Raw genomic sequence first — 203,987 nt, forward strand, 5'->3', positions numbered from 1 at the left:
GTGCGGGCCGTTCCGGGCGGCGGCCGAACCTGGGGGGGGGGCCGAGAATGATCCGTTTTGGTTGTGTCCACGGCCCCCCCCCCCCCCGTGGTGCTCCGCCCCACACCTCTCCCCCGATCGACGGGGTAGAGGAAGGGCGCGAACTTATGCAGACCAGCGCCTTTCCTCTCCCTCCGGAGGGGGGAGAGGTGGCGCGGCGAAGCGGCGACGGAGTGGGGGAAGCCCTCCGCGAAACGCGAAGCGGCCGAAAAACGGCGGCAACTCGGCGAGTGCAAAAACTCAAACAAGAAATAACGTCATGACAAAGAAGCCGGAAAAGCCGGGCTCCGCCAGCATTCGCGTCCTCAAAACACGAATCAAGAAGAAGTCGGGCCTCAAAGAATCGTCGCGCCGCTGGCTGCAGCGCCACATCAATGATCCCTATGTCCAGCGCTCCAAGGCCGACGGCTACCGGTCGCGCGCGGCCTACAAGCTGATCGAGATCGACGACAAGCACCATCTCTTGAAGCCCGGCATGAAGGTCATCGACCTCGGTGCGGCCCCCGGCGGCTGGTGCCAGGTGGCGGCCGCGAGGACCAAGTCGACGGCGGAAAATCCACATGTCATCGGCATCGACTACCTCGAAATGGATGCGGTGCCGGGTGCGCCGGTGCTGCTGATGGATTTCCTCGACCCGGAAGCGCCGCAAAAGCTCGCCGAGGCGTTGGGCGGCGACCCCGATGTCGTGTTGTCGGACATGGCCGCGCCGACGACGGGTCATAAGCGAACCGACCACATCCGCACCATGCATTTGTGCGAGGTGGCCGCCGATTTCGCGCTGTCGGTGCTGAAGCCGGGCGGGCATTTCCTCGCCAAGACCTTCCAGGGTGGCGCCGAGAACGAGCTGCTTTCGATGCTGAAGAAGAACTTCCGCTCGGTGCACCACGTCAAGCCGCCGGCGTCGCGCGATGAGTCGGTGGAACTGTATTTGCTGGCGAAGGATTTTAAGGGCAGAGAGCCACCAGTGGCATCGTCATCCTAGGGCGAAGCAAGGAGCGAAGCGACGCAGCGCAGACCCTAGGATCCATGCCGTGACGTTAACGCGTTGAAACGCTGCAGAATTCTGTGCCGCTGCATCCTTCGATCAAGATCACGGCATGGATCCTAGGGTCTGCGCGACGCTTTGAGTCGCTTCGCCCTAGGATGAACGAAGTGATGAGGGGCGCTCGCCCCTTACTTCCCAGCCGTGCTCACCGGCTCCAGCGTCTTCGGCGTCGTCAGCCGGCCATGTCCCGACACGGCATTGCCGGCATCCGGCGCCAGCCGCATGAATGACACGGACGCTGCCGCCGACACCGCCGCCACGATGAAGAAGGCGATGTGGAAATCGCCGAGCGCCAGCGGTCCGCCATGGATCGAGGTCGAGACTTCCAGGATGCCGCCGGCCAGCGCCACGCCGAGCGCGATCGACAGTTGCTGGAACACCGCCGTGATCGGCGTTGCCTTGCTGGTGTCTTCAGCCGTCACCTCGGCATAGGAGAGCGCGTTGACGCCGGTGAAGAACATCGAGCGGATGAAGCCGCCGACCAGCAATATCGCCAGCATCAGCGCGTAAGGCGTCTCCGGCGTGAACAGGCCGTATATGGCGATCGATGCCGCGGCGATCAGCGAGCCCCAGATCAGCACCCGGCGGAACCCCGCAAGCCGGAAGATCAGCGCGGTAACGAATTTCATGCCAATGGCGCCGATGGCCGAGACGAAGGTGATCATGCCCGACTGGAACGGCGTCAGCCCGAAGCCGATCTGGAACATCAGGGGCAACAGGAACGGCACCGCGCCGATGCCGATGCGAAACAGCGAGCCGCCGAGCACCGAGGAGCGGAACACCTGGTTGCGGAACAGTTCCAGCGCCAGCAGCGGGTTCTTGGCGCGCCGCGCATGCAGCAGATAGAGCACGCCGGAAATCAGCCCGACCGCCACGGTGATGAGGCCGGTCGCCGGCGGCAGATAGGGCAGGCTGACCACCGACAGGCCAAAGACGACGCCGGAGGCCGCCAGCCCGCTCAGCACGAAACCGACGAAATCGAGCGGCGGCGTCTCCATCGAGTCGGTTTGCGGCAGGAAGCGCGTCGCCAGCCAGATGCCGATCAGGCCGATCGGCACGTTGATCAGAAAGATCCAGTGCCAGGTGAAATAAGTGGTGATGAAGCCGCCGATCGGTGGTCCGACGAGCGGTCCGACCAGCGCCGGCACCGTCAGCCACGACATGGCGGCAACCAGCTCGCTCTTCGGCGTCGCGCGCACCAGGACCAGCCGGCCGACCGGCGTCATCATGGCGCCGCCTATGCCTTGCAGGAAGCGCGAGACGACAAAGGCCGGCAGCGAGTTGGAGACGGCGCAGCAGACCGAGCCGACGATGAACACGCCGATCGCGGCGCGAAAAATGGTCTTGGCGCCGAACCGGTCGGCCATCCAGCCGCTGATCGGAATGAAGATGGCCAGCGACACCAGATAGGCGGTCAGCGCCAGCTTGAGCGCGATCGGGCTGGTGTGGATGTCGACGGCGATCGCCGGCAGCGATGTCGCAATGACGGTCGAATCCATGTTTTCCATGAACAAGGCGACCGCCAGAATGAGCGGAATGATGCGGATCAACGAACGCGTCCGAACTGGTCTAAATGTGCCTGCCGGCCAATCCAGGCAATGAAAAGGCGGGCAAGCCGATACAAAGGGCGGTTATCACGCCTCAGGCGCGATGTCGCATTAATTTGCTGTCATTTTTGTGCGACCGTGGGCGGACAAGAGGCATCGCTGCGTTTCGCCACATTGAATGAACTTGCGAAAATTGACCGGGTTCACTATGCTGTAGTGAATATAACTACTATCTGGACAATGTCATGGAAGAAGCCGTTTCCGCAGCCGACGCCAACCGCAAATTCTCGCTCCTCCTGCGCGGTGTCCGCGAAGGACAGAGCTATGTCGTGACCAGCCATGGGCGCCCCGTGGCGCGGATCGTGCCTGCAGGGCAGCCCGACCCTGCGGCGTCTCGTTCGCGCACAGCGCTGCTGTCGCGCCTCGAACGCCAGCCTGTTGTAGAAGCCGGGCGCTGGAGCCGCGACGAGCTTTACGAGGACGAGCGGTGAAGGTCGCGCTCGATACCAACATCCTTGTTTATGCCGAGGGGATCAACGGAGCCGAGAAGCGCGACATCGTTTTCGGCCTGCTGCACGACATTGCGCAAGAGGCAGCCGTCATTCCAGTCCAAGTGCTCGGCGAATTGTTCACCGTTCTCACACGCAAGGCCGGACGATCACGTGCACAAGCGCGCGACGCCCTGTTGAGCTGGCGCGACGCGTTTCCGGTTGTCGGCACGACGCCGGAGGTGATGACGGTCGCGGCTGATCTTGCGACCGATCACCATTTCGGCATCTGGGATGCGACCATCCTGTCTGTTGCCTCGCAAACCGGTTGCCGGCTGCTGCTGTCGGAAGATCTGCAGGACGGCTTCACCTGGGGCGGCGTAACGGTCGTCAATCCTTTCGCGTCACCGCGCCATGTCTTGCTCGATGCCCTGTTGGGCAAGTCCGCCGAATAGGCCACGACCGGCTTTTCAACCACGCCGCGACGTGTTACCAGCCAGCGCCAATCCTGAAAGGGAAGAAACGAGTCGGCGCTGTCCATTTCGGTCCAGCGCTTTTTTGTATTCTCCCGGCGCTTTTCGTATCCGAGGACTGGCCATGGCAAAAATCATCGAAACGTCCACCGGCGCGCTGGCGCTGACCTTTGACGACGTGCTGTTGCAGCCCGGTCATTCCGAGGTCATGCCCGGTGAGACCGACATCCGCACCCGCATCGCCACCGACATCGACCTCAACGTGCCGATCCTGTCGGCCGCCATGGACACCGTCACCGAGGCGAGGCTCGCCATCGCCATGGCGCAGGCCGGCGGCATCGGCGTCATCCACCGCAATTTCTCGCCGGCCGAACAGGCCGAGCAGGTGCGTCAGGTCAAGAAGTTCGAATCGGGCATGGTCATCAATCCGGTCACCATCGGCCCCGACGCCACCCTGGCCGACGCGCTGGCGCTGATGCGCACCTATTCCATCTCGGGCATTCCGGTGGTCGAGAATGGCGGGACCGGCGGCCAGAAGATCGGCCGCCTCGTCGGCATCCTGACCAACCGCGACGTGCGCTTCGCCTCCGATCCGGGGCAGAAAGTCTACGAATTGATGACCCGTGAGAACCTGATCACGGTCAAGGAGAATGTCGACCAGGACGAGGCCAAGCGGCTGCTGCATCAGCACCGCATCGAAAAGCTCGTCGTCGTGGACAAGTCCGGCAATTGCGTCGGCCTGATCACCGTCAAGGACATCGAGAAGTCGCAGCTCAACCCGCACGCCACCAAGGATGCGCAGGGGCGCCTGCGGGCGGCGGCAGCCACCAGCGTCGGCGATGACGGCTTCGAGCGCGCCGAGCGGTTGATCGATGCCGGTGTCGACCTCCTGGTCATCGACACCGCGCATGGCCATTCGCAGCGCGTGCTCGATGCGGTGACGCGGGCCAAGAAGCTTTCCAATTCCGTCCGCATCCTGGCCGGCAACGTCGCCACCGCCGAAGGCACGCAGGCGCTGATCGACGCCGGCGCCGATGCCGTCAAGGTCGGCATCGGCCCGGGCTCGATCTGCACCACGCGCATCGTCGCCGGCGTCGGCGTGCCGCAGCTTTCGGCGATCATGTCGGCGGTCGAGACGGCGCATAGATCAGGCGTGTCGGTCATCGCCGACGGCGGCATCAAATATTCGGGTGACCTGGCCAAGGCGCTTGCCGCGGGCGCCAGTGCGGCCATGATCGGTTCGCTGCTGGCCGGCACCGACGAAAGCCCGGGCGAGGTCTATCTGCATCAGGGCCGCTCCTTCAAGGCCTATCGCGGCATGGGCTCTGTCGGCGCCATGGCGCGCGGCTCGGCCGATCGCTACTTCCAGGCCGAGGTTCGCGACACGCTGAAACTGGTCCCGGAAGGCATTGAAGGGCAGGTGCCCTACAAGGGACCTGTGTCTGGCGTGCTGCACCAGCTTGCGGGCGGGCTAAAAGCCGCTATGGGTTATGTCGGTGGCCGCGACCTTGCCGATTTTCGCGAACGCGCCACCTTTGTGCGCATATCCAACGCCGGACTTCGTGAAAGCCACGCCCATGACGTCACGATTACCCGCGAAAGCCCGAACTATCCTGGCGGAGCCTGACCGGCAGCCAGAGCGGTACATGCTCTGGCGCCACCAGGCGACGATCGTGCTGCGGCTGGCGCGCCATGCCGGCGCGCTGTGCTTTGCCGCCGCGGCGGTTTTCATCATCATGACGCTGCTGGAATTCTTCTATTTCCGCCGGCTGAGCGGTGGCCTGCCGTCGCTCGACGTGCGCCTTGGCGGGTTCACGCCCGACGAGGGCATGGCCTGGCTGACGGCACTCGGCCGGCGCGGCAGCGAGATCATCCTGGTCTGGCACTATTTGACTTTCGACCTTCTCTTCCCGGCGCTGCTGTCGCTGACCATGGTCAGCCTGATCCTGGCAACCGGGCGGCGGCTGAAGAGTTTTCGTGCCATGCCGGTGCAGCTTCAGGCACTGTTCGCGCTGGTCATCGTGCTGCCCTACACGTGCGCCGACTACGCCCAGAACATTGCGGTGGCGCGGCTTCTGTCCGATGCGCTGTCGGCCAACCCGGATTCTCTGTCTTTCGCCTCGTCGCTGATCGTCACCAAATTCGCGCTGCTGGCGATCCCCGTCATCGTCATCGCGTTTTTGATCCTTGCCGCCCAGCGGCGTCCACAGGCATGAACGACAGAGCAGGGGCAACGCCATGAGCCAGACCGCGATTTTCTGGCCGATGCTGGCGCAGGTGTTGCTCGTCTATATCGTCTATGTCGTGATGGGCCGGCGCCGCTACGGCGCGGTCAAATCGGGCGAGGCCAAGGTCGGTCAATACAAGGTGCGCACGACCGAGCCCGGGTCGAGCGTCACGGTTGCCAACAATCTCATCAACCAGTTCGAACTGCCGGTGCTGTTCTATGTGCTGTGCCTGGCGCTGCACGCGACCAATGGCGTCAATTATCTGACCCTGGCGTTGATGTGGATTTTCGTGATTTCCCGCTATGGCCACGCCTGGGTCCACCTCACCAGCAACAATCTGCGGTTTCGCAGCCGCGCCTTCTACGTCGGCGCGATCATTCTCTTGTTGGCATGGATCTGGTTCGCGCTACACCTGCTCGGAGCGGTGTAGGGCAGTCGTTTACCCTCCCCCTCGTGGGGAGGGTCGCTCCGCGCAGCGGAGCGGGGTGGGGGTCTACAAATCGAACACCGCGATCTTGCGCTTGTCGAACTTGATGCCGATTTCGCCGCGCACCAGCTTCAGTGCGGCTTCGCCGAACACGGCGCGTCGCCAGCCCTGCAGGGCCGGCACGTCGGCATCCTCGCCCTCGGCGGCGATGCGGTCGATGTCATCGCTGGACGCAAGCACTTTCGAGGCGACGCCTTCCTTCTCGGCGACGATCCTCAACAGCACTTTCAACAGCTCGGAGGCGGCATTGGAGCCTTCGGGCGGCTGAAAGCTCTTGGGCAGCTTCGGCATCTCTTCGCGGGGCAAAGCGAGCGCCGTGTTGACCGCGCCGAGCAATGCGGTAGCCGTCGACGAACGCTCCCAGCCTTTCGGCGTCGTGCGCAGCTTGCCAAGGGCTGCCGCATCGCGCGGCGCCTGCTGGGCGACCTCGTATATGGCGTCATCCTTGAGCACCCGGCCGCGCGGCACGTCACGCTCGCGCGCCTCGCGTTCGCGCCATGCCGCCACCGTCTGCACGATCGCCAGCTCCTGCGGCTTGCGCAGCCGCATCTTCAGCCGCTTCCAGGCATCCTCGGGGTGCGGATCGTAGGTCTCGCGCGAAGTCAGCACCTCCATTTCCTCGTTCAGCCAATGGGCGCGGTTTTCCCGCTCCAGTTCGGCGCTGAGGTGCTTGTAGACGTCGATCAGATGGGTGACGTCGGCCAGCGCATAATCGAGCTGCTTGTCCGACAGCGGCCGGTGGCGCCAGTCGGTGAAACGCGAGGATTTGTCGAGCCGTGCGCCGGTGATGCGCTGCACCAGCTGATCGTAGGAGACGCTGTCGCCGAAGCCGCAGACCATGGCCGCGACCTGGGTGTCGAACACCGGATGCGGCACCAGATCGCCGAGATGGACGATGATTTCAATGTCCTGGCGCGCGGCATGGAAAACCTTGACCACCGCTTCATTGGCCATCAGCCGGAAGAATGGGGCGAGGTTGATGTCGGGCGCCAGCGGGTCGATCAGCGCGGTGACGCCTGGCGCCGCCATCTGGATCAGGCACAGAATCGGCCAGAATGTCGTTTCGCGGATGAATTCGGTGTCGACGGTGACGAAATCCGACTTTTCAAAAGCGGCGAGAACGGACTCGAGCTCATTTTGGGTGGTGATGACGTGCATCAAATCGCTTTTTAGTAACGGGTAAGGTTCTCTTTCAATTTCAGCCATGGGCGCTTTCGTCAAGCCGCCCTTCGGTCAAGTATCAGCCGATCCGTCGGAATCGCCATTTCTGCGCGCCAGCCGCGCGAAGACGGTTGATGTGCGCAGCAGCGCCGTGAAGCGGCTGCGCTTGCCCGCCGGCACGCTGCCGCGCACCTGCATGCGGTAGAGAATGACGGCGATGAGGGTGGCGTAGACGACTGCGCTGAAGACAAACAGGGCGCCCGGTCCGAAATGTTGCATCACTGCGGACGCCGCGAAGGGGCCACCAATGGCGCCGAAGGAATAGAACAGCATCAAGGCGGCGTTGATCAGCACGAACTCGCCCTTGTCGGCGCGGTCGTTGGAATGCGCCGCCGATAGCGAATAGAGCGGCATGGCGAAGCTGCCGAAGATGAAGACGATGATCAAATTGAGGGTCGGATCGGCGCCGGCGACGAAGACCAGCGCCAGCGCGGCGAACATGGCGCCGCATGTCGTGGCCAAAAGCACCGCGCGCCGATCCCAGCGGTCGGAGAGGTAGCCCAGCGGATACTGGATGAGGGCGCCGCCGAAGATGCCGACGCTGACGAAGGTGACGACATCGGCCACCGACATGCCGATCTGTTCGGCATAGACCGGCGACAGCGTGCGGAAGGCGCTGTTGGTGACGCCGACGCAGATGCAGCCGAAGCAGCCGAGCGGCGAAATCCGCCAGACGCGGGCGAGATCGAGCTTGACGTCTTCGGGCGGCGTCGGGTTGGAGCGGTCGCCGAGCGACACCGGAACCAGCGACAGCGTGATCATCATCGACATGATGGCGAAGATGGCAAAGCCGCCGGGGCCGAAGATCGGGATCAGGAACTGTGCGCCGGTCACCGAGCCGATATCGACCATGCGGTAGATGGCCAGCACGCGCGCACGATCCTTGTTTTCGACGCCGGAGTTCAGCCAGGCTTCCATGACGGTGAACAGACCGGCAAAGCAGAAACCGCCGGCAAAGCGCACCGCGCACCACATCACCGGATCGATGATCAGCACCAGGAGCAGCGTACTGGCCGCGGCGATGGCGGCGAGCGCTGAAAACGTCCGGACATGGCCGACTGCCTTGAGGATGCGGGTGACTGCGAGGCAACCAAGCAGGAAGCCGGCGAAATAGAACGTGCCCATCAGGCCGATGTCGGAGGCCGAAAACCCTTCCTGCGCGCCGCGCAACGCGATCAGCGTGCCCTGCAGCCCGTTGCCGCCAAGCAGGATGCCGGCGGCGATGAGGAGCGGGATCAGCGGGCGGATGGAGGACATACGGAACCGTTGCTTAGGTGGCTCCACAGTTCTGAACCATCGGTGTGGCCAATGCCAGTGGCTTGTCCCGCCGCCAACAGGTGTGTGGCTTCAAGTGCGGCCGTTCAAGCTCCGTCGGCCCTCGCCAAAGCTTCGCTCGCCGGCGCAGGCTTGCCCCGGGCAGCCCTTCGGCCAAGCGAGCCGGCGGTCAGCAGGCTGAGCATGATGAACGGGATGCCGATACCGAAGGCCGAGCGGATGCCCCAATGGTCGGAGACGAAACCGAGCAGCGGCGGGCCGAGCAGGAAGGCGACGAAGGAAATCTGCGACAGCGCCGCGACATTGATCGTCGCGGAGCGGTCCGTCCGCTGGGCTGCCGCCGAGATCGCCAACGGAAAGAGCACGCTGCTGCCGATGCCAAGTAGCGCAAAGCCCAGCATCGATACGAGCGGGGCAGGCGAGAAGAAGACGAGCAGCACGCCCACCGCCATCGTCGCCAGCAGCACCCGCGCCACGACGCTCGGCGAGTGGCGGTCGACAAAGGAGTCGGCAAAGAAGCGCGTGCTCGCTTGCGAGAATGCAAACAGCGCCACTGTGAAGCCGGCGACGAAAGGGCCCGCATCGAACACGGTGCGCATGTAGATTGCCGACCAGTCGATGCTGGCGCCTTCCATCAGCATCGCCGACAGCGTCACCGCGACGAGGACGAGGATAGGCAGCGTCGGCCGCGCCAGCCTTGGCGCCGTCTCGTCATTGCCGGCGAAGCGGCTCGGCGCCGGTTCGTAACCGCCGAGAAACAGCGCGATTCCTGTCGCCACCATCGGTACGACAATCGCCAGGTGCAGTTGCGGCGATATGCCGAGATGCGCAAGCGCGGCGCCGAACAGGCCGGCGCCGAAAAAGCCAATGCTCCAGAACGAATGCGCCCGGTTCATGATCCGGCGCTTGAGCAGGAATTCGGTTCTGTCGGCCTCGACATTGAGAATGATCTCGACGCTGCCGATCATCAGGCCGACCGGAAACAGCATCAGGAATAGCGCAAGCGGCCCAGGCGCATGCACGGCAATGGCAAAGACGACCGACAAAAGCGGCACCAGTCCGAGCAGCGCGCGGCGGAAGCCGACGCCCTCCAGGATCGGCGCCGCCAGCGTCAGCGCGGTCAAGGTGCCAATCGGCGTCCCGATCAGGCTGAGCCCGAGCGTGCCGTCTCCTATGCCCATGGCATGTTTGATGTCGGGCAGCCGCGGGAAGATTTGGCCCATGGCGAACGAATAGATCGCAAAGCCGGCGTAGACCCGGTGTTGCGGAGCGAGGCGGAGGCCAAAGGTCATGACGATGCTTTCGGGGAAGAGAGCCGGAGATTGTCGTTGATATCCCCTTATCTTGCACAAACATGCAAATTGTGCAAGAACGTGCACAAAGAAAACAGGATCATGCAATGCTGACCGATGAGCGGCATCAAATCATTCGCGATCGCCTGGCCGTCGAGGGAAGGGTGCTGGCCGGCGAGCTGGCAGGCCGCTTCGGCGTTTCGGAAGACACGGTTCGCCGCGACCTCAGGGAGTTGGCCAAGGCCGGGCAGTGCCGCCGCGTCTATGGCGGCGCGGTCGCGGCCGCACCCTTCGCGGCCACGCCGGTCGGCCTGCGCGCCGGCCATGCGGTCGAAGAAAAGACGCGGCTGGCCCGCGCGACCGTGGCACTGCTTTCGCGCGGACAGACCCTGTTCATCGACAGCGGCTCGACCAATGCCGCGATCGCCAGGGCCATCCCGCGCGACCTCGATCTGACCGTCGCCACCAACTCGCTCGAAATTGCCTCCGTCCTGTCAAACCACGCTTTGGTCGAGCTGATTGTGCTTGGGGGACGGTTCGACCGCCACCTCGGCGCCTGCGTCGGCGCCGACACGCTTGCCGCTGTCGCGCAACTTGGCGCGGACCTGTTTGTTCTCGGATCCTGCGGTCTCGATGCGTCGCGCGGCGTCACGGCCTTCGATTCGGCTGAGGCCGAGGTAAAGCGGGCGATGGCCAAGAACAGCGCAGGCATCGTCATCGCTGTAACCAACGACAAGCTAGCCACAGCCGCACCCTACCGGGTCGCCAGGCCAGAGGCGATCCGCCACCTCGTGGTCGAAAAGACCGCGCCGGCCGCGATCCTCGCGGATTTCGAACGCCAGGGCGCCGAAATCCATTTGGCTTAAACGGAGCTCGGCGCGCGGGCAGTCCGGGACGCAGCATGGGCGACGAACACTTCGACATCTTCCTTTGAATAACCGAGAAGGGCTCCTTCAAGCCTCGCCAGATCATTCGATGTGAAGATGTCAAAGGCCTCTCCGCTGCGGCACATTCTGGAGATCAACAAGCTCAGTTTGCAGCGCCATTCCTCTGTCGGCAGGCAGTAGCGGCGATCTTCCACGGACGTCTCTGGATCAAAGTGGGTGAACTTCAGGATGCGGCCTTCGTCGACAAACGGTGCAAAGCCCGTGTCGCCAATATCTTCGGCGTCCATACCCGGCTCCGCCCCGAACAGGGCCATCGGCTTGTCGCCCTGAAGCATCAGTGCCAACTCGCGGCCATTATGTGGCCCGACGCCCGACGGGACTGTGCGTTTCGGCATGAAGCATCTCCAGATTGCTTGAGGACGGCACTGTCGCGAGAAACATGCCTGGCGGCAATGCGCCAAGCCTGGCAAAGACTTTATGCTGACGATCGCATAGGGCGGCGACCCAAACCCGGCTTGCCTTGACAAATCGGGCCTCCCATGCGCTTTTCGCGCAAATTTTGGACCGGGCTTTGATGCTCGACCCACAACCCAGCACCCCGGAATTTTGACATGACAATGCATCGTTACCGCAGCCACACCTGTGCCCAGTTGAGAAAGAGCGATGTCGGCTCTTCGGTTCGCCTGTCGGGCTGGGTGCATCGCGTGCGCGACCATGGCGGCCTGCTGTTCATCGATCTGCGCGACCATTACGGCCTGACCCAGATCGTCGCCGATCCGGATTCGCCCGCCTTCAAGGTGGCCGAGACGCTGCGTGGCGAATGGGTGATCCGCGTCGACGGCGAGGTCAAGGCGCGCCTGCCGGACACCACCAACGCCAACCTGCCGACCGGCGAGATCGAGATCTTTGCCCGCGAGATCGAGGTGCTGTCGGCAGCCAAGGAATTGCCGCTGCCGGTGTTCGGCGAGCCCGACTATCCCGAAGACATCCGCCTGAAGTACCGTTTTCTCGACCTGCGCCGCGAGACGCTGCACAGGAACATCGTGGCGCGCACGAAAATCATCGCCGAGATGCGCAAGCGTATGACCGATGTCGGCTTCACCGAATTCTCGACGCCGATCCTGACGGCCTCGTCGCCGGAAGGCGCGCGCGACTTCCTGGTGCCGTCGCGCATCCATCCCGGCACCTTTTACGCGCTGCCGCAGGCGCCGCAGCAGTACAAGCAACTGATCATGGTTTCGGGCTTCGACCGCTATTTCCAGATCGCGCCCTGCTTCCGCGACGAGGACCCGCGCGCCGACCGTCTGCCCGGCGAATTCTACCAGCTCGACCTCGAAATGAGCTTCGTCGAGCAGGACGACGTGCTGTCGACCATGGAACCGGTGATGCGCGGCGTCTTCGAGACCTTCGCCAACGGCAAGCCGGTGACGCAGACATTCCAGCGCATTCCTTACGATGTCGCCATGCGCAAATATGGCTCCGACAAGCCGGACCTGCGCAACCCGATCGAGATGCAGGCCGTCTCCGACCATTTTCGCGATTCCGGCTTCAAGGTCTTCGCCAACATTCTGGCCAACGATCCGAAGGCCGAAGTGTGGGGCATTCCGGCCAAGACCGGCGGCAGCCGCGCCTTCTGCGACCGCATGAACTCGTGGGCGCAGGGCGAGGGCCAGCCGGGACTGGGTTACATCTTCTGGCGCAAGGAAGGCGACAAGCTTGAAGGCGCCGGTCCGCTGGCCAAGAACATCGGCGAGGAGCGCACCGAGGCGATCCGCCAGCAGCTCGGCCTTGCCGATGGCGACGCCGCCTTCTTCGTCGCCGGCGATCCGAAGAAGTTCGTTACCTTCGCCGGTGCCGCGCGTACGCGTGCCGGCGAAGAACTGAACCTTGTCGACCGCGAGCGCTTCGAATTGTGCTGGATCGTCGACTTCCCGTTCTTCGAATGGAGCGAGGAGGAGAAGAAGATCGACTTCGCCCACAACCCGTTCTCGATGCCGCAAGGCGGTATCGACGCGCTCAACGGCGACGACCTGCTCGGCATCAAGGCCTTCCAGTACGACATGGTCTGCAACGGCTTCGAGATCGCCTCTGGCGGTATCCGCAACCATTTGCCGGAAACCATGGTCAAGGCGTTCGAGACGGTTGGCCTCGACCGCGCCACGGTGGAAGAACGCTTTGGTGGCCTCTACCGCGCCTTCCAGTATGGCGCCCCGCCGCATGGCGGCATGGCGGCCGGCGTCGACCGTGTCGTCATGCTGCTGGTCGGCGCCAAGAACCTGCGAGAGATCACCATGTTCCCGATGAACCAGCAGGCCTACGATTTGTTGATGAACGCGCCTTCGGAAGCCTCGCCGCAGCAGTTGCGTGATCTGTCGCTGCGTGTCGCGGCAGTGAAGAAGGACTGACGGCAGCGTTGAAGCCGCCCTTTCTCCCCGTCTCTATACGGGGAGAAATGTCCGACAGGACAATGAGGGGCAGCACGCATGCAGGCGATTGGCGAACGGCCTTAGCAGTTGGCGCCTTCTGACAACCGGTTCAGCATCGAACTACAATTTGCAGGCGTTGGCGCCGCCCCTCATCTGCCTGCCGGCACCTTCTCCCCGTATAGTGACGGGGAGAAGTGAGCGAACTTCGATCAGTCTTCGTTGGCCTTGACGTGGACGCCCAGCGTCTTGGTCAGGTCGGCCGGGTTGGACATGGCGCCGGCCATGATCAGCGCGAACGGCACCGCTGCCGGCGGCTCGGCCGAAATCTCGAGGCTCTTCGGATCGTCGAGGTACTTGCTCACCGCGGCCGTCACTTCGGCGGTCAGTTCGGGATTGTTGAGCTGCGCCATGCCGAACGGCACGATCGCCTTGGCCTGGTTGGCGATGTCCTTGCCCGACATGCCCTGCTGCTTGCCGACATATTCAAGCACCTTGCCGGTCAGCGAATCGTCGTCGAAGCGGATCGAGGCGCTGTTGAAGGAAAGCTGCTGCAAAAGGCCGAGCAGGGCCATGCCTTGCGCCGAATTGTCGGCGCCTTCGGGCTGCGCCGCCATCTTCTTCTGCATCTCCTGCAGCGACTTGACGAAGTCGACCGTGTAGCCGCCGAGGCCGAAGGTCATGCCGAGCGTGCCGGCATTCTCGACCGAGATATCGTATTTCGACAGGTCCATCTTGCCGTCGCTCGGCTGCCAGGTGCCGCCGATCTCGATATTGCCCGTTATGTTCTGGTAGCCGAGGGCCTCGATGGCTTCCTTGGACTTCGCATCGTCGACCAGGGTCAGGTCGGCGTTGAACTTTTCCGTGGTGGCGGAAAACTCCATCGCCTTGCCGTCGGCCGGCGGCGTGATCTGGACAGCAAGCCCATCCACCGAGAAGGCGGTCTTGTCGGCAACCTTGACCGTCAGGTTTTCGAGTTCGGCCGACTTGTAGATCATCATCGAGCCGAGCGGGCCTGTAGCGCCCTCGGCCGGGATGTTGGCGTCGTGGATGACGAAGGGGGTGAGGTTGAGCGTGACGCCGTCCTTGCTGTGCTCGAAGGCCGAAGTCGTGATGGTCGCGACATCGAAGCCGCCATTGGCTTCGGTCACGCCCTCGAGCTTGACGTCGCCGATCGGCAGCGCCTCCTTTTCGGCCGCCGGTTTGACCGACACGCCCTGCAGCACCATGCTGGAATTGTCGCCGGTAACGCCGGTCCAGGTGATATCGACGCCCTGGACGGCAAGTGCGGCCTTCAGTCGGTCGGCAACCGCCGTGTCTTGCGCAAAGGCGGCATTCAGCGGCAGCGTCAGCAAAAAGGTCGAAAAAGCAAGTTTCTTGAGTGTCGAACGTTGGATTGTCATCGCGAGTTCCCTGAGAGAGTCCTGAAAAAGTGTTTTCTCAATTCTACGCCATCACCATTCCGTGACGAACTGGACGGGAAAAAGGCGCTTTCCCGCAGAGTTGTCGAAAATCACGGCGAAAGGCAAATCGGAGCGGGAGCCTTCGCCCGATGCGGTGAATATGTCATGAAGGTCGGGCTCCCCTGCGTACCGTCTCCTGCCTTAGAGAGGGCGTGTAACAGATTGATGTTGGTTGGCAACAGCGCTGCTACCGTTGCTGTTGCACAGGGACGGCAAGGGGGAACATGAAGTCCGTCACATCCATTGTCGGACCTTGAGCCGCCCTCGTAAGCCCAAAGGCTGCAAAGTGCGGAGTTTCCGCAGCCCCGCCTTGCCGCGAATCACCCGCTCGGCTAGTCCAGCCGCATGGGAAAAAGGATTTTGCCGCCTGAAAATGGCGGCGGTGACCACATCGAACCGGTCGATCTGAAGAAGGCGCTGGAAGAGCGCTATCTCGCCTATGCGCTCTCGACCATCATGCACCGGGCGCTGCCTGACGTGCGCGACGGGCTGAAGCCTGTGCATCGCCGCATCATGCATGCCATGCGGCTGCTCAGGCTCAACCCCGACCAGGGCTTTGCCAAATGCGCCCGCATCGTCGGCGACGTGATGGGCAAGTTCCATCCGCATGGCGACCAGTCGATCTACGACGCGCTGGTGCGCCTGGCGCAGGATTTCTCCATGCGCTATCCCCTCGTCGACGGGCAGGGCAATTTCGGCAATATCGACGGCGATAACGCCGCCGCCATGCGCTATACCGAGGCGCGCATGACCGAGGTGGCGAGCGATTTGCTTGCCGGCATCACCGAGGACGCCGTCGATTTCCGGCCAACCTACAATGAGGAGGACGAGGAGCCCGTAGTGCTTCCCGGCGCGTTCCCGAATCTGCTCGCCAACGGTTCCTCCGGCATTGCGGTCGGCATGGCCACCTCCATCCCGCCGCACAATGCCGCCGAGCTTTGCGACGCAGCGCTGCAGTTGATCGAGCAGCCGGACGCGCCGGTGACAAAGCTGATGGAGTTCGTCCAGGGGCCGGATTTCCCGACCGGCGGCATCATCGTCGACAGCCGCGCATCCATCCTGGAGGCCTATGAGACCGGCCGCGGCGGTTTTCGCGTGCGCGCCAAATGGGGCCAGGAGGATCAGGGCAGGGGCACCTGGAGCATCGTCGTCACTGAAATCCCCTACGGCATCCAGAAGGCCAGGCTGATCGAGAAGATCGCCGAGCTTTTGATCGCGCGCAAATTGCCGCTGCTCGAGGATGTCAGGGATGAAAGCGCCGAGGACGTCCGCATTGTGCTCGTACCGAAGAGCCGTTCGGTCGATCCCGGCATTCTGATGGAATCGCTGTTCAAGCTGACCGAGCTCGAAAGCCGATTTCCCCTCAACATGAACGTTTTGTCGCGGGGCAAGGTGCCTAACGTCCTGTCGCTGAAGGGCGTGCTGAAGGAGTGGCTCGACCATCGGCGCGATGTGCTGATCCGCCGCTCGAAGCATCGGCTTGGCGAGATCGAGAAGCGGCTGGAAATCCTTGCCGGCTACCTGATCGCCTACCTCAACATCGACGAGGTCATCAGGATCATCCGCGAGGAGGATGAGCCCAAGCAGGTGATGATGGCCCGTTGGTCGCTCACCGACACCCAGGCCGAAGCCATCCTCAACATGCGGCTGCGGGCCTTGCGCAAGCTGGAAGAGTTCGAGATCCGCAAGGAGTTCGACGGTCTCACCACTGAAAAGAAGCAGATCGAGGCATTGCTCGCATCCGACGCCAAGCAATGGTCGACGATCAAATGGGAAGTCACACAGGTTCGCGACAAGTTCGGCCCCGAGACCGAACTCGGCAAGCGCCGCACCCAATTCGCCGACGCGCCGGAGCATGACCTGACCGACATAGCGCACGCCATGATCGAGCGCGAGCCGGTCACCGTGGTGGTCTCGGAAAAAGGTTGGCTCAGGGCGATGAAAGGCCATCTGGCCGACCACTCCACCTTGACCTTCAAGGAGGGCGACAGCCTCAAGCTCGCCTTCCATGCCCAGACCACCGACAAGATCCTGGTCTTCACCACCGGCGGCAAATTCTACACCATCGGCGCAGACCGGCTGCCGGGCGGCCGCGGCCATGGCGAACCGATCCGCATCATTGTCGACATGGACAACGACCAGGACATCGTCACCGCTTTCGTCCACGACCCGAAGCGCAAGCTGCTGCTCGTCTCCTACGATGCCAACGGCTTCATCGTGCCTGAGGAGGAGGTCGTCGCCAACACCCGCAAGGGCAAGCAGGTGATGAACGTCAAGGCGCCCGACGAGGCCAAGGCCTGCGTCCCGGTTTCCGGCGATCATCTCGCCATCGTCGGCGAGAACCGCAAAATGGTGGTGTTTGCGCTCTCCGAAATTCCGGAGATGGGCCGCGGCAAGGGCGTTCGCCTGCAGAAATACAAGGATGGCGGTCTGCTCGACCTGAAACCTTTCACGCTGGAGAGCGGCCTGTCGTGGCAGGATTCCGCCGACCGCACCTTCGTCAGGTCGCGCGAGGAACTGGCCGAGTGGATCGGCGCGAGAGCGTCGGCCGGACGGATGGTGCCGAAGGGATTCCCGCGGACGGGGAAGTTTGGTTGAAGCTGCTGATCTCCCCCCAAGTGGGCGAGACGGCCGGCAGGCCAGAGGGGGGCGCTGTCCCGCCAGCGCATCAAATGGTCATGGCTCGCCACTCGGTCGCAACTCTTGGGTCTTCAATGTCGGGTGCCAGGCTGGCGATCCTTCGCGCCCCCCTCTGTCCTGCCGGACATCTCCCCCACAAGGGGGGAGATTGGCAGCTTCACCAACCATTTGGACTATCGTCACGATTGCGGCACTATAACAGTGCATAAACGCTGGGTAGGCCGGGAGAGATGGGCGTTTGAAGGAAGCGAAGATCCAGAAGCCGGAGCGTCAGCAGCGCCTGTTCGGCCTGTCGACACCGTTGCGAGCCGCCGTCATTCCGCCGCTGTCGGCGGCGCGCTGGCTGTTGGTGCTGATCGTTGCCGCCGGCGTTTATTTCTTCCACGGCTTCCTGTTTCCCGTGCTGGCGGCGCTCGTCATCGCCTTCGCCAGCTGGCCGCTCTACCGCCGGCTGCTTGCCGGTGTCGGCGGCAACCGCACCGTCGCCGCGACGCTCGCCATCCTGTTCATCCTCGCCTTCCTGGTGGTGCCGATAGCGCTCGCCGGCACCTACGCCATCAACGAGGTCCGCGAATGGGTCGGCTGGGCGATCGAGACCAACAGGCACGGCGCGGTCACACCGCACTGGATCACCTCGCTGCCTGTCGTCGGCGAGTGGCTGAACGAACAGTGGACGGACAATTTCGGCCATCCCGGCGGCATCGGCGAGCTGATCCAGCTGGTCAGCGGCGCCAATATCGGCAGCATCTATCGCGGCGTGCTGGCTGCCGGCGGCAGCGCCTTCGGCCTGTTGTTGACGCTGCTGTTCATGATGATCGCGCTGTTCTTCGCCTATCGCGACGGCGAGCACTTTGCCGGCCAGATCGACCGGCTCGGCGAACGCATCCTGCCGGCACGCTGGGAGCGGATTTCGCGCGTCGTGCCGGCAACGATCTCGTCGACCGTCACCGGCATGACCGTGATCGCCATCGGCGAGGGGCTGGTGCTGGGCATCGCCTACTGGCTGGCCGGCGTGCCGTCGCCGGTGACGCTCGGTGCGCTCACCGGTGTGATGGCGCTGATCCCCGGCGGCGCGCCGCTGTCCTTTACGCTGGTGTCGATCTACCTCGCCGCCAGCGGCTCGCCGATGGCCGGGCTGGCGTTGTTCATCTGGGGCGCGGTGGAACTGTTTATCGTCGACAAGACCTTGCGCCCGAAACTGGTCGGCGGACCGATCAAGCTGCCTTTCCTGCCGACATTTTTCGGCCTGATCGGCGGCGTCAAGACAATGGGCTTTCTCGGCCTGTTCATTGGCCCCGTGCTGATGGCGCTGCTGGTGGCGATCTGGCGCGAATGGCTGCGCGAGGTGGAACTGGCCGAGGATGCCGTTCCCGATGCCGTCGCCGAGATCGAAGGCGGGCCGCCACAGATCGAGATCGTCGCCGAGAAAAAGGCCAGGGCATGATCTTCAGGATCAAAACGCGGCTCACGTGACGTCGGGTCCTGCGCATGTTTTTGCGATTTGTTCGGCCAAGAATCATTGAGGGAACACGGGCGCGCGAAGGTTTTTTTGGCGCTGCCTACGAGTTGCGAGGTCAAACTGATCTCGATCAACACACGTTGGATCGGCTGGAAGACAGTCTTGCCTGGTTTCGACAGAACCTTGCTATCCCGCCACGCTTCAACCTCTCAAGCTCGAAAGGTTTTTACAGGAAACAGACGACCCAAGGATTAAGCTGGTTCAAGCCAACTGCGACGGAGCATTTGGCTAGGGCTTATGACCTCACCGCACTTCTTGCGCAGCATGGGCATCATGTCGAGGTCATGAAGAGTTCCCGTTTGGGATATGTCGTTTACGAGGATGAATACCAGATCGTTGCAGAGCCTTTTTCAGATACGGCAACACGTTGATCGCACCTCTAAACAGGGTAAGCGACAGCAAGCGCTGCCCGGCGCTTGCGCCCCTCATGCAGCTGCCACAACGAATGCGCGACCAGCGTGACGATCAGGATCACGCCACCGATCAGGCTGTTGCGCGACGGCGTCTCGGCAAAGATCATCCATATCCAGACCGGCGCCAGAACCGTTTCCAGGAGATAGAACATCGCCACTTCCGGGCCGGAAATGTATTTCGGCCCGTTGGCCAGGCAGAAGAAGGCGAACGGCATGATGACGGCGCCGTTGAAAATGATCCACCATGGCGCTTCCACCTGGAAACCGGTCCTGGAGACCATGAGCGCCGCCAGCCAGAACGGCAGCAGGACGCCGGTCAGCGCGGTGAATCCCATATCCCTGCCGCTGGCGCGTGAAACGGTGATGGCGCAGGCAATCGCCAAGGCCGAACACAGCGCCATCACATCGCCGAACAGATTTCCCGTGCCGACGGAATCGCCGACGATGATCGCGATGCCGACGATCATCAGCGCCATTGCCGCAAGCGTCAGCGGCTGCGGTCGCTCCTTCAGAAACAGCCACGACAGCAGCGCCGAGAACATGGTGGAGAAGGCCAGGATGAAAACCAGATTGGCGGTCGAGGTGTTGTAGACGGCGGTGATGAAGGCGATTGCGCCGAGCCCGTAGAGTGTGGCGACCACGAGCCCCGACCAGCCGGGTATCAGCTGCGGAGCATTCTTGCTGAACGAGCGCCAGATGGCCCATACGATCAGCCCTGCCACGAAGGTGCAGCCGGTGCGCAGCAAAAGGATCGTCCAGGCTTCGCCATGGGCGAGCCGGATCAGGGGAATGTCGATGGTCAGCGCCAGCCCGCCAAGCGCGGTGAGCAGAAGTCCTTTGGTGTGGGCATTGTGAGAGGACATGCAACGACTTTCGCAATGAGTTGAGCAGATGCCGGTCGGCGCAATCGCCCCGCCAACGGGCGGAAGACCAGCATCGTCTCGGCTGAAATGTTTAGATCAGGATCTGGTAAGAAGAAAAATCAGCGCGTGACCGCTTCGTGGTCGTAGCGTTCCCAGCCCTTCGGGCCGAGATGCTCCTGCGGCATGAAGCGCATTTTATAGTTCATCTTGCGCGAGCCGTTGACCCAGTAGCCGAGATAGACATGGGGCAAGCCCATGGCCCGGGCGCGGGCGATATGGTCGAGGATCATGAAGGTGCCGAGCGAGCGGTCCTCGAACTCGGGATTGAAGTAGGAATAGACCATCGACAGGCCATCGGCCATCTTGTCGGTCAGCGCCACGGCGATCAGCTCGCCCTGGCCCTTGCCGGTGATGAATGTGTCGGGGCCGCGGCGCCGGTATTCGATCACCTTGGTGTCGACATGGGTATCCTCGACCATCATGGCGTAGTCGAGCACCGTCATGTCGGACATGCCGCCGCGGCGATGGCGAGCGTCGAGATAGCCGCGAAACAGCGAATACTGCTCCGTCGACGGCTGCGCGTCGTGCATGGCGCCGATCAGATCGGAATTGCGCTGGATCACCCGCTTCATGTTGCGGCTGGCGGTGAACTCCTGCGCCAGGATGCGCACCGAGACGCAGGCGCGGCAGGTCTCGCAGGCGGGACGGTAAGCGATGTTCTGCGAGCGCCGGAAACCGCCTTGCGTCAACAGGTCGTTCATCTCCGGCGCCTTGTCGCCGACCAGATGCGTGAACACCTTGCGTTCGAACTGGCCCTCGAGATACGGGCACGGCGATGGCGCGGTCAGGAAGAACTGCGGCGACTGGGTCGGATGGTGCGTCATCGAACCTTGGGAACACTCCTGCGAATCGCTCTACCTTTGGCTTGGCTGGCGAAAAATTCAACAGGATTGTGAGGGCGGGGTTGAGCGGACCCCTTCACATTTGCGCACAAATGCCTGTTGGCCCCGGTTGAACGCCGGTTCAACGGTCGCTGCGGCTGACGACCGTGCCAAGCAGCAGGTCGTGCAGTGTGCGCTTGCGATCGGAAAACAGCGTCACCAGGAGGACGAGCGGCGTCAGGATGACCGTGCTCGCCCAGAACAGCACCGAATGGACAACGGCGGTGAGGCCGTCGATACGGCTGCCGTCGAGACGATCGAGTCGAATGCCCATCATCTTCATGCCTGATGTGGCCTGGTTGCGACCGCCCAGCGTGTTCCAGATGTAGAGAATGGCGACCGCCGGCACGAGGATGGAATACAGCGCCCAGCCAAGACCGAATGTCAAAAGGCCAAGCACGGCCACCAGGATCGCGAACGGAATGGTGAGAAGCGCCACGATGCAATAGTCGATGATGAAGGCCAGGATGCGCCGCGTGCGCACACCGTCATAGGCCCTGACGTCGTCGAGCCTGCTGGTGATGATTTCGCCGTCAAGTACGCGCGCGTTCATGTCATGTCCTCGTAACAGGCGCCACGCTAGGGTGCGCCGCCACTGAAATGGTGAAGACCGCGGGCGGAATCAAGATCGGTTCGTCCATCGGTCCTGCTCGGCAGTGTGACGCGGTTGAGCCGATTGAATTTGGTGGACGGATGGCGTTAGCTTGCTGCGGCGCAACAAGACGCCGAGGGGACGGGGTTACATGGATTACGACATGCTGGTCATCGGCAGCGGCCCTTCCGGGCGCCGCGCCGCGGTGCAATCGGCCAAGCTCGGCAAATCGGTGCTGGTGGTCGACAGGGGCCGGCGCCTCGGCGGCGTCTCGGTGCACACCGGCACCATCCCGTCGAAGACGCTGCGCGAGACGGTGCTGAACCTGTCCGGCTGGCGCGAGCGGGGCTTTTACGGCCGCGGCTACCGGGTCAAGCAGGACATCTCCATCGCCGACCTGGTCGAGCGGCTGCACAAGACGCTCGACCACGAGGTCGAGGTGCTGCAGCACCAGTTTATGCGCAACGCCGTCAAAAGCGTGCGCGCCATGGCGAAATTCGTCGGCCCAAACAAGGTCAGCCTGACGGCAGACAATGGCGACTACTCGGAGGTTGGTTTCACCAATGCGCTGATCGCGGTCGGCACCAGGCCGCACCGGCCGCGCGACGTGCCTTTCGACAAGATCCGCGTCTTCGACAGCGATGAGATGCTGGAACTCGACCATCTGCCGCGCACGCTGACGGTGATCGGCGCCGGCGTCATCGGCGTTGAATATGCGACGATCTTTTCGGCGCTCGACGTGCCGGTGACGCTGGTGGAGCCGCGCAACACCATCCTCGATTTCGTCGACCGCGAGATCGTCGACGACTTCATCCACGAGATGCGCGACCGCGGCATGACCATTCGCCTCGGCAGTACGGTCAAGGAAATCGTCTCAAAACCCGACTATGCCGAAGTGACGCTCGCCGATGGCCGCACCATCCGCTCCGAGATCGTGCTTTACGCCGCCGGCCGCAGCGGCAATCTCGGCAGCCTCGGCCTCGACGTGGTCGGCATCGAGGCCGATTCCCGGGGCCGCATCAAGGTCGATCCGCAGACCTTCCAGACCAGTGCGCCCAACATCTATGCCACCGGCGACGTCATCGGTTTCCCCAGCCTTGCCTCGACATCGATGGAGCAGGGCAGGGTGGCCGCCTGCCACGCCTTCGGCGTGCAACTGCCACCGCCGCCGGAAACCTTCCCCTATGGCATCTACGCCGTGCCGGAAATCTCCACCGTTGGTCAGTCGGAGGAGCAGGTGCGCGAGAGCGGCGCTGCTTATGAAGTCGGTCTGGCGCGGTTCCGCGAAACCTCGCGCGGCCACATCATGGGCGTCAACTCCGGCTTTCTGAAGCTGCTGTTCTCGGTCGAAACGCGCCGCCTGCTCGGCGCCCACATCGTCGGCGAAGGCGCCACCGAACTGATCCATATCGGCCAGGCGGTGATCAACCTCGGCGGCACGGTTGATTTCTTCGTCAACAACACCTTCAACTATCCGACGCTGGCCGAAGCCTACAAGATCGCCGGGCTCGATGCCTGGAACCGGATGGGACAGGGCTAGGCGACGAGCATCTGCTCAGCTGTTCCGCCGGGCGCCGATGCGGTCTACCAAGGTCTCCTAGCCTGCCTGGCGTGCGACCAATGCTGGTCCCGCCAGCCATTGCCGGACGATGGCGGCATCCGGGTCGCCGATTTCGTGACCTAAAGGCACGATGCGCGCATCGACCTCGGCGCCATGTTTGTTGAGCAGCCTCACCAGTGGCGGCGCAAACGGCCCGTAGGTCTCGTCGGCGGCACCGGCGACAATCAGGACGCGCGTTCCGGTCAGATCGGTTGCCGGCGCATCGTCAAGCACGGGCATCGCTCTCAGCAGCACTGCTTTTCGGACTAGGCCGGAGTTGAGCAGCATCAGGCTGGAAACCAGATTGGCGCCGTTGGAATAGCCGACGAAAGTCGCCCGGGCGAGGTCGAGCCCGTGGCGCTTTGCGGCCTCGCTTGCGAAGGCGGCAAAGGCCAATGTTTCGGCACGGATGCTCGCCTGTTCGAAACTGGTCGGCGTGATCCGCTCGAACCAGCGGAAGCCGTCTTCTTGGCGGATGCGGCCACGCACCGCGACCAGCGTGGCGTTGGGGGCGATCTGCCTCGCAATCGGCACCATCGTCGTTTCGTCGACACCCGATCCGTGCAGTAAAAACAGGCTCTCGCCGCCGGCATTCTCCGGCTTGAGGAGGCGGTAGGGAAACGCCAGATCCTGATGCAGAAAGGCGTTCTCGTCGCTATATCGATGCACGCTCATATCTCATTGATTTCACGGAGACATTGGTCCTTTGCCAGCTTCAAAACGGAATATTTTCACGCTCCGCGAAATGTGATTGCAACAGGCTCATTTCAGACCGTTTCTGCGCCGATATGCTCCCTGCGGGAGGAATCGAAGCGGTGTGCGCCGATGGTCGCATCCCGGCATGAACAACGCGAGCATCCTTGCTCTCCTTTGAGGCCTTTTGTCGATGACCCTGCCAGTCCCGCCCGATCGCGCCCCGCCTATCGCCGATCGCGCTCCGCGTATCGCCGATCGCGCTCCGCGTATCCCCGATCGCGACACGCGCATTGACGTGTTCCGTGCGCTCGCACTCCTGACCATCTATATCGACCACGTGCCGGGCACCGTCTTCGAAACGCTGACCTACAAGAATTTCGGATTCTCGGACGCGGCGGAAGCCTTCGTGCTGATTTCCGGCATGTCGGTCGCACTCGCATATGGCACCAAGTTCCAGCCGGGCGGCCGGCTGCTGGCGATGTTGAAGATGTGGCGCCGGGCCGGCGTGCTTTACAGCGCCCACATCGTCACCACCATGGTTGTGATGGCGTTGTTCTGCGCCGCGGCGGTGTTCGGCCGGCGGCCGGAACTGCTCAAGCTGATCAACATCGAGCCGCTGATGAAGAACACGCCGGAGGTCATGATCGGCATTGTCACGCTCGGCCACCAGCTTGGCTACAACAACATCCTGCCGGTCTATGCGGCGCTGCTGTTGATGGCGCCGCTCTTCCTGCTCTTCGTCAGCTACCGGCCGCTGCCGGCGCTGGTCTTTTCCGGCGCGCTGTGGCTCGTCGCCGGCCTCTGGCAGATCGCGCCGCCGAACTATCCCGAGCCCGGCTTCTGGTTCCTCAACCCGCTGTCCTGGCAATTCCTGTTCAACATCGGCCTTGCCGGCATGCTGCATGTCAGGCGCGGCGGCACAATTCCCGTCAATCGTTGGCTGGTGGGCGCCGCGGCGACCTATGTCGCGGCAGCGGCGGTCTGGGTGCACAGCCCGCTCTGGGGCGAGATAACGTGGTTTAACCTGCCCGTGGTGATCGGCGGCTTCGACAAGACGTTCCTGTCGCTGCCGCGGCTCCTGCACATATTGGCGGTGAGCTATCTGATCGTCGCCCTGCCGGCTTTCTCGAACCTGTTCCGTCTCAGCCCGGACCATCCGCTTGCCCTGCTCGGCAAGCGCTCCTTGCCGGTGTTCCTCGCCGGCACGCTGATCGCCATGGCGGCGCAGGTGATGAAGCTGATCAATCCGGGCGGCTTTGCCTATGACGTCTTGCTGATTTCGGCCGGCATCGCCATGCAATTCGCGCTCGCCTTCTATCTTGAGTGGCTGTCCGGCATCGGCTTGGGCAAAAAGCCGGTTCGCAAAGAAGCGCCAGCCGTTCACCAGACCTTCGGCATGCCCGCGATGCCAAGGCTAAGCCGATGATCCCACATCAGCCGCCTAGCTAGCAGGCGAGGGGCCGGACGACCCCCGCACCACAAGATCGACCGGCAGCAATTGCCGGTGCTGCGAGCCGTCATTTTCGAGGATCGCCTTGACGGCCAGCCGGCCCATCTCGGCGATCGGCTGGGCGACAGTGGTTAGTGGCGGCTCGGAGTCGGCGCCTTCCGGCACGCCGTCGAAGCCGACGATTGACACATCGCCCGGCACGGCAATGTTACGCTCGCGCAGCCAGTCGAGCGCATGCAGCGCGATCTTGTCCGACATGGCCAGGATTGCCGTCGGCGTCTGCGGCAGCGCGAAAATATGATCGAGGCCGGCCCGAACGCTCGCCTCGTCATTGAGGGTTTCGTAGATTGGCACTTGCGAGACGTCGATGCCGAAGCGGGAGAGCTCGCCGAAATAGCCACGCAGACGGTCGCGTGTGCCCGAGTAGAGGGATGTCGTCTCGACTTGCTCCTGCGTGACGGGACCAAAGCCAGCGTCGGCAGATTCCAGGGCGAGTACGGCAAAGCTGCGATGGCCGAACTCGGCCAGATGGCGCGCCGCCAGACCCGCGCCGGCGACGTTGTCGACGCCGATCGCAGCGACCGCCTCATTTTCCGAATCGAGATCAAGCGCCACGAAAGGCAGTTTGCGTTCGCGCGCCAGTTCGACCAGCCGCGACCCACCCTCGATGCAGAACACGATGAAGCCGTCGACCAGGGCGCTCTGGATGTTCCAGGCGAGCTGCTCGCTGTTGGCGGCCGAGACCAGCGAAATTCCGGCGCCGGTGGCGTCGCAGGCCTGCGAAATGCTGGCCATCATGACGCGGGCAAAGGGATCGTCGAAGAAATAGGACAATGGTTCCGCCGTTGCCACGCCGATGGCGTTGACCTTGCCGGCGCGCAGCAGCCGGCCCTTGGGATCCGGGCCGGCATAGCCCATCGCTTCCGCCGCCGCCTTGACCCGCTCGCGGACCTCTTCGCGCACGATTTCCGGGCGAGCGAACACGTTGGACGCGGTACCGTGCGAGACCCCGGCCGCCTTGGCGATGTCGGCAAGCCGCACTGGTCTCGTCTTGCCGGAGGTCAATGCCGTCATTTTCGTCTCCTGAACCGGAGCCTGTTTAGCACTTTCGTTGGATCGGTTCAAATTTTCCCTTGATCGGACGGCGGAGAGGGTCTATATTTGAATCGATCCAAGGGATTCACCAAGTATAACTTGGATCGATTCAAGAGGAGGGTGCCGTGCATCCCGTGAATTATCTGTTCGAAGACATCTACGGCAATGATTGGGGCATAGTCTCCGACGCCGCCACCCGCAGGCGCCGCGACAAGGTCGGGCCGTGGAGGCGTGACCTGCAATACCTTGTGAAACGCAAGCGCAGCTGATCGGCCCCGGCATTTTCGTGCCAGCTGATTGGATCGATTCAAGTTCTTGAAGAGGAGACGAACATGCATCCCGTGAAGCATCTGTTCGAAGACATTTATCGCAATTACTGGGGTATCTCGCCTGCCACGGAGCAGCCGGAAAGGCGGCGGCCGACCAAGTCTGCCAAGCGCAACCGCGACCTGCTGCCGCAAAACCGGCAGGATTAAGCCTCGTGTGATATCTGATGGGACAGGGTTCTTGGCTCGTCAGGACCGTTGCCGCACGAGCGCCGAGGCCGCGATCATCAGCAGCCAGCCCGCGATGAGCAAGGTGCCGCCGATCGGCGCCGACATCGGGAACAGCCGCGATCCCACGAAATCCCGTGCCAGCAGATCGCCGCAGAACAGAACAAGCCCGACGAGCAGCACCAGGCTGCCGATCCGCAAGATCCGGTTTGCGCCGGCGAGGCCGACGGCCAAAAACACCGGCGCATGCATGAGCAGGAAGGATGCGGCCGTGCCGACGAAGGCGCCGCCGAGATGCGCTGATGCCGCCGACAGCGCCACGCCCGCCGCGCCGGCAATGCCGCCGGCGAAAACGAGGATGCGCGCGCTGTTTGCTGGTGCTGACTCGGCGATGCTCATGTCTCGGGCTCCGTGATTGACGATAGGCGGCGCGACCTGTCTGTCAGGATTTTTCCGATATCGCCAGCATGTCGCGCGTGCGGCGCGCCTGGGCCAGCCAATTATACGCGGCACCGCCCGCCATCAGCACCGACGTGCCGAGAAACACCGCGCGCATGCCGAAATGGCCGCCGACGAAGCCGCCCAGCAGCGGCCCCGCGACCTGGCCGACATATTGCGCCGAGATTGCCAGGCCCAGCACATTGCCGCCGACCCCATCGGGAACATTGTGGCGGATGACGCTGGTGATGCAGGGCAACAGCCCGCCCAGCACCAGACCCATAAGGAACCGCAGCCCGACCAACTGCCAGCTCTCGGTGACGAAGGCCTGCGGTATCAACAGCAGCGCCGAGACGGCCAGCGATGCGACGATGACGTTCCAGTGGCCGATGCGGTCGGCGAGCTTACCCAGCCGTGACGCCGACAGGATGGCGCCCAGCGCCGCCGCCGACATGACGACACCGGAGACCAGCGTCACCCGGCTTGCGTCCGCGACCAGTTGCTGGACGTAGACGGTGATGATCGGCTCGATCGACATGTTGGCGAAGGTGAACAGCATGCCGGTTGCCAGCATCGCCACGACAGGGCGTTTGTCGGGGATCTGCGCCCAACCGCCCTTTGGTTTCTCCTTGGGTTGTGCCTGCATTGGCGGGCGAGGCATCTCCTTGATCAGGAACGTCGTCGCCAGCGCCGCCAGGAAAATGACGCCGCCCGCGATGAGGAAGGTGGCGCGAATACCGATCAATGGCGGCAGCGCGCCGCCAAGCAACGGGCCGACCAGGGAGCCTGCGGTGATGCCGGCCGACAGCACGCCGAGCGCCCAGCCGGAGCGCTTCTTCGGCGTCTGCATGGCGACAAGGATCGTCGAGCCTGAGGAATAACCGCCGGCAAAGCCGATCAGCAGGCGCAAAAGCACCAATTGCCAGACGGTCTGCACCATGCCGGTCAGCGACATGCAGATCGCCATGCCGAAACTGGCGCGCACCAGCATCACCTTGCGGCCGTAGCGGTCGCCGAGCCGCCCCCACAGCGGTGCGACAAGGGCCGCGGCAAGGAAGGTGGCGCCGAAGGCGATGCCGGACCATTGCACGATCGCCGCGTGGCCCAGGGCGCCCAGCTGTTCGACATAGAGCGGCAGGAACGGCAGCAACAGCGTCATCGCCACAAGCGTGCTGAACGATCCGGCAAAGCACACGAGCAGGTTGCGCCGCCAATGAATGTTGTAGGTGGAAGGCGCTTCGGCGGCCTGCGCTGCACTGTCCTGCGGCATGTCCTGTCCTGTCCGCTTGCTGCGGATACCATTTTGGGATACCAACTTGGTACCTCATGGACGCAAAGCCCGGCTGCTGTCAATCAGGCGCTCTCAATGTGATCGGCAAGACCAACGGGCAAGGCCGATCGCCAGCAATGGAAGCAACTATGTCGCAGATGCAGATCGTCGAAAAAGCGCTTCGCGAGATGATCCTTGGCCTCGAGGTCGGTCCTGGCGAGCGGCTGACGGAGCGCTGGATCGAGAGCCGCTTCGGCGCCTCGCGCACGCCGGTCAGGGCAGCCCTGCTGCGGCTGGAGACGGAAGGGCTGATCTGCCGTGACGGGCGCGGCTGGACCGTGTCGCCGATCAACCTTGCCGAACTGGAACAGATCGCGGTGTACCGCGAAGCGGTCGAGGTCGCGGCGGTCAGGCTGACTTCGGCGCTGGCCGACAGGAGCGCAGCCGATGTCATCGAGGCGATGCTGGACTCCTGCGACACTGCCACGCCGCGCGAGGAATGGCACCGCGTCGGCATGGATTTCCATATCGAACTGGCGCGGCTCTCCGGCAACGAGTTCCTGTTTCGGGCCGTGCGCGATGCCATGACGCGGCTGTCGCGGGCGCGCTGGCTGGAGGTGCGCGACGAGGCGGCCCTTGGCCGCGCCTGGAGCGAGCATCACGCCATTCTGGCGGCGGTGCGGGCCGGCGATGCCGATGCGGCGGCGGCGCGACTTTCCGCCCATATCGCCGGCAGCCGCGCTCGCCTGGTGACGTCGTTGCACAATGACCGGCGCGGCCTGCGCGCCAGGGGTTTTGCCGTCGTCGCCGCTTGATACTGGTCACGAAAACGAAAGAACGCCGTCGCGATCCGCTTTCGGCCTCGCTTCGCGGACGCCGATGGCGTAAGAGGCGCCCATGGAAAACAACCGATTTGAAACACCCGTGACCGTTAAGTCGGGCACGGAGGGAAGCACTCAGCTCTTGCGTACGGTGCGCGAGGCTTCCGATTACCTGCTCAACAGCTGGCCCGGCAAGCGCAGCCCCAAGCACCGCGAAGCGCTGCAGGCCTGCCATGACGCGCTGGCCGGCGACAAGCCGGCGATGATCGCAAGACGCGCCTTCATCGCCGCCGCGCGCGAGGTCAACGTCTTCGTCAGCGACAAGGCCCCGGCCTGATCACATCGGCCTGATCAGACCGGCATTTTGCCAGGATCCGGCCCGTTTCGTGGGCCGGTGATCCTGTCTTGCCTATTTTTCTGTTTCGGTGTCGGTTTTCGAACTTGCCTCGTTCTCAGGCTCGGCGCGCTCCTTGGCCGCGACCTTGGCGGCGAGCTTCTCCGCCTTCTTGGCGGCCTTCTGCCGGTCGCGCTCTTTGCGTTCCTGACCGTAATTCGGTGGTCGAGCCATATCGTTTCCTTTCGCTGTGCCTGATCCTGCCTAGAAGCATTGGCCGGCAAACACAACAGCGCCGCGAGGGCAGATGCCAGCGGTTCTGGACTTGCGTGATGGCGAACACAATGGTTTAGAAAAGGCTGCGGGACAGTTGCTGGAGCCGCCGCCGACCGATTTCGAATCAAAACGACCGATGGCCACGCTTCAAAGAAACGCACAGAAGCTGATCTACTATGCGCGCAACGCCATGCGCGACATCGCGCCGCCGGTTCTTTTCCGGCGCCGGCTCGGCCGGCTGCTCGATCAGGCCAGGCTTTCCGACGCATCGGTCCGCCAGCGGCTCAATTACTACAACACGCTGCGGGAGCCTTTTAGCCCCAGCCCCGAGGCCGTGCCGGTCAGCCGGCTGCCGTCGGACCGCAGCATGTACTATTACGATCTGAAGGAGTTCACCCGTTATTTCGACCCAGATCTGCGCATCGACCTGGAATTCGGCGACGTCATCGAAGTGCCGAAGATGCCGTCGATCGTCAAGGACCGGCCGATAGCCGGCGACAACGGCAACGGCGTCCTGTTCAAGCTGAACAAGTTCCGTCATTTCTACATGCCGGCCGACGATGTCGCCTTCGCCGACAAGCATCCGCTCGTCGTTTGGCGCGGCGAACTCAACAATCCGATCCGCACCTTGTTGCTGGATGCAGCCCGCAATCTGCCGTTCTGCGATGTCGGCACGCCGAGGGCGACAGCACCTGCGGAATACCGCAAGCCCTATCTCAGCATCGATCAGCAGCGCCGCTACCGCTACATCATCTCGCTCGAAGGCAATGATGTCGCGACCAATCTGAAATGGATCATGAGCTCGAACTCGCTCTGCCTGATGCCGCCGCCGACTTACGAGACCTGGTTCGCCGAGGGGCAGCTCGAGCCCGATGTCCATTATGTGCCGCTGGCGCCCGACTTCAGCGATCTGGCCGAGCGGGTGCATCATCTCGAGCAGCATCCGGCCGAGGCCCAGCGCATCGTTGCGGCGGCCAACGCCTATTGCCGCAAATTCGCCGACGAGCGGGCCGAGCAGGCGATCTGCCTGCTCGTGCTCTACAAATATTTCGTGCTCAGCGGCCAGATCGAGCCCGATCCGCAGGTCTGGCGGTTTATCGCGGGCTAGCGGCTTCCGGCGCCCTTAAGTCAGATGACGCTGCGGTCCATAACCAGATCGGCCGGGCCGAAGCGGTCCTTCGCCGTAAACTGCTGGTGCCAGTAGGGATAGAGCACCGGCGGCCGGCTGACGGCATCGAGACGCTGGCGTTCATCAAAGGACAGCGTCAGGCTTGCCGCGGCGAGATTGTCTTTCAGCTGGGCCTCGTTGCGTGCGCCAATCACCAGCGAACTGACGGCCGGCCGGCCAAGCAGCCAGGCCAGCGCCACCTGGGCCGCCGAGACGCCGCGAGTGGCGCCGATGTCGACCAGCACGTCGACGATCCGCCACAGCCGGCCCTCGTCGCGGATCGGCGGTTCCGACCAGCCGCCGATCTGGCGCGCCGTCGGACTGTCGCGGCGGTATTTGCCCGACAGCAGGCCGCCGGCGAGCGGGCTCCACACCAGCACGCCAAGGCCCTGGTCGACCGAAATCGGCAAGAGCTCATACTCGGCCTCGCGTGCTTCCAGCGTGTAGTGGATCTGCTGGGTGACGAAACGCGGCTGGTGCTGGCTGTCGCTGATGCCGAGCGCCTTCATGACCTGCCAGCCGGAATAGTTGGAGCAGCCGACATAGCGGATTTTGCCCTGGGCAACCAGCGTGTCGAGCGCGGAGATGGTTTCCTCGAGCGGCGTCGCGCCGTCCCATTCGTGCAGGAAATAGATGTCGATGACATCGGTCCTGAGGCGCTTCAGGCTCTTCTCGCATTCGCGGATCAGATGATGGCGCGACAGGCCTTCGTCATTGGGGCCCTTGCCGATCCGCATGCGCGCCTTGGAGGCGATCAGCACGTCGTTCTTGCGCTTGCCGCCGAGCGCCTCGCCGATGATCTCTTCCGACAGACCGTTGGAATAGACATTGGCGGTGTCGATGAGATTGATGCCGGCATCGATGCAAGTGTCGATGATGCGCGAGGCCTCCGCGAGATCGGAATTGCCGACGGCGGCGAACGGCCCGCTGCCGCCGAAGGTCATGGTTCCCAAGGTCAGCGCCGAAACTTTCAAGCCGGAACGGCCAAGCGTGCGGTATTCCATGTCAGATCCTCGTAGTTTTGGTGGGGAGGCGGTTTTAGCAGGAAAGGGCGGGGAAGCCCGAAGGGGTCCGCCAATTGTAGGACAATTTGAGCGGCTTGTCGCCATCCCAGGGCGATGGATCGGCAATGCTCGCTGGTTTGCAGTGATGACCGGCTGGCCGGCGGCTTGCAATAAAACCGTCATTGGCGGCCTATATCGAGTCGGCTCAGGGTTTCATGCCAGCCGGCAAGCGGAGCAGTGGAAATGACCGAGTTGAAGCAGAATTCTCCGGCCAGGGATTGGCTGGAAGCCGAACTCGCCGACATGCTCGACGAGGACTATGAGCTTGAAATGTCGGAGCCGGCGCTGTCGCTGGAGATCTCCAAGATCTACAAGAACGCGCATCCGCCGTCGATCGACCGCATGCAGTATTTCCGCGACCTGATCGGCTTGCAGTCGGAACTGATCAAGCTGCAGTCCTGGGTCGCCTACCACAAGAAGAAGCTGGTGGTGGTTTTCGAAGGACGCGATTCCGCCGGCAAGGGCGGCGTCATCAAGCGCATCACCCAGCGCCTCAACCCGCGCATCTGCCGCGTCGTGGCGCTGCCGGCGCCGACCGAGCGCGAAAAATCGCAGTGGTATTTCCAGCGCTACGTGCCGCATCTGCCGGCCGGCGGCGAGATCGTGCTGTTCGACCGCTCCTGGTACAACCGCTCCGGCGTCGAGCGGGTGATGGGCTTTGCCGAACCCGATCAGGTCGAAGAGTTCTTCCGCGACGTGCCGGAGTTCGAGCGCATGCTGGTCCGCTCCGGCGTCACGCTGGTCAAATACTGGTTCTCGATCACCGACGAGGAACAGCAGATGCGCTTCATGATGCGCATCCACGACCCGATGAAGCAGTGGAAGCTGTCGCCGATGGACCTGCAGTCGCGCGTGCGCTGGGAGCAGTACACCAAGGCCAAGGAGGAGACGTTTGCCCGCACCAACATCCCAGAGGCACCGTGGTACATCGTCGAAGGCAACGACAAGAAGCGGGCGCGGCTGAACTGCATCGACCATCTCCTCAAACAGCTGCCCTATGAGGACGTGCCGCACGAAGAAATCACGCTGCCCGAGCGGGTGTTCAACCCGGAGTACGAGCGCCAGGTCCTGCCGCGCGAGCTTTACGTGCCGGAGAAGTATTGAGCACTTTTCCTTCTCCCCGTTTCACGGGGAGAAGGTGCCCGAAGGGCGGATGAGGGGCAGCGCCGGCATCGACGAATTCACAGCCGTCGGACGCTGCTAACCTCCAAAAGCAGCGCTGCCCCTCATTGCCTGCCGGGCATTTCTCCCCGTAGAACGGGGAGAAAGAAGCCTGCGCCTATCACTTCGCCACTACACCCGCTTGATCGTCACATGCGTGGCGAGCGCTGTCGCCACCTGCTCGGTGCACTGGTAACCCAGCTTCAGCATATCCAGCCCGGCAAACAGGCTCTCGCCCCTCCCGAGCAACACCGGCGACACCGCCAGATGCAACTCGTCGATGAGCTTCTCTTGCAGATATTGCCGGATGGTGGAAACGCCGCCGCCGACGCGGACATCCTTGCCGCCGGCCGCGGCCTTTGCTTGTTCGAGCGCGGCGTGGATGCCGCCGGCAACGAAGTGGAAAACGGTGCCGCCTTCCATCACAATGGGGTCGCGCTTGTAGTGGGTCAGCACGAAGGTCGGCACGTGATAGGGCGGGTTGTCGCCCCACCAGCCTTTCCAGCTCTCGTCTGGCCATTCGCCACGGATCGGGCCGAACATGTTGCGGCCGAGGATCCAGGCCCCGACATTGTCGAAGCTGCGGACAGTGAACCGGTCGTCCACATCGGTGGTGCCGCCATCCTTGCCGACCATCTCATGGAAGGTGCGGGTGCCGGTCATCCATTTGTGCAGATATTCGCCACCAACGCCGAGCGGATTTTGCAGGTCCTGGTCAGGACCGGCGCCGAAACCGTCGAGCGACAAGGTGAAGGCATTGACGCGAAGTTTGGACATGGAGACTCCCTTTCGGTGACCAGTTGTGATTTGCAATCAGTATTCAAACTGATTGCATTTTGCAACTAGTATTTTTAGAGGCAAGCCGATCTGTGGAATGCGCAGGGACCTCAAGCCGCCACGCGCTTCGGCATCACCGCAAACGGGCTGAGCCCAAGCCAGATCTGCATCTTGCCGGCGACGTCGAGATCGCCGGTCAGGCTGATCTTGTCGCGTTCCTTGTGAACTGTCGTCAGCCCCATCCAGATCGAGGTCATGGTGCACAGATCGGTCGAGACGTAGAGATCGACGTCGAAGCCCGGATCGTACCAGCAAAGATCGACCTCGCCCTGCTTTTCGACGATCAGCCACCACGATCGTTTTGACGCCGGCAGGTCATGGTACAGGAATTGTATCACGGTGCGCCCGTCCGGCAGCGGACTGGGGTTCAGATTGCGCCGCATGTCCCACATCAGCAGCGACGGATCGAGGTTTTTGAGCGACAGCCTGGCCTCGACCCATTTCTGGCCCCAAAACCCCATCGCCTCGACAACCGGGCGCAAATCCCGGCCCGCCTCGGTCAGCCTGTATTCGAACACGCCCTTCTCGGTCGCGATCTCGGTCCGCTCGACGATGCCGCCGGCCTCGAGGTCCTTGAGCCGTTGCGACAGAAGGGTTGGCGACATTTTCGGCACGCCGCGGCGCAAATCGTTGAAGCGGGTCGATCCCGCCACCAGTTCGCGCAGCAGCACCATGGTCCAGCGTGTGCAGAGCAGCTCGGCGGCCATGGAGAGCGGGCAGAATTGCTTGTAACCGGCTTGTGTCATGTGGTGAGCTCCAAAAGATGTTGCCGGACCTTATTCAGAAAACCTGAGTTCAGCCAGTACAGAAGCTGTACTGGCACCCCCGGTACAGTTCTGTGACTGGAGCGGTCCGGCGCCGCCATGCGAGGCAGCGGTCACGTCACCGGGCAGTCCGGTGCCGATCCATGAGGAGTTGGACAATGACCGCTTACGTGATCGCAGACATCAAGGTGAAGGACGACAAATGGGTGCCGGCCTATGCCGCTTCGGTGCATGACCTCGTCCACAAGCATGGCGGCAAGTATCTCGCCCGCAGCGGCAATGTGAAGACGCTGGAGGGCAAGCCGCTCGACACCAGCCTGATCGCCATCATGGCGTTTCCGTCGGCAAAGGCAGCCGAAGCCTTCACCAACGATCCGCAATACGCTCCGTTTGTGGCGGAGCGCCGGAAGGGCAGCGACAGCCGCTTCCAACTGATCGACGATACCGATCTCGCTGGAACGATCCCTTATTTGCCGAAGGCGTGAGGAAAAGCCGGAACCCGGTGTATCAGGGTTCCGGCTAACCCTTCAGCATTTGCGCCACTTCGGGCGCGAAGCAGGTGGACGGGTACTCTCACGCGATTTAGTCTTGAACTCGAAAGTCGGTAAACTGAGCAGGCGCGCACGTGACCATTATTTCACTCATTGCAAAACTGTTTGCCAACCGGAACCGCCCGCAGAATAGGCCAGCTCAAGTCCCAGAGCGGGTTTTCCGCAAAGAGGCGAAATCCAAGAAACATGGAAAATTCTTCCAGATCGGACCGACATATCGCGGCGGGTCCCATTGTCTTCAGCTGGAAAACGCCCAAGCTTTGGTGCCGCCATCCCGCATACTGCTCGGGCCGACGGAGTTTGGGGGATACGGCTTTCCTGAGTACCCGGAGACGCCCAGGCTACGGCCTGAAGCGACAGACTATTGCAGGCCACCAAAAGACTTAGAAGATTTTCATTGTTACTGGCTTGTATCCGAGCGCCTGAAGGACGTTCTGCAGTCAGTCGACCCCGATGGGGTCGTGTTTAACGACTGCGACGTATTCTATTTGAGCGGAAAGCCGATCGAACCAAAGCACTACCTTTGCGACATCGTTCGCAAGATTGATGCCGTGGATCTCGAATCGTCGAAGTTTAGGCTTTTGATCGGCGAGAATGGAGGCGTCCACTACGACCGCGCCGGAGGCGCCTGCTTCTATTTCAAGGAGGAGATTGTTGGCGATGCGCATATCTTCAAACAGAAGAACATGGGCATTGTCATTTGCACCCCCAAATTGAGAGAAGCCTGTGTTGAAGCAGGCATCAAGAATCCCGACTTGTTCCAAGACATGTCGGTTTACGGGAGCGGTCGGCTGGATTTCGAAACAAGAAATGTCAAAGAGAGTTATGTGCTGGAGTGAAATTTATCCCTTCAGCATCTGCGCCACTTCCGGCGCGAAGTAAGTCAGGATGCCGTCGCAGCCGGCGCGCTTGAAGGCGAGCAGCGATTCCAGCATCGCTTTCTCGCCGTCGATCCAGCCATTGGCAGCCGCCGCCTTGATCATCGAATATTCGCCCGAAACCTGGTAGGCGAAGGTCGGCATCTGGAACTCATCCTTCAACCGCCGGATGATGTCGAGATAGGGCAGACCGGGCTTGACCATCAGCATGTCGGCGCCCTCGGCGATGTCCTGCTCGGCCTCGCGCACCGCTTCGTCGGAATTGGCGTGGTCGAGATAGTAGGTCTTCTTGTCACCCTTGAGCAGGCCGGCGGTGCCGACCGCCTCGCGGTAGGGGCCGTAGAAGGCGGAGGCGAATTTCGTCGCATAGGACATGATCGCCACATCCTGAAAACCATTGGCGTCGAGCGCGTCGCGGATGGCGCCGATGCGGCCGTCCATCATGTCGGACGGCGCGATGATGTCGGCGCCGGCCGCCGCCTGGATGACGGCCGCGGCGGTCACCTGTTCCACCGTCTCGTCATTGACGATGATGCCGTCGCGCAAGATGCCGTCATGGCCGTGCGAGGTGAACGGGTCGAGCGCCGCATCGGTGATGATGCCGATCTCCGGCACCGCGTCCTTGATGGCGCGGGTGGCGCGGTTGATGATGTTTTCCGGGTCGAGGATGTGCGATCCCGTCTGGTCGCGCAGGCTGAGTTCAACATTGGGGAAGGTGGCGATCGCCGGAATGCCGAGCTTAGCGGCCCGCTCGGCCTCCTTGACGGCGAGGTCCAGCGACAGGCGGAAGACGCCGGGCATGGCGGCGATCGGCTCGCGCGTGTTCTTGCCGTCGATCACGAAGATCGGCCAGATCAGATCGTTCACCGTAAGCCGGTTTTCCTGCACCAGGCGGCGCGACCAGTCGGCCTTGCGCATGCGCCGCAAGCGGCGGCTGCCGGTGATCTCGTCGACGCTGCGCGCACCGGCGGGCTTTGCCGGTGCGAATTTGTTGCTCGTCGCGGGGGTGAATTTGTTCATCGCAAAAACTCCGGGTCGGGGCGGCTTTTACCACGAGGCCTTGCCGCTGACCAATGCGACACGATTGTGCCAGTCGATAACGCGCTGCTTACGGCTTCGGCGGCCACGCCAGCTCGGGGCCGGTTTTGAAGAACGACACATTGTTGGTGAAGATGCTCTCCGGGGCGAGCCGGATCAGGCGCCCGTCCGGATGGTCGATGTCGGCCACATTGTCGATGAACCAGCGGTTCCAGGTCGCCTCCGGGCCGAGATATTTGTGCAGCAGCCGTTTGAAGCGGTTCGGCGCCATCGCTTCGATGGTGGCGACGCCGCGCAGGCCGAGATGCAGCAGGATGCCGGCCTCACTGTCGAAATGGACGATCTCCACGGCGCAGCGGGTCACGTTCGAGGTGTTTGACAGCACTTGCCCCGGTCGAGCCGAGCAGCCAGATCGCAGCGTCCTCCCAGATGAACCACATCGGCGCGTTGCGCGGCGCGCCGTCAGCGGTCACGGTCGCCAGATTGGCCATCAGCGGGCGGCTGAGAACATCATCCGGGTCGAACTTTTTCGGCATCTCCCAGCCATGGCTCGGCGCTGCGGTTTCAAGCGTCATGCGTTTGTCCCTGCATCAGAAGAAAGGCTGTTTCGCCGGCAATTCTGCGCGCATTTCTGCCCGGGGCAAAGCACGGTCGCGTTGCATTGCGAAAATCCAAACCGCGCCCGCCGGTTGACGCACCCATGCGCCACCTTTAGCACTTCAGTCCCGCAGGCGCGGGGAGGGATTCTCTGACGATGGACTTTGGCGGCGGCGACGAGATCCGCTTCGAACGGTTGGGCAAGGCAGGCGTCGTCACGCTGACGCGGCCGCAGGCGCTCAATGCGCTGACACATCGCATGATCAAGGCGCTGGACAAGGCGCTCGACGCTTTTGAACGCGATACCGGCGTCGATGTCGTCGTCGTCAAGGCCGAGGGCAGAGCGTTTTGCGCCGGCGGCGACATCATGCACGTCTACGAGGCCCGCGCCGGGAAGCCGCCGGTCGAGTTCTTCGCCGACGAATACCGGCTCAACGCCCGCATCAACAGTTACAAAAAGCCCTATGTCGCGCTGATCGACGGGATCGTGATGGGCGGGGGCGTCGGCATCTCTTTCCACGGCTCGCAGCGCGTGCTGACCGAGAACGCCCAGTTCGCCATGCCCGAAGTCGGCATCGGTTTCTTCCCCGACGTGGGCGGCAGCCATCTGCTGCCCGACCTTGGCGGCAGCTACGGCATGTATCTGGCGCTGACCGGCAACCGCATTCGCTATGGCGATGCGCTGTGGTCGGGCCTGGCCACCCACACCATCAAGGCCGCCGACCAGGCTGCCTTTCTCGACCGGCTTTGCGCCAATGGCGATCCGGAATCGGTGCTGCGCGGCTTCTTCGTGCCGGCCCGGCGCGAAACCGCCCAGCCGGTGCTGGAAGCCATCGCCCGGCATTTTTCCCAACCGTCGCTCGCCGAAATCCTCGAGAGCCTGGAGCGGGCGGCAGGCGCCGACGAGTTTGCCGCCAAGACGCTGGCCACCATCCGCACCCGCTCGCCGACCAGCCTCAATGTCGCGTGGCGCCAGATCAGCGCCGGGCTGACGCTGTCGATGGAAGCCTGCATGAAGATGGAGTTCCGCATCCTCAACCGCATGCTGGCCGGGCACGACTTCTATGAAGGCATCCGCGCCGTCCTCGTCGACAAGGGTTCGACGCCGCAGTGGCGGCCGGCAAGCCTGGCCGAGGTCGACGCTGCTTCGGTGGACGCCTATTTCGCGCCGCTCGAACGGGAGCTCGAACTGTGAGCGAGGTCACGTCGCGGCGCATCGTGCTGCAGCCCTCGGGCGTCGAGATCATCTTCGCCTGGTTCCTGCGCGTCATAGCGGGCTATTGCCTGCTGTTCGGCATCCTGTACTGGATCCGGCTGATCGGTTTTTATCCCGGCCCGCTGTGGCGCTTCGACCTGATGCCGGTGCACTGGCAGGTCGTGGCGGTGATGCTGGCCGTGTTCTTCCCCTTCGCCGCCGCCGGCCTGTGGATGCTGGCGTCGTGGGGCCCGGTGATCTGGTTCATCTGTGCTGTCACCGAGACCATCATGTATGCCGGCTTCCCCGATCTCTACGGCCACCGGCCGCTGATCGTCTTCTCGCATGCCGCGGTCGCGCTGCTCTACATCGCCTTCCGCGTCGTCATCTGGATGCGCAAGCGCCCTGCGCGCGCCTGAAACGCCGCCCCGCAGCCATTGGCTAAATCTTTAGGTTAATTATCCTTGCTCGGGTGACCGTTCGTTAAGCGTCTTGCGAAACCTATTACCGGTAAGCTCTTGTTAGCCCTAGCGTTTAAGTCGAATTTTATGAGTATTCGATAGTGTCGCAATCAAGGTGAAAAACAAAAAATCACCAGGGCGACAAACGAGAGGCAAAGACAATGATCAATTCGCGTCCGGCGGCGAAGACCGCCAACGTATCCGACGATCGCCGCGAGGCTATCCGTTCGCTTTACATGGAATCGCTGCAGCTGGTCGAGCGTCTGCATCGCCGTCTGCTTGACGTGATCAAGGACGAGTTCGACCGCAATGGCCGTTCCGACATCAATGCCATCCAGGCGCTGCTTCTGTTCAACATCGGCAACTCCGAGCTGACCGCCGGCGAGCTGCGCTCGCGTGGCTACTATCTCGGCTCGAATGTCTCCTACAATCTGAAGAAGCTGGTCGATCTCGGCTTCATCAACCACCAGCGCTCGCGCATCGACCGCCGTTCGGTCCGCGTTTCGCTGACGCCGAAGGGCAATGAAGTGGCGGAAGTCGTCGCCGGTCTCTATGAGCGCCATGTCGGCTCGATCGAACAGGTCGGCGGCATCAACAGCGAAGAGTTCAAGCAGATGAACCGCGCGCTGCAGCGCCTCGACCGCTTCTGGAACGACACCATCGCCTACCGGATGTAATCAGCGGGCCATTGAATAGCAGCTGCGCCGGAAGAAGCGCGGCCGGAGGCAAGTCTCAGCCAACAGGCCGGTGCCGAAAAGCACCGGCCTTTTCTTTTTCGAGCCGCCTGCGCTTCCAATTCGGCGCAAAGCCACGTTGCCGCCATATTCGCGGTGGAAGCGAGGGGTGTGGGTATGCGGCGGCGAAAGCTGTTCGCGCGCCTGTAAGGTCGCATCGCCGTCCGCTTTTGACGGCCAGGTGACGCAGGTCATGGTTGGCTAATTGTTAACAGTGCCAACTTTAAAGTGCGGGCGATATCGCCCAACATCGAGCACGTAGCCGAACGCTGCAACAGCCAAACGCTACAAGCCAAACACGACAAGAATGTCTGGAACGTCCATGAGAACCAGCCGCCGCTTTTTCCTTTCTGGAGCCTCCGCGCTCGCCGTCGCCATGGTTGCCAATGCCGCCAGCGCGCAGGATGTCATCGACGATATCCTGAAATCTTCGGCCCGCGGCAATTGGGACGACCAGTTCGACGCCCGCGCCTCGGAAGGCGGCAAGGTCGCCTCGACGCTGCCGATCTTCAGCCTGCAGACGGTCGCCTTCACCGAACAGGCGGTGGCGCAGTATCAGAACATCGTCGCCCAGGGCGGCTGGGGCGAGGTGCCGGCGACCAAGAAGCTGCAGCTTGGCGTCGACGATCCGGACGTGGTGCCGCTGCGCAAGCGGCTGATGATTTCGGGCGACCTGGCGCAGAGCGCCGGCATTTCGACGTCGTTCGATTCCTACGTCGACGCCGCGGTCAAGCGCTTCCAGGCGCGCCATGGCCTGCCGGCCGACGGCGCCATGGGCAAATACACTTATGCGGCGATGAACGTTTCGGCGCAGATCCGCCTCGGTCAGCTGCAGACCAACCTGGAGCGCCTGCGCGAAAAGGCCGGCACGCTGGGCAGCCGTTATGTGCTGGTCGATATCCCGGCGGCACAGATCGAGGCGGTCGAGAACGATCGCGTCGTGCTGCGCCACACCGCAATCGTCGGCAAGATCGACCGCCAGACCCCGGTGGTCAATTCCAAGATCAACGAGATCATCGTCAATCCTTACTGGAACGCGCCGGTCTCGATCGTGCGCAAGGACATCATTCCGCTGATGCGGAAGAACCCCGACTATCTCAAGGACAGCCACATCCGGCTGTTTGCGCCTGATGGCAGCGAAGTCGATCCGATGACTGTCGACTGGTCGACGGATGATGCCGCAAAATACCGCTTCCGCCAGGATCCGGGTTCCGGCAACGCCATGGCCTCGGTGAAGATCAACTTCCCCAGCCCCGACGGCGTCTACATGCACGATACGCCGCAGCAAAGCCTGTTCGGCAAGATGATGCGCTTCGATTCCTCGGGCTGCGTGCGTGTCCAGAACGTGCGCGACCTCGTCACATGGGTCCTGCGCGACACACCCGGCTGGGACCGCCAGCATTTCGAGGCGACCATCAAGACCGGCGAGAACACGCCGGTGCAGGTCGTCAACCCGGTTCCGGTCCACTTCCTCTATGTGTCGGCCTGGTCGACGGGTCCGGGCGTCGTGCAGTTCCGCGACGACGTCTACGCGCTCGATGGCGCCAGCGAACTGCAGATCACCTCTTCGCTCTAAGCGGCTGATCTCCTTCAGGAAAGGCCACCGCAAGGTGGCCTTTTCCGTTCGACATCCCAACAGAAGAAGACTGGTGGCCGCCAGCCATGCAGGCCATGAACACTGCCGGACGTTGCGCCGCAGGCCCATCTGGACGGACTAACGGCAATTGCGCATGGTCCTCAAAACAGCCGGAATCGCGCCATGCAGGTCGCAATCTTCATCCTCGCCGTGCTGGTCTTCGTCGCTCTTTCCGGCGCACTGGTGCGGTTGGTTCGGGTGCCGCTGCCGGTGCTGCAGATTGCCATCGGCGCCGCGCTCGCCTGGCCGGTGAAAGGCATCCATGTCGAGATCGACCCCGAACTCTTCCTGCTGGTGTTCATCCCGCCGCTTTTGTTCGGCGATGCCTATGGAGCGCCCAAACGCGAGCTGATCGCGCTGCGCGGACCGATCCTCGATCTGGCCATCGGGCTGGTCTTCTTTACCATTGTCGGCTTCGGTTATGCCTTGCACTGGTTGGTGCCGAGCATCCCGCTGGTCGTCGCCTTCGCGCTCGCTGCCGTGCTGTCCCCGACCGACGCCGTGGCGGTGTCCTCGATCGTCGACAGAAGCCTGGTGCCGGCGCGGCTGATGCATATTCTGGAAGGCGAGGCGCTGCTCAACGACGCCTCGGGCCTGGTCATGTTCCGCTTCGCCGTCGCCGCCGCCGTGACCGGCAGCTTTTCCTTCGCCGATGCATCGCTGTCCTTCGTCTATGCCGTCGCCATCGGCATCCTGGCCGGCATCGCCGCGTTGTTCATCGCCGCCAGGCTGCTGCAGCTTCTGAATCGCATCGGCGGCGTTCCGGCCGAGGCGCAGGTTCTGGTCATGGTCCTGCTGCCCTTCATTGCCTATCTCGTCGCCGAACATCTGCATGCCTCAGGCATTCTGGCGGCGGTCACCGCCGGGCTTTTGACCGGCGGCTCCGGCGTCTTCCGCTTCCTCGGCGTCTCGGCGCGCATGCAAACGATCTCGCTGTGGACGACCTTGTCCTTCGTCTACAATGGCGCGCTGTTCATCGTGCTCGGCATGCAGCTTCCCGAAATCATTCGCCGCGTGCCGCCCGAACTGACCGGCCATTACCCGATCATCCAGCCGGTCGCGACGGTGATAGCGCTGACGCTGTGCCTGATCGCGCTGCGCTTCCTCTGGATCTGGGTCGGCGATATCGCGGCAGGCCTCAAGGCAAAATGGGGAAAGCGCAAAGCCGAGCCGTTCGGGATGCGTGTGCGGCTTGCCGGCTCGGTGGCGGGCGTGCGCGGCGCGATCACGCTGGCCGGCATCCTGTCGCTGCCGGTTGCCATGCCGGACGGCTCGTCTTTTCCGGCGCGCGACCTGGTCATCTTCCTCGCCGCCGGCGTCATCATCTGTTCGCTCGCCATCGCCAGCGTGGCGCTGCCGAAGATAGCGCACGGACTGGTCGAGCCGGGCGAGGATGGCAGCGCCATCGAGGAGCGTCTCGCCCGCATCGGCGCCGCCAAGGCGGCCATCGCCCGCATCGAAAGCATGGCGGGCGCCAGCGACGACGACCAGGGCGAGGTGCCCGGCGCCAGGCTTGCCGCCGCCGAAAACATCGTCGCCGGCTACCGGCGCCGCATCGCCACCTCGGACGAGGCCGACGACGCCCGGGCGGAGGCCCGCGAAGCCGGGCGGCTGGAGCTCGAAATGCGGCTTGCCGGCATCGAGGCCGAGCGCATCGCCGTGCGCGACATGTTAAGCAGCGGCGCGATCAACGACCATACGGCGCGGGCGCTGTTTACCGAGATCACGCTCACCGAAGCCTTGCTGCAGGGGCGGCAGGAGCGAAAATAGCGGTTCAGGGCCGCTCTGGCGCAATCCGGCCAGCAAATTTCGCGCTGCAAACGTGGCGAGGCGAAAACAACTGTGTTAATGGCGCGGCAATGCATGTCGCCCGGAACCGTGCAGCGGTTTCGGGGCAACGATATGCATAGATAAATGCCCCGAACCGAAGGATTTCAGGCCATGGCAACTGCAGCGGCAGCGTCGAACAAATTCGAATCCTTCTTCGAAACCACGCTGGAAGATGCCGATCCGGAGATCTTCGGCTCGATCCGCAACGAGCTTGGCCGCCAGCGTCACGAGATCGAGCTGATCGCCTCGGAAAACATCGTTTCGCGCGCCGTGCTCGAGGCGCAGGGCTCGATCATGACCAACAAATACGCCGAGGGTTATCCGGGCAAGCGCTATTATGGCGGCTGCCAGTTCGTCGACGTCGCCGAGGAACTCGCTATCGAGCGCGCCAAAAAGCTGTTCGGCTGCAACTTCGCCAATGTCCAGCCGAATTCCGGCAGCCAGATGAACCAGGCGGTCTTCCTGGCGCTGCTGCAGCCGGGCGATACCTTCATGGGCCTCGACCTGAACTCCGGCGGCCACCTGACGCACGGCTCGCCCGTCAATATGAGCGGCAAATGGTTCAAGGTCGTTTCCTATGGCGTGCGCAAGGACGACCATCTGCTCGACATGGATGCGATCGAAAAGACCGCGCATGAGACCAAGCCGAAGCTGATCCTGGCCGGCGGCACCGCCTATTCGCGCATCTGGGACTGGAAGCGCTTTCGCGAGATCGCCGATGCGGTCGGCGCCTATCTGATGGTCGACATGGCCCATATCGCCGGCCTGGTTGCCGGCGGCGTGCATCCGTCACCGCTGCCGCACGCCCATGTCGTGACCACGACCACGCACAAATCGTTGCGCGGCCCGCGCGGCGGCATGATCCTGTGCAATGACGAGGACATCGCCAAGAAGATGAACTCGGCGGTTTTCCCCGGCCTGCAGGGCGGCCCGCTGATGCATGTCATCGCCGCCAAGGCGGTCGCCTTCCGCGAGGCGCTGAAGCCGAGCTTCAAGCTCTATGCCGAGAGCGTCGCCGCCAACGCCAAGGCGCTGGCGTCGAGCCTCAAGGAAACCGGCCTCGACATCGTCTCCGGCGGCACCGACAACCATCTGATGCTCGTCGATCTCAGGCCCAAGAACGCCACCGGCAAGCGCGCCGAGGCAGCGCTCGGCCGCGCCAACATCACCTGCAACAAGAACGGCATCCCGTTCGATCCGGAAAAGCCTTTCGTCACCTCTGGCGTGCGTCTGGGCACGCCGGCCGGCACCACGCGCGGCTTCGGCCAGGCCGAGTTCCGCGAGATCGGCAAGCTGATCGCCGAAGTGCTGGACGGGCTGAAGGTCGCCAATTCCGACGAAGGCAATGCGGCTGTGGAAGCAGCCGTGAAGGCCAAGGTCGTGGCGCTGACCGATCGTTTCCCGCTCTATCCCTATCTCGGTTGACCACCAGCGGCGCTTCGTCTTTTATCCCGCGCTCTGCGCCGCTTGCTGTCCGGGCGGCGCGGCCTGTTGGAGATCTGACGATGCGCATGTTCCATCCTGCCGTTCTGGCCTTCATCGGCTCGCTTGCCGCTGTCGCCGTGTCGGGCGCGATCGCCCAGCAGCAGCCGCAGCCGGGCACGGATATCCCCGCCACAAACACCTTTGGCAGGTGGACCACCATCATCGATGCGCTCGACACCGGCCAGGATTCCCACAAGACCTGCGCTGCCTCCACGGCCTTTGTCGATGGCGGCGGCAATGCCGGCACGCTGACGCTTTCGATCTCGACTGGCGACGCCCTGCCGCCCGATGCCTATCCGGCGATCATGTTCACCGTCGCCAACAAGGAGCTGCCGACCGGCAAGAAGATCGCCGCGACCTTTGGCGACCCCGGCGTCAAGGTTTCCGCGACCGTCTATTCCAATGATGCCGGCCGCCCGAGCTGGACCGTCGACAACCAGGCCAAGACCAGTCTCGCTTTGTTGCGGGCCATGCGCCAGGTCATCTCGCTCGACGTGACGTTCGGCAAGCAAGCCGTCGCCAGCATCCCTATGGACGGCTTCACCAAGGCCTACCGCAACCTCGGAACGTCCTGCGGCTTCCCGACCAAGGACGTCGCCCCCTGACATATCGGCGCGGCTGGCAATTTTCCTCCCGCCTCGCTATCTCTGAGGGCGCGAGCGGCCGTTGCCGAACCTTTGCCGTCCCGGCAAAAACCTCTAAGCCTATCGTTCCGCCAGAATCGCCAACCTGAAGGCTCTCCATGCGCTGTCCCTATTGCCAGTCCGAAGATACGCAGGTGAAGGATTCGCGCCCCGCCGAGGATGGCGCGGCGATCCGCCGGCGGCGCGTCTGTCCCGATTGCGGTGGCCGTTTCACCACTTTCGAGCGCGTCCAGTTGCGCGATCTCGTTGTGGTCAAGAAGTCCGGCAGAAAGGTGCCGTTCGACCGCGACAAGCTCTTGCGTTCGGTGGAGATCGCGGTGCGCAAGCGCAATGTCGATCCCGAGCGCATCGACCGCGCCGTCACCGGCATCGTGCGCCAGCTCGAAAGCTCCGGCGAGACGGAAATCGCCTCGGGCGAGGTCGGCCGGCTCGTCATGGAAGCGCTGAAGTCGCTCGACGACGTCGCCTATGTCCGCTTCGCCTCTGTCTATCGCAATTTCCGTGAGGCCAAGGATTTTCACGATGTGCTGGGTGAGCTCAAAGGTGACGAACTCAAAGGCGACGAGCTGAAGAGCGAAGAGGACGCCGGCTGAGCATGGCAAGCCAAACGTCAGGGAAGGCCGATCAGCAGGCCCTCGATCGCCGCTTCATGGCCGCAGCGCTGAGGCTCTCGCGCAGAAATGCCGGCCGCACCTCGACCAACCCTTCGGTCGGCACCATCATCGTTCGCGACGATGGCGCCGGGCCGATGATCGTCGGCACCGGCGTCACCGCCGTCGGCGGCCGGCCGCATGCCGAGACCGAGGCGTTGGCTGAAGCCAGCGAGTTGGCGCGCGGCGCCACGGCCTATGTCACGCTGGAGCCCTGCGCCCACCATGGCCGCACGCCGCCTTGCGCCAACGCGCTGGTCAATGCCGGAGTGGCGCGGGTGGTAGGCGCTGCCAGCGATCCCGATCCGCGCGTCTCCGGCAAAGGCTACGCCATCCTGCGCGCCGCCGGCATCGAAGTGGTCGAAAAGGTGCTGGTCGAGGAAGCCGCCGGGCAGATGGCCGGCTATTTGATTCGATCCCTGAAAAAGCGCCCGGAAGTGACTCTGAAGCTTGCGCTTTCCAGCGACGGCAAGATCGGCAGGTATGGCGCCGGCCAGGTTGCGATCACCGGCGATGTCGCCCGCCGCGAAGTCTATCTGATGCGCGCCGAAGCCGATGGCATACTGGTCGGCATCGGTACGGCGCTGGAGGATGATCCCGCGCTCACCGTGCGGCTGCCGGGGCTGGAGAACCGCTCGCCGGCGCGCATCGTGCTCGACCGCCAGATCAGGCTGCCCGAAGCCTCGAAGCTGGTCTCCGGCATCGACCGGGTGCCGCTCTATATCGCCGCGAGCCTGGAGGCCGACCCGCTGCGGCGGTCGGTGCTGGAGCGTGCCGGTGTGCGCTTCATCGGCACCGAAACCCATGAAGGCGGCATTGCCTTGCCGGAGCTGCTCGAGGATCTCGGCGCGCTCGGCATGGCCAGCGTTCTGGTCGAAGGCGGCGCCAAGGTAGCCAGCGCCTTCCTCGCCGAAGGACTGGTCGACCGCATCGTGCTGTTCCAGGGACCGGAAGCGATCGGCGAGGGCGGCATTGCGTCGCCCATCGACGCCAACCATATCCCGGCAGGCTTCCGCAAGTTGCGCGAGATACGCTTCGGGGAAGACAGCTATGCCGAATGGGTGAGAGATATCTGAAATGTTCACTGGAATTGTCACCGATATCGGCACCGTCGCGGCCGTCAAGCCGCTGAGCGAAGGCGTCGGCCTGCGCATCGACACCGCCTATGACCCCGCGACGATCGCCATCGGTGCCTCGATCTCCTGCGGCGGCGTCTGCCTGACGGTGACGGCGCTGCCAGATGGCGGGTCCAACGCACGCTGGTTCGAGGTCGAAGCCTGGGAAGAGGCCCTCAGGCTGACCACGGCGTCGGGCTGGAAATCAGGCACCAAGGTCAATCTCGAGCGGGCACTGAAGATCGGCGACGAACTCGGCGGGCACATCGTGTCGGGCCATGTCGACGGCATGGCCGAAATCATCGAGCGCAAGGATGAAGGCGATGCCGTTCGCTTCACGCTGGAGGCGCGGCGCGAACTGGCAAAATTCATTGCCCCAAAAGGCTCCGTCGCACTCGACGGCACCTCGCTTACCGTCAACAAGGTCGAGGGCACCCGTTTCGACGTGCTTTTGATCCATCATTCGCTGACCGTGACCACTTGGGGCGAGCGCAAGGTCGGCGACAAGGTCAACCTGGAGATCGACACGATGGCCCGCTACGCCGCGCGCCTAGTCGAGGCGGCGAAAGAGGGGCTTTGATGGCCGCAAGACTCACAATCGAACAGAAAAAGCGGCTTACGCGCGAAGCAATGGCCGATGTAGACGCGGGTCGTTTAGTGGATCACGAAGCTGTTCTCGTCTGGGCTGAAAGCCTCTGCAGCAAGTGCCCGCTACCGACGCCCAGCCCAAAGACGCGCTAGGCTACGCTTCGCCTCCAGCAATCTTCCGCTTGCGATCAAACCGGCTTCGGCCTAAGTCACCGGCTACCCCCGGAGACATTCATGGCAGGCACATCCCAACACGGCAAAGCGTTCATTCGCCCGAAGAAGAAGGCCCACCTTCTGATTATCGAGGCGCGCTTTCATGACGATCTTGCCGACGCGCTACTCGACGGCGCGACGAGCGCGCTCGACGAAGCCGGCGCGACCTATGACGTCGTCACCGTTCCCGGTTCGCTGGAAATTCCAGCAGTGATCACTTTTGCGCTCGACGGCATGGGCGAGGGCGGCAAGGACTATGATGGTTTTGTCGCGCTCGGCACCATCATTCGTGGCGACACTTATCATTTCGACATCGTCGCCAATGAATCGAGCCGCGCGATGATGGATCTCTCGGTGCAGGAAGCGATTGCGATCGGCAACGGCATCCTGACCACCGAGAACGACGCGCAGGCCTGGACGCGCGCCAAGCGCTCGGAGGGCGACAAGGGCGGCTTTGCCGCGCGCGCGGCGCTGACCATGATCGCGCTCAAGGAGAAGCTGGGAGCGCAATCGTGAGCGAACCCGCTTCGCCCGGCCAGCCCGCGATACGCCACGCCAACAAGCGTGGCGCCGCCCGTCTGGCCGCCGTGCAGGCGCTTTACCAGATGGACGTGGCCGGCAGCGGCGTCTTCGAGATCACCGCCGAATACGAGGCGTTCCGGCTCGGCAAGGAAGTCGACGGCGCGCTTTATCGCGAGGCCGACGCGCAGTGGTTCCGCGCAATCCTGGCCGGCGTCGTCGAGAACCAGACGACCATCGATCCGATCATACGCCAGGCGCTGACGGAAGACTGGCCGCTGTCCAGACTCGATTCGACGTTGCGCGCCATCCTGCGCGCCGGCGTCTACGAACTGATGAAGCGCGACGACGTGCCGGTGGCCGTCATCGTTTCGGAATATGTCGACATCGCCAAGGCCTTCTACGAGGAAGACGAGCCGAAGCTGACCAACGCCGTGCTCGACCGTGTGTCGCGCCGGGTGCGGGGCGAGGGGCGCGGCAAGGACGCATTGTGACCGGCACCGTCGCCGGCGCAGCAAGGGAAGCGCGCCGCACGGCGATCATCCTGGCGACATCGCAGGCGATTATCGGTTCGGCCGCGCCGATTGCCATTTCCATGGGCGGGCTGGCCGGGCAATATCTGCTTGGCCCCGATAAGTCGCTGGCAACGGCGCCAATCACCGGCTTCAACATCGGCGTGGCGCTCGGCGCGTTGCCGGCCGCGGCCATCATCCGCTGGCTCGGCCAGCGCGGCGGCTTCATGACCGGCACCATCGTGACCGCGCTTGGCGGCGTCATCTCCACGCTGGCACTGTTCCACGCCAGCTTCTGGCTGTTCGTTTTCGCGCTGCTGGTGATCGGCGTCGGCGGCGCCTTCGTCCAGCAGTTCCGCTTCGCCGCCGCCGATAATGCTCCGCCCGAATTCAAGGCGCGCGCCATTTCCTTCGTGCTGGCCGGCGGCGTCATCACCGCGATCCTCGGGCCGCAGATCGTCATCTTCACCCGCGAATTGCTGGCGCCGGTGATGTTTGCCGGCTCGTTCGTGGCCATTCCGGTTCTGGCGGCGGCCGGCGCCATCATCCTGTCATTCCTGCGCATCCCGGCCAAGGCTCCCGGCCACGCGGAAGTCGCGTCAAGCGACGCCCGGCCGCTGTCCGATATCGTCACCCGGCCGCGTTTTGTCGCGGCGCTGTGTTGCGCCGTCGGCAGCTATGCGCTGATGAGTTTCGTCATGACCGGCGCGCCGCTGGCCATGGTCGGCTGCGGCCTGTCGACAGACGACGCCACGCTCGGCATTTCCTGGCATGTGATGGCGATGTTTGCGCCTAGCTTCTTCACCGGATCGCTGATCCATCGCTTCGGCGCCGAACGCATCGTCGCCACCGGCCTGGTCCTGCTCATCGGCTGCGCCGCGGTGGCATTGTCCGGCCTGCATTTGTGGCAGTTCTGGACGGCGCTGATCCTGCTTGGCCTCGGCTGGAATTTTGCCTTCATCGGCGCCACCTCCATGGTCGCCGACAGCTACCATCCGTCCGAAAAGAGCAAGGTGCAGGGCTTCCACGACTTCGTCCTGTTCGGCTCCGTCGCCTTCGCCTCGCTAATGTCGGGCGCCATCTATAATGCGTGGGGCTGGGAGATGCTGAACTGGCTGGTTTTCCCGGTCGTCGCCCTCTGCTTCGTCGCCCTTGGCGCGCTCAAACTGACCGGATCGCGCAAAGCCCGCGCCTGATCCGGTTCTATCTTTGGCTTGGCACGACGTGTCAGCTTGGCGGCGGCCGAAATCGCGGCGACCGCACAAAATTATTGCGTCTGTACCCATTGTTATGAAACCGTGTGCCCCGACGGGGCGTTGAAGCCATGCTCATATGCGGCCACCGCATTTCGGTCCAAAGCAAGGGGTTTTCACAATGTTTTCAGTCAAGATTCTGGCCGGCGCGGCGTTGGCGCTCGGCATCACGGCCGCCTCCGCCAATGCCCAGGTGGTCGTCTCCTCGAAGATCGACACCGAGGGCGGCGTGCTCGGCAACATCATTCAGCTTGTGCTCAACGCCAACAACATCAAGACCACCGACCGCATCCAGCTCGGCGGCACGCCGGTGGTACGCAAGGCGATCACTGCCGGCGAGATCGACATCTATCCCGAGTACACCGGCAATGCCGCTTTCTTCTTCGAGAAGGCCGACGATCCGGTCTGGAAGGATGCCGCCAAGGCCTATGAGACCGCCAAGAAGCTCGACTATGACGCCAACAAGATCGTCTGGCTGTCGCCGTCACCGGCCAACAACACCTGGGCGATCGCGCTGCGCAAGGAGGTTGCCGAGACCAACAAGCTGGCGACCCTGACCGACTTCGGCAAATACGTCGCCGGCGGCGGCACGGTGGTTTTGGCGGCGTCGGCTGAGTTCGTCAATTCGGCGGCAGCCCTGCCGGCGTTCCAGACCACTTACGGCTTCACGCTGAAGCCCGAGCAGTTGATCACGCTTTCGGGCGGCGACACCGCCGCGACAATAGGTGCTGCCGCCAACCAGACCAACGGCGCCAACGCCGCCATGGTCTACGGCACCGACGGCGGCATCGCGCCGTCCGGCCTGGTCGTGCTCGCCGACGACAAGGGCGTGCAGCCGGTCTACCAGCCGGCGCCGATCATCCGCGAAGCGGTGCTGAAAGAGCATCCGGAGATCGAGACGCTGTTGAAGCCGGTGTTCGCCAAGCTCGACCTCGTCACGCTGCAGGAACTCAACGGCCGCGTCCAGGTCGGCGGCGAGCCGGTCAAGGGTGTCGCCGAGGACTTTTTGAAGAAGAACGAGTTTTTGAAGTAGTCAGCGCATAGCTGATCGTGACGCTGGTGCGAGACACCCCTCTCTGGAAGCTGCTGATCTCCCCCCTTGCGGGGGAGATGTCCGGCAGGACAGAGGGGGGTGCTGTCCCGCCGACCTCACAACCGGTAGCAGGTGCGTGCCTCGACAGGGTTGCTTCTGAACAGGCCGACGCTCGAAAGCTGGCGATCCTTCACACCCCCCTCTGGCCTGCCGGCCATCTCCCCCGCAAAGGGGGAGATCGGATTTCGCGTCGGCTTTCGCCGATCACCAGCGTAGTCTGCGCAACGTGGAAAATCGCTCCTCATGAGGGGCATCCATGACCCTGCGTTTCGACAAGCTCGGCATGGTTATCGCGGCGATCGTTGCCTATGCGGCGTTTCTGGCTCCGTTCGCCACCTTCCGCGCCAATCGTATCGTTCCCGGTCAGGCGCGCTCGATCCTGGAGGCGCTGCCGGCCACAGTCGGGCCGCTACTGCTGGCGATCGTCGTCGTGGCCGCAATTGTTGCCTTGCTGAAAACCCCGCTTGTCCTGCGCCTGGCCGCAAGCGTCGTGGCGCTCGCCGCCCTTGCCATCCTGATCGGTGTCGCCGGCACCTTCCTGACGCCGGCCGGCAACACCTTCGCCCGCATCTCGCCGGCTTCCGGGTTCTGGCTGTTGATCTTTGCCTTCACATTGTTGCTCGCCGACGTGCTGACCAGGCTCAACCTGTCGCCACCGGCCCGCGTCGGCGTGCTCGTCCTCGCGGCGCTGGCCATCGGCTTGTTGCTGATATCGGGGCAGTGGGACAGCCTGTCGATCCTCAAGGAATATGCAAACCGCGCCGATAGTTTCTGGGCCGAAGGCTCCAAGCACATCACGCTGGCGCTGGGGTCGCTGGCGGCGGCGGTGATCGTCGGCCTGCCGCTCGGCATCCTGTGCCACCGCGTCGAACGGTTGCGGGCCGGCGTGCTCAATGTGCTCAACATCGTCCAGACCATACCCTCGATCGCGCTGTTCGGCCTGCTGATCGCGCCGCTGGGCTGGGTCGCCGCGCATGTTCCGGGTGCCGCAGCGCTCGGTATCAGAGGCATCGGCACCGCGCCCGCCTTCGTGGCTTTGTTCCTCTATTCGCTGCTGCCGGTGGTGGCCAACACCGTGGTCGGGCTTGCCGGCGTACCCCGCGCGGCCAATGATGCAGCGCGCGGCATGGGCATGACCGATGGCCAGCGCCTGTTCGGCGTCGAGTTTCCGTTGGCCTTTCCGGTGATCCTCACCGGCATCCGCATCGTGCTGGTGCAGAACATCGGCCTGGCCACCATCGCCGCACTGATCGGCGGCGGCGGCTTTGGCGTCTTCGTCTTCCAGGGCGTCGGCCAGACCGCAATGGACCTGGTGCTGCTCGGCGCCGTGCCGACGGTGGCGCTGGCCTTCGCCGCGGCCATCATCCTCGACGCAGTGATCGAAATGACCGCCACCAGGCGCAGGGTTGAAACGGCATGATCGAGATCGAAGGCATTACCAAGCGCTATGACGCGACGACCGTGGTCGACGACGTGTCCATGGTCGTCGAGCCGCGTACGGTTTGCGTCATTGTCGGTACCTCCGGTTCCGGCAAGACGACGCTGCTGCGAATGATCAACCGGCTGGTCGAGCCGACCGCCGGCGTCATCAAGCTCGACGGCAACGACAACCGCACGCTGCCCGGCTACGAGCTGCGCCGCAGCATCGGCTACGCTATCCAGGGCCACGGCCTGTTCCCGCACCGCACCGTTGCGCAGAACATCGCCACCGTGCCGGTCCTGCTGGGCTGGGACAAGGACCGCATCAAGGCCCGCGTCGATGAGTTGATGACACTCTACCAGCTCGACCCCGAGGCCTATGGCCCGCGCTACCCGCACGAACTGTCCGGCGGGCAACAGCAGCGTGTCGGCGTCGCCCGCGCGCTCGCCGCCGAGCCCAATGTGCTTCTGATGGACGAACCGTTCGGCGCACTCGACCCGATCATCCGCACCAAGGCGCAGGAGGACCTGCTGGCAATCCAGAAGCGCTTCGGCACCACCATCATCCTCGTCACCCACGACATGGAGGAGGCGGTCCACATGGGCGACAAGATCGCCGTCATGGATGCCGGAAAGCTGGTGCAATACGCCAAGCCGGAAGAGATCCTGGCGCGGCCGGCGAACGCCTTCGTCGAAACCCTGGTCGGCGCCAGCGAAAAGCCGTTCCGGCTCTTGTCGCTCGGCCGCGTGCGCGAGGCCGTGGAAAAGGGGTCTGCCGAAGGCGAGGCGATCCCAGGCGACGCCAGCCAGCGCGACGCGCTGGCCGAGCTTCTGTGGTCGGGCCGGCCGGCGCTGCCGGTCAAGGGCGAAGACGGCAAGCCGCTCGGCCGCGTCACCGTCGACGGGCTGGTGAAGCGCGCGGCGAGGCCGGCATGAAAGGGGCCGGTCTAAAAGCCTGGCTGCCTTCGCTGCTCAGGCTTGCCCTGGTGGTGCTTCTCATAGCCTTCGTCACCAATCCCGGCTGGTTCGAGCCGCTGTTGAAGCCGCTGACCGAAAACAATGCGCCGGCGATCTACAATCAGGGCAGCCTGCTGACGCTGACCCTGCTGCATCTCAGGACCGTGCTGATCGCTACCGTCGCCGCTGCCATCGTTGCCGTGGCGCTTGCCATCCTGGTGACCAGGCCGGCGGGCGCCGAATTCCTGCCGCTGTCGCGCAGTCTGGTCAATATCGGCCAGACCTTTCCGCCGGTGGCGGTGCTGGCGCTGGCGGTGCCCGCCGTCGGTTTCGGCGAGAAGCCGACGCTGATTGCGCTGTTCCTCTACGGCCTGCTACCGATCTTCGAGAACGCGCTGACCGGCCTCACAACGCTGCCGGGCAACATCATGGAGGCCGCGCGCGGCGCCGGCATGACGGGCTGGCAAAGACTGGTCAAGGTCGAATTGCCGCTGAGCGCCGCGATCATTCTGGGCGGAATAAGGCTGTCGGTGGTGATCAGCCTGGCCACGGCGACGATCGGCTCGACGGTTGCCGCCAAGACGCTGGGCGAGGTGATCATCGCCGGCCTGCTATCCAACAATCTCGCCTTCGTCCTGCAAGGCGGCCTGATCGTCGCGGCGCTGGCGGTGCTGATCTATGACGGACTGTCCGCCATCGAGCGCTACACCGCGCGCAAGATGGGGCAGGAGACTGGCGACTGACCTTCGCTGGACTGCGGGCAAAGCATTGACTGACGCAGCGTCATTTCAACCGATCTAATAGCAGGGCATCGGCCACGGGAATGTTCTGGCCTAAACTTTTGGCTGAAAGCGGGGCAAAAACCGAACAATATCTTGACGTTCCGAGCCCTGTTTCGCATACACCGCTGCGAAGGACGGATTCCGCCTAGGCTTTATCCGCTCCCCGCACCAACGGCCCAGGGAGGGGTTCTTTTGGGCCATCAATCGAGGAAAATTCGGCAATGACCATCATTTCTGCCGTCATCGCCTGCGGCTTGCTTTCAATCCTTTACGCCATCTGGGCGACACGATCGGTTCTTGCAGCCGATCAGGGCAACGCACGCATGCAGGAAATCTCCGCCGCCATCCGCGAAGGCGCGCAAGCCTATCTGGCGCGCCAGTACACCACCATCGCCATCGTCGGCGTGGTCGTGCTCGTGCTCGCCTGGTGGCTGCTCTCGATCACCGCCGCGGTCGGCTTCCTGATCGGCGCCGTGCTCTCGGGCGCCGCCGGTTTCATTGGCATGCACGTCTCGGTGCGCGCCAATGTGCGCACCGCGCAGGCGGCGTCCAACAGCCTCGCCGCCGGTCTCGACATCGCCTTCAAGTCGGGCGCCATCACCGGTATGCTGGTGGCTGGCCTCGCGCTGCTCGGCGTGTCGATTTACTACTATATCCTGACCGGCCCGATGGGCCTGCAGCCCAATGACCGCATCGTCATCGATGCGCTGGTTTCGCTCGGGTTCGGCGCATCGCTGATCTCGATCTTCGCCCGTCTGGGCGGCGGCATCTTCACCAAGGGCGCCGACGTCGGCGGCGATCTCGTAGGCAAGGTCGAAGCCGGTATTCCCGAGGACGATCCCCGCAACCCGGCCACCATCGCCGACAATGTCGGCGACAATGTCGGTGACTGCGCCGGCATGGCCGCCGACCTCTTCGAGACCTATGCGGTGACCGTCGTTGCCACCATGGTGCTGGCTGCCATCTTCTTCGGCGGCACCGCCGCTCTGGGTGCGGCGATGCTCTATCCGCTCGCCATCTGCGGCGCCTGCATCCTGACCTCGATCGTCGGCACCTTCTTCGTCAAGCTCGGTTCCAACGGCTCGATCATGGGCGCCCTCTACAAAGGCCTGATCGTCACCGGCCTGCTGTCGATCGTCGGTCTCGGCGTCGCTACCTCGGCAACCGTCGGCTGGGGCGAGATCGGCACCGTCGCTGGCATGACAATCATCGGCAAGAACCTGTTCATCTGCGGCCTGATCGGTCTCGTTGTGACCGGTCTCATCGTGGTGATCACCGAATACTATACCGGCACCAACAAGCGCCCGGTGAACTCCATCGCCCAGGCCTCGGTGACCGGTCACGGCACCAACGTCATCCAGGGACTTGCGGTGTCGCTCGAATCGACCGCACTGCCGGCAATCGTCATCGTCGGCGGCATCATTTCGACCTACCAGCTCGCCGGCCTGTTCGGCACGGCGATCGCGGTCACCACCATGCTCGGCCTTGCCGGCATGATCGTCGCCCTCGACGCCTTCGGCCCGGTCACCGACAATGCCGGCGGCATTGCCGAAATGGCCGGCCTGCCCAAGGAAGTGCGCCACTCCACCGACGCGCTCGACGCGGTCGGCAACACCACCAAGGCGGTGACCAAGGGCTATGCCATCGGTTCGGCCGGTCTTGGCGCGCTGGTGCTGTTTGCGGCCTATTCGAACGATTTGAAGTTCTTTGCCGCCAATGGCGACAAATATCCGTACTTCCAGGGCATGGGCGATGTCTCCTTCGACCTCTCCAATCCCTACGTCGTCGCCGGCCTGATCTTCGGCGGTCTGATCCCGTATCTGTTCGGCGGCATCGCCATGACGGCCGTCGGCCGTGCGGCCGGCGCCATCGTCGAGGAAGTGCGCAAGCAGTTCCGCGAGGATCCGGGCATCATGGCCGGCACCTCCAAGCCAAACTATGCCCGCGCCGTCGACCTTCTGACCAAGGCGGCGATCCGCGAAATGATCATCCCCTCGCTGCTGCCGGTGCTGGCGCCGCTCGTCGTCTATTTCGGCGTGCAGCTGATCTCGGGCTCCAAGGCGTCCGCCTTTGCGGCGCTCGGCGCCTCGTTGCTCGGCGTCATCGTCAACGGCCTGTTCGTCGCCATCTCGATGACTTCGGGCGGCGGCGCCTGGGACAATGCCAAGAAGTCGTTCGAGGACGGTTTTGTCGACAAGGACGGCGTCAAGCACCTCAAGGGGTCCGAAGCGCACAAGGCTTCGGTCACCGGCGACACGGTTGGCGATCCCTACAAGGACACCGCCGGCCCGGCGGTCAACCCGGCAATCAAGATCACCAACATCGTGGCGCTTCTGCTGCTGGCCGTGCTCGCGCACGGCTAAGGCAACGCCACTGCTTCAGGAACAAACCCGCGGGAGCGATCCCGCGGGTTTTTGTTTGAGATTTACGCTGGTGGCAGTCAACCCTCATCCGGCTCGGTCCCGGCATCGCCGCGCTTGCTGTAGCGATCCAGCAATTCGCTCACGCCAGGTTCGCGCTCAGGCATCGGCGCCAGGCCACGCAGGCGCCGCAGCTTGGCAAGGAAGGCGCCTCGCTTATACTTGCGGCGGAAGGCGCGGGCGCGGGGATGGATGCCAAGAGCCGCCATCAGCCTGCGCCTGAGATAACTCGATGCCGCCAGGCGAATGGGTTCGCCCGCGCAGCCAAGGATTTTCACGCGCAAGGCGTCTGGCGCCTGCATGGCATCCAGAAGATCCTTCTGTTCCTGCGCATTGTCGCCGAGATAGGAACCCTTGCGTATGCCGGAATGCAACTTGATCACCGTGAGGTGCGGCATCGTCGCGATCACCGCGCCCTTTCGCCATGCCCGAAACAGCCAGTCCTGCGAGCTTTCGCAAAAGCACTGGCTGGCGGGTCGCCAAGGTCCGAGCAGGCTGAACGAAGCGCGGCGAAACATGTGTGCCGAGCCAAATCCTTCCGTCGTGACGGGGTCGTAAAAACCATCCTTGCCGATCCCGAAGATCGAATTGACAGGATTGCCGGCCGCCGACGGCGGCTGGATGACGGCACCGCGCGCCAGCACCACGTCGGCGCCCGAGGCGTCGATCCAGCCGGTCATCGCCGCCAAATGGTCGGGAAACCACAGATCGTCGTGGTTGAGCAAGGCGACGAAGCGGCCACGCGCCCTGGCAAAGCCGATATTGTTGGGACCGGACTGTTCGCCGAAATTGACAGGAAGATCGATGTAGACGATGCGGGCATCGTCAAATTCAGCGACAACGGCCGCCGTATCCGGCCTGCAATCGTCGCCGATGACCAAGGCTTCCCAGCCTTGCAACGTCTGGCGCATGACGCTGGTCAATGCCTGCCGCAGTGCTGCCGGCCGGTTGTGCGTCGCGATCACGATCGAGACCAGCGGTTCGCCGCCGGCCTGATCGCGCTGCGCCGATGCTTCCACGCTACACCAGTCTGTAGGGAATGTGGTCGGTGTCTGGCGGCAAGCGCCAATGGTCGGGCTGATCGTAGGCATAGGCCTTGTCGACGAGGTTGAGCAGCACCGCCGTCTCCGCTCCGAGCGAAACAACACCGTGCCATATTCCGGGTGGAATGATGACGACCGCCGGGCGCAACGGGCCGATAATCTTGTGCCAGACGGCGCCGAAGGTCGGCGAGGCCTTGCGTCCGTCAAACAGCGAAATGCGGACGCTGCCGACGCAGCAGAATAGCCGGTCGGTGGTCACCGCATGGGCATGCCAGCCTGTCACCGCGCCGGGATACAAGGTGCGTTGGAAGACCTGGCCGACCGGTTCGGAATCGAGCTCCCACTCCTTGCGAAAAATCTCGGTCAGATAGCCGGTGGAGGTTGCGACCGGCCTTATCTCCTTGACCCTCACGCCATCGATCGCCACCGGCTCGATGGGCATCCAGTCAGGCGTGACCACCTGGCCGTCAGCCGTTCCGGTCGCCATCCAGCCTGTCGGTTTTGTCCGGGTTTTTTCCGGCACGGATGCTCCTCCCAATTCAGCGTGATGCGCCATTGGCCAGCACGGTCTGATACGAATTTGACCGGTCGCTGGCAAGTACGCGTCAATGTTTGCTGATAGCTTTCGACCTCACGGCACTTGATGTTTCCGACGCAATCGGAGGGCCGCATTGCCCAAAACATCGTTCCATCCTACCCAAGCCCGGACCGTCCGCCTGCTTTAATACCCCGGCCATTGGCCAGGACATTGCAATAGGCGCGGTGTCGGGCTCGCCTCTGCGGCGATTTTGGCCAGGGAAACGACATTCGGGCAGGGAAAAGACATGGACATTTTCTTGATGGCGGCTTCGCTTGCGCTGGCTGGAATTATTGCCGGCATCTACGTCTCGGGCGTAATCCACGATTTTCGCATCGATGATCTTACCGCCGGCCAGTACATGGCCATGCATCAGATGCGCGACCGGACGTTTACCCGGGTGATGCCGTTCGTCAGGCTGACGACGCTGGTGCTGATCGCGGCGATGGCGATGTTTGCGGTCGATGCCGGCCTGCCGCGCATCCTGACCATCGTCGCCGCGGCGCTGGTGGTGATCGACATTGGCTTCACCGTCAGCCGTCAGGTGCCGCTCAACGAACAGGTGCAGAGCTGGACGCCGGTGACCATCCCCGATGATTGGGCGCAGACGCGCGACAGCTGGGCGGCCAACCACAATTTGCGCCTTGTGCTTGGACTGGCCGAATACGCCTGCCTGTTTGCCGCGGTCATCCTGACGCTCAGCCGGTGATTCAGTTTTTGCGGAAGGCCGCGGCATGGGTCGGCACTTCTGCCGGCCGCCGCCGTTGAAAACAGGAGTATTGCCATGCTGCATCACGCTTCATTCAACGCCCGCGATCCGCAGGCCGTCGCCAGCGTCCTTGCCGAAATGCTTGTCGCCACCGCAGTTCGTGCGCCGTCGCCGCCATTTCCTGAGGGCGCATGGTTTGTCTGCCTCGGCGACGATTTCGGCTCGCTGATCGAAATCCTGCCGTGCGGCACGGTTCTGGACCAGCAAGCGCCGCTCGGCATCGGCTTCGACCCGAACATGCGCCTGCGCTCCGGCTCGCATGTGCTGCTCAGCACGCCCAATTCGACCGAAACCATCCAGGGCATTGCCGCCCGCATGGGCTGGCATAGCGAGCTGATCGATGCGCGCCTGTTCAAGGTGCTCAAGGTCTGGGTCGAGGACGAAACCCTCGTCGAATTCCTGACGCCCGAGATCGCACCGCTGTACCGCGCGAGATTCGGCTGGGGCGGCATGGCGACACTCGACGCCAAGCTGCGCGAGCTGGAGAGCCAGATGGCGGCAGCGCTTGCCGCCAAGGCCGCGAACCAGTCGGGCCGCAAGGATGAGCAACCGGCCGGTGCAATGAGTCCGTGAGCACCGGGGGGCGCCTTCTGCTGACCTCCCGAGGAGAGTTCCCAAACGGCCGCCGAGGTCAACCGGCGCCGGCGCTGTCGCCGGCTTCCGCCTTCAGCCAGTTGATGAACGATCTGGCAGGCTCCCAGGCGGAGATGGACGGGTGGACGACGACGTAGTGGTTCCAGTTCGTCGGTATGTCCGTTGTCAGGAGGCGCACGAGCCTGCCGGTGCGCAAATCGCTCTCGACCAGCGACTTCCTTGCGATGGCGACGCCCAGTCCGCTGGCCGCCGCTTCGACCGCCAGCAAGGTGCCGTTCAGATTCATGCCGTCGCCAACCGTATCCAGCGGCAGATTGTTTCTCTCGAACCAGTGGCGCCAATTGGCGCCGCTCTCGTCATTTTCGGCCGTCGTGTCGAGGATGCGAAACAGTCGCAGCACATCGTGCTGGTCTCTGACCGGGCCGTTGGCGGCGAGATAGTCGGGACTGACGACAGGAAAGATCGCATCAGCCATCAGCCATTCGGTCTCGACGGCCGGATAGTGTCCGCCGCCGAAGCGCAATGCGATGTCGACTGTTCGCTGCGAAAGGTCGACGACTGCAAGATCCGCATTGATGTCGATCTCTGTTTCGGGATGCTTTTTGCGAAACCTGTGCAGACGCGGGGCCAGCCAGCGCACGGCATGCGAAGGAATGGCGGTGACCCTCAGCCTCGTGCGCTCGTTGCGCGCGACACTCGCGATCGTGCTCTGGATTTCCAGCAGTGCGCGTCTCACGCCCGCGGACAATCTTTCGCCTTCAAGCGTTAGTTCGACGCGGCGGACATGGCGGGTGAACAGAAGCACGCCGAGATCGGCTTCGAGATCGGCGATGCGGTGGCTGAGCGCGCTTGGCGTAACATTCAGCTCATCGCCGGCGCGCTTGAAGCTGCCCAGCCGGGCAATGACCTCGAAAGCCCGAATGGATTCCAGTTGTGGAAGCCGTCTTGTCATCTGCCGTTACCCTATCTTGCCCCTGGGTTTCTTAGCATGAATGAACTAAGCTCATCCATAGCTTCGTAAATAGTCTTTTGTCCAAGTGCGCAAATCATTGTAGCCATCCACTGCCCCCCGATTGCCGCCGTCGGAATGAGAGGCCGTTCATGGAACGAGCCTCGACTACGAACGACAGTGAAATGAAGACAATCGCTTGGGAGTACCCCATGACTATTCGACCCCCCGAGTTTGCGCATGCGCGCTTTTCGACCTCCATGTGGCCGCGAGCGGAATGGCGAAACGTCTATTGCGACCTGTTGCGCCGGATGGTGACCGACATGGATTTTAACGTCACGGAGGAAAAGCTCTCCGTCGACGCGACCATCCTGCGGCTGCCGGGCGTCGGCATTGCCGATTCGAGGACCACCGCCTTCCGCACCATCCGTTCCCGCGCCATGGCCAAGGGGACCGATGATTACATTTTCTTCATGTGTCTGGAGGGCGCTGCCACCTTCTCGCATCTCGGCCGCGAGGCCAGCATCGAGGCCGGCCAGGCAATCCTTCTGTCCTCCTCTGATCCGCATGTGATCGAGCGGGCGATGTCGCATCATCTCTTCATCACCATCCCCAAGGCAGCGCTCGGGCCCATGGCTGCGAATGCGGATGCCGCCCTGATGACGCCGATGTCATGCGTGGGCGAAAAGTTCTTGCTGCTGACCAGCTATGTCCGTCTGCTGATGCAGGAGCCGAACCTGGCCGCGTCCGAATTGCGCTGGCTTGCCGCCAAGCACATACAGGACCTTGTCGCGGTCGTGGTCGGGGCAACGCAGGACGCCACCGAGGTCGCCGCAGGCCGCGGCATACGCGCCGCGCGGCTGCGCGCCATCAAAGCCGATATCGAAAGCAATCTGGCTTCCGGCGATGTCGGGTCGGACGCCCTGGCCGGGCGCCACCGCGTCAGCGCGCGCTATATCAGAAAGCTGTTCGAGGGTGAGGGTACCTCGCTGTCGCAGTTCGTGCTTGGCCGGCGGCTGGCGCTGGTTTGCAGCAAGCTATCCGACCTGCGCCTGGCACACCGCACCATCGGCGCCATCGCCTTCGACGCCGGCTTCGGCGATCTCTCGACCTTCAACCACGCCTTCCGCCGGCATTTCGGCATGACGCCTTCGGAAGCGCGGCAGAGTGCGGCTGTGCACCGCGCCTCGCTGGAGCCCGGCGGCCGAACAGGCCACGCGCGGCAAAGCGCGACGGGTGTTGCGGCCGCATGACCTCAAAACAAAAGCCCGCAGGATCGCTCCCGCGGGCTTTTGGCCGCCTGAGATGGTGTCGCTTCGGGGGAAGCAAAAATCTAAGGAAGGCGGTCGCTTCTTAGGCGCCGCCGCCAGGAATGGGGGGCGCCAGCTTGCTGGCGCCTTTGATGATCTGGCTGAGGAAGTTCTGGTCCTTGCCGCCGGTCGGCGTGGTGCGCGAGATGAAGTCGAAAATCTTGCCGTCCTTCAGACCGTAATTGGCAATCTGGGTGACGCGCCCGTCCTCGCCAAAATACACCGCGAGCACTTTCTGGTCGACCAGGCGCGGCTTGTCGAAAGCGACATAGCGCTTGCGCGTCTGCGAAATGTAATAGAACGCCTCATTGTCGAAGGTGGCTTTCGTCGATGGCGTGCCGAGCGCCAGAAGCACCTGTTCGCGGCTGGAGCCCACCGGCACCGAATCGACCGCCTGCTGGTCGATAACATAGCCCTGCGTCAGCGTCTCGCTAGGGTTAAGGTCGCCGAACATCTTGGACGAATTGCAGCCCGACAGCGCGGAAGCCACCAGCACCAGCGAAACCGCGGCGGTGGCCCCAGGCAGAAAAGTCGACTTGAATTTCAGCGCGCGCAACAACAACTCCATTAGCTGGCCGCAACTTGCGCTGGGCGGCAAAACCGGTAAACCAGCTTGCTTGCCGATGCAACAAGGCCCATTCAAACAATCGGTCCCCAGGAGACCACCCTCAATGTTCCAGCGCCTTTTTGGCCGCGAACGCAACGCCAACCGCGCTATCACCGAGGCGCTTTACGCACAAATCGTGGCGGCGGCGCGGCAGACCGTGTTTTATTCCCACTGGAATGTGCCGGATACGCCGCTCGGCCGTTTCGAGATGCTGTCGCTGCATATGTTCCTGTTTCAGCACCGGCTGCGCGGCGAAGAGGGCGTCGCGCATGAGGTCGCGCAGGTGCTGATCGACGAGTTCTTTCTCGATGTCGAGCATTCGCTGCGGGAACTGGGCGTTGGCGATGTCGGCGTGCCCAAGCGCATGAAGAGGCTGGCCAAAATGTTCTACGGCCGTACCGCCGCCTATGACGACGCGCTGGAACGCAGCGACCGCGACGCGCTTGCTGCCGCCCTGGCGCGCAATGTCAGACCCGATGCCGGCGCCTGGCCGCAAGCCTTGCCGCTGGCGTCCTATGTAATCGATGCCGCAAGGCAGCTTGAAGCACAGCCGTCCGAATCGATCGTTTCCGGTGCCGTGGCGTTTCCCGTCGCGAAAGCGGAGTGAGGAGGGGAGACCAAGATGAAACATGTGGACACGCCTAGCCCGGTCTCATTCGCGGCCAATGTCGGCCGCCTGCCCCACAAAGGTTTGCAGGTGGTGATCGACGCCGACGCCGCGCAGCGCGCAATGCTTGCGCGCGAGCACGAGCTGCTTTCTGTCGAAAACTACCGTGCTGAGCTTTTGGTGGCGCCGTGGAAGCGCAATGGCGTCAAGGTCAGCGGCCGCGTCGAGGCTGATATCACCCAGGCCTGCATCGTCACCCTTGAGCCGGTCGCGGCCCATATCGACGAAGAGGTCGAGGCGCTGTTCCTGCCGGAGCAATCCAAGCTCGGACGGCAAGGTTTCGAAGGCGGCGGCGAGATCCTGCTCGACGCCGACGGGCCAGACGGCCCGGAAACATTCTCCGGCGACACGATCGACGTCGGCGCGCTCGCCGAACAGTTCTTCGGGCTGGCGATCGATCCTTATCCGCGCAAGGCAGGCGCCTCGCTCGATGCCGCCGGCCCGAACGAGCCCGTCGAGAATGAATTCCAGCAAAAGCTGCGATCCTTGCTTGGAAAATCCTAAAACACGAAGCGATCGGAGAAAAGCCGGTTGTGCGGCAGCCCAAAACCGCTATTTTCGCCGAACCTTCGCGAGCCCCCGAATTTCGCGAGTTTAGTATTTCTTTCGCGGGCCATGTGCCCTGGCCCAAGCTAGTGAGATAAAGACCGCGTGATCAGGATTTCCATCGATGCCATGGGTGGCGATCACGGGCCAAACGTGGTCATCCCGGCACTCATGACGGTCGCCGTCAGGCGTCCCGACATCCGCTTCGTCATATATGGGCGCGAGGAATTGGTGCGCCCCGAACTCGCCAAATTCCCCAAACTGGCCGAGGTCAGCGAGTTCCACCATTGCGAAGTCGCGGTCAGGATGGACGACAAGCCGAGCCAGGCGCTGCGCCACGGCCGCTGGAAGTCGTCGATGTGGAAGGCTGTCGAAGCAGTCAAGAGTGGCAGCGCGCAGGCCTGCATTTCGGCCGGCAATACCGGCGCGCTGATGGCGATGTCGAAATTCTGCCTGCGCACGATGGCGACCATCGACCGTCCGGCGATCGCGGCGATCTGGCCCACGATGCGCGGCGAGAGCGTGGTGCTGGATGTCGGCGCCACCATCGGCGCCGATGCGCACCAGCTGATCGACTTTGCCATTCTCGGCACCGGCATGGCGCGCTCGGTGTTCGGCATCGACCGGCCGAAAGTCGGCCTGCTCAATGTCGGCGTCGAGGAGATCAAGGGACAGGAAGAGGTCAAGGAAGCCGGGCGCATGCTGCGCGAGGCCAACATGGCCTCGATGAATTATCATGGCTTCGTCGAGGGTGACGACATCGGCAAGGGCACGGTCGACGTGGTCGTCACCGAAGGATTTGCCGGCAACATCGCGCTCAAGACGGCAGAAGGCACTGTGCGCCAGATCTCAGGCTATCTGCGCGCCGCGATGAACCGCACGCTGATGGCCAGGATCGGCTATGTCTTCGCCAAGGGCGCTTTTGACCGCCTGCGCGAAAAGCTCGATCCGGGCCGCTCCAATGGCGGCGTTTTCCTGGGTCTGAACGGCATCGTGGTAAAGAGCCATGGCGGCGCCGATTCGGACGGTTTCGCGGCAGCGATCGAGCTTGGCTACGATATGGTGCGCAACAATCTGATCGACCGCATCGAGGCCGATCTCGACCTGTTCCATGCGCGCAACCCGCATGCCCAGGCAAGCAGGAAATCCGACGCCACCGTCGACGAAAAGGAATAGGAAAGAGCTTTGATCAGATCAGTCGTGCGCGGCACCGGTGCTGCGCTGCCCCGCCGCATCATGAAGAATGCCGATTTCGAAGGCATGGTCGAGACCTCGGACGAGTGGATCGCCCAGCGCACCGGCATCCGCCAGCGCCATATCGCCGCCGATGACGAGACGACGGCATCCCTGGGCGAGGCGGCGGCGCGCGCAGCGCTCGACAATGCTGGTCTTGCGCCTGCCGACATCGACCTGATCGTGCTGGCGACCTCGACGCCCAACAACACCTTTCCGGCGACCGCCGTCGAGATCCAGAACCGGCTCGGCATGCATCACGGCTTTGCCTTCGACCTGCAGGCGGTGTGCTCGGGCTTCGTCTATGCGGTGACCACCGCCGACCTCTACATCAGAGGCGGCCTCGCCAAGCGCGTGCTGGTGATCGGCGCGGAGACCTTTTCCCGCATCCTCGACTGGAGCGACCGCTCGACCTGCGTCTTGTTCGGCGACGGCGCCGGCGCGCTGGTGCTGGAAGCGGATGAGGGCACCGGCGGCATTGCCGACCGTGGCGTGCTGGCGATGAGCCTGCGCTCCGACGGCGCCCACAAGGACAAGCTTTTCGTCGATGGCGGTCCCTCGACCACCGGCACGGTCGGCCATCTCAGGATGGAAGGTCGCGAAGTGTTCAAGCACGCCGTCGGCATGATCACCGACGTCATCGAGGCGACGTTTTCGCAGGCCGGCATAACCGCCGACGACCTCGACTGGTTCGTGCCGCATCAGGCCAATAAACGCATTATTGACGCTTCGGCCAAGAAGCTCGGGATTGCTGAGCAAAAGGTGGTGGTCACCGTCGATTTGCACGGTAACACCTCGGCTGCTTCCGTGCCGCTGGCGCTTTCGGTGGCCGTCGCCAACGGTCGCATCAAGAAGGGTGATCTCGTGCTCCTGGAAGCGATGGGCGGCGGCTTCACCTGGGGCGCGGTTCTCGTTCGCTGGTAAGTGCCGAACGGTCCGGTTTCGGTCCTTGACCTTGCCGGATCAATTACTTAGGCTCTGCCTTTACCTGTATCGATTTATGTTTTTTGAACTGATGGGACGGTCGCATGGGGGGAAAGACACTTACGCGCGCCGACCTTGCCGAAGCTGTTTACCGTAAGGTCGGCTTGTCACGCACTGAATCGGCAGAACTCGTCGAAGCGGTGCTGGACGAAATCTGTGAAGCCATCGTACGCGGCGAGACGGTGAAGCTGTCGTCCTTCGCCACCTTCCACGTCCGTTCCAAGAACGAACGCATCGGCCGCAATCCCAAGACCGGCGAGGAAGTGCCGATCCTGCCGCGCCGGGTGATGACCTTCAAGTCGTCGAACGTGCTGAAAAGCCGTATCCTGCGCTCGCACCAGAACAGCAAGGCCAAGGGCGGCAAATAGGTTCTGCCGCAGGCTTCGGTTGAAAACGCCGGGCCGTTTTGACGCCGGGCTTGAATATTGTTTCATAAACCGCTGAAATGATACCCGATTCGGCAGACTGGGCCGGATCGCCGTCCAGCGTGAGGATTTCGCCCATGGACAAGAGCCCCGACGCTTTCCGCACCATCAGCGAGGTCGCGGAGGATCTCGATCTGCCGCAGCACGTGCTGCGCTTCTGGGAAACCCGTTTCAACCAGATCAAGCCGATGAAGCGCGGCGGCGGCCGCCGCTACTACCGGCCACAGGATGTCGAACTGATCAAGGGCATCCGCCACATGCTCTACGACCAGGGTTACACGATCAAGGGCGTGCAGAAACTGCTGCGCGAGAACGGCAACCATTTCCTGGTCGCCATCGGCAATGGCGACATGGCTGCCGTCGAAGCGATCTCGCAGCGCAGGCAGGCCGATCAGGTGCCGCTGACGCCAGCCGCCCAGCCGCGCGGCATGGATGACGAGATGCTGGTCGGTCAGCCCAAGGTAAAACCCAGCCGCCGCTTTTTCGGCCTGGGCAAGACCGAGGAGGAAGGTCCGGTCCAGCCCGGCGCATCGAAACTGTCGCGCGACAACCGTGCCTTGCTGCAGGAGGCGCTGTTTGACCTCCTGGAGTGCAAGCGCCTGCTCGACCAGGTGCGCTAACCTTTCCGCTGCCCTCGGGCAAGCAGACCGGAACCGGTTCTGCGGCCATGCGTTTGGCCTTCTCTCAAAAGAAGGAAAAACAATCATGGTATCGCTTTCGACCCTCTCCGATCTCGATCTCGAAAAGCAGGTCGCGACCCTTTCCAAAGAGCTCGCCGCGTTGCGCAAAGTCGTGGCCAAACGCGGCGGTGCTTACTACGAGGACGGGCGCGATGCCGCTTCGGACTATTATGGGCAGCTTGCCGACCTTGTCAGCGATGCGCTGCCGGCGATCAGGAAGCAGGGCAGGGCGATCGAAAAGACGGCGCGCGATCGTCCGGCAACAGCCGCTGCTGTTGGGTTGGTCGTGGTCGGCCTTCTCGCCAGCCTGTTGCTCAGCCGGCGCTAAAACAATTCACGAAAACAAAAAGAAAATGGCGGCCGTCCCGCGGACGACCGCCATTTCCCTGATCTGCGGCCGATTACTTGGCGAGCTTGATCTTGGCCTGCGGCGAAACCTGCGCGGTCTGGCTGCACTTGCCATAGACAGTGCCATTCTTGTCCGTGGCGTCGGTATAGGTGCCTTTGCACTCGATCGAGAGCACCAGGCAATGACCGGAGCCCTTGCAAACCGCGCCGCCGTCGCCCGTGGGATGCGTGCCGTTGGCGAAAGCCGAGGTCGGAACGGAAGCCGAACCGAAGGCCGAGATGATGAGGGCCGCGGCGAGCGTGATGCGCTTGAAGTTGGTCATTTGAGCATTTCCTTCTCTGGATCGAGGATCGCCACCATGGCGTCCTTCTGTGTTGGGATCGCCTTCTCGGCGTCCATGCCGGTTAGTGCGGCCTCCAAAGCAAAGGTTCATGCGTGGTTCGAATTTTCTTCGCGTTTTTTCGCGACGTCGATTTTTAGCCTTCGCCAACGGACGACGCCTGGCGGGGCCGGGGCGGGCATCGATCATGCATTTCGCGTGAAGGGCGCTGACGTAGCAGCGCGGCATCCCATGCGAAGGTCACACGGTGGCGTGCCCAAATGGCCAGCCAAGACCTAGTCCGCCCCCGGCTCTTGTCAGGTGGCGGCAGCAGTCATTGCCGCCACTTGGCACCGCGCTTTCTGCCACTCCCGGCTGCGACTATAACGCCAGTCCAAAGGTACCGGCGGAGGAGACGGGCGTGGTCGCAAATTACTTCGACGAGTTCATCATGTTCTGCGCTGGGCTGTGGATGACAGGCGTTGGTTTTGGGCTGCTCCAAAGTCCTTTTCAGGCCCAGCAAGGTCAGCAGCCATGGTGGCTGCAGGTCGCGAAGCATTTCAAATGGATGGGACCGCTTTTGATTTTGATCGCAATAGTGCTCGCGTTCGCGGCGCCGTCCTAGCGGGTTCCGGCGGCATTGAGAGACCCGTGGTGTCCTGCAGCTGGCAACCGCTGTGTTGTCGGCCTTGCGCCTGATACGTTCGTTGGGGTGCGCTGTGGTTGCTCGCGTTCTGGCGCATCGGCGCCATCGAATCCTGCCTCAGCTTTTCCACGTGTCGCCTGGCAAAAACCAACGGGAAGGCGGCCTTGGCGAGGACTCCAGGGCCAGCCTTCCCGTTGGGCAAGTCGGCCGTGTCAGGCCTTCTTGGCCTCCACCTTCTTGTGGTGGTGGTGGTGGTGATGATGGTGATGGCGGTGATGCTTGTTGTGATGATGATGATGGTGGTGATGCTTCTTGTGCAGCGGTGCTGCGTCGGCGCTGCTGGCGCCGATGAGCGGCAGAGAGACAGCCAGGGCAAAAGCCAGCCCGAGAGCCGACAGGAGGGACTTCTTCATGACTTCGTTTCCTTTTCTGCGCGGGCTGAATTTGGCCGTCACCGAGCAAGATCGGTGCCGGTGAACCCCGCAGTCATGACTATCGCCTCCGAACTTTTCGACAGTTTTTCCGGACTGTAGAATTTTGTTTCTGGATTGTGTCTGGCGGCTTCGTCGGCAACTTACATCGGCGGAATGACGCCGTTGGTGCCGACAACGACCCGGCCCGCGGTCAGCTTGCCGTCACTGCCGCGCTCGGCGTTGACGAACACCACAGCGCCAGGCTTGAGGTCGGCGGGCGTCGCCGGCGCGAAGGTCACCACCGGCGTCGTCTGCGGGATCGCGATCTGCTTTTTCTGGCCATTGTCGTAGGTCAGCGTCACCGTGCGACCTGCAATCTCGGTGACATCGGCGACCGTGCCGTTGGTCATCCGGCTGTTGGGCTCGAGATCCCACGGGCGGTCGCCTTCGCCGGCGCCCTTCAGCGCGGCCGGGAAGATCACCACCTCAAGCGCGCCGCTGCCGCCATCGGCCTTCGAAACAGAGGCAATGCCGAGGAAATCGCCTTGCTTGATATCCCCGGCATCCGCCTTGGCGACGCCGGAAATCTTCCACCCTTCAGCCAGCGCGATGGCGTCGGTAGCGCCTTCGCGGGTCTTCACCGTCAGCGTCGCTCCGGCAAAGGCGGTCACCGTGCCGCGAATGCGCACGGCCTCGGCGGCTTGCGCCGCGACCATGCTCGCGCCAGCGAGGCCTGAAATCGTGGCGAGCACGATGGCTGATGTCTTGAATGTCATGGATCTGATCCTCTTGGGAAAAGCTGGCCCGATGCGGCTGCCAGCAACATCAGGCTAACGCGCGAGCGGCGCAAAACCGCTGAACACTTCGGCGTGCGGCCCTTCAAAAGAACTTGATTGGGAGATCGGGGCGGAGATCCTATATGTGCCCTGGCGCCTGCGGTTTTGACGCCGGTTCACGATGCTGTGACGGTCGGTTTGGGCCTTGGCAAATCGCCGTCAAGCGGGCATTGTCCCGGCTCTCAGGCAACACCCTATCATTTGATCCAAAACTCTTTAGCCCCATGGAGTTGCCAATGCCCCAAACTGCAAAACACGAACCCTTCTCCAGGCTGGCGGCCGATGTTGCGGCCGATGTAGCGCTTGAGCACCCTGGCCTCAAAGCCATCCGGGAGACAAAGGGATACAGTATTGAAGAGCTTTCCCTGACCTGCGGTCTGTCGACCAGCGAGATTGCCGATATAGAGAGCGGCAAGGACACCGATCCGACTAAACTTCGCCGGATCGCCGCAGCATTGCAATTGCCGGAAACGGCCCTGATCGATGCCCCGGCGCCCACGGCGCCTGTGGAAAACCGGTCCGTTTCATAAACAACGGCCAAGCGTCGTTCAACAAGCCCGCCATGGTTTGCCCTGGCGGGCTTGTTGCATTCGCCCAACGGCGAATGTCACTTCTTGCTCGGATCGTCCGCCGGGTTGACGTAGGTGATCGCGAACGGCCCCTCGCCATGAACCTGGACGATCGTAGCGCTTGTCGTCCAGGCGTAATGGTTCATTCCCTGTGGGGCTACGCCGAAGCCGCCGGCGGTCAGTTCGATGCCCTTGGTCTCGTCGAGCTTGTCGCCCATGCCGATATGAAAATTGCCGGAAATCACCGTCACATATTCCGAGGTGGGATGGTTGTGCGCGGCAATCCTGTAGCCGGCCGGCAGCTTCAACCGCAGCACGTAGATGCCATCCTTCGAGGGGTCCCCGGCGATGATAGCCATGTCCGCGCCGGCGGGCAGCACAGCAGGAGCAGGGCCCCATTTGATGGCGTCCGCGTTTATCGGCATGTCGTCGGCAAGCAGCGGCGCCGTCCCGATAAGCAGCAGCGCCAGAGCCGAGGCGAGCTTGAGCATGATGATCTCTCCGGTTGGTCGTGGGAGCACAGCATCAGCGCCGGCCCTGATCCATTGCGACCTACCAATGCAGCAGCCCGAACACATCTCCCGCACGGGGGATGCGCCTTGCGTTGCCGACATGCGGCGCGACCCGCCCGGCCTGGTACCGCTGCAGCCGTCGAGGGGCGTGGAGGTTGCCGCCGACCGAGCGTGAAGCTATCCAGTGTGAACGCTAACCGTTTTCGAATGGGACAATGCCGAGATGAGCCTTGAATCCGTGCGCGCCTTCCTGGCTGCCCACGCGCCCGATGTCGAAGTGCTCGTCACCGAAGCGAGTTCCGCGACGGTGGCGCTGGCGGCTGAGGCGCATGGCGTGGAGCCGGCGCAGATCGCCAAGACCATCTGCCTGCGCGTCGGCGGTGAGACCATGCTGATCGTGGCCGGCGGCATGTCGAGGCTCGACAACCGCAAATTCAAGGACCGTTTCGGCGGCAAGCCGCGCATGCTTGACGCCGACGAGGTTGTCGCGATTACCAGCCATCCCGTCGGCGGCGTCTGCCCATTCGGCCTGCCGGCGCCGCTGCCGGTCTATTGCGACGTCTCGCTGCGCGCCTTCGATGAAGTCGTGCCCGCCGCCGGCGCCACCAACGCCGCCGTGCGGCTGAGCCCGCAGCGCATGGCAGACATCGTCGGCGCCGAATGGGTCGATGTGTGCCAGTAGCGAATCGTCGGCTGATTTCAGCAGGAGATTTCTGGGAGCAAAACGACTGCGAGCGCAGCTAGTAGAAGATTGAACGACCCATTATACGTGGCGGAATGAACGACGTTTTTGGTTACATCGCCTATGGTGAGAACGAGCTTTACCATCGCGGCGCGCTGCTCAGCGCCCTCAAGCTTTTGCACCATTGCCCGACCGCCAGAATAACTGTCGCAACGGATAGGCCTGAACTCTTTCGCGGTTATCCCATTGAGACAATGCTTATAACGACCGAACAGAAAGAGCAGTGGTCTTTCGGTGGAAGCTATCATTTCGGCATCAAGGCCGGGACGATGCGTGAGCTTTTGCGGCGAGCTGATCGGCTGCTTTTCATGGACACCGACATGTACCCGGTGGGTGACCCGTCGAAGGGCTTCCACTCGATTTCTGCGATCCACTCCATCATGCGCCTGTGCGAAGGGAAGCACCGCATCTATCAACGTGCGCTGCCGGGCAAGAACATCAGCATCGGCGGCCAGGTTTTGACCGGCCAGGAGCCGATGTGGAACAGCGGCATCGTTGGAATTCACCGAGAAAGCCTCAGTGCTATGGTTGACGCTTTCGCCGCTATCAAGGTGGTTCATGAGGTGACCGACACATGGGCGCCGGAGCAGTTTTGCCTCGGGGTGGCCCTTTCTCAAAACGGCCGAACCATCAGCCCGCATCGCCTGCCGATCCGGCACTACAACACCCGAGGCAAAAAGCAGTTCGCTGAGCCGCGCGTACATGCGTTCTTTAATGCTTACGGCTCGGTGCCAGTCGGCCAGCAGGTTGCAAAGGCCGGTAGATATCGTCTGTGGCGGACGCCCTTGGATTTATGGCATCAGAAGCATAGGAAGTCACTGTGACGGGGTGGCTATGCATGAGGAATCCCTTTCGATCCAGGCTGCCCTCAAGCGTGATCCTCGGACGTCACACCTATGGGGTGAGCCGGAGGAAGGTGTTTGGAACGTCTGCCGCCACTCCGTTGACCATAGGGGCGTTTTGTTCGGTGGCCGGCAATGTCAGCTTTGAGTGTTCGGGGGGAAGTCACACGCCCTGGGCTGCAACCACATTCCCGATCCATAGCCGCTTGATGGAATCAGTTGATCCCACTGAGCACGGTGGCGAACCCGTGGGCATCACCATTGCCAATGATGTTTGGATCGGCCGCGATGCGCTGATCATGCCAGGCATTCACATCGCCGATGGCGCCATTGTCGCGGCCGGGGCCGTCGTCACCAGGGATGTGCCGCCATACGCCATCGTCGGCGGGGTCCCGGCCAAGCTCATCCGCTATCGCTTTTCAGATGATGTCATTGGGAAGTTGCTGGCGATCCGGTGGTGGGAATGGAGCGACGAGAAGATCAAGCAGGAGGCTGCTTTTCTTACCGGCCCGATCGAATTTTTCTTGGAGCGACATGCCGGTGCGACACCATAAGAACGCATCTTGCTGGTCGCTGCAGTGGGGCTGAGAAATTGCATGGCCACTTGGGGGAAGCAGCTAGTCGCCTGTGTTGTTTGGTCGGAGTGGCCGGATTCGAACCGACGACCCCTTGACCCCCAGTCAAGTGCGCTACCGGGCTGCGCTACACTCCGGACCGCGCAAAGCCTTATATTTTCGAGAGTTGTGGTGCAAGGGCTAAAACGGCGCATGTGAACGAGCCGAACGAATATCACCTCGCTTGGCGACAGCGTGCGGAATCGCGGCGGCTCTGCGGATAGCTGAGAAAGTGGGACGCACCCAAATATCCAGGCAAACGTTCAATAGTGAGCACCAACATCCAACTTGTCGATGAAACACCAAGGGGATATGGCTCGCGCTCGAGCGACGAGAAGGATTGGACGTGAACTCCTGCTTTTTTCTTGCGGCTGACGGGGGCTATTTTCCGTATGCATGCTTGACAGCGCGCAGAATATTGGACGTCTCGGCGACGACGCCAGGCTTCATTCTTTACGTTGGCGCAGGCGACGATGACATGCGGGTGGCGCGGCGCCTGCTCAAGGGTCAAGTCGAACTGGTCGACGTTTCGTCGTTCATGGAGAAGGTGAGGTCCGGATTTCGCGACAGCGGCATTGCCGCGTTCATTCGACTGTTTGCGGACCAGATACCTGAATTCGAAGCTTATGATCGTATCGCGTACACGGACTGCGACGTGTTGTTCAACCGAGACATTGGCGACCTGACAGGCCAGAAGCTTCAGGCCCCGCTGCTGGCGGCCCATGATGATTATATGTATTTCCTGCCGACCTATCGGCAGAAGCTCTCGATGCAGCCGGGAGCTCCGTACTTCAATTCGGGCGTGCTGCTGTTTGACATGATATCTGTGCGTGCCCAATCGCTTTTGGAGCATACCCGTCAAGTCGCCATCGAGAAAAAGCTGAACGACCAGAATGCGCTAAACATCGCCTTCGAGGGCAAGTGGCAGACGATGCATCCAAACTGGAACTTGATGTCTAACTACACGAAGGAGTATCGATTCTCACAGGCGTACGCCCGGCATTTTTCAGGCAGCAAGCCATGGGGAGGCCAAGTCGGCGTAGAGCTCGACGCCCTGGCGGTCTACCGCGACCTTGCGAAGGATACGCCTTGGCTTCAACGCTTTCGGCAACGCATTCCATTCGAGCGCGGCGTACTGAAGAGGCTGGGGCGCCGGATCGACGCCGCTCGGGGGCTTCTGCTCAACGATAAGAGAAAAAAACGGCGGGCTTACTATGACGGCCGCAAGACACATAAGATGTATGCGGAGCAAGCCGATTCCGGTGCCATGGCTGTAAGCTTCCCAGAAGTACTGGGAGGCTTCGCTTGAGCACTGCAAAGAGCCTACACAAACAGGCCAATGTCAGCGGGCGGGTATCGTAGCATGCAACAGAAATCGTGTTTCTTTTTTGCTGCCGACCAAAGATTCTTCCCCTTTGCCTGTCTGGCGGCGCGCCGCGTTCTGGATGTCTCGGCACCCATCGACGGGTTTATTCTGCACACTGGCATTATTCCGTTCGAAGACCGGTCCATCGGCGAGCGTTTGCTTGAAGGGAAGATTAGCATCATCGATGTAACGAAATTTATGGAGGCGACCAACTTCAACCGTGGGCCACATCCCACGCTTGCGACCTACATCAGGCTGTTCGCCGATCATTTGCCTGAATTCGAGCCGTACGACCGCATCGCCTATTCAGACGCCGATGTACTTTTCAATCGATCGATCGCCGATCTCTGCAAGACACCGCTCAATGCACCGTTGCTGGCCGCTCACGACGAGCAGACCTACTTCGACGCGAAGTACAGGCAACATCTGCCGATGAAGGCCGGTGCGCCGAAATTCAACGCAGGCGTTCTTCTTTTCAACATGCCGCTACTCAGGGCTGAGGGGCTCCTGGAGCGTACGCGACATCTGGCGTCCGAGCATATCTACGGCCTGGATCAAGGCGCGATGAACTTGGCCTTCGAGGGCCGGTGGCAGACGATGCACCCGTTCTGGAATGTGATGACCAACTACACCAGCCAGATCCCTTTCAACCGCTGCTACGCCCGCCACTTCGCCTGGGGCAAGCCCTGGGACCGTCCGCCGATCGGTGTCGAGGTCGACGCCATGGCGATCTATCGCGATCTGGCGAGAGGCACGCCCTGGGCCGGCCGTTTCAGCCGCAACTGGCCGATGAAGAGAGGCCTGTTGAAGAACCTCGGCCGCAAGTTCGATGCTGTCAGCGGGATCTTGTTGAACGACGAGAAGCGCAAGAGACGGGCGAGGTTCGATGCCGAAAAGGTCAGCGCCGTTTTTGCCGACCATGCGGATCGTCTGATGATGGCCGTGCAATACCCCGAACGGGTGGCCGGCATCGCGAGATAAAACGAAATCTGCTGCCGCAATGGGTGCGGGTCACCTGGACTCGGCGGTTTTTCTATTGGTTCGGATTGCCACCGCCCGCAACCCGCGCTGATGCCTGTATTCCAGCGCGATCGCGCCCCAGATCAGGCCGAGCAGCAGGTAGACATGGCGCCAGTGGTCGATGTCGATGAAGGTGCCGAGCCCGATATTGCCGATGAAAGCGACGTAGGCGCAGAGCAGATAGGGCTGCCATGGCCGGTCGCGCAAAAGGATGCGGAAGCCGGCCGCGATCGTCCACAGCGTCAGCGACAGGAACGAGACGAAGCCGAGCCAGCCATAATCCATCAGCGTCTTCAGCCAGATATCGTGCGTGTCTTCGCCGAAAATGGTGCCGAACACCAGCGGGCCGATGCCGAGCGGATGTTCGAGCGCCATCTCGAAGCCGATCGTGTAGCGGGCAAAGCGGCCAAGGCGCGCCGTGTCGTAGCTCTGTTCGAGCTGGGCGCGGCTGGAAAACATCTCGCCGACGCCGGGCAGCTGCAGGATGACGATCATGGCGACCACCAGCAGGGTGACGGCGGCAATGCTCATGATGATGACGCGCAGCCGGAACTTGCCGCTGTTGCTCTGCAGGAACAGGGCGCCGGTGAGCAGGATGGCCGAGACGGCGAACATGCCCCAGGCGCCGCGCGAGAAGGAGAAGAAAATGCCGGCGGTGATGATCAGCAGCGGCACCGCCAGAAGCGGCATGCGCGCGATCGAGCCGGTCAACAGGAGATAGAGCAGATAGATGCCGGGCAGCACCAGGAATGGTCCGAACACGTTCGGATCCTGGAAGGCGCCCTGGGCGCGGTCGTATCTGGTGAAGATTTCAGCGCCCGGGAAAGCGTGGAAATAGCCGGCAATGCCGAGCAGCGAGGTCACCACCGCGGAGACGACATAGGCGATGAAGATCAGCCGGTAGAGGCCGGGCTGCACCGCCGTCACCGACGAGAAGAACACCGCGGTGAACGCGAGAAACAGCGAGACGGCGAGATAGAGCGGTGTGTTGGCGAGAACGGCCATCTGCGTCATGGCAATCATGCCGCCGATGTTCATCGTGATCAGCAGCACGAGCAGCGGCACGGCCGCGCGCGATATGCGCAGGCCAAACAGCACCCACACCCCGATCAGCCCGAGCATGAAAAGATCGTAGGGCGCCGGTTCGTCGATGACGAAGCCCGACAGGAAGACGCCGAAAAACACCGCCCCCGACGATATCAGCGCGATCAGCTTGGCATTGACCGCAGCCTGCGGCAAATCATGGGAAATCGCGCTCAATAGGCGTTTTCCGTATTGAGCAGCCGCAGCGGCGTCATGAGCAGGATGCGCAGATCGAACAGCATCGACCAGTTCTCGATGTAATAGAGGTCATATTCCGTGCGCATGCGGATCTTCTCATTGGTGTCCATCTCGCCGCGCCAGCCATTGATCTGCGCCCAGCCGGTAACGCCGGGCTTGACCTTGTGGCGGGCGAAATAGCCGTCGACCACCTCATTGTAGAGAAGGTTGTGCGACTGCGCGGCAATCGCATGCGGGCGCGGGCCAACCAGTGACAGCGTGCCGAACAGCGAGTTGAAGAACTGCGGCAGCTCGTCGATCGAGCTCTTGCGGATGAAGCGGCCGACGCGGGTGACGCGCGGATCGTTCTTGGTCACCGTCTGCTTGGCGGTCGGGTCCGAGCGGTCGGTGTACATGGAGCGGAATTTGTAGACTTCGACGATCTCGTTGTTGAAGCCGTGCCGCTTCTGCTTGAATAGCACCGGCCCCTTGCTGTCGAGCTTGATGGCGATGGCAGTCGCCAGCATCACCGGTGAGAACAGGATGATGCCGATCAGCGAGAAGACGATGTCGAAGGCGCGCTTGGCGACCGAATCCCAGTCGTTGATCGGCCTGTCGAAGATATCGAGCATCGGCACCGAGCCGATGTAGGAATAGGCGCGCGGGCGAAACTGCAAAGCGTTCGAATGCGCCGAGAGCCGGATGTCGACCGGCAGCACCCACAGCTTCTTCAGCAGCTGCAGCACGCGCGTTTCGGCAGTCAGCGGCAGCGACACGATCAGCATGTCGATGCGCGCGATGCGAGCGAATTCCATCAGCTCCGAAATGGTGCCGAGCTTGGGATAGCCGGCCACGATCGGCGGCGAGCGCTTGTCGCCGCGGTCATCGAAGATGCCGCAGATGCGGATGTCGTTGTCTGGCTGCTTCTCGACCGAGCGGATCAGCATCTCGGCCGCCTTGCCGCCGCCGACGATGACGGCGCGGCGTTCCATGCGGCCGTTGCGCGCCCAGCGCCGGATCAGCTTCGACATCACCAGCCTGAGGCCGAACAGCAGAAGCAGGCCGACGACAAACCAGGTGCCGAACAGCAGACGCGAATAATCCTCCGACATTTTCATGATGAAGGCCGTCAGCGCCATCAGCGCGAAGGTGCCGGCCCAGACCATCAGTACGCGGCCGAGATTGGAGATCGGTCGCATCAAGGCGGAGATCTGGTAGCAATCGCTGACGTCGAGCAGCACCACGGCCACGAATGACGCCGCGGCAATGGTCAGCGGATATTGCCAGGCGAGATAGTTGAAGAAGCCGACAAAGTGGAAGTAGAGCGCGAGCCCCGACAGGAACAGCAAGCCGAATTCGACGATGCGCAATACGCCGCTGACCATGACCGGCGACATCGTATCGCGCCGGTATTGCGAGGCGACCTGGCGGGCAACACTGTTCATGCCGCCGGGCGTGGGGCTCTCGGCAGGACTGTCGAATTTGCGCACCGCATCGGCCGAAAAGCGGCGCGTGGGGTCGGTCTCGTTCATCGGGTTTCCCACAAGCTTCCGCGATGACGATAGCAGAAAGAGAGCTAAAAAAACCTTGAGACAACTTGTGGTTTTGGAGGGTCGTCTATCTGTTGAGCGCGGCGAAATAGGCCTTTTCGATTTCGGCGGCCATCACATCGGCGCCGAATCGCGCCCTGAGGCTGGCCGTATCGGGCATGGCGCGCCGGTAGGCGTCGAGATCGCGCAGCGCTTCACCCATCTTGTCGCCGAGTTGGCGCGGATCGGGACGGATCAGGGCAGGGGATCCCTCCCCGAAGATTTCGGGAATGCCGCCGACGGCCGTGGCGATCATCGGCCTGCCGGCCGCCAGCGTCTCCAGCACGATATAGGGCATGGCTTCCGCGCGGGAGGGGACGACGACCAGATCGGCCAGCGAAAATGCCTCCCTGGCCGGCATCGGCGGCAAGAAGCGGACCTGTTTTCCGAGGCCCAGCCGTTTCACCTGCGCATGGTAGCGCGGCAGGTCGTCGCCATCGCCGACCATGACCGCGGTCAAGCGGCGCTCAAGCTGGGACCCGGCCAGCACCAGCGCGTCGATGAAAATGTCAGGCCCTTTGAGGTCGCGCATCATGCCGATGTAGAGCAGGTCGGCCGCGTCGGGTTGTGCGACCACCGGTTCGAACTCGGCGGCGCGCAGGCCGTTATAGACCAGCGTGTTCGGGATAGGCGGTTCGCCGACCTTCCTGCGATAGGTGCGCCGCTCATAGTCGGAGACGAACAGCAGGCAGTCGGTGAAGCGCGCCATGAAGCGCTCGAGCGCGAAGAACAGCTTCCCGGTCGTCGTCGTTTCATCATAGTGGAGGGAGCCGCCATGCGGCGAATAGAGGCGGGCTACGCGAGACCTAGATACCCGCAACAATGAGCCGAACAGACGGGCATAGGCGCCACCTTTGGCGCCATGTCCGTGCAACACGTCCGGCTGCAGTTCCTTGATGATCCTGTAAGTGCGCCAGGCCGAGGCGAAGTCGCCCGGCCCGACATGGCGCTGCATCGGCGTGCGATGGATGCCGAGCGCCAGGCTGTCCTTCATCTGGTCGAACAGGCGTTCCTCGTATTCGCCGCCGGTGGTCGAATCGCAGACGATGCCGACAACATGTCCGGCGGCGAGCTGGGCCTCCGTCAGGTCGCGCACATGCCGGAAGATCCCGCCGACGGGTGAGCGAAAGCAGTGGACGATCCTGAGCTGGTCCGCCACGTTGATGTCAGAACAGGCGTTCGCGAACGTAGACCGTGTCGCCCGGCAGCAGCGGATCGGAGGTAACCACCCGGCCTGTCATCACCTTGCCGTTGATGTCGCGGGTGATGTCGACGCTTTCCTGGTTGGCGCGCGGCGAGAAACCGCCGGCAATCGCGATGGCCTTCTGCACGGTGAGGCCCGGCACGTAGGAATACTGGCCGGCGGCGCCCACTTCGCCCATGACGAAGATCGGCCGGTAGCGATCGATCTCGACCGACACGTCGGGGTCGCGCAGATAGCCTTGGCGCAGTTTGTCGGCGAGCGCTTTTTCCAGCTGCTGGGCCGTGTGGCCGCGCGCCGGCACCGCGCCGACCAGCGGGAAGGACATGTAGCCGGACTGATCGACACTGTAGGTGTTGGTCAGACCGTCCTGTTCGAACACGGTGACGCGGACACGGTCGCCGGCGCCGAGCCGATAGGGCTGGTCGAGTACCTCGTGGAAGGCCGCCGGCGTCGGCCGGTAGCTGGAGCAGCCGGCGAGGATCGACACGGCCAGCAGAGCGCGAAACAGACCAGCAGCGCTTTTCATGATCGGACACACACCTTCGTCGCTATGGCCGCCAGGACACGGCGGCAAACCTTAAGGATCTGGGTTCGTTATCATCCTGTTAGGGTTAATGGCCGGTAAAGGGACGCGGCCGATTTGGCGGCAATCGACAAAAAGCCGTATAGTTTTGCTGGCTTTGTTTACCGGATGTCAGCAAACCCTAACAGCTGCTTACCGCGATCTTAACGGCTGAGTTACCATAGTTGTTTACGCTACCATCTAGCCTCATGTCCGGAGCAGGAATGCATGTCCGACCAGTCCGCGGCCGCAGATGTCGATGTCGACCTGAGACAGCTCTTCGCCAGCCTGGCGCGGAACTGGCTGCGCATTCTTGTGATCACGCTTCTCGTCACTGGTCTCGCCTTCGCGTTCGCGTGGCTTGCCACGCCGCATTATAAGGCCACGACGCAGCTGAAAATCCAGTTGAGCGAATCGGCCTATACGCGGCCTGCCGGCACCAATGAAGACGACAAACCTGTGCTCGATGCGGAAGGTGTAGCAACCGAGGTTCAGGTCATTTCCTCGTCCGACATTCTCAAGCAGGTGGCTGCCGACCTTAAGCTGGGCGACAAGCCCGAGTTCAACGATGCGCTCGGCATGTCGCCGGTCACCCGGCTCCTGGTCATTGCCGGGCTGAAGAGCGATCCGGAAGAAATTCCGCTCGAAGAGCGCGTGCTGACGAAGATGCGCGACAAGCTCAATGTTTATGGCGTGGAAAAGACCCGCGTCATCGCCGTCGAATTTTCCTCTGAAGATCCCCAGCTTGCCGCCGACATTCCGAACGCCATTGCTAAGGCCTACCTGGCCTACCAGGCGGATGCCAAGACCAAGTCGAACGCCGCCGCGACCGCCTTCCTCGGGCCGGAGATCGAGGAGCTGCAGAAGCAGGTCAGGGATGCAGAGGCCAAGGTCGCGGCCTTCCGCTCCGCTCAGTCGGACCTGTTGATGGCTGGCAACAATTCGGTGCTGGCGACACAGCAATTGTCCGAATTATCGAGCGAGCTGTCGCGTGTGCGCGCCAGCCGCGCCTCGGCTGAGGCAACGGCCGAAAGGGTGCGCCAGGCTTTGCAGAATGGCGGTTCGCTGGACGCTGTACCCGAAGTGCTGTCTTCCGATCTGATCCAGCGGCTGCGTGAGCGTCAGATCGAGCTCAGAACCAACATCGCCGATCTTTCCACCACCTTGCTCGACAACCATCCCCGCCTGCGGGCGATGAGGTCGCAGCTTGCCGATCTCGACGGCCAGATCCGCAACGAAGCGCAAAAAATCATGCGCGGGTTGCTGACGCAGGCGCAGACCGCCCAGGCGCGCGAAAACCAGCTGATATCGGACGTCAACAAGCTGAAAGCGGCGTCGTCGCGGGCCGGCGAGGAGCAGGTCCAGCTGGATGCGCTGCAGCGCGAGGCGAACGTCCGGCGCCAGCAGCTTGAATCCTATATGGCGAGCTTCCGCGAAGTGTCCTCGCGCAAGAATTACCTGCCGGTCGATGCCAGCGTGTTTTCCGAGGCGCGCGTGCCGTCGGAACCCTATTTCCCCAAGCTCGTGCCGATCGTCGGCGCCGCCTTAGTCGGCTCGCTGCTGCTGATGTCGGTCATCACGCTGCTGCAGGAGCTGTTTTCCGGCCGCGCCATGCGTCCGGCCCCAGGGGCGCGCTTCGAGCGTATCGAGCAGGTTGCGATGCCGGCAATGTCGGCGCCGGTCGTCCACCCGGAACCGGCTCCTGAGGTCGTGGAAGTGGACGATCAGCCGACGACCGTGGAGTCTGAACTGGTGCCAGAGCCCGAGCCGGCTCCTTCAGTGCTGGAAGGAGCAGCGGCTGCCGGTTCCGAACCGCAAGCCGAACCTGAACCTGTCCGCTCCAGCCTTGGCGAGATCGATGTCGAGAAGGCGGCGGAGAAGCTGATCGCCAGCGGTGCTGCGCGCGCCATCTTCGTCTCGCCCGAAGGCGATGAGGCCGCGGCCTCGGCAGTGCTGGTAGCGCGCGAAGTCTCCGACGCCGGCCTGCGCGTGTTGCTGCTCGATCTGACCGCATCGGGCGCGGCGTCGCGGCCGATGCTGGACAGCGGACTTTTCCCCGGCATCACCAATCTGCTGGCTTCGGAAGCGCAGTTCAGCGACGTCATCCACGCCGACCTCTATTCGGACTGCCACGTCGTTCCCGTCGGCACCGCCGATCCGGTGCGCGCCATGCGCGCCGCCGACCGGCTGCCGATCATCATGCAGTCGCTGACCACCGCCTATGATCTGGTCATCGTCGAATGCGGACCGGCCGATGCGCAAGGCATCAGCCGACTGGTCGGCGACAGCACCGAGGTCTTCATGTCCATGCTGCAGGCGGACGATGAGGTGGCGCAGGCCGCCGTCGAGCTGATCGAAAGCGGCTATCCCGACCTCACTCTGGTGACGCCGATCGGCCACGAGACGCCGGGTAACCCCGTGCCGGGACGACGTAGCGCCGCCTGAGACATCAGACAATTCGACTTAGGCGGCGCTACTACGGATCGGCTCGTCCATCGCCCGCCGGCTCCCGAAAAACCAAGCCTGTCAGCCGGCGCCGGGATCTACCCCAACTCCAGGGTCGTCACGCCAAATATTCGGCGCGAGTCGACCTTCGGAGGCGGGCCCTTGTACATGCGCGTGGTGGTGAAGGTCGGCCTGAAACCAATCGCTGCAAGCGCCTTGGTGAAATCGAAATTTTCGGCAGGAACGTCGATATGCAGGTCGCCACCTTCGCATGCGGCAGCCAGACTGCCCATGAGCTGCATCGCCGTCTCGGTGTCGTCGGCAAACAGCGGGCCGATCTTGTAACCCGAACGGCAGGGACGAGCCACGGCGTAGCCTATGGTGCCGAGTGAACTGATCGCGGCGAACCCGCAATGCGGCGGCTGCGCCCAGCGGTGCAGGAAGGCTCGTCGAGGCGCGGGGAAACAGCGGGCGTCATAGACGATGATGTCGGGCACGAGTTGCGTGGTTATCATGCGCACCCCTTCGCTTCGGACGGGCGGGGTCGCGATACGGCCGCTGAAGCGGATGGTTTCGTACGCCGAGCTGAATCCCGTGCGGCGATAATTCGCCAGCTGCGCGGCGACCCCGTCGAGGCCGACCGTTCGGCCGGCCAGCCTGGCCATGCCCGCATTCCAGACTGCTTTGCCATGGCCTTTGCCGCGCATGTCTGGTCGGCAGATGTAGAGACCGATGAAACCGAAGTTGCCGCCATAGGCGACAGCCGAGATGGCGGCGGTCATCTCGTTGTCGACAAAAGCGCCGATGAACCCTTCAGGATCGGTTGGCCGGAACGCGGCGGCATCGTCAAGGCCAGGATTCCAGCCTTCAGCCGCCGCCCAGTCGATGAGAACGGTCAGTTCCGGCGGAGACAATGCGCGGACGGTAGGCTTCATAGCGTTCACTCCGCGGCGACCACCCCCGGCGAGAAGGATTTCAGCACGCCGCGATAGGGCTTGGCCAGCGGACTGGCATAGGAGCCGCGCTTCGAGGTCGACAGGCCCAATGCGATCAGCGCCTCGGCCTGTTTGAGGGCGGCGCCGACGCCGTCGATGACGGGCAGGTCGAACTCTTGCTGCAACCGGTGTGCCAGGTCGGCCATGCCGGCGCAGCCGAGCACGATGGCCTCGGCGCGGTCTTCCGCTATGGCGCGGGCGATCTCGGCGCGCAGTTTCTCGACAGCGCCGGAAGCAGCGTCTTCAAGCGAGAGTACGGGAATGTCGGCGGCGCGCACGCGGGCACGCCCGGCCATGCCGTAGCGGTGCACCAGCCCCTCGACAGGGACACGCGAGCGTTCGGTGGTCGTCACCACTGTGAAGCGCTGGGCAATGTAGGAGGCGACACTGAGTGCGGCCTCGCAGATGCCGATGACCGGAATGGAGGCCATGGCGCGTGCCGCATCCAGGCCGGTATCGTCGAAGCAGGCGATGATGGCGGCCTTAGCCCCGGCACGTTCGCCGGCGGCGATCTCCATCAAAAGGCCGGGCACGGCCAATGCCTCGTCATAATAGCCCTCGATCGAGGCAGGACCCATCGAGGAGGTGACCGCGATCACCTCGGTCCCGGCGCCGGCAACGGCGCGCGCCGCCGCCGCGATCGTCTCGGTCATGCTCGCCGTCGTGTTGGGGTTCACCACCAGTATCTGCACGATCAAACCCTGGCCCGCCTGCGGCCAACATAGAGGATGGCGCCCAGTGTGGCCAGGATCACCAGGAAGGAGAACACGGTGGTCACCGTGCCCAGCGCGTAGAGCACCGGCGTCGTGACATTGGTGGTCATGCCGTAGATCTCGAGCGGCAGCGTGTTGAAGGTGCCCGACGTCATCAGCGTGCGGGCGAACTCGTCATAGGACAGCGTGAAGCCGAACAGGCCGACGCCGATCAGGCTCGGCGCGATCATCGGCAGCACGACATGGGCGAAGGTCTGCCAGGAGTTGGCGCCCAGGTCACGCGCGGCTTCCTCATAGGCGGGCGAGAAGCGGTTGAAGACGGCGAACATGATGAGCACGCCGAAGGGCAAGGTCCAGGTCAGGTGCGCGCCGAAGGCCGATGTGTACCAGGCTGGGCGGAAGCCGACCTGCTGGAAGACGACGCCGATGCCGAGCGAAATGATGATCGAGGGTACTACGAGGCTGGCGACCGCCAGGTAGAACAAAGCGGTGGCGCCACGAAATTTTTGCCGGAAAGCGAGCCCTGCCAGCAGCGACACGACGACGGTGACGATCATCACCATAAGGCCGAGCACGAGCGAGCGCTTGAAGCTGCCGCCGAAATCGCCGACCGCCTGGCGCTCGAACAGATTGGCGAACCAGTGCAGCGACACGCCATTGAGCGGGAAGGTGAGGCCGCCGGTCTCGCCTTGGAAAGAAAGGATCAGGATCGCCGACAGCGGGCCGTAGAGGAACAGCACGAACAGAGTGAAGAAGACCGCAAGCACATAGAATTCGAGGGTGCGTTTTTCGTGGCTCACCTCAAAGCTCCTTGCGGATGTCGACGATGCGCAGGATGCCCGCGACCATCAACAGTACCAACACCAGCAACACTACGGCATTGGCGGCGGCTGCGGGATACTGCAGCAGCGACATCTGGTTCTTCATCATCAGTGCGACCGACGCGCTCTGGCCGCCCGACATCACCTGCACAGTGGAGAAATCGGCCATCACCAGCGTGACGACGAAGATGGTGCCGATCGCCATGCCGGGCTTGGCCAGCGGGATGACGACGTTCCACAAGACCTGCCAGCCGGACGCGCCGGCATCGCGCGCGGCCTCGACCAGCGAGCGGTCGATGCGCATCAACGTGTTGAAGATCGGCGTTACCATGAACAGCGTGTAGAGATGCACCATGGCCAGCACCACGGCGAATTCCGAATAGAGCAGCCATTCGATGGGTTTTGGCACCAGCCCCAATTGCACCAGCGTCGAGTTGATCAACCCGTTGCGGCCAAGCACCGGGATCCACGAGATCATGCGGATGATGTTGGAGGTCAGGAACGGCACCGTGCAGACAAGGAACAGCACCATCTGCATGGCGGTGGTGCGGATATGGAAGGCGAGGAAATAGGCGACCCAGAAGCCGATGAACAAGGTCAGAGCCCAGACGATGGCAGCGAATTTGATGGTGTTGAGATAGGTCTTCCAGGTGACCCATGATCCCAGCACGTCGGAATAGTTCGTCGTCAGGAAATCCGGATACATGGCGGCGAAGTCGTAGTCCCAGAAGGAGACGACGACGATCATGATGATTGGCAAGAGCAGGAACGCACCGAGGATGACCGCCAGCGGCGCCGATTGCAAATAGGGCGTGACGGCGCCAAGGGAGACGCGGCGGCGTCTGGCGGGCTTGGCTGCTGCGATGGCGGGGCGTTCGAGCGCGACTGTCATTGGGAAAATCCTCCGCGTGATCGCGATGACTTGCGATCCTTCGCGCCCCCCTCTGTCCTGCCGGACATCTCCCCCACGAGCGGGGAGATCGAACTCTCATAACGGCCTTCGCCAAACTCCAACGTTGCTAACGAAGAGCCGGCCATGACGCTGCCAATCTCCCCCCAAGTGGGGGAGATGTCCGGCAGGACAGAGGGGGGCGCGAAGGATCGCAACATCACAGTGAACGCGTCCGCTCTACGCCGCGATGAATTCGTTCCAGCGCTTCACCATGTAGCGGTCCTCGTCCATGACCGAGTTCCAGCAGGCGACTTTGCCCATACGCTCTTCGAACGAGCCGCCGTCGCGCACGGCGCCGGCCTTTTCCATGACGGTGCCGTCCGGCGCCTTGATCTCGCCCTTGGCCGGCTTGCCTTCGATCCAGTAGCCCCATTCGTCCTCGGACATGAACTTCTTGGCCGAGACCATATTGGCGGAATAGTAGCCCTGGCGGTTGAGATAGCCGCCGACCCAGCCCGACGTATACCAGTTGATGTATTCGTAGGCCGCGTCGAGCTCGGCGCCTTTCAGATGGGCGGCAAGGGCAAGGCCGCCGCCCCATGAGCGATAGCCCTCCTTGAGCGGCTGGAAGCGGCATGCGATGCCTTTGGAGCGCACGGCGGCGACGGCCGGCGACCACATAGACTGGATGACCACCTCGCCCGATGCCATCAGGTTGACGCTCTCGTCGAACGACTTCCAGAAGGCGCGGAACTGGCCGGCCTGCTTTGCCTTGATGAGGAAGTCGATCGTCTTGTCGATCTCTTCCTTGGTCATGTTGCCCTTGTCGGCATATTTGATGCTGCCTGTGGCCTCCATGATCATGGCCGCATCCATGATACCGATGGACGGGATGTTAAGGATCGCGGTCTTGCCCTTGAAGGCCGTGTCCATGATGTCGGCCCAGGTGGTGATGTCGCGGCCGACGAGGTCGGGCCGGATGCCTAGCGTGTCTGCATTGTAGATGGTAGGCACCATGGTGAACCACTTGGTCGGCGCCTTGGCGAAGGTCTTTGAGTCCTGCGCTTCGACATAGCCGACCGTGTGCGGCGCGGTGCCCTGGGCAATGATGCTGTCGGGCGTCAGTTTGCCGGTTTTGAACAACGGCACCAGCTCGTCGTAATATTTCAGCTTGCTGACATCCATCGGCTGCAGCACGCCGCTCGGGAACACCTTCTTGCAGATCCAGTATTCGATGTCGGCGATGTCATAGCTGTCGGGCTGGGTCACGGCGCGCTGGGCGGCCGCGTCCGAATCGGTCGCCGTCATTTCCAGCGTGATGCCGAGGTCGGCCTTGCACTTGTCGGCGATCGCGTTCAGGTTCGACACGCCGGTGCCAAACTGGCGCAGCGTGATGTTGGACTGCGCCCAGATGGTTGGGAAGCCGGTGATGACGCCCGAGCCTGCGGCGAGGCCGACGGCGGCCGCACCTGTCTTGAGCAACGAACGGCGCGAAATTCCGGTCTTTGTTTCTACTGTTTTTGTCATTCCTATTCCCCTGTTTTGTTTTGCTTCGTTGAATTCATGAATGAAGGCGGCCGAGGACGATGGCGTCCTCGGAATCCCAGGCGAGCGGTACGGCGTCGCCAAGGGCGACGGGTTTGGCGAAGAAGTCGGAATCGTCGATGATAACGGTGAAATCGTCGATGCCGCCGCCGGCGACCGACAGCTTCACCGTGGCGCCGCGATATTCGATGTTGGAGACGATGCCGGTGAAGCCGAGGCCGGGAGAGGGTGCTTCGCCGATGCGCACATGGTCGGTGCGGATGGCGATGTCGATCGGCGTGCCCACCTCCTGGCCCGCCTCCCGGCCTTGCCCGCGGGCGGCGAGCGAGGCGCCACCATTGACGTCGAAGACGACCATGCCGTCGCGCGCGCCGGTAACCCGGCCGGAGATGACATTGTGGTCACCCATGAAGCGCGCGACGAAGGCGGTGGCCGGCCTTTCGAACACATCTCGCGGCGGCGCCGCCTGTTCGATGCGGCCGTCATTCATCACCACGATCAGGTCCGCCAAGGCCATGGCCTCTTCCTGGCTGTGGGTGACGTGGACGAAAGTGATGCCAAGCGAGGTCTGCAATTTCTTCAGCTCGGCGCGCATGCGTATCTTCAGGAACGGGTCGAGTGCCGACAGCGGCTCGTCGAGCAGCAGCGCCTCGGGATCGGTGATCAGAGCGCGGGCGAGTGCAACACGCTGCTGCTGGCCGCCGGAAAGCTGCGCCGGCCGGCGCGTCGCATAGGCCTCCATCTGCATCAGCTTGAGCATGTCGAGCGCCTTGGCACGGCGCTGCTCCTTGTCGACGCCCTTCATCTTCAGGCTGAAGGCGACATTGTCGACAAGGTCGAGATGCGGAAACAGCGCATAGGACTGGAACATCATCGCCGTGCCACGCTTTGCCGGCGGCAAGTCGGTGACGACGATGTTGCCGAGGCGGACATCGCCCGACGAAATGCTTTCGTGGCCGGCGATCATGCGCAGCGTCGAGGTCTTGCCGCAGCCGGAGGGGCCAAGCAGGCAGCAATAGGTGCCTGCCGGTATCTTCAGGCTGATGGCCTCGACGGCAGTCGTCGTTCCGTACACTTTCGAAACGGAGACGATGTCGATCTCGGCGGCTTTGGACATTCAGGCTTCCCCGTTTGGTCGCGTCAACCAATGCATTATGCGTGCCAATCGGCGAGATTCGGCCAAGCGTTTGAATCATCAGCAAAATCGGAATTCGTGCCCACTGCCTAGCCGGTGGGCTATCTTGTGCATTGCACAAATTATGGGCGATTGTGCGCGATCCGCGCAAGAATCGTATGCAATCTTTTTTGGCTTCGTGTCCACTTTGCCTCTCGTGCGCAGGCGACGAGTTGCGCTAGAAAGAGGCTGGGAACCATCATCGCCATGAACATTGCCGATCAGATCCATTCCGCCGACAGCGCCAACCAGGATCGCGCCCAGGCGATTCGCGACAATCTGCGGGACGCCATCGTCGACCGTCGGCTGACGCCCGGCACCAAGCTGTCGGAAGGCGAGGTCGGCACGCTGTTCGACGTCTCGCGCACCGTCGCGCGCGCGGCGCTGCAGATGCTGTCCTTCGAGGGGCTGGTGCGTACCGAGCGCAACCGTGGCGCCTTCGTCGCCAACCCTTCGCCCGAGGAAGCGCGCCAGGTGTTCGCATCGCGCCGGCTGATCGAGCCGGGCATAGCCATTGCCGCCTGTGGGCGGGTCACAGCCACCGATATCGCTGCGTTCCGCGCGCAGCTCGATGAGGAAGGCCGCTTCATCGCCGAGCGCGGCCCAACCGCCCGGCGCTCCGAAATCAAGGCGTCGGGCGATTTCCATCTGCTGCTCGCCTCCGTCGCCGGCAATGCCATCCTGCAGCGCTTCATGGAGGAGCTGGTGGCGCGTTCGTCGCTGGTGATCGCCCTTTACGGACGATCCGGCGTGTCGGCCTGCGGACACAGTGAGCACACGGAAATGGTCGGCGCGCTGGAAAGCGGCGATTGCGGGTTGGTGAGCCGGCTGATGCTGCACCATATCGACCACATCGAGGCAGATCTCGACCTGCGGGTCAGGGCCGGCCCGGCGCTCCGCGAAGCGCTGAATTTCTGAACGCTAGTTTTCGTCGTCCGTGGGAGCGGGCGCTGCCTGTCCGGCGGCCTTGCGGCGCAGCATCTTGGTCAGCTTCCAGACCGTCGGGTTGTTCTTGATGAAGGCTTTCGCCCGTGCGCCCTGCCGCAGCGCCGACGCCAGGGCGCGTCCCTTCAGCGTCAGGGGCGCCAGCACCTCGAAATGCTGGGTCTCGATATCGCACCAGAGCCGCTTGTAGGGCTCGTCGCCGACCGAGAAATCATAGACATCGAAGCCTGTTTGGCAGGCTTCCTCGATGATGTCGAAGAAAAGGAAATCGCCGGGGCTGGTGTGGCCGAGATCGTCCTCGGCGATGGCGCCGAATTCGCAGATCAGGCGTTTGCCCGAGCGGCTCGAGCCGGTGATTGCGCGCAGCTTGCCGGCCACTTCGAGCCCATGCAGCACAAAGGCCGGTTTCTCCTCGGCCAGCGCGCCGGCGAAGAGGGCACGGAAGAAAGCCCGCACCTCCGGCTCGCCGAAGACATTGGCGATGCCCATCTTGGCGAAGCGGAACTCCTTCATCTCGAAGAAAGCGTCGAGCAGCCGGTTCACGTCTTCGGGTGTCTGCGCCTCGATGCGGCGATGAACGCCGACCGCCTCGAATTTTCGTGTCTGCGAACGGTGCTTCTTGCGCTTGCGCTTGCCGCCCACACGCGACAGCAGCGCATCGAAACCACCGTCGAGATTGACGGCGAGCGACAGGTTTGGGCTCGGAAAGTTGGAGAACGCCACCAGCGGATTGGCAACACCATCGAGGTCGGGCAGAAGCCTTTCCAAGGCAACGAGATCGATGTCGGGACGCGCCTTGCCGATCGCCGTCACCAGCCTGCGGATCCCCCCAGCATCTGCCTTTGCCAGCCATGCCGGATCGGCGGCGGCGAAATTGCCGTTGGCATGGCGCCCGCCCATGAAGCGGGCGACGCGGAATGGACCAGTTCGCGTGATTTCCAGTGCCAGTGCAAAGACCGGCCTGTCCTCGATTGTCAGCGTGGCAATGACGGCATCGGGATTAGCCTGCGCCGTCCAGGCACGAACCCAGTCCGCGCTTTGCGCCGGCGCAAACAGCGCCGAACGGCAGAATTCGCCGTAAGAGGCGAGCGCGGCAGCATCTGCGATCGACACCGACAGACTGGTCTGGTCGGCAGCCGGCGTGCGCGCAGACGCCTTGCTTGCGGCGAGCCGATTGCCGTCAAATGACGCGGTGGCGTCAACCATACCTCAATCCTTAAGGCGTATTCGTCGCGATCAGGAGTTCGCGTCGGCGCGTTCCGTGCTTGGATCGAGCCTAGGCGCAAAAGGTGAATGAATGATCGACGGTGGTGAGGCAGTTCGGAAACTGGCGCTTAATATCGCCCGCTTTACCGGCCTTGCACCGCTGGCCAAGCCGTTTGTCGGCGGCATTGGCGCCATCCTCATGTTGCATCGGGTCACCGCCACGCCGGAGAAGCCGGACGGCGTTAACCGCCACCTCAACATCGCCCCGCGATTCCTCGACGCTCTCGTCGCCGACATGAAGTCGAGGGGCTATGCCTTCGTCACCCTCGACGAGGCGATCGAGCGCATCAAGGCCGGCGGCAAGGACGGCCAGTTCGCCACCATCACCGCCGACGACGCCTATCGCGACAACATGACCGAAGCGCTGCCAGTGCTCGAAAAGCACGACGCGCCGATCACCATCTATGTCGCGCCGGGTCTGATCGACGGCAGCGCCGATTTATGGTGGGACGTGGTCGAGGATATCGTCAACGCGCGGGAGCGTTTGACGCTGGCGACGCCGAAGGGGCCGGTGACCATAGACTGCTCGACCCACGGCAAGAAACTCCACGCCAATGCGCGTCTGCATGCCTATCTGACGCTCGAGGTGCGCGAGGAGGATCAGCGCGCCGTGCTGCGCGATCTGGCGCACTCGAACGGCATCGACCTCGATGGCTTGCGCCCAAGCACGCTGATGACCTGGGACGACATCCGCGCCGTGGCCGGGCACAGGCTGGTGACGATCGGCGCGCATACGGTCAACCACCGCAATCTGAAGCGGCTCGACGAAGGCGATGCGCGCCATGAGATCGTCGACGTCAGGCGCCAACTGCAGGCGCAGCTCGGCGAAGACCCCCGTCATCTCGCTTACCCCTATGGTTACGCCAGCGCTGTCGGCTGCCGCGAAGTGGGCTTTGCCCGCGACGCCGGCTACGCCTCGGCGGTGACCACTCGCCACGGCGTGCTGCACGCCGAGCACGCCGGCTTCCTGCACGCGCTGCCGCGCATTTCGATCAACGGCCGCTACCAGAGCGTCGCCCATATCCGCACCATGTTGTCGGGCTTAACGACGCCGCTGGCCAATGCCGGCAAAATGGTGGTCACCATCTAACCTGGGGCGGGCTCTTCAGCCTTTCGGCGGCGGCTCCAGGATCAGCCATTTGATGATGCCCATCGCAGGCAGCACCCAGAACAGGCCGCTGAACAGGAAGAACAGGAAGTGCACCAGCGGGCTGGATTGCGACAGCTGCGCGACCGCTATGATCGACGCGACCAGCGCATAGATGATGACCAGCGCCACCAGCAGGAAAGTTCCGATCAGCTTTTTCAGGCGGATGGGCATGAGCGTTCTCGTTGATCGCCTCCGCTTAGGCCCAACCGCGCGCCTGTGCAACCCGGGAGATGCGGCGCGACGGCGTGCCGCGCCGTCCGGTCTTGTCAGCCGGGTTGCGATGGTTCACCAATCCGCCACGTCAACCTGCCGGGACCAACCATGGCCGCCATATCAGCCGCCGCGCCTTACATTGACCGCGATCGCGACTTGAAAAATCGGGCGCTGGTGCGCGGCTGGCTGTATGTCGTGCTTCTGGTGCTGTTTGCGCTGGTGCTGGTCGGCGGCGCCACCAGGCTCACCAATTCCGGCCTGTCGATCACCGAGTGGAAGCCGATCCACGGTGTGATACCGCCGCTCAATGACGCGGAGTGGCAGGAGGAATTCCAGCTTTATCAAAAGATTCCGCAATATGCCGAGCTCAACAAGGGCATGAGCCTGGACGCCTTCAAATCGATCTTCTGGTGGGAATGGGCGCACCGCATCCTGGCGCGCAGTGTCGGCCTGGTCTTCGGCCTGCCGTTGCTGGTCTTGTGGGCGACGCGCCGCATCGAGCGCGGCCTTGGGCCAAAGCTGGTCGGTATTCTGCTGCTTGGTGGCCTGCAAGGCGCCATCGGCTGGTGGATGGTGGCCTCCGGCCTGGTCGACCGCGTCTCCGTCAGCCAGTACCGGCTGGCGACGCATTTGACGCTTGCCGCCCTGATCTTCACTGCCACCATGGTGGTCGCGCGCGGGCTGGCGCCGCATTCGGAGCCTGCCGCCGGCCGGTCGACGCAAAGACTGGCCGGTTTCATCGTGCTGCTGGCGCTGGTCCAGATCTATCTCGGCGGGCTGGTCGCAGGGCTCGACGCCGGCCTGAGCTACAACACCTGGCCGCTGATGGACGGCAAGATCATCCCCGGCGAGCTGCTGCTGCTCGAACCGGCCTGGCGCAATTTCTTCGAGAACCCGAAGACGGTGCAGTTCGTCCACCGGCTCGGCGCCTATACGGTCTTTGCCATCGCGCTCTGGCATATGATAGCGACGCGCCGGCGGCTGCCGGGCACGACACACGCACGCCGCGCAACGCTGCTGTTTCTGCTGGTGCTGGTGCAGGCCTCGATCGGCATCGGCACGCTGCTGATGCAGGTGCCGCTGCACATGGCGCTGACCCATCAGGCCTTCGCGCTGGTCCTGCTGGGATTTGCCGCCGCCCACTGGCGCGGCAACAAGGGCGCCTATCCACTGCCAACGCGGCCGCCCATGAACGCAGGTACATCGTCTACGGTGTCTTGGCCGTCGCAATAATCTATTTCGCGAACGAACTGCCTCGCTACGTCTAAAGCGCGAGGCTGCGCCGGTCAGAAGCTGAGCCGCACCTTTCGGATCACTCCCGCAACCGACAGCTCGCGGTTCTCGTCGACCGCATTCTCGTCCTCATGATGCCATGCGGCCGACAGGCAGCCATAGGCGATGGCATGGTCGAGAATGGCAGCCGGCGTCTGGCCGAGTGTCCTGGCGAAGATCTCAGCCATATGCGCGATGCGCTCGGGATCGAGGCAGAGGTCGTCGCGCCCCAGTGGGTTGTAGAACAGATTGGCGGCGTCGAAGCCGGGATCGCCGAGCACGCCCTTCGGGTCGATCGCCAGCCAGCCGCGCGCACCGTGCAAAATGTTGTCGTGATGCAGGTCGCCATGCAGCGGCTTGACCGCATGCGGGGCATCGAGCAGCCGGTCCGCGATTTCGGCGGCCTCGATATAGAGGCTGTGCTCTCCGGCGTCGCGATCGGCTCCGGCCTTTTTGAACAGGCTGGCAAACCGTGTCCGCAGCGGCTGCAGGTCCGGCGGGTCAGGGTGTCTTGTGGGCGAGAACAGTCTCCCCATCAACTCGGCCGCGATTGCGGTCGCGGGGTTGTCGCCTTCTTTGGCCAGAACGTCGGAAAGCAGGGTGTCGCCGGCATATTCGAGCAGCATGCGGTGGCCGTCCCGGCCAAGCAGCCGCACCGCGCCTTCGCCGCGCCGCCATGCGAGATAGTGCTCGCCGCGCAACTCGTCCTCGACATCGTCGAATGGTTTGAGCGCCTTGACGATGGCCGGCGAGCCGTCCTCACGCCGCACCTTCCAGATGCGGCTCGAAAACGTCTCCGCAATGAGCTCGGGCGCGCTGATCTTCCAGCGCTTTGGAAATGCAGGCGCGTCCATTCAGAGCGTGATGCCGAAAAGTGTTAAGCGGTTTTCGGGCAACATGCTCTCTCCAACTGAATTAAAGGCCGAGCATCAGATCCATGTTCTGAACGGCAGCACCCGAGGCGCCCTTTCCGAGATTGTCATAGACCGCAATCAGCAGCGCCTGCGCCCTGTCGTCATTGGCAAAGACATAGACCTTCATCCGATTGGTGCCGTTATAGACCTCGGGATTGATCTCGGGCAGGCGCTCCACGTGCTCGTAAGGAGCTACCTCGACCACGCCGCCCTTGATGGCGGCAAAATGGTCGGCGATTGCCGCGTGCAGTTCGGCGCCGGCCGGCACATGGTCAAGCCCGCCGAGCTGCAGCGGCACCACCGTGATCATGCCTTGGGCGAAATTGCCGACCGCCGGCTGCATGATCGGATCGTGCGACAGCTTCGCATAGGTGCGCAGCTCCGGCACATGCTTGTGCTGCAGGGTCAGCCCATAGACCTGGAATTCAGAGGCATCCTCGCCCTTGGCGACATAGTCCTCGATCATCGGCCGGCCGCCGCCCGAATAGCCCGAAATGCCATTGACGGTGATCGGGAAATCCGCCGGCAGCAGGCCGGCGGCGACCAGCGGCCGCAGTGTCGCGATCGGTCCTTGCGGCCAGCAGCCGGGATTGGCGACGCGTTTTGCATTGGCGATGATCTTGGCCTGGCCCTTTTCCATCTCGGCAAAGCCATATTCCCAGCCCTCGGCGACGCGATGCGCCGTGGAGGCGTCGATCACCTTGGTGGTGTCGTTGGCAATCAGCGATACGCTTTCCTTGGCAGCCGCATCCGGCAGGCACAGGATGGCGACATCGGCTGCATTGAGGAACTCGGCGCGCGCCGCCGTTTCCTTGCGGCGCTCGGCCGGGATCGAGATGATCTCGAGGTCGCCGCGCTCGGCCAGCAGCGCCCGGATCTGCAGGCCGGTGGTGCCGTGTTCGCCATCGATGAAGATTTTCGGTTTCATGTGCCCGTCAATTCCCTGCTAATTCAGGCCTATATGCCCTGGCCATGGTTTGCCGCGCCATGGTTGCCGCTGTTCAGCTCTTCCGCCCGCGCTTTTCGCTCGGCCACCAGGCCGAGATAGTGCATGGCCACCATCGAGCCGGCGATCGCGGTTATATCGGCGTGATCATAGGCCGGCGCAACCTCGACGACGTCGGCGCCGACAATATCGACCTGGCCGAGCTGGCGCAGCGTCGACAGGATTTTCGCCGAGGACGGTCCGCCGGCAACCGGCGTGCCGGTGCCGGGCGCAAAGGCCGGGTCGAGGCAGTCGATGTCGAAGGTGAGATAGGTCTTCCTGCCGCCGGTGCGGTCGACGATCGCATAGGCGATGTCGGAAGCCCGCATCTCCTCGATCTCGTGACCGTAAAGGATCTTGATGCCGAACGTATCGGGGGCATGCGTGCGGATGCCGATCTGGATCGAGCGGTCGGGGTCGATGATGCCTTCATTGACGGCGCGGCCGACGAACGAACCATGGTCGATGCGCTTGCCATCGTCAGGCCAGGTGTCCTGGTGCGCATCGAACTGCACCAGCGCCAGCGGCCCGTGGATGGCGGCATGTGCCTTGAGCAGCGGCCAGGTGACGAAATGGTCGCCGCCGAGCGACAACAGGAAGGCGCCCGATTTCAGGATTTTCGCCGCCTCGCGCTCGATCGTGCCTGGCGTCTTCTGGTGATTGCCCGAATCGAGCAGGCAATCGCCATAGTCGATGACGGCGAGATGCTCGAACAGGTCGCGCGAGAACGGATATTGCGGGTCGTTGTCGAGGATCGCCGAGGCGCGGCGGATCGCCTGCGGCCCAAAGCGCGCGCCCGGCCGGTTGGTGACGGCGGCATCGAACGGAATGCCCCACACGACGGCGTCCGCGCCCTTTGCATCCTTGGTGTATTTGCGCCGCATGAACGACAGCGCGCCGGCATAGGTCGGCTCGAAGGAAGGCCCCGTCTTGGAGCGGGCGGTGAAGGCGTTATCGATGGTCTGGTTCGCCATTACGGGTCCTTCTTTGTTCATCGGGCTGCCACAACTACAGAACCGGCACGCAAGATGCCAGTCACAGCTTGGCGAAGGACTTGTATCGCCAAGGTGCAAGGCCCGGCGGCATCCTCTCCGGCGGCCGCGGCGATGAACTGGCGGTGCGGGCCGGCATGCCGGCCGAGACCACGGTTTCTGGGCCGAACGCGGCGCCACCATCATCCAGACCGACGAACCGAAGGCTGCCATTGGCTGGCTGGGGGCCAACGGGTTTAGGGTGCCTTATGTGGATGAGGCGAAGCCGGCCGAGCCGCGAATACGGCGAGTATCAATTAGAAATCGTACGTCGGCGCCATCACCCCACCCGGCGCTGCGCGCCGACCTCCCCATCGAGGGGAGGTAGGGCGTTGGCGCTTTAGATTCCGACAGTCGTAGCGATTGCGAGGCATGCAAGGCTGCCGCGACCTCCTACCTCCCCTCGATGGGGAGGTCGCGCCGAAGGCGCGGGTGGGGTGACAGCGCCGCCCGCAAAATCTTCACGCCGCTTTCGCCACCCCATCCAATTCCCTTAGCACATCGGCCGACAGCTCCAGTTCCGCCGCCGCCAGGTTCTCTCTCAAATGCCCGATCGACGACGTCCCCGGGATCAGCAGGATGTTCGGCGAGCGGCGCAGCAGCCAGGCGAGCGCAACCTGCAAGGGTGTGGCGCCGAGCCGCGCGGCCACATCCGACAAGGTCGACGACTGCAGCGGGCTGAAACCGCCGAGCGGGAAGAACGGCGTGTAGGCGATACCGGCGCGCGCCAGTTCATCGATCAACCCGTCGTCGTCGCGATGCGCCAGATTGTACTGGTTCTGCACGCAGACGATCTCGGCGATCCCACGGCCTTCCTCGACCTGCGCTGGGGTGACGTTGCTCAGGCCGATATGGCGCACCAGACCCTTGCGCTGCAGTTCGGCAAGCGCGGTCAACTGCGGCTCGATCGAGCCCTCGGCCGGACCCATCACCCCGAACATGATGCGCAGATTGACGACATCCAGCACCTCAAGGCCGAGATTCCTGAGATTGTCGTACACGGCCTGCTCTAGTTCCTTGGCGGAATAGGCAGGCAGCCAGGAGCCGTCGCTGCCGCGCCGCGCCCCGATCTTGGTGACGATGACGAGGTCTTGCGGATAGGGCGCCAGCGCTTCGCGGATCAGCTGGTTGGTTACATGCGGGCCATAGTAGTCGCTGGTGTCGATGTGGTTGACCCCGGAGGCCACCGCTTCGCGCAGCACTGCAATGGCCGCGTCATGATCCTTCGGCGGACCGAAAACGTGCGGGCCGGCAAGTTGCATGGCGCCGTAGCCGAGCCGTTTCACGGTGTGGCTGCCGAGGGTGAATGTGCCGGATTTTTGGATGGTGGACATGGTCGGTCTCCTTTGAGGAGGCGAAGATAGACGCTGCTCAACCTCGGGATAATAAGGTACAATCCGTACAGCTTGTGCGGAATGGCGAACAATGATGGACCTTGGCGATCTGAACGCTTTCGTGACGGTGGCGCGTGCCGGCGGTTTTCGGGAAGGGGCTCGCGCCAGCGGCGGCAGCGCGTCGGGCCTGAGCGAAGCGGTGCGCCGCCTGGAGACGCAGCTCGGCGTCAGGCTGTTCAACCGCACCACACGCAGCGTCGTTCCAACCGACGCAGGCCTCAGCCTCTTGGGAAGGCTTGGCCCGGCGCTGTCGGAGGTGGAGGCGGCCCTCGACGTGGTCAATGGCTTTCGCGACAGGCCGGCCGGTTCGCTGCGCCTCAACGTCCCGGTCAGCGCCGCGCGGCTGATATTGCCCGACATCGTTCCGGGCTTCCTCGCCGCCTATCCCGGCATTCGGCTGGAGGTCATCGCCGATGAGAACTTCGTCGACGTGTTGGCGGCCGGCTGCGACGCCGGCATCCGCTATGACGAGCGACTGGAGCAGGACATGATCGCGGTGCCGATCGGACCGCGCGTCCAGCGCTTCGCCACTGGCGCCAGCCCCGCCTATCTCGATCGCCATGGGCGGCCGCAGCACCCGAGCGATCTGCTTGGCCATGCTTGTCTGCGCGGCCGTTTTGCCAGCGGTGCGATGCTGCCGTGGGAATTCGAGCGCGACGGCGAGGTGGTGCGGGTCGACACGACGGGGCCGTTGATCGTGCGGATCGGCGGGGCGAGCGATCTTGCCGTCCATGCGGCCATTGCCGGCAGCGGCATCGTCGTTCTCTTCGAGGGCTGGCTTCGCCCTCACTTCGAAAGCGGCGCCCTGGAGCCCGTGCTCGAACCTTGGTGGCAGAGTTTTCCCGGACCATTTCTGTACTATCCCGGACGGCGTCTGGTTCCAGCGCCGCTACGGGCGTTTATCGATTACATCAAGGCCGGCAAGTTCTGAGACTTGAACCGAGGCCGGCGCCATCACCCCACCCGGCGCTTCGCCCCGACCTCCCCATCGAGGGGAGGTAGGGTGCCGCGTTTTTATGGTCGAACTGGTTTGTAGCCGCTGGACCATCGTGGATTGTCCGGGCGGCAAAACTGCCGCGACCTCCTACCTCCCCTCGATGGGGAGGTCGGCGCGAAGCGCCGGGTGGGGTGACTGCCGAGACCCAAAAGAAAAGGCCGCCCGGAGGCGGCCTTTCGATGTCTGGAACGTCGCAGCGCTTAGCGCTTCGAGAACTGGAAGGAACGACGGGCCTTCGCCTTGCCGTACTTCTTGCGCTCGACGACGCGGCTGTCGCGGGTCAGGAAGCCGCCCTTCTTGAGCACGGCGCGCAGTGCCGGCTCATAGTAGGTCAGCGCCTTGGAGATGCCGTGACGAACGGCACCGGCCTGGCCGGACAGGCCGCCGCCGATGACGGTGGCGACGATGTCGTACTGGCCGGCGCGGTTGGAAGCGATGATCGGCTGGTTGAGGATCATCTGCAGGACCGGACGCGCGAAATAGGTCGCGAATTCCTTGTCGTTGACGACGATCTTGCCCGAACCCGGCTTCACCCAGACGCGGGCGATGGCGTTCTTGCGCTTGCCGGTGGCATAGGCGCGGCCCGACTTGTCGAGCTTCTGGACATGGACGGGTGCTGCCGGCTGGGTGTTGGTGTTGCCGGTGGCGGCGCCCAATTCTGCGAGCGAGGAAAGCTCAGCCATCTTATGCAACCTTCTTGTTCTTGGCGTTCAGCGCGCCGACGTCGAGGGTGACGGGCTGCTGGGCGACATGCGGATGTTCCGTGCCTGCATAGACGCGGAGGTTCTTCATCTGACGACGGCCGAGCGGCCCGCGCGGGATCATGCGTTCGACGGCCTTCTCGACGACACGCTCGGGGAAACGGCCCTCGAGCAGCTGGCGCGCGGTGCGCTCCTTGATGCCGCCGGGGTGACCGGTGTGCCAGTAATAGACCTTGTCGGTGAACTTCTTGCCGGTGAACACCACCTTGTCGGCATTGATGACGATGACGTTATCGCCGTCGTCGACATGCGGGGTGAAGGTGGGCTTGTGCTTGCCGCGAAGATGATTGGCGATGACAGTGGCGAGACGGCCGACGACGAGACCCTCGGCGTCGATCAGCACCCACTTCTTCACCACATCCGCAGGCTTCTGCGAAAAGGTTGCCATGGATTTCTGCTTTCGATTTTGACCTTCCGAAGAAGGCGTTTCTTGTTGCTTGGATTGGCGACAAGGCACTTGCCCGCCGCCAATAACAAAACGGCGGCCTTTGCGGGCCGCTGCTTCGTGACGGCTTATAGGCGAGGGGAGTGGGCACGTCAAGGCGCAGGAAACGCACGTCTGCTCGCAATGTGTAATAAAAACAAAGGTTTGACCAAAAGGTATTATTTTACCACATCGGCGGCGCGCTTCGGCGGGATCGAATAGGTGCCGGTCGCATGCGCTACCGTGTGTTCCCTCGGTCCGCCGACGATGTCGATATCGAACACCATCAGGCTCTTGCCCAGCTTCAGGATGCGGCAATGGCCGTCGATCGGGCCGGCCTCGGCTTTGCGGACGAAATTGATGTTGAGGTTGACGGTAACCGAAAGCGCATCCGGCCCGGCATGGCTGAGCACGCAGACATAGCCGCCAATGTCGGCCAGCGTGAACAGCGAGGGCCCGGACACCGTGCCGCCGGGACGCAAATGCCGTTCGCTGGCGTTGAGCCGCACCGTGCAGCCGCCCGGAAACACATCGAGCGCCTCATACGACGTGAACTCGTCGTTGAGCTGCGGGTAGACGCTGGCCATCAGCGCATTGACTTCAGCCGCCGTCAGCACCGGCTTGAGATTGTCCTGGGCGGGCATGTCGGTCTCTCGTTCTATGCCGGGCCTGTATGAACGCAATGATGCGCTTCTGGCAACACCTCTGGCGCAAGCGATGGGTGTTGATGAAACTCGATCCGATATTAAATAGTCTGGCGGCGCCCGGCGGAATCGCGGAGACCCTTGTCATGGCCGAAATCCTTTCGATCAAACCTGTTGCCATAGACGGGCCGGTCATCGCCGGGCTGGACAAGGGCGTGCTGCGCCTGACGCTCGCCAATCCGCCCGCCAATGCCTTGTCGCTTTCCGTCATGGCGGCATTGAGCGCCGAGCTCGACCGTGCCAAGGCCAACAAATCGGTCCGCGTCATCGTCTTGGCGGCCGCCGGGAAAGTCTTCTGCGCCGGTCACGATCTCAAGGAAATGACCGCGCGCCGCGCCGACGCCGACAGGGGCAAGGGGTTTTTCGAGCAGACATTTTCGGCTTGCGCGGCGTTGATGCAGCAGATCGTGCGCCATCCGCTCCCGATCATCGCCGAAGTCGATGGCCTAGCCACCGCTGCGGGGCTGCAACTGGTTTGCAGTTGCGACCTCGCCATTGCCTCGCATGAAGCGACCTTCTGCACGCCGGGCGTCAATATCGGCCTGTTTTGTTCGACGCCGATGGTGGCGCTGTCACGCAACGTGTCTCACAAGCACGCCATGGAAATGCTGCTCACCGGCGAGACCATCGATGCCGCAACCGCCAAGGAATTCGGCCTGGTCAACCGCGTCGTGCCGCGCGAATACCTGAATCAGATCGTCACCAAATACGCGCAAACCATTGCCTCCAAATCATCTCTGGTGGTCAAGACCGGCAAGGAAGCCTTTTACGCGCAGGCCGAGATGGGGTTGGCGGACGCGTATGCCTATACCGGCCGCGTCATGGTCGAGAACATGCTGGCCCGCGACGCCGAGGAAGGCATCGGCGCCTTCATCGGCAAGCGCAAACCGGAATGGACGGACGAATAGGTTTTCGATCCATGGAACCGCGCATCTCCATCATCACCATCGCCACCGACGATCTCGAGCGCGCCGTGCGCTTTTACGAAGGCATGGGCTTGAAGCGCCATGCCGGCATCACCGATGGCGTCGCCTTCTTCCAGATGGGCGGCGCCATTCTCGGCCTGTTCCCGAGGCCAAGCGCCGAGGAGGATTCAGGCATTGCCTTCGCCGCAGCACCGTCGGCGGTCTACCTCGCCTACAACACCCGCTCCGATGCCGAAGTCGACGACGTGCTGGCGGCCGCCGAGAAGGCCGGCGGCAGGATCGTCAAGCCGGCAGGCCGCGCCTTCTGGGGCGGCTGGTATGGATATTTCGCCGATGCCGACGGCCATGTCTGGGAAGTCGCACACAATCCGGCCTTCCCGATCGCGGATGACGGCACCATCTCGCTGCCGGACTGAGCGTCCGCATGGGCTATCGCAAGCAACTGACCCGGCTTAAGGCGCCTTATCTCAAACGCATCCTGATTGACCCCGAGCGCGTGGAAGATTGGGAAAAATATCCATGGAACCTGCCGCTGTTTCGCGGCCGTGAATTCGAGCTCGAATTCACCACGCCAATCACCATCATTGTCGGTGAAAACGGCACCGGCAAATCGACACTGCTGGAAGCCATCGGCGCGCTGGCCGGTTACGACGAGGCCGGCGGCGGCAAGGGCTATCGTCCGGTCGATCATTCCATCGCCATCGACAAGAGCGGTGCGGCACTGGCGAATACATTCCGCGGCCACTGGCTGCCAAAAGTCACCGCCGGCTGGTTCTTTCGTGCCGAATCTTTTTACTCGGTCGCGCGCTATCTCGACCAGGCGGCACTCGAAGACCCGTTCGGACCGCCGCCACCGGACTTTCTATCGTGGTCGCATGGCGAAGGGTTCATTCGCTTTTTCGAGGAGCGCTGCCGCCGGCAAGGCATCTACATCCTCGACGAGCCCGAAAGCGCGCTGTCGCCGTCGCGGCAGATCGAATTGTTGAAGATGCTGCGGCGCATGGACCAGTCAGGCACGGCGCAAGTGATCATGGCGACGCATTCGCCGCTGCTGATGGCTTGTCCCGGCGCGCGGCTCTTCCGAATCAGCCGTTTCGGCCTCGACCCCACAGATTTCACCGATACCGATCATTTTCGCATGATGCGCGACTTCTGCACCGACCCGCAGTCCTTTATGGAGGAAGCACTGAGGGAGACCGACGAGTGAATCACGATAGCTACGACAATGCCTATATCGGCGGCATCCTCAATTCTGTGAAGACGATCGCCATGGTCGGCGCGTCGGCCAACGATGTCAGGCCGAGCTTTTTCGTGCTGAAATATCTGCTGGCCAAGGGCTTTTCGGTGTTTCCGATCAATCCTGGGCAGGCCGGCAAGGAAATCCTCGGCCGCATGACCTATGCCAGCCTTGCCGAACTGCCGGAGCCGGTCGACATGGTCGACATCTTTCGCGCCTCTGCATCGGTGCCCGGCATTGTCGATGAGGTGCTGAAGCTCGACCCCTTGCCGAAGGTGATCTGGATGCAGCTTGGCGTGCGCGACGACGAGGCGGCCGCGCGCGCCGAGGCGGCCGGTATCAAGGTGGTGATGAACCGCTGCCCGAAGATCGAATATGGCAAGCTGTCGGGCGAGATCGGCTGGACCGGCGTCAACTCCGGTGTGCTTTCGTCGAAGAAGCCGCTGATGCGGTCGGGATTCCAGAGTTTCGGTGTGCGCCAGAAGTAAGGCAGTGAATGGTGAATGGTGAATAGAAGGATTTTCCTGGAAGCCGGGTAAAGCCGCATATGAGCGGCTTGCAATCAAGGTGGGACTGGCCGACTTTGCGACCACCATTTATCGCTCACCATTCATCATTTCACCATTCACACGTTTACCGCTCAGGGAGGTTTTCGATGACCCGCACGCCCGGTTTCAACACGCTCGCCGTCCATGCCGGCGCCAAGCCCGACCCGGCAACGGGCGCACGCGCCACGCCGATCTACCAGACGACCTCCTTTGTGTTCGACGATGCCGACCATGCCGCCTCGCTGTTCGGGCTGAAGGCCTTCGGCAACATCTACACCCGCATCATGAACCCGACCCAGGCGGTGCTGGAAGAGCGGATCGCGGCGCTCGAAGGCGGCACGGCTGCACTTGCCGTTGCTTCCGGCCATGCCGCACAGGTGATCGTGTTCCACAATCTCATGCGGCCTGGCGATAATTTCGTCGCCGCCACAAGGCTTTACGGTGGTTCGATCAATCAGTTCGGCCATGCCTTCAAGAATTTCGGCTGGGAGGTGCGTTGGGCCGACACCAACGACATCTCCACTTTCGAAAGCCAGATCGATGGCAAGACCAAGGCGATCTTCATCGAGAGCCTGGCCAATCCCGGCGGCACCTTCGTCGACATCGAGAAGATCGGCGACATCGCCCGCAAGCACGGCTTGCCGCTCATCGTCGACAACACGCTGGCCTCGCCCTATCTGGTGCGGCCGATCGAGCATGGCGCCGACATCGTCGTCCATTCGCTGACCAAGTTCATCGGCGGCCACGGCAATTCGATCGGCGGCGCCATCGTCGATGGCGGCACGTTCGACTGGTCGAAATCCGGCAAATATCCGATGCTGTCGGAGCCGCGCCCCGAATATGGCGGCCTTGTCCTGCACGAAACCTTCGGCAATTTCGCCTTCGCCATCGCCGCGCGCGTGCTTGGCCTGCGTGACATCGGCCCGGCCATTTCGCCGTTCAATGCCTTCCTGATCCTGACCGGGCTGGAGACCTTGCCGCTCAGGATGCAACGCCATTGCGACAATGCGATCACCGTAGCCGGCTGGCTGTCCAACCACCCCAAGGTCGCCTGGGTCAACTATCCCGGCCTGCCCAGCGACAAGAACAACGCGCTGCAGAAGAAATACTCGCCGCAAGGCGCCGGTGCTGTCTTCACCTTCGGCCTGAAGGGCGGCTACGAGGCCGGCATCAAGTTCGTCGAGGCGCTCGAACTGTTCTCGCACCTCGCCAATGTCGGCGACACCAAGTCGCTGGTCATCCATCCGGCATCGACCACGCATCGCCAGCTTTCCGACGAGCAGAAGGTCAAGGCGGGTGCGGGACCGGACACGGTCCGGCTTTCCGTCGGCATCGAGGATGTCAACGACATCGTCGCCGACCTGGAACAGGCTTTGGCCAAGGTTTGATTTTTTTAGTGAGTAGTGAGTAGTGAGTAGTGAGTAGTGAGTAGTAGTCGGTATTCACTAGTTAGCAGTGATTAGTGATCAGCCACCCGCTCAAGGGAGCGCTTTCCGCTCACTACTCACTACTCACTACTCACTAGTCACTACTCACTGCACTACTCACTACTCACTAATCTGTTGGAGGCAAACCCTGTCCGCGCATTACCTGGCCATATTGACCGACAGCGTCGACGCCGAACATGGCGCCCCGGCGCCGGATCGTCTGATTGCGGGCGATCCGAAGTTCCGCACCTGGAATGTCGAGGAGCGCGATGGCCGCCTCTATGCCGGCATCTGGGAAGCGACGCCGGGCAAATGGCGCATCGAATATGACGAATGGGAGTTCTGCCACATCCTGTCCGGCGTCTCGGTGGTTGCCGAGGATGGCGGCGAGGCGCGCACGGTGCGCGCCGGCGACAGCTTCGTGCTCAGGCCAGGCTTCAGGGGCAGCTGGGAAGTGCTTGAAACGACCCGCAAGGAGTATGTGATCAAGCTCTGACCGCTCGGTCGCGCTTGGACTTCACAAAAGCCGATCGATGTCAGTGTCGGAAAAGCCGTATCCGCTCATCATCTCCCTGTGCCAGGGACTTCCAAGCAAATCACTGAGACATAAATCGACGCGCTGGAGTAGGGTGGCACTGCCTTTGGCGAGAGCGAAAGCGCCGGGCGCTGGCTGTTTTTCGACTGCCGGGACGTCGACGACGTCGAGAGGCGCGTTGGGTCGCCGGCTCAGATAGCCGCGATGCGCGAGCGCTGCACTCGCATAGGCATGCACCACGCCGGCCGCGACGGCGTTAGCTGCTTCGGCCTGAGTGGCAAATATCCTTAGCCGTTCGGGCTGAATAGCGTTTTGCAGGGCCGTCCGGTGCTGGATCTGGCCCGATATGACGCCGATCAGCGCCGTCCGATCATTGGCGACGGACCGATAGCCATCGAAGGCGCGGGGATTGTCTTTCGCGACCAGCAATCCATCCGCCAGCATCCAGATCGGCCTTGTGAAGTCGACCAGCTTCCGGCGGTCGTCGGAAATGAACAGGCCGGTGGTTATGTCCCACCGATCTTCGGCAAACCCAGGCAGCAGCTCGGCAAACTCGGTCTCGATGGGCAAAAGTTCCAGCCCGAGCGTCAGGCAGACCCTCTTGGCCAGTTGGGCATCGCTGCCGCCCAGACGTCCCGATCCGTCGATAAAGCAGAAGGGGTGGTTCCTGTAGAAAGGCGAATCTCATTTTCTCGGGCATGCGTCGGCTCCGCCGTCCTCACAAGCTCACAGTGAGCTTTTCCAGCCCATGGAAATGATAGGTGTCGCGGAAGCGCGGCTGCTCCGCAAGATGGAGTTGCGGCTGCCGCTCGAACAGGGTTTTCAGCGACACCTGCAACTCCAGCCGCGCCAGCGGCGCACCGATGCAGAAATGGATACCGGCGCCGAACGAGACATTCTTCTGGTCTAGTCGGCCGGGCCGGAAGGCGCCAGGTTCGGCAAAGGCAAGCGGATCATGATTGGCCATGCCGAGCAGCAGGCCGATCGTCTCGCCCGGTTGTACGACAACCCCCGATGTCACCTCGACCTCCTGATAGGCGTAGCGGGTGAACATGTGCAGCGGCGCGTCGAAGCGCAGGCACTCCTCGACCGTTGCAGCGGTTGCTTCCGGCGAGGTGAAGAAACGGCCGGGGTCGCCGCCTTGCGCCAGCAACGTGCGCACGGCGTTGCCGGTTTGATGGACGGTCGCCTCGTGGCCGGCATTGAGCAACAGGATGGCGGACGAGACCAACTCGTTTTCCGACAGCTTCTGGCCATCCTCTTGCGCCACGATCAGCAGCGATAGCAGGTCGTCGCCAGGCTTCTTGCGCCGCTCGGCGACATAGCCGCGCAAAAAGTCGGAAAAATCGCGCGCGGCGCGATTGGCCGCTTGCTCGGTCTCGCGCGTCCGGCCATGCATGTACATGGCCACCATCCGGTGCGACCAGTCGAGCAGTTGCGGCCCCATTTCGACCGGCACACCGAGCATTTCGGCAATGATGGTGATCGGCAAAGGTGCGGCGAAGCTGGGCAATAGATCGACGTGGCGCGGTTCGAAACGGTCGATCAGCTCATTGGCCAGCGCCTCCACGCGCGGCCGCAGCCGCTCGACCTGGCGCGAGACGAAGGCGCGGTTGACCAGGGTTCTGAGCCTGGTGTGCACCGGCGGCTCCAGCTCCAGCATCGAATTGCTCTCGATGCCGTCGAAAGCGGCCAAATGCGAGCGATCCTCGCCGATGCCGCGGCTGTCGGGAATGCCGGCCGGGTTCTGGCGGCCGAAGCGGCGGTCGCGCAACAGCCGGTTGACGTCGTCGAAGCCGCCAAAGCACCAGGAGCCGAATTCCTCCCAGAAGAAGGCATTCGATGCGCCATGCAGGACGGCATAGGCGTCGTAAGGGTTCTGGAAAAACGCCGGTTCGTGCGGGTCGAGCCGCAGGCGGCGCGTGGCTGGATCAAAGGCGAGGTAGGGCGGCATGGATGTGGTCATGCCAGACCATTACCGCGGCTTGCCGGCTTGGTGCCAGACCGGATGTTGGCACCCGACGGCCCTATGGATTGAGCCAACCGAGGCGGACCTCGGCGAAGTACCGAAGTCTAATCCTCGCAATGCCTGGCAATATGCACGCGGCGCCAGCTGGTCGAGCCTTCCTGCACCACCACCCGGCGCGCCATCCTCTGGTATGACGGCGCTATCTGGGTGACGTGCCGCCGCTCGGGCCGCACCAGCACTTCATGGGCGACGCTCTCATATTCGGCCGGCAGCACAACCCGGCGGGTGCGCTCCGGTTCAACCACCACCGTTTCGGCCACACGCGCGTAGCGGGCCTTGCGCCACACCTTGCACAGCACCTTGCGGCCGTGGATGACGCGCCATTCCCAGGCATAGCCGCCATCGTCGACCTGGACCGTGCGGTAAACGGTGCGGGTTCTCGCCGGTACGATGTCATAGGTGACTCGGGGCGGCGCGATCTGCTCGACGCGCTCCATGGTGCCATAGATCGGCGGATCATAGTCGACCAACTGCCCGCCGGGTCTGACCATGACGTCTTCATAGACGGTGTCATAGAGCGCCGGCCTGTGCACCGGCTCATAGCATTCGGCGGCCCGGCCGTCGGCAACCGCATCGGACACCATGCCGAGACCGGCAAGGCCGGAAATGGCGAGGCAAACAGTTTTCCTGATCATGGCACTCCCCCTGTTTGAACGCGAGAAGGTGAGGTTCAACGTTGAACTGTAGGGGATGGTTCTCCGGGGGAAAGCGGTTTCGCCGCGTTTCGTTAAGCGACGCGGTTAAGGAATTGCTACACCGCAAAAACGCCGCTGGCCGCGTTCGGACTTTCCCTTGCGCGGAAACCTTGATTCGACTTAACCAGATGGCTAGGAGGAGGCGGCCTTGCGCTAGGGTGAGCCGGCATCCTATTTACATTCTAACCGTCAAGAACCGATTCTGCCCGATGTTCCGGCGCCGGAATCCCCATCTCCAAAAAGGGTAGTCCATGAAGAACCCCGTCGAAACCTACATGAACCTCGTTCCGATGGTGGTCGAGCAGACCAATCGCGGCGAGCGGGCCTACGACATTTTCTCGCGCCTGCTGAAAGAGCGCATCATTTTCATCACCGGCCCGGTCGAAGACGGTATGGCGACGCTGGTTTGTGCACAGCTTTTGTTCCTCGAGGCCGAGAACCCGAAGAAAGAGATCAATCTCTACATCAACTCGCCGGGCGGCGTGGTGACCTCGGGCATGGCGATCTACGACACCATGCAGTTCATCAAGCCGGCAGTGTCGACGCTGTGCATCGGCCAGGCGGCGTCGATGGGCTCGCTGCTTCTGACCGCCGGCCACAAGGACATGCGTTTTGCCACGCCGAACGCCCGTATCATGGTTCACCAGCCTTCCGGCGGTTTCCAGGGCCAGGCCTCCGACATCGAGCGGCACGCGCAGGACATCATCAAGCTGAAGCGCCGCCTCAACGAGGTCTACGTCAAACACACCGGTAAGAGCTACGAAGACATTGAAAAGACGCTTGACCGCGACCATTTCATGACAGCCGACGAAGCCAAGGATTTCGGCCTCATCGACAAGGTCATTTCGTCGCGCGAGCCGGTCGAAGGCGCTGCGGCATAAGCGCTGCATGGCAGTTGCGTGGGTGGATAACGCGCTTTTGCTGGGATTTGCGGCATTTCGGCCACAATTGGCTGTTCCCTCGGTGGATGGGATTGCCTACGTTAAGGCTATGTTGATTTTCGACGGCTTAGCTTTGTGCAGGGTTGGCGCGAATCATTGCGACGTTTTCTGATTTGTGTTTCGTACGGAATGCGTTGCGGGAGCCGGGACACTGGCGGCGGCGAATTCCCGCGATAGATAGAATATGCGCCCTTTCAGCCAGACCATCGGCGGGCGGCCATGAAAGGACAGGAAAATGAGCAAAGTCGGCAACAACAGCGGTGATTCGAAGAACACGCTTTATTGCTCGTTTTGCGGCAAAAGCCAGCACGAGGTGCGCAAGCTGATCGCCGGCCCAACGGTGTTCATCTGCGACGAGTGCGTAGAGCTGTGCATGGACATCATCCGCGAGGAGAACAAGACCTCGATGGTGAAGTCGCGCGAGGGCGTGCCGACCCCGCAGGAGATCCTGAAGGTTCTCGACGACTATGTCATCGGCCAGCCCTACGCCAAGCGCGTGCTGTCGGTGGCTGTCCACAACCACTACAAGCGCCTGGCGCATGCCGGCAAGAACAACGACGTCGAATTGGCGAAGTCCAACATCCTGCTGATCGGCCCGACCGGCTGCGGCAAGACGCTGCTTGCCCAGACGCTGGCCCGCATCATCGACGTGCCCTTCACCATGGCCGACGCGACGACGCTGACCGAAGCCGGTTACGTCGGCGAGGACGTCGAAAACATCATCCTGAAGCTGCTGCAGTCGGCCGACTACAATGTCGAGCGCGCCCAGCGCGGCATCGTCTACATCGATGAAATCGACAAGATTTCGCGCAAGTCCGACAACCCATCGATCACCCGCGACGTGTCGGGCGAGGGTGTGCAGCAGGCGCTTCTGAAGATCATGGAAGGCACCGTTGCCTCCGTGCCGCCGCAGGGCGGCCGCAAGCATCCGCAGCAGGAGTTCCTGCAGGTCGACACCGCCAACATCCTGTTCATCTGCGGCGGCGCCTTCGCCGGGCTGGACAAGATCATCTCGGATCGCGGCAGGAAGACTTCCATCGGCTTCGGCGCCATCGTCGCTTCGCCCGAGGATCGCCGCACCGGTGACGTGTTCCGCCTGGTCGAGCCCGAGGATCTCTTGAGGTTCGGCCTCATCCCCGAGTTTGTCGGCCGTCTGCCGGTCCTGGCGACGCTGGAAGACCTCGACGAGCCGGCGCTGATCCAGATCCTGACCGAGCCGAAAAACGCGCTGGTCAAGCAGTATCAGCGGCTGTTCGAGATGGAGAGTGTCGACCTGACCTTCCATGAGAATGCGCTGTCGGCGATCGCCAAGCGCGCCATCGAGCGCAAGACCGGCGCCCGTGGCCTCCGCTCGATCATGGAAGCGATCCTGCTCGACACCATGTTCGAACTGCCCGCCCTGGAAGGCGTGCGCGAAGTGGTGATTTCGGAAGAAGTGGTGACCGGCAGCGCCCGGCCGCTCTACATCTATTCCGAGCAGAAGGAAAAGAAGGGCAACGTCAGCGCCTGATCTGGCATCTGGCCTAACCTTTTTATGGAACGGCGCCCGCGGGGCGCCGTTTTGCTGTGGTGAGGTACCGATCCTTGTGACGGAGTCGATGAACGAACGTGTCGACCCTTGATCTTTGCCCCTCGTGCATCCAACTAACATCGGAAGGCCGTGGTGCCGAATTCTGTGCTGTAAAACTCCCGTCACAAACGGTGGTAGGCGGAACGATCCCCGGTCGTTAATATGAGATTCGCGGTTGGCTCGATTAGCGGCCGCGACATGAAAGGTTGGACAATGGCCAAAATATCCAAGGCTCCCAGCGACGGCGTCTTCGCAGTCCTCCCACTGCGCGACATCGTGGTGTTCCCGCACATGATCGTTCCGCTCTTTGTCGGGCGTGAAAAGTCGATCAAGGCGCTGGAAGAGGTTATGGGTCAGGAAAAGCAGATCCTGCTTGCCACCCAGATGAATGCCGCCGATGACGATCCCGAGCCCGATGCGATCTTCGACATCGGCACGCTCGCCAATGTGCTGCAATTGCTGAAGCTGCCCGACGGCACCGTCAAGGTGCTGGTCGAAGGCGCTTCGCGTGCCAAGATCGTCTCGTTCACCGACCGTCCGGACTTCCACGAAGCTACCGCCACGGCGCTGGTCGAGCCGGAGGAGGAAGAGGTCGAGGTCGAGGCGCTCGCCCGTTCGGTCGTCACCGACTTCGAAAACTACGTCAAGCTGAACAAGAAGATCTCGCCTGAAGTGGTGGGCGCCGCCAGCCAGATCGACGACTATTCCAAGCTCGCCGATACGGTTGCCTCGCACCTCGCCATCAAGATCCCCGAGAAGCAGGAGATGCTGGCCACGCTGTCCGTCAAGGAACGGCTGGAAAAGGCGATGGGCTTCATGGAAGCCGAAATCTCCGTCCTGCAGGTGGAGAAGCGCATCCGCTCGCGCGTCAAGCGCCAGATGGAGAAGACGCAGCGCGAATATTACCTCAACGAGCAGATGAAGGCGATCCAGAAGGAGCTCGGCGAAGGCGAGGACGGCCGCGACGAGGCCGCCGAGATCGAGGCGCGCATCAAGAAGACCAAGCTCTCCAAGGAGGCCCGCGAAAAGGCGGAAGCCGAGTTGAAGAAGCTGCGGACGATGTCGCCGATGTCGGCGGAATCGACCGTGGTGCGCAATTATCTCGACTGGATCCTGTCGATCCCGTGGGGCAAGAACTCCAAGGTCAAGCAGGACCTGGCGTTTGCGCAGAACGTGCTCGACACCGATCATTTCGGCCTCGACAAGGTCAAGGACCGCATCGTCGAGTATCTCGCCGTGCAAAGCCGCCAGAAGAAGCTGAAGGGGCCAATCCTGTGCCTCGTCGGCCCTCCCGGCGTCGGCAAGACCTCGCTCGGCAAATCGATCGCCAAGGCGACCGGCCGCGAATTCATCCGCATGGCGCTTGGCGGCGTGCGTGACGAGGCCGAGATCCGTGGTCACCGCCGCACCTATATCGGTTCGATGCCCGGCAAGGTCATCCAGTCGATGAAGAAGGCCAAGAAGTCCAACCCGCTCTTCCTGCTCGACGAGATCGACAAGATGGGCCAGGACTTCCGCGGCGATCCGTCATCGGCCTTGCTCGAGGTGCTCGATCCCGAGCAGAACTCGACGTTCATGGACCATTACCTCGAGGTCGAATACGATCTGTCGAGCGTGATGTTCGTGACGACGGCGAACACGCTGAACATCCCTGCGCCCCTGATGGACCGCATGGAGATCATCCGTATCGCCGGCTACACCGAGGACGAGAAGATCGAGATCGCCAAGCGTCACCTGATGCCCAAGGTGATCCGCGACCATGCCCTGCAGCCGAAGGAATTCTCCGTCGGCGAGGACGCGATCCGCGGCATCATCCAGACCTACACCCGTGAAGCGGGCGTCAGAAGCCTGGAGCGCGAGCTGATGAAACTCGGGCGCAAGGCGGTGACCGAGATCCTGAAGACGAAGAAGAAGACGGTGAGCATCACGGCGGCGAACCTCGCCGATTACCTCGGTGTTCCGCGCTTCCGCTTCGGCCAGGTCGAGGCTGACGATCAGGTCGGTGTCGTCACCGGTCTTGCCTGGACGGAAGTCGGCGGCGAGCTGCTGACGGTCGAAGGCGTCATGATGCCCGGCAAGGGCCGCATGACGGTGACCGGCAATCTGCGCGACGTGATGAAGGAATCGATCTCGGCGGCGGCCTCTTATGTCCGCTCGCGGGCCATCGATTTCGGCATCGAGCCGCCGCTGTTCGACAAGCGTGACATCCACGTCCACTTGCCCGAAGGCGCCACGCCGAAGGACGGTCCGTCTGCAGGTGCTGCCATGGCGACAGCCATCGTGTCTGTCATGACTGGTATTCCGGTCCGGGCCGATGTGGCGATGACTGGCGAGATAACGCTTCGCGGCCGCATCTTGCCGATCGGCGGCCTCAAGGAGAAGCTGCTCGCCGCATTGCGCGGCGGCATCAAGAAGGTGCTGATCCCGGAAGACAACGCCAAGGATCTGGCGGAGATACCGGACAATGTGAAGAACGGTATGGAGATCATTCCGGTCTCACGTGTCGGCGAGGTTCTGAGGCACGCGCTGGTGCGCATGCCGGAGCCGATCGAGTGGGTCGAGCCGGTCAATCCGCCGGCTTCCACCGATACCGTTGACGATGCTGGAAAGTCGCTTGCACATTAGAAACTACTAAAGTTGCAGTGCACAAAGAGAGAGCCGGGCCTTGAGCCCGGCTTTTTCATGTGAAAAACCCACCTTTTCCGGGCTTTTTTCAACTTATTTCCGGCTTTTTGACTTGGGTTTGCGAGCGCTTCTTTCTAAAGTCCCTCTCCTGCCGGATGAGTCGAAAGTTCCGGTTTTCTCATGGAAGGGAATTTTTATGAACAAGAACGAACTGGTTTCCGCTGTCGCTGAATCCGCGAGCATTTCGAAGGGTGACGCACAGTCGGCGGTTGAGGCGGTGTTCTCCGTCATCACTGGCGAACTGAAGAAGGGCGGCGATGTACGGCTCGTCGGCTTCGGAAATTTCACCGTCTCCAAGCGTGCGGCATCGACTGGCCGCAACCCGCAGACTGGCGCGGAAGTGAAGATTCCGGCGCGTACCGTGCCGAAGTTCTCGGCCGGCAAAGGCCTCAAGGACGCGGTCAACTAAAAATTTTTTCAGAGAATGTTGGAAAGCCGGGTTCGCCCGGCTTTTCTTTTGCCTCGATCGCGGCAAGCCGTCAGCCCGCTGAGGCGAGCCTTCAGCCCACCGGCGCATCCGCGCGCATCAGGCCTTCCTGCTTGAGGTCCGCCCACAGCGCCGCGGGCAGCTTGGCATCGAGCAGGGCGCGGTTGCTTTCGACTTCGCTCGGCCGCTGGCCGCCGGGGATGACCGACACCACGGAGGGGTGCAGCAGCGGAAACTGCAGCGCCGCCTCGATCAGCCTGACGCCATGGCGCTGGCAGACGGCCTCGATGCGCCCGACGCGATCCATGATGTCCCTTGGCGCCTCGGAGTAATTGTAATAGGCGCCTGGCTTCGGCCCGGTCGCCAGGATGCCGGAATTGTAAGGACCGCCGAGAACGATGCCGATGCCGCGTTGCTCGCAGAGCGGCAGGAAGGTGGCAAGCGCTTCCTGTTCCAGCAGCGTGTAGCGCCCGGCCAGCAGGAACAGGTCGAAGTCGCCACGCTCCGCCAGCGTCTGGCAAACCTCCCATTCGTTGATGCCGCCGCCGAAGGCCTTGATCACGCCCTGGTCGCGCAGCGCAACCAGTCCGTTGTAGCCCGAGGCCATGAATTCCTCGATGCGCTGGTCTGACGCCTCCTTGCTGCCATGGGTGAAGATGTCGAGGTCATGGACGAAAAGGATGTCGATGCGGTCGACGCCAAGCCGTTCCAGCGACGCCTCGAACGAGCGCATGACGCCGTCATAGCTGTAGTCGTAGACCTCCTTGCGCGTCGGTGTGTCGAAGAACTTGCCGATGCCGGTTCGTTCCTCCGGCGGGCAGGCGCGCAACAGGCGACCGACCTTGCTCGACAGCACATAATCGTCGCGCTTCCTGCCGCGCAGGAAGGCATTGAGCCGTGTTTCGGCAAGGCCCAGGCCATAGAGCGGCGCGGTGTCGTAGTAACGGCAGCCGGTCGCCCACGCCGCCTCCAGCGTCGCGTTGGCATCCGCGTCGGGGACGGCGCGGTAAAGGTTGCCGAGCGGCGCGCTGCCGAAGCCAAGCTCGGTGAAGTCGAGGCCGCCATTGCCGATGCGGTCGAAATGCCGTGTCTTCATGTCGTGCTGATTTCCTGGATTGATTGTCTGACATGACACTATCACGCCGCTGGCTCAGCAAAAGCCGCCATGGCCGTTGGACAGGCATTTTCCCGATGATAGCATGAACAAAAACAAGCCTTTTCCGAAAGCGCGCAACCGGAAATCACCGGCCACAAACCCGGCCCGACAGATGGGACTCTCATGGCGAATGCCGGCTCGGATATGTTTTCGACCGCCCTGCAAGAGCTGGGCGCCGTACTGGCGCGCGTCGACGAAGCCGGCATCGACATCGCCTGCGAAACCCTGGCCCGCGCGCAAAAGATCGGCGTCTATGGCTGCGGCCGCGAAGCGTTGCAGCTCAAGGGTTTCGCCATGCGCCTCTATCACCTTGGGCTTGAGGTGTCGGTGGTCGGCGACATGAACACGCCACCGCTTGGCGCAGCCGATGTCTTCCTGGTCAGTTCCGGCCCGGGCGAGACGACGACGGTGCTCACCTTGATGCAAGTCGCCCGCCAGGCCGGCGCCACCGTGCTTTTGCTCACCGCCGAGGCAGGCAGCAGTGCGGTCGCGCTTGCCGACTTCACCTTGCTGATCCCGGCGCAGACCATGGCGCGTGACCAAGGGCCGCAAAAGACATCGCTGCTGCCGATGGGCTCGGTCTTCGAAGGGGCGCTGTTCCTGCTGTTCGAGGTCATGGTGCTGAAGCTCAAGGCGCTGACCGGCCAGTCGTCCGAGGCCATGCGCGCCCGCCACACCAACATGGAATAGATCATGCGCTACGAACTGATGCTGCCGCACCAGATCCGCAAGGCGATCGCCGAGAACTGGCCGGTCGCTCTCCCGCTCGGCGTGCTCGAATATCACGGCGAGCACATGGCCGTCGGCATGGACACGCTGGCCGTCGTCAAGACGCTGGAGCTCTACGAGAAGGAGGCCGACGTCGTCATCCTGCCGGCTTTCTACTACGGTGCGGCGAGCTATGTGGTGGCAGCACCCGAAGGCAACGGCTCGGTGCAGGTCGGCGGCAACCAGCTGGCGCCGTTCGCCGAAGAATTGTTATACAGCCTGCTGCGCATCGGCTTTCGTAACATCAACGCCATCATCCACCACCAGACCGAGAACTTTGCCGCCGGCATGCCGACCGATCTCGCCTTCAAGGCCGCCGGCCGCCAGGCGATCTTCCGCTTCCTCGAGAAGCAGCGCGGCGAGGGCTGGTGGGGCTCAGACGAGATGGCCGATTATTATTCCGGGCACGCCGCCGGCGAGAATTTCTTCAACTGGGTGCAGGTGCACCCGCTAATGTCGGCTGCCATGAACGGGAAGTATCCGTTCGATCACGCCGGTGTTGGCGAGACATCATTGATGCTGGCACTGTGTCCGGAAGCGGTCGATGCCGGGCGTTTTGGCGAGAATACCGCGTGGTATACGGCCAGTGCGCCGGAGGCCTCGGCGGAGCTGGGGCGAAAGGGTGTGGCGATGATCATGGATCACCTGAGGGCGATATTGGGGCGCTAGCAGACAAAGTCGCTCTGTAGCGATCCTTCACACCCCCCTCTGTCCTGCCGGACATCTCCCCCGCAAGGGGGGAGATCAGATGTCATTTCCGCTTTCGCCAATCACCTACGTCGCAAGAAAAGCGATGCAGCCAAAGCTGCCGATCTCCCTCCTTGCGGGGGAGATGGCCGGCAGGCCAGAGGGGGGTGCTGTCCCGCCGAGGTCAACAGTAGAGGGGCACGCCGCCTCTCGCCTACTTCACCGCCCCCGCCGTCATGCCCATGATCAGATAGCGTTCAAGCGCAATCCCGATGACCGCCAGCGGTGCGATCGCGGCGGTGGCAAGCGCCGCCATCGACCACCAGTTGATGCCTTGCGAGCCGGTCTGGCTCGCCACCATCACCGGAATGGTCTTGGCGTCGGTCGACGTCAGGAGTGCCGCAAAAAAGTACTCGTTCCAGCACAGCACCATCGCCAGGATGAAGGCGGCGACCATGCCCGGCAGCGCAATCGGCATGACGATGCGGAAAAAGGCGCCCCAGATCGACAGGCCGTCGACCAGCGCTGCCTCCTCCAGTTCGACAGGGATCGAATTGAACTGGTCGCGCATGATCCAGATGACGATCGGCAGCACCATGAGCGTGTAGAGCAGGATCAGGCCGATGCGTGTGTCGAGCAGGCCGACCTCGCGGTAGAGCACCAGGAAGGGCAGGGCGAGCACCACCGGCGGCAGGATCAGCTGCGACAGGAAGAAGAAGGAGATGTCCTCGTTCTTGAACCAGGCGAACTGATAGCGGTACCGGGTCAGCCCATAGGCGGCGAGGCTGCCGATGACGATGGCGAGGCTCGATGCGCCGACCGAGGTGATGACCGAATTCATGAAGCGCTTGAAAAACTCCTCCCGCACCGTCGAGGTCTGGAAGATCGAATCCGGCGACAGGCCGAGCGAGCGCCAGCCCTTCCAGTCCGGTTGGAAGTCGACGAACGGGATGAGGTGTCCTTGCGTGACGTCGACCGCAGTCTTGAACGAGGTGGTGATCGTCCAGTAGATCGGGAACAGGCAGATGAAGGCCCAGAACGCCAGCGCGCCATAGATGAAGATGCGATTGGCCAGAAAACCTAGCGGTGAGCGGATTTCCGAGGCAGTATAGTCGGTGGTCTGGACGCTCATTGTGCCTCGTCAGTTCACGTTGCGCACGAAGCGATTGGCCAATTTCAACAGCCAGGTCACGAACACGACGATGATGACGAGATAGGCCATCGCCAGCATGGTGCCGTAGCCGACATTCGAGCGGTCGCGGTATTCGCGGTAGATGAAGCTCGACACCGAATCCGTGGCGCCGCCAGGCCCGCCGGAGGTCACGGTGATGATGATGTCGGCAAGCTTCAGCTTGAAGATGATGCGCAGGATCACCGCCGTCACCGACACCGGCAGCATCAGCGGGAAGGTGACCTGCCAAAAAGTCTGCCATGGCGTGGCGCCGTCGACGCGCGCTGCCTCCAGCACGTCGCGCGACATCGCCTGCAGGCCGGCAAGCAGCATGATCATCATGAACGGGATGAAGGTCCAGGCGTCGAGCACCATGATCGAGATGCGGGCGGTGATCGGGTTGGAGAAGAAGGCGGGGTTCTCCCAGCCGAGATGGCGCGCCAGCGTCGCCGCCGGCCCGAAACGGTATTCCATCAGCGATTTGCCGATCATCCAGGATACCGCGACCGGCGACAGCATCAGCGGCATCAGGAAGACGACTCGGAAGAATTTGCGCGCCCGGATCTGCGCGTTGAGCAGCAGCGCCAGGCCGAAAGCGATGACATATTCGACCAGCACGGCGAGCACATAAAGCACCATGTTGAACAGCGCGTTGCGGTAGTAGGGATCGGCCAGCATCTGCCAGAAATTGTCGAGCCCGTTGAACTTGCGGCCGGAAAAGGACGACAGGTTCCAGTCGGTCAGCGCGATATAGAAGCCGAACAGCGTCGGGAAGATCACCATGGCGATGGTGAACAGCAGCGCCGGCAGCAGGAACAGCGCGCGCTGGCCGTCCTCGCCGCGCGTCAGCACCTGGCCGATGCCGAGCGCCACGCCCCACAGAACATAGGCGTAGACGATCGGACGCCAGGTCTCGAAGCCGAGCGTGGTGATCTCGTTCTTGTAGAGGATCTCAAACGCGATCACCGCCAGCAGGCCAAGCGTGGCGGCCGCCATCAGGGCAAAACCCGCCCGCTTGCGGGCCGGCGAGATCAGATCGGCTGGGCCGGCGTTGGCCGGCCATGCATTGGTGGTCTGGTCTGCCACGCGTCCCCGTCCGTTTAAAAAATCAAGCCTGCGACCGGCCCGAGCCGGTCAGGTCCGGCGGCTTGCACCGCCGGACCTGTTGTCACGATAGGATCAGCCTACACGCCGAGCGAGGCCTTGTAGAGCTTGATCTGGTTTTCGCGGCCGATCTGGTCGGTCAGCTTCTCCCAGGCCGCGGCAATGGCGTCGGCGCCTTCCTGCGCCTTCATCTTGCCGGCGAATGTGTTGGCCAGAATGTCCTCGGCAGCCGAATAATACTGGAAGATGCCGGGGATGCGCGGCTCGATCGCCGCGTTCGGATGGTTGTAGCTGTCGGCTTCCGACTTCAGATACGAGGTGATGAACGCCTCGTCGTAGCCTGCCGCCACCCATTCGGGAATGTCGAAATGCGAGTTGCGGTAGGGCTGGAAGCCGGACGGATACATCGCCGTCCAGATCGACAGGTCCTTGCCGCCGAGATGAGCGGCGGCCGACCATGCCGCTTTTTTCTTCTTTTCGTCCGTATCGACGCGGGCCATGACGTAGACGCCCCAGCCGAGATAGGCGCAGTTCGGCGCATAGTTCGGGCCGCTGGCGAGTTTGTCCCAAGCGCCGGTCTTGGCATTGTAGACGTCGTCGGACCCCGGCAGGATCGAGAAGCCGGTGACGTCGCCGATGACCGAGCTATCGTTGGTCTTGACGTTGGAGCCGACGTCGCCCCACCAGGTGACCATCGAACCGGTGCCGGCCAGGAACTGCTGGAAGGCTGTCGTGTTCGGGTCGGCGTTGATCTGGTCGGCGGGCTCCGACGGCAGCGCGTCGATGACGTCCTGGATGGCGCGCACCCAGGCCGGATTGTTGATGCGCGGCTTCATCGTGTCGGCATCGAACAGCCAGGCCTTGTCGTCGGGATGCTTGGCATAGGCGGTGGCGCGGCTGCCGAGGAAGTAGAAGCCGAAACCGCCCCAGGCCTTGGGCGCATCGAGATAGCCGAAGACGTCCTGGTCCTTGAACTTCTTGCCCTTGAGGAATTTTGTGACGGCCTGGACTTCCTGCCAGGTCTTCGGCACACCCCATTCGGTGGTCGCGCCGCCGTCCTTCCACGCCTTGGCGAGGTCGGCATCGGCAAAAACGTCGGTGCGGTAATTGAAGTTGTGCGCATCGCCATCGACGGTGATCCGGTACTGCTTGCCGTCCCAGGTGCCGACCGGCGGCTGCAGATAGGCCACGACATCCTTCATGTCGATCTGCTCTTTGACCCAGTCGGGCATCTCGGACGTCAGGCCCTTGCCGCAGACATCGCCTTCGAAGGGCGCGCCCATCTCGATGATGTCGAAGTCGACGGTGCCGGTTGCGATCGACTGCTGCAGGCGGGCATTGTAGTCGGCCTGCGCCAGGTCGATCCAGCTGATCTTGGCGCCGGTATAGGCCTCCCACGGCTTCAGGAAGCCGCGGAACAGCACATTGTGCAGGTTCTGGTTGTTGAGGCCCATGAAGGTGAGCTCGACGCCGGCGAATTCGCCTTCCTTGACGTTGGCCTTGGTGGCTTCCAGGCAGAGTTCGCCGACCTTCTGGAAATCGGCATCCGTCGGCTGACCCTTGCCGACGCCGGGGATCTGAAGAATTTTGGAGCGTAGCTCGCTGGCGGCTTCAGCCGGGCGGGTGAAAGCGCCGAGCCCAGCGCCCGATGCGGCGGCGATCGCGGCCATCGAGGCCGCGCCCTTGAGTATGTCACGCCGGGTGGCACCCGCGCGGACGAGTTTTTCGTACAGACCGACTCTCATCTATTCCTCCCAGAACAACAGTCGTGAATTAAAATGCCAATCCCTCCGACGCCGAAACGTCGGCGGTTCTCCTTTATCATACGGGGACGTGGGACCCCACCCTGCGTCGCCTGGAGCTCCGATTTTCGGATAAAAATCCGACTGCCGGATTGGCAACAGCTAATATTTGCGTAATCGATTACCTTGTCAACACGAATGGCTTTTTATCGATAACATACCGACTTGCCCTTGCCGTTGGCAATGGCTAGCTTCACCGCGAGAAAAGGGGGGACGATGGCTCAAGTCGCGATCAGCAATGTGGCCAAGGCGTTCGGAACCGTCAAGGTCCTGCACGAGGTCAGCGTCGATATCGCCGATGGCCAGTTCGTGGTGTTGGTCGGCCCGTCGGGCTGCGGCAAGTCCACGCTGCTCAGGATGGTGGCCGGGCTGGAGACCGTCTCCGGCGGCACGATCGCCATTGGCGAGCGCATCGTCAACAATCTGCCGCCGGCCAAGCGCGACATCGCCATGGTGTTCCAGAACTACGCGCTCTATCCGCACAAGACGGTGGAGCAGAACATGGCGTTTGCGCTGAAGCTGCGCAAGACCGATCCAGCCGTGGTCGCCGAGCGGGTCAAGCGCGCCGCCGACATTCTCGACCTCAATCCGTACCTGAAACGTTATCCGCGCCAGCTATCCGGCGGCCAGCGCCAGCGCGTCGCCATGGGCCGCGCCATCGTGCGCAATCCGCAGGTCTTCCTGTTCGACGAGCCGCTCTCCAATCTCGACGCCAAGCTGCGCGTGCAGATGCGCACCGAGATCAAGGAACTGCACCAGCGGCTGAAGACCACCACCATCTACGTCACCCACGACCAGATCGAGGCCATGACCATGGCCGACAAGATCGTCGTCATGCGCGATGGCCGTATCGAGCAGGTCGGCGCGCCATTGGAATTGTTCGACCGGCCGGCCAATCTGTTTGTCGCCGGCTTCATCGGCTCGCCGTCGATGAACCTGCTCAAGGGCGTGGTGCGCAAGGGCGACAAGGTCGAGATAGCGGGCACGCTGTTCCCGATCGCGGCCGGCAGCGCCGCCAAGGAGGGCCAGGCCGTGGTCTATGGCGTGCGGCCCGAGCATCTCGAAATCCATGCCGACGGCGTGCCAGCAAAGATCTCGGTGGTCGAGCCGACCGGTTCCGAAACGCTGGTCTTCGTGCGTTTCGGCGAGGGCGAGATGGTGGCGCTGTTTCGCGAGCGCCACGACTTCAAGCCCGGCGACACGCTCAATCTCAAGCCGCGCCTCGACCAGGTCCATCTCTTCGACGCCGAGACCGGCAACCGGCTCTGATTTCCAATCGACTTTGACCAAACCTGTTTGACGAGGACTGCCATGCTCAAAGGGATCAACCCATTGCTCAATGCCGATGTGCTCCAGGCGCTCAGGGCAATGGGACACGGCGACGATCTGGTCATCGCCGACACCAATTTCCCCGCCGATTCGGTGGCAAAGCAGACCGTGCTCGGCAAGCTGCTGCACATCGACGCCTCGGCGGCCGATGTGGTCAAGGCGGTGCTGTCGCTCTATCCGCTGGACACTTTCGTCGACGATGCGGCCGCGCGCATGGAGCTCGTCGGCAAGCCGGACGAGATCCCGCCGGTGCAAAAAGAGGTGCAGAAGGAGATCGACAAGGCGGAAGGCAAGGCCTGGCCGATGATCTCGGTCGAGCGCTATGCCTTCTACGAGCGCGCCAAGAAAGCCTATTGCGTCATCCAGACCGGCGAGCGCCGCTTCTATGGCTGCTTCGCCTTTCGCAAGGGCGTCGTGCCGCCGGACGCCGAGTAGGGCCATGGCGTCGGGCAAACCTGTCGTCATTCTGGGCGTTTTCGTCGCCGACACCGCCTACCGCGCCGATCGACAGCCGCGCATGGGTGAAACCATTCTTGGTAATTCCTTCAAGCTGGGACCGGGCGGCAAGGGCTCGAACCAGGCGGTGGCGGCAGGCAAGCTCGGCGCGGACGTCACCTTCCTGACCCGGCTTGGCGTCGATGCTTTCGCCGACATGGCCAAGGCGACCTGGGCAGAGGCGAGCGTCAAATCCGCCGTCATCGAGACGCCGCAAAGCTATACCGGCGCGGCCTATATCTTCATCGAGGAGACAACCGGCAACAACGCCATCATCGTCAGCCCGGGTGCGGCGATGCTGATCTCGCCTGAAGACATCGAGGCCAATGCCGGCCTGATCCGTGGAGCCGGCGTCTTCGTCACCCAGCTCGAACAGCCGATCGACGCGGCACTGCGCGCACTCGAGATCGCGCGCGGGGCAGGGGTGACCACCATTCTCAATCCGGCGCCGGCGGCCAAGCTGCCGGACCGCATCTACACGCTGTGCGACTATGTGACCCCCAACGAAACCGAGGCGGAGGAACTGACCGGCATCAAGGTTTCTTCGATCGACGACGCTCGCCGCGCAGCCGACAGCCTGCTCAAAAACGGCGTCGGCTCGGTCATCATCACGCTCGGCGAAAAAGGCGCGCTGCTGCACACGGCCGCTCGGTCCGACCATGTCCCGGTGGTCAATGCCGGCGCAGTGGTCGAAACTACCGGTGCGGGCGATGCCTTCAATGGCGGCCTGGCCGCCGCACTCGCCAAAGGCGTGGAGCCGCTGCAAGCCGTCCGCTTCGCCTGCGCCGTCGCCGGCATTTCGGTGACGCGGCCGGGTACGGCGCCATCCATGCCGACGCTGCAGGAGGTCGAGGCGCTGCTGGCCAAGGGGTGACGTCGTTGCGGGAGAGATCGAATTCAGATCCGACCGGATCTGAATTTCCACATGCAAGACCATGATTCTAGACGATTATGTCACATTTCTCCTGAGGAGAAATGGCGCGAGTGACGGGGCTCGAACCCGCGACCTCCGGCGTGACAGGCCGGCGAAAACGCCTGATTAATCAACGACTGATTCAATTCCTTACGCTCTCGAATTTGCGGGAAAAAGCGCGAAATTGAAACATGCTTATCAGAACTCCTCGTCGTAATCCGCAAGTCATTAACTTCCGATCCTCAGCTTATCGACGACGCGTCCGGGGGGTGCACGATCCTTCTGACGACGACGGGCACTGCGCGCGCGTATTTGTAGCAAGCCGCCAGGCTGAAGCTACACAACCGCCGGGCATGTTACTGCCTCGGATCATTAATTTTTCGCTAGCGTTTGATTAAGCCCCTTAGGGCCGGACGTCTGGGCGTTTTGTAATGCACGGCAATAGCCGGGCGGGCGCCGGTCGCCTCCGTCATGTCGCCGCTGCGCCGCGTCAGGCTTCTTTCTCACCAAGCCCGAAAAGTGTTTTCGAGAACTCCCATATCGTCTCCGCGCAAGGTTTCGCACCAATGCAGCGCGAGAGCTTGGGACAAGGAGCCCGGCATTGATCGCCAGGGCTCCTGAGAGAACGGTAGACTCGGCGTCAGAGTCTCGTCGGTGGCCTTTTCCAAGTGCCAGATTGAGGAGCGACACAGCTTCGTCGCGGCCAAGTTCGGAAGCCCATGTGTTCATCGTGCAAAAGCGCGAAATCTCGTAATGCTCGAGGGCTTGGGAATCAGCTAGAAGGCCGGCATCTAGTGCAGGCGCGCCCTTGTATTCTTCCATGATCTCGGCGCCTTCATCCGTGATGCCGACGATAGCCGCGCAGGTCTTTGCCTGTGGCTTCTTGCCGATCTCTTCGAGAACCTCCGGGGCCTTTTAGCTGCCGTTCAGCATTCGATACGCCCCGAAATCGCGGTCACGCGTCTGGTGCCACCGTCGCCCATTGCTCGCCCAAATTGCAGATCCTTAGCGGGAGAGCGCTTCTGCTCTCACCACTCGCAGGCACGAGATATTTCGGTGTTGGGCGTGATGCACCTTTTTTCTCCGTCGATCAAAAATGGTGGGGCGGGAGATTCGCTCCCTTTTCGCGCCCCCTAAAAGCAGACGCTTCGTTGACTGACCCTTGGGCGAAATTGTCTGCCCGCAAGCCAAGTATGTTCCGGAAACCAACAAGACCATCAGCGTCGAGTCGAGAATATCATGGCCGACAAGGATGCCTGTCATCCCTCCAGCAACGTATATTATGACGGTGACCACCATTATGGTGGCGCCAAAACGTTCCAGCGGATCAGCACTGATGCGCAGGACTCTTGTCGCATTCCGGATCGTCACGACGAATATTGCAGCCAATGTCAGCGCACCTGCGAGTCCGGCCTGCACCAAAGCCGTAAGGAAGCCGTTGTGAAAGTGGTTGAAGCCTTCGGTGGCGCCAAAGCGCTGTTTGAACCCCTGCCTTGAAAGCATCCGGCCGGCGGCCATTCCGTGACCAAAAACGGGCGCTTGGCGAAAGGCATCGAGCCCGACGTCCCACAACCCGACCCGCAACCCGAGCGGCGTGGTATAATCGCCGTTGACGGCGAGGGCATTCCAGTCCTCGAACAGGACATGTGTGCGATCGGCGACAATCGGAGACGTAATTGCCGTGATGATCAATGTCGATGCGCCGGCAATCACCAGCAACTGCTTCATGTCTGATCGGAAGACCCTTTCGCGATGGGTCACAAGCACCGCTACCAGCGCGATGAGCAAGGCCACCCAGACCATGCGCGAGCCCGAGTAGAGTGTCGCCACCACACCGGCAAGCGCGGCGGCCGTGAGCGGCTTCCACGCTTTCTCGACCCCAGACAGAGCACCTGTAAGACACATCATCACGGCCAGGCAGGTGACCGTGGCAAACACGATGGGGTTTCCGGCCCCACCTTCGGGTCTCAGCATCCCAATCCAGTGGTATTGGACGATGGCCAGCACCAGTGCCCCGACACATGCTGCGGCGCTGGCACGAACGGCAGTGCGTGCGAGGCTCTCCTTGTCCATGATGCTCCACGTCGAATAGGAAATCGGGAACAACAGCAAGGTCATCAGGGGCAAGAAATGAGTGGCATCGGCCCGCAGCGTCCCGTTTACGATCGACGCCAGGATCTGGGCGGCGCAATAGGCATAGATGGCAGTGGTCATGGCAAGCATAGGCCGATCAATGTTAAGGCGCCGCCGGCCGGCCGCCAGCAGCGCCAATGACCAGAGCGCGCCGCCATGGAAGACGAAGCTCACCACCGAACCGAATACCGGCGGCGAAAAGAAGCAGGCGATCGAGAAATACTGGTTGACCTGGTCAGTCGTGAAATGGCGACGGAGCGATTTAAACAGGGTTCAATGCCTTTGCTTCGTTGGCTTCCAGGTCCCTGAGGGTCGGTTCGAACGACCCTGGCGCACGTCGGTTCGCCCTCTCCCTCCCGTATAGCTGCTCGCTTTCGCGTCTGATAGTGCCGAACGTCTCGTCCCTTCCGACGGCATGAGCGGCACCGCAAAGACTAAACCGCCCGGGCTCACCACCCATCACGCTGCGATCGCGTTTGAAAATCCCTTGGTCGCTCCCCGCCAGGACTGGAACATCAACACGTCCCAGAGTAGATATTGGTTGTTTTGGTGCCCGGAGAGGTGCTCGAACCAGGCACGCCGGATCGCTTCAGGCCGGAAGAATCCGTCTTCGCGCAGCCGGCGCTCGTCGAGCAACTCCTCGGCCCATTCGCGCAAAGCGCCGCGCAACCATGAATCAATGGGCACGCCGAAGCCCATCTTGGGGCGTTCGACAAGCTCTTTTGGAAGATGCCTGTAAAGCAGCTGTCGCAGAGGCCACTTGGTCTGGCCGCCGGCGCGCAGAATTGAGAGCGGTAGCGACAGCACGAAGCTTATGAGTCGATGGTCGAGAAACGGTACACGTGTTTCAAGACTGACGGCCATGGCGGCGCGATCGACCTTCACCAGTATGTCGTCGGGTAGATAGCTCATAAGATCGATGTACATCATCCGCTCGACGCTACCGGGCAAATCCGGCAACGGTTCCAGGCCGGTCAGCATTGTTGGCGGCTCGACCGCATCCGAGATGATCTCGGTCGGGTCCCAGTGCGAGCACAGGCGACGGTAGACATCGTCCATGGTCCGCAGCGAAAGCACAGACGCGGCTTTGTGGATCATGTCGCCGACGCGTTCGCGGCGCAGGCGTTGCGGGAGGAGCGGCATGATCCCGCCCGCGAGGTTGTTGTAGAGGCCGGCCGACGGCAATGTCGCCAGGCTAGCAGACGCGCGGCGCAGACCGACCGGAATTCGGGACAACTTGTTCCAGAACGCATCGGCGAGCGCGTAGCGGTTGTAGCCTGAGAACAACTCGTCGCCGCCGTCACCCGACAACGCCACGGTAACGCTGCCACGTGCCAGTTTAGAGACGAGGAAAGTCGGGATTTGCGAGGAGTCGGAGAAAGGCTCGCTATAGATGCCCGACAGTTGCGGCACCACGTCGAGCGCGTCGCGCTGGTTGAGATAGAGCTCTGTATGATCGGTGCCGAGATGGCGCGCCACTTGCTTGGCATGGTGCGCCTCGTTGTAGCCGACGTCCTCGAAGCCGATTGTGAAGGTGCGCACCGGCCGCGCACTGATCGACTGCATGACTGCCACGACCGCGGAAGAATCGATGCCGCCAGATAGGAAGGCGCCAAGCGGCACGTCGGCGATCATCTGCCCTTCAAGTGAGCGGCGCAGATGACGCTCGACCTCGTCGACCACCTCTTCAGAGCTGCCCAGGAAAGGCTCGCGCCGGCCTTGCGCTGCGACGTCGCTGGCGCGCCAGTAATTTTCGACGCGCGGCTCATTCATAGGATCGGAGAGGACGAGTAAGTGGCCGGGTCTCAGTTTCCGTATGCTCTGATAGATGCTGTAGGGCGCGGGGATGTAGTTGTGGCGCATCATCAGCGCCAACGCATTGCGGTCTATCTCCGGGCGCCAGTCCGGCAGAGGTTGAAAGGCGCTGAGTTCCGAGGCAAACGCGAAGGCCTTGCCGACACGGCCGTAGTAGAGCGGCTTTTCACCCACGCGATCGCGACCGAGAACCAGAGTTCTTTCACGCCGGTCCCAGACGCCAAAAGCAAACATACCGGCGGCCAGTTCGAGTGCTTTTTTGGTCCCTAGCTCTTCGATTGCGACCAGGAGGACCTCGGTATCGGAATGTCCACGCCACGCATGTACACCAAATTGCTGGTCAAGGTGCGCCCGCATCTCGCCGTGATTGTAGATCTCGCCATTGAAGACAATGACATAGCGGCCTGTGTGAGAGATCATTGGCTGGGCGCCAGCCGAGGACAGGTCGATGATGGCAAGGCGGCGCTGGCTGAGCGCGACGCCCGCCTCGGCGTCGCTCCAGACCCCGTCGCCGTCGGGTCCACGATGTCGGATGTTGTCGGCCATCCGACGCACAGTATGGCCGCCGCCGCTCGTCGCAGCCGCTCCACCCACAATGCCGACGATACCGCACATCCGCCGTTACAGCTCCATATCGGCTTGCCCAAGTTATCCGCGCGTCACCAGACTGGGAAGAAGCCGGTGGCTATAAATCTATCCGCTCGAAACACCATTCACCACAGCCGGTGCCGAAAAGGCCAACTCCCGGCAGCACATTGAAACGCCGATCCGTGCGAAACCCAAGATTTTCCACAGTCCGCTCCAACTCGCTGGCTAACGCGGATTGATAGGGATAGCCGCCAAGCCAGTCGTCGACATCCGCCAGAAATTCCATGCCTCGGCGCGCGCGGTAGTTCCTTACAAACGATATCGGGTCCCGGTGGCGCAGGGTCCTTGCGACCATATAAGCCGAGACAAAGACCGCCTTGATCGGCGGCCGTACCCATCGATGCGAGGCGTAGAACCTCTTTTCGACCGTCCATAGTCCGCACAGCGGCGTCTTAAGATAGATCGCAATACCCAGTCGCCCAGAGCGGCCGACCAAGCCAGCCGCATTGGCGATCGCTGTCCACATATCTCCGGTATGGTGGAGGACCCCCCATGAATAGACGACATCGAACGTGCCGGTGGGCAGCGAGGATCTGTCAAGGATATCGGCCCGCTCAACGGTCCAATCGGCATCGGGTGCAAACCGGGACAGGACGGCCCTGGTCGTCTCCACGCAATCCGCGTCATAATCGAGTGCTGTGACTTTCGCCGCGCCGAGCCGGAGTGCGGCCGCTGAATGCAGCCCCGAGCCGCAGCCGATGTCCAGAAAAGTCATGCCGTTGAGGTCACCCGCCAGTCGACCAAGATCCTCACACGCCCGGTCCAGATGTTCGGCCTCGAAACGCGCGGCAAGCTCGGACCAGTTGCGGCCGAAATCATAGCGCACGTTCATTTGTCGCCCACCTGTCGTCCTTTTTGCGTGGCACCGCCTCTGCGGATCATACCCGATAGTACTCCCGATACCATTCGCAAAGCGGAGAACTCCGACCTCTATTGGAATCCGGCCTGGATCCCGTCGCCTCCTCGAGCGAACTGACCTCGACGAAAGTTGCCGGCACGTCACCCGGCTGCAGCGGCATGGGATTGCGGTTCGCCTTTAGTCGGAGCGCGTTCTCCAGCACCGCGATCAGCCGTTCAGCTGAACTGGCGAACTGCCGTCGATATTGTGGATTCTGAACGGCGCGTTGCTGATCGCCGGATCCGGCGACGCTTTCCCACTGCGGGTTGGGTGTCGCGGGCTGACGCATGGCGCGGACGATGCCTTCGACAATATCGCCGACATAAGTGAAATCGCGCTGCATGTTGCCATGGTTGAAGAAGTCGATCGGCTCGCCAGCGACGATGGCCTCAGCGAAGATGAGCAGGGCCATGTCTGGCCGTCCCCACGGACCATAGACGGTGGAGAAGCGTAATCCTGTCGTGGGCAGTGCAAACAGATGGCTGTATGTATGGGCCATCAGCTCGTTTGCTTTCTTGATGGCGGCGTAGAGGCTGAGCGAATGGTCAGCCGAATCGGGCACTCAAACGGCATGCGCGTGCTGGGGCCGTAGATCGAGCTCGATGACGCATAGACAAGATGGTTCACCGAGGCGTGCCATCCCAGGCCGATAACAGCAATGCGTTCGGACATAGGCAGGTTTCCTCAGGTAGTGAGTCGACGTCCTTGTATGGTAGGCGTTACGTCAATTCAACGACACGCTGTTGCCAAGGGGCAAGTCTCCGCTCGAAAGCAACTCTGAGACACTTTTGGCGAAGCATCTGCTCGATGTTGTGGATAACATGCGCCATGATTGGGTTTTGCGTGTCAAAAATCTACAAGGGTCGAATGGGTCGCGAGCAATCTCCCAAGAAATGACTGCATGAAACGAATCGTCGTCATCGTCAGCGAACCAACGTCCCTCGCAAGCACCAGGGGACACTTGCTTCTTGCGCTGCGCGATTCCGGGTACGAAGTTCATGCCATGGCGCCGGTCGACGCCATGACCATTCGTTGGCTGGCCGAGAACGGCGTCCACTTTCATCCATTGCCAATGGAACGAGCCGGGATTGCTCCGTTCGGCGACACGGTGTTGGCTTTTCGTCTCCACAACCGGCTAAGAAAACTCAAGCCTCAGGTGGTGTTGACCTGTGCAATCAAGCCGATCGTCTACGGCATGCCGGCTGCGTTGCTTGCCGGGATCCAGCGACGGCACGCACTTGTCACCGGCCTCGGCTACGCCTTCACGGACCGGCACAAGTCACCACGCTGGAGGATGGTAAACGCAGTGGCTCGGCTCCTCTATGCCGCAAGCCTTCGGGTTGCCACCACGGTCACCTTCCAGAACGACGACGACCGCAACGACTTCCGTCGCCTTGGGCTGCTCGGGCGGACCCAAGCTAATGTCGTCAACGGCTCGGGAGTCGATCTAGACCGATTCAAAGTCGCGCCACTACCCGATCAGCCGCGATTTCTGATGATTGCACGCCTGCTGCGTGACAAAGGCCTCGCCGAATATCTGGGTGCGGCGACGCTGGTTAGGGCTGTCAGACCTGACGCCCGTTTCCACCTCGTCGGAGATATGGATCCAAACCCCTCGGGGTTTCCATTATCGGAGGTTGAGGAGGCAGTCGCCGGCGGAGCCATCCGTTATCACGGCCCGGTCGAGGACGTCCGTCACATCATCGCGGATACGCGTATCTTCGTGCTTCCGTCGTATCGCGAGGGGACGTCGCGATCGGTTCTGGAGGCCATGGCGATGGGGCGCCCGGTGATCACAACGGATGCGCCGGGTTGCCGGGCGCCAATCGTGCCCGGGGTCAACGGGCTGCTGGTTCCGGTTGGTGCCACCACATCGTTGGCTGAAGCCATGATCCGCTTGATAGACAACCCCGACGAAGCCGTATCCATGGGCAAGAACAGCCGATCGATTGCCGAACAGCGCTATGATATTCAGAAAGTTACAGCTGACATGATGGGCATCATCGAAGGGGGAGTCCGAGCCGCAGGATGACATTCACAGGCAACCCATCGTCGAATCGGTACGAGTTCGGAGCCAATTGGGCGTCGTTCGTCGACAAACACTACTCGACTGAACGTCGGCAGGTGGCGGCCGACAAGCTTCTGTCCTTCCTCGGCAAGCAGAGCCTGGAAGGAATGGATTTTCTCGATATCGGCAGCGGCAGCGGGCTACACTCGCTTGCCGCCTTCGACGCAAAGGCGGATCGGATACATTCCTTCGACTTTGATCCTCTTTCGGTAAGTACCACCGGCAGGCTTCGCAAATTGGCCGGGGACCCGCCGAACTGGGCCGTCGAACGAGGTGACGTTCTCGATGCCGACTATCTTGAGGCGCTGGGCACTTGGAGCTTGGTCTATTCATGGGGCGTGCTCCATCACACTGGCGCCATGTGGCAAGCAATTGAGAATGCTGCACGAAGGGTAGGGCCTGGCGGCCTTTTCTTCATCGCTCTCTATTCGTCGAATGTCGTAACGCCTTCCGCGCAATTCTGGCTCAATGTGAAACGTCGGTACAATTCCGCCAACCCTCGTCAAAGGCGATGGATCGAATGCTGGTACATCTGGCGTTTCGGCCTTGGCAGAAATCCACTTCGGCTGCCAATGCTCCTGAAGCAGATTCGCGAGAAGAAAAAAGGTCGCGGCATGAGTTACATGACCGACGTCCGCGACTGGCTGGGAGGGTGGCCGATGGAGTTCGCCGACGACCAGGCCGTGATCGACTTCTTGAAGCAACGGTTCGATTTCGAAATCGTCAGGATATCCACCGGTGAAGCCTGCACGGAATTTCTCTTCCAGAACCCTGGCAAGGTGCAATCCAAACCGAACTGACGTGGCGGCCTTGCTGCACCGGCGGCGCCAGCCCGATCAGGCACGTTGCCGAACCCGTCCACGCGATGCATTCAAGCGATCTGTCCGCCGGTTGTCGTCGAGATATGCGGCTGGCGGTGTTCAAGGGTTACGATCTCGTCGCAACTTTCAACTGTCGTGAGACGGTGTGCGATGATCAATATTGTCAGATCGGTGGGCAGTTCTCGGATCGCCTCCATGACTGCCGCCTCGGTCTCCATGTCGAGAGCGCTCGTCGCCTCGTCGAAGACGAGCACAGATGCCTGTTTGTACAAAGCCCTCGCGATGCCTATTCGCTGGCGTTGACCTCCCGACAGGCGGACGCCGCGCTCGCCAACACGCGTCTCGTAGCCCTGCGGCAAGCTTTCTATGAAGTCCGCCAACGCGGCCTGCTGCGCCGCGCTGCGGACGCGCTCGTGGTCGGTCCTGGCAGGGTCGATGCCGAAGGCGATATTGTCTGCGATGGACGCATCCGCCAGGAATATGCTTTGTGGCACATGTGCGATCTGTCTTTGCCAGGCACGTCGCGTAGCGCCGTCCAACGTCTGCCCGTCGATCTCGATCGCTCCGCTGGTCGGTTCCAGCAAACCCATGATCAGATCGACCGTCGTGCTCTTGCCGCTGCCGGTCTTGCCTACGAAGCCGACCTTGGTCCCCTTCGGGATTTTGAGATTGAAGCCTTCGAGTATCGGCGGCTGGTCGGAGGCGTAACGAAACGACACGTCCTTGAGTATGATCGCTTGTTCGAATGGCAGGCGCCTGGCTGGAGGCTCGTTCCATTCGGGGCCAAGTGGTGCTTCCAGCGCCTGGAGCACAACTTCGGCGCCGGCAAGATTGCTGAGTATCAACGCCCAATTGCCGTATACAAGCTGCATCGATGGCAGCAGACGCTGGGCTCCCAGCACGAATGTTCCAAGTATTGGCAGTACCTCGCCGGCATTGTTGGATCGGATGATGAGGAAATAGGCGAGGGCCGCGATGATCACCATACCCGCGGCTTCAATCGCGAAACGCGGAGCGCTGGCTGCAAGCGCGTTCGTTGCGTTGGCGCGTTGCAGGCGCAGGTCGAGTTCGCTGTAGCGGGAAAGAAAATATGGCTGTGTGTCGTTGATAATGACATCGCGGATACCGCCCAGCCCCTCCTGTACAGAACGAATGCCTTCGGCCTGCGCGCTAGCGATGATCCGCGCATTCTGCTTGAGGTGTTTTCGGATCACAAGCGACATGGCGAGATACACCGCACCAAAGCCCGCGAAGATAACGAAGGTGATGATCGAACTTAGTATGAAAAGCGCTGCGACGACGAAGACACCGATGATTATGCCGCTGATTGATTGCAACAGTGGCAGCATCACGCCAGCGGTGATTGCTTGTACCTGTCGTAGCGCCGCCAACACCGAACTGGAGTTGCGCGAAACGTGGTAGTTGTAGGGCTGGCGCAGCACTCGGTCATAGACGGTCACGCCCACCTCATGTCCCAGCGAGAAGACGTATGAATTCGTGGCCCAGGTGAGGAGTATACGCACGGCACCGGCCACGATGGCCACTACGGAAAACAAAACCGTGAGCCCGAGCAGGCTGTCAGAAGAGCCGGTCAGCCGAAAGCCTGCAAGCTGACGCGCCAGAAACGACTGTCCGCCAACCGTCTCAGGATTGGCGATGCGCGCAAGAAACGGCAGCAAGGCACCAAGCGTGGCCGCTTCCGCCAGAGCACCGAACACCATCAGGACAAGGAGGCCGAAAAACTGCCTTTGCCGCCGCTGCGATACCTGCCGCCACAAGCGCCGCATTGTGTCGAAAGTGCTGCCCGAGTCTCGGTTTCCGCTCAACGCCAAATCGATGTCCGTATTCAGAGGGCCCAATGCACACGTCCAGCGGGCCACGACAAGCCACAACCGACGTCGACTGGCAATTTATCACAGAAGCGCCGAAGGTGGTCCGTCCACAAATTTCCTCGCAATGGACTAGAAGCCACGGCCGCGACGAGGTGATAGTCTTCGACCATGAATGATGCCTTTGAGATTCGGTATCAAAAGTTGCGGCCAAGCTTAACTGCTGCATTACTGTGCTCATTCGGCTTCTTCTCGGCAGGGGTTGGGGCGGCTTTCCTGCTGTTTGTCTCGGCCTATCCGCTCGGATTGATCAGCGCTTACCCGGCACCACCTGCCGAGGCAACCGAAGGGCCGCTGGGATTCCAGCAGAAGGTGGTGGATGTCGATGACCTCTACCGCGCTACGGACGAACCCATGCAGGCCTATCTCGAGCGCCTGACAAAGGCTGTCGCGGGTGGAATGGTGCATTATTGGACGGTAGGCGACAGCTGGGCGGCGACCGACACGTCCTACACGCGCATCAGCGTTTTTGACAACTACCTGCTCTGGATGCTCAGCTTCCGGCCGCAATATCGCGAAACGCTGCAAAATTATGAGTTTGTAACGCCCCGCAAAGGGCTTGCCCGGGGGTATGGGTTCTGTTCCCAGGTGTCCAAAATCGTCTATTCCATCCTTGCCGATCAAGGCATCGAGGCGACGATCTACAGTGTCCCCCAACACACCGTGGTAGTGTCGAACGGCAATATTCTGGATTCCGACTACGGCGTCTTTGTTCCTCGCTCGCTTGAGGACGTGCAGAGGGAGCCGTCAATCATCGATACCTACTACGCGCAATTCGCGCCGATGTTGCCCCTGCTGAAGACGGCTTATGGTGGGGCTTGGCAACCGGCTGGCACCATAGAGGACTTCGACGGCGTGCGTGCATACGAGGCAAAGTTCGAGCGGCTCAAATGGGCACCGCCACTCGCCCTCCTGGCAACCGGAATGGTGCTTGCCACGTTCGGGATGATGCTGCGGCATCGTGAAGGACGCAGCCCGTCTGCTGCGCGGCAGGCTGGAGCTGATCTTGCCGGCTAGTGACCTTTTGTGGATTGTACGCGCAATACGACTTCTTCTTGCCGGCTCTGGACGCTATGTGGAAGCGGGACGGGCGAGAACAGACGGAGGGGTGAGCGACGCTGCGAGAAGACCTTGCGTTGACTAATGCTGAAAGCCGACAGCGCGTTGCCGCGCCTTCCACCGCGCGCCTGAGAAGGACCCGTCGCAACGTGCTCTTCATTATCGGGACGCTCGATCTCGGAGGCACGGAAAGCCAACTGGTGCTGCTTGCCAAGGAGTTGAAGGCGCGGGGCTGGCAGGTCGAGGTCTTTGCCCTCTCGTCGGGCGGTGTTCTTGCGGAAACGCTGAATCGTGCCGGTATCCGAATATCCTACGGGCTTCATCGCCCCAATCCCTTGCCCGCATCACTGACAGCGGCGGGGGCGGAAGAAAAATCGAGCGTTGCCCCCAAGACGCGGCCGAGCGTCAAGGCAATGCTGGTGCTCGGCGCCGCGATCACTTTGCTCGTTGGTCGCATCATTTTGACCCGGCCACGCGTGGTTCACGCCTTTTTGCCATTGACCAACTTTCTGGGCGCGTTGGCAGGTCGGTTTGCGCTGGCCCCACTCGTCATCACCTCCAGGCGCGGTCTCGGCAACCACCAGGAGCGATGGCCGCGGCTGAAGCGCATGGATCGAATCGCCAATCGGTTTTCACATGTGGTGGTCGCTAACTCGCATGCGGTCGCGGCCGACATGGCGGCCCGGGATGGCTATGATCTCGCCCGCGTGCGCGTGATTGCCAATGGTCTCGATCTGAGCCGTTTCGATGGTATCAGCCATCGCCGTGATGAGATCAGGCGCAGCCTTGGTCTTGAACCTGACGATGTCGGGGTCGTCATCGTCGCCAATCTTATTCCCTATAAGGGACACAAAGATCTTATCGACGCTTTCGCAAGCGCAAGCCAAAGTCGGCCGGAGCTGAGGTTGTTCATCGCCGGACAAGATCGAGGTATTGGGCAGGCGCTGATAGAGCAAGCCCAGCGGCTTGGCGTCGGATCGACAGTTCGGCTGCTCGGGGCTCAGGACGACGTACCAGGCCTGCTTGCCGGCATGGACATCGGCGTGATCGCCTCCCACGAGGAAGGCTTTTGCAACGCCCTGATGGAAAAACTCACCGCAGGCCTCCCAGTGGTGGCCACCAATGTCGGTGGAAATCCGGAGGCAGTTTCGGGGATGCCGGGTTGTGTGCTGGTGAAGCCTCGTGACCCTGCCGATCTGGCCCGCGGACTGCTTGCCGTTCTCGAGCGGTTGCCCGAGCAGACAGTGGACCGAAAATTTCGTCAGCGGGCGATGCGCGAACGCTACTCCATAAGGGCTATGGTGGACGCTTATGAAACCCTCTACCTCGCGGGCAAGTGAATGAGCGGGATTGCTCACTTCCAAGGCCCGGTGAATTCGGCGTCTACGCCGCGCAGCATCCTGCCATGTGTCGTCGCCGGGCTGTGTGCATTTGCCATAGTTATCTATCAGTCGTGGTTCATGCCCTATTTTCTGCCGTTCTTTACGGGCCGGGACGAGTTCGCCAGACTGGTTTTCCATGCCCTCTACGGCAGCGTGTTGATTGTTTCGATTGCCGTTCTTGCAATCCGTCGGGACGTGCGTGGCGCGATCCTCCTGCTCGCGATCGCCGGGGCGATGGCGGTTGCCCCGGTTGCGCTTCATCCACTTGGCATCGTCGCAAAGTGTTACCTGATTACCCTTTTCCTTGGCGGCGGGGCGATTGTCCTCATGCTCGCCTCATCGCCCGCAATGGTGCTGCGTCTATGTGCGTCGGTGACGGCGCTCAATGCGGTGGTCTGCTTCCTCGACCTTCTTTTTGCCAACGGCTTCACCAGTACGCTTGGCAGAGCCGCCGGCCTGGCGATCAATCCGAATGTGGCAGCCGCCGGCCTGCTTCTTGGCGCCGCGGCGAGCTATCGCGCCGTCGCGCCAAAATGGCGTGCCACTTTCCTTGTTCTCGTAAGCGCCGCTCTGCTCGTCACGCTTTCCCGCTCGAACATTCTTGCAGCCTGTGGCACCGTGGCGGTGCCGTTTGCCGTTGATATTTGGCAGCAATTTCGGGGTCACCGTCGTTTAAGGCTCGATCCAAGGGGCTGGGGTCGCCCGCTCGCCGTCGCATTAATACTGCTGGGGACAATCGGTGTCGCGCTCGCCACAAATGTTTATTTTCGCGTTTCCGTCGGCAACTCCTTCGCCGGGATGATCTCGGTTGGAAAGGCGCTCGATGAGGCGGCGGATGCTGTCGATTCGTCACATAATGAGGTTGCGTCGTCCGCCTTAGACCCGGTTGCGCCGTCGTCTCAACAAGCTCTGGCTGAATCAAGTTCGGCTGCGACGATTGACCAGCCCACGGCAGAACCTTCGATCAGATCAGACCCTCCGCAAGCCGATCCTGCGCGAGCCACTGCCTCATCTGCGCCTCCGTTCAGCGGCCTGCCTTCGTCCGCGACAGGCCAATCCACAAACGCTGCCAAGATCCAGGCGCTAGGCGAACGTCTCGTGGACGAGGGCAAGAGAAATTCGATCTCGGCAAGAGCACTCTTTCTGGAGCGAGGCCTGCTCGCGTACAGAGAAGGCGGCTTCTTCGGTCGCGGCCTTGAGGTGGCGCAGGCTCTCGCGCCTCACAACACCCTTGTCCTTTTCGCAATTGCTTTTGGGCACATCGGCTGGTTGATCCCGATCGGCCTGGTCGCTTCCGCTTTCTGGTATGTCCGCAGCGCCGGCGATCTGGCCCTTGGTGTCGCACTCGTGGGGGTCATGCTGACATCGCATGACCTCTTGCTGACGCCCTCTCTCTTTCTTCCGGTCGCGCTAGGAATTGGTGGGATGCTTGCCGAGCGGCGGGGATTTACTGAAACACATTCCTCAGCAAAAAAAGGCGAGCATCGCAGCTTTGCTTTTGGAGCTAATGCAGGCGTGATGGCCTTTGCGGCTGGCTGCATTGCGATATTGCTCATCACACCGTCGCTTGTTACCGGACGACTGCAGAACGAGACCATGTTTACCGCAAGAGGCGGGTACGAGACGCTGCTACCACGCTCGCAATTTCCTGGCCTTTTCCAATTTGACAACCTTGTCCTCGATCCCCTGTTGAAGGCTTCAGACCTGCGTGAAGAAGGGACCCCGCTCCACCAAGTTGAATGGGCGCCGAACGCATGGCCGGCTGTTGGCCCGGGCGAATATACTTTTCGCCGGCGGGACGCGGTGCTGTTTTCGGCCACGGATTCGAGCGACCCTCGCCAAAACGGACGAACCTACGCAGTCGCCGTTCCGCTCTCAGTCAGCGCGCTGTGCCTTGCTCTCCTGGGCACAATCATCGCTTGGTCGATTGTGTCGACGTCTGCCTTGACGCCACGGATAAGTCGTCGCGAAGCCTCTCTATGACTTTCGGAACAACAAGGCGTGCCCCGTAGATGGAGAAGTGGTTCTCATCCAGGTAGAGGCTATGCCCTGCGCCGTCCGTCACATCACAGCCATTTGCCGAACAGATGGTTTCGCCGGGATCAAGCAGGTGAAAGCTGGAATGGCTGGCGAAAACCATGAATGCCTGGTCGAAGGCGACGTTCTCCACCCGGGTGGGAACCGGGCAGGGCAAGGAAAGGTAAGTCGGTCTCAAATGGCAGACCACATTGGCGTCCGGCGTGTGCCCGATCAGGATCACCGGACCGCGAAAAGCGGCATAGAGTTTCGCTAAGTCCCCAAGCATGGTCGCATACAGTTTTGCCAGGTCGGGCATCTCGACAGGCGCACCATCCACTTTCCGTTCGAGAAGAGTGCGATATCCGGGCCAGCGCTGCGCTTGGACAATGGCGAGTATGTCACCGGCCTTCAACCAGCGAGCCGCCTGGTCGGTAGCATTCCGGCAGTGCCGCGTGACCGCGCCGTTTGTTCTGGTCTGGAACTCTGCTCCGAAATAGCAATTGCCGGCATCGGCCAGCAGGAAATGGAATTCTTGACCGCCGAGTTCTTGAAGCGCCCGCGTGTATTGGTCGATGTGCGAATCGCCGACCACGAGTATCTTCTTTGGACTTTGAAGGTTGCCGAACTCGCAGAAATCCAAGCAGGCCAACGAGCCGGTGATCGCCTTCAGGGCTGCGCTGTTGGCAAGTTCGTTCCCCGCGACGGAATGAAGACGCCACGGCATTCCGCCCGACATCGCGTAGCTGACCACGGAACATGAGAGCAGGCCAGTCAAGGCAAGTCCAAAAGAGGGGAGCAAGCCATGGCCAGCGCGAAAAGGCTGCTCGACGAAATGAAACATCGACATGGCCATGACGAGGGCCAGAAGCCCGACGAAGAGCGCTTCGGTCGGAAGCAGGGGGCGAAGCAAACCGTATTCGCAAAACACGATCAGGGGCCAATGAACGAGGTAGAGCGAGTAGCTGATGCGACCAAGATAGCCGACTGCGCGATTGCGCAAGGCGAAACCTCCCAATCGCGAACGGTTCGCAGACAACACCATCGCGGCGCCGGTGGCAGGGGCAAGCACGTTCCAGGCGGGCGCGCCCGAACGGCTGTCGAAAGAGAACACTGCAAACGCTATGAGGGCCAAGCCCAGCCAGGCGAGCAGCTCGTGGACAAGGACAGGTCGCGGCTTGGGAAGCCAGACCAGCGCCGCGCCACAGGCGAACTCGAACACGCGAAATGGCGTGTTGTAAAACACGGTTGCACGGCCGTCGGCGATCCAGTCCGCCGCCGGGGTCCCCGCAAACGGCCAAAACGATCCGTCCTGGAATGCGACAATGAGCCAGAAACTGAGAATGGCAATCGTGATGATCGACCAAACCATTCGTCCTGGGAATGCGGCAAGCAAAACTGAAAGCAGCATCGGCCAGACGAGATAAAACTGCCACTCCACACTGAGTGACCATGTATGAAGGAGCGGTTTCATCCGCGCGGCGAGATCAAAGTAGCCGGACTCGCGCCAGAAAAAGATGTTCGAAACGCCGTAACTCGATGCCATCAGCGATTTCGCGAAGGTCTCCAGATGTTGAGGCGTAAGCAGAAGAAACGCGGCGATGCATGACAGGGAGAATGTCGCGAAAAATGCCGGCAGCAGGCGGCGAGCCCGGCGCGAATAGAAATGCGCCAGACTGAAACGCCCTGCCTCCACATCGGTGGCCACAATGCGGGTGATCAAAAAGCCGCTGATTACGAAAAACACATCGACGCCGACAAAGCCGCCGGAGAAACCTGCGAATCTCAGGTGGAAAAACAAAACAGCCAGCACCGCGACCGCTCTAAGCCCGTCTATGTCCGTGCGGTGACCGTCCCCAGCCGCTGCCGCACATGACGGGCTGCCGAACTGTCCTCCAACCCGCAACGCGCGGCTGTCTTCCGAACAGGCCATTCCAGCCGTGGTCGAGAGCGGAGCCTGGCCGCTTCGCATCCCGTTCAATTGCTCTTGCCAGCCGTTTGAGACGGCGTGGTGTTGGCGGCCGACAATCGGTTTTGCTCCTGGCCTTTCAGGGCCGGATAGAGACCCATCATTCGCGCGACGGCTTCGTCTGTCTCGGGCTTCAGGTTTCTGCGTATATGCGAACCATCTCGGTAGATGAACTCGCCATTGACGTAGGTTGCGCAGTGTCTGTCTGGACACATCCCTTTGAGCGGATCGACGAAGACGACGTTATTGTCATGAACGAGCGATGCGAGCGCGGACACCATAGGCGACCAGATCCGGAAGACTTGCTCGCTATTCATCTCGGTCGAACAACGCCTTAGCATACCGCTTTCGAGCATCGCTGCGCATGAAGTCAGGTCCAGGCCGGGACCAGGCACTTGGCCAATGATTGCGACGCGCCGATCCGCCCTTTCGACTTCCTGGATGAGGCTACGCAGGCCATCGCGCAACAACAGGACTTTGCTGGTCTGCCTCTCACCATTGTCAGCAAGGACATTGGTGTCGGCAAGGCTTGTCCAGGCTGCGGAGAGCACCACGAGGTAGATGTCATTGCGTTGTTTCAGCATGGCGACCGCGGCCTTTCGCGACGATGAGCAGCTTTCCCGATATCCGGCCAAATCCGGAAAGTCGCGGTGGACACCTTCTCCAAAGGCGGCCGGACAGGCGCGGTAAAGAAAGAAAGCCGTGTTTTCTCTTTTACCTGCGCTGTCTAGCAGCGGCGCAAGATGCTCGGCATGGCTGTCGCCCCAGAGCACGGCGTGGCGCGCCGCTTTGTCCCAAGGCGCACCGAACGCGCAAAAGGTACTGCCCAACTCAGCGATGCTGACCATCTGCGGGCATGACCAGTCCCACATCACATCGAGGCTGCGCATTGCCTCGACTTGCTTCGAGATCCTGCTGGTGAAACCACGGGCTTCGAACACGGCATTGGCACTCAGGCAAACCATTGCCACCGCGGCGGCACCAGCGAGAAGCACGCTGGATGGCGGCGCCCGCAGGCGGCGAACGGGTTCCTCGATGAACCGCCAGGACAGATACGCCACCAGCCAGGCAACCGCTACAAGCACGCACGATTCAACCGCCGAGGGCATTGCGGTGCCAATATAATGGCGGAAGAACACGAGGATCGGCCAATGCCAGAGATACAGGCTGTAGGAGATTCTGCCCGTCGATCGCAACGGCGCGCTCGCAAGCACGGCCGAAATCGTCGACTGCGACCGCGGCCAGACGACCAGAGCAGCCCCGATCACAGGACCGAGCGCGAAAACGCCTGGAAACGGTTGGCTCGGCGAGAGAAAAAGGATGCTTGCGACTACAAGACCAAGGCCGCTCAGCTCAAACCATTTGGACGTACGCCCGCGGCCTTTCGGTGGCGCAAAGACGAGCAGGCCGCCGATAGTCAACTCCCAGGCTCGGCTGAAGGGAACATAGAATGCCTGCTTCGGATCGGCCTCCACCAGATTGAGGGCGATCGAGAAGCTGACCAGCGCAACAATGCAGATCAGCGCGACAACGGGGAGCTGGCGGCCGCGTGACAGCCGGTTGGCAACCAGAAGCAACAGCGGCCATACGAGATAGAACTGCTCTTCGACGCCGAGCGACCAGAGATGAAGCAGCGGCAGCAGCGCCGCCTCGCGATCGAAATAGCCGGTATTCCAAAGGAAATAATAGTTTCCCAATCCGAACGTGGAATATGCCGCACTGCGTCCCAGACCTTCATAGTCGCCCGGCAGCAACAGAAACCAGCCGGCAACGAGTGAGAAGCAGATCATCACCAGCATCGCCGGCAATATTCGACGCATGCGTCTGCCGTAGAATTCCACAAGGGACAGTCCGCCGCCTTCAGCCATTAAAAGGCGCGTGATCAGGTAACCGGAGATAACAAGGAAGACATCAACGCCAGCAAAGCCGCCCCGAAAACCGGGCACGTCAAAATGGAAAAAAACCACTGCGACCACTGCGATAGCGCGCAACCCGTCAATATCTGGGCGATAGTCGGACTTCAAAGCTCCCCCCGAACAGTCCCTCGGCCTCTTAGCCTAATTGCGCGATATCAGTCGATGGCCTGAGTTATGCAGTGGCGGCACTCGCTGTTGGAGGTGCAAGTTGCATTGCGAGAAACGTGCCAATTTGTTTCGGCCAGAACGACGGAAATCTCCACATTGGTGGGGAATGTGCCAGAATCAGCTATGGTCTGGTGACCAAAGGACGGAGAACTGGCAGGATTTCGGGTGGGTGTTTGTTCGCTGATGATATCGAGGGCGACGAAAACTAGCCAGCCTTGATATGAAAGTGGTTGTTTGCCCCATCCTCGACTGTATAGATGACGCTCCCGTGGGAGGACGTGGCAACCTTGGACAACCATAGCGCGGACTTGGTCGAATTTGGCCAGCACACACATGTGCTGGTTACTGGCGGAGCAGGCTTCGTAGGGTCGGCGCTTGTCGATCTTTTGCTCGCCCGCCATTGCACCGTAACCGTCATCGACGATCTCTCGAACGGGCTGCTGCCCAATCTGCCCACCGGCAATTCCCGGCTGACGATCCGCACTTTCAGGGTTGGCGATCCGGCATACGGCGCGGCGGTCCACAATGAGGTCGGGTTGGCCGATGCAGTCTTCCACCTGGCGAGTCCGATCGGCGTTCAGCTTGCCCACATGGAGCGTTTTGCCGTCACCAGCCGCATTCTCGAATCAGGCTGTGCGATCGTGGAGGCGTGCAGAGTACACCGACGTCCGCTGCTTTACACGTCGAGTTCAGAAGTCTACGGCTCCGGCCGGGACAGGCCAATCACGGAATCCGATCCGGTGACGACGGACCTGCGACCGAGATGGGGCTACGCAGCTGCCAAGGCCGCGATCGAACATTTAGTGGCGGGACTGTTTTTTGAATTCGGAATCCCGACCTGGATCGTTCGACCATTCAACATGGCCGGACCGCGCCAGCGCTCGGCGACCGGCCTCGTCCTGCCGGTGTTCGTCGATGCAGCGCTGCGTGGTGAACCACTCGTAGTCCATGACGATGGAGAGCAAAGGCGGGCGTTCCTGCACGTTGCCGACGCCGCCGAAGGTCTGCTGCTGGCAATGCAGTGCCCGTCATTGCGTGGCCGGCCAGTCAACTTGGGCGGAAGCGAAGCGATTCAGATTGGAAATCTTGCAAGAATGGTGATTGAGGCCACCGCGACGACCGCGCCCATTATCATGAAACCATCCAGCACGGTGTTTGGTGATCGGTTCGCCGTAACATACGACCGAGTACCTGACACAAGCCTGTTAACAACCATGACCGGATGGCGACCCGTGCGAAGCACGAGGCAGATGGTCCTCGACTGCATAGAGCACATGCGTACCGAACGAGTGGTTGCTTGACGTCTGGCTCCTTGGTCTCGTTCATCGGGGCCCTGCTCATCGCGGTTCCCGGCGTCTGGCTGTTTGCGCGTCTTGCGCGGCGTATCGGAGCCGTCTCCAAGGTCACGAAAGATCGGTGGCACACATCAGGCGAGGTTCCCCGGCTCGCGGGGCCCGCCATGCTGATCGCGATGTCACCATGGCTCCCCGTTGAACATACTCTCCTGCTATCAGCCTTCTGTTTGATCGGGGCGCTCGATGACCTCCGATCTCTTTCTGCCGGTGCCAAGGCAGCAGCGTTGGCCGCCGCAGCTGTTTTGGCCGGTATCATTACGCATCTGTGGTGGGTTCCGATCATCATTTGGATCGCTTGCAACGCCGTCAATATGCTTGACCATGCCGATGGTCTTGCCGCGAGCGCAATCGCGGCCGCCTTCCTCGGGCTGGGCGGCGCTCTCGGTATGGCGGGCGTCGGAGCATGCCTGGGATTTCTATTCTTCAACTATCCGCCGGCACGCGTTTTCATGGGCGATAGCGGCAGCCTTCTCCTCGGAGCGGCAATCGTGCTACTCGCGTCGCAAAGAGGGTTTGACGCTTCCCTGGCGTGGATTGCCGTACCGCTGATTGACGCCGTCTTCGTAATCAGTCGCCGCTTGCTGCAGGGGCGAAAACCTTGGATCGGCGGCACAGATCATCTTGGTCACACCTTGCTCCGCCTGGGCGTGAACCGCCGGGTTTTGCCCGCCCTATATGCAGCGACGGCACTGACGATCGGGCTTATGTTCTCGGTCTGGGCAAACACATAGGCACTTGAAGGCGTTGGGTCGAAGCTTCGGACACACGCCAGCGGCGTGTCGGCTTGCCGTGACTTCAGCCTAAAAGCTGACAGTCCGCTCGCGGCCCCAACTTGTTCTTGGGTTGCTATGACCCATCTGGCGGAAGATGAAACGGCAGAGCTTTGCATCTTGTCGGGGTAGCGCGCGTTGATTTAAAAATATGTGCGCTGGATCGCTTTGGCGACAACCGCGTTGCCAGCGATGGTCTCACACGCGCCTGAACATCGGTTTGTCAACACCGGGAGCATTGGGCTTCACGTCGTCCAGGTTGGGCCTGCCGAAGGCAGGCCGGTCATGCTCCTGCACGGCTTTCCCGACTTCTGGATCGGCTGGAGACGGCAGATCGATGCGCTCGCTTCCGCCGGATTCCGGGTCATCGTTCCCGACCAGAGGGGCTACAACACCAGTGACAAGCCGAAAGCCATCCGTGAATACACGCTCCCCAAGCTCGTCGGCGATGTCGTTGCCATCGCCGACGCGCTCGGCATCGGAAGGTTTCACCTCGTCGGTCATGACTGGGGCGGTATCGTCGCCTGGGCCGCAGGCGCAAAGCTGCCGCACCGCCTGGAAAGGCTCGTCATCCTGAACGCGCCCCATCCCGAGGTGCTGCTTGCCCATTCCTTGCGATCTCCGACCCAGTTCCTGCGGAGCAGCTATGCGGCCTTCTTCCAGTTCCCCTTGCTGCCGGAGGCTTTTCTGGGGGCGGGGCGCTCGGCTCTGCTGGCACGGGCGCTCATCAAATCCAGCCGAACAGATGCCTTCACGGCGGAGGAAATCGCAGAGTATCGGCAGGCCTGGGAACGGCCGGGGGCGCTGACAGGCATGCTCAACTGGTATCGGGCGCTGCGCTTCCGCCCAAGCCTGAAGGAGCGGATCACGACGCCGACCCTTGTAATGTGGGGGATGCAGGACCAAGCTCTGGAATATGGCCTGGCCGAGCGCAGTCTGGCCCTTTGCAACGATCGGGGCCTGCAGACGTTCGAGAAGGCGACGCATTGGGTACAGCGCGAAGAGGCCAGCGCGGTGAATGCCGCGCTTCTGGCGTTCCTGGACGGCTGAGATGCCGTTCCGTTCTGCAGGTGGCCTGACTCGCCGTGATCTCCTGACCGTGCTCGCTGCCGCGGTCACAACCCACCACCTTACCTCCTCTGCTGATGCAGCATTGGCAGAGGCCTCAACGGAGCATCCGATGCCACACGTCGTCCTTCTCGGGGATTCGATCTTTGACAACGCTGCCTATGTCGCGCACGGGCCCGACGTAGTGCGGCAGCTGCGGGAGCGGTTGCCGGAGGGGTGGCGTGCAACGCTAAACGCCGTCGACGGCGCCGTCACAAGCGGCGTCGAGCGGCAGCTTGAACGGCTCCCCCAGGATGCTAGCCATCTTGTCGTCAGCGTCGGTGGCAATGATGCTCTTCGTCATGCAGGGATTCTGGAGCAGGGGGCCTGTTCGGTGGCCGAGGTTCTGGACAGGATCAGCGATATCCGGGAGGAATTCGAGCACGACTACTGTACGATGCTCGAGGGGGCGCTGGGCCAAAACCTACCCACCGCTGTCTGCACGATCTACGAGGCGCGCTTTCCCGACCCACAGCGTCGTAGACTTGCCGCAACTGCCCTGACGGTCCTCAACGACGTCATCACCCGGGCGGCGTTCTCGCGCGGTTTGCCGCTCGTCGACCTGCGCTTGGTATCGAATGAGGACGCGGACTTCGCCAATCCTATCGAACCGTCAGTGCAAGGCGGCGCGAAGATCGCGGCAGCCATCGCGGCACTTGTAGTCGAGCACGATTCAGCCGGACGTCGGTCGGTGGTCTTCGTCGGCTAAACGGCGTAATCCCGCCCGATCGTCTGCACTCCCGATGGTCGGTCGGTCGGACTGAAAGCAACAATTCAGACGGCCAGCACGATCTTGCCTTGAATACTGCCGTCGGCGGCGCGCTCATGTGCGCGCGATGCCTCGGCCAGCGGGAATGTGCTGTCGATGACGACACGCACAAGGCCGTCGTCGAGCAGGCGGGCGGCTTTTGCCAACTGCGCGCCATTGGATCGAACCTGTGTGGATGAGACCGTGATCCCCAGCCTCTCTGTCTCTTCGTGACCAGCGAAGCCCAGTGGGTTGACCAGGAACAGCGCGCCGCCCGGCTTCAGAACATGGAAGAAGCGCTCCATGCCCGCGCCGCCCACCGCGTCGAGGACAAGGTCGACGTCTCGGACGACATCTTCCGCCGCGGTTGTCTTGTAGTCGATGAATTGATCCACGCCGAGATCGCGCATCAGCGCCTCGTTCTTGGCCGATGTCACCGCGATGACGCGCGCGCCCCGCCATTTCGCCAACTGGACGGCCAGATGCCCGACACCGCCTCCGGCACCATTGATGAGCACCGTCTTGCCGTCGAGGGGCACCGGCTCATGCGGTAAGGGCTGGAACGGATTCGGCTCGTCGTGGCCAAGTTCGATCAAGAACTGCCATGCCGTCAGAAGCGACATCGGCGCACCAGCCGCATGAATATGGTCGATGCCGGCTGGTTTCAACGCAACATGCGATGCCGGCACACTGACATAATGCGCGTAGGCATTGCTACCCGTCATCAAGTTATCGGGGAAGCGAACCATTGCGTAGACCTCGTCACCGATGCTGAACTCAGCGACGTCAGCGCCAACCGCTTCAATGACGCCCGACACGTCCGTGCCGAGAATCAGTGGGAAGGACGCGTTGGGTCGCCATTCTGGCGGCAGTGCGCGATAGCCATCCCGCAGATACCAGTCGGGCGGATTAAGCCCGGCCGCCTGGACTCGGACAAGCACCTCGCCGGGCTTCACACCCGGCCTAGGCGCGTCTTCGTACACCAGCATCTCGGGACCACCGAATGCGTGCAGACGGACTGCCTTCATCTTATCGCTCATTGGTGAAATCTCCGCTCATCCATGTCATTGGAGCGAATGTAGCGGCATGACCGCCGGTTGATAATCGGTGCCGATGGCGGTTAAGTAATGCCATGGCGGAACATATCACTTTGGATCGGCTCACTGGCATCATCGCCTTCGCGCGTGCGGGATCGCTGGGCAGCTACACGGCAGCGGCGCGCGCGCTGTCGATTTCCCCGTCGGCGGTCAGCAAGAGCGTCCAGCGGCTCGAGCGGCATTTAGGAGTGTCGCTGTTTACCCGTACAACGCGCTCGCTCACCTTCACGCCCGAAGGGCGCGACCTGCATGAGCGCGCGCTGCGTCTGCTACGCGAGGCGGAGGAAATAGAGCAGGCGGCAATGACCGCGCGCTCCGAACCATCGGGCACGTTGCGCGTGGCCGCGTCGCTGCCGATCGGACTGCATCTGATCGCTCCGGCTTTACCGGCTTTCCGTCGGCTCCATCCGAACCTGATCGTCGATCTCAGGCTGGGTGACCAGATGGTGGACATGATCGAGGAAGGGATCGATGTCGCCATACGCATCGGTGATCTGGCTGACACCCGGCTACTATCACGCAAGCTCGCACCCCATCGCCTTTGCTGCTTCGCCTCGCCAGCCTATCTCGAGGAACGCGGCACACCGACCCATCCCGATCACCTGGAAGGGCACGACACCGTCAACCTTCGGTATCAGAGCACAGGCCAGGCCTTTCGCTGGCCCTTCCGGATTGGCGACCGTGAAATCGAGATCGTGCCCAATTCCGGTGTGGTCGCCGATGCCAGCGATGCCGTGCTCATCATGCTGGCAGCCGGCGGTGGGATAGGCATAGGCGCCTCCTTCATGGCGGCTCCCTATGTGAAGCGCGGCGAACTGGTCCCAGTGCTGTCCACGTTCGCGGTCGAGCGAAACAATGTCACCGTGCTCTGGCCGGCAAGCCGACGCGCCAACCCCGCCGTGCGCGCCTTTCTGACCATGCTCGACGCGGCTTTCACTCTGCGAATGGCAGCTTCAAGCATCGACTGATCTGGCGCGGAAGGGTCGCTAAAGGGCGAAAGCGGTCAATCACTGCTGATTGGCTGAACGGCAGCTATTCCGGGCACAACGTCCAAAAGCTGCTATTCCGTTTCGGCCCCACTACAGGCCGCCCCTCCTCGTCGAATAGCATTAGACTAGTTGATCGGCTACAACGACCTAGAGTGCTAGCTACGGGGAGGGCACATGTCGGCGAGTGCTTACGCATTGACTGGCTTCATCTCGTGGGCGCTGGCCCTGCTGATCGTGATGGAAGTTATCCGGAGCTACCTGGTGATCTCTGGGCAAGTCCCGGCAAACGGCTTTACGCCAGATAACGGAGCCCTCTCCCCGTTTATGCGGAGGTTAGCCCGTGCCCACGCCAACTGCATTGAAGGGCTTCCAATCTTCGGAGGTCTGCTCGGAGTCGCGATCATCATTTCAAAGACAGATGTCACGGATCCCTTGGCCTCCACGATGTTAGGCGCACGTATAGTGCAGTCGGTGATCCACCTCGTCTCAACCAGCCAACTCGCGGTCAGTCTCAGGTTCACCGCGTTCGCTGTGCAAATGGTGATTGGTGCGTATTGGTGCTGGTTGCTGTTGATCTGAAGAGTGGCGGAGCCCCGACGCAAAAGTGGGCCACCTCGATTCCGGGAGCCTTGGCAAACCCACTCCGGATCGTGACCCGAAAGACTGTCCCTTTTGACAGGCGAGCGAACCGCAAAACTGGCAGTGGCAAAACCGCCGTTGAGGCATGATATTGCTGTTGGATTTTGGGGCTACTCCCCAGCTTCGGAGAAGGATCGGCGTTCAGAGAGCAATTTGCACGCCTGGGCGCTGCGGCGCTCCCCAGCTTTTGGCCACACGCACGCCCTGCAAACGCTCGGGCTCCAGAGCGCCTGGCAGCGGAGCAGAGAATTGTTGGACTTTGTGAGTGGTAGAGGGAGAGGAACTGAGATTCAACCTTCTCCACCTGCACTTGTTCCTTGCACGCTGGCCTCAGCAGCACCTAATCCTGCCACGCAACCTGGAGGAGCAAGCCAGTGCTACCGAGCTATGTAGACACCGATCGGCTCGCGCTTGTAGCCATAGGCCTCCGCCCGTCGGGGTTCACCGGCGCCGGGGTGGGGGGCCGGCCTAGGGGGCCCAGCAACGCGCACGTCAGCCTAGCTATCTTTGAGTCGCCGGGTCCGGAGACCGCCAGGCTGGATTATACCCGACAAATCTTGATAGGCTGCCGTTCTGGGGGTCGCACGATGAACGAGGTTGAAAAGCTGGCCGTCGAGGTTGTCGCGACCGGCCTTGGCTGGCCCGAGGGCCCGACGGTGCTGCCCGATGGCCGAATTGTCGTCGTCGAAAGCTATCGCAGCCAGCTGACGGCCATAGATAGCGGCGGAAGTGCTCGCCAGTTCGCCTATGTTGCCGGAGCGCCCAACGCCTGCGTTCTCGGATCGGATGACCTGCTCTATGTCTGCCAGAACGGCGGCACGACCGGACCTTGGCGGGCCGCGGACATGACGACGCCATCGATCCAGCGGGTTGCCGAAGGCGGAAAGCCGGAAATCCTGCTGAGCGAAGTCGCGGGCATTCGGCTCAATGGGCCAAACGATCTTGTATTTGCTGCTGACGGCCGGCTCATCTTCAGCGATCCCGGCACATACAACCCGGGGAATCCGGACCCAAGCTACATCTTTGCCGTCAACCCCGACGGCAGTGCGTACCTTGCTCTCGGGTTCGACAAGCCGACCTTCCCCAATGGTGTGGCGATCGAAGCCGACGGCTCAATCATTTGGGGGGAGTCCTATACGGGGCGCGTCAAGCGGCAGCGTCCGGATGGTTCCGTCGAAGACCTGGGCCGCTTGCCTGGGCCCAATCCGATCCCGGACGGGCTGAAGGTCGGAGCCGATGGCCGCCTTTATGTCACGGATATTGCCGCCAACGGCATTCATGTGCTCAGGCCGGACGGAACAGCGGAAGGTTTCTTCGTCTGCGGCAAGGCAACGACCAACTGCGTCTTCTTGGGCGAGACGCTTTGGGTGACAAATGCCGGCGTGCTGGCGACCGGCAGCGATCCATCCTTTGAGGGAACACTCTCCCGCGTGCGTGTTCCGGGAGGCGGTGGACCGACGCACCACGGTCGCATAGACGGTAAGAAACCGTGAGTAGCTCCTCGACTGTCTCGAACGCAGGTGCTCTGATCAGCAGTGGCGTTGGTGCATCGCCTGCTTCGACGGCGGCGTTGAAGCGCCTGTACAGCGTGGCCGCGGTCCGCGTCGCCGCGCGGCGGACTTTGCCACGCCCGGTGTTCGACTTCGCCGATGGCGGTGCCGAGGATGAGCGAACGCTGCGCCGGAACGAGCAGGCTTTCAGTGAGGTTGCCATTCTGCCGCGACCACTCAACGGTGCAACGACGCGAGACCTTTCCCTTGACCTCTTCGGCGCGAAACTTGCCATCCCGCTCGGCATCGCGCCAACCGGCCTGGCCGGTCTGTTCTGGCCCGACGGTGAGTGCGCGGCAGCACGAGCAGCGGCAGCCGCTGGCACCTTCTACTGCGCCAGCCACGGCTCGACATGCACGCTGGAGGACATAGCGGCCACCGGAACCGGCCCGCGGTGGATGCAGGTGTTCGTCTATACCGATCGCGGCTTCACTCAAGAAATGGTGGAACGGGCAAGTGTCTCCGGGTATGAGGCGCTGGTTCTCACCATCGACAACCAGATGCTCGGCAATCGGGAACGCGACATCCGCAACGGTTTTGCAATCCCGCCGCGCTTTGGGGTAGCCGGGACGCTCGCGGCCGCCACCAAGGCGGCGTGGCTACTGCGTATGCGCACTCGACTCCCGAAACTGACCTTCGGCAACTACGCGCGCCCCGGAGATACGGGGACGGTCAGTGCATTGGCGGGCCGGATGGCCGCAATGCTCGATCTCGGACTCTCCTGGGCCGATGTCGACTGGCTGCGCACTGTCTGGTCCGGACCGTTGTTGCTGAAAGGCGTCCTGCATCCCAGCGAAGCCGCCGAGGCTGTAGCCCGAGGAATCGACGGCATCATCGTATCCAATCATGGGGGACGTCAGCTCGACGGCGCCGCCGCGTCGCTGGACGCGCTGCCGGCAGTTGTCGCAGCTGTCGACGGCCGCATACCGGTGCTGATTGACGGTGGCGTCAGGCGAGGCTCCGACGTCGTGAAGGCGCTGGCGCTCGGCGCCTCGTGCTGTCTGATCGGGCGGCCGCAGTTGTGGGGGCTCGCGGTTGCCGGCGAGCACGGTGTGCGTCACGTGCTCGAACTATATCGCAAAGAGATCGATCGGGTAATGGGACTGATGGGGGCGCGGAGCCTGCGCGACCTCGGGCCGGACTGTGTTTCGTTCGTTCAGGGAATGGGGCCGCTACATGATTGAAGACCCACCGCTGCTCACCATCAAGCGCCGTTTCGAACGGCCCGCAGCAGAAATCATCAGTGCTTTTGCGGGCGTGCCGGTTAGCCAGGTCGTAGACGCCATGGGGGGACGCGGGGCCTTGCATTATGCGATCAAGCCACTGTCGCCAGCTACTGCGACGATGGTCGGCGTTGCCGTGACCTGTCACTGCGGCCCCGCCGACAACCTCGCCCTGTTTGGAGCACTGGATGCCGCAGCAAGTGGCGATGTCATCGTCGCGGCCACCGACAGCTTTGCCGGTACGGCGGTAACTGGCGATCTCGTGCTCGGCATGGCGCGCAACAAGGGGGCCGCCGGCTTCATCACTGACGGCCTCGTGCGCGACGTTGTCGGGATCGAGGCGGTCGGGTTGCCGGTTTACTGTGCCGGGATCATTGCGAACTCGCCTGCGCGCAATGGTCCAGGCACGGTCGGATTCCCGGTGGTGGTGGGAGGAGTGACCATCTCGCCGGGAGACATACTGGTCGGCGACCGCGACGGTGTCGCCGTGGTCCCCCGCCTGGAGGCTGAGACTGTGCTGGCGCGGCTCGCCGCCATCAGGGCGGCTGAGAAAACTCTTGATGGCCTGGTGCGGCAAGGTCTCGAGGTGCCCGACTTCGCCAAGGTCGTCCTCAAATCGAACAGGGCGCGCTTCGTTGACTGAGATGTGAGCTTCTCTAGCTGCGGGACATATGAAGCGCAACACGATTTCGTCCTTCCGATTTGGCACGAAACAGAGCCAAATCGGCGGCATTGACGAAATCGTTTGGCGTCTCGTTCTCGGTGGGCACCGCTGTTGCGACGCCGACGCTGATGGTCACGCGATCGGGGCCGTGGGGTATGTTCAACTCTCGCACGCTCTGGACGAGCCGCTCGGCGATCGCACTGGATTGTTCCAGTATAGTGTCGACCAGCACGATGACGAACTCTTCGCCTCCGTACCGCGCAGCGAGATCGGTGGAACGGCCGGAACCGCTCTGGATTACGCGGGCGATTTGCTTGAGCACATCGTCGCCGGCCATATGGCCATAGGTATCGTTGTATCGTTTGAAGTTGTCGGCATCGATCATCAACAGCGACAGTGGGGACTGTGCGCGAAAAGCGCGTTTCCATTCAGCCGCCAGATATTCGTCAAAATAGCGCCTGTTACCGAGACCCGTCAGGCCGTCGATCCGCGTCAGACGTTCAAGCTCTAGATTTGCACTGATCAGCTGTCGCTGGCTTTCCCTCAGCGCTCGGTGTGCCGAGTCTCGCTGGACGTGATCCAGATAGGCCCGCGTGTGATATCGAATGCGTGCAATCAACTCGATACGATCCGGCAGTTTGACGAGATAGTCGTTCGCGCCCGCAGCGAAGGCTTCGCCCTTGGTGGCTGGATCTTCCTTGCTCGACAGCACAATGACTGGAACCGCGCGTGTCGACGCATGCTTCCTGTATTCTCGCACCAGATGTAGCCCATCCACCCCGGGCATGACGAGATCCTGCAGGATAACGGTTGGTTTTACCTCATCCGCGACCGTCATCGCTCTCAACGGGTCGGTGCAGAAGTGTAAGGAAATATCGGGCTCGTTGGCTAGGGCGCGCCTGACCGCCTCGCAAACCATGATCTGATCATCGATGAGCAGAACCATGGATGAATAGTTATCTGCGAGTGGCGGGACCAACTCTGGTTCTTGCGTCATCGGAAGGGGCCTTTCACGTGGAGCGCTCGCAGGCTTCGATTATACGTGAGCCGATCGCACCCAAAGGAAGAATATCAACAGCCGCGCCGATGTCGGCGGCGGCCTTCGGCATGCCATAGACGGCACTGGTTGCTCTATCCTGCGCGATTGTGAGATGCCCCTTGTCACGGAGCTGTCTCAGCCCGCGCGCACCATCCCTGCCCATGCCTGTGAGCAGAACACCAATCACCGAGCCAGGCCACCATTGCGCCGCACTTTCGAAGAACACATCTACGGACGGCCGATAAACATTGTCCTTGGGGCTGGGCGTATAGCCAAGTTGCTGAGCTGACTTGAAAACCAGATGATCCGCAGAACTGGCAACGAGAACGGTGCCCGCTTGTGGACTATCCCTTTCCCCCGCCGGACGGATCGGGAGACGCGTATGCTGCCCTAGCCAATCAACAAGGCCTGGAACGAACTGAGCATCGAGATGCTGGACGAGCACAATCGCGCCGCCAAAATCAACGGGAAACGCGCTCAGGACTGCGGCAACGGCAGCCGGCCCGCCCGCAGAGGCGCCGATTGCTATCAGGCGTCGAGTTGACGGCTCAGCCGCACGTGACATCCGCCTTTTTGCCTGGGTAGGCGCATCACCGATCAACTTGCCTATCGTTCGTATCTTGTTCGTCAAAAGCCGGGCGGATTGCGAGGACGCGTTGCCTTCGATGCCCACCGACGGAATATCGACTGCGTCAAGCGCGCCATGACCCATTGCTTCGTAGACGCCGGCGAGGTTGGCTTCGATACTGGCGGTCACCAGCAAGATTGAGCACGGGGTTTCCGCCATGATTCTGCGCGTCGCTTCCACGCCGTCCATCTCTGGCATCGCTAGATCCATGAGTATCAGATCCGGCAGATCACGTCTGCAGACCTCGACCGCCTCACGCCCATTGGTCGCGATCCACGCGACCTGATGTTCGCCGGTCGACAGGACCAGTCGACGCAGAAGTTCAACCGCCATCGGCATGTCGTTGACTACGCCGATTCTCATTCGCTGGCTTCCAATCTCGATCTCATTCAGCCGCCTCGCCAATCATGTCCACGACGGCATGGATCAGCGCCTCGTCCTGAAAACTACTCTTGGTCAGATAATAGTCCGCACCTGCGTCGAGCCCGCGCGCGCGATCTTCTTCCCGATCCTTGTATGAAACGATCATAATGGGTGTGTTCTTGAGATCAGCGTCCTTTCTGATCAAACTCACCAGTTCGATGCCATCCATGCGAGGCATGTCGATGTCGGTGACGACGAGATCGAAAGGACCAGACCGGACGGCATTCCACCCGTCCATGCCGTCTACCGCCACTTCGACCTCATAACCGTAATTGCCGAGCATCTTGCGCTGGAGTTCGCGAACCGTCAGTGAATCGTCAATCACGAGCACGCGCTTGCGCCTGCTCGCTTCGGGACCGCCCGCGGCGCGCCGAAGAGCTCGAAATCCGCTGGACGATGCAAGCTTTTCCACCGATCGGATCAGATCGTCGACATCGAAGATCAGAACGGGCGAACCATCTTCCATCAGGGCCGCTGCGCTGATGTCCTTGATCTTGGCAAACCGTGGATCGAGAGGTCTGATCACTAACTCGCGTTCCCCGAGAAAACGGTCAACGATCAGGCCGTACGCATCGCCCCGACCCGCATCTACGACGACGACCGATAGTTCGTTCGGTTCCGATCCGGGCTCACCTCGATCGAGCACCTCGCGAGCGGTGACCAGCCCGATCTGTCGATCGTTCAATCGAAAATGCGGCCGGCCCTGCAGGACGTTGATCTCCGTCCGCTGCAGTTTCAAAGTCTTGGAAATGGCAGCGAGTGGAAAAGCATAGGGCTCTCCATCGACATCGACGAGCAGCGTGCGCAGGACCGACAGTGTCAGCGGCAATTGCAGTTGAAATCGGGTTCCGTGGCCAAATTCTGAGGAGACGCTTGCGACTCCCCGGACTTCCTTCGTCATGGCTTGCACTGCATCGAGCCCCACACCGCGACCTGAGACGTCGGTAAGGCCCGCTTTCATGGAAAAGCCTGGCAGAAACAGAAACGCGAGCAATTCGCTTTCGCTGAGTGTTTCAGCACTTTCCCTGGTTGCAAGTTGCCGGGCGACGACGGTCTCGCGCAGCTTCGAGAGCTCTATCCCCCTGCCGTCGTCCACCACGGCTATCTGCAGCAGCCCGGCATTGTGCCTCGCTTCGAGCCTGATGAGCCCCTCTTCGGGTTTGCCCATCGCGAGGCGCTCCTCAGGCGGTTCAAGCCCATGGTCTACAGCGTTGCGCAGAAGGTGCCCCAAAGGGGCATCGAGCTGCTCGAGGATATCGCGGTCGATGCCGGTCGAGCCGCCTACGATCTCCAGTCGCACCCGCTTGCCAAGGGTACGACCGAGGTCGCGGATCATTCTCGCATAGTGTCGCACGCCGTCCTCAAAAGGCCGCATCCGGCTCGCCAACGTTTCGTCGTACAATCTGTTGGCAAGATCGGTCGCTTTCCGATCCACTGAATCCAACTCATCGAAACGCTCCGCCAGGAACGCTTGGCTCAACCGAAGCTTTCGCTGCGCTTCAGCCAGCGCCTCCACCACCGCCGCATCGTTTGAAACCGGCGGCAGCACTGCATGAAGATTGTCGAACGCACTTGCGAGGTCCGATTGAAGTCGCTTCAGCCGTAGCAGCCCGTCAGCGAATGGCCTGAGCCGCCGAGCTTCCATCAGCGACTCGCCAGCCAGCCCGAGCAATCGGTTCAGGCTGTCTGCCGTCACCCGAACCATTCTATCAGAGCCGATGCTGCCGTGGGCTTGCGGTACCGCCCCAACGAGGAGGTTCGCTGAAGAGGTCGTCGCCAGTTGCTCCTGGGCATGATCTGGAGTTGCGAAATCAGCTGCAGAATCTTGGGGACCGGGCTTTGCCTGGGGGAGGGACAACCCCTCGAACTTCGCGAGAAAGGTTTCGACTTCTGAGTTGGCGCTCTCGCTCGATGATCCCGATGCGATCAATTTCAAAAGGTCAGAACCTTGCAGAAGCGCGTCTATATGCTCCCGTCGCACCCTCAGATGCCCGCGTTGCGCTGCGACCAGGCAGTCTTCCATCGCATTTGCAACTTTGACTGCGGGCATCAGGTCGATGATGCGGGCAGCTCCTTTCAGGGAATGCGCGGCACGCATGCATGCTTCCAGGGCGTCGGCGGCGATAGGATCGCGTTCGAGTGCCAGAAGTCCAGAGGTCAGAGCCCGTGACTGCGTCTCCAGTTCGGCCTGGAAGAGGCTGAGCATCGAAACCTGGCTGAAGTCTTCATCTGTCATGCGATGCTCCGATCCAGCATCGTGAGCAGTTGTCGTGGATCGAGACAGCCAACGGCTCGTCCTTGCCATGGCAGCACGGCAACCGTAGCGGCAGACAGTGCCTTCCCAATCATGGCCGGAACAGCGAGAGTGTCGCGTTCCTGGTACCGATGTAAGCCGTGGATCTCATCAACCATAAAAGCAACCCGCTTGTCGCGCTCGCCTACCACGACAAGGCGGCGAAATACCTTGGTTCGTGTGCCTTGTTCCCCTTCCTTGCGCTCGTCTATCCCGAGCAATTCGGCCAGGGAAAGGCAAATGAGCAATTCACCACGGACATTCGCAATGCCGAGCAGTGCACTGTTCCTGCGATGTGGAAGTGAATGAACGCGACGAGATTCAGCCACTTCATGAAAAATACCGACCGGAAGTGCCAGCCATTCCTCCCCCAAACGGAAGAGAACGGCCGTCTGCAGCGCGTCGCTGTCTGCCGAATCGATCCCTGCACGACCAGCGTTGTCAGGCCATTCGTCGCGAGATGCCGAGGGAGCTGCACGGTCGAGGAGGCGTCGTGCGATCTTCTTGTAGGTCGGGCAATTGCGGCAGTGGAGATGCTGCTCTAGTAGCGGACATGACTTGTCACCCCGTACGCCTATTTGCCGCCAGCAGTCGTTGATTTCGATCTGCTCCACCGGCTGAGCGATCCTTGTCGAAGCCGCCATCAACTGCCGCTCCTTTTCTGGACCCGACCCAGCCGGCCGGCCAGCGCCTCGGCGCCGTTATGGTCGCCTTGCTTGCTAAGCAGCAAGGCCAGATGGACAAGAGCTTCTCGATGATTTGGCGCGAGATAGAGCGCCTTGCGATAACTTTGCGCGGCTTCGGGCGCAGAACCATCCGCATCCTGGACGAGGCCCAGCAGGTAGAAGATTTCTGCGGAAGGACCGAACTCCCTGAGATGCGCCAGGGCGACCTCCTGTGCCTCCTTTACGCGTCCTGCATTGGCGATCCGTTCAACCGCGATGAGGCTTTCCGAGGCGCGTGCAAGCGGCTTGGCCGGAGCCTGCCCGCGGCCTTCATTGCCAATTGTCGGTCGGAACGGACGAAGAGGCTCGCTCTTGTTGACCTTAGGGCTTGGCATCCGCACCGGGACGGCGGCCGAAACTTTCGGCGCCGTGGTCTTGACGGGCTCCGATTTCAGAAAGGCGAAGGCCAATGGCCATTCAGCGGAAATAAAGCCATGCACCCTTGGAAGAGCTGCTTCCGCCGGACCGACCAGAAGAAGTCCGTCTTTGGCCAGCAGGTCCTTCAGGCAGATCAATGCGCGATCCTGCAGCTCTCGATTGAAATAGATCAGCAAATTGCGGCAAAGCAGGATGTCATAGACCTCTTGCCCGAAAGGCGCGTGAGAACCGAACAGGTTTCCTACCATGAACCGAACCTGTTTCAGCACCCCAGCAACAGGCCGCAACCCGCCCTCGGTCGCTTCGAAATAGCGATCCTTGAATTCGAGATGGCTGCCGCGAAACGAATTGCGGCCATAGATGGCGCGTTCAGCCGTCGCGATATTGCGGCTGCTGACGTCCACGCCATCGATCTTGAACTCATGCGCCTCAAAGCCGGCATCGAACATGGCCATGGCGACCGAGTAAGCCTCTTCGCCGGTTGAACATGGCAGGCTCAGGATTCTTATCGGCTGAGCAGGCTTGTGCGCGCGCGCATGCCGCGCCAGCATCGTGAACGCTTCTCGGTCGCGAAAGAACCAGGTCTCTGGGATCACCACCGCATTGATCAGCTCCTGCAGCTCCTGCGAGGAACCGGCCAAGTGTTCCCTATAGGCCTGAGGGTTGGTTATCCGGCATGCTTCCATCCGTTCTCTGACCGCCTGACGAACCACTGTCGGACCAACGCTGGCACTGTCTAGTCCAATGGTTTCCGTCAGGAGCTTTTCTATTGCTCCGGTCATTGATCACCTATTGCCGCCTGGCGGAGCAAAGCGGTACGAATCTCTTCCGAAAGCAGCGCTTCCACTTTGACCCACTGAATGATCTCCGAACCATCGGAAGCCACCGGCCCAAGATAGGGCGGGGTTCCTGGTTCCAGTCCGAACGGCGCGAAATCGGCCGGGTCTCGCTCGATCGTATCCGTCACCCGTTCCGCGATCAGCCCCAGCAGGCGTCGCTCGCCATCATCCGCCGGATAGCGCGTCACAACGATCCGGGTGCTCAACAGGCGCTCCGATGGTCGGCCAAGCGCAAGAAGGGTGACATCGATCAGGGGGATGGGTATTCCGTTATAGCTGACCAAACCCACCACACCAGTTGGCGCACCCGGAAGAACTTTCACGTCGATATAGGGCAGCACCTCTTCAATTTTGTGGACATCGATCAAGTAGCGATCCGGACCCATGCTGAAGGCGAGGAATAGCATTGTCACATCCTACTGCCGGCTCGCTATGCTCGTAGCTTGAACCTCGATATGCTACTTCGCATGCCGCCTGAGACTTGATTGAGCTCGGCGATCGCGAGCGTCGATTGCTGAAGGGACTCGACTGTTTGCTGAGCTGCCTCGCTTAGCTGGGTTAGCGTGTCGCTGATCTGCCCCGCGCCGGTCGCCTGTGCTTGCATGCCTTCATTGGCGACTTCGAAACGTGGCACCAGCCCCTGAACCTGCTGAATGATCTCGAAGAGTTGCCCGCCGACCTGCTGGATGTCCTGCATACCCCGACGGACCTGCTCGGAAAACTTGTCCATGCCCATCACCCCGGCCGCGACTGCCGACTGGATGTCCTTGACCATTTGCTCGATATCGTAGGTGGAGACAGCTGTCTGGTCCGCGAGCCTTCGGATTTCCGTCGCCACCACTGCAAAACCCCGGCCATATTGGCCTGCCTTCTCCGCCTCGATGGAAGCGTTGAGCGACAACAGGTTCGTTTGATCGGCCACTTTGGTGATGGTCGTCACCACCTGATTGATGCTGCCGGCTTTCTCGCTCAGGATCGCCAGTTTGGAATTGATCGCGCCAGCCGCTTCCATGACCTGCTGCATGGTTTCTTCCATACGGGTCAGCCCCGCTTGCCCCCCGCCAGCCACGGCAGCGGTTTGTTCGGCAACTGTGGAGACCTCGTTCATCGTGCGGACCAGTTCGTTTGATGTGGCGGAGATTTCCTTGGCTGTCGCTCGGATTTCTGTTGTGGTCGCTGCGATTTCAGTCGCAGTTGCCTGCTGTTGCTTGGAGGTGGCGGCGATCTCAGTTATCGACGTGCCGACCTGTATGCTGGACCTTTGAACCTGACCAATGAGGGTTGTGAGATCGTCCGCCATTGCGTTGAAGCCGTCGGCAAGCACGCTGAATTCGTCTCGGCGCCTCAGATCGAGCCGTTCGCTGAAGTCGCCTTGCCGCATCAATTGAACCGCGTCGACCAAACGGGTGAGCGGACCTGTAATGGCGCGAAACAGCTGGTAACCCAAAAGAAGGGCTAGCCCGAGGGCTATCAACAAGCCAACGCTCAAACCGACTTCGGCCGTTCTGACGATCGAGCTGATCCGCTGCGTCGCGCTGTTTGCCTCGCCTCTGTGATCCTCAACCATGGCCTGCAGAGCGGACTGCAATTTTACAAAGATCGGCTCTACTTCGTTCTTGATAGCTGGGCTTTCATTGGGAGTTTCACCTTTCGACAAGGCAGCCCGGCTTGTTTCCAGCACAGCAGTTTCAGCCAGACGGAATTGGTTGGCGAGTTGTTTGACGGCTGCATAATTCTGCTTGTCGATATCGGAGACGATCGTTGCCTCATAGTCGTCCATCGACCGCTGCACCTGGTTGCGATTGGTCGTGATCGCGTTTTCAACCGTGCTTCTGTCTGACGGGTTGTCCTGAAGGGCATATTCCTGAAGCAGACTATGGGCCGCCATCTGGCCCGTCATGATCTCGGTACTGTGATAAAGGTCCGGAAGGATGCCCTTCTCGACCTCAGTCGCCTCCTCCCCCGCCTGAAGAAACCAGGCGTACGCGATGAGGGCTATCACGGACATGACCACCAGAACGGCTGCGAAACTGACGAGGATGCGGTGGCGTATTGTCAGACTCTTCATGGAACCGGTTCACCAATGGGGGGCATCGTGGGCTGCGCGACAAGCGCTCGTTCCGACATGTTCGAAAAGGTGCGTCGAAAAGCGGTAGTCTGATGCTGAATGGTTTCTTTTCCGTTCCATAGCTAATGATGGCGAGGCGGCTCGCCAATCGGCGCCGCCAGAAGCGGTGGTCAAAGGACGACTGCCGTCCACGCACATCAGCCCGAGATCGGCTGGATGGCACGCCGCGTCAGGAGGAGCGTGGATGAGCTTGAGGCCACGAATTGAATGACTGCTTAGGCCAGGTCGAGGCAAGAAAGCCGACGTCCTGCTTGCTGCCCCTAAGCTGCCAGGCGGGAACGCGCCTCATATCAGCCGTCCAGCATGATCGTCGCTACTGAAAGCGGAATCGCCGAAACCAGATGTCGCAAACTGGCCAGCGCGTAGATTGGCGTCGAGTGCGGGTTCGGCATTTGCAGGTGACGATAACTAAATGGCAAGCGCCCCCGCCTGAGGCCCTCAGGACTAAAAGATCTTGAGAAAACCAGTTTCAAATGCGCATCCTCAAGCGGCGGCCGCCCACCGCACGAGGATGGGCACAACGTGACGAGCGCTCTGGAGCCTAGAGAGAACTGACCCGACACCACCTTCCTTTGCGGCATTGCGGCGGCGCAAAAAGATTACGAGATGGAGCAGGCGTATTGCCAAATGGGTCCACCAGCGAGAGTTCGCGTTTTCCGCCTCGGCTGTGAACCCCACTTCCATTCGCGGGTCTTGCTCAGGTCGAGGTCTACTTTGCCATCGAGGGCTCATGTTGCAGCTCATAAGCAGGCGGTTGGGTAGGTCTCGGCCAGCACACGGCCCGGTGGCACTCACTGCGGTCCACACCGCAGTTGAAACTGACCACCCGACCCAGGGTTCGAAGACGGTCCCCGATCGGAACACCGAGCAGAGTGTGCTCGCGCTCCTCAAGTCACCGATATCCTTGGTGAAGACGTTGAAGGCGTGTGCAAAGGACGCCTCGGCGGAGTGATTAAACGGCTCGGCTACCGGATGCTTAGACATCGTTGACAAGGGTGCTATGGGATCATAACGTACCTGATTGGTATAACAGGTATGCCACATGATCGGAGTTCTGATCAAGCAGCGGAAGCTTTCGGACGAGGTGGCAGCGCACCTCGAACGGATGATCCGAGAGGGAGAGTTGGCCGAAGCCGACCGTCTCCCATCTGAACGGGAACTCATGCGGCAGTTCGGGGTAGGGCGGCCTTCCATCCGTGAGGCGCTGCTGCATCTGAGCAAAATGGGCCTTGTCGAGGTAAAATCGGGGGAGCGTGCCCGCGTCACTCGACCCACTCCTCAATTCGTGATTGACGCCCTTTCAGGGCCGGCTCGGCACATGATTTCGGCACCGGGAGGGGTTCACGACTTCCAGAGCGCGCGCTTGTTTTTCGAGGTCGGTCTTGCCCGCAACGCCGCTGTGCATGCTACCCCGGAAGACATTGAGAGCCTCAAGGAGGCGCTCGAACTCAACCGGCAGTCGATCGGCGATCTGGCGCGCTTCGAGCGCACGGACGTAGACTTCCATTACGTGCTGGCGGTAATCACCCGCAATCGGATCTTTACAGCTATTCACGCGGCCTTGGCTGAATGGTTGCTCGAACAGCGTCGCACCACATTGGCCAATGGTGAAGACCGCAAGGCTTACCAGGCTCATCGCGAAATCTTCGAGGCCGTCGCCGCGCGCGATCCAGACGCGTCAGAGACAGCCATGCGCAGCCATCTCGAATATGTGGCCAAGCGGTATCTGCAACTTGCGAGGCCCAAGTGATGACCGGATTTGTCGTCTGGGTCGATTTCCGCCTGAGGCCTGGTGCCCGGGACAGATTCCGAGAACTTGTCGACGCCAATGCGACCGCCTCGATGCGCACCGAGGCCGGCTGTCGCCGCTTTGACGTGACGGAGGCGCGCGGCGAACTGGATCGGGTCCTGCTCTATGAGATTTACGATAGCGAGGCCGCATTCGAGGACCACTGCCGCACCGCTCATTTCGACGAATTCAATTCGCAGACCGCGCCGCTCGTCGTGACCAAGTTGGTGACGACCTGCGACCTCGTTCTTGAAGCCACGCATTGAAGCGAACATAGGCGGATTGGCCCATTGGGGCGAACGGGAGGAAGTGCATGTCGGAGCCAAGTCTCAGGGCGTTAGCTTCTCACAGGCGGGTCAAGCTCGGTACGCTCGTCGCCGAGTTCGCCACGCCGGGAATCGGTCACATCCTGAAGTCCGCTGGCTGCGATTTCGTCTTTTTCGACATGGAGCATTCGGGATTTAGCTTGGAAACGCTGAAGAGTGCGATCCGTTATTTCGAGGCGGCCGATCTGCCGGTCATGGTGCGTGTGCCGTCGCAGGACTACCATTTCCTCGCCCGCGCCATGGACATGGGCGCCGAAGGCCTGATCGCGCCGATGGTGAGCAGCGTCGAACAGGCGCAGCACATCATCAACTCCATGAAATACCACCCTGCCGGCGCCCGCGGCGTGGCGCTGCAGATCGCTCATGACCGTTACCGTCCGGGCTCGGTCGCTGACAAATTCGAGGCCGCCAACAAGCGCTCGACGTTCATCTGCCTGATCGAGACCGCCGACGGCGTCAAGAACATTGACGGCATCGCGGGACTGGACGGGGTCGATTGTCTGTGGGTCGGACATTTCGATCTGTCCGTCTCGCTCGGCATTCCTGGCGACTTCGCCCACCCCACTTTCACTGCTGCAATGGCCAAAATCGTTGCCGCCGCCAAGAAGCACAACAAATCGCTTGGACGCTTGGTGCCCAACGTTGCCCAGGGACACGAGTTCTACGCACAGGGCTTCGATTTCATTTGTTATTCAGGCGACGTTTGGGTCCTGCACGACGCGATCGCCGACGCGGTTTCCAAGATCCGGGCCGGGTGCCAATAGGAGCGGAGGAGACGATGGACAGCGTGAAATTCAGGGTGGCGCTTTCCGGTGATTTCCGCAGGCCGGACGGCTCGCCGACCTACCCAGATTTCGATCTGGAGCCGCTGCGCAATGCGACAGGTGTCGAGATGGTGTTCCTGGAGTCAAACAGTCCGCTTCGCGGCGACCAACTTGAGAATTTCGATGCGCTGATCCTCCTCGCCCATCGTTTCGATGCCACGAGTGTCCCCAGGAGCGGCCGCCTGGCCGTCGTTGCCCGCTTCGGGGTCGGCTACGACACTGTCGACGTTGAGGCATGCACCGCAGCCGGTATTGCCTTGGTCATCACGCCCGATGGCGTGCGACGGCCCGTCGCCGTATCCGTCATCACCTTCATGCTGGCACTGACCGGCAAGCTGCTGACAAAGGACGCGCTCACCCGCAAAGGGTCTGTTGGTTTTGAGATGCGCTCCGAACATATGGGGGTCGGCCTCGTCGGGCGTACGCTTGGGTCGCTGGGCATCGGCAACATCGGTGCCGAGGTCTTCCGCTTGGCGAAGCCCTTTGACATGCAATTCATTGCCCATGACCCGTTTGCCGACAAGGGGGTCGCTGCCGACCTGGGCGTCGAGCTGGTCGGGCTGGAGGATCTGTTTCGCCGCGCCGACGTGCTGTCGGTGAGTTGCCCCCTGTCGCCCCAGACCCACCACATCGTCAATGCCGAGCGGATCGCCCTGATGAAGCCGACAGCTTACCTGATCAACACCGCGCGCGGCCCGATCGTCGACCAGAAAGCGCTGACGCAAGCACTGCAGGAGCGCCGCATCGCCGGCGCCGGTCTCGACGTGCTGGAACAAGAGCCTCCCGACGCAGACGATGCGATCCTCAAACTCGACAATGTCATCCTGGCGCCGCACGCGCTTTGCTGGACAGACCAGTGCTTTGCCGGCAACGGTGCCGCCGACGTCAAAGCGGTAATGGAGGTGCAGCGTGGCCGCGAGCCGCGCGGCGTGGTCAATCGCGAGGTGCTTTCGAGCGAGCTGTGGAAGACCAGGCTGTCTGGGCTCGCCGCCCGCTTTGGAACCTAGGAGGAGACTGATTTTCGGCGCGCCGCCGCGGCCTCTTTGCGGCGACCTTACGGGAGGAAATGCTTGACCGCTGCGCCGGCGGACGAGTGAAGCAAAAGGAAAATGGGAGGACCAAGCACTATGAACGATCGTGAAAAACGTGACTTTCAGGCAGGCCTCGAAGCTGAGGTCGACGCCTTCATGCTCGGCGAAACCACCCGCCGAACTTTCATCACCCGCTTCGGTCAGATGACCGGCATGTTGGCCGTGTCCGGCCCGCTGCTGGGGATAATGACCGATTGGGCGCTGGCGCAGCAAACATTGGAATTGGCGGACGCCACGTCGCCGCTCGGCCAGGCGCAGGCCGCAGCCCTGAAAGCATCGAAGGAAGGGCCTGCGGACGGTTCCGCCTTTCGCGCGGCGGAGGCGGCCAAGGCGCATACGGGCGTCACCCTCAACATGACCTACGAGGCTGGCCTGCAGGCACTCGACCCGCGCAATTTCAGTGGGCCGATGTGGGAGCAGCTTACCGGGATGAAGTCGAATGTCGTCGAGCTGTCGAACCCGGACCAGTACTCCAAGGCGGTCGCCGAGCACATCGCCGGCTCGGGTGCCTATGACGTCCTCGACATCTCGCCGGCCTGGACGCCGTCGCTTGCCGATGGCGGCGTCATCGCCCCTCTAGACGACTACATCGCCAAATACATGAACCCGGCAGACCTCGAGGACTATCATCCCCTGTACAAGGCGCTGCCGACCTACAAGGGTAAGATCTGGGGGTTCTTCGACGACGGCGACATGTTCGCTCTCTACTACCGCAAGGACATTTTCGAGGACCCTAAAATGGTGGAGGCTTACCAGGCGAAGTTCAACGCCAAGCTTGGACCGCCCAAGACATGGGAAGAATATGCCCAGATCGCCCAGTTCATCACCGACCAGATGGCGCCAAAGGTCTATGGCGCGGGACATTTCCGCAAGGCGGGCAGCCCCGGCAATCAGTTCGACTTTCTGCAGCAGTACCGGGCCAACGGCGGAAAACTCTTCGGCGACGACATGAAGGCAGGTTTGGTTTCGGATGCCGGCGTCAAGACGCTGACAAACATGCTGGCCGCAAACAAGGCCTCGATCCCCGGCAACAACGAGCTCGACGCCGTCTCCTTGTGGGCGGCTTTCCTGACCGGCAAAGTCGCGATGATCTATTCCTGGCCTCCTAGCGGCCGTATGGCGGCGAACTATTCGCAGTCGGCCACGGCAATCAACTTCATTCCGCAGTCTCAGATCGCCGGCAAGGTCGGCTATGCCGTGGTTCCGGGAAATCCGGAACATGCCACCGGCTACAACAAGGCACTGTCGGCCGACTCGCCCAACCCCGAGGCGGCGTATCTGTTCATGCAATGGGTATGCTCGCCACCCGTCTCGCTGGCACGTTGCATGCTGCCCTACGCGCTACGCGACCCGTACCGCATCTCGCACTTCAAGTCCGAGCTCTACGGCGCGCTCTTCCCGAGTGCCAAGGAGTACCTTGCCAACCTCAACAACTCGGCAAATGTCGGTCTGCTCGACCCGATCATGCCAGGCGCGCAGGACTACTTCTTGAGCATCGATCGCATGTGCACGGCGGTGTGGGCTGGTGCGGATCCGAAGGCGTCGCTTGAAACGGCGGCCGCCGAGTGGAACGAGACGACCGAACGACTGGGTGTGGATTCGCAGAAGGGCTTCTACACCGAGTTCTTGAAACTGCCTGGCGCCACCGCCGACAACACGGTGGAAAAACTTGGCATGGCGGTCACCCTCTGAAGGGAGGGCGGACTCTCTGGAGCAATTGGTGTTGCGGGCGCTTGGCTCGCAACACCTCCCCGCTAAGCGGCGATAGGATACGCCTATGCAGCCCACAGCCACGATCCGTCATTTGAAGGCCGCCGGCGCACCGCCCCGGCTGTCTGCCTTTGCCCAATGGGCAGACCGTCATTTCAAGTGGCTGCTGGTCGCCCCCGCTGTGCTGCTGATATTGGCACTGTCGATCTATCCGCCTCTGTTCTCGCTGGTGGTATCCTTCATCAACTACGACTTCCAGGTGCCGGGCCACGCCTTTGTCGGATTGAAGAACTTCGAGCGGGTCGTGTTCGATCCCGTAGCACGTTGGTCGCTGTTGCTGACAGCATCGCTGTCGGGCATCAGCGTCGCTATAGAATTCGTTCTCGGCCTCCTGGTGGCGCTGACAATGGTGCGCAGCTTTCCGGGCCGCGGTGTGATCATGTCGATCCTGATCGTGCCGCTGTTCATCAGCCCGGTCATCGTCGGCCAAGCCTGGACGCTGCTCCTACAGCGGCCTTTTGGACCGACCAACTATGTCCTGACGCAACTGTTGGGGCAGGAAGTTACGATCGGCTGGATGACGGAGCGCCCGTGGCTCTACGTCTCGCTGATCATCGCCGATGTCTGGCAGTGGACGCCGTTCATGTTCGTCATCCTGCTCGCCGGGCTGACCGCAATCCCACCCAATCTCTATGAGGCGGCAGAACTCGACGGCGTCAACGCCTGGCAGGTTTTTTGGGCGATCACGCTCCCGCATCTCGGGTCGATGATGCTGCTGGCGCTGACCTTCCGTCTGCTCGACGCAATCCGTATGTTCGACACCATTTTCATCATGACAGGGGGTGGCCCGGGAACACAAACCTACACGGCCTCCTATTATCTTTATACCATCGGCTTCACGCAGTTTCATCTGTCGCAGGCAACAGCAGGAAGTTGGCTGTTCCTGATCTTTACGGCGCTCATCGTGACGTTGCTGGTGCGTCGGCTCTTGAAGGTAGAACCGGTCTGATGGCCGCCGTCGCGCCCGCCCGCCGCAGGAAACGCCGGTCGTTGCCGATCGGCCGAATTCTGCTGCTGGGGTTCTTCCTGGTGTTCGTGCTGTGGCCGCTCTACTGGATGTTCAACACCTCCATCAAGCCCAGCGACGACTACCTCACCGTACCGCCTGTCTGGTTCCCCGCCGCTCCGACGCTTGTCCACTACAAAGCTGCGCTGTTCGCCTATCGTGGTCTCGACGGGCTCATCAACAGCCTGATTATTTCGCTTTCGGCCACGGTGCTTTCGGCGCTGCTCGGCACGCTGATGGCCTATAGCCTGGCGCGCTACGACACCGGCGGCAAGCATCTGTCTTTCTGGGTGCTGTCGCAGCGCTTTTTGCCGCCGATCGGGATCGTGCTGCCGGTGTTCCTGATCTATCGCCAGGTCGGGCTCTACGACACTCATGTCGGCCTGATCATCGCCTATACGGTCTTCACGCTGCCGGTGTCCGTTTGGATGATGTTTGCTTATTTCCGCGGCATGCCCAAGTCGATGGAGGAGGCGGCCCTCGTCGATGGCTGCACGAGATGGGAGGCGTTCTGGCGCGTTGCCGTGCCGCTCGCAGCACCGGGCATCGTCGCGGCGGCTGTCTTCGCCTTCATTGCATGCTGGACGGAGTTCTTCTTCGCTCTGATCTTGACCAGCCGAACTGCCTTTACACTGCCAACGGTCTTCCGCGCCTTCATCGGCTTCCAGGGCGCGCAATATGGCGAAGCCGCGGCCCTTGCCATCGTCTCCCTTGTGCCATCGATCGCCCTTGGGGTCCTTGCTCAACGTCATCTGGTGCGCGGGCTGACGCTCGGCGCCGTTCGCGGTTAGGAAAGCTCCCGCATGGCCGAAGTCAAAATTACCGGCTTGCACAAGCGCTACGGCGCGTTCCATGCCGTGCGCGGCATCGACCTGGACATTCGCGACGGCCAGTTCACCGTTCTGGTTGGACCGTCCGGCTGCGGCAAGTCCACGCTGCTCCGGACCATCGCCGGCCTGGAGGAGATATCGGAAGGCACGATCGAGATCGGCGGCGAGGTGGTCAATGATTTCCGGCCGCGCGATCGCGACGTGGCAATGGTGTTTCAAGATTATGCGCTCTATCCGCATATGAGCGTGGCCAAGAACATTGGCTTCGGCCTCAAGGCTCGCAAGATGCCGAAGCCAGAGGTCGAGGTGCGCGTGGCCGAGGCGGCACGCATGCTTGGCATCACTCCCTTGCTGGGGCGTTTTCCGCGCCAATTATCCGGCGGCCAGCGCCAGCGCGTCGCCATCGGCCGCGCCATAGTCCGCAACCCCCGCATCTTTTTGTTCGACGAGCCGCTGTCCAACCTCGACGCACAGCTTCGCGACGAAATGCGCGGCGAAATCAAACGCCTTCACCAGGACATTGCGACAACGATGATCTACGTCACCCATGACCAGATCGAAGCGATGACGTTGGCTGACCGCATCGTGCTGATGCGCGACGGGTTGATAGAGCAGCAGGGCGCGCCACTCGAGTTGTTCGAGCACCCGGCCTCCACGTTCGTCGCTGGGTTCCTGGGTTCGCCGCGGATGAGCTTCCTGCCAGGCACCCTTGCCTTGGACGCAGGCGCCGCTGCCATCCGGCTCGCGGATGCACTGCTGCCCTTAGCGCCCGGCAGGGGGCTGAAGGGCGTCGCGGACGGACAGCAGGTGCTGCTCGGGTTGAGGCCAGAACACCTCACTCGTGCGCACACTCCCATGCCGGAGCAGGGCACGTTTCGCTATGAGGCAACGATCGACCTGCTGCAGCCGACCGGCTCGCGCAGTTACGCGACATTCCGACTGGCCGGCGCGCCGGTGATGGCTGAGCTGCAGGCGCACGATGTCAGCCGTCCGGGCGAGAAGCTTGCGATCGACATCAACATGAACCGGGCCTCGATCTTCGACGCCACGACGGAGCGGGCAATTTGACCTCGACAGCTTCCCTGGCAGTCCGCTTGTGTGGCACCGAACAGCTCGAGGCACCGCTGCGCACACTGCGCGCCGGATCCTTGTCGGTCGCGTTCGACAATGGGGCGTTGCGTTACATCCACGTCGGGACGATCGAGATCTTGCGCGGAATCTCGTTTCTTGTACGGGACGAAAACTGGGGAACATGTACCACCGTTCTCGATGATCTCCGGATCGACGAGAGGCCGGATGCGTTCGCCATTGAATACCGTGCAACATGTGCCGCAACATCCGGCCGCCTGATTTACCGGGCGCGCGTCTCAGGCCGTGGCGATGGTGCGCTGTCGTTTGTGGCGGAGGCAGAGCCCGAGACTGACGTTTTGACGAATCGGACCGGCTTCGTCGTCCTTCATCCGATCGAGGGCTTAGCCGGCAAGCCGATAAAGGTGCTGCATGAGGATGGTCACGACGAGCTATCGTTCTTTCCGGACCACATCGATCCAAAATGTCCGTTCACCGACATCCGGGCTTTGTCGCACGAAATCGCGCCTGGGATCTGGGCGACATGCACCATGGAGGGTGATGCCTTTGAGATGGAGGACCAACGCAATTGGTCTGACGCCTCCTATAAAACATATGTCCGCCCTCTGCGTCGCCCGTGGCCTTACAGACTGCCCAAGGGCCAGAAATTCACGCAGGCCGTCCGGCTTCACGTGTCAGGAACGCTCCCTGCCGGGACGTCTGAAAATCGCAATCCACTCATCAACCTGACGATCGGCGGACCGGTCGGCCGAGTGCCCCGCACTGGCGTCGGCGTCGCCGCCGACGAGGCAAAGCACGCGCTCGAAACCCCCGAGCTCCTACCACGAATGGCTCCGCAGTGGATGGTCTGCCAGGTCGATCTCCGGATCGCACACGGCCAGGACGAACTAGAAAGCTACGCCGCGCTCGCACGGCTGACCGGCGCTGGCGTGGTCCTCGAGATTATCACCAAGGGCACGCGCGATCCATTCGGCGAATTGGCGCCGGTCGCGGATGCTGTCCACTCACTCGGCCTCAAACTAGAAGCTGTCTCCGTCTTTCCGGCGCAGGACATGATATCCGTACAGCCGGGAGCACCGTGGCCGACTATGCCCAGCTTCCACGAAAGCTACTCCGCCGCTCGCCGGGCTTTCCCGGGCATCGCGCTGGGCGGCGGCATGGCCGCTTACTTCACCGAACTCAACCGCAAGCGTCCGCCAGCCGAAGCGCTCGACTACGTGACCTTCACCACCTGTCCAAGCGTGCACGCCGCAGATGATGTCTCGGTGATGGAGACACTTCAGGCAATCCCCCATCTAATCCGCTCCGCGCATGCTTTCATGGGGGAACGCTTGCCACTGCGTATCGGTCCCATCCAGCTCGGCTGCCGTGAGAACCCATACGGAAAATCCACTGCGCCGAATGAAGCGAACGCTCGCGTCTGTCTATCGCGCATTGATCCTCGTCAGCGCGGGCTGTTCAATGCGGCTTGGACTGTCGGATATTTCGCGGCCTGCGCTCGCGAAGGAATCGAGGCCGTCGCGTTCGGTGACTTCGCCGGCCCCTTTGGCCAAATCCATAGGAAGGCTGATTTCATGCAGCCATGGTATGACCAGCAGGATGGCCCAACGGTCTATCCCGCTTTCCATGTCTTGGCTGGTCTCTCAAAGATCGGCGGAGCCACCTTGCTGTCCGTAGGAACTTCCGGCTGTGACGGCGTCGTGACGATCGCGGCTGAAAAAGATCGCCGCGTGACCCTGTGGGTCGCTAACCTTACCGCCAAGACGCAATCTGTGCGGCTTTCGGATTCGCCGAGCAGCGCCCGCATTGCTCTTCTCGGCGCCGAGCAGTTCGAGCGGGCGGCAACCGATCCCGACTTCATGGAAAGTTCCGCAAGACCGCTGGATGATCAAAGCATCTCGCTTGGCGCCTACGCCGTCGCGCGAGTCGACCTCGATCGATCATCTTAGGCCTAGCCGATGTTCGCTGTTTGGCCAAACCCCCGTCAAGGATGAGGGTGGTAGTTCCATACTCTAAGGCAGCGCGCGGGATCCATCTCGCTTATACGTTCTACTATCGCGACGGCGACCAGGCTCGCCAGGTTCCGCCTGCCGAGACGCCAAGTTTTGAGGCCGCTCGCGCCGAAGCGATCCGTTGCGTAATTGGCCTGTTGGCTGATCTGGGCGATGACGATATGACCGGATGGTTAGTGCGCATGCGCGATCAGGCAGGCAACGAGCTTTGCACGATCAACGTTCTGCGAGGCCGAAGCCGCACCGCAAACGGAAACAAGCCGGTTAGGCAGCACCGCTCACGTCTGTGTCGATACGCCAGCCCTTATTCAATTAGATCGTCGGCGGTCGGAACTTTTGTGATGTTGAGCCCTTGTCCATTGAACAGTGGAGGTACCAATGGCTAACCTGGGAAAATTGGCGATCGCGATGCTCGGCGTCTTGGCATACCAAAATCGCGACAAGATCGGCGACATGATCCGTGGAGCGGGTGATCGCAACCCAAATGATCCGCAAGGCGGGATCCTGGATCAGCTTTCAAAAGGCGTTTCGGGGACCGCGCTTGGCGATATTCTCGACCGGTTCAGAGGGGCAGGCGCCGGATCGAAGGTCGATTCGTGGGTAGGCACCGGGCCGAACGAGCCGATCCAGCCGAGCGATGTGGAAGCAGCCATAGACGAAGACACCCTGACTTCCCTCTCGATGCAGACCGGCCTTTCGCGCGAGGAGCTCATAAGCCGGATCACGCGAGATTTGCCTGAGGCCGTCAGCAAAATGACGCCTGCTGGTGAATTGCCCGTTGAGGCGCCGAAAAAGCTCCGGTGAGACGACCTTGCTCGACGACGTGCCATCGCACAGGACGCAAGCGAATTCAGGCGGTCAAAGCGATATCTAAGGTGACGGCTATCCATCAGGGAGAGATACTAAATCGTACTGGCGCGCGAGTTGGCATGATCGGGCAGGGCGGTCACGATGGTGATACAGCAAACGTACTTGCCGAGTTGGATCTATTGGCCGCGCTACTCGATTCCCGCTGGCGCATTCCAGGCACATCAATTCGTTTTGGACTGGATGCGCTCGTAGGTCTGGTCCCCGTACTCGGAGATGCGGCGACGGGCATTGTCTCGGCCTACATCGTCTTGCGAGCTCGAAACGTCGGTGCCGGAAATGGCTTGGTCGCCCGCATGCTAGGCAACGTGCTGCTGGATACGCTCGTAGGAAAGTGTTCCAATTCTCGGCTCGATCTTCGACGTCTATTTTAAGGCGAACAATCGCAACGTCACTCTGTGAGGCGGATAACCAATCGTCGCGATGCAATTCTTCTAAAAGGCTCGGAACCGACAGGGGCGCTGGGGCTTGAGTCGCGATTCCTGGAGTCGCGAGTATATGACCAGTGCCATTGACCGGCTTTCGTTCATCGAGTTCCAATCGCCCACACTGGTCGAGAAAGCTCCCGAAGGCGGAGATTGGCTTCACGAGATCAAATATGACGGCTACAGGACGCAGCTGGTCGTTGAAGGCGGAAAGGCGCGAGCATTCACGCGTCGCGGCTACGATTGGTCCCACCGTTACAAGGGGATTGTTCAGGCCGCGGCAAGCCTGCCGGTCAAATCCGCTATCATCGATGGTGAAGCTGTCGTCCTGGGCGACACCGGCCTGCCGGACTATCAAGCCCTGGAACGGGAACTGGGCAACCCAAGTTCGCTACGGATGACTCTCTACGCTTTCGACCTCCTGTACCTCGATGGCCGTGATCTACGGGAACAACCGTTAGTGAAGCGCAAGGCTGCGCTGAAGAAGCTGCTGACCGAAACCGAGCCAACCCTGACTTATGCCGAGCATCTGGAGGTGAACGGCAAGGATATGTTCGACCATGCCTGCCGGATGGGCATAGAGGGAATCGTATCGAAGCGAGCGGATGCTCACTACCGCTCGGGCGTCCAGACCAGTTGGGTCAAGGTCAAATGTGTCAAGAGCGACACTTTTCCAATCGTGGCTTTCGTCGAGAAACTTGGCGCGCAGCCGCGCCGCATCGCATCGTTGTACATCGGCAGGCGAGAGGGCGACCGGCTGCTTTATGCCGGGAAGGCCCAGACCGGCTATACGCTGGACGCAGCCCGGCGCGTTAGGGAGCGGCTTGATCCGCTCGTAGTCGCCAAGTCACCGCTGTCGGAGCCGATCAAAAAGCCCAAGGCGACATGGGTCAAACCAGACGTTCTCGCCGAGGTGCAATTCAGTGGCGTGTCGGACCGGGGCATCTTGCGTGAGGCGGTCTTCAAGGGACTCCGCGAGGACCTTCAGGCAATCCCGCCCAAGCCTCCATCGCCGTCCAAGCGGAGGTCGGAAGGCCAACACGGCGTCCCGCGCGAGAACATTCTCCAGCTGCTACCCGATGCGGTTGCACCTTCCAAGGAAGAGCTGGCAGACTATTGGCGGCGGGTCGCTGATCAAGCTCTAGTTCATCTGGTTCGGCGACCGCTGAAGCTGGTCCGCCACGCCTCCGGCGCAACCTTCTATCACAAGGGACCGCTACCTCGGATACCGGCGTCCGTGCACCAACTCCGCGTTCAAAAGCGCGAAGGCGGCGAAGGCATTCGGGTATGGATAGATGACATGGATGGTCTGGTTGGCTTGGTCGAGATGGATGCCGTTGAGCTTCATCCTTGGAACGCGACGATTGACGACATCGAACATGCGGACCGGCTCGTCCTCGACCTTGATCCCGGAGAAGGCGTCCGATGGGACGCTGTGATCGAGGCCACGCTGGCGCTACGGGGCATCTTGGAAGCGGCAGGCTTGGAGAGCTGGCCAAAGGTCACTGGCGGCAAAGGCATCCACTTGATGGCACCGCTCGTTGCGAAGATGACCCATGACAGCGCCCGGAAACTGGCCAAGTCGCTCGCCCACCGTCTGGTTGATACCGATCCTGACCGATACCTGTTGTCAGCTGACCCCGCCGCCCGAGGAGGCCGGATCTTTCTCGACTATCTCCGCAACGGACGGGGCAATACCGCAATAGGCGCTTTTTCCCCGCGAGCGCGGCCCGGCTTTCCAATTGCCCACCCGGTCACATGGAAGCAAGTCGAGGCGGGCATCCGGCCAGACGTTTTCACGCTCGCGCAGCCTTTCAGACCCGCTCGCCGAAAAGCCGCGTAGTGCGTCGCGACCATCAGCCGGTATCAGCGAGTTTCCTTGCCTCGCGTCCGAGCCTCTTCCGGTCGTTGCCGTGTTCTCTGATTAGCTCGCGCGTTCTGGCGTGATACGATGCTGTTTGGCGAAATAGCCAACCTCATAATCTTCATCGACTGATACACGGTTGCGATCTCGAAAATCACGCTTGCTCTTATCGTCTGCCATCATCTTTCCTCCTGATCAGAGAAACAACGACCGACGTTGTATGTTCCCGGCGCCTCACTTCGGCCGCCAGAGGCGCGGGCTGTCCGACCGTACTAGGGCCGCAGCCATTGCGAAGGTGATCTGGCGAAAGTTGGTTGGCCAAAGGCAAGGGTGATTTCGTTTGCTGTTCGGGATAGCTGACCGTCGATCGAGCCTGTCTGCGGGCCTCTTGGTTTTTTACGACGCCAGTCGGAACCCAGACGGGTCGCAGATGATTCAGATGCGCATCCGGGCTATCAACGAGGATCGTGAGCAAAATGGCGGGGGGTGACCACGAAGGCGACAAAACTGCGCTCCGGGAGCCCAAGGTTTCGTCTAGGACGCATGACCCGGGTCACAGCGCCGCGGCACGAGTTCGACTTCATCACCAAGGTCGGCCGCATAGACCACGCCGGAGCTCTCGCAATGTTGCAGAGGCATATGGGAGATATAGAGGCGGTCTTTTTCGGAACTGATGTTTTGGCTAAAGCGCTAGACCAGCCTGCCGAGTGACGCTCAGTTAATCCCTATCGCGGCGCCCAGCCAGCCTTTCCGTTGCCGCTCAGTAAGCCGGCACAAGGCGCGTGTTTCGCAACGGCAAGGCCATGGTGAACTGCAAGCCGTCACGATGGTAGTTCAATTCGATCTTGGCGTTGCATTGCACGGTCACGACTTTTTCCAGAAGTGTCGTGCCAAACCCCCGGCGACTGGGCTGCTCGACTTTCGGCCCATCTCGTTCCCGCCAGTCAAGATTGACGATCTGTGTATCGCCGGACCCGCCTAACGACCAGCGGACATCAAGGCGGCCTCCCGTTTGCGAAAGCGCGCCAAACTTCGACGAATTGGAGGCCAGTTCGTGGAAAGCCATCCCGACAGGGACCGCAATGTCGGCGACTAGCGCTACGTTCGGGCCTTCCAGAACGATACGCGGCCTGTCGCGCGTCTCATAGTGGTCAAGCTCGCTTTCGAGCAGCTTGTGCAGGGAGGCAGTCTGCCAATAATCGTCGGTAAGCATCGAATGGGTCTGGGCCAGGGAAACGAGCCTGGCTGAAAAATCGCGTACGAAATCATCGACGTTGCCGCTCGACTTGGCCGTCGCGCCCATCATGGCGCGAACGTTGGCCAGCGTGTTCTTGACGCGGTGATGCAGCTCGCGGATGAGCAATTTCTGCCGATCGGCGACCTCCCGCTTCTGTTCGATGTAGGACTGGACCTCACGCTGGCGGGCGCGGGCACGCAAGGCGGAGCGCACCGAGTTGGCGAGGCTCGAAGCCAGAAATGGCCGTTCAAGCACGATCAGATAGCGGTCCAGAAATGCCATCCGCGTGTCGACTTCGTTCCCCCGCATCGTCAGAAGCACGATCGGAAAATCCGACCATGCGGGTTGGGCTTCAAGCCAGGCCGCAAACTGCGTTCGATCGGAACTGAGCAGGGCCTCCTCGGCCACGACAAGGCACTGAGCCTCGTCGAGAAGCGGCACTGCCTCTTCCAAGCTGCCGCACACACGCGAGGCAATCTGGTTTGTAGCCAGGATGGAGGCCGCGATCCTCGCGTCACGGCCAAGCGGCGCCAGCACGAGAACGGCGGGGCTGGACGACATCACAGCGCCTTATTCCTCAGAAGGTCTGTCGGCTTGCCTTCAAATTCCGGAGATCCCATCAGGATGCCGCGGAATTGTTCCAGTGGCTCACCTACGGCCACGCCGTTACCGCCGATTTTAAACTCACGAATCGTCTCTTCGTGGGGGCCGACACGTTTCTTGACAACGGAAATCGCGCGTCTCAACTGACCTGCGTTCTCGAAGAAGCGCAGAAGCATGATGGAATCGCAGAGATAGGTCATGTCGACCGGCGCTGCCGTTTGCCCAAACAGCCCGTGATTGGCCAACAGCAGGATCGTCGCCACTGCCTTCTGATTGAGATAGGTGAGGATCTCGTGCATCTGAAGCACCAGATGTTGTTCTTCGGACATGGCATTGAGATAGCCAGTTAGGCTGTCGATCACGACGATCCGCACATTGGATTCTTCGACGGCCGCTTGGATGCGCGAAGACAATTCGCCTGGTGAAAGCTCAGCCGGATTGACAGATTCAAGCATCAGCGTGCCGTCCTCGGCAAACGGCTCCAGGTCCATGCCGAGCCCGGCGGCGCGCGCCAAGAAGATGCGCTTTGTCTCGTCAAACAACAGCACCAGCACACGCTCGCCACGCTCGAGTGCGGCATAGCAATAGGTGCAGGCAATGGTAGACTTGCCAACGCCAGACGGCCCCATCAGCATCGTGCTGGTACCACGGGCCAGCCCGCCGCCAAGCAGGGTGTCGATCCGGTTGTTGCTCATGGCCGGCGTATCATGCTCGGCCACCTCATGCTCGGCTGCAACGAGCCGCGGATAGGCGATAACGCCGCCTGGGCGAATGACGAAATCGTGAAAGCCGCCCCGGATCTGCACGCCGCGCATTTTGATCACGCGTAGCCGCCGACGCTCTCCACCATAGACGGGCGACAGCTGCTCCATCCGAATGACGCCGTGACTGATCGAATGCAAATTGAGGTCATCCTGCTCAGCGGTCAGGTCGTCGAGCATAAGCACCGTCACATTGTTGAGCATGAAGAAGCTCTTCAATGCCAACACCTGGCGCCGATACCGCAATGACCCTTGCGATAAAAGTCGAATTTCAGAGAGCGAATCGAACACCACGCGATCGGGTCTGACGCGTCCGATCTCGGCCATGGCAGACTGCACGGTTTCGCCGAGTTCCAATTCCGAGGAATGGATCAATGTCTGTAGCTGCGCAGGATCGAAACTGAGCTCCGGCGGCACAAGTTCAAGAATTTGCACCCCCTTCAGATCCCAGCCGTGACGGCCAGCAACCGAGAGCAGTTCGCGCTTGCTTTCTGACAAAGTGATGTAAAGGCATGTCTCGCCATTCTTGGCGCCCTCGATCAAAAACTGGAGGCCAAGAGTGGTTTTTCCAGAACCTGGTTTCCCTTCGATGAGATGGGAGCGGTTCCTGGCGTAGCCGCCACGAAGAATGTAGTCGAGGCCGCTAACTCCAGTTGTGATCGCCGAGGCGTCGTCTCTGTCCAACTAATCCCCCAATGTAATTTCGAGAACCAGATAACGACGGGCACCTTTCGCGGTTCCACGTCTCTCGGTGAGCGCCCTTGTCGTGAGACTCACGAAAAGGCGACAAGAAACGCGGCAAAAAAGGGCGCCGTACCTCTCGGAGCCCTTTTTCAAGTTCAGTTTGGAACCGGCGACCTACCAGCCTTGCCGGCCATACCAGTCATCGATGTCGCGCCGAGCGCGGTCCTTCTCAATGCCGTAGCGCTCCTGAATCTTGCCTTCCAACTGATCGCGGTTACCGGCAATACGGTCCAGATCATCGTCTGTGAGTTTGCCCCACTGTTCCTTGACCTTGCCCTTTACCTGCTTCCAATTGCCTTCGACACGGTTCCAGTCCATGGCACCTATCCTTGTTTGTTTCGGACTGAGAAAAACGCCGTAACGCTACCGGAGTTCCCGTCAAGTTTGAGCAGATCGACCGATCGAAGCGTGGCGAGGTAGGCGGCCCCGAAGCAACCCGCTCTGGAACGCGATGATGGCTTGCCGCGCCGGCTGTGTTCTCCACACTCTTGGCCACAGTCGCTCGCGAGACCAGCTTCGTTGGACAAACAGCGACAGGGATAGCGTGAAGCCAACTATGCTGCGTTGGTCATCCAAGCCTGGCGTCAGATACTAATTCTTGCTGTCGGGAGCCATGTTCCCTGCGGCTTTTGCCCTGAAGCGCCTTACCCGGCTGCGTGTGCCGCAGCTCTCATCCGAGCACCACCGTCTGCGCCCGCCACGCGAGGTGTCGATGAAAAGCCAACCGCAGTTCGGCCCGGTGCACTCGCGCACGCGGCGGCGGTCATTCCTGGACACCAAAAACTCGGCTGTCTCAAAGGCCACGCGGTGGCCGATCGTGTTCAGGCTGGCTGCGTCGGTCCACTGCCAAGCGAGGCGGTCGCCGGACGGGAAAAGCGAGCGCTTCGGCAGGGCTAGGGCGACTGCATCGCGCACGATTTGCAAGGCATCGTCCGGCACCCGGGCGCCTGCCGCCTCGGCCTGGAGAGCCGCGTAAACGGCCTCGCGCAAAATCTTGGCCTTTTCCAATGCCGCCTCCGCAAGGAGCGGGCGGGCGGAAGCCTCCGCGAGCAGTGCTCGCGCCTCATCGACGTCGATCAAATCGGCACGTCCAGCCCAGACGACCAGGTCGGCATAGGTCTGCAAGACGTCTGGCCCCCACACATCGCGTCGCGCGTCCACCGTGTTGACGAAGTCCAGGCAGGGGTGACCGCCAACCATGCGCATGTCGACGATAGTCTTCGCACCATCCATCCCGGAAACATCGGTTGGCGGAACCGTATTGGCAAGAGGCCGTTGTAACGAAATAAACGTCTTTTGGCCGTTACGACGAACCAACAACGCCCAGCGAAGGCTGCTTCCGATGAACCGCAACACAGCGACATTTCTGGTTTTATGTGTGATCTGGGGCACCACGTGGATCGGTATCAAGGCAGGGATCGCCACCGTGCCGCCTCTGATGTTCGCAGGCACGCGTTTTACAGTAGCCGGCTTGCTGATCCTCAGCGCGACGCGCCTAAGGGGCGCTGCTCTACCACGGGTGGCGAAAAGGAGTTGGCCGCGTCTTTTCGTTGTTACGTTGTTCATGATTCCGCTTTGCTATGGCCCACTCTTTTGGGGCATGCTCTACGTCGATACGGGCACCGCGGCTGTTCTTGAGCTTTCGCTGACCCCCGTCACGCTGCTTGGGTTTGCGTTGCTTCTGGGGGACGAACGCTATGACGGCCGCAGGCTCTTTGCGATTTTGCTCGGTGCGGCCGGTCTGTGCGTCCTGTTCGGGCCCGAAGCCTATGCTGGTTGGACACACGCAGACCAGCAGGGCAGGGGGCTCCGGCTGCTGGCGATGACAGCGGTGGCGTCGGCAGCTTTAATCTATGCATGGGGTTCGGTGCTCGCGCGGCCGCTTCTTGAGGTATATTCATCGGACTTCATCGCCGGCTTCACCACCCTTTTCGGGGGCGCATTCCTAATTCTCATCTCACTCGTTGTGGAGCCAGGCGCGGCCGCGGCTCTAAAAGGCAATTGGGGCTGGCCGGCCTGGGTCGGGTGGCTGTTCCTCGTGCTGTTTGGTTCGTTCATAGGCTACACTCTATTTATCCGGCTCCTGCACGAAATCGGCGCCTCGCGCGCCGGAGCATTTGCCTTCGTCTCACCCGTCATTGCCGTCGTGCTTGGCATCATCACCTACGGCGAGGAGGTTAGCCTGATCGACATCATCGGCATGGCTATCATGCTCTTCGCAGCGTTTCTTGCGCTACGCGAGCGCAAACAGGAAACATCATCCGCTTCCCCGCCGTTGATTCCACGCTCCGCGCGGGCTGATGGCAGAATATGAAAGACGGCGCGCGCATCCAGCCGCCAATCAGCCTTGAGACGGAAAAGCACAAGGTTCGCGTCTATGCGAAAAGAGGGCTGTCCCGGCAGCGTATCCCGCCTACCACCGGCGGCGAGGAAAGCTCCAGCTCATATGACAACACTAGTCGGCGAGGGATTTTGCCGAGTTGCTGTCAAGATTGCAGGCGGGATTTGATGGAAAAATCGCGAGGCTGCAATCAGTGACCTATTCGTTCCGATGGCAATGCAGGCTATCCGCCAACACGTCGACAAGCTGTCAGCCGCATCGCTTCAGTTCCGCCACCTGAACGCCGAGACGGAATGCCTGACCATCGGCATAAGAACGTGCATAGCTTTCTGCTTCGAACGGAAACGTCAGGGTGCTGCCGTAGGCGGTGATGCGGACCGTCCACTTCTTGTCGCGAACGAGTTCGACCGAATTGTCGGGCGACGTCATGATTTCCTCCGGCACCAGCAAGGCGAAGGCACGGATAACGTCGCAAAGGTCGTTTGAATGCAAACAATCCGACACGCTCATGTCGCTTGTTCTATACGCCCAGACTTTCTCTCGATTAGAGCAGCGCCCGGCTGCAATGTCGGTGGCGTTAAGTCCCCTAGCTGCCAAGACCTTTCCCATTGGGTCGGTCCCCTTGCGGCCTCACGCAGCGACCTTTCTGAACCCAATCGCCGAGATCGTCAGCCCGCAGTGTCTTCGAGAGAATAGCCGGCAAGCCGCAGGGTGCGAATGGCAACTCTGCGACGACTGCTTCAACAACTTTCGCGACTGGCTCATGTGAACGTCGACCACCTGGGCGCTCACACTGGCTTTCTGCGAGCAGCCAGCTGCGATGAATTCATCACGGCTGATCACCTTTCAGGATTGTCGAGCATGTGGCGCAGCAACTTGAACTCGATCGGCCCAAGAGGAATCTCCCCGGTGCTGCAAACACGGTGGCATCGAGCTCCATCTCGACGTCGCGATATGTCAGTGGTCTGCGCTTCTGCGCCAATTTCGTGACGGTAGCCCAATCGCGAGCCTTCGCAGGTGGTCGAGGAGCTATTGCGGCGCAATGGTCTGATGAAGCGTTCGTCGACCCCGGGCTGCAACAGCCTGTGCTGACCTTCAGCACCTGGGGATATCAAGGCGACACAGGGCAGGGAATTGGTCCGGGCCATCCCGCTTCAGCCGGCCGCTCCCGTCGCCAGCTCATTGTCTGGCCGACAGTCCAGCACAATTCCCACGCACCGCCTTTTCGCGGCAAGACCTATCGCGTCACCGATCGAGCGGGCCAGCTTGCTGCCGAAGCCATCCACCTGCAGAATGTCGCCTAGGAGCAGGTAGAACTCCGCATCCTGCGAGGGAGATGCACCGGCCGCCGGCTCCGTCGAACTCAGCGAGGGAAACGGAAGTCAGCTCTTCGCAGCCCAACTTCGAGAGCAGACGTTCCTGGATTGGCCTTGGCACATTTATGAACGGTCGATTCCAATGGCTGTCAAAGAATACAGCGCGACATTGAGGGCGCCAGCGAACCAGCTCGAAACCGGTCGAGCTAGTAGCCGGGCCGGGTCAATCCGAGACAATTTCGTAGTGAAGAAGCTGGGCTTCGTCGAGTGCCGACTTCACTCCAGGCGAGATGACGCCGCAGCCGAAGAGGATAATATCTTCACGGCGTACGAATACTTCATGGCCCAGTCCCATGGACACAAATGTGCCCGAAGAGCTTCGTTCGAGAAGCCGAGCTCTGCCATTCAATATGGTGAAGGCGGCGTGGCGCCTCGATACCCAGGGCCGCTCGACGATGATATCGCATTCCGCCGATCTGCCGACTGTCACGGATTCGCCGTTTCGACAGGATCGCAGCTGATCTCTGTAGCGGATGACCAGATGAATCTGCCGCGGCAGGACCGAGCGTCTATCTGTAGTGGCGCCATGGCTGGTGATCTGCGTACCGGGGCCCCCATCGTCGCTCCACAGGGTATAGACATCGAAGAACTCTTGCTTCCCCTTCAAGGCCATTTTGTCGAGGAGCCGCAGGCCCTTGCGGCTTCTCGGGGAAAGGGCTTCGCAGAAGCTCTGGCTGATCAGCACCTCTCCGGGGTTCGCCGTGGTGGACAACCTTGCGGTGACATTGACAACGTCACCGAATATCGCGCCCCGCGCGCGAATGACCGCCCCGAAATGCAATCCGATACGGGCGCTTAACGGACCTTTAGTCAGTTGGTGGCTGATTTGGCAGACGGCCGTCAGCGCCATTTCCGGGCTCTCGAAGAGGCTGAGTATGTCATCGCCCTTCGAGTAAATGAAATCACCACCGTGTTTGGCGACGATCTCGCGCATCGTGTCCAGGCAATCCGAGACCTGCTGTAGAGCGGCATCGTCTCCGATCCGCTCATAGAGTGGCGTGCTGCCCACGACATCAGCTAAGAGGACTGCGGCAAGAAGCGTTTCCTGGTCCATCGATCTCGTGTCCGACCCAAAAAGTCAGCGTGCGTGTATAACACACGAGGTTGCCTGCGACATATCTGCTCGTGCGCCTGGGGCCGGGGCGATGCTTCAGGTGATCGTGGCGGACGGACGGGCGTATGCCATTCGTCGGCTTCGTGCCGACATCCAGAACCCTCTTCGCCCCAATCGTTCGCGACTTCGGTGCTATGAGTGGACTTGGTCTTTTTAGGTTCGGAAAGGCTGACCGAGTTGCAACGGGCGACGGCCTTCTCATGCACCATCAACCACGACCCGATCTCGGCCCTCCGACTTCGCACGGAATAGTGCCAGATCGGCGGCTTTGACGAGATCATTCGGGCTCTCGTTCGTATTTGGGACCGGTGGCGACGCCAACGCTGTGCTTTGCGATACGATCACGGATCCATTGATCAGATTTCAGGTATATTCTCTTTGAAGATCACCTGAAGTCGTGGTTGATGCGGTTCATAGTTCAGGTGCCTGACAGAGTGGCTTAAAATGTTGAGCGCTTCCCGCGCCTCGACGCGCGGATTTTGATCTATGACCGCATCGAGCGTCCCATCCAACAAAAGTTCCTTGGTGCCGTCTGTCACCTCGTGGCCGAGAAAGAGAATGTCTTTGGCGCGTCCACGCTCCTTGAGCGCCCGAGCGATGCCGGTGTTGCCGGCGCCGACATTGTAGATCGCGGCAAGATCGGGGTGCCGGTCCAGAAGCGCTGATGCTTCCGAATAAGCCTTCTCTCGGTCATCCAGCATTTCGCGCATCTCGACGATCTTGAGGTTGGGCGACTCCTCGGTCAAGATGTGCCGGAATCCCATCTCGCGTTCCTCATGGCCGCGGTAGGACAGCGAACCGGCGAACAGCGCCACCTTGCTTGGGCGTTCGGATCCCATGAAGCGGTTGAGCAGATAGCCGGCCAGCCGCCCCGCGGCGCGGTTGTCGATGCCGATATAGGCCACTCTCGGAACATGCAGGATGTCGGAGGCGATGGTCACCACCTTGACGTCATTGGCTGACAGCGAGCGGATCGCCTCGCGCACCGTTGGATGATCGAGCGCGATCACGCCGACGCCTTGTGTCTGTCCACGCAATTCTTGCAGCAGGCGGGCGAGCCGGTCGGGGTTGAAGCCCTCTATGGTGGCGATGTGGACGTCAAGATCGGGGCGCGCTAGGGCCTGCGCCTCGATGTGTCGATGCAGCATCTTGATGAAGGAATTGGTGCCGGCCGGCAGGGCGAAGTCGAGACGGATGACCTCTCCAGGTGAGGGCCTGGGCGGCGCTCCGTTCGGGCCTTCCGCGATGTAGCCGAGGCGCTGCGCCATTTCGAGCACGATCTCACGCGTGCGCGCCCGCACACCGGGCCTGTTGTTCAGCACGCGGTCGACGGTGGCGGCGGAAACGCCGGCTTCCCGGGCTATGTCAGTCAAGGTGGAACGCACCGTCTTCATCTCCTCAATGCATCAGATCGCACAATGCCGCTAGCCCGTCCGACGGCCACAGCTGCCAGCCATCAGCGATTCTGATGGGAAATGATGTATCGAGCCTTAGCCGATGCGCAAGGAGGTTGGGCTAAATCGCGTCGCCCGGCGTGATAGTCGCGTGCCAGAAAGGCAGATTTCCCATCAAATCGAGGCATTGAGCCCGTGTGTCGACCTTTGCATGACGTATTTTCTCCGCGGTTGCGGTGTTACGATGTATTTTGAGTATTTATGATGTTGACAGCCTTCCGGTGCTGCCGTCAATATCCCTCAACGGGCTCGTGGAGGAAACATCGGCCCTGAGGGAGGAATTCCAATGTCTGATTTGATCCGCATATCGCGACGCGGCTTGCTGGCGTCCGGAGGGAAGGCGGCGGCGTTCGTGGCTGCGGCCGGTATCGCACCGCAATTCATCCGTCCCGGCCGTGCCGTTGCGGCCGACGCGCTGGCGCCAGGCATGGTAGGCGGTCCCACCGGTTTCGAGGGCGCCGAGCGCTATCAATATGGCGCCGACACGCCGGAAGCCCGTGCCGTTGAGGCGGCCAAGGCCTTGAAGGGAGCTGGCAAGGCACCGGCCAAGATCGTGCTTGGCCTGTCGGATGGCTCGATTGGCCAACTCACACAGCCTTTCCCTGCGGGTGCGCCGTCGATCAAGGAGCTGTGGGAAAAGGAAACCGGCATCCAGATCGAGATCGTCGGCCTGCCGAACGGCCAGGAATTCACCAAGACGATGCAGGACATCTCCACCAAGGGTGGGGCCTATGACATCTACTCGACGGAATGGAACCGCCTCGGCGACCTTGCCGAGACCGGCGGCATCGCCAAGCTCGACGACTTCGTCGCCCAGTACAAGCCCGAATGGGACGATCCCAAGACCGGCTATGTCGACGGCGCCAAGGGCGTGTCGCTGCTCAACAAATATCGCGGGTCCAACTATGGCGTGTCGCTGGACGGCGACTTCCAGACCTGGGTCTACCGCACCGACCTGTTCGGCGACGCTGCCGAGCAGAAGGCGTTCAAGGACAAATTCGGCTACGATCTGGCGCCGCCGAAGACCTGGAAGCAGCACAGTGACATCGCGGGCTTCTTCCAGCGGCCCGACAAGGGCCTGTTCGGCTCCACCGACCTGCGCAACCAGGGCTGGGGCTACACCAACTGGTATCAGCGCTATGTCTCGATGGCATCGCCCAACCAGTTCCTGTTCGGCGACGACGGCAAGCCGCTGATCAATTCCGAGCACGGCATTGCCGCCACCAACGAATATGTCGGCTCGCTGGTTCATCACTCGCCGGACGCGATCTCCTGGGGCTGGCCGGAGCAGTATGGAAATTTCGCCAAGGGCGGCGCGGCGATGACCTGCGCCTTCTCGAACCTGCCGAAATTCCTCGACAATGCCGGCAACAAGGATTCTGCCGTCACCGGCAAGATCGGCTCGATGCTGCCGCCCGGCCGCGAAGTCGACGGCAAGCTGATCAGCCGTTCCGTGCTGTGGTTCTCGCTGACCGGCATGGTCTCGTCGCAGTCGAAAAACCAGGAGGTCGCCTACCTTTTGCTGCAGTGGCTGGGCTCCGCCCGCATCTATGCCTGGATGAGCGCCAATCCGGGCGGCTATCTCGATCCGTTCCGGCTCTCGGATTTCTCCGATCCGCTGGTGCGCCAGACCTACCACGCCTACCACATCGACGTGGTGCGCGAGACCGTCGCCCGCACGGTGCCGACGATCAACTATCCCGGCGCCACCGCCTTCCACAACGCATTGGACGAAAATCTGATGGCGTCGCTGACCAAGGCCAAGACAGCGGAACAGGCGATGGCCGACACGGAAGCGGAGTGGAAGAAGATCGCCCGCCGCATCGGCGAGGACAAATTGCTCGAAGCCATCAGGACGAACAAGGAGGCCTGGCCGACGGTTCTCGACCCGATCAGCTGATCCGTCTCCCTGGATCAGCGCTGGAGGGGAGGAGCATCTGTTCCTCCCCGCCGCAGTCAACGCCACCAGCAAAGCAGCCAGATGAAGCGTTCCGTCCCCTTCGAGATATTCCGCTACGCCGCGATCTTCGCGGCGATGGCGGTGACGCTGGTACCGATCCTGTGGATGGTGTCGATGGCCTTCAAGCCGATCGCCGAATGGTCGGCGACCGGCGCCGACCTGACATGGTGGCCGAAGAACCCGACGCTCGGCAATTTCCAGTTCGTCTTCGGCGAGTCCAACAACAATCTGATCGTGGCGCTCGACCGCACCGCGCTGAAGCCGATCCTGTCGTCGCTGCTGTCTTCGGTGTTCGGCACGGCGATCGCAATGTCGGCGGGCACGGCTGCGGCCTACGGGCTGTCGCGTTTCGGCTCCGGCCAGAACCTGCCGCTGGCGCTGATCCAGCTCAGGCTGTTTCCGCCAATGGCGGTGATGATCCCGGTCATGATCATGTGGGCCTTCCTGAACTTCACCGACAGCTGGTTTGGCCTGGCCCTGATCTACGGCATCGTCACCCTGCCGTTCGCTTTCTGGCTCATGAAGACCTTCTTCGACGACATGCCGCGCGAGATCGAGGAAGCGGCGCTTGTCGAAGGTTGTTCGCGGCTGCGCGTCTTCACGCGCATCACGCTGCCGATGATGCGCGCACCGCTGGCCAGCGCCGCCCTCTTCGTCTTCATCCTCAACTGGTCGGACTATCTGATCGCGCTGCTGCTGACGACGCGTGAATGGGTGACGATCCCGGTCTACATGGCCTCGCTGTCCTCCTCGATGACCGGGCAGCTCTATGGCGCCAAGGCCGCGCTCGGTCTTATCGCCGCGGTGCCGCCGGTCATCATGGGCATCGCCATCCAGCGCCATCTGGTGCGCGGACTGACGTTCGGCGCGCTCAAGCAATGAGCGCGGTGACCGTGACTGTCTCAAAGGACGCAAAGGCCGCGCTTGGCAAGCCCGCGCTGCGGGACGAGGGAGCGCGGCTGGGATTCCGGCTGACGCTGCCGGCGCAGGTTTTGGTGCTCTTCATCTCCGTCTTCCCGCTGCTGATGCAGCTCTACATCAGCGTCACCGACTGGTCGCCGCTCTCCGGCCTCGGCTGGTGGAACGCATGGGAGATGTGGAACAGCTTCGCCAACTACACCGACCTTGCCGCCGATGCGCGCTTCTGGAGCGCGCTGAGGCGCACGGCCATCGTCATGGTCGTGTGCGTGCCCGTCGAATTCCTGCTTGGCCTGGCATTGGCGACGCTGTTCGCGGACGATTTTCCGGGCAAGCGGATCTTCTATTCGATCCTGCTGATGCCGATGATGGTGGTTCCGGCGGTGGCCGGCTACATGTTCTTCATGCTGTTCCAGTCGGGCGGGCCGCTGAACGACATCCTGTCGGCACTCAGCGGTTCCCGCGTCACCATCGCCTGGCTGTCTGACCCCACACTGGCGCTGATCGCGGTGATCATCGCCGATATCTGGCAGTGGACGCCGCTGATGTTCCTGATCCTGCTTGCCGGCCTGGTCGGCGTGCCGCAGGACCAGATCAAGGCGGCGACCCTGCTCGGCGCCAACCCGTGGCAGCGCTTCGTCACCATCGTGCTGCCGAAGATGAAGACGATCGTCATCATCGCGCTGGCGATCCGCGTCATCGAGAACTTCAAGATCTTCGACACGCTCTACATCATGACCGGCGGCGGCCCCGGCGTCGCCACGGAGACGATCTCCGTCTACATCTACAAGGTCACGACGCAGGACCTGATCTGGGGCTATGTGGCGGCGATCGCGCTGGCCATCCTGGTCGTGCTTTCGATCGTTGCCGTATTCGCCATGAAGCGCATGGCGCGGGCAAGGCTGGTGCCGGCATGAGCGCGATCCAGCTGCGCAACCTGGTCAAGGCCTTTGGCGAGTTCACGGCGCTGAAGACCATGGACCTCGACATCGCCGATGGCGAGTTCATGGCGCTCCTCGGGCCTTCGGGCTGCGGCAAGTCGACGACGATGAACATGATCGCCGGCATGGAGGAGCCGACCAGCGGAAAGATCCTGTTCGGCGAGCGCGACATGGCCGGCGTGCCGATGGGCCGGCGCGGCGTCGGCTTCGTTTTCCAGAACTATGCCATCTTCACCCACATGACGGTGCGCCAGAACCTTGCCTATGGGCCGCGGATGCGCGGTGCGGCGAAAGCCGAGATCGACCGCCGCGTCGGCGCCACCGCCGAGCTGCTGCAGTTGACGCCGCTGCTCGACCGCAAGGCCGACCGGCTCTCGGTCAACATCCTGCAGCGGGTGGCAATCGGACGCTCGGCGATCATGGAGCCGGCGATCTTCCTGCTCGACGAGCCGCTGTCCAATGTCGACGCCGCCTTCCGGGCGGTAATGCGGACCGAGCTCAAGCAGCTGCAGCGCCAGTTCAGGCAGACGATGGTCTACGTCACCCATGACCAGCTCGAGGCCATGACCATGGCCGACCGCATTGCCGTCATGGATCACGGCGTGCTGCAGCAGGTGGGAACGCCCCTGGAAGTCTACAACAATCCAGCCAATGTCTTCGTCGCCCGCTTCATCGGCGCTCCGGGCATGAACCTGCTGAAGGGAAGGCCGGCGGAGAGCGACCGGGGCCTGGTGGTCGATCTCGGGCCACTGGGGGTCACGCCGACGCTGCCGGATGCGCTGGCCGCCACCTTGCGCGGATCGCGCTCTGAGGTGCTTTACGGCTTCCGGCCCGAACAGATGTCGCTGGTGCAGAGCGGGCAGGGCCTCGCCATGCCGGTGAGCTTCGTCGAGCGGATCGGCGCGAGGACCATCGTCCATCTCGGCGATGGCGAGACCGCCGTGAAGGCGGTGTTCGACAATGCTGTCGGACTGTCGATCGGCGAGCTTGCCGTCGTCGCCCCCGTGGCATCGTCCGTGCGTGTCTTCGATGCCCGCAGCGGCATTGCGATGAAGGCAGGTTGACATGGCCGATATCGTCTTTCGCAATGTCAGCAAGCGTTACGGCACGACGCTCGCCGTCGACGACGCCTCGTTCACCGTCAATGACAACGAATTCTTCTGCTTCTTCGGGCCGCCGCTGTCGGGCAAATCGACAATCCTGCGCCTGGTGCTCGGGCTGGAGACGCCTGACGCCGGAGAGATCCTGATCGGCGGCAAACCGGTCAACACCGTCTCGCCGGCCGAGCGCAATGTCGCCATGGTGTTCCAGAACCTGGCGCTGTTCCCCCATATGAGCGCGCGCGAAAATGTGCGTTTCCCGCTGGTCGAGCGCAAGGTCGCCGAGGCCCAGATCGAAACGCGTGTCGCCGATGTGGCCGCCAAGCTCCACATCGGCCATATTCTGCACAAGCCGCCGGCGCAGCTTTCCGGTGGCGAGCGGCAACGCGTGGCGATAGCCCGCGCCCTGGTGCGCGACCCGAACGCCTATCTGATGGACGACCCGATCTCTGCGCTCGATGCGCGGCTGCGCGAGGAAACGCGCGTCGAGCTCAAGCGCATCCAGCGCGAACTCGGCAAGACGCTGATCTACGTCACCCATGACCAGGAAGAGGCGATGTCGATCGCCGACCGCATCGCGATTCTGGAGAATGGCAGGATCCGACAGATCGGCGCCCCGTCCGAGATCTACGACCGCCCGGCGAACACCTATGTGGCGCGACTGCTTGGTTCGCCGATGATGAACATCCTCAAATCCGTTCGCGGCGAAGATGGCCTCGAGGCCGCCGAAGGCACGGTCAGCATCGACGATCGCGCTGCTCCGGCCGACGCGATCGAAATCGGGCTCAGGCCGGAGGACATCAAGGTCGGGCCCTGGGTCGAAGGGGGCGCTGGCCGCCCGGCGCGCGTATTCGAGGTCGAGCCCCTTGGCGGCTACACGGTGGTAACGCTCGCCGCCGGAGAGGCGCGGCTGAAGGCGCTGCTGCGCGGCCAGCCCGACATCAGGCCGGATGCGGTGGTAGCGATATCCTGCGAGCCGGCCCGGGTGCATTATTTCGGGCAGGACGGAGGCGCGTTGGCGAGATGATCGCGGCTGCGAAAACAGAATTGCGGGAGGAAGACATGGCGAGCGAAGGCTTCGAGCCGGACGTGAAGGTCCGCACGAAAGAATACCGTATCGGCTGCATCGGCGCCGGCATGATCATGGCCGAATGCCATCTTGCCGCCTATGCGCAGGCCGGTTTCCCAGTCGTCGCCATCGCTTCGCGCACCAAGGCCAGTGCCGAGAAGGTAGCTGCACGCTGGAGCATTCCGACCGTCCACGACACACCGGAACAGCTGATCGAGGATTCCGAGGTCGAGATCGTCGACCTGGCGTTTCCGCCCGACCAGCAGCCGGCATTGATCCGCCATGCGCTGAAGCAGCCTCACATCAAGGCGATCCTGGCGCAGAAGCCGCTGGCGCTGTCGGTCGATCAAGCCGTGAAACTGCGCGACGAAGCCGCAAAGTCCGGCAAGATCCTCTCGGTCAACCAGAACATGCGCTACGACCAGTCGATGCGCGTGCTGAAGCAGATCATCGACAGCGGCGCGCTGGGCGACATCGTCTTTGCGCAGATCGACATGCATGCGATCCCGCACTGGCAGACCTTCCTTCAAGACTACGACCGGCTGACGCTGGCCAATATGAGCGTGCACCATCTCGACGTGCTGCGCTTCCTGTTCGGCGATCCCTCGGAAATCACCACCCTGACACGCAAGGACCCGCGCACGACATTCGAGCATAGCGACGGCATCACCGTCTCGACGCTGCGCTTTCCCTCCGGCGTGCTCGCCGTGTCGCTGGAGGATGTCTGGTCCGGACCGCGCCAGGAGGGCTATCTGGACGACCAGCACATCAACTGGCGCGTCGACGGCACCAAGGGTGTCGCCAAAGGCACGATCGGCTGGCCGAAAGGCGTGGCCTCGACGCTGACCTATGCCTCGACCGAGACGACCGGCGGCGAATGGGTCAGCCCGAGCTGGGACACGATGTGGTTCCCGCATGCCTTCGTCGGCGTGATGGAGCAATTGCAGCATGCGGTGAAGACAGGCGCGCCGCCGGCATTATCGGTGGCCGACAACGTCAAGACGATGGCGCTGGTCGAAGCCGGCTATCGCTCGATCGACGAGGGCCGCACCGTCAAGCTTTCCGAAATCTCGATAAAATCAGCCAACTGAATCGCTTACAGGGAGGAGTTCACATCATGATGCAGGCAGGTATTTTCACGGGCTATTTCCCGTACGGGCTCGAAGAGACGGCAAAGAAGATACGCGGGCTCGGTTTCAACACGGTGCAGCTCGACCTGCATTTCAGGGATATCGATCTGTCGGCCGGGCAGATCACTGAGGAAAAGGCCAAGCAGGTGCGCGACGTCTTCCGCGACAACAACCTGCCGATCTGCTGCGTGTCGGGCTACACCAACATTATCCACCCCGATAAAGTCGAGCGCGACAAGCGCGTCGGCTATCTCAAGGAAATCATCCGCAATGCGCGCGCCTTCGGCTCGCCCTACGTGATCTCGGAGACCGGCACCTACAACACCGAATCCGACTGGGTGCATCACCCCAAGAACAAGACCGAGGAAGGATTCGAGGAATGCCGCAAGGTGATCTCGGAGCTTGCCCAGACGGCTTACGACCATGGGGCGGTGTTCCTGCTCGAAACCTATGTCAACAATGTCGTCGGTTCGGTCGAGGAGACGGTGAAGATGTTCGCCCAGGTCGACCATCCGGGCCTCGGCCTGCTGATGGATCCGACCAACTATTTCGAAACCCACAACATCAACCGGATGGACCAGATCCTGAACCAGGTGTTCGATACGCTGACCGACAAGATCAAGATCGCGCATGCCAAGGACGTCAAGCGTTCGGGCAGCGACAAGTCGGAAAAGCATGCCGACATCGGCGACGAGGATGCCATGGAGAGCCACACGTTCCGCGGCGTCGGCGAGATCGAGCTGCCGGCGCCCGGGCTGGGCTCGCTGAATTACGATCTCTATCTCCAGCGGCTGGCGGAAAAGCACCCAAACATCCCGGTCATCATCGAGCATCTCTCGGAAGACGACGTGCCGCGCGCGAAGAAATTCCTCGACGGGAAGTTCCGCGCCAACGGGCTGTGAGCGCCGGTTGCGCCGCCGGCGCATGGCGGCGCAACCCCAACCAAGGGAGGAATGAATGTTGAAATTCGCATTGAAAGTGGCTGCCGCGGCAACGCTGGTAGCCGGGGTCTCCTTGAGCCTGCCGGCATTCGCGCAGGACGGCCAGAAGACCTTCTATCTGCTGTCGCATGGTGGCCCTTCGGACGCGTTCTGGATCGACTGGAATGCCGGCGCGACCAAGGCCTGCGACCAGCTCAAGGTGACCTGCAAGATCTCGTTCAGCGGCGGCGACATGGCGGCGCAGAAGGAGGCTTTCAACTCGGCGCTCGCCGCCAAGCCGGACGGCATCGCTACCACCTCGGCTCAGCCCGGCCTGTGGACGGAGGAGGTGAAGGCCGCCAAGGCCGCCGGCATACCGATCGTGTTCTTCAACACCGATGATCCGGCGACCGGGCGGCAGGCCTACGTCGGGGCCGACCTCAGGGAAGCGGGCGTCATCTGGGCCAAGTATCTCGTCGACCACAAGATGGTGAAGCAGGGCGACAAGGTGTTCCTGCCGGTCGAAGTGCCGGGCGCCAGCTACCAGCAGCTCGAGACCGAGGGCATCGCCAGCGTCTTCGATCCGCTCGGAATCAAGTACGACGTGGTCGATTGCGGCACCGACCCGGCCGGCATCATCGCCAAGATGACCGACTACATGGTCGCCAACAATCCGCCGGCAATCATTGCACTGGGCGATTCCGTGGCAGCAAGCATCAAACGCGTCTTCGACGGGGCCGGTGTGTCGGCCGGCAAGGTCCCGGTCGTCGGCTGGGGCAACTCAAAGGAGACGGCCGAGGCGGTCAAGTCCGGCTTCGTCAATGCTGCGGCCTGGCAGTACCCGTCGGCGCAGGGCTTCATGCCGGTGGCGCTGCTCGGGCTTGCGGCCTCTGGCGAGCCGGTCGGCTACGACATTCACACATTCAGCCTCTACGACGCCTCGAGCGTCGAGCCGATCCTGAAACTCTACAACAAGTGACGACAATCGGCGCCCGCCCCGAAATGGCGGGCGCCCGACGAAACGCATGGTCCTGACAGATATGGCAATCACAGCAGACGACGACACGCAGCGAGCGAAGGGCAGGTCTGCGCTGCTGCGTTCGCCGCAATTCTCCTCGCTCATCATCCTCATCGTGCTGCTCGTGGTTTTCGCCATCGCCGACGGCAACTTCCTGTCGCCGCTCAACATATCCAACATGATGGCGTTCCTGCCCGAGCTCGGCATCATCGCTCTCGGCATGACGCTGCTGCTGACGGCGGGCGAGTTCGATCTGTCGGTCGGCGCCGTGTTCGGCCTTGCGCCCGTCGTGGTGATGCTGCTGGTGCAGAATGGCGGTATCGACATCGGCGTCGCCCTCCTGGCCGGGCTTGTGCTGTGCATCGCGATCGGCGCCATCAACGGGCTGATCGTCACCAAGATCGGCATTTCCTCGTTCCTGGTCACGCTGTCGATGCTGCTCGTCGTGCGCGGCGCGGCGCTCTACATCACGCAGGGATTCCCCCTGAAGTCGTGGGACCAGCCCGGCTTCTTCGTCACGCTGCTTGCCGGCAGCTTCAATGTAGGCTCGTTCCGGTTCTACACCTCGCTCTGGTGGTTCATCGGCCTGTCGCTGCTGGCGATTTACATCCTGCGCTACGCCAAGCTCGGCAACTGGATCAGCGCCATCGGCAGCAACCGCAACGCAGCGGTGGCGCGCGGCGTGCCGGCCGACGCGGTCAAGATCTGGCTGTTCATCCTGACCTCGGTGGTGGCCGGGCTGGCCGGCATGATCAGCGCGTTCCGGATTTCGGCCGCCTCGCCGGTGGCCGGCACCGGCTACGAACTCGAAGTGATCGCCATGGTGGTGGTCGGCGGCACGGCGCTCACCGGCGGGCGCGGCACCATCCTCGGCACCATCGTCGGCGCGCTGATGCTGCGCGCCATCCGCAACGGCATCGTGCTGATCGGCGTGCCGGGCTTGGCATACAACATCTTCGTCGGCGTCATCATCCTCGCCATGCTCATCCTGCACGCTTTGCTGCAGAAGAACGCCGCAAGGAGCTGACGATGGAAGTGCTGCGTCTGCAAGACCTGCAAAAGTCCTTCGGCAACGTGCGTGCGCTGAAGAACGCCTCGTTCACCCTCAACGAAGGCGAGGTGGTTGCCCTGCTCGGCGACAATGGCGCCGGCAAGTCAACGCTGATCAAAGCGATCTCCGGCGTCTTCCCGGCCGACCACGGCGACATCTTCGTGCGCGGCGAGAAGGCATCGATCCGCTCGACGCGCGACGCGATGGACCTCGGCATCGAGACCATCCATCAGGACACATCGCTCGCGCCGGACCTCAGCATCGCGCGCAATCTTTTCCTGGGCCGGGAGCCGGTCAATTTCGGCTGGCTCGGCGTGTTCGCGCCGCTCGATCTCGCCAAGCTTCGCAACGCCGCCTCGGCGCTGCTGAAGCGGGTCGGCATTTCGAAAAAGCTCGATGCCGATGCACTGGTGAGCACGCTCTCGGGCGGTGAGCGGCAATCGATCGCGATCTCGCGCGCCATGCAGTTCGCCGCCAAGGTGATCATACTCGACGAGCCGACCAACAATCTTGGCGTCGAGGAAACCCACGGCGTGCTGCGCTTCGTCAAGGAGGTGCGCGACGCCGGCCACTCGGTGCTGCTCATCACCCACAACATCCACCACGTGTTCCAGGTCGCCGACCGCATCATCGTCATGCGCCGCGGCGAAATCGTCGCGGAACAGACGGTCGCCGACACCGACCTGTTGACGGTGGAAAGCATCATCACCGGCGCCGACATGTCGGCCTTGCTCAAGGAGGCGGGCAAAGTGAAGGACGTCGCATGGTAGAGCTTTACGGCAAGACGCTGTCGCGAAGGCAGGTGGCCGAGCGGTCCGGCATGCTGTCGCAGTTTGCCGGTGTGCGGCTTATGACGCTCGGCGACGGCGTGGAGCGCGGCATCCGGATGCTCGAGTTCCGCACCGGCTCCGGCCTGCGCTTCACGGCGCTGGTCGACCGGGCGCTTGATATCGCCGATTGCGACTTCCGGGGCCAGGCGATCGGCTGGCATTCGCCGAGCGGCTTTCGCCACCCCGGACTGCACGAGCATGAAGGGGAGGACGGTTTCGCCTTTGGCCGGTCGTTCTCGGGGCTGCTCGTCACCTGCGGCCTCGATCATATACTGGGCCGGCAAGACGTGCCGGCCGAAAGCTACAATTATCCCGGGCGCAAGCGGGTATTGCACTCGCTGCATGGCCGCATCGGCACCGTGCCGGCGCGGCTGACCGGCTACGGCGAGGCCTGGGACGGCGACCGCTGCGTGCTGTGGGCGGAAGGCATCGTCCAGCAGGCAACCGTGTTCGGCGAGGATCTCCATTTGCTGCGCCGCATCGAGGCCGATGTCGGCGGCAGCGAGATCCGCCTGTCGGACCGCGTAGTCAATCACGGTTTCAGCCGCACGCCGCATATGTATTTCTATCACGTCAATGTCAGCCATCCCTTGCTCGACGAGGGTTCGCGCTACCTGGCGCCGATCCGGGATGTCGTCTGGGCGGCGCACGCCGGCGAACGCTACGAGGCGCAGAAAGTCGGCTACCGAACCGTGCCGGCGCCGCAGCTGGGGTTCAGCGAGCAGGTCTGGGAGCACGAGCTTGGCTCCGATGCGGCGGGCGAGGTGCCGGTGGCCGTCGTCAATGACCACCTGGGCCTCGGCTTCGAGGTCGTTACCCGCAAGGATCAGCTGCCCTGCACCTATCAGTGGCAGAACTTCCAGGCCGGCCTATATGCGTTGGGAATCGAACCTTCGACGCATCATGTTCTGGGCAATCTCGCCGCGCGCGAACGGGGCGAGATGATCTGGCTGGACCATGGCGAAAGCCGCTCCTATGACGCCGTGTTCCGGGTGCTCGACGGTGCCGGCCAGATCGCCCAAGCGGAAGCGAGGATAGGGTCGATCGCCCGGCAGCCGCAACAGGATTACCCTGCGCCGTCGGGCGCTTTTGCGAGACTGCAGGCGTGACCGGCTTGAAACGCACGATCGGTTGCCGCGGCGGGCGGGAAGTGCGCCGGAATACGGAAGCAGGCGCGGCCCGGCCGGCCCCAGGCGGCCCTTGCGGAGCGCAGGCGGGAAAGCGGAGATGACGATGACGGCAAGCAGGAAGCGCGACTACAGCCTGGTCGGTGAAAGCACCAAGCGCGCCATTGAGACCGGATTGGCTTCGGCCGAATGGTATCACACCGATGTCCCGCGCAAGGCGATCAAGGAGTTGATGCAACGCTCCGACGGGCCGGCGATCCGCGACACGATCATCTGCGTCGCCGCGATCCTGGTGTCGGCCGCCGGCATCGTATGGTTCTGGGCCACGTGGTGGGTGGTGCCGTTCCTGTTCGTCTATGGCGTGCTTTACGGCTCGTCCAGCGACTCGCGCTGGCACGAATGCGGCCACGGTACCGCGTTCCGGACGCGCTGGATGAACGATGTCGTCTACCAGATCTCAAGCTTCATGCTGATGCGCAACCCCGTGCAATGGCGCTGGAGCCATGCCCGCCATCACACCGATACCATCATCGTCGGCCGCGATGCCGAAATCGCCGTCATGCGCCCCCCAGATCTGCTGCGGGCGGCGCTCGCCTTCACCGGTATTCTCGATTTCCGCTATTCGCTGCCGGCGCTGGTGCGCCAAGCGTTCGGCAAGCTGTCCGATGAAGAGAAGAGCTATATCCCCGAGATGGAGCAGCACAAGGCGGTGATCGCTGCGCGCTGGCATGTCGCCATCTATGCGGCGACAGTCGGGCTGGCGCTGTTCACGTGGTCGCTGCTGCCGCTGGTGCTGATCGGCCTGCCGCGAGTCTATGGCAGCTGGCACATGGTGCTGACAGGGTTGCTGCAGCATATCGGCCTGGCCGACAACGTGGTCGACCATCGGCTGAACACCCGCACCGTCTACATGAACCCGGTCAGCCGCTTCATCTACTGGAACATGAATTATCACGTCGAACACCACATGTTCCCGATGGTGCCCTATCATGCGCTGCCGAGGCTGCACGAGCTGATCAAGCACGACCTGCCGGTAGCGAACCCGTCGATGTGGCATGCCTATCGCGAGGTCTGGCCGGTGCTGCTGAAGCAGCTGCGGTACGAGGATTTTTATCTCAAGCGCGAATTGCCGCCGACAGCCAGACCCTATCGCGGCGAATTTCACCAGGTGGATATGTCGGCGGCGGCTGAATAGCCATAGCGGATGGTGCGGGAGCCGGAGATGGCCGACTGGATTGAAGCGTGCGCGGTCGATGACATCGAGGAAGAGGATGTCATCTGCTTCGATCCTCGCGGTTTGCCGCTCGCCCGATGACGAGCTCTTCGCCACCGACGGATATTGGACCCATGAGAAGGCGCATCTAGCCGAAGGGCTGGTGATCGACGACGTCATCGAATGCCTTGAAGCACATTGGCCGCTCTGCGACCGGCCAGGTCAAGGGCGCGCCGGTCTGCGTCAAGCTCGCGATCTATCCGATGAGAATCGAGGCCGGCAAGGTGATGATCCAGATCTGACGCGTGGTAACCGGTCCAGCACCGCGTTTAGCAAACTCAGAGTGACGTTTTCCTGAGCCGAAAGAGACAGACCGTCGCCGACGGGCGCGCCATGGAGGGTAAGCGCCAGCTGACCATGCTGCGCGTGCTGGTCATGGACGTGGCCGAGGGCCGCCGACCGGGCTGAGGTCGATCGTCTCGATGCCGCCGGAGTTGTGCTGAACCCTAGATCGCGATGCGGCCCCCAGCCTGTTCACCGTGCCGGGCTAGAATTTCTTCGAGATCGGCACCGCCGACTGTTTTCTAGGTTGGGCTTTCCGGCTCCACAAGACGGGCACCGACGCCGTCATTGCAGCGCCGGCTATGCCACGGTCACCGTGCCCAGACATATGTGCTTGGCCCTTTGACCCTGATCGACGAGGTCCTGATTCACTGCTGCTTCTGCTGATCAGCTTTGAGGTGCTGATTGTGCGGTTTGATCTGGCAGCGTTGATACTGGGCGCTACCGCGATCGAAGCGGAAGGACAGCGCCTACCGCAGCGGCAAAACGACCGCCTGAACAAGATCAGTGTGAGGGAAGGAGATGGAATTTATTGGTGCGCAGCGAGCGCGGCAAAGCTGCGCAGGTGATCGTGGCTGGAAAGCGTCGCTACAAAGGCTGTGCGTTGTCAGTTTGGAAGCCGACACGCGTCCGGCAGACGAGGTGATCTCGCTGGCTGACTGCGGCGCGGGATTATTATTGAACGACGGCAGGAAGTAGGCTCGGTGCCACGCCGTGCGTCCAGGACTCGGGTTGGAGTGGATTATGGTTCGGGGTGACCATAGCCGATCTGCGCAGCCTCGAACCTCCAGCGCTTGCCGCATGTTGGGCAGGGGTACAATTTTCACTTTCACGCTCGACCTGCTCCGCGTGTGCGTCAGGATGATGCTACACTCAAATTCTCACCACGGCTCAAGGTTCTCCTCGGCAGCGAGGCTTCATGCCGTAAGCGAGCCGCCCCGGGAAACTGATTTCAATTCCTTCGCAGCCGCAACGAGGCGCGGTCATTCCCGGCGGCTTTGATGAGCTCCATCACCTGCTCAGGCGTGATGCCGTTCTGCTGGGCAAAATGGAAGAGTTCGTTGCGTTCGTTGGACGAGACCCGGTTCCTGTCGCGAAAATCACGCTCGGTTTTGTTGTCCGTCATCATCTTCTCCTTTCAACCTCAATTCGCCGGCCCGAACCGCCCGCTGGAGCAAAACCCGAGACCGCCCAACGCGGAGGCTGATCGAGCCTCGCTAGGGCTGCTGCGAGTAGACGAAAGCTCCAACTGGCGAAAGCTGGGGGAGCTTGTCCAACGCCGGGGTGGGCTCGGTGCACGCCGTGGCATCGCTTCGGCGACTTTAACCACCCGCCCAGAACACGGATGGGAGCAGCCTCGGAAAGATCCGCCCACCAGGCAATGAAGCTACGCGAACACCGAGTTCCTCGTCCTGTAGCATCAGCAGACGCTCGTGGATGTCTTACCCGGCATTCTCGCCGGAATGATCGAAGTGGATGGCGAGGCCAAAGGCGAGCGCTCGCTCGGCGATCATATTGACAAGATGGCTTTCGCCGATCGACAGCGCCGGAACGGCCTCTTTCAACGCCTCGAGAGCGTGCCGTATCGACAAAAGACCCCGCCGCTTGCGGCTGCTCACATATTGATCGATCAGGGATTCCAGTGGCATCTGCCTGCCTCCGCTTCGGACAGGATCTCGTAGCGTGGCTGCGGAGCAACAGCATTCACATTGGTTAAGAGATGGCGGCGAACGCCATCATGCATGCCGCCAAAAACAGACGGCGGTGGGGCTGGCTGATTTACCCCGGGTTGGAGCGCTACCCTCGGGTAAGCATGGCACGACCGTCGCGCCGGGTTCGGACATTTTCGGTGCTACTGCTCCGGTACCGCGGAGGTTTGTGGATGGTTGCGTGCCGCCTCGGCGATTTCCGGAATGAATTTCGTCGCGGTGCAGCTTCGGTTTACATTGGCGCGGGCGGTAAATACCTCTTGCCCGCAGACTTGCGAAGCGAGCGCGATCGGCACGTGCACCGCCAGTGGCAACTCGGTCTCAGCCACTCCCAGATGTCTTGCAACCTGTTGCTTCACCTCCGGCCGGCCGAGCGAGACGTCAACGCCGACATCATCCTTGGCGGTCGGCGACGATCCTTGCGCCGGCAGTCGACCCTGCTTGGCTGTTTGCGACGAGTCGCCGGATTGCTGCGCGGGCTGACTTGTCTGCGCAGATGCCTCGACGCCCAAAGTCAGCGAGGCCGCCAGTCCCAAAAAAGCCCGGAGCCCCAAAGACGCAACCCGAAGTCCGAATGTGCTCATTGTCATGTTCCTCACCGTGCGGGGTTCAACCTGGCGCGCTCAGAGTTCGGTGTTGCTTCGGCCTCTTTCGAAGACAGGGATGTCTTCCTCCTCCTCATCATTGTCGCCGGTTGGTATGTCCTCGGCGTAGCTGCGGGTCAGTTCCTCGGTTTCGCTTAAGCCGTCGATCGTCTCATTGGCGCCTGCCCCTTCATCATGACGACCGGTAATTTCGCTGCGGGGCCTTGCGCCGATCGGCTGGTCGACATCGTCGGCTCCCCCGAAACCTGGCTCCGCGCCGTGCCTGTCTTCGTGGCCCACGGGGCTGTCCAACACGGCGGCATCCTCCGGGCGAATGGGTTCATCATTGGCGAAGTCACTTCGTCTCGAATGCGAGGTCTCGTTTTGCTTTGGCATGTCAGGTCTCCTGTTCGTTTGGCAAATTCGACGACGCTGGTGCTTGCACGCCGGACTACCTGAGCGACGCACCCTTTAGAGCCTGCATCGACGACCGCTTGAAGGTTGCAGCGTCCCTGGGGGCGGAGGCAGTGCCAGAGGGTTGGCACAGACTCCACAGCGCCGCGAAGAACCAACGTCGTGGCCAGATCCACTCAGCCCTGAGAACCGCTCTTGCTCAGTTGCTGGGCATGTTTGAAATGCTGCCGGATGAGCCGGCGCGGTCTTTTTCGCATGGGCCGCCAGATGTTTTTCCTGACCGTTTTCCGCATAGGAGGTCATCAGCGTCAGGGCTTCCTGGTGCGCTGCAACCTGGGCGTCGACGTAGGCGTTATCGAACGCCCCGCTGCTGTCGTTGCTCAATGCTTCCAATTGGGCAGCATGCTTGCTTGTCATCTCCGGTGCCACTGCGACGTCGTCCTTCTTTGCCGCCGCAATGAGCCGCTTGGAAGAATTCGTGTGGTCCTTGATCATCATGCGAGCGAATTCCTTCACTCGTGATGTCTTCGATTTCCGCAGCGCCAACTCACTCGACTGGATCTCGAACATGTCTGAACTCGAAGCTGCTTTGACAAATTCCTGCGGGGACGTCGTCGCGGTCTGAGCCATTGCCCCCGGGCTGATGAGACCGATGGCGATCGCAGCCAAAAGCACTTTGACGAAATGCATGTTGTGCTCCCAACACGGCCGAGCTGCCGTTGTTCCCCTTTTTGTGACAATAAATACCGGGCGGCAGGCGTAGACCCCGAATGGCTCCTGCTCAGCGCTTTGATCATAGATCCGGCCGTATTGCAGGACCGGTGACTGCGCGGAGCTCAGCGCGGTTCTCCGACAAGGCACTATGATCGCAGAGCAGCCGACCGACTTCGTAAGCCCAGTGGATGCGCAGGAGTGCGCTGTTTGCCGACCCGTCGCCGTGGGTCACGCGTCGTGGCAGACCTGTCCGACAGGTCCATGAAAACTTCTGCAAAACTGCGATGATGATGGGCAAATAGGCCCAGCACCTAGCTTAGTATAATACGCGCCCGCTGGCCCGGCCGGCTTTTCGTTTGCCCTCGGAACCTGGTCAATTCGCACAGTTGCTCCCCTGCGATGGCGCGGGCCGCCTCGAATCTGAAATTCTGTCAATCGCCCGATGCGGCTGCTGCCCTCCCTGCCGCGAGCCGGAATGCATAACGATTGCGGATGTGGCTGTTAAAATAGACGCCCTTGGCAAAGGCAGCTTTGAACGCGGCAACGGCCTCAGCAGGTACGTCCAAAAACTCGTAATGCTTCCCGCTCGCTACAAACCAAACCGAGAGAACCCTGGTGTTCGGGTCATAGTCGAACTTGCGTATCGAAGTCGACGGCATGGTATGCCATCCAAACTCAGCCGGGTTGGATCGCCAGCTACAGGCTGAAACAGTATTCGAAGACGTGCCCGCGCTTCTCGTCGGCAACCCTGATCCAAATGGGTTCGCTGGTGCGCAGGGTGACGTCGCGCTCCGTCGCTTCCCGCGCCGCCCTGATCGGCGTTGTCGCGTGCACGATGTGGGTAGCCGTCACGGTATCGCCATCCATTTCCTCAACGTGGTATTTCGGCACTTGTGTTCCTAAGCGTCTAGTTCGAGAGGCTGATCGTGATCCGGATCGGCATGATAAGCGACCTGGCGAAAATCGCGCATATCGATCTGTTGCCCGCAAACAGGGCAAGGGAGGAAATGCGCGAGTTCGCTCGCGGGCGGGCCTTCATGTCGGTGCCCAATTATTGGTCTGCCGAGATCCGATAGCCTGGTCATTATTTCCGCAGAGCCTTCGCTTCTCGCTCCAGCGTTTCGCGTTGGTTGCCGTGCTTCGCGATCAATTCCTTGACCTGCTGCGGGGTGATCCCGGCCTTGGCTGCGAAATACTCGACTTCATAATCCTCATCGGCCGAGACCCGGTCCCGATCGCGAAAGTCCCGCTTGCTCTTGTCGTCGGCCATATCGATTCCTCCTTCGCTCATCCCGCAACGCCGAGTTGACGTGTTTGTTGCACCCAAGAGGCTGATTTCCGGTTTCGGAACTATTTTAGCTCAATCTTATTGAATCGCCGGAGGGCGGATCAGTGCATGCGTTTGAAGTTCATCGAGCCGTTGATGCCGACCCTTGTGGAGAACCCTCCCGAGGGTGAAGGCTGGACCCACGAGGTCAAGTTCGACGGCTACCGATCGCAGATGATCATCGATGAAGACGGCACACGCATTTATACGCGCAACGGCCACGACTGGACTGCGAAATATCGCGACCTGGTGGGGGAGGCAAAGAGTCTTGGTGCCGAAAGCGCGATTGTCGACGGTGAGATCATCGTCTTGAACGAAGCTGGCCTTTCGGACTTCGGCGATCTGCGCAAAGCGATCACCCGCCGACAGCAAGACCTCTATTTCGTCGCCTTCGATCTATTGCACCTCAATGGGCACGATCTGCGCGACATGGCGCTTGAGGAGCGGCGCGAGATCCTGGCCAGCATGATCGAGCTCGGCGGGCGCATTCAATTCAGCGAGCCGCTGCCGGGCGAAGCGAAGGCCATCTTTCA

207 protein-coding genes, 1 tRNA gene and 3 pseudogenes are annotated in these 203,987 nt (G+C 62.0%); 122 read left to right on the forward strand and 89 right to left on the reverse strand.

What is annotated here, in order from left to right; genetic code table 11:
• Nucleotides 1–298 precede the first annotated feature (298 nt).
• On the forward strand, nt 299–1,021 hold the full coding sequence (locus NKI37_RS20715; protein WP_023715379.1) for an RlmE family RNA methyltransferase: 723 nt from the start codon (nt 299–301) through the stop codon (nt 1,019–1,021).
• A 191-nt stretch (nt 1,022–1,212) separates the two neighbouring features.
• Here the strand turns inward: NKI37_RS20715 and NKI37_RS20720 are convergent, their stop codons facing one another.
• Complete coding sequence (locus NKI37_RS20720; protein WP_352791827.1) at nt 1,213–2,634, reverse strand: MFS transporter; 1,422 nt, start codon at nt 2,632–2,634, stop codon at nt 1,213–1,215.
• Between the two features lie 242 nt (nt 2,635–2,876).
• On the opposite strand from NKI37_RS20720, the gene NKI37_RS20725 reads away from it, so the two are divergent.
• The 5 genes from NKI37_RS20725 to NKI37_RS20745 all read left to right on the forward strand — a co-directional run bounded on the left by NKI37_RS20725 (nt 2,877) and on the right by NKI37_RS20745 (nt 6,250).
• Nucleotides 2,877–3,122: a type II toxin-antitoxin system Phd/YefM family antitoxin gene (locus NKI37_RS20725; RefSeq protein WP_023673036.1), complete on the forward strand. Its 246-nt coding sequence runs from the start codon at nt 2,877–2,879 to the stop codon at nt 3,120–3,122.
• The gene (locus NKI37_RS20730) at nt 3,119–3,574 is read left to right on the forward strand and encodes a PIN domain-containing protein (RefSeq protein WP_023673035.1); all 456 of its coding nucleotides are present in this window, start codon (nt 3,119–3,121) and stop codon (nt 3,572–3,574) included. The genes NKI37_RS20725 and NKI37_RS20730 overlap by 4 nt, the downstream gene beginning before the upstream one ends.
• A 142-nt stretch (nt 3,575–3,716) precedes the next feature.
• Nucleotides 3,717–5,219 carry an IMP dehydrogenase gene (gene guaB / locus NKI37_RS20735; protein WP_023734161.1) on the forward strand — a complete coding sequence of 501 codons (1,503 nt, stop codon included), beginning with the start codon at nt 3,717–3,719 and terminating at the stop codon, nt 5,217–5,219.
• A gap of 19 nt (nt 5,220–5,238) precedes the next feature.
• Entirely contained in the window at nt 5,239–5,808 is a 570-nt protein-coding gene (locus tag NKI37_RS20740) for a hypothetical protein (protein ID WP_023673033.1), read from the forward strand.
• A 22-nt stretch (nt 5,809–5,830) separates the two neighbouring features.
• Nucleotides 5,831–6,250, forward strand: a complete 420-nt coding sequence (locus tag NKI37_RS20745; protein ID WP_023673032.1) for an MAPEG family protein — start codon at nt 5,831–5,833, stop codon at nt 6,248–6,250.
• A gap of 63 nt (nt 6,251–6,313) precedes the next feature.
• On the opposite strand, the gene rnd is transcribed toward NKI37_RS20745, so the two are convergent.
• From rnd to NKI37_RS20760, 3 genes are all read right to left on the reverse strand, one after another.
• A complete protein-coding gene (gene rnd, locus NKI37_RS20750; RefSeq protein ID WP_023682426.1) occupies nt 6,314–7,465 on the reverse strand; it encodes a ribonuclease D in 1,152 nt (383 codons plus the stop codon).
• A gap of 75 nt (nt 7,466–7,540) precedes the next feature.
• Nucleotides 7,541–8,785, reverse strand: coding sequence for an MFS transporter (locus NKI37_RS20755; RefSeq protein ID WP_023689528.1), 1,245 nt, complete (start codon nt 8,783–8,785; stop codon nt 7,541–7,543).
• Between the two features lie 104 nt (nt 8,786–8,889).
• Nucleotides 8,890–10,095 (reverse strand): MFS transporter, encoded by a 1,206-nt coding sequence (locus NKI37_RS20760; protein ID WP_023682424.1) that lies wholly within the window; start codon nt 10,093–10,095, stop codon nt 8,890–8,892.
• A 107-nt stretch (nt 10,096–10,202) separates the two neighbouring features.
• On the opposite strand from NKI37_RS20760, the gene NKI37_RS20765 reads away from it, so the two are divergent.
• Complete coding sequence (locus tag NKI37_RS20765) at nt 10,203–10,961, forward strand: DeoR/GlpR family DNA-binding transcription regulator (RefSeq protein WP_023689527.1); 759 nt, start codon at nt 10,203–10,205, stop codon at nt 10,959–10,961.
• On the opposite strand, the gene NKI37_RS20770 is transcribed toward NKI37_RS20765, so the two are convergent.
• Nucleotides 10,958–11,377, reverse strand: coding sequence for a hypothetical protein (locus NKI37_RS20770; protein WP_023682422.1), 420 nt, complete (start codon nt 11,375–11,377; stop codon nt 10,958–10,960). The genes NKI37_RS20765 and NKI37_RS20770 overlap by 4 nt on opposite strands.
• A 222-nt stretch (nt 11,378–11,599) precedes the next feature.
• Between NKI37_RS20770 and aspS the strand changes: the two genes are divergently transcribed.
• On the forward strand, nt 11,600–13,387 hold the full coding sequence (gene aspS, locus NKI37_RS20775) for an aspartate--tRNA ligase (RefSeq protein WP_023682421.1): 1,788 nt from the start codon (nt 11,600–11,602) through the stop codon (nt 13,385–13,387).
• Between the two features lie 230 nt (nt 13,388–13,617).
• Here the strand turns inward: aspS and NKI37_RS20780 are convergent, their stop codons facing one another.
• The gene (locus NKI37_RS20780; RefSeq protein WP_023734156.1) at nt 13,618–14,808 is read right to left on the reverse strand and encodes an aq_1923 C-terminal domain; all 1,191 of its coding nucleotides are present in this window, start codon (nt 14,806–14,808) and stop codon (nt 13,618–13,620) included.
• A gap of 405 nt (nt 14,809–15,213) precedes the next feature.
• On the opposite strand from NKI37_RS20780, the gene parC reads away from it, so the two are divergent.
• The 3 genes from parC (at nt 15,214) to NKI37_RS20795 (ending at nt 19,398) form a co-directional block, all read left to right on the forward strand.
• Complete coding sequence (gene parC / locus NKI37_RS20785; RefSeq protein WP_352788044.1) at nt 15,214–17,466, forward strand: DNA topoisomerase IV subunit A; 2,253 nt, start codon at nt 15,214–15,216, stop codon at nt 17,464–17,466.
• Nucleotides 17,467–17,746: 280 nt separating this feature from the next.
• Nucleotides 17,747–18,952 (forward strand): AI-2E family transporter, encoded by a 1,206-nt coding sequence (locus tag NKI37_RS20790; protein ID WP_352788041.1) that lies wholly within the window; start codon nt 17,747–17,749, stop codon nt 18,950–18,952.
• 44 nt (nt 18,953–18,996) lie between these two features.
• On the forward strand, nt 18,997–19,398 hold the full coding sequence (locus tag NKI37_RS20795) for a hypothetical protein (RefSeq protein ID WP_084630936.1): 402 nt from the start codon (nt 18,997–18,999) through the stop codon (nt 19,396–19,398).
• 8 nt (nt 19,399–19,406) lie between these two features.
• Here the strand turns inward: NKI37_RS20795 and NKI37_RS20800 are convergent, their stop codons facing one another.
• The 3 genes from NKI37_RS20800 to NKI37_RS20810 form a co-directional block, all read right to left on the reverse strand.
• Nucleotides 19,407–20,303, reverse strand: a complete 897-nt coding sequence (locus NKI37_RS20800) for a DMT family transporter (protein ID WP_352788039.1) — start codon at nt 20,301–20,303, stop codon at nt 19,407–19,409.
• Nucleotides 20,304–20,422: 119 nt separating this feature from the next.
• Complete coding sequence (locus tag NKI37_RS20805) at nt 20,423–21,187, reverse strand: arginyltransferase (protein ID WP_023682417.1); 765 nt, start codon at nt 21,185–21,187, stop codon at nt 20,423–20,425.
• A 139-nt stretch (nt 21,188–21,326) separates the two neighbouring features.
• Nucleotides 21,327–21,797: an RDD family protein gene (locus NKI37_RS20810; protein WP_023673020.1), complete on the reverse strand. Its 471-nt coding sequence runs from the start codon at nt 21,795–21,797 to the stop codon at nt 21,327–21,329.
• Between the two features lie 190 nt (nt 21,798–21,987).
• Between NKI37_RS20810 and sthA the strand changes: the two genes are divergently transcribed.
• Nucleotides 21,988–23,376: a Si-specific NAD(P)(+) transhydrogenase gene (gene sthA / locus NKI37_RS20815; protein ID WP_352788037.1), complete on the forward strand. Its 1,389-nt coding sequence runs from the start codon at nt 21,988–21,990 to the stop codon at nt 23,374–23,376.
• 57 nt (nt 23,377–23,433) lie between these two features.
• Here sthA and NKI37_RS20820 read toward each other — a convergent pair whose 3' ends face one another.
• Nucleotides 23,434–24,105 (reverse strand): alpha/beta hydrolase, encoded by a 672-nt coding sequence (locus NKI37_RS20820; protein WP_352788035.1) that lies wholly within the window; start codon nt 24,103–24,105, stop codon nt 23,434–23,436.
• Nucleotides 24,106–24,322: 217 nt separating this feature from the next.
• Between NKI37_RS20820 and NKI37_RS20825 the strand changes: the two genes are divergently transcribed.
• A complete protein-coding gene (locus NKI37_RS20825; RefSeq protein WP_023682413.1) occupies nt 24,323–25,558 on the forward strand; it encodes an OpgC family protein in 1,236 nt (411 codons plus the stop codon).
• A 15-nt stretch (nt 25,559–25,573) separates the two neighbouring features.
• Here NKI37_RS20825 and NKI37_RS20830 read toward each other — a convergent pair whose 3' ends face one another.
• The gene (locus NKI37_RS20830) at nt 25,574–26,656 is read right to left on the reverse strand and encodes a LacI family DNA-binding transcriptional regulator (RefSeq protein ID WP_023682412.1); all 1,083 of its coding nucleotides are present in this window, start codon (nt 26,654–26,656) and stop codon (nt 25,574–25,576) included.
• 146 nt (nt 26,657–26,802) lie between these two features.
• Between NKI37_RS20830 and NKI37_RS20835 the strand changes: the two genes are divergently transcribed.
• Nucleotides 26,803–26,946, forward strand: a complete 144-nt coding sequence (locus NKI37_RS20835) for a hypothetical protein (RefSeq protein ID WP_023673015.1) — start codon at nt 26,803–26,805, stop codon at nt 26,944–26,946.
• A 63-nt stretch (nt 26,947–27,009) separates the two neighbouring features.
• Nucleotides 27,010–27,153, forward strand: coding sequence for a hypothetical protein (locus tag NKI37_RS20840; RefSeq protein ID WP_023673014.1), 144 nt, complete (start codon nt 27,010–27,012; stop codon nt 27,151–27,153).
• A gap of 39 nt (nt 27,154–27,192) precedes the next feature.
• Here NKI37_RS20840 and NKI37_RS20845 read toward each other — a convergent pair whose 3' ends face one another.
• Both NKI37_RS20845 and NKI37_RS20850 read right to left on the reverse strand, forming a co-directional pair.
• The gene (locus tag NKI37_RS20845; RefSeq protein ID WP_352788031.1) at nt 27,193–27,570 is read right to left on the reverse strand and encodes a DUF423 domain-containing protein; all 378 of its coding nucleotides are present in this window, start codon (nt 27,568–27,570) and stop codon (nt 27,193–27,195) included.
• 43 nt (nt 27,571–27,613) lie between these two features.
• Entirely contained in the window at nt 27,614–28,879 is a 1,266-nt protein-coding gene (locus NKI37_RS20850) for a multidrug efflux MFS transporter (protein WP_352788028.1), read from the reverse strand.
• A 149-nt stretch (nt 28,880–29,028) separates the two neighbouring features.
• Here NKI37_RS20850 and NKI37_RS20855 point away from each other — a divergent pair, with 149 nt between their 5' ends.
• Nucleotides 29,029–29,694, forward strand: coding sequence for a GntR family transcriptional regulator (locus NKI37_RS20855; protein WP_023689520.1), 666 nt, complete (start codon nt 29,029–29,031; stop codon nt 29,692–29,694).
• Nucleotides 29,695–29,803: 109 nt separating this feature from the next.
• Entirely contained in the window at nt 29,804–30,037 is a 234-nt protein-coding gene (locus tag NKI37_RS20860) for a DUF982 domain-containing protein (RefSeq protein WP_245259900.1), read from the forward strand.
• A gap of 72 nt (nt 30,038–30,109) precedes the next feature.
• Here the strand turns inward: NKI37_RS20860 and NKI37_RS20865 are convergent, their stop codons facing one another.
• Nucleotides 30,110–30,268 (reverse strand): hypothetical protein, encoded by a 159-nt coding sequence (locus tag NKI37_RS20865; RefSeq protein ID WP_023673009.1) that lies wholly within the window; start codon nt 30,266–30,268, stop codon nt 30,110–30,112.
• 178 nt (nt 30,269–30,446) lie between these two features.
• Between NKI37_RS20865 and NKI37_RS20870 the strand changes: the two genes are divergently transcribed.
• Nucleotides 30,447–31,418 (forward strand): glycosyl transferase family 90, encoded by a 972-nt coding sequence (locus tag NKI37_RS20870; RefSeq protein ID WP_023700560.1) that lies wholly within the window; start codon nt 30,447–30,449, stop codon nt 31,416–31,418.
• Nucleotides 31,419–31,438: 20 nt separating this feature from the next.
• On the opposite strand, the gene NKI37_RS20875 is transcribed toward NKI37_RS20870, so the two are convergent.
• Nucleotides 31,439–32,482 carry an aldo/keto reductase gene (locus NKI37_RS20875; RefSeq protein ID WP_023700559.1) on the reverse strand — a complete coding sequence of 348 codons (1,044 nt, stop codon included), beginning with the start codon at nt 32,480–32,482 and terminating at the stop codon, nt 31,439–31,441.
• A 243-nt stretch (nt 32,483–32,725) separates the two neighbouring features.
• On the opposite strand from NKI37_RS20875, the gene ppk2 reads away from it, so the two are divergent.
• Entirely contained in the window at nt 32,726–33,646 is a 921-nt protein-coding gene (gene ppk2 / locus NKI37_RS20880) for a polyphosphate kinase 2 (RefSeq protein WP_023682405.1), read from the forward strand.
• Between the two features lie 189 nt (nt 33,647–33,835).
• Here the strand turns inward: ppk2 and NKI37_RS20885 are convergent, their stop codons facing one another.
• On the reverse strand, nt 33,836–34,480 hold the full coding sequence (locus NKI37_RS20885; RefSeq protein ID WP_023697456.1) for a dihydrofolate reductase family protein: 645 nt from the start codon (nt 34,478–34,480) through the stop codon (nt 33,836–33,838).
• A gap of 110 nt (nt 34,481–34,590) precedes the next feature.
• On the reverse strand, nt 34,591–35,286 hold the full coding sequence (locus NKI37_RS20890) for a winged helix-turn-helix transcriptional regulator (protein ID WP_023682403.1): 696 nt from the start codon (nt 35,284–35,286) through the stop codon (nt 34,591–34,593).
• Between the two features lie 176 nt (nt 35,287–35,462).
• Here NKI37_RS20890 and NKI37_RS20895 point away from each other — a divergent pair, with 176 nt between their 5' ends.
• Together NKI37_RS20895 and NKI37_RS20900 are read left to right on the forward strand one after the other, a co-directional pair.
• Nucleotides 35,463–35,789, forward strand: a complete 327-nt coding sequence (locus NKI37_RS20895; RefSeq protein ID WP_023673003.1) for a DUF1330 domain-containing protein — start codon at nt 35,463–35,465, stop codon at nt 35,787–35,789.
• Between the two features lie 140 nt (nt 35,790–35,929).
• Nucleotides 35,930–36,694 carry an imm11 family protein gene (locus NKI37_RS20900; protein ID WP_352794552.1) on the forward strand — a complete coding sequence of 255 codons (765 nt, stop codon included), beginning with the start codon at nt 35,930–35,932 and terminating at the stop codon, nt 36,692–36,694.
• A gap of 3 nt (nt 36,695–36,697) precedes the next feature.
• Here the strand turns inward: NKI37_RS20900 and hemB are convergent, their stop codons facing one another.
• The 3 genes from hemB to NKI37_RS20915 all read right to left on the reverse strand — a co-directional run bounded on the left by hemB (nt 36,698) and on the right by NKI37_RS20915 (nt 38,346).
• On the reverse strand, nt 36,698–37,753 hold the full coding sequence (gene hemB / locus NKI37_RS20905) for a porphobilinogen synthase (protein ID WP_023693252.1): 1,056 nt from the start codon (nt 37,751–37,753) through the stop codon (nt 36,698–36,700).
• A gap of 88 nt (nt 37,754–37,841) precedes the next feature.
• The gene (locus NKI37_RS20910; protein ID WP_245260847.1) at nt 37,842–38,135 is read right to left on the reverse strand and encodes a hypothetical protein; all 294 of its coding nucleotides are present in this window, start codon (nt 38,133–38,135) and stop codon (nt 37,842–37,844) included.
• A complete protein-coding gene (locus tag NKI37_RS20915) occupies nt 38,095–38,346 on the reverse strand; it encodes a pyridoxamine 5'-phosphate oxidase family protein (protein ID WP_245260846.1) in 252 nt (83 codons plus the stop codon). Before NKI37_RS20915 ends, NKI37_RS20910 begins: the two co-directional genes overlap by 41 nt.
• 179 nt (nt 38,347–38,525) lie before the next feature.
• Here NKI37_RS20915 and NKI37_RS20920 point away from each other — a divergent pair, with 179 nt between their 5' ends.
• The 3 genes from NKI37_RS20920 (at nt 38,526) to ldtR (ending at nt 40,701) form a co-directional block, all read left to right on the forward strand.
• Nucleotides 38,526–39,563: an enoyl-CoA hydratase/isomerase family protein gene (locus NKI37_RS20920; RefSeq protein ID WP_023734151.1), complete on the forward strand. Its 1,038-nt coding sequence runs from the start codon at nt 38,526–38,528 to the stop codon at nt 39,561–39,563.
• Nucleotides 39,560–39,982, forward strand: a complete 423-nt coding sequence (locus NKI37_RS20925; RefSeq protein ID WP_023734150.1) for a DUF6163 family protein — start codon at nt 39,560–39,562, stop codon at nt 39,980–39,982. The genes NKI37_RS20920 and NKI37_RS20925 overlap by 4 nt, the downstream gene beginning before the upstream one ends.
• 203 nt (nt 39,983–40,185) lie before the next feature.
• The gene (gene ldtR / locus NKI37_RS20930) at nt 40,186–40,701 is read left to right on the forward strand and encodes a transcriptional regulator LdtR (protein ID WP_023672997.1); all 516 of its coding nucleotides are present in this window, start codon (nt 40,186–40,188) and stop codon (nt 40,699–40,701) included.
• Here the strand turns inward: ldtR and NKI37_RS20935 are convergent, their stop codons facing one another.
• Complete coding sequence (locus NKI37_RS20935) at nt 40,702–40,953, reverse strand: hypothetical protein (protein ID WP_023711543.1); 252 nt, start codon at nt 40,951–40,953, stop codon at nt 40,702–40,704. It abuts the gene before it with no gap.
• 127 nt (nt 40,954–41,080) lie between these two features.
• On the opposite strand from NKI37_RS20935, the gene NKI37_RS20940 reads away from it, so the two are divergent.
• From NKI37_RS20940 to NKI37_RS21010, 16 genes are all read left to right on the forward strand, one after another.
• Nucleotides 41,081–42,334 carry a L,D-transpeptidase family protein gene (locus NKI37_RS20940; protein WP_023711542.1) on the forward strand — a complete coding sequence of 418 codons (1,254 nt, stop codon included), beginning with the start codon at nt 41,081–41,083 and terminating at the stop codon, nt 42,332–42,334.
• A gap of 183 nt (nt 42,335–42,517) precedes the next feature.
• The gene (locus NKI37_RS20945) at nt 42,518–44,164 is read left to right on the forward strand and encodes a Na+/H+ antiporter (protein ID WP_352498384.1); all 1,647 of its coding nucleotides are present in this window, start codon (nt 42,518–42,520) and stop codon (nt 44,162–44,164) included.
• 171 nt (nt 44,165–44,335) lie between these two features.
• Entirely contained in the window at nt 44,336–45,649 is a 1,314-nt protein-coding gene (gene glyA, locus NKI37_RS20950; RefSeq protein WP_352788020.1) for a serine hydroxymethyltransferase, read from the forward strand.
• 80 nt (nt 45,650–45,729) lie between these two features.
• A complete protein-coding gene (locus tag NKI37_RS20955; protein ID WP_023693257.1) occupies nt 45,730–46,314 on the forward strand; it encodes an invasion associated locus B family protein in 585 nt (194 codons plus the stop codon).
• Between the two features lie 137 nt (nt 46,315–46,451).
• On the forward strand, nt 46,452–46,946 hold the full coding sequence (gene nrdR / locus NKI37_RS20960) for a transcriptional regulator NrdR (protein WP_023669351.1): 495 nt from the start codon (nt 46,452–46,454) through the stop codon (nt 46,944–46,946).
• Nucleotides 46,947–46,948: 2 nt separating this feature from the next.
• Nucleotides 46,949–48,079: a bifunctional diaminohydroxyphosphoribosylaminopyrimidine deaminase/5-amino-6-(5-phosphoribosylamino)uracil reductase RibD gene (gene ribD / locus NKI37_RS20965; protein WP_023693258.1), complete on the forward strand. Its 1,131-nt coding sequence runs from the start codon at nt 46,949–46,951 to the stop codon at nt 48,077–48,079.
• A gap of 1 nt (nt 48,080) precedes the next feature.
• Complete coding sequence (locus tag NKI37_RS20970; RefSeq protein WP_352788017.1) at nt 48,081–48,698, forward strand: riboflavin synthase; 618 nt, start codon at nt 48,081–48,083, stop codon at nt 48,696–48,698.
• Between the two features lie 50 nt (nt 48,699–48,748).
• Nucleotides 48,749–48,859, forward strand: a complete 111-nt coding sequence (locus NKI37_RS31965) for a hypothetical protein (protein WP_502897518.1) — start codon at nt 48,749–48,751, stop codon at nt 48,857–48,859.
• Nucleotides 48,860–48,940: 81 nt separating this feature from the next.
• Nucleotides 48,941–49,435 carry a 6,7-dimethyl-8-ribityllumazine synthase gene (gene ribH / locus NKI37_RS20975; protein WP_352788015.1) on the forward strand — a complete coding sequence of 165 codons (495 nt, stop codon included), beginning with the start codon at nt 48,941–48,943 and terminating at the stop codon, nt 49,433–49,435.
• A complete protein-coding gene (gene nusB / locus NKI37_RS20980) occupies nt 49,432–49,932 on the forward strand; it encodes a transcription antitermination factor NusB (RefSeq protein ID WP_023682390.1) in 501 nt (166 codons plus the stop codon). Before ribH ends, nusB begins: the two co-directional genes overlap by 4 nt.
• The gene (locus NKI37_RS20985) at nt 49,929–51,146 is read left to right on the forward strand and encodes an MFS transporter (RefSeq protein WP_352788013.1); all 1,218 of its coding nucleotides are present in this window, start codon (nt 49,929–49,931) and stop codon (nt 51,144–51,146) included. The genes nusB and NKI37_RS20985 overlap by 4 nt, the downstream gene beginning before the upstream one ends.
• Nucleotides 51,147–51,324: 178 nt before the next feature.
• On the forward strand, nt 51,325–52,236 hold the full coding sequence (gene osmF / locus NKI37_RS20990) for a glycine betaine ABC transporter substrate-binding protein OsmF (RefSeq protein ID WP_352788010.1): 912 nt from the start codon (nt 51,325–51,327) through the stop codon (nt 52,234–52,236).
• Between the two features lie 316 nt (nt 52,237–52,552).
• Nucleotides 52,553–53,716 (forward strand): ABC transporter permease, encoded by a 1,164-nt coding sequence (locus NKI37_RS20995; RefSeq protein ID WP_023689504.1) that lies wholly within the window; start codon nt 52,553–52,555, stop codon nt 53,714–53,716.
• Nucleotides 53,713–54,651, forward strand: a complete 939-nt coding sequence (locus NKI37_RS21000; protein ID WP_023705068.1) for an ABC transporter ATP-binding protein — start codon at nt 53,713–53,715, stop codon at nt 54,649–54,651. The genes NKI37_RS20995 and NKI37_RS21000 overlap by 4 nt, the downstream gene beginning before the upstream one ends.
• A complete protein-coding gene (locus tag NKI37_RS21005) occupies nt 54,648–55,415 on the forward strand; it encodes an ABC transporter permease (RefSeq protein WP_031196635.1) in 768 nt (255 codons plus the stop codon). Before NKI37_RS21000 ends, NKI37_RS21005 begins: the two co-directional genes overlap by 4 nt.
• 260 nt (nt 55,416–55,675) lie before the next feature.
• Complete coding sequence (locus NKI37_RS21010; RefSeq protein WP_352788004.1) at nt 55,676–57,817, forward strand: sodium-translocating pyrophosphatase; 2,142 nt, start codon at nt 55,676–55,678, stop codon at nt 57,815–57,817.
• A 77-nt stretch (nt 57,818–57,894) separates the two neighbouring features.
• On the opposite strand, the gene NKI37_RS21015 is transcribed toward NKI37_RS21010, so the two are convergent.
• Both NKI37_RS21015 and NKI37_RS21020 read right to left on the reverse strand, forming a co-directional pair.
• Complete coding sequence (locus tag NKI37_RS21015; protein WP_352788001.1) at nt 57,895–58,893, reverse strand: glycosyltransferase family 2 protein; 999 nt, start codon at nt 58,891–58,893, stop codon at nt 57,895–57,897.
• Between the two features lies 1 nt (nt 58,894).
• Nucleotides 58,895–59,440 carry a dTDP-4-dehydrorhamnose 3,5-epimerase family protein gene (locus tag NKI37_RS21020; RefSeq protein WP_245263759.1) on the reverse strand — a complete coding sequence of 182 codons (546 nt, stop codon included), beginning with the start codon at nt 59,438–59,440 and terminating at the stop codon, nt 58,895–58,897.
• 301 nt (nt 59,441–59,741) lie between these two features.
• Between NKI37_RS21020 and NKI37_RS21025 the strand changes: the two genes are divergently transcribed.
• Together NKI37_RS21025 and NKI37_RS21030 are read left to right on the forward strand one after the other, a co-directional pair.
• Entirely contained in the window at nt 59,742–60,203 is a 462-nt protein-coding gene (locus NKI37_RS21025; protein ID WP_352787998.1) for an anthrone oxygenase family protein, read from the forward strand.
• Between the two features lie 75 nt (nt 60,204–60,278).
• Complete coding sequence (locus NKI37_RS21030) at nt 60,279–60,836, forward strand: hypothetical protein (RefSeq protein WP_352787995.1); 558 nt, start codon at nt 60,279–60,281, stop codon at nt 60,834–60,836.
• A gap of 58 nt (nt 60,837–60,894) precedes the next feature.
• Here the strand turns inward: NKI37_RS21030 and NKI37_RS21035 are convergent, their stop codons facing one another.
• Nucleotides 60,895–61,809: a LysR substrate-binding domain-containing protein gene (locus tag NKI37_RS21035; RefSeq protein ID WP_023669366.1), complete on the reverse strand. Its 915-nt coding sequence runs from the start codon at nt 61,807–61,809 to the stop codon at nt 60,895–60,897.
• Between the two features lie 209 nt (nt 61,810–62,018).
• Between NKI37_RS21035 and NKI37_RS21040 the strand changes: the two genes are divergently transcribed.
• Nucleotides 62,019–63,059 carry a helix-turn-helix domain-containing protein gene (locus tag NKI37_RS21040; protein ID WP_352787992.1) on the forward strand — a complete coding sequence of 347 codons (1,041 nt, stop codon included), beginning with the start codon at nt 62,019–62,021 and terminating at the stop codon, nt 63,057–63,059.
• Nucleotides 63,060–63,159: 100 nt separating this feature from the next.
• Here NKI37_RS21040 and NKI37_RS21045 read toward each other — a convergent pair whose 3' ends face one another.
• Nucleotides 63,160–63,672, reverse strand: a complete 513-nt coding sequence (locus NKI37_RS21045; RefSeq protein WP_023669368.1) for an outer membrane protein assembly factor BamE — start codon at nt 63,670–63,672, stop codon at nt 63,160–63,162.
• Between the two features lie 115 nt (nt 63,673–63,787).
• Here NKI37_RS21045 and NKI37_RS21050 point away from each other — a divergent pair, with 115 nt between their 5' ends.
• The 7 genes from NKI37_RS21050 to NKI37_RS21080 all read left to right on the forward strand — a co-directional run bounded on the left by NKI37_RS21050 (nt 63,788) and on the right by NKI37_RS21080 (nt 68,586).
• Complete coding sequence (locus NKI37_RS21050; RefSeq protein WP_023669369.1) at nt 63,788–64,330, forward strand: ubiquinol-cytochrome C chaperone family protein; 543 nt, start codon at nt 63,788–63,790, stop codon at nt 64,328–64,330.
• A gap of 15 nt (nt 64,331–64,345) precedes the next feature.
• Nucleotides 64,346–64,894 (forward strand): YceD family protein, encoded by a 549-nt coding sequence (locus NKI37_RS21055; RefSeq protein WP_352650166.1) that lies wholly within the window; start codon nt 64,346–64,348, stop codon nt 64,892–64,894.
• Between the two features lie 147 nt (nt 64,895–65,041).
• Nucleotides 65,042–66,112 carry a phosphate acyltransferase PlsX gene (plsX, locus tag NKI37_RS21060; protein ID WP_023700539.1) on the forward strand — a complete coding sequence of 357 codons (1,071 nt, stop codon included), beginning with the start codon at nt 65,042–65,044 and terminating at the stop codon, nt 66,110–66,112.
• Between the two features lie 9 nt (nt 66,113–66,121).
• A complete protein-coding gene (locus NKI37_RS21065; protein ID WP_352787989.1) occupies nt 66,122–67,093 on the forward strand; it encodes a beta-ketoacyl-ACP synthase III in 972 nt (323 codons plus the stop codon).
• Nucleotides 67,094–67,197: 104 nt separating this feature from the next.
• Nucleotides 67,198–67,521 (forward strand): integration host factor subunit alpha, encoded by a 324-nt coding sequence (locus tag NKI37_RS21070; protein ID WP_006201891.1) that lies wholly within the window; start codon nt 67,198–67,200, stop codon nt 67,519–67,521.
• Nucleotides 67,522–67,655: 134 nt separating this feature from the next.
• Nucleotides 67,656–68,198 (forward strand): MerR family transcriptional regulator, encoded by a 543-nt coding sequence (locus NKI37_RS21075; protein WP_023669374.1) that lies wholly within the window; start codon nt 67,656–67,658, stop codon nt 68,196–68,198.
• 85 nt (nt 68,199–68,283) lie between these two features.
• Nucleotides 68,284–68,586, forward strand: coding sequence for a hypothetical protein (locus NKI37_RS21080; RefSeq protein WP_023669375.1), 303 nt, complete (start codon nt 68,284–68,286; stop codon nt 68,584–68,586).
• Between the two features lie 73 nt (nt 68,587–68,659).
• Here the strand turns inward: NKI37_RS21080 and NKI37_RS21085 are convergent, their stop codons facing one another.
• On the reverse strand, nt 68,660–68,929 hold the full coding sequence (locus NKI37_RS21085) for a hypothetical protein (RefSeq protein WP_352787986.1): 270 nt from the start codon (nt 68,927–68,929) through the stop codon (nt 68,660–68,662).
• A gap of 418 nt (nt 68,930–69,347) precedes the next feature.
• On the opposite strand from NKI37_RS21085, the gene NKI37_RS21090 reads away from it, so the two are divergent.
• Entirely contained in the window at nt 69,348–69,551 is a 204-nt protein-coding gene (locus NKI37_RS21090) for a hypothetical protein (protein WP_352787984.1), read from the forward strand.
• A gap of 233 nt (nt 69,552–69,784) precedes the next feature.
• On the opposite strand, the gene NKI37_RS21095 is transcribed toward NKI37_RS21090, so the two are convergent.
• Both NKI37_RS21095 and NKI37_RS21100 read right to left on the reverse strand, forming a co-directional pair.
• Nucleotides 69,785–69,985, reverse strand: a complete 201-nt coding sequence (locus NKI37_RS21095; RefSeq protein WP_352787983.1) for a hypothetical protein — start codon at nt 69,983–69,985, stop codon at nt 69,785–69,787.
• A gap of 161 nt (nt 69,986–70,146) precedes the next feature.
• Nucleotides 70,147–70,761: a hypothetical protein gene (locus NKI37_RS21100; protein ID WP_023669379.1), complete on the reverse strand. Its 615-nt coding sequence runs from the start codon at nt 70,759–70,761 to the stop codon at nt 70,147–70,149.
• A gap of 296 nt (nt 70,762–71,057) precedes the next feature.
• Between NKI37_RS21100 and NKI37_RS21105 the strand changes: the two genes are divergently transcribed.
• On the forward strand, nt 71,058–71,351 hold the full coding sequence (locus NKI37_RS21105) for a helix-turn-helix domain-containing protein (RefSeq protein WP_023682373.1): 294 nt from the start codon (nt 71,058–71,060) through the stop codon (nt 71,349–71,351).
• Between the two features lie 77 nt (nt 71,352–71,428).
• Here the strand turns inward: NKI37_RS21105 and NKI37_RS21110 are convergent, their stop codons facing one another.
• Nucleotides 71,429–71,881, reverse strand: coding sequence for a cupin domain-containing protein (locus NKI37_RS21110; RefSeq protein ID WP_352787981.1), 453 nt, complete (start codon nt 71,879–71,881; stop codon nt 71,429–71,431).
• Between the two features lie 244 nt (nt 71,882–72,125).
• Between NKI37_RS21110 and NKI37_RS21115 the strand changes: the two genes are divergently transcribed.
• The 3 genes from NKI37_RS21115 (at nt 72,126) to NKI37_RS21125 (ending at nt 74,040) form a co-directional block, all read left to right on the forward strand.
• Nucleotides 72,126–72,584 carry a YbaK/EbsC family protein gene (locus NKI37_RS21115; RefSeq protein ID WP_352787980.1) on the forward strand — a complete coding sequence of 153 codons (459 nt, stop codon included), beginning with the start codon at nt 72,126–72,128 and terminating at the stop codon, nt 72,582–72,584.
• A gap of 95 nt (nt 72,585–72,679) precedes the next feature.
• Nucleotides 72,680–73,468 carry a hypothetical protein gene (locus NKI37_RS21120; RefSeq protein WP_023669383.1) on the forward strand — a complete coding sequence of 263 codons (789 nt, stop codon included), beginning with the start codon at nt 72,680–72,682 and terminating at the stop codon, nt 73,466–73,468.
• A 266-nt stretch (nt 73,469–73,734) separates the two neighbouring features.
• A complete protein-coding gene (locus NKI37_RS21125) occupies nt 73,735–74,040 on the forward strand; it encodes a CatB-related O-acetyltransferase (protein ID WP_050587086.1) in 306 nt (101 codons plus the stop codon).
• A gap of 81 nt (nt 74,041–74,121) precedes the next feature.
• Here NKI37_RS21125 and NKI37_RS21130 read toward each other — a convergent pair.
• Nucleotides 74,122–74,198, reverse strand: a tRNA-Pro gene (locus tag NKI37_RS21130).
• Between the two features lie 248 nt (nt 74,199–74,446).
• Here NKI37_RS21130 and NKI37_RS21135 point away from each other — a divergent pair.
• On the forward strand, nt 74,447–75,409 hold the full coding sequence (locus NKI37_RS21135) for a glycosyltransferase family 8 protein (RefSeq protein WP_352788053.1): 963 nt from the start codon (nt 74,447–74,449) through the stop codon (nt 75,407–75,409).
• A gap of 54 nt (nt 75,410–75,463) precedes the next feature.
• Nucleotides 75,464–76,447 (forward strand): glycosyltransferase family 8 protein, encoded by a 984-nt coding sequence (locus NKI37_RS21140; RefSeq protein WP_352787976.1) that lies wholly within the window; start codon nt 75,464–75,466, stop codon nt 76,445–76,447.
• Nucleotides 76,448–76,477: 30 nt separating this feature from the next.
• On the opposite strand, the gene NKI37_RS21145 is transcribed toward NKI37_RS21140, so the two are convergent.
• The 4 genes from NKI37_RS21145 to NKI37_RS21160 all read right to left on the reverse strand — a co-directional run bounded on the left by NKI37_RS21145 (nt 76,478) and on the right by NKI37_RS21160 (nt 81,065).
• Nucleotides 76,478–77,746, reverse strand: coding sequence for an O-antigen ligase family protein (locus tag NKI37_RS21145; protein ID WP_352787973.1), 1,269 nt, complete (start codon nt 77,744–77,746; stop codon nt 76,478–76,480).
• A complete protein-coding gene (locus tag NKI37_RS21150) occupies nt 77,743–79,278 on the reverse strand; it encodes an undecaprenyl-phosphate glucose phosphotransferase (RefSeq protein ID WP_023689486.1) in 1,536 nt (511 codons plus the stop codon). Before NKI37_RS21150 ends, NKI37_RS21145 begins: the two co-directional genes overlap by 4 nt.
• 85 nt (nt 79,279–79,363) lie before the next feature.
• Nucleotides 79,364–80,494, reverse strand: coding sequence for a glycosyltransferase (locus NKI37_RS21155; protein WP_023715409.1), 1,131 nt, complete (start codon nt 80,492–80,494; stop codon nt 79,364–79,366).
• A gap of 7 nt (nt 80,495–80,501) precedes the next feature.
• Nucleotides 80,502–81,065 (reverse strand): polysaccharide biosynthesis/export family protein, encoded by a 564-nt coding sequence (locus tag NKI37_RS21160; protein ID WP_023682330.1) that lies wholly within the window; start codon nt 81,063–81,065, stop codon nt 80,502–80,504.
• A 264-nt stretch (nt 81,066–81,329) separates the two neighbouring features.
• Between NKI37_RS21160 and NKI37_RS21165 the strand changes: the two genes are divergently transcribed.
• Nucleotides 81,330–83,546, forward strand: a complete 2,217-nt coding sequence (locus tag NKI37_RS21165) for a GumC family protein (protein ID WP_023705049.1) — start codon at nt 81,330–81,332, stop codon at nt 83,544–83,546.
• Between the two features lie 98 nt (nt 83,547–83,644).
• Here the strand turns inward: NKI37_RS21165 and NKI37_RS21170 are convergent, their stop codons facing one another.
• The 6 genes and pseudogenes from NKI37_RS21170 to NKI37_RS21195 form a co-directional block, all read right to left on the reverse strand.
• Nucleotides 83,645–84,481, reverse strand: coding sequence for a GNAT family N-acetyltransferase (locus tag NKI37_RS21170; protein ID WP_023705048.1), 837 nt, complete (start codon nt 84,479–84,481; stop codon nt 83,645–83,647).
• Between the two features lie 5 nt (nt 84,482–84,486).
• A complete protein-coding gene (locus NKI37_RS21175) occupies nt 84,487–85,233 on the reverse strand; it encodes an aspartate/glutamate racemase family protein (protein WP_023730871.1) in 747 nt (248 codons plus the stop codon).
• 2 nt (nt 85,234–85,235) lie between these two features.
• Nucleotides 85,236–86,054 (reverse strand): ABC transporter permease, encoded by an 819-nt coding sequence (locus tag NKI37_RS21180; RefSeq protein WP_023669394.1) that lies wholly within the window; start codon nt 86,052–86,054, stop codon nt 85,236–85,238.
• A 1-nt stretch (nt 86,055) separates the two neighbouring features.
• Nucleotides 86,056–86,883: pseudogene (locus NKI37_RS21185) on the reverse strand (ABC transporter permease); the annotation flags it as partial.
• A 321-nt stretch (nt 86,884–87,204) separates the two neighbouring features.
• Nucleotides 87,205–88,494, reverse strand: a complete 1,290-nt coding sequence (locus tag NKI37_RS21190) for an ABC transporter substrate-binding protein (RefSeq protein ID WP_352787967.1) — start codon at nt 88,492–88,494, stop codon at nt 87,205–87,207.
• Nucleotides 88,495–88,528: 34 nt separating this feature from the next.
• Entirely contained in the window at nt 88,529–89,629 is a 1,101-nt protein-coding gene (locus tag NKI37_RS21195) for an ABC transporter ATP-binding protein (RefSeq protein WP_352787964.1), read from the reverse strand.
• A 264-nt stretch (nt 89,630–89,893) separates the two neighbouring features.
• Between NKI37_RS21195 and NKI37_RS21200 the strand changes: the two genes are divergently transcribed.
• Nucleotides 89,894–90,604, forward strand: coding sequence for a GntR family transcriptional regulator (locus NKI37_RS21200; protein ID WP_023669398.1), 711 nt, complete (start codon nt 89,894–89,896; stop codon nt 90,602–90,604).
• Between the two features lie 3 nt (nt 90,605–90,607).
• Here NKI37_RS21200 and NKI37_RS21205 read toward each other — a convergent pair whose 3' ends face one another.
• On the reverse strand, nt 90,608–91,837 hold the full coding sequence (locus NKI37_RS21205) for a GNAT family N-acetyltransferase (RefSeq protein ID WP_023669399.1): 1,230 nt from the start codon (nt 91,835–91,837) through the stop codon (nt 90,608–90,610).
• Nucleotides 91,838–91,928: 91 nt separating this feature from the next.
• Between NKI37_RS21205 and NKI37_RS21210 the strand changes: the two genes are divergently transcribed.
• Nucleotides 91,929–92,987 carry a polysaccharide deacetylase family protein gene (locus tag NKI37_RS21210; protein ID WP_023669400.1) on the forward strand — a complete coding sequence of 353 codons (1,059 nt, stop codon included), beginning with the start codon at nt 91,929–91,931 and terminating at the stop codon, nt 92,985–92,987.
• Nucleotides 92,988–93,002: 15 nt separating this feature from the next.
• Here the strand turns inward: NKI37_RS21210 and NKI37_RS21215 are convergent, their stop codons facing one another.
• On the reverse strand, nt 93,003–93,218 hold the full coding sequence (locus NKI37_RS21215; protein ID WP_023669401.1) for a DUF2842 domain-containing protein: 216 nt from the start codon (nt 93,216–93,218) through the stop codon (nt 93,003–93,005).
• A 150-nt stretch (nt 93,219–93,368) separates the two neighbouring features.
• Here NKI37_RS21215 and NKI37_RS21220 point away from each other — a divergent pair, with 150 nt between their 5' ends.
• Entirely contained in the window at nt 93,369–94,493 is a 1,125-nt protein-coding gene (locus NKI37_RS21220; protein WP_023669402.1) for a COX15/CtaA family protein, read from the forward strand.
• A 53-nt stretch (nt 94,494–94,546) separates the two neighbouring features.
• On the opposite strand, the gene NKI37_RS21225 is transcribed toward NKI37_RS21220, so the two are convergent.
• From NKI37_RS21225 to speB, 3 genes are all read right to left on the reverse strand, one after another.
• Nucleotides 94,547–95,386: an aminoglycoside phosphotransferase family protein gene (locus tag NKI37_RS21225; protein WP_352787961.1), complete on the reverse strand. Its 840-nt coding sequence runs from the start codon at nt 95,384–95,386 to the stop codon at nt 94,547–94,549.
• 61 nt (nt 95,387–95,447) lie between these two features.
• Nucleotides 95,448–96,374, reverse strand: a complete 927-nt coding sequence (gene argC, locus NKI37_RS21230; RefSeq protein ID WP_023669404.1) for an N-acetyl-gamma-glutamyl-phosphate reductase — start codon at nt 96,372–96,374, stop codon at nt 95,448–95,450.
• A gap of 29 nt (nt 96,375–96,403) precedes the next feature.
• Nucleotides 96,404–97,405, reverse strand: coding sequence for an agmatinase (gene speB, locus NKI37_RS21235; RefSeq protein WP_023669405.1), 1,002 nt, complete (start codon nt 97,403–97,405; stop codon nt 96,404–96,406).
• A gap of 98 nt (nt 97,406–97,503) precedes the next feature.
• Between speB and NKI37_RS21240 the strand changes: the two are divergent.
• A pseudogene (locus NKI37_RS21240) lies at nt 97,504–97,723 on the forward strand (glycerophosphodiester phosphodiesterase family protein); the annotation flags it as partial.
• Between the two features lie 200 nt (nt 97,724–97,923).
• Here NKI37_RS21240 and NKI37_RS21245 read toward each other — a convergent pair.
• Complete coding sequence (locus tag NKI37_RS21245; protein ID WP_023834212.1) at nt 97,924–98,796, reverse strand: aldo/keto reductase family oxidoreductase; 873 nt, start codon at nt 98,794–98,796, stop codon at nt 97,924–97,926.
• A gap of 91 nt (nt 98,797–98,887) precedes the next feature.
• Here NKI37_RS21245 and NKI37_RS21250 point away from each other — a divergent pair, with 91 nt between their 5' ends.
• A complete protein-coding gene (locus NKI37_RS21250) occupies nt 98,888–99,787 on the forward strand; it encodes a LysR family transcriptional regulator (RefSeq protein ID WP_352787958.1) in 900 nt (299 codons plus the stop codon).
• Between the two features lie 266 nt (nt 99,788–100,053).
• Here the strand turns inward: NKI37_RS21250 and rpsI are convergent, their stop codons facing one another.
• From rpsI to NKI37_RS21265, 3 genes are all read right to left on the reverse strand, one after another.
• Complete coding sequence (gene rpsI / locus NKI37_RS21255) at nt 100,054–100,536, reverse strand: 30S ribosomal protein S9 (RefSeq protein WP_023669408.1); 483 nt, start codon at nt 100,534–100,536, stop codon at nt 100,054–100,056.
• A gap of 1 nt (nt 100,537) precedes the next feature.
• Nucleotides 100,538–101,002: a 50S ribosomal protein L13 gene (gene rplM / locus NKI37_RS21260; protein ID WP_023669409.1), complete on the reverse strand. Its 465-nt coding sequence runs from the start codon at nt 101,000–101,002 to the stop codon at nt 100,538–100,540.
• 215 nt (nt 101,003–101,217) lie between these two features.
• On the reverse strand, nt 101,218–101,682 hold the full coding sequence (locus NKI37_RS21265) for a PaaI family thioesterase (protein ID WP_352787952.1): 465 nt from the start codon (nt 101,680–101,682) through the stop codon (nt 101,218–101,220).
• Nucleotides 101,683–101,828: 146 nt separating this feature from the next.
• On the opposite strand from NKI37_RS21265, the gene NKI37_RS21270 reads away from it, so the two are divergent.
• The 6 genes from NKI37_RS21270 to NKI37_RS21295 all read left to right on the forward strand — a co-directional run bounded on the left by NKI37_RS21270 (nt 101,829) and on the right by NKI37_RS21295 (nt 106,376).
• Nucleotides 101,829–102,650: an enoyl-CoA hydratase gene (locus NKI37_RS21270; RefSeq protein WP_352787949.1), complete on the forward strand. Its 822-nt coding sequence runs from the start codon at nt 101,829–101,831 to the stop codon at nt 102,648–102,650.
• A gap of 11 nt (nt 102,651–102,661) precedes the next feature.
• Nucleotides 102,662–103,084, forward strand: a complete 423-nt coding sequence (locus NKI37_RS21275) for a VOC family protein (RefSeq protein WP_023689472.1) — start codon at nt 102,662–102,664, stop codon at nt 103,082–103,084.
• A gap of 8 nt (nt 103,085–103,092) precedes the next feature.
• Nucleotides 103,093–103,875 carry an AAA family ATPase gene (locus tag NKI37_RS21280; RefSeq protein ID WP_023736498.1) on the forward strand — a complete coding sequence of 261 codons (783 nt, stop codon included), beginning with the start codon at nt 103,093–103,095 and terminating at the stop codon, nt 103,873–103,875.
• The gene (locus tag NKI37_RS21285) at nt 103,872–104,393 is read left to right on the forward strand and encodes a CoA-binding protein (protein ID WP_352764217.1); all 522 of its coding nucleotides are present in this window, start codon (nt 103,872–103,874) and stop codon (nt 104,391–104,393) included. The genes NKI37_RS21280 and NKI37_RS21285 overlap by 4 nt, the downstream gene beginning before the upstream one ends.
• Before the next feature lie 167 nt (nt 104,394–104,560).
• Nucleotides 104,561–105,841, forward strand: a complete 1,281-nt coding sequence (locus NKI37_RS21290) for an O-acetylhomoserine aminocarboxypropyltransferase (protein ID WP_023711524.1) — start codon at nt 104,561–104,563, stop codon at nt 105,839–105,841.
• A 208-nt stretch (nt 105,842–106,049) separates the two neighbouring features.
• Complete coding sequence (locus NKI37_RS21295; RefSeq protein ID WP_444849045.1) at nt 106,050–106,376, forward strand: cupin domain-containing protein; 327 nt, start codon at nt 106,050–106,052, stop codon at nt 106,374–106,376.
• Nucleotides 106,377–106,397: 21 nt separating this feature from the next.
• On the opposite strand, the gene NKI37_RS21300 is transcribed toward NKI37_RS21295, so the two are convergent.
• The 3 genes from NKI37_RS21300 to NKI37_RS21310 all read right to left on the reverse strand — a co-directional run bounded on the left by NKI37_RS21300 (nt 106,398) and on the right by NKI37_RS21310 (nt 109,079).
• Entirely contained in the window at nt 106,398–107,063 is a 666-nt protein-coding gene (locus tag NKI37_RS21300) for a transporter substrate-binding domain-containing protein (protein ID WP_352794555.1), read from the reverse strand.
• Nucleotides 107,064–107,133: 70 nt separating this feature from the next.
• A complete protein-coding gene (locus tag NKI37_RS21305) occupies nt 107,134–108,381 on the reverse strand; it encodes a cytochrome P450 (protein WP_023700520.1) in 1,248 nt (415 codons plus the stop codon).
• A 107-nt stretch (nt 108,382–108,488) separates the two neighbouring features.
• Nucleotides 108,489–109,079, reverse strand: coding sequence for a hypothetical protein (locus NKI37_RS21310; RefSeq protein WP_023682307.1), 591 nt, complete (start codon nt 109,077–109,079; stop codon nt 108,489–108,491).
• Between the two features lie 311 nt (nt 109,080–109,390).
• Here NKI37_RS21310 and clpP point away from each other — a divergent pair, with 311 nt between their 5' ends.
• The 4 genes from clpP to NKI37_RS21330 all read left to right on the forward strand — a co-directional run bounded on the left by clpP (nt 109,391) and on the right by NKI37_RS21330 (nt 114,744).
• On the forward strand, nt 109,391–110,020 hold the full coding sequence (clpP, locus tag NKI37_RS21315) for an ATP-dependent Clp endopeptidase proteolytic subunit ClpP (protein WP_023682306.1): 630 nt from the start codon (nt 109,391–109,393) through the stop codon (nt 110,018–110,020).
• 295 nt (nt 110,021–110,315) lie between these two features.
• Entirely contained in the window at nt 110,316–111,590 is a 1,275-nt protein-coding gene (gene clpX, locus NKI37_RS21320) for an ATP-dependent Clp protease ATP-binding subunit ClpX (RefSeq protein WP_352787944.1), read from the forward strand.
• A 273-nt stretch (nt 111,591–111,863) separates the two neighbouring features.
• Nucleotides 111,864–114,275, forward strand: a complete 2,412-nt coding sequence (gene lon, locus NKI37_RS21325) for an endopeptidase La (RefSeq protein WP_023682304.1) — start codon at nt 111,864–111,866, stop codon at nt 114,273–114,275.
• A gap of 196 nt (nt 114,276–114,471) precedes the next feature.
• Entirely contained in the window at nt 114,472–114,744 is a 273-nt protein-coding gene (locus tag NKI37_RS21330; RefSeq protein WP_023669423.1) for an HU family DNA-binding protein, read from the forward strand.
• A 91-nt stretch (nt 114,745–114,835) separates the two neighbouring features.
• Here the strand turns inward: NKI37_RS21330 and NKI37_RS21335 are convergent, their stop codons facing one another.
• Nucleotides 114,836–115,858 (reverse strand): aldo/keto reductase, encoded by a 1,023-nt coding sequence (locus NKI37_RS21335; RefSeq protein ID WP_023669424.1) that lies wholly within the window; start codon nt 115,856–115,858, stop codon nt 114,836–114,838.
• Between the two features lie 183 nt (nt 115,859–116,041).
• Here NKI37_RS21335 and NKI37_RS21340 point away from each other — a divergent pair, with 183 nt between their 5' ends.
• Both NKI37_RS21340 and NKI37_RS21345 read left to right on the forward strand, forming a co-directional pair.
• Nucleotides 116,042–116,608: an SIS domain-containing protein gene (locus NKI37_RS21340; RefSeq protein WP_023821099.1), complete on the forward strand. Its 567-nt coding sequence runs from the start codon at nt 116,042–116,044 to the stop codon at nt 116,606–116,608.
• A 3-nt stretch (nt 116,609–116,611) separates the two neighbouring features.
• Nucleotides 116,612–117,355, forward strand: coding sequence for a creatininase family protein (locus tag NKI37_RS21345; RefSeq protein WP_352625289.1), 744 nt, complete (start codon nt 116,612–116,614; stop codon nt 117,353–117,355).
• 232 nt (nt 117,356–117,587) lie between these two features.
• Here the strand turns inward: NKI37_RS21345 and NKI37_RS21350 are convergent, their stop codons facing one another.
• From NKI37_RS21350 to NKI37_RS21360, 3 genes are all read right to left on the reverse strand, one after another.
• Nucleotides 117,588–118,505, reverse strand: a complete 918-nt coding sequence (locus tag NKI37_RS21350) for a carbohydrate ABC transporter permease (RefSeq protein WP_023739336.1) — start codon at nt 118,503–118,505, stop codon at nt 117,588–117,590.
• 9 nt (nt 118,506–118,514) lie between these two features.
• A complete protein-coding gene (locus NKI37_RS21355) occupies nt 118,515–119,630 on the reverse strand; it encodes a carbohydrate ABC transporter permease (RefSeq protein WP_352625287.1) in 1,116 nt (371 codons plus the stop codon).
• 98 nt (nt 119,631–119,728) lie between these two features.
• Nucleotides 119,729–121,393, reverse strand: coding sequence for an ABC transporter substrate-binding protein (locus NKI37_RS21360; protein WP_023705031.1), 1,665 nt, complete (start codon nt 121,391–121,393; stop codon nt 119,729–119,731).
• Nucleotides 121,394–121,666: 273 nt separating this feature from the next.
• Here NKI37_RS21360 and NKI37_RS21365 point away from each other — a divergent pair, with 273 nt between their 5' ends.
• From NKI37_RS21365 to rbsK, 3 genes are read left to right on the forward strand one after another with little or no spacing between them, the layout of a single operon-like run.
• The gene (locus NKI37_RS21365) at nt 121,667–122,719 is read left to right on the forward strand and encodes an ABC transporter ATP-binding protein (RefSeq protein ID WP_023711517.1); all 1,053 of its coding nucleotides are present in this window, start codon (nt 121,667–121,669) and stop codon (nt 122,717–122,719) included.
• A gap of 42 nt (nt 122,720–122,761) precedes the next feature.
• Entirely contained in the window at nt 122,762–123,214 is a 453-nt protein-coding gene (locus tag NKI37_RS21370) for an RbsD/FucU family protein (RefSeq protein WP_352787940.1), read from the forward strand.
• Between the two features lie 4 nt (nt 123,215–123,218).
• The gene (rbsK, locus tag NKI37_RS21375; RefSeq protein ID WP_352787937.1) at nt 123,219–124,148 is read left to right on the forward strand and encodes a ribokinase; all 930 of its coding nucleotides are present in this window, start codon (nt 123,219–123,221) and stop codon (nt 124,146–124,148) included.
• Between the two features lie 411 nt (nt 124,149–124,559).
• Here rbsK and NKI37_RS31970 read toward each other — a convergent pair whose 3' ends face one another.
• The 5 genes from NKI37_RS31970 to NKI37_RS21400 all read right to left on the reverse strand — a co-directional run bounded on the left by NKI37_RS31970 (nt 124,560) and on the right by NKI37_RS21400 (nt 130,180).
• Nucleotides 124,560–125,078 (reverse strand): YciE/YciF ferroxidase family protein, encoded by a 519-nt coding sequence (locus NKI37_RS31970; RefSeq protein WP_502897519.1) that lies wholly within the window; start codon nt 125,076–125,078, stop codon nt 124,560–124,562.
• A gap of 114 nt (nt 125,079–125,192) precedes the next feature.
• Nucleotides 125,193–126,494, reverse strand: a complete 1,302-nt coding sequence (locus tag NKI37_RS21385; protein WP_352787934.1) for an O-antigen ligase family protein — start codon at nt 126,492–126,494, stop codon at nt 125,193–125,195.
• A gap of 285 nt (nt 126,495–126,779) precedes the next feature.
• A complete protein-coding gene (asnB, locus tag NKI37_RS21390) occupies nt 126,780–128,750 on the reverse strand; it encodes an asparagine synthase (glutamine-hydrolyzing) (protein ID WP_023734115.1) in 1,971 nt (656 codons plus the stop codon).
• 70 nt (nt 128,751–128,820) lie between these two features.
• Nucleotides 128,821–129,615, reverse strand: coding sequence for a class I SAM-dependent methyltransferase (locus NKI37_RS21395; RefSeq protein WP_023734114.1), 795 nt, complete (start codon nt 129,613–129,615; stop codon nt 128,821–128,823).
• Nucleotides 129,616–129,661: 46 nt separating this feature from the next.
• Nucleotides 129,662–130,180: an NAD-dependent epimerase/dehydratase family protein gene (locus tag NKI37_RS21400; protein WP_245260018.1), complete on the reverse strand. Its 519-nt coding sequence runs from the start codon at nt 130,178–130,180 to the stop codon at nt 129,662–129,664.
• 402 nt (nt 130,181–130,582) lie between these two features.
• Between NKI37_RS21400 and NKI37_RS21405 the strand changes: the two genes are divergently transcribed.
• Together NKI37_RS21405 and NKI37_RS21410 are read left to right on the forward strand one after the other, a co-directional pair.
• Nucleotides 130,583–131,713: a glycosyltransferase family 4 protein gene (locus tag NKI37_RS21405; protein WP_023823240.1), complete on the forward strand. Its 1,131-nt coding sequence runs from the start codon at nt 130,583–130,585 to the stop codon at nt 131,711–131,713.
• Nucleotides 131,710–132,549 carry a class I SAM-dependent methyltransferase gene (locus NKI37_RS21410; protein WP_352787931.1) on the forward strand — a complete coding sequence of 280 codons (840 nt, stop codon included), beginning with the start codon at nt 131,710–131,712 and terminating at the stop codon, nt 132,547–132,549. The genes NKI37_RS21405 and NKI37_RS21410 overlap by 4 nt, the downstream gene beginning before the upstream one ends.
• A gap of 71 nt (nt 132,550–132,620) precedes the next feature.
• On the opposite strand, the gene NKI37_RS21415 is transcribed toward NKI37_RS21410, so the two are convergent.
• The gene (locus NKI37_RS21415; RefSeq protein ID WP_245260009.1) at nt 132,621–134,429 is read right to left on the reverse strand and encodes an ABC transporter ATP-binding protein; all 1,809 of its coding nucleotides are present in this window, start codon (nt 134,427–134,429) and stop codon (nt 132,621–132,623) included.
• A gap of 141 nt (nt 134,430–134,570) precedes the next feature.
• On the opposite strand from NKI37_RS21415, the gene NKI37_RS21420 reads away from it, so the two are divergent.
• From NKI37_RS21420 to NKI37_RS21430, 3 genes are all read left to right on the forward strand, one after another.
• Entirely contained in the window at nt 134,571–135,476 is a 906-nt protein-coding gene (locus NKI37_RS21420; protein ID WP_023823239.1) for a hypothetical protein, read from the forward strand.
• Nucleotides 135,477–135,595: 119 nt separating this feature from the next.
• Nucleotides 135,596–136,858, forward strand: coding sequence for a glycosyltransferase (locus NKI37_RS21425; protein WP_081726790.1), 1,263 nt, complete (start codon nt 135,596–135,598; stop codon nt 136,856–136,858).
• Complete coding sequence (locus NKI37_RS21430) at nt 136,859–138,883, forward strand: hypothetical protein (protein ID WP_155923178.1); 2,025 nt, start codon at nt 136,859–136,861, stop codon at nt 138,881–138,883.
• Here NKI37_RS21430 and NKI37_RS21435 read toward each other — a convergent pair.
• Complete coding sequence (locus tag NKI37_RS21435) at nt 138,813–140,888, reverse strand: acyltransferase family protein (RefSeq protein WP_081726789.1); 2,076 nt, start codon at nt 140,886–140,888, stop codon at nt 138,813–138,815. The two genes, NKI37_RS21430 and NKI37_RS21435, sit on opposite strands and share 71 nt — an antisense overlap.
• A 5-nt stretch (nt 140,889–140,893) precedes the next feature.
• Nucleotides 140,894–142,909 carry an acyltransferase family protein gene (locus NKI37_RS21440; protein WP_023823236.1) on the reverse strand — a complete coding sequence of 672 codons (2,016 nt, stop codon included), beginning with the start codon at nt 142,907–142,909 and terminating at the stop codon, nt 140,894–140,896.
• A gap of 347 nt (nt 142,910–143,256) precedes the next feature.
• Here NKI37_RS21440 and NKI37_RS21445 point away from each other — a divergent pair, with 347 nt between their 5' ends.
• The 4 genes from NKI37_RS21445 to NKI37_RS21460 all read left to right on the forward strand — a co-directional run bounded on the left by NKI37_RS21445 (nt 143,257) and on the right by NKI37_RS21460 (nt 146,910).
• Complete coding sequence (locus tag NKI37_RS21445; protein WP_196813567.1) at nt 143,257–144,270, forward strand: NAD-dependent epimerase/dehydratase family protein; 1,014 nt, start codon at nt 143,257–143,259, stop codon at nt 144,268–144,270.
• A 158-nt stretch (nt 144,271–144,428) separates the two neighbouring features.
• Nucleotides 144,429–145,055, forward strand: a complete 627-nt coding sequence (locus NKI37_RS21450; protein WP_245260008.1) for an MraY family glycosyltransferase — start codon at nt 144,429–144,431, stop codon at nt 145,053–145,055.
• Nucleotides 145,056–145,286: 231 nt separating this feature from the next.
• Nucleotides 145,287–146,144, forward strand: a complete 858-nt coding sequence (locus NKI37_RS21455; protein ID WP_023823235.1) for an alpha/beta fold hydrolase — start codon at nt 145,287–145,289, stop codon at nt 146,142–146,144.
• Between the two features lie 130 nt (nt 146,145–146,274).
• Nucleotides 146,275–146,910, forward strand: coding sequence for an SGNH/GDSL hydrolase family protein (locus tag NKI37_RS21460; protein WP_023682294.1), 636 nt, complete (start codon nt 146,275–146,277; stop codon nt 146,908–146,910).
• A 65-nt stretch (nt 146,911–146,975) separates the two neighbouring features.
• Here the strand turns inward: NKI37_RS21460 and NKI37_RS21465 are convergent, their stop codons facing one another.
• Nucleotides 146,976–147,989: an NADP-dependent oxidoreductase gene (locus tag NKI37_RS21465; protein WP_023682293.1), complete on the reverse strand. Its 1,014-nt coding sequence runs from the start codon at nt 147,987–147,989 to the stop codon at nt 146,976–146,978.
• 92 nt (nt 147,990–148,081) lie between these two features.
• On the opposite strand from NKI37_RS21465, the gene NKI37_RS21470 reads away from it, so the two are divergent.
• From NKI37_RS21470 to NKI37_RS21490, 5 genes are all read left to right on the forward strand, one after another.
• Nucleotides 148,082–149,014 carry a LysR family transcriptional regulator gene (locus NKI37_RS21470; protein ID WP_023689456.1) on the forward strand — a complete coding sequence of 311 codons (933 nt, stop codon included), beginning with the start codon at nt 148,082–148,084 and terminating at the stop codon, nt 149,012–149,014.
• Between the two features lie 195 nt (nt 149,015–149,209).
• Nucleotides 149,210–149,614 (forward strand): MAPEG family protein, encoded by a 405-nt coding sequence (locus tag NKI37_RS21475; protein WP_023682292.1) that lies wholly within the window; start codon nt 149,210–149,212, stop codon nt 149,612–149,614.
• A 434-nt stretch (nt 149,615–150,048) separates the two neighbouring features.
• Complete coding sequence (locus tag NKI37_RS21480; RefSeq protein ID WP_155923176.1) at nt 150,049–151,167, forward strand: SMP-30/gluconolactonase/LRE family protein; 1,119 nt, start codon at nt 150,049–150,051, stop codon at nt 151,165–151,167.
• Nucleotides 151,168–151,244: 77 nt separating this feature from the next.
• Nucleotides 151,245–152,408: an alpha-hydroxy acid oxidase gene (locus NKI37_RS21485; protein ID WP_023823232.1), complete on the forward strand. Its 1,164-nt coding sequence runs from the start codon at nt 151,245–151,247 to the stop codon at nt 152,406–152,408.
• A complete protein-coding gene (locus NKI37_RS21490; RefSeq protein WP_352787923.1) occupies nt 152,368–153,090 on the forward strand; it encodes an RraA family protein in 723 nt (240 codons plus the stop codon). The genes NKI37_RS21485 and NKI37_RS21490 overlap by 41 nt, the downstream gene beginning before the upstream one ends.
• Nucleotides 153,091–153,103: 13 nt before the next feature.
• On the opposite strand, the gene NKI37_RS21495 is transcribed toward NKI37_RS21490, so the two are convergent.
• The 8 genes from NKI37_RS21495 to NKI37_RS21530 form a co-directional block, all read right to left on the reverse strand.
• On the reverse strand, nt 153,104–154,057 hold the full coding sequence (locus tag NKI37_RS21495; RefSeq protein WP_023669440.1) for a response regulator: 954 nt from the start codon (nt 154,055–154,057) through the stop codon (nt 153,104–153,106).
• A gap of 64 nt (nt 154,058–154,121) precedes the next feature.
• The gene (locus NKI37_RS21500) at nt 154,122–155,141 is read right to left on the reverse strand and encodes a chemotaxis response regulator protein-glutamate methylesterase (protein WP_023693323.1); all 1,020 of its coding nucleotides are present in this window, start codon (nt 155,139–155,141) and stop codon (nt 154,122–154,124) included.
• 22 nt (nt 155,142–155,163) lie between these two features.
• Nucleotides 155,164–157,437, reverse strand: coding sequence for a hybrid sensor histidine kinase/response regulator (locus NKI37_RS21505; protein ID WP_023713485.1), 2,274 nt, complete (start codon nt 157,435–157,437; stop codon nt 155,164–155,166).
• On the reverse strand, nt 157,434–158,138 hold the full coding sequence (locus NKI37_RS21510; protein WP_081726787.1) for a chemotaxis protein CheW: 705 nt from the start codon (nt 158,136–158,138) through the stop codon (nt 157,434–157,436). The genes NKI37_RS21505 and NKI37_RS21510 overlap by 4 nt, the downstream gene beginning before the upstream one ends.
• Entirely contained in the window at nt 158,138–159,238 is a 1,101-nt protein-coding gene (locus tag NKI37_RS21515; RefSeq protein ID WP_245260007.1) for a CheR family methyltransferase, read from the reverse strand. Before NKI37_RS21515 ends, NKI37_RS21510 begins: the two co-directional genes overlap by 1 nt.
• 137 nt (nt 159,239–159,375) lie before the next feature.
• A complete protein-coding gene (locus tag NKI37_RS21520) occupies nt 159,376–159,843 on the reverse strand; it encodes a chemotaxis protein CheW (RefSeq protein WP_023669446.1) in 468 nt (155 codons plus the stop codon).
• A gap of 23 nt (nt 159,844–159,866) precedes the next feature.
• Entirely contained in the window at nt 159,867–161,504 is a 1,638-nt protein-coding gene (locus tag NKI37_RS21525; RefSeq protein ID WP_023823229.1) for a methyl-accepting chemotaxis protein, read from the reverse strand.
• A 350-nt stretch (nt 161,505–161,854) separates the two neighbouring features.
• Entirely contained in the window at nt 161,855–162,037 is a 183-nt protein-coding gene (locus NKI37_RS21530) for a hypothetical protein (RefSeq protein WP_155923174.1), read from the reverse strand.
• A gap of 569 nt (nt 162,038–162,606) precedes the next feature.
• Here NKI37_RS21530 and nanR point away from each other — a divergent pair.
• The 14 genes from nanR to ligD all read left to right on the forward strand — a co-directional run bounded on the left by nanR (nt 162,607) and on the right by ligD (nt 175,436).
• Nucleotides 162,607–163,314: a transcriptional regulator NanR gene (gene nanR, locus NKI37_RS21535; RefSeq protein ID WP_023823228.1), complete on the forward strand. Its 708-nt coding sequence runs from the start codon at nt 162,607–162,609 to the stop codon at nt 163,312–163,314.
• Nucleotides 163,314–163,619 (forward strand): putative quinol monooxygenase, encoded by a 306-nt coding sequence (locus tag NKI37_RS21540; RefSeq protein ID WP_023823227.1) that lies wholly within the window; start codon nt 163,314–163,316, stop codon nt 163,617–163,619. Before nanR ends, NKI37_RS21540 begins: the two co-directional genes overlap by 1 nt.
• A gap of 47 nt (nt 163,620–163,666) precedes the next feature.
• Nucleotides 163,667–164,443: an HpcH/HpaI aldolase family protein gene (locus tag NKI37_RS21545; protein WP_023726880.1), complete on the forward strand. Its 777-nt coding sequence runs from the start codon at nt 163,667–163,669 to the stop codon at nt 164,441–164,443.
• Between the two features lie 14 nt (nt 164,444–164,457).
• Entirely contained in the window at nt 164,458–165,510 is a 1,053-nt protein-coding gene (locus NKI37_RS21550) for an NAD(P)-dependent oxidoreductase (RefSeq protein ID WP_023823226.1), read from the forward strand.
• A gap of 120 nt (nt 165,511–165,630) precedes the next feature.
• A complete protein-coding gene (locus tag NKI37_RS21555; RefSeq protein ID WP_352787917.1) occupies nt 165,631–167,286 on the forward strand; it encodes an extracellular solute-binding protein in 1,656 nt (551 codons plus the stop codon).
• A gap of 85 nt (nt 167,287–167,371) precedes the next feature.
• Entirely contained in the window at nt 167,372–168,313 is a 942-nt protein-coding gene (locus NKI37_RS21560; protein WP_352787914.1) for a carbohydrate ABC transporter permease, read from the forward strand.
• Nucleotides 168,313–169,161: a carbohydrate ABC transporter permease gene (locus NKI37_RS21565; protein ID WP_023827582.1), complete on the forward strand. Its 849-nt coding sequence runs from the start codon at nt 168,313–168,315 to the stop codon at nt 169,159–169,161. The genes NKI37_RS21560 and NKI37_RS21565 overlap by 1 nt, the downstream gene beginning before the upstream one ends.
• A 12-nt stretch (nt 169,162–169,173) precedes the next feature.
• Nucleotides 169,174–170,268, forward strand: coding sequence for an ABC transporter ATP-binding protein (locus tag NKI37_RS21570; RefSeq protein ID WP_023823224.1), 1,095 nt, complete (start codon nt 169,174–169,176; stop codon nt 170,266–170,268).
• Complete coding sequence (locus tag NKI37_RS21575) at nt 170,265–172,238, forward strand: D-apionate lactonase family protein (protein ID WP_023823223.1); 1,974 nt, start codon at nt 170,265–170,267, stop codon at nt 172,236–172,238. Before NKI37_RS21570 ends, NKI37_RS21575 begins: the two co-directional genes overlap by 4 nt.
• A gap of 41 nt (nt 172,239–172,279) precedes the next feature.
• Complete coding sequence (locus tag NKI37_RS31975) at nt 172,280–172,687, forward strand: DUF6894 family protein (RefSeq protein ID WP_460221869.1); 408 nt, start codon at nt 172,280–172,282, stop codon at nt 172,685–172,687.
• Complete coding sequence (locus NKI37_RS21580) at nt 172,680–173,105, forward strand: YidB family protein (protein ID WP_352787910.1); 426 nt, start codon at nt 172,680–172,682, stop codon at nt 173,103–173,105. The genes NKI37_RS31975 and NKI37_RS21580 overlap by 8 nt, the downstream gene beginning before the upstream one ends.
• A gap of 125 nt (nt 173,106–173,230) precedes the next feature.
• Nucleotides 173,231–173,542 carry a DUF4112 domain-containing protein gene (locus NKI37_RS21585; RefSeq protein ID WP_352787907.1) on the forward strand — a complete coding sequence of 104 codons (312 nt, stop codon included), beginning with the start codon at nt 173,231–173,233 and terminating at the stop codon, nt 173,540–173,542.
• Complete coding sequence (locus NKI37_RS21590; RefSeq protein WP_352788047.1) at nt 173,523–173,570, forward strand: hypothetical protein; 48 nt, start codon at nt 173,523–173,525, stop codon at nt 173,568–173,570. The genes NKI37_RS21585 and NKI37_RS21590 overlap by 20 nt, the downstream gene beginning before the upstream one ends.
• Nucleotides 173,571–173,666: 96 nt before the next feature.
• A complete protein-coding gene (gene ligD, locus NKI37_RS21595) occupies nt 173,667–175,436 on the forward strand; it encodes a DNA ligase D (protein ID WP_352787904.1) in 1,770 nt (589 codons plus the stop codon).
• An 81-nt stretch (nt 175,437–175,517) separates the two neighbouring features.
• Here ligD and NKI37_RS21600 read toward each other — a convergent pair whose 3' ends face one another.
• The 5 genes from NKI37_RS21600 to NKI37_RS21620 all read right to left on the reverse strand — a co-directional run bounded on the left by NKI37_RS21600 (nt 175,518) and on the right by NKI37_RS21620 (nt 180,158).
• Nucleotides 175,518–175,640, reverse strand: coding sequence for a DUF3606 domain-containing protein (locus tag NKI37_RS21600; RefSeq protein ID WP_348529184.1), 123 nt, complete (start codon nt 175,638–175,640; stop codon nt 175,518–175,520).
• Nucleotides 175,641–176,217: 577 nt separating this feature from the next.
• Nucleotides 176,218–177,255, reverse strand: a complete 1,038-nt coding sequence (locus tag NKI37_RS21605; protein ID WP_031199112.1) for a sensor histidine kinase — start codon at nt 177,253–177,255, stop codon at nt 176,218–176,220.
• Nucleotides 177,255–178,742: an ATPase domain-containing protein gene (locus NKI37_RS21610; protein WP_023823219.1), complete on the reverse strand. Its 1,488-nt coding sequence runs from the start codon at nt 178,740–178,742 to the stop codon at nt 177,255–177,257. The genes NKI37_RS21605 and NKI37_RS21610 overlap by 1 nt, the downstream gene beginning before the upstream one ends.
• Before the next feature lie 174 nt (nt 178,743–178,916).
• On the reverse strand, nt 178,917–179,120 hold the full coding sequence (locus tag NKI37_RS21615; protein WP_023669466.1) for a CsbD family protein: 204 nt from the start codon (nt 179,118–179,120) through the stop codon (nt 178,917–178,919).
• 273 nt (nt 179,121–179,393) lie between these two features.
• Nucleotides 179,394–180,158 (reverse strand): CGNR zinc finger domain-containing protein, encoded by a 765-nt coding sequence (locus NKI37_RS21620; RefSeq protein WP_155923172.1) that lies wholly within the window; start codon nt 180,156–180,158, stop codon nt 179,394–179,396.
• Here NKI37_RS21620 and NKI37_RS21625 point away from each other — a divergent pair.
• Nucleotides 180,145–181,116, forward strand: a complete 972-nt coding sequence (locus tag NKI37_RS21625; protein ID WP_352787899.1) for a DMT family transporter — start codon at nt 180,145–180,147, stop codon at nt 181,114–181,116. The two genes, NKI37_RS21620 and NKI37_RS21625, sit on opposite strands and share 14 nt — an antisense overlap.
• Nucleotides 181,117–181,392: 276 nt before the next feature.
• On the opposite strand, the gene NKI37_RS21630 is transcribed toward NKI37_RS21625, so the two are convergent.
• Nucleotides 181,393–181,653 carry a hypothetical protein gene (locus NKI37_RS21630; protein ID WP_245260004.1) on the reverse strand — a complete coding sequence of 87 codons (261 nt, stop codon included), beginning with the start codon at nt 181,651–181,653 and terminating at the stop codon, nt 181,393–181,395.
• A gap of 353 nt (nt 181,654–182,006) precedes the next feature.
• Here NKI37_RS21630 and NKI37_RS21635 point away from each other — a divergent pair, with 353 nt between their 5' ends.
• On the forward strand, nt 182,007–182,447 hold the full coding sequence (locus NKI37_RS21635; RefSeq protein WP_155923170.1) for a hypothetical protein: 441 nt from the start codon (nt 182,007–182,009) through the stop codon (nt 182,445–182,447).
• A 235-nt stretch (nt 182,448–182,682) separates the two neighbouring features.
• Here the strand turns inward: NKI37_RS21635 and NKI37_RS21640 are convergent, their stop codons facing one another.
• Nucleotides 182,683–183,573, reverse strand: a complete 891-nt coding sequence (locus tag NKI37_RS21640; RefSeq protein ID WP_023669471.1) for an adenylate/guanylate cyclase domain-containing protein — start codon at nt 183,571–183,573, stop codon at nt 182,683–182,685.
• A gap of 416 nt (nt 183,574–183,989) precedes the next feature.
• Nucleotides 183,990–185,018 carry a LacI family DNA-binding transcriptional regulator gene (locus tag NKI37_RS21645; protein WP_023669472.1) on the reverse strand — a complete coding sequence of 343 codons (1,029 nt, stop codon included), beginning with the start codon at nt 185,016–185,018 and terminating at the stop codon, nt 183,990–183,992.
• Between the two features lie 355 nt (nt 185,019–185,373).
• On the opposite strand from NKI37_RS21645, the gene NKI37_RS21650 reads away from it, so the two are divergent.
• The 13 genes and pseudogenes from NKI37_RS21650 to NKI37_RS21710 all read left to right on the forward strand — a co-directional run bounded on the left by NKI37_RS21650 (nt 185,374) and on the right by NKI37_RS21710 (nt 198,666).
• On the forward strand, nt 185,374–186,987 hold the full coding sequence (locus NKI37_RS21650) for an extracellular solute-binding protein (RefSeq protein WP_023700495.1): 1,614 nt from the start codon (nt 185,374–185,376) through the stop codon (nt 186,985–186,987).
• 81 nt (nt 186,988–187,068) lie between these two features.
• Nucleotides 187,069–187,929 carry a carbohydrate ABC transporter permease gene (locus NKI37_RS21655; protein ID WP_023669474.1) on the forward strand — a complete coding sequence of 287 codons (861 nt, stop codon included), beginning with the start codon at nt 187,069–187,071 and terminating at the stop codon, nt 187,927–187,929.
• Entirely contained in the window at nt 187,926–188,882 is a 957-nt protein-coding gene (locus NKI37_RS21660) for a carbohydrate ABC transporter permease (protein ID WP_352787895.1), read from the forward strand. The genes NKI37_RS21655 and NKI37_RS21660 overlap by 4 nt, the downstream gene beginning before the upstream one ends.
• On the forward strand, nt 188,879–189,970 hold the full coding sequence (locus tag NKI37_RS21665) for an ABC transporter ATP-binding protein (RefSeq protein ID WP_023807881.1): 1,092 nt from the start codon (nt 188,879–188,881) through the stop codon (nt 189,968–189,970). The genes NKI37_RS21660 and NKI37_RS21665 overlap by 4 nt, the downstream gene beginning before the upstream one ends.
• 1 nt (nt 189,971) lies before the next feature.
• Nucleotides 189,972–191,033 (forward strand): ABC transporter ATP-binding protein, encoded by a 1,062-nt coding sequence (locus NKI37_RS21670; RefSeq protein ID WP_023807882.1) that lies wholly within the window; start codon nt 189,972–189,974, stop codon nt 191,031–191,033.
• Between the two features lie 35 nt (nt 191,034–191,068).
• Nucleotides 191,069–192,166: a Gfo/Idh/MocA family protein gene (locus NKI37_RS21675; protein WP_352787891.1), complete on the forward strand. Its 1,098-nt coding sequence runs from the start codon at nt 191,069–191,071 to the stop codon at nt 192,164–192,166.
• A gap of 26 nt (nt 192,167–192,192) precedes the next feature.
• Nucleotides 192,193–193,107: a sugar phosphate isomerase/epimerase family protein gene (locus NKI37_RS21680; RefSeq protein ID WP_023807883.1), complete on the forward strand. Its 915-nt coding sequence runs from the start codon at nt 192,193–192,195 to the stop codon at nt 193,105–193,107.
• A 55-nt stretch (nt 193,108–193,162) separates the two neighbouring features.
• Nucleotides 193,163–194,104, forward strand: a complete 942-nt coding sequence (locus NKI37_RS21685; protein WP_023673173.1) for a sugar ABC transporter substrate-binding protein — start codon at nt 193,163–193,165, stop codon at nt 194,102–194,104.
• A 61-nt stretch (nt 194,105–194,165) separates the two neighbouring features.
• A complete protein-coding gene (locus tag NKI37_RS21690; protein WP_050586906.1) occupies nt 194,166–195,170 on the forward strand; it encodes an ABC transporter permease in 1,005 nt (334 codons plus the stop codon).
• Entirely contained in the window at nt 195,167–195,964 is a 798-nt protein-coding gene (locus NKI37_RS21695; protein ID WP_023689425.1) for an ATP-binding cassette domain-containing protein, read from the forward strand. Before NKI37_RS21690 ends, NKI37_RS21695 begins: the two co-directional genes overlap by 4 nt.
• Nucleotides 195,958–197,133 (forward strand): aldose 1-epimerase family protein, encoded by a 1,176-nt coding sequence (locus tag NKI37_RS21700; protein ID WP_023673170.1) that lies wholly within the window; start codon nt 195,958–195,960, stop codon nt 197,131–197,133. Before NKI37_RS21695 ends, NKI37_RS21700 begins: the two co-directional genes overlap by 7 nt.
• Before the next feature lie 118 nt (nt 197,134–197,251).
• The gene (locus NKI37_RS21705; protein WP_352787886.1) at nt 197,252–198,346 is read left to right on the forward strand and encodes a fatty acid desaturase family protein; all 1,095 of its coding nucleotides are present in this window, start codon (nt 197,252–197,254) and stop codon (nt 198,344–198,346) included.
• 27 nt (nt 198,347–198,373) lie between these two features.
• Nucleotides 198,374–198,666, forward strand: a pseudogene (locus tag NKI37_RS21710) (Rieske 2Fe-2S domain-containing protein).
• A 992-nt stretch (nt 198,667–199,658) separates the two neighbouring features.
• Here the strand turns inward: NKI37_RS21710 and NKI37_RS21715 are convergent.
• The 8 genes from NKI37_RS21715 to NKI37_RS21750 all read right to left on the reverse strand — a co-directional run bounded on the left by NKI37_RS21715 (nt 199,659) and on the right by NKI37_RS21750 (nt 203,397).
• The gene (locus NKI37_RS21715) at nt 199,659–199,832 is read right to left on the reverse strand and encodes a DUF3606 domain-containing protein (RefSeq protein WP_023700486.1); all 174 of its coding nucleotides are present in this window, start codon (nt 199,830–199,832) and stop codon (nt 199,659–199,661) included.
• A 316-nt stretch (nt 199,833–200,148) separates the two neighbouring features.
• Nucleotides 200,149–200,355, reverse strand: a complete 207-nt coding sequence (locus NKI37_RS21720) for a hypothetical protein (RefSeq protein WP_023673164.1) — start codon at nt 200,353–200,355, stop codon at nt 200,149–200,151.
• A gap of 203 nt (nt 200,356–200,558) precedes the next feature.
• Nucleotides 200,559–200,951, reverse strand: coding sequence for a hypothetical protein (locus NKI37_RS21725; RefSeq protein ID WP_023673163.1), 393 nt, complete (start codon nt 200,949–200,951; stop codon nt 200,559–200,561).
• An 87-nt stretch (nt 200,952–201,038) separates the two neighbouring features.
• Nucleotides 201,039–201,395 (reverse strand): hypothetical protein, encoded by a 357-nt coding sequence (locus NKI37_RS21730; protein WP_023685250.1) that lies wholly within the window; start codon nt 201,393–201,395, stop codon nt 201,039–201,041.
• A 75-nt stretch (nt 201,396–201,470) separates the two neighbouring features.
• Nucleotides 201,471–202,103, reverse strand: coding sequence for a DUF4142 domain-containing protein (locus tag NKI37_RS21735; RefSeq protein WP_023807884.1), 633 nt, complete (start codon nt 202,101–202,103; stop codon nt 201,471–201,473).
• Nucleotides 202,104–202,558: 455 nt separating this feature from the next.
• Nucleotides 202,559–202,786 carry a KTSC domain-containing protein gene (locus NKI37_RS21740; RefSeq protein WP_023673160.1) on the reverse strand — a complete coding sequence of 76 codons (228 nt, stop codon included), beginning with the start codon at nt 202,784–202,786 and terminating at the stop codon, nt 202,559–202,561.
• 37 nt (nt 202,787–202,823) lie between these two features.
• Nucleotides 202,824–203,018: a hypothetical protein gene (locus NKI37_RS21745; RefSeq protein ID WP_023673158.1), complete on the reverse strand. Its 195-nt coding sequence runs from the start codon at nt 203,016–203,018 to the stop codon at nt 202,824–202,826.
• Nucleotides 203,019–203,211: 193 nt separating this feature from the next.
• A complete protein-coding gene (locus NKI37_RS21750) occupies nt 203,212–203,397 on the reverse strand; it encodes a DUF3606 domain-containing protein (protein WP_023700484.1) in 186 nt (61 codons plus the stop codon).
• Nucleotides 203,398–203,523: 126 nt separating this feature from the next.
• Between NKI37_RS21750 and NKI37_RS21755 the strand changes: the two genes are divergently transcribed.
• On the forward strand, nt 203,524–203,987 hold a 464-nt coding region (locus tag NKI37_RS21755), incomplete at its 3' end, for an ATP-dependent DNA ligase (protein ID WP_502896316.1).

This window comes from Mesorhizobium sp. M0626 (genome assembly GCF_040320665.1).
Taxonomy (GTDB): Bacteria; Pseudomonadota; Alphaproteobacteria; order Rhizobiales; family Rhizobiaceae; genus Mesorhizobium.

What these genes read in the sequence shown, in the direction of transcription:
- NKI37_RS20715 (WP_023715379.1), top strand. Translation starts at nt 299, where the DNA reads ATGACAAAGAAGCCGGAAAAGCCGGGCTCCGCCAGCATTCGCGTCCTC.
- NKI37_RS20725 (WP_023673036.1), top strand. Translation starts at nt 2,877, where the DNA reads ATGGAAGAAGCCGTTTCCGCAGCCGACGCCAACCGCAAATTCTCGCTC.
- guaB (WP_023734161.1), top strand. Translation starts at nt 3,717, where the DNA reads ATGGCAAAAATCATCGAAACGTCCACCGGCGCGCTGGCGCTGACCTTT.
- NKI37_RS20740 (WP_023673033.1), top strand. Translation starts at nt 5,239, where the DNA reads ATGCTCTGGCGCCACCAGGCGACGATCGTGCTGCGGCTGGCGCGCCAT.
- NKI37_RS20745 (WP_023673032.1), top strand. Translation starts at nt 5,831, where the DNA reads ATGAGCCAGACCGCGATTTTCTGGCCGATGCTGGCGCAGGTGTTGCTC.
- rnd (WP_023682426.1), bottom strand. Translation starts at nt 7,465, where the DNA reads ATGCACGTCATCACCACCCAAAATGAGCTCGAGTCCGTTCTCGCCGCT.
- NKI37_RS20755 (WP_023689528.1), bottom strand. Translation starts at nt 8,785, where the DNA reads ATGTCCTCCATCCGCCCGCTGATCCCGCTCCTCATCGCCGCCGGCATC.
- NKI37_RS20760 (WP_023682424.1), bottom strand. Translation starts at nt 10,095, where the DNA reads ATGACCTTTGGCCTCCGCCTCGCTCCGCAACACCGGGTCTACGCCGGC.
- NKI37_RS20765 (WP_023689527.1), top strand. Translation starts at nt 10,203, where the DNA reads ATGCTGACCGATGAGCGGCATCAAATCATTCGCGATCGCCTGGCCGTC.
- NKI37_RS20770 (WP_023682422.1), bottom strand. Translation starts at nt 11,377, where the DNA reads ATGCCGAAACGCACAGTCCCGTCGGGCGTCGGGCCACATAATGGCCGC.
- aspS (WP_023682421.1), top strand. Translation starts at nt 11,600, where the DNA reads ATGCATCGTTACCGCAGCCACACCTGTGCCCAGTTGAGAAAGAGCGAT.
- NKI37_RS20780 (WP_023734156.1), bottom strand. Translation starts at nt 14,808, where the DNA reads ATGACAATCCAACGTTCGACACTCAAGAAACTTGCTTTTTCGACCTTT.
- parC (WP_352788044.1), top strand. Translation starts at nt 15,214, where the DNA reads ATGGGAAAAAGGATTTTGCCGCCTGAAAATGGCGGCGGTGACCACATC.
- NKI37_RS20795 (WP_084630936.1), top strand. Translation starts at nt 18,997, where the DNA reads ATGTTTTTGCGATTTGTTCGGCCAAGAATCATTGAGGGAACACGGGCG.
- NKI37_RS20800 (WP_352788039.1), bottom strand. Translation starts at nt 20,303, where the DNA reads ATGTCCTCTCACAATGCCCACACCAAAGGACTTCTGCTCACCGCGCTT.
- NKI37_RS20805 (WP_023682417.1), bottom strand. Translation starts at nt 21,187, where the DNA reads ATGACGCACCATCCGACCCAGTCGCCGCAGTTCTTCCTGACCGCGCCA.
- NKI37_RS20810 (WP_023673020.1), bottom strand. Translation starts at nt 21,797, where the DNA reads ATGAACGCGCGCGTACTTGACGGCGAAATCATCACCAGCAGGCTCGAC.
- sthA (WP_352788037.1), top strand. Translation starts at nt 21,988, where the DNA reads ATGGATTACGACATGCTGGTCATCGGCAGCGGCCCTTCCGGGCGCCGC.
- NKI37_RS20825 (WP_023682413.1), top strand. Translation starts at nt 24,323, where the DNA reads ATGACCCTGCCAGTCCCGCCCGATCGCGCCCCGCCTATCGCCGATCGC.
- NKI37_RS20830 (WP_023682412.1), bottom strand. Translation starts at nt 26,656, where the DNA reads ATGACGGCATTGACCTCCGGCAAGACGAGACCAGTGCGGCTTGCCGAC.
- NKI37_RS20840 (WP_023673014.1), top strand. Translation starts at nt 27,010, where the DNA reads ATGCATCCCGTGAAGCATCTGTTCGAAGACATTTATCGCAATTACTGG.
- NKI37_RS20845 (WP_352788031.1), bottom strand. Translation starts at nt 27,570, where the DNA reads ATGAGCATCGCCGAGTCAGCACCAGCAAACAGCGCGCGCATCCTCGTT.
- NKI37_RS20850 (WP_352788028.1), bottom strand. Translation starts at nt 28,879, where the DNA reads ATGCCGCAGGACAGTGCAGCGCAGGCCGCCGAAGCGCCTTCCACCTAC.
- NKI37_RS20855 (WP_023689520.1), top strand. Translation starts at nt 29,029, where the DNA reads ATGTCGCAGATGCAGATCGTCGAAAAAGCGCTTCGCGAGATGATCCTT.
- NKI37_RS20865 (WP_023673009.1), bottom strand. Translation starts at nt 30,268, where the DNA reads ATGGCTCGACCACCGAATTACGGTCAGGAACGCAAAGAGCGCGACCGG.
- NKI37_RS20870 (WP_023700560.1), top strand. Translation starts at nt 30,447, where the DNA reads ATGGCCACGCTTCAAAGAAACGCACAGAAGCTGATCTACTATGCGCGC.
- NKI37_RS20875 (WP_023700559.1), bottom strand. Translation starts at nt 32,482, where the DNA reads ATGGAATACCGCACGCTTGGCCGTTCCGGCTTGAAAGTTTCGGCGCTG.
- ppk2 (WP_023682405.1), top strand. Translation starts at nt 32,726, where the DNA reads ATGACCGAGTTGAAGCAGAATTCTCCGGCCAGGGATTGGCTGGAAGCC.
- NKI37_RS20885 (WP_023697456.1), bottom strand. Translation starts at nt 34,480, where the DNA reads ATGTCCAAACTTCGCGTCAATGCCTTCACCTTGTCGCTCGACGGTTTC.
- NKI37_RS20890 (WP_023682403.1), bottom strand. Translation starts at nt 35,286, where the DNA reads ATGACACAAGCCGGTTACAAGCAATTCTGCCCGCTCTCCATGGCCGCC.
- NKI37_RS20895 (WP_023673003.1), top strand. Translation starts at nt 35,463, where the DNA reads ATGACCGCTTACGTGATCGCAGACATCAAGGTGAAGGACGACAAATGG.
- hemB (WP_023693252.1), bottom strand. Translation starts at nt 37,753, where the DNA reads ATGAACAAATTCACCCCCGCGACGAGCAACAAATTCGCACCGGCAAAG.
- NKI37_RS20915 (WP_245260846.1), bottom strand. Translation starts at nt 38,346, where the DNA reads ATGACGCTTGAAACCGCAGCGCCGAGCCATGGCTGGGAGATGCCGAAA.
- NKI37_RS20920 (WP_023734151.1), top strand. Translation starts at nt 38,526, where the DNA reads ATGGACTTTGGCGGCGGCGACGAGATCCGCTTCGAACGGTTGGGCAAG.
- ldtR (WP_023672997.1), top strand. Translation starts at nt 40,186, where the DNA reads ATGATCAATTCGCGTCCGGCGGCGAAGACCGCCAACGTATCCGACGAT.
- NKI37_RS20935 (WP_023711543.1), bottom strand. Translation starts at nt 40,953, where the DNA reads ATGACCTGCGTCACCTGGCCGTCAAAAGCGGACGGCGATGCGACCTTA.
- NKI37_RS20940 (WP_023711542.1), top strand. Translation starts at nt 41,081, where the DNA reads ATGAGAACCAGCCGCCGCTTTTTCCTTTCTGGAGCCTCCGCGCTCGCC.
- NKI37_RS20945 (WP_352498384.1), top strand. Translation starts at nt 42,518, where the DNA reads ATGCAGGTCGCAATCTTCATCCTCGCCGTGCTGGTCTTCGTCGCTCTT.
- glyA (WP_352788020.1), top strand. Translation starts at nt 44,336, where the DNA reads ATGGCAACTGCAGCGGCAGCGTCGAACAAATTCGAATCCTTCTTCGAA.
- NKI37_RS20955 (WP_023693257.1), top strand. Translation starts at nt 45,730, where the DNA reads ATGCGCATGTTCCATCCTGCCGTTCTGGCCTTCATCGGCTCGCTTGCC.
- nrdR (WP_023669351.1), top strand. Translation starts at nt 46,452, where the DNA reads ATGCGCTGTCCCTATTGCCAGTCCGAAGATACGCAGGTGAAGGATTCG.
- ribD (WP_023693258.1), top strand. Translation starts at nt 46,949, where the DNA reads ATGGCAAGCCAAACGTCAGGGAAGGCCGATCAGCAGGCCCTCGATCGC.
- NKI37_RS20970 (WP_352788017.1), top strand. Translation starts at nt 48,081, where the DNA reads ATGTTCACTGGAATTGTCACCGATATCGGCACCGTCGCGGCCGTCAAG.
- NKI37_RS31965 (WP_502897518.1), top strand. Translation starts at nt 48,749, where the DNA reads ATGGCCGATGTAGACGCGGGTCGTTTAGTGGATCACGAAGCTGTTCTC.
- ribH (WP_352788015.1), top strand. Translation starts at nt 48,941, where the DNA reads ATGGCAGGCACATCCCAACACGGCAAAGCGTTCATTCGCCCGAAGAAG.
- osmF (WP_352788010.1), top strand. Translation starts at nt 51,325, where the DNA reads ATGTTTTCAGTCAAGATTCTGGCCGGCGCGGCGTTGGCGCTCGGCATC.
- NKI37_RS20995 (WP_023689504.1), top strand. Translation starts at nt 52,553, where the DNA reads ATGACCCTGCGTTTCGACAAGCTCGGCATGGTTATCGCGGCGATCGTT.
- NKI37_RS21000 (WP_023705068.1), top strand. Translation starts at nt 53,713, where the DNA reads ATGATCGAGATCGAAGGCATTACCAAGCGCTATGACGCGACGACCGTG.
- NKI37_RS21005 (WP_031196635.1), top strand. Translation starts at nt 54,648, where the DNA reads ATGAAAGGGGCCGGTCTAAAAGCCTGGCTGCCTTCGCTGCTCAGGCTT.
- NKI37_RS21010 (WP_352788004.1), top strand. Translation starts at nt 55,676, where the DNA reads ATGACCATCATTTCTGCCGTCATCGCCTGCGGCTTGCTTTCAATCCTT.
- NKI37_RS21025 (WP_352787998.1), top strand. Translation starts at nt 59,742, where the DNA reads ATGGACATTTTCTTGATGGCGGCTTCGCTTGCGCTGGCTGGAATTATT.
- NKI37_RS21030 (WP_352787995.1), top strand. Translation starts at nt 60,279, where the DNA reads ATGCTGCATCACGCTTCATTCAACGCCCGCGATCCGCAGGCCGTCGCC.
- NKI37_RS21035 (WP_023669366.1), bottom strand. Translation starts at nt 61,809, where the DNA reads ATGACAAGACGGCTTCCACAACTGGAATCCATTCGGGCTTTCGAGGTC.
- NKI37_RS21040 (WP_352787992.1), top strand. Translation starts at nt 62,019, where the DNA reads ATGACTATTCGACCCCCCGAGTTTGCGCATGCGCGCTTTTCGACCTCC.
- NKI37_RS21050 (WP_023669369.1), top strand. Translation starts at nt 63,788, where the DNA reads ATGTTCCAGCGCCTTTTTGGCCGCGAACGCAACGCCAACCGCGCTATC.
- NKI37_RS21055 (WP_352650166.1), top strand. Translation starts at nt 64,346, where the DNA reads ATGAAACATGTGGACACGCCTAGCCCGGTCTCATTCGCGGCCAATGTC.
- NKI37_RS21070 (WP_006201891.1), top strand. Translation starts at nt 67,198, where the DNA reads ATGGGGGGAAAGACACTTACGCGCGCCGACCTTGCCGAAGCTGTTTAC.
- NKI37_RS21075 (WP_023669374.1), top strand. Translation starts at nt 67,656, where the DNA reads ATGGACAAGAGCCCCGACGCTTTCCGCACCATCAGCGAGGTCGCGGAG.
- NKI37_RS21080 (WP_023669375.1), top strand. Translation starts at nt 68,284, where the DNA reads ATGGTATCGCTTTCGACCCTCTCCGATCTCGATCTCGAAAAGCAGGTC.
- NKI37_RS21085 (WP_352787986.1), bottom strand. Translation starts at nt 68,929, where the DNA reads ATGACCAACTTCAAGCGCATCACGCTCGCCGCGGCCCTCATCATCTCG.
- NKI37_RS21095 (WP_352787983.1), bottom strand. Translation starts at nt 69,985, where the DNA reads ATGAAGAAGTCCCTCCTGTCGGCTCTCGGGCTGGCTTTTGCCCTGGCT.
- NKI37_RS21100 (WP_023669379.1), bottom strand. Translation starts at nt 70,761, where the DNA reads ATGACATTCAAGACATCAGCCATCGTGCTCGCCACGATTTCAGGCCTC.
- NKI37_RS21105 (WP_023682373.1), top strand. Translation starts at nt 71,058, where the DNA reads ATGCCCCAAACTGCAAAACACGAACCCTTCTCCAGGCTGGCGGCCGAT.
- NKI37_RS21110 (WP_352787981.1), bottom strand. Translation starts at nt 71,881, where the DNA reads ATGCTCAAGCTCGCCTCGGCTCTGGCGCTGCTGCTTATCGGGACGGCG.
- NKI37_RS21115 (WP_352787980.1), top strand. Translation starts at nt 72,126, where the DNA reads ATGAGCCTTGAATCCGTGCGCGCCTTCCTGGCTGCCCACGCGCCCGAT.
- NKI37_RS21120 (WP_023669383.1), top strand. Translation starts at nt 72,680, where the DNA reads ATGAACGACGTTTTTGGTTACATCGCCTATGGTGAGAACGAGCTTTAC.
- NKI37_RS21140 (WP_352787976.1), top strand. Translation starts at nt 75,464, where the DNA reads ATGCAACAGAAATCGTGTTTCTTTTTTGCTGCCGACCAAAGATTCTTC.
- NKI37_RS21150 (WP_023689486.1), bottom strand. Translation starts at nt 79,278, where the DNA reads ATGAACGAGACCGACCCCACGCGCCGCTTTTCGGCCGATGCGGTGCGC.
- NKI37_RS21160 (WP_023682330.1), bottom strand. Translation starts at nt 81,065, where the DNA reads ATGAAAAGCGCTGCTGGTCTGTTTCGCGCTCTGCTGGCCGTGTCGATC.
- NKI37_RS21165 (WP_023705049.1), top strand. Translation starts at nt 81,330, where the DNA reads ATGTCCGACCAGTCCGCGGCCGCAGATGTCGATGTCGACCTGAGACAG.
- NKI37_RS21170 (WP_023705048.1), bottom strand. Translation starts at nt 84,481, where the DNA reads ATGAAGCCTACCGTCCGCGCATTGTCTCCGCCGGAACTGACCGTTCTC.
- NKI37_RS21190 (WP_352787967.1), bottom strand. Translation starts at nt 88,494, where the DNA reads ATGACAAAAACAGTAGAAACAAAGACCGGAATTTCGCGCCGTTCGTTG.
- NKI37_RS21195 (WP_352787964.1), bottom strand. Translation starts at nt 89,629, where the DNA reads ATGTCCAAAGCCGCCGAGATCGACATCGTCTCCGTTTCGAAAGTGTAC.
- NKI37_RS21200 (WP_023669398.1), top strand. Translation starts at nt 89,894, where the DNA reads ATGAACATTGCCGATCAGATCCATTCCGCCGACAGCGCCAACCAGGAT.
- NKI37_RS21205 (WP_023669399.1), bottom strand. Translation starts at nt 91,837, where the DNA reads ATGGTTGACGCCACCGCGTCATTTGACGGCAATCGGCTCGCCGCAAGC.
- NKI37_RS21210 (WP_023669400.1), top strand. Translation starts at nt 91,929, where the DNA reads ATGATCGACGGTGGTGAGGCAGTTCGGAAACTGGCGCTTAATATCGCC.
- NKI37_RS21215 (WP_023669401.1), bottom strand. Translation starts at nt 93,218, where the DNA reads ATGCCCATCCGCCTGAAAAAGCTGATCGGAACTTTCCTGCTGGTGGCG.
- NKI37_RS21220 (WP_023669402.1), top strand. Translation starts at nt 93,369, where the DNA reads ATGGCCGCCATATCAGCCGCCGCGCCTTACATTGACCGCGATCGCGAC.
- NKI37_RS21225 (WP_352787961.1), bottom strand. Translation starts at nt 95,386, where the DNA reads ATGGACGCGCCTGCATTTCCAAAGCGCTGGAAGATCAGCGCGCCCGAG.
- argC (WP_023669404.1), bottom strand. Translation starts at nt 96,374, where the DNA reads ATGAAACCGAAAATCTTCATCGATGGCGAACACGGCACCACCGGCCTG.
- speB (WP_023669405.1), bottom strand. Translation starts at nt 97,405, where the DNA reads ATGGCGAACCAGACCATCGATAACGCCTTCACCGCCCGCTCCAAGACG.
- NKI37_RS21245 (WP_023834212.1), bottom strand. Translation starts at nt 98,796, where the DNA reads ATGTCCACCATCCAAAAATCCGGCACATTCACCCTCGGCAGCCACACC.
- NKI37_RS21250 (WP_352787958.1), top strand. Translation starts at nt 98,888, where the DNA reads ATGATGGACCTTGGCGATCTGAACGCTTTCGTGACGGTGGCGCGTGCC.
- rpsI (WP_023669408.1), bottom strand. Translation starts at nt 100,536, where the DNA reads ATGGCTGAGCTTTCCTCGCTCGCAGAATTGGGCGCCGCCACCGGCAAC.
- rplM (WP_023669409.1), bottom strand. Translation starts at nt 101,002, where the DNA reads ATGGCAACCTTTTCGCAGAAGCCTGCGGATGTGGTGAAGAAGTGGGTG.
- NKI37_RS21265 (WP_352787952.1), bottom strand. Translation starts at nt 101,682, where the DNA reads ATGCCCGCCCAGGACAATCTCAAGCCGGTGCTGACGGCGGCTGAAGTC.
- NKI37_RS21270 (WP_352787949.1), top strand. Translation starts at nt 101,829, where the DNA reads ATGGCCGAAATCCTTTCGATCAAACCTGTTGCCATAGACGGGCCGGTC.
- NKI37_RS21275 (WP_023689472.1), top strand. Translation starts at nt 102,662, where the DNA reads ATGGAACCGCGCATCTCCATCATCACCATCGCCACCGACGATCTCGAG.
- NKI37_RS21280 (WP_023736498.1), top strand. Translation starts at nt 103,093, where the DNA reads ATGGGCTATCGCAAGCAACTGACCCGGCTTAAGGCGCCTTATCTCAAA.
- NKI37_RS21290 (WP_023711524.1), top strand. Translation starts at nt 104,561, where the DNA reads ATGACCCGCACGCCCGGTTTCAACACGCTCGCCGTCCATGCCGGCGCC.
- NKI37_RS21305 (WP_023700520.1), bottom strand. Translation starts at nt 108,381, where the DNA reads ATGACCACATCCATGCCGCCCTACCTCGCCTTTGATCCAGCCACGCGC.
- NKI37_RS21310 (WP_023682307.1), bottom strand. Translation starts at nt 109,079, where the DNA reads ATGATCAGGAAAACTGTTTGCCTCGCCATTTCCGGCCTTGCCGGTCTC.
- clpP (WP_023682306.1), top strand. Translation starts at nt 109,391, where the DNA reads ATGAAGAACCCCGTCGAAACCTACATGAACCTCGTTCCGATGGTGGTC.
- clpX (WP_352787944.1), top strand. Translation starts at nt 110,316, where the DNA reads ATGAGCAAAGTCGGCAACAACAGCGGTGATTCGAAGAACACGCTTTAT.
- lon (WP_023682304.1), top strand. Translation starts at nt 111,864, where the DNA reads ATGGCCAAAATATCCAAGGCTCCCAGCGACGGCGTCTTCGCAGTCCTC.
- NKI37_RS21330 (WP_023669423.1), top strand. Translation starts at nt 114,472, where the DNA reads ATGAACAAGAACGAACTGGTTTCCGCTGTCGCTGAATCCGCGAGCATT.
- NKI37_RS21335 (WP_023669424.1), bottom strand. Translation starts at nt 115,858, where the DNA reads ATGAAGACACGGCATTTCGACCGCATCGGCAATGGCGGCCTCGACTTC.
- NKI37_RS21340 (WP_023821099.1), top strand. Translation starts at nt 116,042, where the DNA reads ATGGCGAATGCCGGCTCGGATATGTTTTCGACCGCCCTGCAAGAGCTG.
- NKI37_RS21345 (WP_352625289.1), top strand. Translation starts at nt 116,612, where the DNA reads ATGCGCTACGAACTGATGCTGCCGCACCAGATCCGCAAGGCGATCGCC.
- NKI37_RS21350 (WP_023739336.1), bottom strand. Translation starts at nt 118,505, where the DNA reads ATGAGCGTCCAGACCACCGACTATACTGCCTCGGAAATCCGCTCACCG.
- NKI37_RS21360 (WP_023705031.1), bottom strand. Translation starts at nt 121,393, where the DNA reads ATGAGAGTCGGTCTGTACGAAAAACTCGTCCGCGCGGGTGCCACCCGG.
- NKI37_RS21365 (WP_023711517.1), top strand. Translation starts at nt 121,667, where the DNA reads ATGGCTCAAGTCGCGATCAGCAATGTGGCCAAGGCGTTCGGAACCGTC.
- NKI37_RS21370 (WP_352787940.1), top strand. Translation starts at nt 122,762, where the DNA reads ATGCTCAAAGGGATCAACCCATTGCTCAATGCCGATGTGCTCCAGGCG.
- rbsK (WP_352787937.1), top strand. Translation starts at nt 123,219, where the DNA reads ATGGCGTCGGGCAAACCTGTCGTCATTCTGGGCGTTTTCGTCGCCGAC.
- asnB (WP_023734115.1), bottom strand. Translation starts at nt 128,750, where the DNA reads ATGTGCGGTATCGTCGGCATTGTGGGTGGAGCGGCTGCGACGAGCGGC.
- NKI37_RS21395 (WP_023734114.1), bottom strand. Translation starts at nt 129,615, where the DNA reads ATGAACGTGCGCTATGATTTCGGCCGCAACTGGTCCGAGCTTGCCGCG.
- NKI37_RS21400 (WP_245260018.1), bottom strand. Translation starts at nt 130,180, where the DNA reads ATGGCCCATACATACAGCCATCTGTTTGCACTGCCCACGACAGGATTA.
- NKI37_RS21405 (WP_023823240.1), top strand. Translation starts at nt 130,583, where the DNA reads ATGAAACGAATCGTCGTCATCGTCAGCGAACCAACGTCCCTCGCAAGC.
- NKI37_RS21410 (WP_352787931.1), top strand. Translation starts at nt 131,710, where the DNA reads ATGACATTCACAGGCAACCCATCGTCGAATCGGTACGAGTTCGGAGCC.
- NKI37_RS21420 (WP_023823239.1), top strand. Translation starts at nt 134,571, where the DNA reads ATGAATGATGCCTTTGAGATTCGGTATCAAAAGTTGCGGCCAAGCTTA.
- NKI37_RS21430 (WP_155923178.1), top strand. Translation starts at nt 136,859, where the DNA reads ATGAGCGGGATTGCTCACTTCCAAGGCCCGGTGAATTCGGCGTCTACG.
- NKI37_RS21435 (WP_081726789.1), bottom strand. Translation starts at nt 140,888, where the DNA reads ATGCGAAGCGGCCAGGCTCCGCTCTCGACCACGGCTGGAATGGCCTGT.
- NKI37_RS21450 (WP_245260008.1), top strand. Translation starts at nt 144,429, where the DNA reads ATGCTGATCGCGATGTCACCATGGCTCCCCGTTGAACATACTCTCCTG.
- NKI37_RS21455 (WP_023823235.1), top strand. Translation starts at nt 145,287, where the DNA reads ATGGTCTCACACGCGCCTGAACATCGGTTTGTCAACACCGGGAGCATT.
- NKI37_RS21460 (WP_023682294.1), top strand. Translation starts at nt 146,275, where the DNA reads ATGCCACACGTCGTCCTTCTCGGGGATTCGATCTTTGACAACGCTGCC.
- NKI37_RS21465 (WP_023682293.1), bottom strand. Translation starts at nt 147,989, where the DNA reads ATGAGCGATAAGATGAAGGCAGTCCGTCTGCACGCATTCGGTGGTCCC.
- NKI37_RS21470 (WP_023689456.1), top strand. Translation starts at nt 148,082, where the DNA reads ATGGCGGAACATATCACTTTGGATCGGCTCACTGGCATCATCGCCTTC.
- NKI37_RS21475 (WP_023682292.1), top strand. Translation starts at nt 149,210, where the DNA reads ATGTCGGCGAGTGCTTACGCATTGACTGGCTTCATCTCGTGGGCGCTG.
- NKI37_RS21495 (WP_023669440.1), bottom strand. Translation starts at nt 154,057, where the DNA reads ATGGTTCTGCTCATCGATGATCAGATCATGGTTTGCGAGGCGGTCAGG.
- NKI37_RS21500 (WP_023693323.1), bottom strand. Translation starts at nt 155,141, where the DNA reads ATGAGAATCGGCGTAGTCAACGACATGCCGATGGCGGTTGAACTTCTG.
- NKI37_RS21505 (WP_023713485.1), bottom strand. Translation starts at nt 157,437, where the DNA reads ATGACAGATGAAGACTTCAGCCAGGTTTCGATGCTCAGCCTCTTCCAG.
- NKI37_RS21510 (WP_081726787.1), bottom strand. Translation starts at nt 158,138, where the DNA reads ATGGCGGCTTCGACAAGGATCGCTCAGCCGGTGGAGCAGATCGAAATC.
- NKI37_RS21520 (WP_023669446.1), bottom strand. Translation starts at nt 159,843, where the DNA reads ATGCTATTCCTCGCCTTCAGCATGGGTCCGGATCGCTACTTGATCGAT.
- NKI37_RS21525 (WP_023823229.1), bottom strand. Translation starts at nt 161,504, where the DNA reads ATGAAGAGTCTGACAATACGCCACCGCATCCTCGTCAGTTTCGCAGCC.
- nanR (WP_023823228.1), top strand. Translation starts at nt 162,607, where the DNA reads ATGATCGGAGTTCTGATCAAGCAGCGGAAGCTTTCGGACGAGGTGGCA.
- NKI37_RS21540 (WP_023823227.1), top strand. Translation starts at nt 163,314, where the DNA reads ATGACCGGATTTGTCGTCTGGGTCGATTTCCGCCTGAGGCCTGGTGCC.
- NKI37_RS21545 (WP_023726880.1), top strand. Translation starts at nt 163,667, where the DNA reads ATGTCGGAGCCAAGTCTCAGGGCGTTAGCTTCTCACAGGCGGGTCAAG.
- NKI37_RS21550 (WP_023823226.1), top strand. Translation starts at nt 164,458, where the DNA reads ATGGACAGCGTGAAATTCAGGGTGGCGCTTTCCGGTGATTTCCGCAGG.
- NKI37_RS21555 (WP_352787917.1), top strand. Translation starts at nt 165,631, where the DNA reads ATGAACGATCGTGAAAAACGTGACTTTCAGGCAGGCCTCGAAGCTGAG.
- NKI37_RS21560 (WP_352787914.1), top strand. Translation starts at nt 167,372, where the DNA reads ATGCAGCCCACAGCCACGATCCGTCATTTGAAGGCCGCCGGCGCACCG.
- NKI37_RS21565 (WP_023827582.1), top strand. Translation starts at nt 168,313, where the DNA reads ATGGCCGCCGTCGCGCCCGCCCGCCGCAGGAAACGCCGGTCGTTGCCG.
- NKI37_RS21570 (WP_023823224.1), top strand. Translation starts at nt 169,174, where the DNA reads ATGGCCGAAGTCAAAATTACCGGCTTGCACAAGCGCTACGGCGCGTTC.
- NKI37_RS31975 (WP_460221869.1), top strand. Translation starts at nt 172,280, where the DNA reads ATGAGGGTGGTAGTTCCATACTCTAAGGCAGCGCGCGGGATCCATCTC.
- NKI37_RS21580 (WP_352787910.1), top strand. Translation starts at nt 172,680, where the DNA reads ATGGCTAACCTGGGAAAATTGGCGATCGCGATGCTCGGCGTCTTGGCA.
- NKI37_RS21585 (WP_352787907.1), top strand. Translation starts at nt 173,231, where the DNA reads ATGATCGGGCAGGGCGGTCACGATGGTGATACAGCAAACGTACTTGCC.
- ligD (WP_352787904.1), top strand. Translation starts at nt 173,667, where the DNA reads ATGACCAGTGCCATTGACCGGCTTTCGTTCATCGAGTTCCAATCGCCC.
- NKI37_RS21600 (WP_348529184.1), bottom strand. Translation starts at nt 175,640, where the DNA reads ATGATGGCAGACGATAAGAGCAAGCGTGATTTTCGAGATCGCAACCGT.
- NKI37_RS21605 (WP_031199112.1), bottom strand. Translation starts at nt 177,255, where the DNA reads ATGTCGTCCAGCCCCGCCGTTCTCGTGCTGGCGCCGCTTGGCCGTGAC.
- NKI37_RS21615 (WP_023669466.1), bottom strand. Translation starts at nt 179,120, where the DNA reads ATGGACTGGAACCGTGTCGAAGGCAATTGGAAGCAGGTAAAGGGCAAG.
- NKI37_RS21625 (WP_352787899.1), top strand. Translation starts at nt 180,145, where the DNA reads ATGAACCGCAACACAGCGACATTTCTGGTTTTATGTGTGATCTGGGGC.
- NKI37_RS21630 (WP_245260004.1), bottom strand. Translation starts at nt 181,653, where the DNA reads ATGAGCGTGTCGGATTGTTTGCATTCAAACGACCTTTGCGACGTTATC.
- NKI37_RS21640 (WP_023669471.1), bottom strand. Translation starts at nt 183,573, where the DNA reads ATGGACCAGGAAACGCTTCTTGCCGCAGTCCTCTTAGCTGATGTCGTG.
- NKI37_RS21650 (WP_023700495.1), top strand. Translation starts at nt 185,374, where the DNA reads ATGTCTGATTTGATCCGCATATCGCGACGCGGCTTGCTGGCGTCCGGA.
- NKI37_RS21655 (WP_023669474.1), top strand. Translation starts at nt 187,069, where the DNA reads ATGAAGCGTTCCGTCCCCTTCGAGATATTCCGCTACGCCGCGATCTTC.
- NKI37_RS21660 (WP_352787895.1), top strand. Translation starts at nt 187,926, where the DNA reads ATGAGCGCGGTGACCGTGACTGTCTCAAAGGACGCAAAGGCCGCGCTT.
- NKI37_RS21665 (WP_023807881.1), top strand. Translation starts at nt 188,879, where the DNA reads ATGAGCGCGATCCAGCTGCGCAACCTGGTCAAGGCCTTTGGCGAGTTC.
- NKI37_RS21670 (WP_023807882.1), top strand. Translation starts at nt 189,972, where the DNA reads ATGGCCGATATCGTCTTTCGCAATGTCAGCAAGCGTTACGGCACGACG.
- NKI37_RS21675 (WP_352787891.1), top strand. Translation starts at nt 191,069, where the DNA reads ATGGCGAGCGAAGGCTTCGAGCCGGACGTGAAGGTCCGCACGAAAGAA.
- NKI37_RS21680 (WP_023807883.1), top strand. Translation starts at nt 192,193, where the DNA reads ATGATGCAGGCAGGTATTTTCACGGGCTATTTCCCGTACGGGCTCGAA.
- NKI37_RS21685 (WP_023673173.1), top strand. Translation starts at nt 193,163, where the DNA reads ATGTTGAAATTCGCATTGAAAGTGGCTGCCGCGGCAACGCTGGTAGCC.
- NKI37_RS21690 (WP_050586906.1), top strand. Translation starts at nt 194,166, where the DNA reads ATGGCAATCACAGCAGACGACGACACGCAGCGAGCGAAGGGCAGGTCT.
- NKI37_RS21700 (WP_023673170.1), top strand. Translation starts at nt 195,958, where the DNA reads ATGGTAGAGCTTTACGGCAAGACGCTGTCGCGAAGGCAGGTGGCCGAG.
- NKI37_RS21705 (WP_352787886.1), top strand. Translation starts at nt 197,252, where the DNA reads ATGACGATGACGGCAAGCAGGAAGCGCGACTACAGCCTGGTCGGTGAA.
- NKI37_RS21715 (WP_023700486.1), bottom strand. Translation starts at nt 199,832, where the DNA reads ATGACGGACAACAAAACCGAGCGTGATTTTCGCGACAGGAACCGGGTC.
- NKI37_RS21720 (WP_023673164.1), bottom strand. Translation starts at nt 200,355, where the DNA reads ATGCCACTGGAATCCCTGATCGATCAATATGTGAGCAGCCGCAAGCGG.
- NKI37_RS21730 (WP_023685250.1), bottom strand. Translation starts at nt 201,395, where the DNA reads ATGCCAAAGCAAAACGAGACCTCGCATTCGAGACGAAGTGACTTCGCC.
- NKI37_RS21735 (WP_023807884.1), bottom strand. Translation starts at nt 202,103, where the DNA reads ATGCATTTCGTCAAAGTGCTTTTGGCTGCGATCGCCATCGGTCTCATC.
- NKI37_RS21740 (WP_023673160.1), bottom strand. Translation starts at nt 202,786, where the DNA reads ATGCCGTCGACTTCGATACGCAAGTTCGACTATGACCCGAACACCAGG.
- NKI37_RS21750 (WP_023700484.1), bottom strand. Translation starts at nt 203,397, where the DNA reads ATGGCCGACGACAAGAGCAAGCGGGACTTTCGCGATCGGGACCGGGTC.